We start from the raw sequence: 184,357 nt of genomic DNA, 5'->3' as shown, positions 1-184,357 counted from the left end.
GCCATGAGAAAGATCAGACGGCGGAGCAGAACGCCCAGCCGTTTCAGCTCTGCCGAGGCGCGGCGCTTCAGTGTCTTCGAAATCAGTTCCGGATGCCTGAACAGACCCGCATTCACGCCGGTCTCTGCGACGGCGCGGGCGATCGTGCGAAAGGCATGTTGGATGAAAACGGTGAGGTCTGTCATGGCGGGAAGCATGGCATGGGCGCGTATCAGACGGATAGGAAGTGCCCTCACCTCCCACCGCCTCCGGCGGCGGGCCCCGCCTCTCCCGCAAGCGGGAGAGGGATTTTCTTTCGTCACGGCAACAGATGCACGAAGGCGCCGGGTTTATCCCTCCCGCTCCGGGAGACACAGCGAAGCTGTGTGGGAGGTGAGGGATTGGCGCGTGTCTGTCCGCGCCGCTTGTCCGGCCATGACCAGTGGCGCACTTGGCATGACCTCGTCATGACGAGGCATGACCAGTCATGATTATAACGGACTATACCGGACTATGCCGGATCAGGGCAGCGTGGCCAGCTGCTGTTCCAGTTCCGAGGACAGGGACAGGAGGCGGGCTTCGGCAATTTGCAGCTGGGTCGCCGCACGGTAGCGGGCGATCTGCGCGTCGCGGTATTCATTCTCCGCATCCAGAGCATCGACCAGCGTGCGGATGCCGGCTTCCTGCTCTTTCTGGGCCCCTTCTGCGGCAAGCTCTGCAGCTTTCTCGGCCCGTTCGGCCGCCGCGAGCGACAGGCGGCGGGCTTCGATGTCGCCCCAGAGACCGGCCACAGCTTCATGCAGCTGCAACTCTGCCGCACGGACATTGGCCGTTGCGGCGCTGCGCCCGGCAATGGCTTCGCGCTTGGAGGCGTTGCGCAGGCCGCTGGTCAGCAGCGGGACTTCGACGCGCACAAAGGCGCCGACATCGCTGATCTGGTCCTCGAAGAAGAAGTAGACGTCTTCCCCGGTTGTGGCACGGGCACGCAGCGAGACTTTCGGGCCAAACTTGCCCTTTGCCTCGGTCACACGGTGGCCAGCGGAAATTTCAGCGGCGCGGGCGGCGGCAAGGTCCGGGTTCCGGGACATGACACGCGACAAGGCGGCCTGCATGTCCCCTCCGACGATTTCACCAAGGGCGGGCGGTTCTGAGGTGACGGCATGGTCGACGCCGGTCAGGCGGGCAAGGCGCGCCCAGGCCCCGGACAGCGCCGCCCGGGCGGCTTCTCGCTCAGCCTGTGCGGAAGCGAGCCGCGCTTCGGTGAGGGCGATGTCGGTGCGGGTGACCTGCCCCTGATCGAACCGGGCCTGTGTCTCGTCGAGCCGGATGCGGAAGGTCGCGACCCGGGCTTCGGCGACCTCGACTGTCCGCTCGGCAAGCCACGCATTGGCATAGGCTTCGAACGTGTCGAGGATCAGTTTCTCACGTGCGCCGAGCATCTGGTAGCTGGCCGCGTCACGCTGGGCCTTGGCCGCGTCGACGGCGGCGCCGAGCGCGCCGGACTGGAAGACGGTCCACTCGGCCTGGAGGCCGGCAGAGCGTGGGACCTGGGAGATGCGGTCCTGCGTGAAGTCCGTCTCGACCGCGCCGACTTCCGCCTGCAGCCCGGCCTGGAGGCCACGGCCAGCGCGGGCGGCGTCCACCCCGGCACGGCTGCGCTCTACGCCAGCTTCGGCCTGCTCCAGCGACGGGTCGTGGCTCAGCGCCTGCTGCACGGCATCGCGCAGCGAGATCGGCTGGGCCAGCGCAACCGGTGCGACGAGCGCCAGCAGGCTGACGGAAAGCCGGCGGGCAAATGTCATGCTCATTTGAACGCGTTACCCGGCTTCAGGCCGATGGCCTTGAAGATCATCGCCGCGGGGCAGAAGCCCGTGAAGGCGGCCTGGAACATGTTCAGCCCGGCAAAAGCCGTCAGCAGGAACCAGTAAGGCGACACGAAATAGCCAAGCGCGAGGCTCAGCGAAACGACGACGCCAGCGAAAGCGAAGACAGCACGATCGACATTCATCTTGAACATCCTCTGAGTTGCATCAGGCACTCCGCCTGAATGGGTTGTGATCAGGCGCTCAGCCTGAAGGTTGACTGGATCCAACGGGCAAGGCCTTCGCCCGTCTGGGCACCGGCCTGGTTGGCGATGAGGCTTCCATCTTCCCAGGCCAGCAGGGTCGGGATGCCCCGGATGCCGAGCTTGCCTGCAGCCTCCTGGTTCTGGTCGGAATTCAGTTTGAAGAAGCGGACCTGATCGGCAAACCGTCCGGCCGCCGCTTCATAGGCGGGCGCCATCATCCGGCACGGGCCGCACCAGGGCGCCCAGACGTCCAGCACGAAGGCGCCGGTGTCACGGGCGATGAGGCGTTCCAGCATGGCGCCGTCAATGTCCACCGGCTTCGGCGTGGCCAGCTTCTGGCTACACTTGCCGCATTTGCCTGCCGAGAGCGGCTTGCCCGCCGCGACGCGATTGGGCGCGCCGCAGCTGGTGCAGATGGCGATACGGCCTTTGACGGTTGTGTCCACCATGACGGACTCCTCTGCGGATTACTTCAGCTTGTGCGTTTTCAGCAGGTTCAGCGCGGCGTTCTCATAGAAGGTCTCGGACCGGCCGGACTTGATCTTGCCGAGGAAGTATTTCTCGAACCCGACTTTCGCCGTGTGGACCCAGCCGCCGGAGACGGACCAGTTCACATTGCGTGGCGGGATCTGGGGCTGCGCGATAAAGGCGACGCCGCCATCACCGAAGTCGGCAATACAGATCGCGTTCCAGGTCGCCTCATGGGTCGGCTCCTTGCCGCGCACGATCTGGCCGAGGTTTTCAGCAATCGCTGTGACCATGGATTCGATCATGAAGCCCGTCTTCGGCACGCCGACCGGCACCGGCGTCTTGCCGACGGGCGGAATGGCGATGCAGACGCCGAGGCCCATGATTTCGGGGTATTTCGGATTGCGCTGGTGCTTGTCAGTGAGAACGAAGCCGCGCGGATTGACGAGGCCTTCGATGTCGCGCACCGCCGGCACACCGCGGAACGGCGGCAGCATCATGGAGAACTTCATCGGAAGTTCGTGGATCTGCTTGGTGGAGCCGTCCTCGTTCACTTCCTCGACAATCATCTTGTCGGCTTCGACCTTCTGGACCTTTGCGTTGCAGATCCACTTGATGTGGCGGTCGCGCATCTCGCTTTCGAGCAGGCCTTTCGTATCGCCGACGCCATCCAGGCCGAGGTGGCCGATGTACGGTTCGGAGGTGACGAAGGTCATCGGCACCTTGTCGCGGATCTTCCGCTTGCGGAGCTCGGTCTCGATGATCATGGCGGTTTCATAGGCCGGGCCGTAACAGGAGGCGCCCTGAACCGCGCCGACGATCACCGGGCCGGGATCGGCGCAGAGCTCTTCAAACGCCTTGTAGCCAGCCAGGGCGTGATCGATGTGACAGACCGACTGGGTGTGACCGTTCGGGCCGAGCCCCTCGATCTCGTCGAAGGCCAGTTCGGGGCCGGTGGCGATGACAAGATAGTCGTAATCAACGAAGGAGCCGTCCGCCATGCGCAGGCGTTTGTTCTCCGGCTCGACTTTCTCTGCGGCGCCCACAACCAGTTGCACACGGCGCTTTTTCATCGGTTTTTCAAGGTCGACGACAATGTCTTCTCGGTCGCGCCAGCCCACCAGAACCCAAGGGTTCGACGGGACGAACTGGTAGAAGTCCGTTTCGTTGACGGCGATCACTTCATCCTGCCGCCGGACCTTCTTCCGAATCTCATAGGCGGCAATCACACCGCCCAAACCTGCACCTAACACTACGATCTTAGCCATGGCCCTACTCCCTGGGGGATTAATTCTTTGTATGCGTTATCCCTTATATTCGTGTTTTATAAAATGCGCATTATGTCGCATGTTTAATCTGACCGTGCGCATGTATCTCGGATGAAAATAACAGGCGTGCGCACGATCGCACATAAGAGGAGTCCCCTATGGCCGATCCCCGTGACCTTTCCCCCGCAACTGTTTGCGAAGGCCTCAAGGCCAATGAGATCATGCTCGTGGATGTGCGGGAACCGAACGAGTTTGCGTTCGAGCGCATTCATGGCGCCCTGCTCCACCCGCTCTCGACTTTTGAACCCAAAGCCATCCCGACCGCACCGGGCCGCAAGATCGTGTTCCAGTGCGGATCCGGCAAACGCTCCCGCGCTGCCCTTGATGCCTTTATGGCTGCGACCGGCGCCGACGCCGCGCACATGGCAGGCGGCATCATGAAGTGGAAGGCTGATGGCTTCCCGTGCGTCCAGATCAATCCGGCAACCGGCAAGGTGGAAGACCATGGCCGTTACTAGAACGCTCTTTCTCAGCGCAGCCTTTGCCGCTCTCTCCCTTCAGGCAGCGGCGGAGGTCATGACCGTCGAGGAATCCGTGGTCATGGACTACCGTCCGGCGGTTGCCCGGATCGAGGCGGCAGATTCCGCCACGGCCCGTTCGCGGCTGCAGGGTGTCGTCTCGCGCCTGTCGATCGATGAGGGGGATGTGGTGGATGCCGGCGAACTGGTGGCGGTCGTCACCGACGCAACCATCGCGCCCAGCATTTCCGCGCTCGCCTCCCGCATCGAAGGCCTGCAGGCCCAGATCCGTCAGGCGGAGGAAGACCTGACCCGGAACGAAGCCCTGTTCGAGCAAGGCTTCTTCCCGAAGGCCCGCCTGGACGAACAGCGCACCAATCTGGACGTGCTGAAGCGCAACCTGTCGTCTGCCCAGTCTGAGCGAAATGCGCTCGGCGCCCGGCAGGCAGAGGGCCGCATTCTTGCGCCAGCCAATGCCAAGGTCACGGGTGTGAATGTGGTCGAGGGCTCCGTTGTTTCGCCCGGCGAAGTCATCGCGACCTTTGCCACCGTAAACGGCGTCGTGCGTCTCTCCCTGCCGGAGCGCCACGCGGCCCAGATCAGCGAAGGCGAAACCTTTGCCCTGCGCCTGCCGACCCGTGGCGGCGACCTGCGCACCGCGACCATCGTCAAAGTGTATCCGGAACTTCGCAATGGCGAACTGATCGCCGATGCCACGGTTCCCGGCGGGCTGGACGCCCTTGTCGGGGAGCGCGTCGACGTGCTGGCCCCGGTCGGCGAACGCCGCGCCATCCTCGTGCCGAAGGACTATGTCTCCACCCGCTATGGCGTGGACTTCGTCCGTGTGCAGGTGGGTGACCGGTTCGTCGATGCGCCAATCGCGCTCGCCGCGCCGCTGGCTGACACCGAAGGCAAATATGAAGTGCTCACCGGTCTGAAGCCCGGGGACAAAATCGAAAAGCCGGAGTAACCGCGCATGAAACCGGACGTCTCGGGTTCCATCACACGGTCGACCATCCGGTCGCCGCTGACACCGCTCTTCCTGCTGACGGCGCTCGCGGTCGGCCTTGTTGCATTGCTCTCCATCCCGCGTGAGGAAGAGCCGCAGATTTCCGTGCCCATGGTCGACATGATCGTGCAGGCGCCGGGCCTGAAAGCGCCGGACGTGGTGGAACAGGTCACCGAGCCTCTGGAAAACATCATCAAGGCGATCCCGGACGTCGAACATGTCTACTCGCAGAGCCGCGATGACGGCGCGATGGTCACGGCCCGTTTCAATGTCGGCACCGATGCCGATGACGCGATCCTGCGCGTGCACGAAAAGATCCGCGCGAACATGGACCGCATCCCGCCGGATGTGCCGATGCCGCTGGTCGTGGGCCGGGGCATCAATGACGTCTCTATCGTCACGCTGACCCTGTCACCGGAAGAATGGACCGGGGACGTCTGGACAGACACCACGCTGCGCATGCTCGCAGAGGAGCTGCAGTCCGAACTCATCAAGATCGACGATGTCGGCCTGACCACGATCATCGGCGGACGTCCGCTGGAACTGCGCGTGGAGCCGGACATTCAGGCGATGGCCGCCTATGGCGTGCCGCTGCAGACGCTGGTCCAGTCGGTCGGACAGGCCGCCGCCGCGATGCCCGTGGGCGCCGCCCGCCAGGACGGCAATACGCTGCTCGTGCAGGCGGGTGACCGGATCGATGCCGTTGGTGAACTGGAACGCCTCGAAATTCCGGGCGCCGATGGCCGCACCGTTTATCTCTCCGACGTCGCGACAATCCGCGTGGCAGGCGCGGAAAACGACTCGCGCGTCTGGACGCTCGACCGGCGCGAGGACGGCAACGGCTTTGCCGCCCGCCCGGCGGTAACGCTCTCCCTCGCCAAGCGCCCCGGCGCCAATGCCGTGAACGTGGCCGAAGCCATCCTGCACCGGGTAGACCTGCTGAAGGGCGGCCTGATCCCGGAAGGCGTGCGCGTCGAGGTCACCCGCGACTATGGCGAGACGGCGAACCACAAGGCCAACGAGCTCCTGTTCCACCTTGGCCTCGCCACCATTTCCATCGTTATCCTGATCGCCTTTGCGATTGGCTGGCGCGAGGCGCTGGTGACGTTGATTGTGATCCCGACGACCATCCTGCTGACGCTCTTTGCGTCGCTGATGATGGGCTACACGATCAACCGCGTCTCGCTGTTCGCGCTGATCTTCTCCATCGGCATCCTTGTGGACGATGCCATCGTCATTATCGAAAACATCGCCCGCCACTGGGCCATGAAGGATGGGCGCTCCCGCGTGGCGGCCGCCATCGATGCGGTCTCCGAAGTTGGCAACCCGACCATCATCGCGACGCTGACCGTGATCGCGGCCCTGTTGCCGATGATGTTCGTATCCGGACTGATGGGCCCCTACATGGCGCCGATCCCGGCGAACGCGTCGGCCGCCATGCTGTTCTCCTTCTTCGTCGCCGTCGGTGTTGCGCCATGGCTGATGATGAAGATTGCTGGCAAGGCCCCGCTGCACGGCCATGGCGCCAGCGGCGAAGAAGATCACCTTGAAGGTGCTGAAGCGACACGCCTCGCCGCCTTTTATACGAAGGTCGCCAGCCCGATCGTGGCCTCTCGCAAGAATGCGTGGATCTTCCTGATTGCCGTTGGCGTTGCCACGCTCGCCTCGCTCAGCCTGTTCTATTTCAAGGTTGTGCCGGTGAAGCTGCTGCCCTTCGACAACAAATCGGAAATCCAGGTCGTGGTCGACCTGCCGGAAGGCGCTTCGGTCGAGGACACGGAACGCGCCCTCTTTGCGCTGGCCGATGCCATCCGTGACGTTGATGAGGTCGAGACCATTCAGGCCTATGCCGGGACGGCTGCGCCGTTCAATTTCAACGGCCTCGTGCGCCACTACTTCCTGCGCAACTCGCCGGAGCTTGGCGACCTGCAGGTGAACCTCTCCGAAAAGTCGCACCGCAAGCGGGCGAGCCATCCGATTGCCCTCGACATTCGCGAGCGCCTGCTCGCCCTGCCGATGCCGGAAGGGACAAGCGTGAAAGTGGTGGAAGTTCCGCCCGGACCGCCGGTCCTCTCCACGCTGCTGGCTGAGATCTATGGCCCAACACCCGAAGCCCGCCGCGAGACGGCCGCCATTGTCGAACAGTTCTTCAAGGACACCGACTTCATCGTCGACGTCGACAATTCCATCGGCGATCCGGCCCCGCGCCTGACCGTCTCGGTGGATGAGCCGCGCGCCGCCGACTACGGCGTCCAGCAGCAGGACATTCTGGATACGATCGCGCTCGCCTTTGCGGGCCAGACAGTTGGCGTCAGCCCGCGCAGCGAAGGCCGTGATCCGCTCGACATCCGCATCCGCCTGCCGAAATCGGAACGCAACTGGTCTCAGGAGATTGCCGCCATTCCGGTGCCGGCACGCCTGGCTGGCCCGAACGCAGCGCCTGTGGAACTGGGCGCGCTGGTCGATGTCTCGGAAGAAAGCGGCTCGCCGGTCATCTTCCGCCGCGATGGCTATTTCGCCGACATGGTGATGGGTGAACTCGCTGGCCGGTTCGAGGCACCGATCTATGGCATGTTCGAAATCCAGGACAAGGTGAAGAGCTTTGACTGGGCGGCTGCAGGCCTCACCGCGCCGGCGGTCCGCATGTACGGCCAGCCGCAGGACGATACCCAGCCGACCCTGCTCTGGGATGGCGAATGGGAAATCACCTATGTCACGTTCCGCGACATGGGCGCCGCCTTCGCCGTGGCCCTGCTGGCGATCTACATTCTCGTGGTCGGCCAGTTCGGCACCTTCCGCGTGCCGCTCATCATCCTGACGCCGGTGCCGCTGACGCTGATCGGCATCATGATCGGCCACTGGCTGTTCGGGGCACCGTTCACGGCCACGTCGATGATCGGCTTCATCGCGCTCGCCGGGATTATCGTGCGCAACTCGATCCTGCTGGTGGACTTTGTCCGTCACCTCGAAGACGGCAAGACACCGCTGAAGGAGGTGCTGCTGCACGCCGGGGCCATCCGCTTCAAACCGATCCTGCTGACCGCCCTGGCGGCCATGATCGGGGCAGCGGTGATCCTGACGGACCCGATCTTCCAGGGTCTGGCGATCTCACTGCTGTTCGGGCTGGCATCTTCGACAGCGCTGACCGTACTGGTAATCCCCGCGATTTATATCGCCCTGCGCGGCCCGGACTGGCTGCCAGAGCAGAAAGGCACGGAACCTGCTGATGCGGCAGGAACCGGACAGGAGGTACACAACTGATGGCCGCACGAAAGAAAGCCGCCAATGACGCCTATGAAGTGGTTTCGGATAGCATCCATGAAGCGTCCGAAGTCATGAAAGCCATGTCGAGCGAAACGCGGCTGAAAATCCTCTGCGCCCTCAGCGAAGGCGGCGAGATGCCGGTCGGCGAACTCGCAAGCCTGACGGAGCAGTCCCATTCGGCCGTCTCGCAGCACCTCGCAAAGCTGCGGGCGGCAAACCTGGTGGAATCACGCCGGGACGCGCAGACGATCTATTATCGCTGCAGCGGCGGCGTCGGCCGCGCCCTGATCAACACGCTCTGCGATTATTACCGCTAGACCAATCAGGAATATCCGACCCGGAAACCAGAAAAGCCGCCCCGAGGGGCGGCTTTTTTGTGGCTTGCAGCCATCATTTGGAGAAAATGGCGCGAGTGACGGGGCTCGAACCCGCGACCTCCGGCGTGACAGGCCGGCACTCTAACCAGCTGAGCTACACCCGCGCATTTTCCGGGCCGCGTTGCGGCGAGCCGCCTCTTTATGCGCGGGCGCAGATGGGGTCAAGCGGGGAACTTCATGCGGAATCAGCTATTTCGTTTTTTCTGCAGCCATTCCTCCGACATAATGCCCATGTAGTATGTCGAGACCCACTCCAAGGCGACCGAAATGAAGCGCATTTTCCTGATCCTGGCCGGTATTGTCGGCCTCCTTCTCGTTGCAGCCCTGACTGTTCCGTTTTTCGTCCCGAAATCGGTCTACAAGACGCAGATCGAAAAAGCCGCGACGGGCGCCCTCAAGCGTGATGTCGTCCTGACAGGCGATGTCAGCGTTTCGGTCTTCCCGCGAATCTCCGCCAGCGTGGGCGGTGTGACGGTGGCCAACCCGGAAGGCTTCTCCGCGCCCAACATGATCGAAGCTGGTGAACTGCGCGGCTCCGTGAAGTGGATGCCCCTGCTCTCCCGCCGGGTGGAAGTGCAGGAGCTTTCCTTCGTCGATGCGAACGTCCAGCTGGAGAAGCTGGCAGATGGCCAGACCAATTGGGAGTTCGGATCCGGCGACACGGAACAGCCGGCCCAATCCGGTGAAGGCGGCGGCGTCAGCGCCAGCATCGCAAAGGCCAGCCTGAAGAATGCCTCCCTGACCTATACTGACCGGGAAGCCGGCACCGAATACGCGCTGAAGGATCTCAACCTCGATGCTTCCATGCAGGGTTTCGACAAGCCGCTGAAGGCCCGGGCCGACGGCATCTTCCAGGACCAGGCCTTCGACATCGACCTGGCTGTCGATACGCCCGAGCTGCTGCAGAGCGGCCAACCGGCAAAGATCGACGCGACGTTTGACTCGAAACTGGCCAAGGGCAAGTTCGGTGGCGCCGTCACGCTGGGCGATGCCCCGGCGCTTGACGGCACATTCAGCCTGAACGCGCCTGATCTGGCGGCTGTCGCAGATTTCGCCTCGCTGGACCTCCCGGTGAACCTCGCCCCGCTCGGTGCAGGCGACATGTCCGGGACCGTCTCCGGCCCCTTCGACGCGCTGATGATCAAGTTTGACGGGCTCGACCTGAAAAGCGACCTGCTGGACCTCGGCTTCACGGGATCGGTCGACCTGAAGGAGACCCCGGTCGTGGATGGACAGCTTCAGGCGGCCGCTTCCAATACCGGCGAATTGCTGAAGCAGATGGGTATCGAAGTTCCCGCGGAAGATGCGCTTGAGAAAGTGGACATCGCCAGCAAGGTCAGCGGGCCAGCTGACGCGCTGTCCCTGACCGGTCTGGACATCAAGCACAGCGGTGCCCTGCTGAACGCCTCCTATAAAGGACAGGCGTCTCTGGCGGGCGATGGCAGCATCAAGGGCACAATCGACGCCTCGAGCAATGAACTGCGTGCCTTGCTGAAAGCTGCTGATGTAGAGATGCCGGAAGGCGACACGCTGAAGACCTTCTCGACCGCCGGAGACATTTCCGGCTCGTTCAAGAAGCTCTCCATCTCCAACCTGAATTTCGCGCTCGACGACATCCGCGCCACCGGGACGGCCGGGCTGAACCTTGGCGGAGCGAAACCGCAGCTGACAGGTGATCTCGACATGGGCGAGCTGGACCTGTCCCCCTTCCTCGCCGCTGAGGACCAGGAGAAGAAGCCGCAACAACCGATGCAGGGCTGGAGTACGGAACCGCTGGACCTGGCCGGCCTGAACGCGGTGAATGCGAATCTCAAGATCAAGACGTCCACGCTGACGCTCGGCAATGTGGTGCTGAAGGATGCCCGCATGGATGTGGTTCTGAAGAACGGCAAGCTGAAAGCCGACCTGCCCGCCTTCAACGCGTTCGGCGGCAGCTGGGCCGGCAAGATGAACCTCGATGCCTCTGCGGCCAAACCTGCCCTGTCGCTCGACATGACGGGTGACAGCGTCGGCGTCTCGTCCCTGCTGGGAACGCTGGCAGGTTTCGACAAGCTGACTGGCACGGGCTCTTTCGCTGTCTCGGCGACCTCCAGCGGCACGTCGATCGACGAGATCATGAAAGGCCTGAATGGCGAGCTCAGCACCAAGCTGAATGACGGCGCGATCAAGGGCCTGAACGTGGCCCAGCTGGTCCGCAGCAAGGACTCGCTGCTCCAGGCCGTGACGTCAGGCCAGCTGCAAAGCCTCGACTTCGCCTCTGCCCTGTCTCCGGAAGCAAAGACGGATTTTTCCAGCTTCGACACCGTCCTGTCGGTGAAGAATGGCGTTGCGAATGTGGATCTGATGAAGCTTCTCAGCCCGGTGCTTGGCATCGACGGAACCGGCAACATCAATCTTGGCGGCCAGACGCTCGACCTGCGCCTCGCGACCAGTATCGACAAGAAAGGTCAGGGGTCCGGCAGCGTGGTACAGCTGAATGGCATCCCTGTGCCAATCCGCCTGTCTGGCAGCTGGAACAAGCCGAAAGTGACTCCGGACCTGTCGGGCGTCACCAATCATCTGAAACAGGACCTGACCGGTCAGCTTCTCGAAGGCATTACCGGCAAATCCGGCAGCAGCGGCGGGGCCAATCCGCTGGCGGACATTCTTGGCACTTCGGGCAGTACAAAGCCGGATACATCATCCACCGATGACGCGGCTGACACGCCTGCGAAAGAAGAAACCCCGGAAGACCTGGCAGAACAGGCTGCCCGGGAGGCCATTGGCGGCCTTCTGTTCGGCAAGAAGAAACCCGAGGACAAGCCGGACGAATAGACCGGTAGCCCGAAGGCTCAGGAGACTTTCGCCGTTCTGTCCGGCGTTTCGTCCGGCTCCACAATACGGAGCTTCGGGCGGGGCGCCGGCGCAACCTGCGCCGCGTCGCTGTCCTTCAGCTCAACGAGATGCCCGAGTTTGTCCAGCGGCTGGGCCCGGCTGATGAAAAAGCCCTGCAGATTGTCACAGCCATTCTCCCGCAGGAAATCGGACTGGTAGCCGGTCTCTACACCTTCTGCTGTACAGCTCATGCCGAGCGACCGCGCGAGCTCCAGCGTGGCGATCGCGATGGCGCGGTTGTCGGCGCGGCTTTCGAGATCAGATATAAAGCTCTTGTCGATCTTGATCTTGTCGAACGGGAAGCTGCGCAAATAGCTCAGCGACGAGAAGCCTGTCCCGAAGTCGTCCAGCGCAATCCGTACACCAATCTTCTTGATCTGATGCAGGCGTTGCAGTGTGAACTCGGTATCCGACATCAGCACGCTTTCGGTGATTTCCAGCTCCAGCCGCTCAGGCGCAATATTGTTTGCCGCAATCGCCTGCATGATCGTCGGCACCAGGCTCTGCGAATGGATCTGCAGCGGCGAGATGTTCACAGAAATGCCGATATGGTCCGGCAAGCGGCGGGCCTCGGCCATCGCCGCGCGGATGACCCAATCGCCAATCCGCGTAATCAGGCCGATGTCTTCGGCGTGCTCGATGAATTCCCCCGGATAGACCAGGCCGCGCGTCGGGTGCTCCCAGCGCAGCAGGGTTTCGAACCCTGACACTTCAAGCGTTTCGGCATCCACGACCGGCTGGAAAAAGACGCGCAGTTCCTGATTGTCGAGTGCGCGGTGAAGGTCCGTCTCGACCTGCTGGCGGGCGCGGGCTTTTTCGTCGAGCTCATCGGTAAACATGCACCAGTTGCCCTTGCCCAGCTTCTTGGCCTGATAAAGGGCTAGGTCGGCATGTTTCAGCAAGGCGCGCGCATCCTGGGTGAAGGAGTCGAACAGGCGCACGCCGACAGAGGCCGAACAGTTCGCGGTTGACCCCCAGATGTCATAGGGCTCCGACATCCGTTCCACGAGGTCGTCGAGGAAATCTTCCAGCTGCTCCCAGTCCGGACGTTCGACGATCAGGGCGAACTCATCTCCGCTGATACGGGAAACGACATCCTCATCCCGGCACACGCCGGTCAGCCGTCCGGAAACCTGGCGCAGCAACTCATCGCCCGCCGGATGGCCGAGCGTGTCATTGACCCATTTGAAATTGTCGAGATCCATCCAGACCAGCGCCCGGCTGGCCTTCGGCGGCAACGGCATGCGCACCGCTTTTTCGAGATGCTCCTGCATGGTGATCCGGTTCGGCAGTCCGGTGAGACCGTCATAATGGGCCATGTAGGCGATGCGGTCTTCGATTTCCTTCGACTGGGTGATGTCGGTCGCCACGCCCCGGAAGCCCCGGAACTTCCCGTTCTCGAAGATCGGCTTGCCGGTGACAGACCACCAGCACTCCTGACCGCCCTCCGGCGTCTTCACCTGAAGGGCCAGATCCCGGAAAGCCTGCCGGCGCATCAGGCTGGTCTTGAGGACATAATGCGCCTCATCCTCCATGAAGAGCTCCAGCAGAGGATCCCCCTTGCGCATCACGCTGTCAGCGCCCTTCAGGCCTTCGAAGACGAGCGGAATATCCTGCAACTGGCCGTCCGTATTGGTCTGCCAGAGCCAGTCGGACGTGCTTTCCTCAAAATCGCGTAGCAGCAACCCGATCAGCTGGGATTGTTCGGTGACCGCACACTCGCTGAGGTGCTGTTCGACGAACTGCTTGTAGGACCAGCTGACCGCCAGGACGAGCGCACAGACATAGGCGAGCGTAAGAAGGGAAATGAACTGATAGGTCTGGTCATTCAGCAGCTGCATGGCCGCGACCACACCCGCGCCGACCGGCAGCAGGAAAGAGATCGCCGCAGCGGGCGTCCGCGCCATCAGGAAGGTGCCCGCGAACATCATGCCGGCGACGATCACGCCCAGGATCATCTGTCCCTGAGGCGCCGCCGCATTCATGACGATGAAAGGGACAATTCCCCAAAGAATGCCATTCAGCAGCGAGCCCCGGGTAAAATTGTCCAGCGCGGCCTGGGACCGCTGGTCGAGCGGATCCATGTCTCGCGGTATGAAGAACTGGGTCCCGACCGAAACCATGCTCGAGACGAGGATCGCCGCGCCCCAGACATAGAGCAAGTCGCTGGCCACTGTGCCGTGGAAGCAGATGACGACGATGCAGGCATTCATCAGGTTCGCAAGGATCATGACGAACGTGATCCGGCGCACCATGTCCAACTGTCTGGCCCGCAGGCTGGCTGAATGCTTATCAGGTACAGCAGCGCGCTTCATAAATCCGGTCAATGTCTGATCCCCATCACATCGCCCGGAAGGCCGGGCAGCACCCGTATTCCTCCTTCCCACCGGAAGAATCTCGGGACGAATCATTTTTACGAAATCCGGGTGAACGGGGTGGAAGCCGGATCGATGAAATTTTATCGATTTCGTGTTCGGAGGGGCGGCGAAACCGCCCACCTCAGCGCCAGTAGGGCTCTTCCAGAATGTAGTCGATCGCCTGCCCACGGGCCGAGAACGACAGTTTCAGCCAACGGCCTGCGTCGTCATACCAGAGCGTCACATCAATATCGGAATCGAGAAAAAACTTGTTCGCTTCAATGGCTTCGCCGGCAATCGTGAGCGTTTCGCGGCCCATCGGCCGGATGGACACATCAATCAGCTGCCCGTTTTCAGACGACAGCAGGGTATTCTGCTCCATGCTGGCGATATTCCAGTGGCTGGCCGGGATGGTGGTTGCGGGGACCTCGCCGCGATACGCAGTGCCATCGACTTCGATGATGCCGTCTTCCGCCTCTGCAGTGACTGAACCCTTGTTGCCGTCCTTGTAGACTTCGCCTTCCAGCTCCATCAGACGCCCGTCCTGCCAGCGTTCAGTCGCCTTCAGGTCATAACGGTAAAGGGGGATCGGGCCGAAGCCGGCGCGCAGTTTCACATCCGTATGGGCCTCGATCGTGCCGTCCGGCAGCACATCGAACCGCACCTCATGTGTGCCGAACGGCTTACCCTGGCGGCGTACGTCGAAGCGGATCACATCTCCGTCATCCGGGGTCCAGACGAGCCCCGGGACGCGGCCGGTCTGGGTCGGCGCATTGTCAGCATTTGCCTGACCTGACAGGGCAAGGCCCAGCACGGTCAAAAAGGCTGAAAAGCGGAAAGCCAGTGTCTGCATGGCCAGTTTACGTAACAGGACAGATGATGGATCAGTTTAGGGGAAGCCCATGCAGGGACGGTTGTCCTGCGCCGCAGGGCACCCTAGCTTCCCGGTTTACCCCGGAAACCGACCTGGAACCGCCCGTATGCAAACCTACCGATCCGTCATCGACCTCATTGGAAACACACCGCTTCTTCGCCTGAACAAGGTCTCGGATGAGACCGGCTGCGAGATCCTCGGCAAATGTGAATTCCTGAACCCCGGCCAGTCGGTGAAGGACCGCCCGGCGCTGGGCATCGTACGCGATGCCGAAGCGGCGGGAGAGCTGAAACCCGGCGGCACCATCGTGGAAGGCACAGCGGGCAATACCGGCATTGGCCTCGCGCTGGTTGGCGCGGCGCTCGGCTACCGCGTCGTCATCGTGATGCCCCGCACGCAAAGCCAGGAGAAGAAGGACGCCATCCGCCTGCTCGGCGCCGAGCTGATCGAAGTGGACGCGGTGCCCTACGCCAATCCGAACAACTACCAGCATTATTCGCGCCGTCTTGCCGAAGACCTGGCCAAGAGCGAGCCCAATGGCGCGATCTGGGCCAACCAGTTCGACAATGTCTCGAACCGCAAGGCGCACTACAACACGACCGGCCGGGAAATCTGGAGCCAGACAGACGGCAAGCTTGACGCCTTTATCTGCGCAGTCGGCTCCGGCGGGACGCTGGGCGGTATCTCTCTGGCGCTTAAGGAGAAGCGCGAGTCGGTCCAGATCGGGCTCGCCGATCCGGGCGGTGCAGCGATGTACGAATACTTCACCAATGGCGTGCTGAAGTCCGAAGGCACCTCGATCACCGAAGGCATCGGCCAGGGCCGGATCACCGCGAACCTCGAAGACATCGTGGTGGACCGGGCTTATCGCTGCTCCGATGCAGAGGCCCTGAATGTGCTGTTCGACCTCGTCCAGCACGAAGGCCTGTGCCTTGGCGGCTCATCTGGCATCAACATCGCCGGCGCAGTAAAAATGGCGAAGGACCTTGGCCCCGGCCACACGATTGTTACGATACTCTGCGACTACGGCAATCGCTATCAGTCGAAACTATTCAATCCGGAATTCCTGCGGTCGAAAGATTTGCCGGTTCCGCCATGGATCAAAGGGTAAGGCATGGAAACGGGCGATCCCCTCGTCACCGCAGACTGGCTGAAACAGAACATCTCGGCCCCTGACATTCGGGTCGTCGATGCGACGTACTACGCCCCTTTCGTGAAGGCAGAGAAAACCGGCCGGGAAGAGTGGGCGGAATCCCACATCCCCGGAGCCGTGCATTTCGATATTGATGCCATCAAGGCTGGCGGAACCGACCTGCCTCATATGCTGCCCGACCCGATCATGTTCTCGTCCCGCGTCCGCAAGCTGGGGATCGGCGATGGCAACCGCGTGGTCGTCTATGACAACAATAATTTCTGCGCAGCCGCCCGTGTCTGGTGGATGCTGCGTGTCATGGGCCACAATGACGTGACAGTGCTGGATGGCGGGCTCAATGCCTGGAAGGCTGAAGGTGGAGAGCTGGAAGACATGCCGCCCGTCGCCGTGGAGCGCCACTTCACCGCGCGTGTCCGCAGCGACCTGGTGAAGGACACTGCGCAGGTCGCGGCGGCCTCCGAAAGCCGCTCGCATGGCATCGTCGATGCGCGTCCCGCCGGACGCTTCACAGGTGAAGCGCCTGAGCCGCGCGAGGGCCTCGCCTCCGGTCACATTCCCGGCAGCATGAGTGCGCCGTCGAGCGGCTTGATCAATCCCGACGGCACGTTGAAATCCGTCAGCGAACTGAAAGGCCTGCTGCCTGACCATGACGCGCCGATCATCACGACCTGCGGATCCGGTGTGACGGCGGCCATTCTCGCGCTCGGCTATGCACGGCTCGGCAATTGGGACGTGGCCGTTTACGACGGATCGTGGACCGAATGGGCGTCTGACCCCTCCCGTCCGGTGGCAACAGGCGCGGCATGAAACGGCCTGAAACGCGGATTATCCACACGCGCGGGGCGCGGCTCGGCACTGTAACAGTGAACCCGCCGGTGGAGCGTGCCTCCACGGTCCTCTTCAAGACGGAAAAGGCCCTCTACGATTCCAAGCCCGGCTATGGCCGGATGGGATTGTCGGTGCACCGGGAACTGGAAGCCGCGCTCAGCGAACTGGAAGGCGGCAGCCATGTGCGCCTGACGTCCAATGGGCTGCAGGCCTGCGTGCTGGCGATTGCCTCCTGCGTCAAGTCCGGCGGGCACATCCTGATCCCCGACAGCGCCTATGGCCCGACTGCGCGCTTCTGCGAACGGCGCCTGAAATATATGGGCGTCTCGGCCACCCGCTACGATCCGCGCATCGGCGCCGGGATTGTTGACCTGATCCGACCGGAAACGCAGGCGATCTTCATGGAGTCGCCTGGCTCCCTCACTTTTGAAGTGTCCGACATTCCGGCAATTACGGCCGTGGCGCGCGAACACGGCGTCACCACCATCGCCGACAACACCTGGGGCGCAGGATACTTCCACAAGCCACTGGCGCTTGGTGCCGACATCGTCGTTCAGGCAATGACGAAATATATCGTCGGCCATGCGGATGCATTCGGCGGCGCCGTGATGACATCTGACGACCGCCTCTACAACCGGATCGCCATGGCCTCGGAAGACTTCGGTATCAGCCTTGCCCCCGATGATGCCTATCTCTGCCTGCGCGGCATGCGGACCCTGCACACACGTCTCCGCGCGCATGAAGCCGCTGCGCTGGACCTGGCAGCCTGGCTGGCCGAGCGCCCTGAAGTGTCTGAAGTGCTGCATCCTGCCCTGCCTTCCAGCCCGGATCACACCCTGTGGAAGCGGGACTTTACCGGCTCCAGCGGCCTGTTCGGCGTCGTCCTGAATGCCATTCCGGAAGGCGGCATGGACCGTTTTCTGGGCGCTTTGCACTTGTTTGGCATGGGTTTTTCATGGGGCGGCTATGAAAGCCTGCTGATTCCGTGTGACCACCAGCTGACCCGTTCGAAGGACAGCTGGACCGCCACACGGGCCGGGCCGCTGCTTCGTATCCATGTCGGCCTGGAGGCCGTCTCAGACCTCAAGGCAGAGCTCGACTCCGCCTTCGCCGCCCTGAAAGGCCCTGCATGACGCTCTCGCACCGGACGATCGGCCTCATACTCGGGATTGTTCTTCCGGCGCTCATGCTACTCGCTGGCCCGCCTGCTGGCCTGAACTGGCCAGCCTGGCTGACGGGCTGCCTTCTGGTTCTGATGGCAATCTGGTGGGCGACCGAAGCCATCCCGATTCCGGCGACATCCCTGCTGCCACTAATTGTGCTGCCATTCGGCGCCGCCATCATCGGGCATGGCGAACACGCCAATGCCGTGGCTGTGGCCGCCCTGTCGCCCCGCGCGGTCAGCAGCAGCTACATGGATCCGATCGTGCTGCTTCTGCTGGGCGGGTTCATCATCGCGCTGGGGGTGGAGCGCTGGCACCTGCACAAGCGGATCGCCCTGAACATTGTCGACCGGGTTGGCACCTCCCCCAAGGCGTTGATCTTCGGTTTCATGCTGGCCACGGCGGTCCTCTCCATGTGGATCTCCAACACGGCGACCTCTCTGATGATGGTGCCCATTGCGATCTCTGCTGCGGCCGCGCTGCAGGACAAGGAAGGCAAGTTCACCACCGCCATCCTGCTCGGCGTCTGCTATTCCGCCTCCATTGGCGGCGTGGCGACGCCCATCGGAACGCCGACCAATCTGATTGCCCTGAAATGGCTGCAGGAAGAGACAGGCGAAGGCATTGGCTTCGGCCAGTGGATGACCTTCGGCATCCCGACCGCCGCGCTGCTCGTGCCGGCGGCCTGGTGGGCTGTCACGCGCGGCCTGCCGAAATACAAGCATGGCGAGTCGATGGCCGCATCCGTGCATCACGACCTCAAGGAACTCGGCCCGATCAAGACGCCGGAACAGCGCATCGCCATCGTGTTTGGCATCATCGCCACGATGTGGGTGCTGCGCCTGCCCGCGACCAAGCTGCTGACCTCCATGGGGTATCCCCTGCTGGAAGCCTATGGCGGGCAGACCGACATGATGATCGCCCTGTTCGGGGCCGTTCTGGTCTTCCTAGTCCCCGCAGGCGGCGAGGAACGCCGCGCCCTGATGACCTGGGAGGAAGCGGTCAAACTGCCCTGGGGCGTCATCGTCCTGTTCGGCGGCGGCATCTCTCTCGGCAAGGCGATGCACGCCACCGGTCTGTCCGACTGGATCGGCACGCAGATGCAGATGCTGAGCATCTTCCCGCCGCTGGTGATCGTGGCGATCATGGTGCTTCTGGTGATCTTCCTGACGGAGGTGACCTCGAACGTGGCGACCATGACGACCCTGTCGCCGATCATCGGATCGCTTGCTGTCGCTGTGGGCGCCGCGCCGCAATCGCTTTTTGCCCCGGCCGCCGTGGCTGCGAGCTGTGCCTTCATGTTGCCGGTGGCGACCGCGCCGAACGCCGTCATTTATGCGACAGGCAAAGTGCCTATCAGCGAAATGATCAAGCAGGGCTTCCGCATCAATCTGATGGGGGTCGTGATCATCACGATCGTCGGCTACTGGATTGCACCAGCGGTGCTCTAGTCGTGATGGCCGCGCCGTGATGGAAGTTCATCCAGTGACGGTTCGCGCAGCCAGCAATCGCACTCGCCATCATACTGATAGGCTTCGCCATAATCATTGACCCGGACAGGCGGCGTAACCGGCACATAGGCCACAGGCGCGACATCGTAGGCGTCAGCGTAGCGGTCCGCGAAGCCATCGCCCGTGTCGTCGCACACGAGATAGCCATCGACATTGTAGTCGCAGCCAAAGCTCGGCACGGCAGTCAGCGTGACGGCCATTTCATCAGACGCCTGCGCCATCGCATCGGCAAACATTGCCATGTCTTCGCTGGTGCAGGCGCCCACCATCATGAGCCCCGCTGCCGAGAGCGCCGCCCCTGCCAGTTTCAGCCGCCTTGCCTGCGCCATGTCACCCCTCCAGCCAATTCACCTGCAATAACAAAGCATTGTAATTGAACGAGGGATGAACAGCAACGCAATCACGCTGGCGGCGGGCTACATTCAACGACGAGTTTACCAAGGTTCTTGCCTTCAAAGAGGCGCGACAGGCTGGCTGGGGCATTCTCGAAACCTTTCGCCACATCCGTCTCGAACTTCAGTTTCCCTTCCATCAGCCATTGGGCCATCTGCTGGATGCCTTCCGGGAAGCGCGGGAAATAGTCGATCACGATGAACCCCTTCACCAGCGTGCGCCGCATCAGCAGGTTTGAGAAATTGTACGGTCCCGGAACCGGCCCGGTCGCGTTGTAGGTGCTGATCAGGCCGCAGAGCGGCATGCGCGAGAAATCGTTCAGACGGGCGATCACTTCATCCATGATCTGCCCACCAACATTCTCGAAATTGACGTCGATCCCGTCCGGGCAATGCTTGTCCAGCGCCGCGCCGACATCCTCGGTCTTGTAATTGATCGCCGCATCGAAGCCGGCGGTTTCCGTCAGCCATTTGCACTTGTCATCGCTGCCCGCGATCCCGACGGCGCGGCAGCCCTGGATCTTGGCGATCTGGCCCACCATGGAGCCAACGGCTCCCGCTGCGGCGGAGACAACCACCGTCTCGCCCGCCTTCGGCTTGCCGATGTCCATCAGGCCGAAATAGGCCGTCATGCCGGTGGCACCCAGCGGCCCCATATAGGCCGTCAGCGGTACGCCGGGCAGGATCGGCAACTTGGCGAGGCCCTCGCCCTGCAGCGTGGGATACATGGTCCAGGTACCAAGGCCGGTGTTGACCACATCGCCCTGCTGGAAGCCGTCATGCTTGCTTTCCACAACCACGGCGAGGCCACCACCCCGCATCGCGTCACCGATGCCGACCGGCGGCAGGTAGGCGTCGACATCGCTCATCCAGATGCGGTTGGTCGGATCCAATGAGAGATAGACGGTCTTCGCCCGCACCTCACCATCCTTCAGAGGCTCCAGCGGAGTCTCGACGAGTTCGAGATCCCCCTCCTTGATGTCTCCGACAGGCCGCTGGCGCAGCACCCAGGTCTGGTTCATCTCGCTCATGTCTCTCTCCCTTTTGGGAAGAGGCTAGAGCCTTGCGGCGTCAGCGCAAGACTTCCCGGCGCGACAACCACCGGGCATAGAGCGCCTGCAAGAGCGCAATCGCCAGAATGACCAGGCTCATGAAGGCCATGCCCTCCACGGCCGGCGCCTCCTTGTCGAGATAACTGCGCCCCATGCTGACCAGCGCCCCCAGAAATGAGGCGGCAAACAGCGGATATGCAAACTTACGCCGGAGCAACAGCGCGATACTCCCCAGCAGACCCCCGAAAACGCCGATGGCCCAGATCACCCAGGTCCAGGCCGGCATGTTAAGCCAATAGTCCCGGAGTTCCTGCGGATAGGGTTCCAGATAGGCGGCATTGTTGGTCGCCGTCATGGTGAAATCGAAACAGCCAAAGGCGTTCCACAAGACACCCAGTCCGCCCACAACCCACAGGTGCCACGGTGTTTTGACGATTGATCCGCTCATAATCTGCCCTCCCCGGCATGTTTTCGGGAAAGCTTACCTAAGGGAACGCAATCCACAAGCAGAATCGTTCCCCGGTTTTCCGGCGGGTGACGCGCCCCGTTCTGGCGGCTAAACCATCGGGCAGAAAAGGATTCCCGCCCATGGCCACTGCCCCCGTCACCAAGGACAGCCACCTCTATCTGGTCGATGCCAGCGCCTACATCTTCCGGGCGTTCCATGCGCTGCCACCGCTGACACGCTCCTCGGACGGGCTGCCCATTGGCGCGGTCAGCGGGTTCTGCAACATGTTGTTCAAGTTGCTGGAAGACCTGAAAGGCGACGAGCGGCCGACGCACTTCGCCTGCATTTTCGACGCTTCGTCCCATACGTTCCGGAACGAGCTTTACGACCAGTACAAGGCGAACCGCGATGAGCCGCCGGAAGAGCTGCGCCCGCAATTCCCGCTGGTCCGCCGCGCCGCCGAAGCTTTCGCCGCCCACGCCATCGAAATGGAAGGCTTCGAAGCGGACGATCTGATCGCGACCTATGCCCGTCAGGCCGAAGCCAAGGGCGCGCGCGTCACAATCGTCTCATCCGACAAGGACCTGATGCAGCTGGTCACAGACAAGATCGTCATGCTCGACACGATGAAGAACAAGACGATGGGCCGGGACGAAGTGTTCGAGAAGTTCGGCGTCAGCCCGGAGAAAGTCGTGGACGTCCAGTCGCTGGCTGGCGACAGCGTCGACAATGTCCCCGGCGCCCCCGGCATTGGCGTGAAGACCGCCGCGACCCTGCTGGAAGAGTATGGCGATCTCGACACGCTGCTCGCCCGCGCCGAAGAGATCAAACAGCCCAAGCGCCGCGAAACACTGATCAATTTCGCCGACCAGATCCGGCTCTCACGCGACCTCGTCACTCTGAAGGATGACGTACCACTGGAGATCTCGCTGGAAGACCTCGCCGTGCAGGACCCGGAGCCGGACACCCTGCTCGGCTTCCTTGAGGAGATGGAGTTCAAGACCATCACCCGCCGCGTACGCGAGATGATGGAAAAGGAAGGCGCGCTGGAGGCTGCTCCGCCTGCGGAAGACCCGATCGACCGCACGAAGTATGCCTGCGTGCGTGACTTCAAGGAGCTCGAAGACTGGATCGCCCGGGCAAAGAAACAGGGCTACGTCGCCGTCGACACCGAGACCGACAGTCTCGACTCCGTGACGGCGAACCTTGTTGGGGTGTCGCTGGCCCTCGCCCCGAACGAGGCCTGCTACATCCCGCTCGCGCATGTCGATCCGAACGATAGCGGCGATGGCGACATGTTCGGCGTTGACCCGCCACGACAGGTTCGGATGAAGGATGCCATCAAGGCGCTGAAGCCGCTGCTAGAGGATGATTCCGTCCTGAAGATCGGCCAGAACATCAAGTATGACCTGAACATTTTCGCCCAGCACGGCATCCATGTCGCGCCCATCGACGACACGATGCTGCTGTCCTATGTGCTGAACGCTGGCAAGCACGGCCACGGCATGGATCTCCTGTCAGAGAAATACCTTGGCCATGTGCCGCTCTCTTACAAGGACGTGGCCGGCACTGGGAAATCCCAGGTGACATTCGACCGGGTCGCGCTGGACAAGGCAACGGAATACGCTGCCGAAGACGCCGACGTCACGCTACGTTTGTGGCAGACGTTCAAACCTCTTCTGCACACGGAAAAAGTTACCACCGTCTATGAGACGGAGGAGCGCCCGCTTGTGCCAGTCCTCGCTGCCATGGAACGCGAGGGCATCAAGGTCGACCGGGACAAGCTCTCCCGCCTCTCCTCTGACTTCTCCCAGCGCATGGCCGCACTGGAGGCCGAGGCCTACGAACAGGCCGGAGAAGAGTTCAAGATTTCCAGCCCCAAACAGCTGGGCGAGATCCTGTTCGACAAGATGGGCATCGAAGGCGGCAAGAAGACCAAGACCGGCGCCTGGGTGACGGACGCCGATGTGCTGGAAGGTCTCGCCGCCGAGGGCCACGAATTACCGCGCACGATTGTCGACTGGCGTACGCTGTCGAAGCTCCGCTCGACCTATACCGAAGCGCTGCAGGCTGCGATCAACAAGGACACCGGCCGGGTCCATACCAGCTTCTCCATGGCGGTGGCGCAGACCGGACGCCTCTCGTCCTCTGACCCGAACCTGCAGAATATTCCGGTTCGCACCGAAGAAGGCCGCAAGATTCGCGAAGCCTTCATTGCCGACGAGGGCAATGTGCTCGTCAGCGCCGACTATAGCCAGATCGAGCTGCGCGTGCTGGCACATATGGCCGACATCGACGCGCTCAAGACAGCCTTCAAGGATGGCCTCGACATTCACGCCATGACCGCCAGCGAGATGTTCGGCGTGCCTATCGAGGGCATGGACCCGATGGTGCGGCGTCAGGCCAAGGCGATCAATTTCGGGATCATCTACGGCATTTCCGGCTTCGGCCTCGCCCGCCAGCTCGGCATCCCGCAGTCGGAAGCTTCCGAATACATCAAGACCTATTTCAAACGCTTCCCCGGCATCCGTGCCTATATGGACGAGACCAAGGCCTTCGCGAAGGAACACGGCTTCGTACAGACGGCCTTCGGCCGGAAAGTGCACCTCGCCGGGATCAAATCCAAAGGCCCGCAGAAGGCGTTCGCGGAGCGCCAGGCCATCAATGCGCCAATTCAGGGCTCCGCCGCCGACATTATCAAGCGCGCCATGATCCGCATGCCGGAGGTCTTGGCGAAGGCGAAACTGAAAGCCCGGATGCTGCTGCAGGTGCATGATGAACTCGTCTTCGAGTGTCCCGAAGGTGAAGCCGAAAAGCTGATCCAGGTGGCCAAGGAAACCATGCAGTCAGCTGCCGGCCCCGCCATGGACCTGTCCGTACCGCTGGAAGTCGATGCCCGCGCAGCGGCCAACTGGGCCGATGCGCACTAGCTCGCAAATTGGGCTGTCTGCTTCTGCGGCGCGGGTGCCGCGCTGAAAGGCATACAAATTTGCAATGTTGCCAGACGCAGTTGTCACATTTGCGTGAGCGATTCGGCCTGCTAGCTATGCGGAATTGCGAAACGCAGACCGAGGCAGGCTTATGCCCTTTTCTTCCGCCGTCGCCAGCTGTCCCTTCAAAATCGGCCATACGCCCCTGACGGCCTATCAGGTCCGGATCGGCAATCTCACGCATGAATTGCTGGTGAAGGAAGAGCGTTGCAACGAGTTCGGCTCCGTCAAGGACCGCGTGGCCTGGTACATTCTGTCGAAGACGATCGAGAAGATGGGCCCAGTCAAATCGGTCGTCGACGCCTCCTCCGGTAATTACGGCAACGCGCTTGCCTGCATCTGCCAGCGGATGGGTATTGGCGCGACCATCGTGTCGTCTGCTTCGATCAGCGCCCACAACGCCGCCCAGATCAAGGCAGCGGGCGCCCGCCTCGTCATCGCCGAGCCCAAGCCGGGTGAAACCGCCAATGCCGCCCGCATGCGCCTCGCCGGGGAGATCGCTGCGCAGGAAGGCTCTGTCTTCCTCGACCAGTATTCCAACCCGCTGAACCCGGCTGCTCACCAGAACTGGACCGCGCCGGAACTGTTTGCCGATGGCCCGTTCGATGCGGTGTTCATGACCTCCTCGTCCGGCGGCACCTCGCGCGGCTTTGCGGATTATCTGAAAGCCCATCCCCGCCCGACCCAGCTCTGCCTCGTGGAACCGGAAAGCTCCTGCGCCTTCCTCGATGCGCCGTCCGGCTGCACCGACAAGCTGAAGATCCCCGCCTTCGGCAGCCAGCGGCGCTCCTCCTTCGCCGGCATGAAGCCCGATCCGGGCATGATCCGGATGGACGAAGCCACCACGCTGGCCGCCTTCACGCTTCTGCACGAGCGCCAGCTCTCCAAGGTTGGCCTGTCCAGCACGGGGGTCATCCTCGGCGCGCTGGAGTGGCTGGCCCGGCAGGACAAGCCGGCGCGCGTGGCCTGTATCTGCGCCGATGGCGACGAGCGGTATCTGGACGAAATCCAGTCCCGCTACATCCCCTCGGTAGGCCAGGAGCCCTATGAATCCGCCCTCCAGCGCCTCGCGCCTGTGATTGACGGCATTAAGTGCCTCGGCCCGGTCAACGCCGACGCAAAAGCCGCTGCGCACTGACGCCGCCAGCCCGCCTGTCAACAGATGGGGGCTGGCCGTTCCCCTTTCGTCATGATTGATAATCGCCCGCCCGGCAGGTAATCCCTGCCGGAGCACTGAATAAAGAGGCACAAAGTGGCAATTCTCTACCGTTCCCGCACTTCGACCCACGGCCGTAACATGGCCGGCGCCCGCGGCCTGTGGCGCGCGACAGGCATGAAGGACAGCGACTTCGGCAAGCCGATTATCGCGGTGGTGAACTCCTTTACCCAGTTCGTGCCCGGCCACGTGCACCTGAAAGACCTCGGCCAGATGGTCGCCAGCGAGATCGTCGCGGCGGGCGGTGTGGCCAAGGAATTCAACACGATCGCGGTCGATGACGGCATCGCAATGGGCCATGACGGCATGCTGTATTCGCTGCCGAGCCGCGAAGTCATCGCGGACAGCGTCGAGTACATGGTCAATGCCCATTGTGCCGATGCGATGGTATGCATCTCCAATTGCGACAAGATCACCCCCGGCATGATGATGGCGGCGCTACGCCTCGATATTCCGGTCGTATTTATCTCCGGCGGCCCGATGGAGGCCGGCAAGGTCAATATCGACGGCGAGCTGCGCGCGGTCGACCTGATCGACGCCATGATCGAAGCAGCGAACCCTGACCGGACCGACGAAGAAGTCGCCGAGTTCGAGCAGAATGCCTGCCCGACCTGCGGTTCCTGCTCCGGCATGTTCACGGCGAACTCGATGAACTGCCTCGCCGAAGCCATGGGCCTCGGCCTGCCGGGCAATGGCTCGACCCTCGCCACGCATGCCGACCGTGAAGCCCTGTTCCGCCGCGCCGGCCAGCGCATCGTGGAACTGACCAAGCTCTATTACGAGGACGGCGACAAATCCGTTTCCGCCCGCGGCATCGCCACCAAGGCGGCATTCGAGAACGCCATGACGCTGGACATCGCGATGGGCGGTTCGACCAATACGATCCTCCACCTGCTGGCCATTGCCCGCGAGGGTGAGGTCGACTTCACGCTGGACGACATCGACCGGCTCAGCCGCTCGACGCCCTGCCTCTGCAAGGTCGCCCCGGCGGTTGCGAACGTCCATATGGAAGACGTCCACCGCGCGGGCGGCATCTTCGGCATCCTCGGCGAGCTCGACCGCGCCGGGAAGCTCGACACATCCGTGCGCACCATCCATTCCGACACCTTGGCCGAGGCGATCACCAAATGGGACATCACCGTCACCAATGATCCGGCGGCACACGAACTGTTCCTCGCCGCGCCGGGCGGCGTGCGGACGACCGAGGCGTTCAGCCAGTCGCGCCGCTACAAAGAGCTCGACACCGACCGCGAGAAAGGCGTCATCCGCTCGGCAGAGCATGCCTTCTCGCAGGATGGCGGGCTGGCTGTCCTGTTCGGCAATCTCGCGGAACAGGGCTGCGTGGTGAAAACCGCGGGCGTCGACGACTCGATCCTGAAGTTCTCCGGCCCGGCGGTCGTCTGTGACAGCCAGGAAGAGGCCTGCAAACGCATCCTGAACAAGGGCGTGAAAGCGGGCGATGTGGTCATCATCCGCCATGAAGGCCCGCGCGGCGGCCCCGGCATGCAGGAGATGCTCTACCCGACCTCCTACCTGAAATCGATGAAGCTCGGAAAGGCATGCGCCCTGATCACCGACGGGCGCTTCTCTGGCGGCACGTCAGGACTTTCCATCGGCCATGTCAGCCCGGAAGCGGCTGAAGGCGGCCTGATCGGCCTGATCGAGGAAGGTGACATCATCGAGATCGACATCCCGAACCGCACTATCCACGCCAAGCTGACGGACGAGGAAATCGCGTCCCGCCGCGCCGCAATGGAAGCCAAGGGCGACAAGGCCTGGAAGCCGGCCGAGGACCGCCCCCGCAAGGTGAGCCGTGCCCTGAAGGTCTACGCGGCGCATGTGGGGAACGCCTCGCAAGGCGCGGTGCGGCTGGATCCTTAGCAACACGCACGCCAGCACCTGCGGCGCCCGTGAAGGCGCTTGGTGGGTGAGCTGAGTTTTTGAGGTCAGGCCTGGCTTCAGGTTTCCGGCAGGGGCAAGCCCCTTCTCCCTTGGGAGAAGGGGGTGGGGATGAGGGGCCAAGGCATATCCGCACGTGCAATGCTTGCGGCGGCGACGCCGCCCCTCACCCCTGCCCCTCTCCCGAGGGAGAGGGGACGCAAGTGGATATAGTCAGGCACAGCCATCCGCCCGTCGCACGCGGCGGCGAGACGATCAGAGGCATGCGCGGCAGGTTTCAGAATCGCCCGCGCTTTTTTCTGCCCCGGCATCCACTCGATACTGACCAGATAGACGCGCAGATTATCCGTCACGCTCCAGCGATACACCACACCCCGGCCATAAGCGGCGCGGATCTGCGCGCGCAGCATCAGCACCTGGACCCAGATGATGGGCCAGAGAAAGGCGAGCTGCGGCGGGAACCAGGCGGGAGGGTGAAAGAGTGACATGGCCCGCACTATACGTCCGGCCACGGAGGTGTCGGATAAGTTTGTTTGGGCGGCAATGGGTTCAGCAGGTTGGGGCGTGTCAGGTGGCGGATAGCCCCCTCCACACGCGTCATCCCCGGCCGCGCAGCGGTCTGGGGATCCATCTCTGAACGGTGCCACGAGTACGTCATGTCATGACGCCCTCGCCGTTTTGTTCAGGGATGGGCGCCCAGATGGCCGTTGGCCATCGGGCGTGACGCGTGTGGGGGATGCCGAAGCATGACCGCCCATGCACAAAATCTGACTGCGCCATGATCATACGTGACCATGCATGATCATAGCGGACTATACCGGATCATGCCGGACCCACATCGCCGCCGGCAACATTCAGGGCAATTCCGCCGCAATTGACCTCTAAAGCGCCTTAATGTGAGCAAGCGCTCGCCCGGTTCACTGCCTTTCATTGCAAGACCACTGAAGGGAGGCTATTTCCATGACGCGAACCATGTTTCACTCCACAGCTGACCGGCCCAACACAGGGCTGAAACTGGCGGACAAGGACCGGACTATGACAACTCTCGCGCTTGTGGACGATGACGAGAACATCGTCGCCTCTCTCAAGATGTTCTTCGAGGCGGAAGGCTACAATGTCCGCACCTATCATGACGGTGAGGCCGCCCTGCCCGCGCTGACCGAAAACCCGCCGGACATTGCCATCCTCGATGTGAAGATGCCGAAGATGGACGGGATGGAACTGCTGCGCCGCCTGCGTCAGACGTCCGAACTGCCGGTGATCTTCCTGACCTCGAAAGACGAGGAAATCGATGAGGTGATCGGCTTCAACATCGGCGCCGACGATTTCGTGCGCAAGCCCTGCTCCAACCGCCTGCTGGCAGAGCGGGTGAAGGCCGTGCTGCGCCGCGCCCGCGGCGGACAGGCCGGTCCGGAGGAAGGCGACCACAAGCCGATCGTCCGCGGAAAGCTGACGCTGGACCCGAACCGCCATGCCTGTACCTGGGACGGCCATCCGGTGCGCCTGACGGTGACGGAATTCCTGATCCTGCAGGCCCTCGCCCAGCGTCCGGGCTATGTCAAAAGCCGCGACCAGCTGATGGACGCCGCCTATGACGACCAGATCTATGTCGACGACCGCACCATCGACAGCCACATCAAGCGGCTTCGCAAGAAGTTCCGCGAAGTGTCCGACGAGTTCGATGCGATCGAGACGCTCTATGGCGTCGGCTACCGCTACACCGAATAGGCTCTAGCCCAGGAGGCCCAGGCGCCAGCTCCAATAGGGCAGCGCCAGGGTCAGCAGGGCAAAGCCGATGCCCAGCAGGAAAATCAGGGGCGAATAGAAACGCCGGTTCAGCGATAAAAACGGCTGTTCCGGCGTTGCCCGTTCAAAGGCCGGCAATACGCCCACTATGCCCCGCCCCATGAACACCAGGGCTGCGCCGGCCCCGGCAGCCGCGACCAGCCATTTCGATACCGGCACGGTCACATGCCGGCCCAGCACCAGCGCCAGGAAGGCAAAGGCAAACAGGCAGATCGCCACGAACAGGCACGCGGCCATGGATGGCATTTTCGTGATGCCCCGCCGGCCGACCACCATGCGCGCCAGCTGTTGTTCATTGGCGGCCGGAAACGTCACGCCAAAGCCCCAAAGGGCATGCAACAGGCCTGCAATAGTCAGAATTCCGGCCATAGTGATCGACAGAATGGGTGCCAGCATGACGTCCTCAGCCTTTGTGCGGCGCCCGGCCCGTTTGGCACATTCCTGCCGCACGGGCTTGCCGCAATGGGCTTCATTCAATAGCCAGTCTGTAGATTAGCACAAGAAACAGGAACTCCCATGGCCGACCCTGAAAACACGATCCTTCTGGAAACCTCCAAAGGCAATGTCACCATCGAGCTGCGCCCGGACCTGGCCCCGGGCCATGTCGAGCGGATCAAGGAACTTGCCCGCGAAGGCTTTTATGACGGCATCGTCTTCCACCGCGTGATTCCGGGCTTCATGGCCCAGGTCGGCTGCCCGAAAGGCACCGGCACCGGCGGGTCCGACAAGCCGGACCTGCAGGCCGAATTCAATGACGAGCCGCATGTGCGCGGCATCTGCTCGATGGCCCGCACGAACTACCCGCATTCGGCCAACAGCCAGTTCTTCATCTGCTTCGACGATGCCCGCTTCCTCGACGGCCAGTACACCGTCTGGGGCAAGGTGACCGAAGGCATGGATGTGGTCGACCAGCTGGCCAAGGGCGAGCCGCCGCGCAATCCGGACAAGATCGTCTCCATGCGCGTCGCTGCCGACGCCTGATCTGGCTCAAGCCGGAAGGATCCGCATGGCCGGTAAGGACAAGACCCGGAAGACACCGCGCGCCGGACTGAACAGTTCAGTCGTGTTCGGTAGCCGTATCGCGCGGCTGATCTTCGCGTCGAACCTTGCCGGCCTTGCCATTCTCATCATCGGGGCGATGGTCCTGAACGAGATGCGGGCCGGCTTTGTCGTCTCGAAAAAGCAGGACCTCGTCGCCCAGGCGCAGATCTTTACGAGCCTGCTTGGCGACGATGCCACCACGCCCCAGCCCGCGCTGGATGTGGACGCCGCAAGGCAGACCATCGTCCGCCTGAACCTGCCCGAACGGGTGCGCGCCCGCATCTACCTGCCCGACGGCGAGATGGTGGGCGACAGCTTTTACCTCTCCGAACGTGTGGACGTGGACGCCCTGCCGCCCCTGCGCGAGCCCGGCCGGGTGGCCCGCTGGGGCCGGAACCTGTCGGAATGGGCGGCGCATGTGTTCGGTCCGGTCATGCCGCGACGCTCCTCCGACGCGGTGCGCACGCAGACCTTCGAGGAAGAGTTTGACACCGCCGTCGAGGGCGGCGAAGCGGCCAGCCAGCGCTTCAACGACCGCGGCCAGCGCATTATTTCCGTTTCCATGCCCATCCAGCGCGTCTCCGCCGTGGTCGGCGTGCTGACGCTGGAATCCTCCGACATCGACGAGATCATCCGCGCCGAGCGGGCCGCGCTGTTGCCTTTTATCGGGGTTGCGGTGCTGGTCGCCTTCATCACCTCCGTACTGCTGACGCTGGGCATCGCGCGGCCGCTGCGCCGGCTGGCGGTGGCGGCCGATAGGATCCGCGCCGGGGCATCGGAACGGATCGACGTGCCCGCCCTCTCCTCCCGTAAGGACGAGATCGGCGATCTCGCCACCTCCATGGAGGGCATGACCGAGGCGCTGATCGAGCGCATCCAGGCCAATGAGCAATTCGCCGCCGATGTGGCGCACGAGCTGAAAAATCCGCTCACCTCCATCCGCTCCGCCATTGAAACGCTGGAGAGTGTGAAGGAGAATCCGGAGCTGACCGAGAAGCTTCGCGGCGTGATCGCACTGGATGTCAAACGCCTCGACCGGCTGATCACCGACATCTCCAACGCCTCCCGCCTGGAAGCGGAAATGACCCGCGTGCCGAACGAGCAAATCGACATTGCCCGTTTCGTGAAGGATGTCGTCGGCACTTATGAGTCCCTCGCACTGGACGAAGGCGCAGTGACGGTGTCCTTCCATGACGCGACCATGGGCGGTCGCCTGCTCGTGCAGGGCCGCGAAGGCCCGCTCGGCCAGGTGATCCGGAACCTGATCGACAATGCCCGCTCCTTCTCCCCGCCCGGCGCGGTGGTGGAAGTGACGCTCGACCAGACCAATGACGGCCCGCAGACCATCGCCCGGATCAAGGTGGAAGACACCGGCCCCGGCATTCCGCCGGACAAGCTGGAGACCATCTTCAGCCGTTTCTATACGGACCGCCCGAAAGGCACCGCCTTCGGCAACAATTCCGGCCTCGGCCTCTCCATCGTGAAACAGATCATCGCCACCCACCGCGGCAAGGTCTGGGCCGAAAACCGCGACGGCGGCGGGGCAAGGTTCTGCGTGGATCTGCCGGCGATCTGAGGCGGGGAGCCCACGCCCGTGCTTCGACTTCGCTCAGCATGAGCGCTCACAAAGTGCGGACTCATCCTGAGCGCTTCGAGGGAAAAGAAATCGCACCGCGATTTCCCCGAGAAGGCCCAAGCGCAAGCGCAGGGCTCGAAGGATGACCATCACAAAATTATTCCCCACTGTGTCATCCCGGAAGACCCGAAGGGTCTATCCGGGACCCAGCACCAGGTCGCGAGCCCGGACTGGGCCCCGGATATTTGCTGTGCAAATTCCGGGGTGACACCAAGAGGAGAGTCCTGACGACTAGCCGCGGTTCTGGCGGTTGTTGATCAGGTCGTCGACCACTTCCGGTTCTGCCAGCGTGGACGTGTCGCCAAGGTTAGAGAATTCATTCTCCGCGATCTTGCGCAGGATGCGGCGCATGATCTTGCCGGAGCGGGTCTTCGGCAGGCCCGGGGCGAACTGGATCAGGTCCGGCGAGGCGATCGGGCCGATCTCGGCACGGACATGCTGGACGAGGTTCTTGCGCAGCGCTTCATCCGGCTCCACGCCCTGCACCAGCGTGACATAGGCATAGATGCCCTGCCCCTTGATGTCGTGCGGATAGCCAACCACGGCGGCCTCTGCGACGGCATCGTGGCTGACCAGCGCGCTTTCGACTTCCGCCGTACCCATCCGGTGGCCGGAGACGTTGATGACGTCATCCACGCGGCCGGTGATCCAGTAGAAGCCGTCTTCGTCCCGGCGGCAGCCGTCGCCCGTGAAGTAATTGCCAGGGTAGGCCGTGAAGTAGGTATCGATGAAGCGCTGGTGATCGCCATAGACCGTGCGCATCTGGCCCGGCCAGCTGTCGGTAATCAGCAGGTTGCCCTCCGTCGCGCCGGGCAGCTGTGTGCCGTCGGCATCCACCAGGACCGGCTTGATGCCGAAGAACGGGTGGCTCGCCGCACCAGGCTTCAGGTCCGTCGTGCCGGGCAGCGGTACCATCATGGTTGCGCCGGTCTCGGTCTGCCACCAAGTGTCGACGATGGGGCAGCGCGCCTCCCCCACAACATGGAAATACCATTCCCAGGCTTCCGGGTTGATCGGCTCGCCCACCGTGCCGAGCAGGCGGATGGATTTGCGCGAGGTCGCGTTCACCGGGTCTTCGCCTTCGCGCATCAGTGAGCGGATGGCCGTTGGCGCGGTATAGAAGATGGTCACGCCATGCTTGTCGCATTCCTGCCAGAAGCGGCTGGCGTCCGGATAGGTGGGAATGCCTTCGAACATGACCGTGGTGGTGCCGTTCGCCAAAGGTCCGTACACGATATAGGAGTGGCCGGTGACCCAGCCCACATCCGCCGAGCACCAGTAGACATCGTCTTCCTTCAGGTCGAACACATATTCATGCGTGATCGAGGCCCAGACGAGATAACCGCCGGTCGTGTGCAGCACGCCCTTCGGTTTGCCGGTGGAGCCGGACGTGTAGAGGATGAAGAGCGGGTCTTCGGCATTCATCGGCTCCGGCGGGCAATCGGACGAGACGCCCTCGGCGGCTTCGTGCAGCCAGTGGTCCCGGCCTTCAACCATGTTGATCTCGGCGCCGGTGCGCTTCACGACCAGCATCGTCTTCAGCATGCCATTGGAAAGGTCTGCGGCCTTGTCGGCATTCACTTTCAGCGGCACCTTGCGGCCGCCGCGCACGCCTTCGTCGGCAGTAATCAGCACGGTGGACTCGCAGTCCGTGATCCGGCCGGCCAGCGCTTCCGGGCTGAAGCCGCCGAACACGACCGAGTGGACCGCACCGATCCGCGCACAGGCCAGCATGGCATAAGCGGCTTCCAGGATCATCGGCATGTAGATGGTGACGCGGTCACCCTTCTTGACGCCAAGCTTCTTCAGCACGTTCGCAAAGCGGCAGACGGCGGCGTGCAGCTCCTTGTAGCTGACCTTGTGGCTCTCGTTCGGATTATCGCCGATCCAGATGAAAGCCGTCTTGTCGCCGCGCGTTTCCAGATGCCGGTCAATACAGTTGGCGGTGACGTTCAGCTCGCCATCGGCATACCAGCGGATGTGCAGGTCACCGGTCTCCCAGGAGACGTCCTTCACCTTGGTATAGGGCTTGATCCAGTCGAGCCGCTTGCCCTGCTCCCCCCAGAAGGCTTCCGGGTCCGCGAGCGAGGCGTCATACATTTCCTTGTACTTTTCCGGCGTCAGGTTCGCCTTCGCCGCGAATTCCTCGGGAACGGGGTAGATTTTTGCCTGATCGCTCATGGTCGTTTCCTCGTAGGGCATGAATTTTCGTCCTGATGTCAGAATGCATATTTGGTGGAGAAGGTGAAGCGACTGATCGACCCATCGGCGCCGGATTCCAGCTCGCGGATGCCGTGAAGCAGCTCCAGTCCGACGGTCATTTTCGGGGCGACATCCCACAGAACCGCACCATAGGCGGACTGGACAGACCTGGTCGTGGCGTTCGCCGGGAGGTAGTTCGGATTGTCGACAAACAGGCCCGAATAACCGACATTGAAGCGCGCCGTTTCACCGAACGGATGGCGCCAGGCGACCAGACCGCCATAGCTGGGAATGGCTTCCAGCTTGCCGTTCGGATCAAGCGCCGTGGAGCGGCTGGCCGCTAGGCCGACATACCGCCCGATCCCCTCGCCGCCGACAAGATTGAAGCGGATGTCGTCTTTCTCGCCGGCTTTCACCTTGCCCGAAACGCTGAGGCCGTAGCCGAAGGTCTCGTCTTCCGAGGTACCGAAATCCGCGCGAAGCTGGCGGGCGATACCGGCCACGGAGACATTGCCGTAATCGCCGGTAAAATTGTAGCGAGCGACAATGTCCGGAATGAGGTTCTCATCGCGTGAGCCGGCATTCAGCGTGGTCGTGTTCGGGTTCTCCAGGGCGAACATCCAGTTGCCCTTGGTGTAGCGGATCTGGGGCTGGCGAATGAACACCATGCCGTCGGAAAGGATCAGGAAGCTCGCGCTCTCCGGAATGGCTGATGTGTTCTGGAACGTCGACCATTCCTGGCCTGCCAGCCAGTTGCCATACTTCACAAACGCCCGGCGCAGGCGCGGCGAATAGGAGTTCGAGACCAGCTCATTGCCCTGGGCAGAGCCGAGGAAGTCGAGCTCGATATAGCCTTGCACCGTGTCCTCGCCCGCAGGCTTGGAGGCCGAGAAGAAGAAGCGGGAGGATTCAGCGGTGAAGTCGGTAAAATCCGTACCGTCCCCGCCGACCGGCGTGGCGCCCGGAATGTAGAAATCCCGCGCGATGGAGCCCGACGCAATCGCCCCATCGCTCAGCGAGGTCGCATGCACGTCGAGATCGACAATGCCGCCGAATTTGAGGGTCGTGTCCCCGACGAGAAAACCATCCGTCTTCGGAGCCGTTGCGGCCGGCGCAGCCTGTGTGGCCACTGTCTCGATCCGGACGATGTCTGCGTCCGTGTCCGCTTTTTCAGCGGCCAGTTCGGCCTTCAGGTCCGCCACCATCGCTTCCAGTGCGGCGATACGCTCCTCGACTGTCTGCTCCGCATTGGCGGCCAGTGCCATGACCGCAACAGACGCCGTCAGCAGTAAACCTCTAATTGACCTTGGCATCAGTTTCCTCCCGTGCCTTATTGTTTTGAGGGAGTATCCTTCCGGCAGGGAAACGCCGCTATTGGCCATTGGTGCTAAGACAAAAGTCTAATGCCGCTCGACATCCCTTTCCGCCGGGGTATGGTTCCCCTAACAGGATGCAGACTGCGGGTCAGGAAACCCGCGGCGCTCGGGGAGGCAGATAGAATGGGACTGGTTCCGACCGTCCTGATCGTGGACGATCATCCATTATTCCGTGACGCGCTCGAAGCCGCGCTCGGCACGGCGTTTCCGGATGGCGCGACGGCGCATCATGCCAGCAGCCTGGCCGAGGCGCTGTCCCGGATTAAGGAACAATCCTTCGACCTGATCCTGCTGGACCTGACCCTTGGGGACACGCAGGAATTCGACGGACTGACGCGGATGATGGCCGCCGGGCCGGGGTGTCCGATTGTCGTCGTATCGGCAACGGATGCCCCGCAGGCCTTCGGTACGGCCCGGGCGCTTGGGGCCGCGGGCTACCTGCCCAAGAGCATGTCGATGGAAGACCTCTCCGCCGCCCTCGCAACGGCACTGGATGGCGGGCAATGGTTCCCGCCTGACGATCCCGCCGCCAATGCCGGGCGGGAGGAACTGCTGGCCCGTGTGGCGGATCTGACGCCGGCCCAACGCAAGGTTCTCTCCGGCCTCAATGATGGCCTGCTCAACAAGCAGATTGCCTATGAGATGGATATTTCGGTCGCGACGGTGAAAGCGCACATGACGGCGATCTTCCGCAAGCTGGGCGCGAACAACCGGACCCAGGCGCTGCTGATCTTCAAGGAAGCCACCTCGCTCTGACCCCGCGCTCAGGCGGAGACGTTCTGCGACAGCCCCTCCAGGAAGCGGCGGATGTCGTCTGGCGCGGCCGGTTTGCGCAGCATGGCCACCCCGTCGATGCCAGCCTGCGTCCGCACCGCGTCGTTCGACGCGGCGGTCAACAGCAGTACATTGTCCGGTGAGGTCAGTTTGGTCCGGCTCATCGCGATCAGGTCAAAGCCGTCGATCGCATCCTGCAGGTTCAGGTCCGCGATCATCGCATCGAACGGCTCGGCACCTAGCCAGGCCTGTGCCTCGGCGGCAGAGCGCGCACCGCGGACCTCACAGCCCCATCCGGTGAGCAACGCGGTCATGCCGTCCACGATGGCGGCTTCGTCGTCCACGACCAGAACTTTCAGACCGGCAAGGCTGACTGGTTTTGGCGCCGCATTCTTCGGAACGCTGCGCTTGCGCTTGCCGGACTTGGCCGCCAGCGGAACCGTCACGGAAAAGACGCTGCCGCGGCCGGGCACCGAACGGATCTTGATGTCCGCCTCCATCAGGTCCGCAAGGCGTTTGGAAACGGGCAGGCCCAGGCCTGCGCCCCGGATACCTGTATTGTCGGTATCCTCGAAACGCCGGAACTCCTCGAACACAAGCGGCAGGCTGTCTGCGGGAATACCGGGCCCTGTGTCCCACACCTCGATCCGCGCCATGTTTCCACGCCGGCGCGCCCCGACCAGTACCGCGCCTTCGCGCGTATAGCGCCGGGCGTTGGAGATGAAGTTCCGCAGGATACTTTTCAGAAAGTCCGGATCCGCCTCCACCACGAGGCTGGAGGGGGCGATGCGCAGATCGATCCCGGCCTGCTCTGCCATCGGCATGGCCTCTTCCACCAGATCCTCCAGCAAGGGACCGACCGGCAGCTGCACCGGCTTCGGCGCGATGCTGCCATGATCGAGACGTGAAATGTCCAGCAGGCCGCGGATCAGTTCGTCTGCAGACTGAATGGCCTTGTCTGCGCGTGAGACCAGCGTCTGGCCCTGCTCGTCCGCCCGGATGGAACCGAGGAACAGGCGTGCCGCGTTCAGGGGCTGCAGCAGATCGTGGCTCGCCGCCGCAAGGAAGCGCGTCTTAGAGGCGTTCGCCCCTTCGGCGTCACGGCGGGCGAGGTCCAGATCCTGCGCCATGTCTTCAAGGTCCTGCGTGCGTTCGCGAACCCGTGTCTCGAGAGTCTCGTTGGCTTCGATCAGGGCCCGCTCGCGCAGCTTGTCTTCTGTGATGTCCGTGAAGGTCGTGACATAGCCTCCGCCCGGCGTCGGGTTGCCGACGATGCGCAGGAAGCGCCCATCGGGATTGCGCCGTTCATAGGTATGCTGGCGCCCCGCCCTCATGTGCGCCACGCGGCGGTGGGCCTCTTCTGCCGGGTCGCCATCGATCCAGCCGGACTTCAGATTGTATTCGATCAGTTTTGACACCGGCGTGCCGACCGCCACGAGATCGTTCGGGTAATGGAACAGGTCCAGATAGGCGGTGTTCCACGCGACAAGGCGCTGATCTGAATCCACCACGGAAATTCCCTGCGAAATGTTCTCCAGCATGGATTGCAGCATGTGCCGGTCGAACCGTTCGGCCTGGGTCTTGTGATCCAGCATGGAGAGCACATCGCGCAGGGCGACCTGGTTGCCCCCGATGGCCGATGCCAGCACGACGCGGGCCGATGAGGCCCCCAGCGCCGATGCGAGCAAGCGCTCCGTCCGCTGAACAAGCCGCCAGTCCGCCGGGCCATCACCGGATGCGGACACACCGGACACCCGCCCGAAATCGGCGAAGGCATGTTCCACGGCTTCAGGGTTCAGGAAGCGGGAGGCCAGCGTCTTCAGCCCGTTGGGTGTCACCGCCGCGACAGTATCCGCCGAGCCGGGGTCCGTCTGGCCGCGCGGCTCCGGATCGCCGACAAAGACAGAGGACTGAACCCGGTCGCGCAGACGCTCGCGCGCCCTAAGCGACAGGATGATATAGGCGGCGATATTGGCGCCGAGGCTCCAGACGACGCCGTGGATCAGGCTGTCATCGAAACGCGCCCCCAGCAGGGCATGCGGGTCCAGCCAGCCCGGCAGAGCGGCGGCCATCCGGTCATGCTGAAGGATCGCCGGCAGGAACAGCGTGTAGGCCCAAAGGCCCATGCCGAGCAACAGCCCCCAGACGACTCCTGCCCGCCGTCCGCTGCGCCAGTAGACGCCGCCGACCAGCCCCGGCGCAAACTGGGCCGCGGCAGCGAAGGAAAGGAGGCCGATCTGCGCCAGCGCTTCGCCCGTCCCGGCCAGCCGGTAATAGCCATAGGCACATAGCACGATGACGATGATCACGCCCCGGCGGATCATGGTCAGGCGCGCACCGGAATTGCCGCCAAGGCTGGCGAAGCGGCCGGTCTGCATCACCGCCGGGACGATCAGGTCATTGGTGACCATGGTCGACAGGGCAACACTGGACACGATCACCATGCCGGTTGCCGCCGAGAAGCCGCCCAGGAACACGAACAGGGCCAGCAGGCCGTTGTCCTGCGCCAGCGGCAGGTCGAGCACAAAGAGGTCCGGCGGCACATCGGCGCCGAGGGTCGACAGGCCGGCAATCGTGATCGGGATGACCACCGCGCTGGTCAGGGCGAGATAAGCTACGAACACGACACGCGCGGTCTTCACCTCACGCCGGTCGCGCCGCTCGATCACTGCAACGTGGAACTGGCGCGGCAGGCAGATAATCGCGCACATGGACAGGATCGTGGTGGTGATCATCCGCTGTGACAGAACCCCGCCTGAAAACGGCTCGGTCGCCTGCGCCGGCACATGAATGTCCGGCGATGTGATCAGCGACAGGGACAGTGTGGCAACGGCCACCAGGGCGACGAGCTTGATCACCGCCTCCAGTGCCAGCACCTGCATCAGGCCGGCATTGCGCCGCGTCGCATCCGACTGGCGCGCCCCGAACAGGATGGCAAAGACACCCATGGCAAGCGCGGTGAACAGGACGGTCTGGCTGGCCGGGCGGGCCCCGGCATTCTCTGCCCCATAGGCCAGCGCCTGAAAGCTCATCCCCACCGATTTCAGCTGTAGGGCGATGTAAGGCAGGCTACCCGCTACCGCCGCCAACGCCGCCAGCGCGCCGACGCCGCGGCTCTTGCCATAGCGGGCGGACAGAAAGTCCGACAGCGAAGAGATACTCTCCCGCTGGGCAACATCCCCGATCCGGCGGATCAGGTCCGGCAGGAACAGGAAGACCAGCGCCGGACCGAGATAAATCGCGAAATAGTCCCAGCCATTGGTGGCCGACGTGCCGACCGCGCCGAAGAACGTCCAAGAGGTGCAATACACCGCCAGCGCCAGGGCGTAGATGTACGGGCTATGGGTTGCCGAAGGCTCCCGCGCGCGCCGGTCGCCGCGCCAGGCAATGGCAAACAGGCCGAGCACATAAAGCCCCGTTGCCCCAACGATTAGCCAGACCGGCATGGACGAAAACTCCTTGAGGGCCGATCTTCACCCGCCAGGCGCCCGTCTGGCAAGTTCGCCCAAGGTCTGGTGCAGAGAATCAAAATGGGCGGTCCGCTCTGACGGACCGCCCAGGTTGGGAAGGTTCCGGAGTGCCGCCTTCTTATTCGGGCAGCATTTCCGCGTCCGCGATCCCGTGTGGGGTCCGGGTTCCGGGCACACGGATGTCTTCCACCAGATCCTGGATGTCCTGTGGCGGAGGAGCGGTCACCAGGGCGACCACAACGCCGACAGCCAGCGACAGGAACATGAAGACAAAGCCGATCCCTTCCGGAGACACGCCCAGCCACCAGTGCGAGGAATCCGTGTCCACGAACTTGAAGTGGTAGATGTACCAGAAGGTGGTGATGAGACCGGTCAGCATGGAGGCGATGGCGCCTTCGCGGTTCATCCGCTTCCAGAAGATGCCGAGCACGATTACCGGGAAGAGCGAGGCGGCAGCCAGACCGAAGGCGAAGGCAACCACCTGCGCCACGAAGCCGAGCTTGGCCGTGTTCATTCCCATGATCCCGGCGAGGATCACGGCACCAGCCGCTGCGCCCCGCGCGGTGAGCAGTTCCTGCTGGTCGGTCATGCCCTTGAAGAAGGTCCGCCGGCAGAGGTCGTGGCTGACCGAGGACGAGATCACCATCAGGAGACCCGCCGCTGTCGACAGGGCCGCTGCGAGTCCGCCTGCCACGACAAGACCGATCACCCAGGCTGGCAGGCCAGCGATGGAGGGGTTCGCCGTCACGATGATGTCACGGTCCAGCTTGGTGACTTCATTGTCAGCCCCGGCGCGGTACTGGACAACGCCGTCGCCATTCTTGTCAGTCACTTCCAGCAGGCCGATCTTTTCCCAGTCCTTGAACCATTTCGGGATCGGCTTGCCGCCCTCGGCCACGATGGCCGCCGCTTCGGTGTCATAGTCGGCATCGCTCGCGATATAGGTCGACTCATTCACCGTATCGATGAAGTTGAGACGGGCGAGCGAGGCCACAGCCGGTGCGGTCGTGTAGAGCAGCGCAATGAACACCAGCGCCCAGCCGGCCGACACGCGGGCAGCCCCTGCGCTCGACACGGTGAAGAAGCGGATGATCACATGCGGCAGACCGGCCGTGCCGAACATGAGCGCGCCTGTGATGGCGAACACGTCGAACATGGACTTGTCGGTCTGCGTGTACTCGAGGAAGCCGAGATCCGTCACGACGGTATTCAGCTTCTCCAGCATGGAGATGTCTTCACCCTTCACATTGGAGATGAAGCCCAGCTGCGGGACCGGATTTCCGGTAACGATCAGTGAAATGAAGATCGCGGGTACAGTGTAAGCAAAGATCAGCACGACATATTGAGCCACCTGCGTATAGGTGACGCCCTTCATGCCGCCGAGCACCGCGTAGACGAACACAATCGCCATGCCGACCATGATGCCGGTGTTGAACTCGACCCCCAGGAAGCCTGAAAAGGCCACGCCCACACCCTTCATCTGCCCGGCGATGTAGGTGAACGAAACGAACAGGGCACAGACGACCGCGATCAGGCGGGCCGTGGTCGAGTAGTAGCGGTCGCCCACAAAGTCCGGCACGGTGAACTTGCCGAACTCGCGCAGGAATGGCGCAAGCAACAGGGCCAGCAGAACATAACCGCCGGTCCAGCCCATCAGATAGACCGAGCCACCATAGCCCATGAAGGCAATCAGGCCCGCCATGGACAGGAACGAGGCCGCCGACATCCAGTCGGCCGCCGTGGCCATGCCGTTGACGGTGGGGTGGACGTCATGTCCGGCGACATAGAAGTCGTCGGTCGAACCGGCCCGCGCCCAGAGCGCAATGCCGATATAAGTCCCGAAAGTCAGGATGACCCAGAAATAGGTCCAGAATTCCTCGCCGCCCATCGTCTCAGGCCTCCACGCCGTATTTCTTCTCCAGGCGGTTCATTGCCCGGCAGTAGTAGAAAATCAGCCCCACGAAGACGTAGATGGATCCGTTCTGTGCGAACCAGAATCCCAGGGGCGCGCCGCCGATCGACACCTGGTCGAGCACGCTGCGCAGCAGGATGCCTGCCCCGTAGGACACGATGAACCAGATGGCGAGAAGGCTCAGGGTCAGCCTGACGACGTCGCGCCAGTACCCCTTCGCATCAATCTCTTTGATATTGTGAGTCATTGTTTCCGTTTCCTCCCTTTGACCCTTGCCGTCGCCGGCTCATGTGGCCGTTCTTGTTGTCGGGGTGCGGCAGCCGCAGGTTGCACGCTGACGCAAAAGGGCTGTCTCAGACAGCCCCACTTTGGTCTTAGCTTTCCTGGCGGATACGCTTGGCGTGGCGCCGTTCTTTCCAGCCACTCCAGAGCAGCGCCCCGGCCAGCCCCAGCCCGCCGATCAGGTAAGCCTCGCCGAGGCCGAACCCGTCCGACAGGCTGAAGCCCGACGCGAGACGCACCGCATAGATTGCGGCCATAAGCAGGCCGAAGGCCATCATCACATGCGATTTCAGCATCTTTTCCTCCCGTATTCTTTTCACCAGTTTACGCGATTTCCCCCCGCCACCATCCCCGACCTTGGTCGGAGGGGGCGGAAACAAGTCAAAGCAGACTGACAGGGCGCTAAAGCCCGCCCCATTCCACCTGCCGCAAACCCTTGCCAATACAGGGCTTATGGGGTACCTGCGCGCCTTCAGAAACGGCGGCGCGAGGCCGTACGTGTCAGCTTCTCACCTCACCGGACTGGCGGGGCGGAGTCGAGGGCGAAAGGAAAAACAATGTCAAAACAACAGATTACCTTCAATGTCGAACTGCGCGAGCGCGTCGGCACCGGCGGCGCCCGTGAAGCCCGCAAAAACGGCATGGTGCCGGGCGTCCTCTATGGTGGCGGCCAGGACCCGGTGGCGATCAGCCTGAAGCGTGGTGAAGTGCAGAAGGCCATCGAAACTGGCCACTTCCTGTCTTCGACCGCAACCCTCGTCCACAAAGGCGAGAAGCAGCTGGTGATCCCGCAGGCGATCCAGATGCACCCGGTCACCGACCAGCCGATGCACGTGGACCTGTTCCGCGTCGACGCCAAGCAGAAGATCAAGGTAGAAGTGGCTGTGCACTTCGTCGGCGAAGAAGTCTCGCCGGGCCTCAAGAAGGGCGGCACGCTCAACGTGGTTCGCCACGCGGTCGAACTGCTCGTCCCGGCCGGCCACATTCCGGAATCGCTGGAAGCCGACGTCTCCAAGCTGGAAATCGGCGACAATGTGAAAATCTCCGACATCACCCTGCCGGGCGATGCCGAGCCGACCATCACCGACCGCGACTTCACCATCGCCACCATCGCCGGCCGCTCGGCCAAGGCCGATGATACCTCTGCCGAGGCAGGCGAAGAAGAAGGCGCTGAAGAAGAAGGCGACGAAGAGAAAGAAGACTAAGTCTCTTCCCTTCCATCCTTTAACGTGCGGCCCGCCTGTCCTATGTTGCAGGCGGGCCGCTCACTTTTTACCCCCAAGCCCCGGCAGGAGGCGCATTCCTCATGTTGATCCTTACCGGACAGGGAAACCCCACCGACCGCTACGCAAAGAACCGGCACAATGCCGGCTTCATCGTGGTGGACGCCCTGCACACGCGGTACAATTTCGGGCCATGGCGTTCGAAGTTCGAAAGCCTGATCGCGGAGGGCAATGTCGGCGGGCAAAAGGTTCTGCTTGTCAAACCGCAGACCTATTACAACGAGACCGGCCGTGCCCTCTCGAAGATCCTGCAATTCTACAAGCGCCCGGCTGATGATGTGACCGTCTTCTATGACGAGATCGATCTCGCCCCCGGGCGGCTGCGCGTGAAGCGCGGTGGCGGGCATTCCGGCAATAACGGCGTGCGCTCGATGATGGCGCATCTCGGCGAAAGCTTCCGCCGTGTGCGGATCGGTATCGGTCATCCCGGCGACAAGGCCATGGTCATGCCGCACGTCCTGTCAGACTTCACCAAGGCTGACCTGCAATGGTTCGAGCCGATGATCGACGCAATCGGAAGCGCCCTGCCCTTCCTGCTGGATGGCGATGACGAGCGGTTTCAGACCGAAGTCATGCGCCTCGCCCCGGCACCGAAGCACGATCCGAAACAGGCCGCCAAGCGCGGCGAGGCCTGATCAGGCGTCGATTTTTGCAAGCACGGCGGCTTCGGCGGCTTCCGCCATTGCGACGGCGCCGACCGTTCCGTGGGCCGGCACCGGGCTGCGCGCGAGGCCGAGGCAGGCGGCATAGAAGCCTTCATCAGCGGCGCCCAGCGGGTCAGGCAGCTCAGCAGAGATGTCGACCTTGATCTCGTAAGGCGTGGAGTTCTCGACCTTGCGGGTCAGGAAGTCGATGGCGATTTCGCCTGAGGGATAGACGACATGCATGCTGCGCTGGCGCTCAGTGGCGGCGCGGCTGGCTGTCAGGCGGGCCTTGCCACCGGCAGCATAGGTGAACTCAGCCGTCGCCTCGTCGATATGGGCCGAGTGGACGCGGCGCCCTGTGGCGCTCACGCCGGTAAACTCATTGCCCAGCATCATCGCGGCAAGGTCGAGGTCATGGATCATCAGATCCCAGATGACCGACACATCGCCTGCGCGATTGTCCGGCGCCGGCGGACCGGAACGGACCGATTCCAGCAGCAGCGGGGTTTCCTCAATGGCCAGCACGCCCATCGCCTTCGCGACGAAGCGCTCCTGATGGCCCACCTGAAGGATGCGGCCATGGGCTGCGGCCTCGTCAGCAAGGAAGCGCGCGGCCTTGCCGGTCAGGGCCAGAGGCTTTTCACACAGAACATGACGGTGCGCCTCGATTGCCTGCCGGGCCAAGGGTTCGTGCCAGGTGGCGGGCACAGCAATCACGACCGCGTCGCATGCCTCCAGGAAAGCGGCATAGTCGTCGAAGCCCTTCGCGCCGAACTGCTCAGCGATACGGGTCGCACGGGGCAGATCGATGTCGTAGACGCCAATCAGATCGGTGTGGACCGATGCGGCCGCCTTCTGCGCGTGATAGTTCCCGAACACCCCGGCGCCCGCGACGCCCACTTTCAGCTTCGTCATGTCCTAGCCCTCTGTCCCGTTCGGCATGGCACCCAACCGCCGCAGTATCAAGGCTGTGGCACAGCCCCTCCGCAGCGGCTTTCTTGGCGATTGCCCCTTCACAGCGCCGCTCTTCACGCCCAATTAGGGCCCAAGACAAACACAGGAAACCAAGCAGGAGGAATCACGAATGGCTACACTTACATCAACGGAATGGGCCCTTGCCCGCCGCCCCGTCGGACTGCCGCAGCAGTCAGACTTCGAGAAAAAGACGGTCGAGATCGGCGAGCCGGGCCCCGGTGAAATTCAGGTCCAGAATTCCTGGATGTCGGTCGACCCGTATATGCGCGGCCGCATGTATGACCGTGAAAGCTATGTGCCGCCCTTCCAGATCGGCGAAACCATGACCGGCGGCGCCGTCGGCCGGGTGACGGCATCGAACAATCCCGATTTCCAGGTCGGCGACCTTGTCCAGTCGATGAATGGCTGGCGCACGGCCTGGGTCGGCGATCCGGCGAGCGCCATGGCGGTGAAACTGCCGGGCGATACCGGCCTCCCGGACAGCGCCTTTCTCGGTGTCGCGGGCATGCCGGGCCTCACGGCCTATGCCGGCATCCTGCGAGTGGCCGAGCTGAAGGAAGGCGACACCGTGTTCGTCTCCGGCGCAGCTGGCGCCGTCGGCTCCACCGTGGTGCAGATCGCCAAGATCAAGAACTGCACCGTCATCGGCTCGGCCGGCGGACCGGACAAATGCGCTTTCGTGAAGTCGCTCGGCGCCGATCATGTGATCGACTACAAACAGGCCAAAGGGGCTGAAGGCCTCGTCGCTGCCCTGAAGGAAGCCGCCCCGAAAGGCATCGACGTCTATTTCGACAATGTCGGCGGCGACCACCTGACCGCCGCCATCGAAGCAGCCCGTCCGATGGCACGCTTTGCCGAATGCGGGATGATCGCCCAGTACAACGAAACCGGCACGCCGGTTGGTCCGCCCAATATCATCCAGGTCGTCGGCAAGCAGCTGAAGATCCAGGGTTTCATCGTCTCGACCCACGCCGATATGCAGCCAGCCTTCCTTGCGGATATGGCCAAATGGATCGCGGCAGGGCAGATGAAGTTCCAGGAAACCGTGATGGAGGGAATCGACAAGGCGCCTGACGCCTTCATCGGTCTCTTCAGCGGCGCCAATACCGGCAAGATGCTTGTGAAACTGGGATAGTCATGGCGGCTCTCTTCGACGCGTATATCATGGTGGACTGGAGCGCGGCGTCAAAGCCCGTGACCGGGGCCAATTCGATCTGGATTGGCATCCTGGCCAAGGACGCACGCCTGAAACTTCAGTTCCGCGCCGTGAACATTGAAACGCGTCTGAAGGCCCGCGAATTCCTGGAGGACATGGTCGGCAAGCTGACGAAGCGCGGCGACCGTGTCCTTCTGGGGTTTGACTTCTCGCTTGGCTACCCGGCCGGCACGGCAGAGGCCCTCGGCCTGAAGCTGGACGGCAAGGCGCCGTGGCAGGCCATGCATGAGCACCTCGCCGCGAAGCTGAAGGACAAGCCGGACAATTCCAACGCCCGCTACGCCATCGCAGCCGGGATGAACTATGCCGTCTCGAAGGGGCCGTTCCCCTTCTGGGGGGCGCCGGCGCGCGATGTCGTCTCGACACTGGGTAGCACGAAGCCCGACTACACTGATGGCCCCCTGCCGGAATACCGGATCGTTGAAGCCCATCTGCGCGACAACAAGCTGGGCCAGCCGAAATCTGTCTGGCAGCTCGCTTATACTGGCAGTGTCGGCAGCCAGTCCCTGACCGGGATTCCCCATGTCCATGCCCTGCGCGAGGCCTGGCCGGGCGCCCGGATCTGGCCGTTCGAATTCGATCCGGCAGAGCCCCTGACCGAGGAAACGCTCACTGACGTGAACGTCGTCATGACCGAGATTTACCCCTCATTGACCAAGGTAAAGCCCGAATCCGGCGAAACGCTGGATGCGGCCCAGGTTCGCGAAATTGCCCATTATTATGCGTCCCTCGACGAAAAAGGGGCGCTTTCAGCTGCATTTTCCACAGCCAAAAGCCTGGAACCGGCCGAAAACACGAAAATTAAGGCCGAAGAGGGCTGGATTCCGGGCGTATAGCCCGTGTTTATTGGGAATCCGGCGTGTTCAGGGTTTCCGAATCGTGGACTAGTCGAACCAACGGCGGGGCATCGCCGTTTAACTCAGAGGAGAACCCGTATGAACAAGGGTGAACTTACGAAGGCAGTGGCCGCTGCTTCTGGTCTGTCGCAAAGCGACGCCGGCAAGGCCGTTGATGCTGTATTCGACACGATCGCTGACGCGGTGAAATCGCGTAAGCAGGTCGCCATCGCAGGCTTCGGCACTTTCGCGCCGAAAACCCGCAATGCCCGCACCGGCCGGAACCCGGCAACCGGTGAACCGATCAAGATCCCGGAGAAGACATCGGCTTCCTTCAAGCCGGCCTCCGCAATGAAGGACCTCTAGAACCGGTCATCCGTTACCGGATAATGTAGAGAATTCAGGCGGCGTGTCCTTTCAAGGGACGCGCCGCTTTCAATTCCAGCATCAGCGTCTGCAGCGTCCCTGCCACGAACACGCCAATCAGCGCACCTTCCATCATGCCCCGCGCCCCGTTTCCCTGCACGATGCCGAACCAGTAGCAAGCCGGCAGCATGACGAGGAAGAACGAGCCGATGTGAATAAGACTCGGCGACCAGACGATCTCCTGCGCCCGCAGTGCGAAGGACGCCGTGGCCTGGATCCCGTCGAATACCGTCATGACCGATGCCAGGAACAGAAGCGATGCAATGGCAGGGGCAATCCGGACACCGTCGATCACCGCTTCGCCATCGACCAGCAACACCGAAAGCGGCCCACTGAAGATGACGAGGCTTAGCCCGAGCGTTACGCCCGTCAGGATCGTTGCAGCTACGCCGAGGCGGCCAGCATTGACCACCTCCTCCTTGTTGCCGCGGCCGAAGGCTTCCGCCACCCGGACACTCGTTGCCGAAGCAATGCCCATATAGAACATGAAGCAGAAGCCGACGAGCTGGATTGTGTATCCGTATACGGTGTTGGCTGCCAGGCTGATCCAGGTCGCGATCGTGAAGGTCAGGTTGAACCCGCCCCACTCCGCCACATTGGAGATCGCCGAGCCGATACCAACCTCGAACTGCCTGCGCGCCTCACCCGGCTCCGCCTTCGGCGACGCCCGGAAAGCCGGCGTCAGGAAGATGACGGCGATGAACATCGCGACCGCAATGGCATAGCGCGAGCCGGTCGTCGCGATGGCGACGCCTTCCGCCCCCATCTGAGGCAGTCCCCAGAAGCCGCCGACATAGGCAAGGTCCAGAACAATGTTCAGCAACACACCGCCATAGCTGATAATTGCCACCAGCGTGGGGCGCCGCAGCGCTTCCAGATAGAGACCGCACACCGTCGAAATGGTGAAGCCCGGTAGCGCCAATGCCAGAATGTGCGTAACCGACGCCGTCGACGCCGCAACGTATTCCGGATTGGCGAGATCGGTTGTCTCAGAGACAGGCGCGATCTCGACGAACAGCCAGTAGAACAAGGGGTCTGCGATCAGAACCACAAGTCCCAGAAGCACCACGCCAAGCCCAATGGAGGCCAACAGTCCCCGGCGGAAAATCCGCCCGGACTGGGCATGCCGCCCGACGCCCAGCATTTCCGAGGTCAGGACCTGAACCCCGATCAGAATGCCCATACTGAAGCCCAGCGTGACGCCCATGGGCAGCCAGGAGTTCAGCACGAACGGCAGCTCGCCTGGCGCAAACTGCCCCAGCACCACCGCATCCGTCATGCTCATCAACATCATCGCCATCCGGGAGATCGCGATGGGCACCGACAGGCGCAACAAATCAATAATGTCCCCAAGCCGGACCCAGGCCGGCCAGTTCATGCTCCGCATTGGAATACCCTCTGCCCGGCGCCATAGGCCGGGCTCGTGTGTCTTGTTGAATTGTGTTGTGCGAAGCAAGGCCGGATCAGGTCCGGCCTTGTAAATTTACCGTGTCCTGACGGAGACGGATCTGGCTGTCGCACCCGGCTTTTAAGGCCGGTTAAAGCGTGTGCGTCAGCCGGCCTTGCGGGCCGTGTCCTTGCCGTTGCCGAGCGCCTGAAGCTTCTCTGCCACCAGGAAGGCCAGCTCCAGCGCCTGCTCACCGTTCAGTCGCGGGTCGCAGTGCGTGTGGTAGCGGCTGGAGAGGTCGTCCTCGGAGATCGCCTGCGCGCCGCCGATACATTCGGTGACGTTCTGGCCGGTCATCTCGAAGTGAACCCCGCCCGGGTAACAGCCCTCAGCATTCATGACGTCGATGAACTGGCGCACCTCGGAGAGGATACGGTCCACCGGGCGCGTCTTGAAGCCGGAGTCCGTCTTCAGCGTGTTGCCGTGCATCGGATCGCAGGACCAGACAACCGTCCGGCCGCTTGCCTTCACGGCGCGCGCCAGCGGCGGAAGCCCCTGCGCCACACCATCGGAACCGAAGCGCGAGATCAGCGTGATCCGGCCTGCCTCATCTGTCGGGTTGATCGTCTCGATCAGGCGGACAAGCTCGTCCGGCTCCATACCGGGGCCGCACTTGATGCCGATCGGGTTCTTGATCCCCTTGCAGAAATTGACGTGGGCATGATCCACCTGACGGGTCCGGTGACCGATCCACAGCATGTGGGCCGATGTGTCGTACCAGTCGCCAGACGTGGAATCGATCCGGGTCAGCGCTTCCTCATAGCCGAGCAGCAGGGCTTCGTGGCTGGTGTAGAACTCCACCTGCGCCATCTGGGGCACGGTTTCGGCATTGAGGCCGACCGCTTCCATGAATCGCAGAGACGCGGAGATCTGGTCCGCCAGCTTCTCATAGCGTTCGCCCTGAGAGCTGCGGTCCACGAAGCCGAGCATCCAGCGGTGCACATTGGCGAGGCTGGCATAGCCACCCTGGCTGAAGGCGCGCAGCAGGTTCAGCGTCGCTGCCGACTGGGAGTAGGCCTGGATCAGGCGCTCCGGGTCGGGCATGCGGGCTTCCGGCGTGAAGTCCATGCCGTTGATGTTGTCGCCCCGGTAGGACGGCAGCGTCACACCATCGATCGTCTCGATCGGCGCCGAGCGCGGCTTGCCGAACTGTCCGGCGATCCGGCCCACTTTCACCACCGGCTTGGCGGCGGCGAAGGTCAGCACGACGGCCATCTGCAGAATCACGCGGAACGTGTCGCGGATGTTGTCCGGATGGAATTCCTTGAAGCTTTCCGCGCAATCGCCGCCCTGCAGCAGGAAAGCGTCGCCTGCGGCCACTTCGGCGAGGCGGGTTTTCAGGCGTCGGGCTTCGCCGGCAAATACCAGCGGCGGAAACGAGCGCAGACGGGCCTCTGCTGCAGCAAGTGCTGCAGTATCCGGGTAATCCTCCGGGATGTGCTTCGCCGGCAGTTGGCGCCAGTCGGAAGGGGTCCAGTTGCTCATCTTACGCTCCATTGATGGCCGCATTAATCACATGGCAGGCGATCGCTCAAGTTTCACCACAATTTCACAGCACAACGCTGGCGGAATCACCTCGTCACGCCTTAGGTAGTCAGGACCTGAGGCAAGCCTGAAGGGACCGCCGCGAGATCATGTCTCACGTCTATATCGCCCACTCCACGCTGGACCTCGACGACCTGCTGAAGCTTCACGAAGCGATGCGGGCTGAGTCGATCCCGGTAAAATTCGCGCCAGACGACGCCAACGACCGCGATCGTAACAATCGCGACATCGATGACGCCTTCGCGATGATCGTGCTGGTGTCCGCGACCTCCGTGCGGTCAAAGACCGTCCGGCAGGATATTGAGCGCGCCAAGGCCCGCGGCCTGCCGCTGATCCCCTATCAGATCGACAAGGCGCGCCTGAACGGCTTCTTCAAGCAGGAAGTCCAGCCGCATCTGCGTCTGTCCAGCACAACACCGGACGGTCTGGCGCAGCTGGTCCAGCAGACGCTCGACGCCTACAAGAAGAAATGCCCGGTCATCGCCGTGATGAATCTCAAGGGTGGGGTCGGCAAAACGACCGTTTCGGCGCAGGTCTTCGGCGCCTGGCACGCCATGGCCGGCGGACGCATTCTGCTGATTGACCTCGATCCGCAGTACAATCTCACTCAGACCTTCTACGAAATGGATGTCGCGGATGAGAGCGCGGCGGCGGACCGCTCGGTCATATCGCTGTTCGAACGTTCGCGCCTGCATACGCGGGATGCGGAAAGCCCGGCCGAACACTGGCTGAGCCTGTCGACCGAGCCCTTTGCCCCGGTCGCGCGCGATTACCTGGTCCATGACCTGATGGCCGACAGCAACAGCCCGCCCGGCCGGTTCGACATCATCTCTGGCCAGTTCGAGATATCGAAATACGCCTTCGCCACCGACAATGACGCGTTGGAGCAGATCAAGCGGCACTTCCTGCGTCAGGTCGACTTCTATCGCAGCGAATACGATCTCATCGTGTTCGACACGAACCCCAACGCCACCTTCCTGACCCGCTGCGCGCTGGAGGCGGCAGACCGTGTGCTGGCGCCGATGCACACCGACATCTATTCCCTGCGCGGGGTGAAGCTGCTGAACCAGGTGTTGCGCACGCAGATCCCCGTCGGCAAGCGCCCGGCCCTGTCAGTTCTCTTCAATGCGGTCAGCCGGTCGGAACAGTCGACCTTCGAGGCGGATGCCCGCAATGGCGCGTTTGACGATGCAGCCGGCTTCCCGCTGTCGAAAGCGCTGCTGAAGTCCGCCCTGCCCCGCTCCAAGCATTTCGCCGTGAAGCCTCCGCAGGAGGGCCAGCCGCCCTGGAAACAGCTGGTGATCCATTCCGGTCGCGGCGGCGGGCTGAAACAGATCCGCGAAAGCCTGAAGACAATCGCGCTGGAACTGAAGACGCTCTGCGACGAGACGCATTAGAGCAAGTTCAAAGCAATCGGCGTCGATTGTGAACGGAGACTTGCGCTTCAGGCGTTACTCGTCACGTCCGGCACCCATTTCGTGCGCATCGTCACCAGTTCCTCGGCCACCGAAGGATGGACAGCGCAGGTGCGGTCGAAGTCCGGCTTGGTCACACCCATCTTGATGGCGATGCCGATGGCCTGGATGATCTCGGCCGCATCGTCGCCGACCATGTGAACACCCAGAACTTTCTCGTCCGACGCGCGCACGACGAGTTTCATCAGTACACGGCTGGTGTCACCGTTCAGGGCATTTTTCATCGGCTTGAAGTTCGTCTTGTAGATGTCGATATCGGGGCCATGGGCCTTGCGGGCATCTGCCTCGCTGAGGCCGACCGTGCCGACTTCCGGCTGGGAAAAGACCGCGGTCGCAATATCCGAATGGTCGAAATGCCAGGGATTGCCGCCGAATTCGGTGTCGGCAAAGGCGTGGCCTTCGCGGATAGCGACCGGCGTCAGTGCCACGCGGTCGGTCACGTCGCCGACGGCCCAGACGCTGTCGACATTGGTCTTTGACCATTCATCGACTTTGACCGCGCCCTTGTCATCCAGTTCGACCCCAGCCGCCTCACAGCCAAGCCCTTCGGTGTTCGGACGGCGGCCCACGGCCATCAGTACGACATCGGCATCGATATGGCTGCCGCTGGACAGCGTGATGTGGAGCGGCAGGTCTTCACCGTCCCGCTTCTCGATTTTATCGAACACCGCGCCGGTGACGACGCGCACGCCCGCCTCTTTCAGGCCCTCATGCACGGCAGTGCGGACATCTGCATCGAAGCCGCGCAGCACTTCCTCACCGCGATAAACCAGACAGGTCGGCACGCCGAGCCCGGCAAAAATGTGCGCGAACTCAACCGCGATGTATCCGCCGCCTGCAATGACGACATGCTTCGGCAGATCTTCCAGATGAAACACCTCATTGGAGGTGATCGTGTGCTCTACGCCCGGCAGTTCTTCCGGTGACGGACGCCAGGGCGCACCGCCAACGGCGATCAGGATCTTGTTCGCCGTGATTGTCTTGCCGCTGTTTTTCAGGCGGACGGTGTGCCCATCCACAAACTCGGCGCGCTCTTCGAAAATCTCGACGCCGGCATTCTTGAGGTTACGGAAATAGATGCCCGACAGGCGGTCCACTTCGGCATGCATCGCCGCGGCAAATGTTCCGTGATCGTACGAGACAACGCCAACACTCCAGCCATAGCCGGCAGACTTCTCGATGTCTTTGCCATACTGGCTGGCATAGACCATGAACTTCTTCGGCACGCAGCCGCGGATCACGCAGGTGCCACCCATCCGGTATTCTTCCGCAAGACCGACACGCGCGCCGGCGATGGCTGCAATGCGCGCCGCGCGCACCCCGCCGGAGCCGCCTCCGATCACAAACAGGTCGAAGTCGTAAGCGTGCTCAGCCATATGTCAGTTCCTTGAAGATCGTATGCGTGTCTGCGGGCGCATATGGGCGCGCAGGGTCAGAATTCAAACACCGTGGCCCCGGCCTCATTGCCGATAATGACGGTCCGGGCGATGCCGATAAACAATCCGTGTTCGACGACACCGGGCACATTTGAGAGGCGTGCAGCCAGCGATTCCGCGTCCGGAATCCGCTGGCAGTGGCAGTCCAGGATGTAGTTTCCGCCATCGGTCATGACCAGCCGGCCGCCCGGCTGGGCCCGTAATTCCACGCGTGGACGGTCGATCCCGCTGGAACAGAGCGCGTCGTAAACCTTCTTCGCCGTGATCGTATAGCCGAAGGGCGTCACCTCCACGGGTAGAGGGAACTTGCCAAGCCGCTCGACCTGTTTCGACGGGTCGGCAATCACGACCATGTGATCACTGGCATTGGCGATAATCTTCTCGCGCAAGAGCGCAGCGCCGCCGCCCTTGATGAGGAAACCGTGCTCGTCGACCTCATCGGCGCCATCGACGGTGAGGTGGATACGCTCGATCTGTTCAGACGGGATCAGGGGCACGCCAAGGCTCTCGGCCAGGCGGCGGGTCTGTTCGCTGGTCTCAATGCAGCGCACGACAAGGCCGTCGGCAATCTCCTCGGCGAGCATCTGGACGAAATATTTCGCGGTCGAGCCGGTGCCGAGACCGATGGTCATGCCGTCTTCGACGAATTCCATCGCCGCGGCCGCCGCGTTCTGCTTCTCCAGCTCGTTTGCCATGCTCAGCCCTTCTTCTTTGCAGCTTTTCGCGCCGTCATTTTCTCCCGGAACGCCGTCGCCCAGCCTTTGCGTTCCACCTGCCTGCCGCGCGCGACGGCCAGTGCACCCGCTTCGACGTCCTTGGTAATGACGCTGCCACTGCCAACGATTGCGCCCTCTCCGATGGTCACCGGCGCAACCAGGGCTGAATTAGAGCCAATAAAGGCTCCCTCCCCAATGGTCGTCCGGTATTTGAAGAAGCCATCATAGTTACAGAAGATCGTGCCTGCGCCGATGTTCGCACCGGCACCGACTTCACCATCGCCCAGATAGGACAGATGGCTCGCCTTGGCCCCTTCGGCCATATGCACATTCTTCACCTCGACGAAATTGCCGACGAATGCCGCCTCATCCAGCACGGCGCCGGGGCGAAGCCGCGCAAACGGGCCGACGGATGCGTAGGGCCCGATGGTCGCGCCTTCGAGATGGCTGAATGCCCGGATCTGCGCGCCGGATTTCACCGTTACGCCCGGGCCGAACACCACATTCGGCTCAACCACGACATCATGCTCGATCACCGTGTCATAGGAGAAGTAGACGGTTTCCGGCGCGATCAGTGTCACCCCGTCCTCCAGCGCCTGCTTGCGGCAGCGAGCCTGGAAGATCGCTTCGGCCTCGGCGAGGTCTGCCTTGGAGTCGCAGCCAATCATGTCTTCCTCGGCGCACCGGACCGCCTGGCACCGGCGGCCTTCGGCGCGTGCGAGACCGACGAGGTCGGTGAGGTAGTATTCGCCCTTGGCATTGTCGTTGGTGACCTTTTCCAGAAGCCGGAACATGTCCTCGGCCCCGGCAGCCATGACGCCGGAATTGCAAAGTGTGACCAGCAGCTGCTCGGGCGTCGCCTCGCGCGCCTCGACGATGGCTTCCAGCTGGCCATGGCCTGACGTGATAAGACGGCCATAGAGCCCCGGCTCATGCGTGGCGAAGCCGAGCACGCCGACGGCAGCGCCTTCTTCCAGCGACGCGAACAATTCCTCAATAGCGTCCGCCGGAACCAGCGGGGAGTCCCCGTAAAGCACGACAAGATCACCCTGAAATCCGGATAGCGCATCGGCTGCGCACTTCACGGCATGGCCTGTGCCCATGGGCGGGTCCTGGAAAGCGACGGGAATATCGCCCGGCAGGCTGGCGATATGTTCGATCAGCAGGCCCTGGGAAGGATGCGCCACGACAACGATCTGCGAACAGCCCGCCCGGCGCGCCAGATCGATTGACCAGTCGACCATGGGCCGGCCGCCCACCGGGTGCATCACCTTGGGCAGGCTCGACTTCATCCGCGTTCCCTTGCCTGCGGCGAGGATCACTGCCGCGCGGGGTCTGGATGTCTGGCTCATGACAGGGCCCTCTCGCTTTCTTATGCCCATTCGCCTAGATCAAAGGCCGATTCAAGGCGAGGGGCGAGCGGGAATTGGAGCAATCATGACAGGATGGCTGAACGGCTGGACCGTAGTCTTTGACCTCGACGGGACGCTGGTAGATACCGCACCCGACCTGCTGAATGCGCTGAACCATGTTCTGGACCATGCCGGGCTTGAAACGGTGGACCTGCAAACGGTCGCCGGCATGATCGGACATGGGGCTAAGGCGATGATCCGGAAGGGTATGACGCATCAGGGCCTGACACCATCAGAACCTGACCTCGACGGTCTCTTTGACCGCTTCCTTGTGTACTATTCAGAACACATCGCGATCGGCTCACGCCCGTTCGACCAAGCACCGGAGATACTGGATTGCCTGGCCGCAGACGGCGCGATCCTGTCGGTCTGTACCAACAAGAAGCAGGACCTCTCCGACAAGCTGCTGGATGCGCTGGGCCTCTCGCCGCGCTTTGCCGCCATCATCGGTGCCGACAGCGTCCCGTCCAAAAAGCCGGACGGAGACCATATCGTGCGCACCATCCATGCGGCCGGGGGCAATCCTTCCCGCGCCATCATGGTCGGTGACAGCCGCACAGACGAAAGGGCAGCCCGGAATGCCGGACTGCCCTTCGTATTTGTACCATTTGGCTATGAAGCAGAGTCAGTGGAGGCAATTGGCGCAGATGCCGTCGTCTCGCACTATTCCCAGCTGCCTGCGGCGCTCTCGCGCCTGATCAGTTAGGCTGTCGCTTCAGCGCGCGGGCGGTAGCTCGGGCGAGCGGCCGACGCATCCGGATTGATCCGGCGGCGGGGCATGCCGTTCACCATATTGCTGCGCACGTCAGTACGGGCGCTGCGCATGGCAGGCACGAACCCGGCGTCGACCAGGTCAACATCCACTTCGTAGCCACGCTCGGCCCAATAGGCAGCAATTTTCTCACGCAGGCGCTTCGCGCCTTCTTCGTCACACCAGTCTTTCATTTTCTCTCTCTCCAGGCGTTTTTGTTTTTCAGGGCTGATACAGCCCCTGCCTGTCCTTCTTAGGGTCTACATTTTCGCGAACCGTGGTCGGCTCGTCGTCTGTGACTGCAAAATGACAATGTTGGCGCTCAATCTCAAGACTTATTTCGAATGAAACCAATGTAATCTTTCTAGATGAACAAATGTTCAGACTGAACGTCTGTTCATCTTCCTGTTTGGCGCCTGCAATGTTTACAGCGTTCCTGCTAAAAACAGTAAATCCCTTATACCACGCCTGTCCCGTATATGGGTGACAGCCTTCGTTTCGCCGCAATTCCCCATGGAAACACAGCGTCTCAAACCATGCATTGCAGCATATCTTTGCATAGCAGCTATGACTCGCATGTCACACAACTCATCGGAGATTGTAGTCTGATCTGGGGACAGAAACGGGATACACCCGCTTCAGCTTTCCCTGCTTGACCTCGCGACTCAGTCAGATTAACCCCGCTTTTTTCCGGAGCGGGCGATTAGCTCAGTGGTAGAGCACTGCCTTCACACGGCAGGGGTCACAAGTTCGAACCTTGTATCGCCCACCATTCCTGTTCCCCGCCACCTGCGACAATGCGTGGTTCCTCCTGAAAAGCACGCTATAAGCCGCGCGATGAAATCGCTGCTTCGCTCTTCCGCCGTCGCCGCCATCCTCGGCCGCCTGATCTGGGCGTGGATGGCCCTGGTGGCCCATACGGTGCGCTGGACGGTCGAGGTAGACCCTGCAGCCCGCGAAGCCTGGCGCGAGAATGACGGCATCGTTGTCGCCTCATGGCATTCCCGGATCATGATCTTGCCGGTCGGCTGGATTCGCTTCATTCGCGGCTGGAAAGACCGGGTGAACCGCGCGGCCATGCTGATCTCCCTGTCGCCGGACGGTGAAGCGGTCGCCCGCGCCATTGACCACCTTCAGCTCCATGCCGTCAGGGGCTCTGCAGCCAACAAGAAGAAGCGCAAGGACAAGGGCGGTGCCCGCGCCATTGCCGAAGCCGCACGCCTGCTTAAAAGCGGCAGCGCGGTCTGCATCACGCCCGACGGCCCGCGTGGCCCGGCCGAACAGGTGAGCCCCGGCGCGATCATGATCGCCCAGCGGGCCGGCGCGCCGATCGTGCCCTACGCCCTGTCGATCACGCCCTGCTGGCGGCTGAAGACCTGGGACCGGTTTATCATCCCGTTTCCCTTTACGAAGGGCGCCATCATACTCGGGGCGCCGATTGCGGCCCCACGCACCGCAGACCCTGAGGCCTTGCGCGCGGAATTGCAGGCACGACTTGATGAAGCGACCCGCCGGGCTGATATGCTGTGCGGCCGCAAACCGGAAACAGCTACGGACCCTTCCCCCAAATGACCTTTGCACTCCATGTGTATCGCGTCCTGACCAGCGCGCTTTCGCCTTTCCTGGGCTTCGTGCTGAGTGCACGGGTCAAACAGGGCAAGGAAGACTTCTCGCGCCGGAACGAACGGATGGCGCGGCACCTGCCTGTGCTGCGCAACAATGGTGCGCTGGTCTGGCTGCATGGGGCGAGTGTTGGCGAAAGCCGGCTTCTTCTGGAACTCGGCAACCGTCTGCTGGACGAGCGGCCAGACCTGATGCTGCTGTTCACCAGCCAGACGCAAACCTCCGCCAGGCTGATGGGACCGATGCTGCCGGACAATGCCGTCTACACCATGGCCCCGATCGATACGCCCGCCGCTGCCCGGCGGTTCATCCGTCACTGGAAGCCCAGCCTCTGCATCTTCGGTGAGGGGGAAGTCTGGCCTAATCTGATCCTGGAAGCAGAAAAAGCCGGGGCCAAACGTGCACTGGTAAATGCGCGCATGACCGAAAAGTCGGCGCAAGGCTGGCAACGCTTTCACCAGACCTTCCGCGCGTTGGTAGGCCGGTTTGACGCCGTCCTTGCCGCAGATGAGGACACCGCCCGGCGACTGGCCAATCTGATGGGCAAGCCGGTTGTCTGCTCCGGAAACCTGAAATCCGCCCTTCCCCCACCGTCGGCCAATGATATTGAGCTGCGCCGGATGCATGAGGGCTTCAAAGGCCTTCGCAAGTGTTATCTCGCCGCCTCGACGCATGATGGCGAAGAGGCGCTCTTCCTGGACGCGATGAAGGCCGCGCCGGACGCCGCCCTGATCATCGCCCCGCGGCATCCGGAACGCGGGCCCGTGGTCGAAGACCTGCTACGAGCCCGCAACATCCCCTTCGCACGCCGCTCGCGCGGGGATGTGCCGAACATGAACACGCGGGTCCTTCTGGCCGACACGATGGGCGAGATGGGTATCTGGTTCCGTCTGGCGGATGCGGTCTATCTGGGCGGCGGGCACACGCCGGACGTTGGCGGGCACAATCCGCTGGAACCGATCCGCCTTGGCAAGCCTGTGGTCTCCAGCCCGGATGTTTTCAATTTTGCCGACATGATGGAAGACCTGTCGGAGCGCGGCCTCATCCGTCTGCTCAAGACACCGAAAGCCATCGGCCGGGCGCTGGTGACCATGGCGCCGCCATCCAGTTCCTCGCTGGACCTTCTGGAATATGAAGCCGACGCACCGATGCAGGTGACCCTGGAAGCCATCCGCCCGCTGTTGCCGGAAAAAGGACTTCTGGAATGAAGGCGCCGCATTTCTGGTCGGCCGGCCTTGATCCGCGGTCCCGGGAAGCCGCCCCGCTGACCCGCCTGCTGCTGACGCCTCTGGCGGCGCTTTATACCTTCGGCATTCGCCGCAAGCTGGCGGCCGCAAAGCCGGAACGGGTTGCAGCCCGGATTGTCTGCATTGGCAATCTCACGGTCGGCGGCGTCGGCAAGACCCCCATCGTCGAAGCGATCCGGCACAAGGCAAGTGCTGCCGGCCTGCGGGCGGCGAGTCTGTCGCGAGGCTATGGCGGCACGATGGAAGGCCCGCTGAAGGTCGATCCTGCCCTCCACACATCGGCGGAAGTGGGCGACGAACCATTGATGCTGGCCGCCACAGGGGAAACCTGGATCGGCAAGAACCGCGCAGAAGCCGCCCGCGCCATGGCGGAAGACGGCGTCCAGCTGATCGTCATGGATGACGGCCACCAGAACCCCTCTCTCGCGAAGGACCTGTCCCTGATTGTGATCGATGCCGCCGCACCCTTCGGGAATGGTCATGTCTTGCCCAAGGGGCCGCTGCGGGAACCCGTCGCCGATGGTCTCGCCCGCGCAGATGGCGTTATCCTTATGGGAGAAGGCAAGGAACTGACGGCGGTACAGAAGTCCCGCCTGCCAGTGGTGCGCGCCGGTCTGGCGCCTGCCGGCAAGGTACCGGAAGGCGCACTCGTCGCCTTTGCGGGCATCGGCCGCCCGGTGAAATTCTTCGACAGCCTCACAGAGGCCGGCGCCGACCTTCAGGACAGCGTGCCCTATGGCGACCATCACGCCTACACGGCCAGTGACCTAAAATTCCTGCACGACCTCGCCGCCCATCGCGGCGCGCGCTTGATCACTACATCAAAAGACCATGTCCGCTTGCCTGCGGAAGAACGGGCGCGCATTCTTGTCTTCCCCGTCGAAGCCCGCTTTGAAGATGAGGCAGCGCTTGCCGCGCTTCTCGCCCCAGTTCTCACGCCGGACAAAGCATGAGCGATCCGCAGCAGAAAACCGGATATGTCCGCCCGAAGGACATCGATAACCGCGCCAGCTTCTGGCAGCGGGTCCAGTGGCGGCTGGAAACGATTGCCTGGGATCTGATCTATTGGGCTCCGGTCAAGGCGATGGGGCCGGACCGCGCATCGAATTTCGGCGGATGGCTCATCCGAAAGATCGGCCCGCGCCTGTCGCAGCACAAGACCATGCGCCGGAACCTGAAAATGGCTTTCCCGGACTGGACGGAAGAACAAGTTGAGGAAACCGCGCTCGCCGCCTGGGAGTCTGCCGGCCGCACGGCGGGCGAACTACCCCACCTACCGAGCATCGATCCGTACACGTCCGGGCGGGTGGAAATAGTCGGACTCGACATTCTCGACCGCATCCGCGACAGCGGAAAGGGCGCAGTCTTCATTTCCGGCCATTTCGCCAACTGGGAAATCATGCCGGCGGCCATCACCAAACGCATCCCGCAAGCGGTGATGACCTATCGTGCGCTCAACAATCCGCACATTGACCGGCGCATCTCGAAACTGCGTCATGACTACGGCACAGCGATCAATGCGCCGAAAGGCATCGGCACGCGCGAACTGATGCGCGCGCTCGCCAAAGGCTCTCCCATCGCGCTGATGAACGACCAGAAGTTCAATGAAGGGGTGGCCGTTCCCTTCTTCGGCCGCGACGCCATGACGGCTCCCGGGCCCACGCGCCTTGCCCTCAAATACAAGGTGCCGATTGTGCCCGTTTCGACCGTCCGCACCGGCCCTGCCCGGTTCCGTATCGAATTCCACGAGCCCTATGTGCCCGAGGACACCGGCGATACCGACGCCGACATTCTGCGCTCGGTCACGCGGATCAACAACTTCCTGGAAGCGCAGGTCCGCGCCCATCCCGGCCAATGGTTCTGGCAACACCGCCGCTGGCCGAAGGAAGCCTGGAAGGAAGCCGGCGTCACCTGAGGCCCCGAGCGTGTCTTAGCTCAACATGGTTTCCAAGTCGGCAACTCTCTGTTCCGAATTCCGCCGTTTCCGGCACCGCTTGCTTAAAAATAGCTAATTATGTTGGCCCGGTAACTGCCAGGACGGCAGGGGGATTCACTTAAGACCAGGCGCTCGCCGGGAGGGCACTGATGAACGCATTCCAACTCGACGCATCCATGTTGAAAGGTCCGTCGGAGAGCTCGCCGCAAATCATTGAATCGTCCCTGAGGGCGATCCGCGAACACCTCGACATGCCGGTGGCGTATCTTTCGCAGTTCGTGAATGGCCGCGTTGTCTACCGCAACGTCGATGCGCCGGGCTATGAGCACCTGATCCGCGCCGGTGCCAGCCGCAGCATGGATGAAGGCTATTGCGGCCTGATCATCGCCGGCCGCCTGCCGCAGATGATCCCGGATACGTCCGAAAACCAGCTGGCCTCGTCCCTTCCGATCACCCGCACGCTGCCGATCGGCTCGCACATTGCCATTCCGATCCATCTGGAAGACGGCACAATCTATGGCATGTTCGCCTGTCTCAGCCCGAAGCCGAATACCAGCCTGAATTCGCGCGACCTGGAAACGATGCGCCTGTTCGCAAATCTCGCGACGCAGCAGATTCACGCCAATCACCGCACAGAGCGGATCATGCGCGAGAAGCGCATCCGCATCGAATCCGTGCTGGAAGAAAAAGCCTTCGAAATCGCCTACCAGCCCATCGTGGACCTTGGCGACATGCAGCCGAAGGGCTTTGAAGCCCTCTCCCGCTTCTCGGCTGAGCCTTACCGCACGCCCGACATTTGGTTCGCCGAGGCTGCCGAGGTCGGTCTTGCTGCGGAACTGGAACTGGCCGCCATCCGTCACGCCGTGCGGGCGCTGAATGTACTGCCAGCCGACCAGTATGTATCGGTGAACGCTTCGCCGCAGACCGTGATAAATCCCGCATTTGCCCCTGCTTTTGCCGGACTTCCACTGTCGCGCATTGTGCTTGAGATCACCGAACACGCGATTATCGAGGACTATGACTTGTTCACGAAATGCCTAGCACCGCTGCGCAAGCGCGGCCTGCGCATCGCGGTGGACGATGCCGGCGCCGGACACTCGTCGCTGCGCCACATCATCCAGCTGAGCCCGGACTTCGTGAAAGTGGACATCAGCCTGACGCGCAATGTCGATGCCGACCTTGCGCGCCGCGCGCTGATTTCTGCCCTGCTGCACTACACGCGTGAAACCAGCGCCCAGATCGTTGCTGAAGGCATCGAGACCGAGGCCGAACTTCGCACGCTGAAACTGCTCGGCGTCCGCAGAGGCCAGGGTTATTTCCTCGGCCGTCCCAGCATCAATGCGTTTGGCGAAATGAAAGCCGAAGCGCGCAAAGCCTGATCATCCCCCCCAACCCAACTCTCCAACGCCGGCCTGTATTGGCCGGCGTTTTTTTGTGTGCCGGCCAACAGACTGAAGACAGGATTAGACTCGCGCGAAAAGCCATCTAATGTCCGGGCTGCTGAGAGGACGAATCTTCATGCACTACGGCCAGATGATTTCCTGCATTGCCCTGGCGTCCGGGGCGGCCATGGGTCTCGGTGCCCTGATCTCCCCACGGTGGGCATCCGGCGTTGTGCGCCTTGTTGAGGATCCTGATCCGGCCCGGCCGGGTGGCTATTCGGAATTTCGGGCCACCTATGGCGGCCTGTTCCTGATGGCACACCTGTCTGCCCTGCTGATCGCGCTGAACCTGCCTGCCATCTATGCCGGGTTCGCGGCCCTGCCGCTGGCGCTTGGCTGGATCGGCGCCGGCATCGGGCGGCTGGTCTCCCTGTTTGCAGACCGCGGCCGCAACCGCGCCCGCGGCCTGATCCCGGTCTGGATCCCGCTCGAAATCCTCATAGGCCTGGCGATCGGCGCCAACCTTATTCAGATCTACGACATCATCCGGACCTTCACGAAATGAAACAGAAAATTCTTTCCAGTCTCGCCGCACTTCTCCTCGTCGGATGCGTCTCCGCGCCGACCACGGCCAGTGCCGAACAGGTCGATATCGACAAGGCGACCGAAATTCTCGGCAAATCCGTGGCGTTCGACACGGTCGCCGGACGCGGCAAGGTTCCGGCCTATGCAGAATACCTTGCCGGCGAGCTGGAAGCTGGCGGTTTCGCGAAAGAGGACATCGAGATTGTTCCGCTGGGCGAGACCGCTACGCTGATCGCGACCTATCATGGCAAGACCCCGGGCTCCCCGATACTTCTGAACGCGCATATGGACGTTGTCGAAGCCAACCCGGCCGACTGGGAACGCGCTCCGTTCACGATGGAAACGGATGGCACCTATTACTATGGGCGCGGCGTGCTGGACGATAAATACGGCCTGACCATGCTGGTCACCACGCTGTTGCGCCTGAAGCGTGAAGGGTTTGAACCGGAAAACGACATCGTCCTCATTCTGACAGGAGATGAAGAGACCGCGCAGAAGACCGCCGAGACGATCGCTCCGCTCTACCGGAATGCACGCTACGTGCTGAATGCCGATGGGGGTGGCGGCACGCTGAATGAAGACGGCACCTACGCCTTCTACAGCCTGCAGGCCGGCGAAAAGACCTATGCCGACTTCAAGATCACCATCACCAATCCCGGCGGCCATTCCAGCCGCCCGACAGCGCACAATGCGATTGTCGACATGGCCAGTGTGCTGGAACGGATCGGCGCCTACAAATTCCCGGTACAGACCAGCGAGCTAACGCTCGCCTTCTTCGCCGAGACGGCAAAGCGCACGGAGGGGGACCTCGGCGAAGCGATGGCCCGTTTCGCCGCCGACCCGACCGATATGGCCGCCACCGACCGGATCGGCCAGGAATCCGAGTTCGTCGGCATCACGCGGACAACCTGTGTGCCGACCGAGATCACCGGCGGACATGCACCGAACGCCCTGCCGCAGAGCGTGGTCGCGAACATCAATTGCCGCATCTTCCCCGGCATTCCGCCGCGCGAAGTTATGGCTAAGCTTCAGGAACTGGCAGGCGACGGCGCAGAAGTGACCTTCCCGGAGGAGTTCCCGCAATCGGAAACCTCGCCGCTGCACCCGGAAATCATGGCCGCGCTGCGCAAGGCGGTGGATGCCCAGGCGCCCGGCCTTCCGATCATCCCGTCCATGTCCGCCGGCACGACGGACGGCCTGTTCTTCCGCAAGGAAGGCATCGATACCTATGGCGTTACCGGCATCTTCATGAAGCCTTCGGACGAGTATGCCCACGGCCTGAACGAGCGCGTTCCGGTCGACTCGATCCCCGGCGCGCTGGACCATTGGTACGTGCTGATCACGGAGCTGTCGAAATAAGCGACGGCCAAAAGCCCTTGCATCGGAGGCCCGGATGACGGATTCGGGCCTCTGACATTGAAAGGAAGCCATCATGACGGAGCGTCGAGAGACGGGCCGCCTGCGCCGCAACCCTGCGGGCGCGCAAGGCAAACCGGGCAGCAAGCGCGGCCCCGTAAACAAAACCACCAAAGCACGCGGCCCCGCCGCGGAACCCGACTGGAGTGAAGGCGAGCGCATCGCGAAATATCTCGCGCGGGCTGGCGTCGCCTCGCGCCGCGAAGTCGAGCGCCTGATCGAAGAAGGCAAAGTCAGCGTCGACGGCAAGAAGCTGACGTCGCCCGCCTTCAAGGTGACCGGCAAGGAACTGATCCGCGTCGGCCGCCGCATTATCTCTGCGCCGGAAGCGACCCGCGTCTGGCGCTATCACAAGCCATCCGGCCTCATCACGACCAATGTGGACCCGGAAGGCCGCCGGACCATCTTCGACGAACTGCCCCGCACCCTGCCCCGCGTGGTGACCGTTGGCCGCCTGGACCTCACCACTGAAGGCCTGTTGCTGCTCACCAATGATGGTGCGCTGGCGAGAGCCCTGGAACTGCCGTCCAGCGGGCTGGAGCGGACCTATCGTGTGCGTGCCCACGGCACGGTGACGCCGGAAAAGATCGAGAAGCTCGCCCAGGGCATCACGGTCGAGGGCGTGAAGTACCAGCCGATCCGCGCGGTGCTTGACCGGGAAACGGGCGCGAACAACTGGCTGACCGTTACACTGGCCGAAGGCAAGAAGCGCGAGGTACGGCGCGCGCTGGAATCGCTGGACCTGATGGTCAACCGGCTGATCCGGGTTTCCTATGGCCCATTCGAACTGGTCGATTTGAAGCCCGGCCAGGTGGATGAAGTGCCGCCGGACCTGCTCGCCGAAGCGGTCGGGCACCTCTATGAGGGGCTTAAGGACGGCGCGCCTGTTCGCCAAAGCACTAGCACCACGCCTCGCAAGCCTGCGCCGCGCGGTGGCAAGCCCGGTCCGAAACCGCCGCCCAAACCGCGTAGCAAAAAGGGCCGGAAACCGGATGAGGAATGGTCGACCAGCGCCAAGCCTCCGGCCGAGAAATCCCCTTCCGCGAAACATCCTTCCGTCAAGTCACGCCTTGGCAGCAAGCCGCCTTCCGGTAAGTTGTCAGGCAACAGAAAACGCAGCAAGCCACGCTGAGACGGCGCTCAAATGCCGCCCGTGGTGATCGCCATAAGGGAGGCATTGCATGACGCTTCAGAATGTGACCGACACGTATCAGCAGGAAGTCCCGCCGCAGGCGCCTTCGAACGCGCCCGTTTTTGATCTCGCTCCGCCGGTGAACCTCACCGATCCGGAGGTCTTTTCCAGCCATGGCGGTTACACGCACGAAGCCTTCGCCCTGATGCGGGAAAAGGCCCCGGTAATGTGGCATCCGGAACAGGCCGCCGCCGGCTTCTGGGCCGTCACCTCCTATGACCTCGTCAAGAAGGTTGAGCTGGACCCGGCGACTTACTCGTCCCAGCGGGGCGGCATCCTGATGACCTACGGCCTGCCGGACCAGCCGCGCCATCCGCTGCTGCACTCTTCCAGCCTGAACAGCCTGATCAATCTGGACCGGCCCTACCACACGCCGCTTCGCATGGAGCACATGCACTTCTTCCGCCCGGGCTTCGTCGCCGAACTTCGCAAGCGCGTGGATGCCTATATGACCGAACTGCTCGACGCAATGGAGAAGCAAGGCCCGGTGGTCGACATGGTGGAAATGTTCTCCGCCGAACTGCCGCTGTTCACCTTATGTGAAATCCTCGGCGTCCCAGCGGCCGACCGGCCGAAACTGGTCCACTGGATGCACTTCCTGGAAACCTCGCAATACCGGGCCCAGCAGGAAGGCCTCGGCAATGTAACGCCGGAAGAGATGATGGAGTTCATCAACGAAATCCAGGCGATGTTCGATTTCGGCCGCCACCTGCTCGCCGAGCGCCGGAAGGAACCGAAAGAGGACCTCCTCTCCGCCATCGCCAATGTCGAAATCGACGGCAAGCCGCTGAGCCCCGAATTCCTCGACGGCTCGTGGCTGCTGATCGTGTTCGCGGGCAATGACACGACCCGAAACTCCCTCTCCGGAACGATGCGCCTGCTGACGGAGTTTGCGGATCAGAAGGTAAAACTGCAGGCCAACCCGGATCTGTTCCCGAACTTCGTCCACGAAGCGATCCGTATGGTCTCCCCGGTCACCTATATGCGCCGGACTGCAACCACCGATACGGAACTCGGCGGCCAGCCGATTGCCGAAGGCGAAAAGGTGGTCATGTACTATGCCGCAGCCAATCGCGACCCGGCGAAATTCCCGGATCCGAACCGGTTCGACATCACGCGTGAAAATGCCAAGGAACACCTCGCCTTCGGGCACGGCCCGCATGTCTGCCTCGGACAGCGTGTTGCCAATATGCAGCTGGAAGCCGCCTACCGCCAGATCCTGTCGCGCTTCCCGGATGTGAAATGGACGGGCGAACAGACCATTGCGCCGAACAATTTCGTCCACGCCATCTCCAGCCTCATGGTGGATCTCGGAACATGACAGACGCCCTCGTTACCCGTCAGGACAAGAATGGCTGCGCTATTCTCACCCTGAACCGTCCGGACAAGCTGAATGCCCTGACAGTCGGCATGTTTCGCGAACTCCGCGCGCATGTGTCCGATCTCTACAAGGACGACACGATCAGCTGTGTCGTCCTGCGCGGCGCAGGCAAATGCTTCTCCGCCGGGCATGACCTGGCCGACATCGCCGAGGGGGAAGCCGTGCCATCCCGCGGCTGGCATTCCGAAACGCTGCGCCTGATGGAGCGCCTGCCGAAGCCGGTGATCGCGGCGGTGCACGGGCATTGCTATACCGGCGCACTGGAAGTCGCCCTCGCGGCAGACTTCATCATCGCCGCTGAGAGCGCCCGTTTCGGCGACACACACGCCAAATGGGCGCTGACACCGATCTGGGGCATGAGCCAGCGCCTGCCCCGCCGAGTGGGGATCGCCACCGCAAAGCGTCTGATGTTCACAGCGGAAATGATCCGCGCAGACGAAGCCTTCCGCATCGGCCTCACCGAGATGGTCGTGCCGGATGCCGAGTTCGACGCAGCGATCGAAAAACTGGCCGGACAGATCACGGAAAACTCTGCCTTTTCTCATGCCGCCAACAAGCGCCTTCTGGAAGCGACCGATGCACGCGATATGGACAGCGGCCTGCAATGGGAGGTACTCAACAGTGAGGGCGTGGGGCCTGACATGCAGGCTCGAATCGGGGCCTTTACAGGGAAGTCACCGAAAGCGAAAAAATGAGCGATTTTCTCATCCGCCGCGAAGATCTGCGCGAGGTTCAATGGGCCGATCAGCCAGCCGCACCGCTGGCCGATGGCTGCGCCCGTCTGAAGGTTGAGGCTTTCGCCCTGACGGCCAACAATGTGACTTACGCCACATTCGGCGACGCCATGAAATACTGGGACTTTTTTCCAGCCGCCGACCCGGCCTTCGGGCGGGTACCAGTCTGGGGCTTTGCCACGGTGGAGGAGTCCAAGGCCGAGGGCGTCTCAGCCGGCCAGCGCGTCTACGGATACCTTCCGATCTCTGACCGCTTCGATGTGAAGCCCGCCAAGGTCGGCAAGGCGAGCTTTATTGACGGCGCCGAGCACCGCCAGCCTATGGCGCCGATCTACAACACCTACATCTTCACCGCAGCAGACCCCTCCTATGACAAGGAGTTCGAGGCGCAGCAAATGCTGTTCCGTCCGCTGTTCACCACGGGCTGGATGATTGACGATTCCCTGATGGAAACGGGCGATCCGATCCCGGAGACCGTCGTGATCTCCTCCGCTTCATCCAAAACGGCCATGGCGCTGGCGCACTGCCTGAAACAGCGCGGCAATGTGGACACGGTCGCGCTGACGTCGAAGGGCAACAAGTCATTCGTGGAATCGACCGGTCTCTATGGCCGGGTGCGGACCTATGCGGATGCGGACCGGCTCCATGCCCGCGGCCTGACCGCCTTTGTCGATTTCCTCGGCCGCCCGGCGCTGACCGCCGATGTGCACAATGCACTCAAGGACCGTCTCGTGCGCAGCCTCGTCATCGGGGTGACAGACTGGGAAGGCAATCGCGCGCCGATCCAGCTTCCAGATCCGCAGCCGGAATTCTTCTTTGTGCCAACCTATGCCGCTGAACGCACCAAGCAGATCGGCGCCAATGCGCTGAATGCCAAACTTGGCCAGTCGCTGCTCAGCTTCTACAAGGCGTCCCGCAAATTCGTGAAACCGAAACAGAGCAAAGGGCATGAGGCAATCACCACCGCATGGCTGAAAACACTGGATGCCGATGTCAGCCCCGCCTCGGGCCTGATCCTCACGCCATGAGGCGCGTTTGACGGCAACAGCAGACCTGCTTCGTGACCTGAGGGCCGCCACGGGCGGCAAGCCGCGTATCTATGTTCCCGGCGGCCCGGCTGAACCGGGTTGCATCGCAACCACGCTTCGGGATGAACCGGATCTCGCCGACGGCGCGACCTTCATCGGCCACTGGCTGCCCGGCATAAACCGGACGGCCTGGACGGGATTTCATCCGGGTAGCCGTGCGGAAGGCACGTTTCTCTATTCGGAATACCGCTCTGCTTTTGAGGACGGCCGCTACCACCTCACGCCCATCCACTATTCGGGGGCGTATGAATGGCTGAAGACGGTGCCGTTGGATGCCGCCTTCATTCCCGTATCAGCGCCGGACAAACGCGGTGACGTCTCTCTCAGCCTCGGCACGGACATGTCGCCCGCCGTCATGGCACGAGGCAAGGTGCGCCGGATCGCGGTCATCCGTCCGGATATGCCCTTCCCGGCAACATCGCCGCGTTTGCCTCTCTCCGATTTTGCAGACGTCATTGAAGATGATACGCCTCTGATCACACTGGGTGACCCCCCACTGCCAGATGAAGCAAAGGCCATCGCCGCAAATGTTGCCACGCTGCTGGGGGATGGGTTCACCGTCCAGTCCGGCATTGGCAGCGTTCAGCAGATCGCCATGGCCGCAGCGGCACATCACAGGAATATCCGTATTCATACAGGCATGATCACAGATGCCGCATTGGAAGCGGTGAATTCAGGAGCGATCAGTTCCGCGCCCGGTTCGATCCTGACCGGCACGGCCATCGGCACGCCGCCACTTTATGAGGCAGCCGGGTCAGACCCACGCTTCAACTTCCAGCCTGTCAGCGTCACGCATTCCGTGCCGGTCCTGGCCGCCATTCCGCGTCTCGCCGCCATCAATGGCGGGGTCGAAGTAGATCTGTTCGGCCAGTTGAATTCCGAATGGGTGAAAGGCAGGCAGGTGGCGTCCACGGGCGGCCTCGGGAATTTCGTGCGCGGGGCTCAGCTCTCAGCCGGTGGGCGCAGCATTATCGCCCTGCCCGCCACGGCGCGCGGCGGCAGCCTGTCCCGGATTGTGCTACAGCTCACCTCGCCGACGGTCACGCTCAGCCGCGCCGAAGCCGGCTATGTCGTGACCGAGCATGGCGTGGCGGACCTGGCCACCGCAGATGTTGACCAGCGCGCCGAACGGCTGATCGCCGTCGCCGCACCGGCCTTCCGCGACAGCCTCGCCAATGACTGGGCGAGGCTGCGCGCCAGCCTCTAGCCGCGCGCGCCTTCCAGCTTCCGCTTCTTGCCGCCCCGGCTGCGACCACCCTGCTTACCGCCGGGCTTGCCTGCGCCGCCTTGCGGCTTGGCTTTGGCTTGCGGACGGCGCTGGCCACCACGACCGCCACCACCCGAACGGCCACCGCCGTTTCCACGGGCCGGGCCTTTCGGCTTGTAGAGGCGTTCGTTCGGATCCGGCGTCGGCAGAAGGTCCACCTTCGTACCGTCCGGGGCCTTCAGCACGTCGACTTCCATGCCAATCGTCTTCTCGATGTCACGCAGGTAATAGCGCTCATCTTCTGCCACGAAGGACACAGCAAGGCCGGTCCGCCCGGCACGCGCGGTACGTCCGATACGGTGCACATACTGTTCCGGCACGTTCGGAACCTCGAAGTTCACGACATGGCTGATGCCGTCAATGTCGATGCCGCGGGCGGCGATGTCGGTCGCGACCAGCACCTTGCACGTGCCGTTCTTGAAGGCGTCCAGCGCTTTCAGGCGCTGCGGCTGGGATTTGTTGCCATGAATGGCTTTGGCGTCCAGGCCTTTGGCAAGTAGCTTGCGCACGACTTTATCCGCGCCGTGCTTCGTCCGGGTAAAGACAAGGGCCCGGTCAATTTCCGGATTGTTCAACACGTCGAACAGGAGTTCCAGCTTGTCATTGTTGGACACGTGGTAGACGCCCTGGTCCACACGTTCCGCCGTGGTGGAAGGCGGGGTGACGGACACGCGCACAGGATTGTCCAGGAATTGCTGCGCAAGATCGGAGATCAGCTTCGGCATGGTGGCCGAGAACAGCAGGGTCTGCCGGTCCTTCGGCACCTGCGCCACGATCTTCTTCAGGTCGTGGATGAAGCCCATGTCCAGCATCTGGTCGGCTTCGTCGAGGATCAGGACTTCGACTTCCTGCAGGCTGACGGCTTTCTGGCCGACAAGGTCGAGCAGACGGCCCGGCGTTGCCACCAGCACGTCTGCACCACCCTGAAGGGCGCGGCGCTGCGCATTGATGTTCACACCGCCGAACACGGTCTGCACATTGCAGTCCATGTGGCGCGAATAGGTGCGGAAGCTGTCGGCGATCTGGCCGGCAAGTTCGCGGGTCGGCGCCAGCACCAGAACACGGGCGCTCCGTGCCCGGCGCTTCTGCGGGAACTCCAGCATGAAATCGAGGGTCGGCAGCGCGAAGGCCGCCGTCTTGCCGGTGCCGGTCTGGGCGATGCCCAGAAGGTCTTTGTCTTCCAGCAGCAGCGGGATGGCCTGTGCCTGAATCGGGGTCGGCGTCTCATAGCCTTCTTCCGCGATGGCTTTCATAAGAAGCGGATTCAGGCCGAGGTCGGAAAACTTGGTCATAAATAGTCTTTCATTCGAGCGGACGCGCGGCATGCCTGCGCGCAGTACGCCCTGAAGGGTTTGATTGTGTGGAAGCCCCGCGCGATCAGGGGCAACGGCATTGATTGAATGCCTGAAGGGGCCGGCCGGTCGCGGCGGGCTCACCCGCTGCACGTTTCACGCTGCCTGCCCCATGCGCCTGTTCCGGCGCTGCGACAGGGGGCACATGGCCCTGTTTGAATGAACAGTCAATGAAGGGAATGAGAAAATCCGTTTCCGGCCCTTTGTATCAGCGGGCGGTGACGATGATCTCGGTCCGTTCATTCCGGTCACGGGCCTCTGCGGAATTGCCGCTATCGACCGGCTGGGATTCGCCATAGCCCTTGGCCGTCAGCACAGCTTCGTCCACGCCGCGCTCGACCATGTAGTCACGGATGGCTTTGGCGCGCTGGCGGGAAAGTTGGAGGTTATAGCTGTCCGATCCGCGCGAGTCCGTATGTTCGGCGATCTCGATATTGTGGGCAGAGCAAAGCCGCGCGATACCGGTCACCATGTCTGCCACGGGCAGTTCCGCCGCGTTCAGCACAGCCATGTTCACCGGGAAATCGATGTCATCGACCCGCAGGGTCTGATTGAAGGCATCTTGGCAGTCGCTGACGGTCAGATCGCTCATCATCAGGCGGGTCAAGCCCGCGCCGAGGCGGTCCTCGATGCCTTCGACGCCCATCGCATTGACGATGAGATCTGCCTTCTCCGCGCCTTCCGGATCGTTCTCGATCATGGATTTTGCGGTGATGAAGCTCACATCGCGGGCAGCAAGGCCCGGGGCTGTGCCGATCACAGCGGCAATGCCATCGCGTACTTGGAGGCCAAGCCAGGGATACTGGCCCGTAGCAAAGGATTGTTCGAGCTTTGCCGCCCAGCCGACAGCGCCTGCCGGCAGATCGGGGATTGGGGCCGGTTCCGGAACAGCCGACGCATCTGTGCGCATGACAAGGATCTTGCCGTCACGGATCTGATAGGTGCCGTCCGCAATCGGGATACAATCCGCCTCGGCCGTAGTGGCCGTCGGTTGTGCCGTTTGGGCACTGTCCTGCCCCGAACAGGCGGCCAGCGCCAGGACTGCCGCAGCACCGGTAACCATTCGTGTCGCCAGAGCCATCTTGTCTTTCCTTATGCCTTCAGGATCCGTGTTTCTCACAGGCCCCATGCATGATCCGGGCCGGTTGGGCCCGGATCCCTGCACAGCATCCGGCGTTCGCTCCGCCTTGTCAAAACCCTTCGCGGGCCGGGCGAAGGCTCATCGGCAGGTGCGGTCAGTCTTCCTTCTTGTAGACGACGCCGCCTTTCATCACGAAATCCACGTCTTCGAGTTCCGTGATGTCCTTTAGCGGATCGGCCGTGACAGCAATGATGTCTGCATATTTACCCGGCTCGATCGTGCCGATGTCGGCATCCATCTCGACATGTTCGGACGCAATGACCGTCGCCGCGCGAATGGCCTCTTCCGGCGTGAAGCCAGCGCCCACCATCAGGGCGAACTCCTGCGCATTGTCGCCATGTTTCGAGACACCGGTATCGGTGCCGAAGGCAACGTTCACGCCGCCTTCATGGGCCCGGCGCAGCATGTCCTGCATCAGAGGGCCGACAATAGCGGCTTTCTGGCGGCTTGCTTCCGGGAACCAGGCCTCGTCCACCCAGCCGCTCACCGTTGCGCCCGCCAGAACGGTCGGCACCAGCGTTGCGTTGTGCTCTTTGAACAGCGCGATGGTTTCATCGTCCAGATAGGTGCCATGCTCAATGGAATCGATCCCCGCGCGCAGGGCCGATTCAATCCCGCCCTTGCCATGCGCGTGCGCCGTCACCTGCCGGCCCATGGAGTGCGCCGTTTCGACGATCGCTTCCAGCTCGTCATCCGTGAATTGCTGTTCCAGACCGGCCTTGGTGTTGGACATCACACCGCCCGTTGCGGTGATCTTGATGACGTCCGCACCTTCCTTCACCTGCTGACGGACAGCCCGGCGGCAGTCATCGGCGCCATTGCAGATGTTCGTACCGGTGAACAGCGCCATGACGTCCGGCGCATAGCCGTTGATGTCACCATGACCACCCGTGACCGACACGGCCTGACCGGCCGCCCGCATGCGTGGCCCGGGCACAAGGCCTTTGGCGATGGCGTCGCGCAGCCCGAACACGGAATCGTTCGAGCCGCCGACATCCTGCACCGTCGTGAACCCGGCCAACAGCGTCTTGTGGGCATAGCCGGCGCCATCAAACGCCTGGTCGACCGTGGTTTCCTCAAAGGCCCGGATCCGCTCGCCGGGGCCGGATTCGCTGGTGATGTGGACATGGCTGTCGATCAGACCCGGCAGGACATAGGCGTCGCGCAGATTGATCACCGGCACGCCTTTCGGCCCCGGCTTGTAACCGGCCTCGACCGAAACGATCCGGCCGTCTTCCACGATGATCGTCTGCTTGCGCAGATAGCCGTCTCCGGGCGTTGCCAGCAGGTAACCTGCATGGATCACCGCGTCCTGCGCAGTTGCAATGCCTGCGAACGCCACAGCCGCCAACGCGGCCAGACCAAACCTTTTCATGAGAGTCTCCCTCTAAGTTGCCGGCACCCTAGCCGCCTCTCCAGATCACCGCAATTGGTGTCACGGATCATCCGTCAGACGGCCGTTTTCGTCGCGTGTTTCCGGGCCGAAGACGCGGGCGCGTCCATCGCCGAACGCCGCATCGCGCGCCCTCAGTGTGGCTTTCAGCCCCTTCTCGGCAACGCTCGCCCGGAAGCCGTCCGCTGCACGCGTATTGTGTCCGCGTACGTCGTTTTCGACTGCGAGACGCTGCAGCGTTCGCGCGCCCATCAGTTCCATGGCGAGGTTCACGATCCGCTTGTTGGCAGACAGGAGGTCCGGATCGATCTTCGCCATCCGTCCAGCCAGACCGACGACTTCGTCTTCCAGATGCTCGCCCGGCACGGCTTTCAGGATCAGGCCAATGGCCTGCGCCTCTGTGCCGGTCACGGTATCGCCGGTCAGCAGCAGGCGCTTCGCCCATTGCGGCCCGCAATTGTAGACCCAGAAATTGTTCGGCAACGCGCCAAGGTCCCGCGCGGGCGGGAAGCCAAAGGTCGCATCATCTGCAGCGATCACCATGTCAGCCAGGAGGGCAAGGTCGCACCCGCCCGCCAGGCAATAGCCGTGCACTTTGGCGATCACCGGCTTGTGCATGTCGAACAGTGCCATCCGCCATCGCTGCTGGCGCTCCAGCTGCCAGGCGTCATCATCAATGCTGCGATGACCGCGATAGGATCTGGCGTCCTTGTCCTCTACTGGAGAGACAGGCACATCGCCATCCGCGCCGGAAAGGTCATATCCCGCGCAGAAGGCCCGGCCGGCGCCTTCAAGGATCACGCAATGCACATCCCGGTCATTGTCCGCTTCCCAGAGGGCGGCGGAGAGTTCCGCCTGCATGACATAGGAGAGCGCGTTCAGCTTGTCCGGCCGGTTCAGCGTAATGCGCGCATGCCCGTCCTGCGTCGAATAGAGAAGCGTCTCAAATCTGCTCACGGTCCCGCCTTCTTCCATGAAATATCCAGCCTCGGCTGGTCGCGGAATTCGTCCGTACTCTCCGGATCCCACGGGAAGCGGCCATCATCGCCCGGCCAGAACACCTGGATCATGCCCCTCAGCGGTGGGCGCCCCGTTTCTCGGCGGATCATGATGTTGATCGCGCCTACTTCGCCGAGATGTTCCGGATGGACCGGACGCAGCTCGACATCGGCTTCGTTCAGCACACCACCCATACTGAGCGGCTCACCCGTCCACTTCTTCTCGTTTACCAGCTTGGCGGCGACATTGTGCACCATGCCGTCAGCCGTTTCGGGGTTCAGGCCGAAGATGACCAGTTCCGGCAGGCCGAACTTTTCCTGCATGCCCACAGTCACCGTGAACAGGAGGCGCGAGTTCGGGTTCGCCGGGTCCTTCTGGACATAGACCTTGGTCCAGCCATCGCGGTCGACATTGTTGGCCACGGCCTGCAATTCGGGTGAAAGTGCCATGTCTGTCTCCTCAGGCGGGCAGCTTGTCTGCGGGATAGTTCGGATAACTCGCTTTCATCACACCGTGATTGAGCAGCATTTCGGCAATCTGCTTATCGCCGGACTTGTCGAAGAATTTCGTGCGGATCCAGTAATTCTCGACCCGGCGGCTTTGTGACAGGGCAACGACTTCGCGGCGCAGGATGTAGGTCTCGCCCACAAGGAGCGGGCCGTTGACCATGCGCACTTCAAGGTCTGCGAACAGGCCAATAGCTGGCTGCTTGACCGGAAACTTCGCCGTGCGGCTGGAATAATTTCCCAGTACACTGACCATTTCCAGCGGAACGATCGGCTTGTCCCAAGGCCCCGCGGCAGCGTCGCTGTAAACATCCATCGGCTCGGTGATGACTTTCAGCTTGTCGGCCAGCGAGAAGGGATAGAGGCTGCCCATATGCTGGTCCATGCCCATGGTCACGGTTTCGTCCGCGACGCCGGTCATGCCAACTTTCATGTCTTCCAGGATGACGAGGTCACCTGCCGGGCGCAGCTTTGCCATCCGGCCTTCGAGCAGTGTCTCGCCATGATCCGGCCCAGTGGAGGCGCTTGCCTCAAGCACCGGCGTGCCGTCTTCCTTGAAGGCGCGGCACATTGTGCGGGTCTCGCCGGGCGCCGGGCGGTCGACCTCGACGCGGACTTTCTCGCCCTCGAACACCATGTTCAGGAAGTGGCTGGAGAAGCAGCCGCGCTCAAACCAGTCATTGCCCCAAATGTCGGCCAGATAGGGCACGAACTGCGAGAAATGCGTCGGCCCTTCAATCGGCCCGGCCTTGATGCCGAGACGCTCGGCCTCGCTGTCGTCATGCAGGCTTTTGTGCCCGTCATAGGACTGTTCCTGCAGCATCTGCACCGGCGCGCGCAGCGGTCCCTTGATCGTCTCGGTCATGGCGCTTCCCTTTTCCTGAAGTCTGCCACCATCATGGTGCGGCGTCACCCTGCGGTGTCGCCGCCTCCAGATCGATGGCGTGTTGAATTGCCTTGTAAAATGCCTTGCGGGCTTCCCATTCGCCGCCCGTATCGCCAAGCGCAGAGGTCCAGCTGGCGTTTGAAGCGATGACGAGTTTGCGGTTCGGATCGATGAAGATGCCCTGCCCGAAGATGCCATCCGCCTGATAGGAGCCGTCATCCCAGGTCCACCACTGATAGCCATAGCCTTCGCCGGGCGAGCCGATGTCGGCCTGCTTCACGGTGGCAGCGTCAATCCAGCCCTCAGGGAGCACATCCTGTCCGCCAGCCTTGCCGCCTTCCAGCATGAACTGTCCGAAGCGCGCATAGTCCCGCACCGAAGCCTGGATGCAGCAGCCGCTGATCTCATGCCCGTCATGGCCGAGCAGCCAGGTTGCATCTTGCGCCATGCCATAGGGCGCCCAGATCTTTTCAGAGAGGTAGCCGGCGAGTTCCCGCTCTGTAGCACGGCTCACCAGCACGCCGATCAGATTGGTCTCGCCCGTGGAGTAGTTCCACACCTCACCGGCCGGGTGCGCGCGCCCAAGGCCCGCCATATAGGTCGCCAGCGCGCTCTTGCCCGGCTCCGCTTCCTGCAGGTCAAACCGGGCGACATCGGATTGCGGATCGCTGTAATCCTCGTTCCAGTCGACACCCGACGTCATGGTCAGCACTTGCCGGACCGTCACGCCATCATAGGCAGAGCCCTTTAACTCATCGATATAGTCCGACACCGGATCGTCTATGCTGCGGATAGCTCCATCCTTCACGGCCGCGCCGACCAGTGTGGAAGTCAGGGATTTGGCAACAGAGAAACTGGTCCAGCGCCCATCCGGGCGAAAGCCCATCTCATAGCGCTCCAGACGGACTTTGCCGTCCTGCAGAATGACAAGGCCTGCTGTCCGGTTCGAGGCGAGATAGGCATCCAGATCGATGCCGGGGTCCAGCGGCTCGCCTTCGGGCAGGTCACGCACCGTTTCGCCATGGGCGATGGTATGGGACTCGATGACGAAAGGGATGCGGTCGATCATGCGGAAGCCCGCATCGCGCTGCGCCTGGTTCCAGAACAAGACGTCCCGGCCATACGGCTGGTGCGCCAGCAGCGACCGCCATTCCGGCCCGATCAGGATCCAGCCGATCCCCGCCGCCACGATCAGCGCGGCGAACACAAGGCTCACGCGTTTCAAAAGGACCATGCCCGCTTCCTCCTCACACCTTTCCACCACGCTCCGGGCCAAACCGCCAGCCCAAGAAAGACAAAGTCAGCAACAGGCCGGACAGGCAGAGCGTCAGCGTGGTCGTGCCATGCCAGCCGGCATGTTCATACGCGTAGGTCGCGCCCCAGCTGGCCATGCCACCGCCGACGAACATCAGCACGATATAGGCCGTCATCAGACGCGTCCGCACACCGGGCGGCAGGCTGAGGAAGGTCATCCGGCCGGTGATGTCGATCAGCGGGCCCACGACGTTCATCATCATGATCGGGATCAGCAGCAGCCACAGGCTGTGGCCGAACAGGCCCAGCAAACAGACGGCGCAGAACTGCAGCACTGCGATGAAGACCCGCGCCTTGCGCGGCCCGATCCGGTCGGCCCAGGCGCCCATAGGCGGCGTCGTCATCAGGTTCAGCAACGAGATCGCCGCCAGATAGCCTACCGTGTCGGCGCCATAGCCCATCGCCGGGCTGGTCAGGTAGAGACCCAGCCCAAGCCAGACCGACAGGAAGATGCCGAAGCCGAGCCCCTGAATGGTGCCGGACAACAACACTTCCGGATGCTTCCGGATAATCGGAAAGACCGACAGGACGAGTCCGACATAATTGTGCTTCGGCGTGTCCTTGTCGGACTTTTCACGCTCATCCATGATCCGCGGCAGCATGAAGGTGACCGCCGCCATGACGGACGCAGCAATGAAGTAAACCGTCCGCCAGCCAAGATGCTCGCCGACCCAGCCTGCCCCGACCCGCGCCAGAAGGATGCCACCGATCACGCCGGTGGTCAGCGTTGCTGTCACCTGCCCCAGCCGCTCCGGGGCAACGCGTTTTGATGCATAGGCCGGCAACAGATAGGGCGTGATCGTGGAGAAGCCGAGAAAGGTGGAACCCGCCACGAAGACACGGAAGTCGGTCGCCAGTGCCATGACGATCAGGCCGGCCAGCTGGCCGGTCGCGAAGATGGTCGCCAGCTTGCGGTTCGATACACGGTCTCCGAGCGGCAGCAACAGCAGGATGCCCAGCGCCAGCGCGATCTGGTTCAGCGCCGGTACCAGCCCGATCTCGGACGGCGATACGCCGAAATCCTTCGCTACAAGCGCAATGATCGGATGGATGTAATAGGCGTTGGCCGTCACCACGGCACCCGCCAGGGTCAGCAGGATCAGGTCCCGCCGCCCAAGGCGTTGCGTGTGCTGAGGCGAGGTGTCCCCGTCACCGGATGGGTCAGGCGTCACCCCGGCATCCCGGCGCGGCGGGCATAGTCGGCGGCAAACTGCGCCAGCGGCACAACGCGCGCGGCGTTGCTTTCGGCATTGGCGCTGTTGGCGGTGCCGTCACGCACCCGGCCGATGATGCCCTGCAGGATGCCCGCGAGACGGAAGCCGTTATAGGCGAAGTAATAGTCGAGCTCCGGCAGGCCATCGCGGCCCGTATGCTTGCAGTAGAGGTCGACATATTCCTCCATGGTCGGGATGCCCCAGGCCTTGAGGTCGTCAATGGCCATAATGGACCCGCGCGAGCTGTCGCCCGGCGGCATCACCCAGTTCATCAGGTGGTAGGAAAAGTCCGCCAGCGGATCGCCCAGCGTGCAAAGCTCCCAGTCGAGCACGGCAATCACTTTCGGCTCGGTCGGGTGCAGCACCATATTGTCGAGACGGTAGTCGCCATGGACGATCGTGGTCTTGTCCCCCGGCGGGATGTTCTTGGGCAGCCACTCGATCAGCTGTTCCATCTCCGGAATGTGCTGGGTTTCGGAGGCCTTGTACTGCTTCGTCCAGCGGTGGATCTGGCGGGCGACATAGTCGCCTTCCTTGCCGAAGCCTTCGAGGCCGGCGGCGCGCCAGTCGACATTGTGCAAGTCGGCAAACGTCTTCACCTTGGCCTCATAGATGGCGCGGCGCTCAGCCGGCTCATAGTCCGGCAGGGTACCGTCCCACAGGATCCGGCCTTCCACCATGTCCATGACATAGAACATCGTGCCGATGACCGAATCGTCGGTGCAGAGGCCATAGGGCCGCGCGACCGGATAGCCGAGCGGATAGAGCGCGGAGATCACGCGGAACTCGCGATCCACGGCATGGGCGCTGGGCAGCAGCTTGCCCGGCGGCTTGCGGCGCATGACGTATTTCTTGTTCGGGGTGACGAGCTGGTAGGTCGGATTGGACTGACCGCCCTTGAACTGGCGGACTTCCAGCGGGCCTTCATAGCCCTCGACATTTTCTTCCATCCAGGCGGCCAGAGCGGCCTCGTCGAATTTGTGCGTCTCCGCCACCTCTTTGGTGCCGGTGAACAGATCGCTAGCTTTCGGCGCGTCGGCCATTTTCCTGCCCTCATTTCCGCAATTTCTCAGAAGATACAATACTCACGGGCCACGCTGCGCCAAGGCCTTCCGCGACGTCCGCGTGACCTGCCCGGCAAGGAAAGGCACGCGCCATGCTCCAGATCAAAACGCTCATCACGGCCCTGACCCTCATTTGCATCGCGAGTGTATGTCTGGCGGGGCTTGTCACATTCATGATCTGGCGAGAAGCTGGGCGTATGTTACATCATGGGAAGGCTGCTTCCCTAACGGCAAAGACCGCCCGGCTCGCTGCACCTGTGAGGAGTGAAAAGGCACCATGAGACGTTTTCTGGCCTGTACCGGTGTCAGTCTCGCCACCTTCTGTCTTGCTGCACTGCCCGCGGCGGCGATTCCCGTCGACCCGCAGGGACTGATCCGGCCGGAACTGCTGGGCGAGGCCCTGGCTTCCCTGAAAGCGCATAGCGACACCGCAGACCAGACCCACCTCGTCGTCGTGGACTATGCCCGCCGCTCTGACGAGAAGCGCGCATATCTGGTCAATCTGGAGACCGGCCTTGTCGAAGCCGCTTTCCGCGCAGCCCATGGATCCGGCTCCGACCCGGACCATGACGGCTTCCTCGACCAGTTCTCCGACGTGCCCGGCTCCTCGGCGAGTCCGGAAGGCGCCTACCTGCTGGCTGAGCAATATGTCGGCAAGCATGGCAAGTCTCTCCGTCTCGACGGCCTCGACCCGACGAATGCCAATGCCCGCGCCCGGACCATTGTCATCCACGCTGCCGACTATGCCGAGCCCTCCTTCCTGCAGAAATGGGGCAAGCTCGGCCGCTCGAATGGCTGCATCGTCTTCTCGAAGAAAGACCTGGCCACCTTCCTGAAAGACGTGCCCCGCCGCACGCTGATCTACGTCGGCAAGTGACACGCCTTCTGACAATTTCTTGTCAGCCCCTCAAAACCCCTTAATGTAAACCTCGGCCATATGGATGAGGGGGACAGTTCATGCGCTTGAAGCTGCCTGATTTCCTGTCCGGAATCCGCAGGAAACCGGTCGCTGACGGCCCGCCCTCAAATCCCGAGGCCGCCCCATGATCCTCCGCCGTCTCACCACCGCGCTCCGCAAGCAGGACTGGTTCACCGTCGTCATCGAGACGCTGATTGTTGTCTTCGGCGTGTTCATCGGTCTGCAGGTCAACAACTGGAACGCGGCGCGGGTTGAGCGAAACAGCGAGCAGGTCCTGCTCTTGCGCCTGCAGGAGGAGACCCGCTCACTTCTGGACACACAGAAAAAAGAGCTCGCCGCACATAGCCCTCGCATTGGGCTGGCCACAGACGCTAATTCCGTCATGTTCTCGCTCGCGCCGTCACGGCCACTCACCAATGAAGAGTGCTGGGCTCTGCTCGTCTCTCACTGGATGCCCTCGCCCACCGAAGCATTGTCGAGCCTTGATGAACTTCTTGCCTCCGGCCGGTTTGACCTCATTTCTAACCCTTCCGTGAAGGCGGCCCTCCGCGACTATGCTGTTGTGCAGGAACGTTCCCGTGCTGCGCGGGCAGAAGCGGTCAGCGAACTCTTCCGGCTTCACACCCGGTATCCGGACGCCATCTGGCTCGAAGTGGGGCGTGCTGAAGATGCAGGCTACGTTTCTCCAAGTGCGGGCCGTGACGACAAAGGCCTGGTGTGGCGATATAGTTGTGACATCGACCAGATACGCGGGAATAAAGGCCTCCTCAGCGAGTACAGCGACAACATCGCACGCTTGGAGTCATTCCTCGACCGGTACGAAGACCGCATTGCGGTCCTGACCGTGCTGGATACTGAGCTGGCCAAGGAACTGGGCGCGTCAGGCTCACGCCGCGAGAGCGATGCCGCGCCATGACCCTCCGCCGCATTACAAATGCTTTCCCGTCATTCCCTGAAAGCCGGGCAGCTGGCCTGATCACGGAACTGGAGCCACAATGACCCTTGAGCAGATTGCCTATATCGCCCAGATCGCCGGTGTGGTCGTCGTTGCTGCCACCCTGATCTTCCTGACCATACAGGTCCGTCAGGGTACCGTGCTGTTGCGCTCGGAGTCACGGCAGACGCAGCTCGCGAACGACCAGACCGGCGTCTACAAATTCGTCGAGTTTCCGGAACTCGGCAGGATCATGTCACAAGTCGAAACGCCGAGTTTCGAAGAGAAAACCAAGGCGATCTTCTGGATGATCGGCCAGATGCGCGCACGCGAGTACGAATGGCTGCAATACAAATCCGGCGCCATGGACAAGGAGTCCTGGGAAACCTATCGCGGCGTGATCTTTTTCGTGCTCGGCACCGAGCGCGGGCGCGCGCTCTGGGGCATCACCTCCGGGTATTTCAATGCCGGGTTCACTGCGATGGTTGAAGAAATGATCCGCGATGTTCCTCCCATCGAGTACTGGGACGATCTGCAAGCGATCAAGTAAGCGGCGTTGTCGACGCGACCTTCAGATTAAACTTCCGCCACGATTGAGATTCCTGCGACGGGAAGCGCAGCGTACCGCGTTAGACCGGTAAGCGGTTCGCCGCAACCGGTCCCGTTCGCTGTAGATTCCTCCCTGAAACGATGCAGCGAACTGCCCGCCATACTGTCTCGCCTCCCTCCCCCCTGACCCAGCAGACAGTATGGCGGGCACCTCTGTTTCAGAGCCTTTTCCGCCCCGGATTCCTTACCGGAATTTCACCTCTCACGAACGCGTGAGGGTCATGGACACCGGCCCCTGTCACCCCATATCAGTGTCACGAGAGAGGTCCCGTTCGAAGCGTTTCTTCCCCCCTGGAAACCGAACGGCGAACCGCCCGCCATGTCATCCTGTCCCCCCCCCCCCCCGCGATAGATGACATGGCGGGTTTTCTCTCCCAGCCGGACAAATCTGGATAAACCAGCGCGCAGCCGCGTCATCGGTATGAGTTCCGTTCGCGCCGGCCCCCTGAAAAGCCAATCGCGAACCGCCCGCCGCGTCGACCTACCCCTGTTCCGGCCCGGCGGGCGTCCCTGTTTCAGCGCCGCTGAACTTTTTTGGATAAAGCCGGGGATCGGTACGTCTGGTCTGTGAAGCCCGCACTTTGGGCCTCTTCGCTGTGGATACCATTTCCCCATTCTCCCACCGCACTTGGGGACAGCGAAATACCCGCCATGCCTGGTCCTGCCCCCCGGACTGTCTGGCATGGCGGGCCCCTTTCCCCGGCCAGCTTTTCGGGGAGCCGTAACCTGCACTTGCTTTCACCTCCGGCCCGGTTACACACCCGCGCATGCTCACCATTACCAATCTCGATTTTCAGGTCGAAGCCCGGCCCCTGTTCGAATCTGCCTCGGCGCAGATCTCTGCCGGCTGGAAAGTGGGCCTTGTCGGCCGCAACGGTACCGGCAAGTCGACGCTGCTGCGCCTGATCCGGGAGGATGTGGAGCACCCGACCAATGATGCCGCGATCCGCCTGAACACCGGCGCGCGCCTCGGCTGGGTCGCGCAGGAAGTCGCCCCGACGGATGAGACTGTGCTGGACGTCGTGCTCGCCGCTGACACAGAGCGCCACGCCCTCATGCAGGAAGCCGAGACCGCGACGGATCCGAACCGGATCGGCGAGATCCATGAACGCCTGATGGACATTGATGCCTGGTCTGCAGAGGCGCGCGCCGCCGAAGTGCTGCACGGGCTTGGTTTTTCGGATGAAGACCTTGGCCGCGCCACGAAGGAATTCTCCGGCGGCTGGCGCATGCGCGCGGCCATCGCAGGCGTCCTGTTCTCGCAGCCGGATTTCCTGCTGCTGGACGAGCCGACCAACTATCTGGACCTCGAAGGCGCGGCCTGGCTGGAGACCTATATCCGGAAATATCCGTACACGGTCCTGATCGTCAGCCACGACCGCGAAATGCTGAACCGCTGCGTCACGCACACAATGGCACTGGAACACCGCAAACTCTCCATCACGCCCGGCGGTTATGATGACTGGCTGAAACTGCGCGCGGCGAAGCTCGCCCAGCTGGAATCCCAGCAGGCGAAGCAAGCCAAGGAACGCGCCCACCTGCAAAGCTTCGTCGACCGGTTCCGTGCCAAGGCCTCCAAGGCCAGGCAGGCCCAGTCGCGCATCAAAATGCTGGAGAAGATGCAGGACATCTCCATCCCCGTCGCCGACCGCACGACGCCATTCCACTTCCCGCCGCCCGCAGACAAGCTGGCCCCGCCCATGCTGGAGCTTAAGGATGCCGAACTTGGCTATGGCGAAGGCGCGCGCATCCTGTCCAAGGTAAATTTGCGCCTCGACCCGGACGACCGCATTGCCATTGTCGGCGCCAATGGGCAGGGCAAGACGACGCTGGTGAAATCCATCGCCGAACGCCTGCCGCTTATGGCCGGCAAACGCGTGACACCCAAGGCTGTCCGCATTGGCTATTTTTCGCAAGACCAGCTGGACGAACTCTCCGAAGGCGACAGCGTTCTCGACCATGTCCGACGCCTCCTCCCGCCAGATACGCCGCCCGCGAAAGTGCGTGCCGTGGCTGCTGGCATGGGGTTCTCAGCCGAGAAGGTCGAGACGAAAGTCGAGAAGCTTTCGGGCGGCGAGAAAGTGCGCCTGCTGCTGGGGCTCATGTCCCACTCTGCGCCGCACATCCTGATCCTCGACGAGCCGACCTCTCACCTCGACATCGACAGCCGCGAGGCGCTGATCTACGCGCTGAACGACTTCCCCGGCGCCGTCCTGCTGATCACCCACGATGTCTACCTCGCCGAAGCGACGGCAGATCGCCTGTGGCTGGTCAAGGATGGCCGGGCGACGACCTATGATGGCGACCTCGAAGACTACCGCGCCCTCGTCATGAAGGCCGACCGCGCCGAGGCGAAAGAGGCAAAGTCAAAAGAGACAAAGCCGAAACAGGATGCGCCCAAACCCGCAGCCTCACCGGAAGACAAGAAGCGCCTTTCCGCCCTGAAAAAGAAGGCGCGGGAAGCTGAAGAGCGGATGGAAAAGGCGAACGCCGCCATTGCAAAGATCGACGCGAAACTGGCCGAAGGCACACCCCCGCCGGACGAACTGGACAAGCTTCTGAAGTCGCGCGCCACCCACGCCGAAACCGCTGAAGAGGCCGAACACGCCTGGCTCGAAGCCGCCGAAGCACTGGAAGCCAACGCCTAGGCCTGTCACAAAACCGGATGCTGTCTCGTCATGTCCCTGAAACAGGAGACATGACATGTGGAGACCGATCCTTTTCCTCGTTGCCGCCGCGCATTTCGCCAATGCGCTGACGATGTGGTTTGCGCCACATTTTTGGTACGAAACCGTGCCGGGCGTGGCGATGATGGGGCCGTTCAATCTGCACTTCGTGCGGGACATCGCCCTCGCATTCGGCATGAGCGCCGGGGCGCTCGCCTATGGTGCGCTGGCGCATGACCGGACCGCTACCGTCTGCGGCGCGGCGTGGCCAGCCCTGCACGCCCTCTTCCACATCTGGATCTGGTTCGCGCGCGGCTTGCCGTTCGATCAGATCGCCTTCGTGAACCTCGCCGGCATCCAGATCCCGGCCTGGCTCGCCCTCACCGCCGCCCTCAGTTTTACCCGCAAGGAGATCAGAGCATGATCCGCAAATTCCTGCAAAGCACAGCCCGCAAGATGGGCCGGCACTACAATTACGATGTCAGCTATATGCACGGCCTGATCGACATCAGCCCAGCGGCGGCCATCGGGCTCGCCCGCCTGCCGAAATTCTACAAGTATCGCGGCCCGGCCGCCGGACAAGCCGCCTGGACCGGCGCCCTGCTCGCTTCCACACTGGAAGGCGATTGCGGCCCGTGCGCCCAGCTCGTTGTAGACATGGCCCTTGAAGGCGGGGCCGATCCGGCCTGCCTTCAGGCCTGTGCCGAAGGCCGGCCGCAGGAGGCCGGCGCGATCGGGCTCGGCTTCCGCTTTGCCATGATGGCGATCACGGGCGACCCGCGCGCCGATGACCTGCGCCGCGAAATCGAGAGCGAGTTCGGGAAGAAAGCCGCCGTCTCCTGTGCTTTCGCCGCAGCCTCCGGACGGATCTATCCCGTCCTGAAGCGCGGGCTCGGTCATGGGCAGGCCTGCCAGAGGCTGGACTTTGGCGGCAAGGTCGTGAAGCTGGCCGCATGACTGCCGACACCGCCCTGTTCGAAGCCGAGCGCCCGGCCCTGACAGCCTTGTGTTATCGCATGCTGGGCGAGCGGGCGGGCGCCGAGGACGCTGTGCAGGATACATGGCTGCGCTGGGAACGGGCAGACCATGCGGCCATCGAGAACCCCAGCGCGTGGCTGCGCCGCACCGCCACCCGGATTGCCATCGATGCGCTGCGCTCTGCCCGCGCCCGGCGGGAGACCTATCCCGGCCCCTGGCTGCCGGAGCCGCTGGTGGAGAGCGAGAGCCTAGGCATCGAAGCGCGCTTCGAACTTGCCCAGGAGTGCGAGCTGGCCCTGCTCTGGGCGATGGAGCGCCTGTCACCAACGGAACGAGCGGCCTTCATCCTGCGGGAGGCCTTCGATGCCGGCTATGACGAAATCGCCGCCATCACCGGCAAGTCCGAAGCCGCCTGCCGCCAACTGGTCAGCCGGGCCCACCGGCGCCTGCAGGAAAGCGGCCCACGCTTCGACGCGCCACCTGAAGACGTCGCGGACCTGCTGCAACGTTTCATGGCCGCCGCCAGCGCGCTCGACCATGATGCCGCGCTCAGCCTGTTTGCCCCGGACGCCGTCGCCTTTACCGATGGCGGCAAGAAAGTCCGCGCAGCGCTCCGCCCACTGATCGGGCCTCAAGACATCACCCATGTCCTGATGGCGGTGATGGCAAAAGCCATGCAGGACAAGGCGCAATGGTCCGTAGAGCCCGGCCTCGCCAATGGCGGGCCTGCCATCGTGCGCCGGCTGGAGGGAAAAGTGGACCTGATCCTGACGCTCGCCCCCTCGGCAGACGGCCGCATTGCCTGGCTCTACGCCATGCGCAATCCGGACAAACTGCCGGCCTGACTGTCTGCTCTGTCCGTTCAGCGAGCGCCGCTTCTGGCCCCCGCCCGCACGCACCAGAGAAGGCCGCTCGTAATCACAATGACAAACAGGATGACCAGGAGGGAACCTTCCGGACCGGCCTCGCCGCCGGTCCACAACACGTTTCCTCTGATCTCGCTGTGCAACGGAGCAGCGGCGCGCCACTGCTGTTGTCCGGTCAGCGGCAGCCCCGTCAGGATGATGGTGAAGTTCCACAGGGCATGATTGGCGGTGGCGGCCCACAGATTGCGGGTTACGGCATAAACCAGACTCCACATCAGCCCCAGCAGGACAACCGAGACAAAGGCGGCCCAACCACCCCAGTGAAAGTTGAACAGATGCAGTGCAGAAAACAACAGGCTCGGCGCCAGCAGCGCACTCCACAGGCCAAGTTGGCGCTCAATGATCCCGAAAATCACGGCCCTGAATACGACTTCCTCAAGCAGGGCGGCAGCAAGGATCAGGAGCGCGATGCCTGCCAGCCCGCCGTCACCGCCTGTACCGGTCAGGACAAATGCGCCGAAGACGTACAATGCAAACATCGGCACAGCGATGCTGGCACTTCCGGCCAGCCCGCTAAGGCCGATCGTTGCGGGCCGGAACGACAATTCCGCCGCTGCGCGTTTTTCCACAAGACGGACATACATCCAGTATCCGGCCACAATGCCGGTCATCATGCCAACCCGCCGCAGCACCACAACGGCTGGGTCACTCAGGTTCAGCAGTGCTTCCATGCCCGGAACCAGAACCAGCCGCACGATCGCGGCGGGTATGGCAATCATGATAAAGGCCAGCAGGATCCGGCCGCCTGCAGCCAATGCAGGTGAAAGAAATCGCATCATATTACGGGGCTCACGTTAAATCCGGTCCGCAAGGGGCTTCGTGTCCAGCAAACGACTGGCGTTGGTAATTTCAGTGTCCAGATCCATTCCAAGTTCCGAGAACAAGCTGGAATAGGCGTCCTGAAGGCGCGGCAGGAAGGTTTGCAGAATTTTCGCCTGCTCTACGCCATCCGGCGTCAGACTGACGATCTGCCGTCGGCCATCTTCCGGGTCCGGATTGGTTTCGGCCATGCCGTGCTTCAGCAGCCAGGCCAGCCGTTGCGTGGTCAGTTGATGCGAATAGCGCAGGCGGTCTGCGATATCGGCCTTTGAACGCGGCCCTTCGGAATACAGAAGCTGAACGATTCCGGTCGTCTTGCCAGGAATGAGCAGGCCGCATTTTGCCATCGCCGCATCCAGCTGTTCGCTCAGCCGGTCGTGCAATTGCTTCACACGCAAGGCGAAGGCGGCACGGGTTTCAAGAAATTGAGAGTCAGTCATTCGAGATTTCCTACAACATATTGTGCAATATGTTGTATAATTGGAGGCACGTCAATTTCGCGGCTGCGGATGCAATGAAAATGGAAAAGCTGCCGGCTTAGTCCGCCAGCATCCGGTCGCAGAATGCCTGGTGCGATGCGCGGATTTCCTCCAGCGCATGGTGGATGATCTGCCGGTCCGGATCGAACATCAGTTCCAGCGTCATGCCGCGCAGCGACAGGATCAGCATGCGCGCATGCACCACCAGCGCCTCCGGGTCGTTCACCCCGGCGTCTTCTCCGCGCCGGCGCGTTTCGGCGTCCAGCTCGATCTCGATTTCCTTGGTGACCCGGCCAAGCATGGCCGCCAGTTCCGTGTCCCAGCGCGCCGCCAGCAGCACTTCCGTCACCGCCGCTGACACCGGCAGGCATTGCGTCTCCCAATAGAGGTCGCACAGGCGGCGAAGACGCTCGACGGGGTCTGAAATCCGGGCAAACCGGGCGCTTGTGTCCGCCATCATGCCGCGCATCGCGGCTTCGATCGTGGCGGTCATCAGGTCCAGCCGGGTCGGAAACTGGTTCAGCACCGAGCCGCGGCTGATGCCGGCCTTCGCCATGACGGCCTCGATGGAGGTGCCTGCATAGCCGCGTTCATTGAGGCAATCGATGCAGGCGTCGATCAGCTGCCGGCGGGTTTCCTCTCCGCGGCGGGTTCGCCTGCGCCCTGAACGCTCCTTGATTTCGGTCATCCCGCCCGCCGCTTCCTGCCCTGAGGGCGCCGATAATGGCCAGCGGCCCGCCCGCGTCAACCGCGCCAGACCAATATTAGTCAATATTGACTATTTGTTTTTTGGCGCTAGCGTGTCCGGTGCAGGAAGACATGGGGCAAAAGCCTGGCGCCTGCAAATACGGCCGCCCTGCTGTGGCCAATGGGAGGAATCAAAGACATGAGCGACGCAGACGTCACCGAAAAACCGGCCACCGCCGCCGGGTACCAGATTTTCCGCACATCCGAGGCCGCCTCGCTGGACGAGACCGCACATATGGAAGTTGCGGACATGACGCCGGACCTTGAGGCCGGCATTGGCGCCGCGCTTGAAGCCGGTTTCGCCGAAGGTAATGTGGTCAAGACGCTCTTCTCCCAGCCGGGCTTCAGCCTGACCTATGCCTGGTTCAAGAGCGGCTTCCCGCTCCCTCTTCATACACACAATTCCGATTGTCTCTATTATATCGTCGCAGGCAGCCTCCAACTGGGCACCGATACGCTGGGCCCAGGCGACGGTTTCTTCCTGGGTGCGGGCAAGGCCTACCGCTACACGCCCGGCCCCGACGGCGTGGAAGTGCTTGAATTCCGCACCCAGGAAGACTTCGACATCAAGTTCCTCGCGAAGACGCTGCCAGCCTGGCAGAAAATTTCGGGGGTTATCTCCGAGCGCCGCTCCGCCTGGGCAGACGAGCAACCTCCCAGCTCAGTCCTGTCCTGATGGAGCGGCCAACGGATGACAAAACGATTTGAAGACAAGGTCGCCGTCATCACTGGTGCAGCCTCTGGCATCGGTGCGGCAACCGCACGATTGATGGCCGGTGAAGGCGCCAGGGTCGTGCTTGCCGACATCTCCGAAAACGCGGCAAATGCCCTTGCCGCGGCGCTCGCTCCGGATGCCATGGCGGTGACCTGCGATGTCTCGAAAGAGACCGACGTGGCAGCCCTCATCAAGGCCGCGACAGACGCACACGGACGGATCGACATCCTGTTCAACAATGCCGGTATTGGCAGTTTCGGCAACACGGTGGAGCTGCCGCCGGACCAGTGGGAACAGGTGATCGCGGTAGACCTGCACAGCGTCTATTACGCCTGCCACCACGCCATCCCTCACATGCCGCACGGCAGCGCGATCGTGAACACAGCATCCATTTCAGGGCTGGGTGGGGACTATCGCTTTGCGGCCTATAATGCCGCCAAGGGCGCCGTGATCAATTACACAAAGGCGCTGGCGATTGACCATGCCCGCGACGGCATCCGCGTGAACGCCCTCTGCCCCGGTCTGGTCGAAACGCCGATCACCGCCGGCATGAATCAGATGCCCGGCCTGCCGGAGGAATGGCACAAGCGCATCCCCATGGGCCGCGGCGCCCAGCCGGAGGAGATGGCCAACGTGGTCGCCTTCCTCGCCTCGGACGCGGCCTCCTACATGACCGGCTCCATCGTGGTCGCCGATGGCGGCACAACGGCGCATACCGGCCAGCCGGAAGTTGCCCTGTTTGCCGGTATGCCGGGGGCCTGAATGCGCGCGCTTACCCTGCAAGGCAAGACGTTCCGAATCGCGGACCTGCCCGACCCGTCGCCGGCCGCCGGGCAGCTTCTGGTCCAGCCCCTGTTCAACGGCATCTGCGGCAGTGATCTCAGCCTGCGCAAGCAGATGGCGGAGCTGGCAGATGTCACCCCGCCCGAGGCGCAGCACCAGCTGCCCATGATCGTGCCCGGCCATGAATTCTCGGCAAAAATTGTCGGCATTGCTCCGGGTACGGATACGATGCTGAAAGTGGGTGATCGGGTGACGGGCCTGCCCTTCACGCACAGCCATGACGGGCCGGCCTGTATCGGCCTCTCCCCCTTCCACAGCGGCGGCCTCGCCACCCTCTCATGCATCGATGCCGAGCGCACCTTCCGCGTGCCGGATGGTATTCCGGACGATCTTGCCGCGCTGACCGAACCGCTCTCGGTCGGCCTGCATGCGGTGAACCTCGCGAACCGGAACGACGGGCCCAACATGGTGATCGGCTGCGGCCCGGTCGGGTTCGCCGTTATCCTGGCGCTGAAGATCGCCGGTCGGGGGCCAATCCTCGCCGCAGACTTCTCAGCCGAACGCCGCGCCGTCGCCGCGCGCCTCGGAGCTGACGTCGTGCTCGATCCGGCCACCGACAGCCCGTATGAACGCTGGGGCGACCTCGGCCATGAACCGGCGGTCATGTCCCCCCTTCTGGAACGGGATTTCCGTGGCCAGCCACCGGGTCTCAACATTTTCGAATGCACCGGCGCGGCGGGCGTCCTCGCCCAGATCGTGAAGTCTGCGCCGGCGCATGCCCATGTCATCATTGTCGGCGTCTGCCCGCATGAAGAGACGATCACGCCGCTGGAGGGGATCACGCGGGAACTGACGCTGGAGTTCAGCTTCGCCTACCGGCCGGAAGAGTTCGGCACGGCGCTGAACCTCATCGAAGCCCATACCGACAAGGCCGCCCGGCTGATCACAAGCCACCAGCCGCTGGCCAGCACCGAAGCCGCCTTCGACGCGCTCGCCAGGGATCCACACGAAATCAAGATCCTGATCGACCCGCACGCCTGACGCAGGCGCCTGTCACCAAAATTTCACCAAAAAAGCGAGTTTCCCACGACGGATTCCCGGCGCTCACGCGTTTCAGGAACAGGACGCAACGGCGCGTCCTGCGTTTTGCCCGCCGCATTTCCCAAATCGACCCGGCGGCGGGCAAACCGCCATTCCTGGACTGCACATCCCCGGATTGGCGGAGCGTTTACGGTCTCTATTCCCCGGTCAATGCACTGAGATCGACGCCATATTCGGCCATGCCGCCGAAAACATTGGCCATCGTCCGGTCTGCATCCTGCGCGGCCGCGCCCTGGCGCAGACCATCCAGCGCCGCCCGGTCCAGCCATGTGCCGCGATAGACGAGCCCGGCAGGCTCCGCTGCGCAGGCAATGTCCGCCAGCGGGTCGCAGGGCAACAGGACGAGATCCGCCGCGCAGCCTGCCTCGACGCATCCATCCTGTCCGGCCGTGCCCAGTACAGCCGACGGCGTGTACGTTGCCGACCGCAAAACGTCATAGGGCGACAGGCCCGCTGCGGTCAGCAGGGCCAGTTCCTCCCCCAGCGACTTGCCGGGAATGTTCGTGAAGATGCCCGCATCCGTGCCCGCCAGTAGCGTGACGCCTTCCTCCTGGAAAATCTTTGCCACACGGGCGTAGAAGGCCGCATCTTCCGCGACAGGCGCCGGATCCTGCGCGGCCCAGAAGTCGAAATTGCCGCCCTCGGTCTGCTGCTCCACCACATTTAACAACTCCGTTCCCGGACGGGTCGCCGCCGTGCCGTCCGTCTCGGCCACCAGCAGCAGGTTCCGGTGCGCCAGCAAGGTCGCCGTCACCGGCACGCCTTCGGCGGCGATCTTGCGGGCAAGCTCACGCGCTGCCGCTTCATCATGGCGATTGCGCAGGCCGTGCCAGACCACGGATTCAATATGTTCGATCGTCTCGAAATGGTCGGCCAGAACCTCTTCGAAGCTGATATTGAAGGGCTTGTCCTGCGGCATGCCCTCTTCGCGCACGCCTTCCGGCGTGTGGCCGGCGACCGGCATGCCCCGCGCCGCGGCTTCTTCGATGATCGCCTCATAGGCCGGGCGGGTGAGGTTGGAATAGACCTTGATCCGGTCAAACCCCGCCTCGGCCTGCCACGCGACGGCGGCACGTCCCTCGTCTGCGGTTTCGACCATCTGGTGATTGATCTGGGCATTCGGGCCGGGAGTGTTGAGGATCGGCCCCGTCGTGATGAGATGCGGCCCCATAACCTCACCCGCCTCGATCCGCTCTGCCAGCGGCAAGTGGAAGGAGAGACCGGACATGTTGCGCACCCGCGTCACGCCCCAGGAGAGGTAAGCCCCCAGCTCCGCCTCGTCCCAGATATGGACGTGCATGTCGGTGAGCCCCGGCACCATGGTCTGCCCTGTGCCGTCCACCGTTTCCGGCGCGGAGAGGCCATCAGCCGTCTCGCGCACGGCAAGGATCTTCCCGTCCTTCACCAACACGTAGGCATGCTCGAGGATCGCAGGCGTCTCCCCCTCAAAGCCAATCGTGCGCACATCGCGGATCAGCAGGTCCCCGCTGAGCGGTTCGGGCGCCGGATCGGTTGCGCAAGCAACCAGGGATGCAAGCGTGGCAACACCAAGTGCCGCGCTGGTCAGTTTCAGAGTATCTTTCATCATGCCAACTGCACTACGCGCGACTAGTCATAGAAGCAAAGCTCTTTCCCATTGCCCTGGTCGTAACAGCGCGGACCGTAAGACGGCGGGCGATAGGCTGGCGGCTTGCGTTTGGTCAGCTCCACCTGCCGCGCATAAGCATCGGAGGCCTTTTGTTCCTGTGCGCGCTGGGCGTCAAAGGCATTTTGCGCCCACGGCATGACCAGGTTGCATTCCGGACTATTGTTCCCGAAACGGCTGCAGATGTCATAGGCATCGCTGGAGCGCGGCAGGCGCTTCCAGCGCCGCCAGTAGGTGCTGAGGTACGTTCCGCCCAGCGTGCGCGCGGCGGTGTAGAAGTCGTCGCCATAAGGCACATCGGTGCCGCTCATGGCCAGGATCGCATCGGCGCTGGCCTTCAGTGTCGCGCGGGATTCCGCCTCATACCGGGCCTGCAGCACGTCCCATGGCGTCTCCAGGTATTCGCGATAGGCCTTGTTGCTTTCCCACCATTCGCGGGCTGTCGCCAGGATCAGAGGACGCTCCATGGCCATGGGATTGTCCGGGTGCGTTGATTTCCGGTCCCGAGCCTCATAGGCCGCCCACAATTCCTCCGGGCCGATGTCCATGCCGACATCATACCAGTCGGTCACGCCCGCGGAGCGGTTCATCGGATCCTTGAAATAGCGCGCCGCGATCCGCAGCGGCGGCTCTGGCACATCGCGGCGGTCTGCACCTGCGAACAGGCCGTAATACTCGTCCTCGTCCATCGTGCCGATCCAGATATCGGCGAAAGGCGGATAGTTCTTGCGGCCGAGAATATAGTCCATGACGCTTGCCGGCAGCAGCTCTTGAGGCTTGCCGCGCATCAGGTCCCCGTCTACCGCGCCGCCGATCAGGCGATACCAGCGCCCATCCGCTGCCTCGTACACAACCAGCCAGCCGCGCACGCCTTCGATCTCGGGCAGGTACAGCGGTACCATGCCGAGTATGTTGGGATGGCCGAACGGCGTCACCTCGCCATCCTCATGACGCATCGGCAGGTAGATGCTCTCACCTGACAATATGCCGTGCCCGGACGTCATCGCCGCCACCTTCTGCACGGGCACCTGCTTGTAGTCACTACGATTGTTGCGGCTCCAGTCGTCGGTCAGCGCATAGCCGACAGGCAGCGTCTCGAAATACGGCCCGACTTCTTCCATTTCCAGCGTCAGAGAGTTGACGACCACGGACAGGCCCGTGCCGTCCTCGCCTTTCACCGGAAAGGCAATCTTGCCATTGCCATAGTGGTAGAAATCGTAATCCCCGCTGCCTTCGTTCACGACGCCGGTGATGCGGTGCACCTCTTTGCCCATATTATCCATCACGACCAGCGTCTTGCCCCGTGCATCCGTCGCCGTCTTGTCATGGAACATCAGCGTGAAGGGGGTTTCAGGCGTGCGGCCATAAATGAAGTAGAATTCGTAGTGCTTGAACGGCAGCCTGAAAAGGCGCGGCTGCTCCGGGTCGAGGGTCACAAAATAATATCGGTAATCCAGCGCCATCACGAGGGCCACCTTGTCACTGATGGGCAGCACCTGGATGTATTCCGCCGGCAACAGGATCGTGCCGTCTTCGGCCGCCAGGCCCTGCAGCACGACCTGTTTGGATATCCAGTTATAGTCGTTGCCCTTGCTCTGGCCACCATAGTCTTGCGCGTATCTTGTGAAGTCCTCACGCGGAAGATTGTACCGGTCCAGAATGGCGCCCATCTGCTCGCCGTCCAATTGCGAGACCGACCACAGCCGCACCGGCATGGTGCCCGTATCGGTACGCACATAGCGGATGTCTTTCGAAAGACAGTTGAACCCTTTCGGTGCGTCCTCAACACATCTGCCCCGGCTGATATCAGCCAGAAGGCTGCCCGCGTCAGAATATGATTTCCATGCATGGGCATGCAGCGAAATACAAAAGGCCGAAATGGCCAGAACCATCAGTCTGAACAAATCAAATACTCCAATCCCAAGGCCATCCCCTTCGGCCCGTCGTCTTTAATTGTAGAAACACGTCTCCGTCTTTGCGCCCGTCTGGTAGCAGCGCGGCTCCGACATGGGCGGTCGGTATTCCGGCTTGTAGCCCTGGTTGAATTGCTTCTGGCTGTAGCGGTCCGCGTCCCGCCTGGCCGCTTCGCGCTGGCCTTGAGAGATATTGTCCGCCCACGCATAGACGAGGCTGCACTCCATGCTGGACGAGCCGAACCGGCGGCAAATGTCATAGGCATCGGCCGACCGCGGCAGCTGGTGATACTTGTTCCAATAGGCCTGCAGGTATTTCCCGCCCTTGGTGCGTGCGATGTAATAGAAGTCGCCATTGAAATCGATGCCGTAGCCGCCTGAAATCGCGCTGTCTGCTGCCGCCAGCAGCGTGCGTTCCTGCTCGGCCTGCGCCCGCGCCACCTGCACCTCCCAAGGCGTCTCGATATATTCGCGATAGGCGGCCTTCGCCTGCCATTCCTTCTTCATCTCCGCGATGAGTTCCGGCGTCGCCAGCGCCTGAGGATTGTCGGGGTGCGAGGCCCGCATGGAGCGCGTGTCGTAGATCTTTTGGAAATTCTCCGCGCTCGGTTCGCTACCGATCAGGTACCAGTCCGTGACGCCGCCCGCCGACAGTTGCCGCGGGCTCTCGAAGAAACGTGCCGCAACGCGATAGCTTGGCGGCGGGATATCCTTCGGGTTTGCGTTCGCAAACAGGGCCTTGTGCGTCTCGTCCGAGATCGTGCCGATCCAGATATCGGCCAGCGGCAGGTATTCGTTCGGTTCCCACAGATACACCCGGACGGACGAGGGGGTGAGTTCATCCCACCGGCCCAACTTGTCCGCATGATATTCATCCGTTTTCGGCGCATGCATGATCAGCTTGTACCACTGGTCCGTCGCATTGGCGTACACCATCAGCCAGCCGCGTATACCGTCGATCTGGCCCGGCAGGCGCAACGGCACCATGCCCCGCGTCGCTTTCGGGTCCGTAAGCGGGTGCGGCTCCGCATTCCCTACATCGATGGGTTCGAATATGTCCGTTGACAGAAGCCCCTTGCCGGACGGCATCTCGCCAATCTTCTGGAAGGGGTAGTATTTTTTGTCGTACTTGTTGTCGTCCCATTTCTCCGTCAGCGCATAGCCGACGTCGAGAATGTCGAAGACCGGCCCCATCTTCTCCAGCTCCAGCGTGATCATATTGAAGATGACCGAAAACTCACTGGCGTCCACGCGCACGGGAAAGCCAATATAGCCGGCATAGAACGTGAAGTAGTCATCCGTGCCGTGCGTATTCGGAATGACGCCGCTGACCGTGTAGGCCGCCTCCCCGTCGCCATCGAGGATCGTGTAGGACCGCAGGTCTTCCTTCGTCTCCCCATACTGGCGCAGCATGACCATGAATGGCCGCTTGGGCTCGTTACCGGAGAACCATTGCAGATCGTCCCAGGGATGGGTCAGCTCCGTCAGCGTCGTCTCACCCGGGCCGAGCGTCGCAAAGTACCAGTTATTTTTCACCGTCCGCACCAGCGCCACGCGGTCGCTGAGCGGCAGGACGCGCGTAAACTCCGCCGGCAGCAGCACCGTCTTCCCGTCCAGCGCCGTCAGGCCCTGCAGTGTCATTGCACGCTTGTAATAGTCCTTGTCGCCGGCATTGACGAACCACTCATGGTACTTGCCTTCAATCATGCCATATTTGCGCATGAGGGCGTCAAACTGGTCCTGCGGCAGGTTCCGGCGCAGCAAAAGCCGCACCGGCACAGTGCCGGTCTCGGTGCCCGTATTGGTGCGCACATAGCGGCCGGTCTTCGTCACGCACTCGTCGGACGGCGTCTCGTTCAGGCAATCGCTGGTCTGCCGCGCATCGCCAACGGTAATGTCCTTCCAGGCATGCGCCTTCAGCGGCAGGGACAGCGAAACACAAAGGGCCATTATGGCCAGTATGAACCAGCGCAGCAAAGCAATCTCCCCCACCCGGACATGAAGCAGACAAGTCTTCGCCCTGCGCCCGGTAATATCGGCTCAATATTATCCTTGCCGAATCCTACCGGCGGGGGACTGCCATAGCCATCCCCTGAACGGATGAGTGCCTCAGCCGCGCTCCAGTGCGCGCCAGCCGATGTCGCGGCGGCAGAAGCCTTCCGGCCAGTCGATGATGTCGACACCGGCATAGGCGCGGTCGATCGCCTCGCGCAGCGTGCTTCCGCTGGCGGTGACGTTCAGCACGCGTCCGCCATTGGCAGTCAGCATGCCCAGATCGTTACGGTCGGTTCCCGCGTGGAAGACGTGCACGCCCGGCAGATCGTTCGCCTTGCCGACATGTTTGATCACCGAGCCCTTCTCGACAGACCCCGGATAGCCCGTCATGGCCATCACGACCGTCGCGGTCGGCTCGAACTGGTCCAGCTCCAGAAGCGCTTCGAAGGCCGCTTCATTGCCCTTCAGGCCGCCGGTCGCCGAGGCGAGCAGCGCCGGGACGATGTCGCCCTTCAGGCCCTTCATCAGCACCTGGCATTCCGGATCGCCGAAGCGGGCGTTGAACTCCACCACTTTCGGGCCGTCTTCGGTCACCATGATGCCGATATAGAGCACGCCCTGATACGGCATCCCGTCCTTGGCCATGCCCTTCAGCATCGGTTCGGCGATCTCGGCCTTCACGCAGGCCATGATCTCGTCCGTCACCACCGGGGCTGGCGCATAAGCGCCCATGCCGCCCGTGTTCGGGCCGGTATCGCCGTCGCCGACGCGCTTGTGGTCCTGCGCGGCGGGCAGGTAGATCGCGCCCTCGCCGTCTGTGATCACGAAGACGCTGGCTTCCTCGCCATGCATGAACTCCTCGATCACCAGAGTGGCGGAGGCCTCCCCGAATTGCCCACCCAGCATTTCGTCCACGGCGGCGTCCGCATCGTCCAGCGTTTCGGCGATCACAACGCCCTTGCCGCCGGCCAGCCCGTCGGCCTTCAGCACATAAGGTGCCTGCATTTTGCGCAAAAAGGCTTTTGCCAGCCCAGCTTCCGTGAATTCGCCATAAGCGGCCGTCGGCACGCCATAAGCTGTCATCCGGCCCTTGGAAAAAGATTTTGAGGCTTCGAGCTGCGCCGCGTCCCGGCCTGGCCCGAAGACATCGAAACCGCGCGCCCTCAGCAGGTCAGCCAGACCCGCCGCCAGCGGTGCCTCCGGACCGATCACAACCAGGTCCGGCTCAATCTGAAGTGTAAGTTTTTCAAGGTTCTCGATGTCCGTCGCGCCGACATCGAAGCACGGGCCGACTTCATCCATACCGGGGTTTCCCGGCGTCGAATGCACCACGTCCACAAGCGGCGACTGGGCCATTTTCCAGGCCAGCGCATGCTCGCGGCCGCCCGATCCGATGAGAAGAATATTCATGCGGCGCTTGATGCGCGGCTCTGCGTCTGAGATCAAGTAGGTATGAGCGGACTAAAAGACATGAGCGGACTGTGGAGCGGCGAGTACCGCTATGACACCGACGGCACCTGTGTCGCCTTCACAGCCATGCTCACCGAAATCGACGGCAGACTGTGCGGCACGACGCTGGAACCGGTGACCTTCGGCCCCATGCTGGGATGCGAACCGGAATATGATGCGACCGTCCGGGGCGACCGGTGCGGCCAGCACGTCCTGCTCTCGAAACGTTATGTGCCCGAAACCGGCATCATCCAGCCGGACCTGATCTATTGCGGCTCGGTCGACGCCTCTTTCAGCCTGTTCACCGGGCGCTGGTCGTTCTCTGAGGATGCGCGGATCTCAGGCACCTTCTCGCTCAGCCGCGTGGCGACGCGCACCGGCGCATCCCTCGCCGTGCAGCTCGCCGCAGGCGCCTAGGCCGCTTTCCAGCGCCGCCGCTGCTGACGCCGCACGACCGGGTCGCGCCGCGTACGGATACCGCCTGCATGGCGGATCACCGCCTCCAGACGCCGCCAGAAGCGGGCGCGCTCCAGCACCGGGTTAACCCAGTCCGTCAGCGTGCAGAAATTCACATTCTTGAGGTGCCGGTGATGGGCGGCATGGTGCAGCGGGGACTGGATCAGGCCGATGCGCTGCAGCGCCCGCACAGGGCCCGGCAGGCTGCGCGCTTTCGCATGCGCAGCGGCGTGGATTTCATTCGACAGGAAGATGCCCGCCGCGAATGGCAGGGCAAAAGCCAGCGGCGCCCCGGCCAACAGGAGGGCCATCAGCACGACCAGCGCCAGGCCGATCATCCGCGCGCTGCGTGCCAATACGGGCTTGTCCAGAAAGCCCATCGGTTTGCGGTGATGGCGGATCGTGTCACGCACAATGCCGCCCACCAGCGGCCAGCGCGGCGAGCCATACCGGTCCTGCGCCCAGTGGATCACACCGCTGCCAAGGTCTGCGAGCAGCCAGCCGGCCAGCGCCTGCCCCGCAATCAGTGCGCCGGTGCCGAGCAATCCGAGCGTTGCCACCGCGCCCGGCTGCACCGCCGCCAGCGTCCCGTCGACGGCCTGCATGATCGCCTGCACCACGCCGCTGGGCTCCAGGATTTCAAATGCTGCTTCAAACGCCATGGGAGTCCTCCACCACCATTTAGTTAGTAATCGCTCACTTATATTGTGGGTGTTGCAAGGGTCAAGCCTGTTTTCAATTCCCGAACGAAATTTGCCAGGCATTTTGCTGGAGAGGCCGGGCGCTATCCGCCGCCTTTTTCCTTTACTTTCAACGGATTGAGAGACACCTATCCAACCGGGTCGCGACACCCGCCATTCTGTGCGGCATGAGCTTTCCTGTCCCGCACCGCACCCAGACCCTGATCCGCCATTGGTGGGAAACGGTGGAAAACGCCGTGACACGCTTGCTGGCGCGCCATGCCCCGGCCGAAGATGCGGCCGAAGGCGCAGAGCCGCTGCGCATGACACGAATGGAAGCCTGGGCGCTGCGCACCGCCATCGGCATTTTCGAGGCGCTGGTGCGCCGCATGCTGGTCATCATGTGCGCCGAACATGGCCCGATGTCGCCGCTGCCGGAGGGCACGAACCTCCTGTTCCGCATCGATGAATGCCCGCCCGTTCCCGTCATCCGGCGTGCGGCGGCGGCCGATCCGGACCACGCCTTCATGCCTCCGCCCGCCGGTCAGCTACCCCGCGATCGGTCCACGGACGGCCTTGTCTCCGCTGAACCGCTGCTGAAACGCCTCGCCGCACTTGCCGATGTCTTCGCGCATGGTGACCTATACCTGCAGGCCATGAGCGCACGGCTTCACGCGCCGCTGAAGCCGCTGCTGGCGCCGCAGCCAAAAGCCTTCACCGATCAGGTCCTCACGCCGGAACAGGCCGGTAACATGCAGCACCTGCACGAGGTCGCCCTGCAGGCGCAGGCCTGCGATACGTCCTGATCAGCCGTCAAACCCCAGTCTGTCCTGCTCCCTCACGCTCATGACGGGAGCCGCACCTGCTGCGTGAAGCGTTTTTCTCAGCACAAGGACGTCCTGGAATTCCTGCCCCGGCTTCGGCCCGCCGCCACTCCAGTGGCCATATTTCACCGGCGGGACGAGTTCCAGCCCGGCCTTCGCCACCCAATCCATGAAGACTGTTTCGTCGAAGGCGATCATCGCCTCCGGCACGTTCAGGTCCCCGACATGGGCAACCTCGCCGAAGGGATGGAATGTCACGAAGGCGGCGCCGCTCTCCGCCGGGCCGCGGCGCTCCGGCGTCATCAGGAAGGCGGTGACATAGGCCCGCCCGCCGGGGCGCAGGCTGCGCCCGATCTCGGCGAGGTAATTCTCGGCATCCGCTGGCAGCAGGTGCGTGAAGACAGACGTGGCGAAGGCAACATCCACGCTGCCGTCGCTGACCGGGAAGCGGTAGCTCTCCGCCCGGGTTTTGGTCTTCTGGCGGTATTCGGTGTTGAACACATCCGCCCGCACGATGCGGAACGGCGCGGCAGCCGGCGGCAAGTGGCGGATCATCCAGGCTAGTCCGCCGGGAGCCACGTCAAATCCGGTATAGCAGCCCTTAGTCGTCAGATAGTCCGCCAGGGCAAACGCAACACGGCCCGTGCCACAGCCAATGTCCAGCACATGGTCGTCCGGCGTCAGGCCCGCCTCATTGACCAGACTGTTCAGGATCGCCCGGCCCACCGTGTGAAATTCACCGCCGCCGACATCATGCAGGCTGGACCAGGGCACCGGCCGCGCGCCCGGCTTCAGGCGGCCCGGCAGGCTCACCAGGTCCCGCCCCAGGCACAGCAGCCGCCGCCGCACCGGGCGCGGCAGAACGCCCGCCGCCACGCGATACCACGGCCTGGAAGTGGGTTGGGTCATGAAACAAGGTCCGGATGGCGAGAATGGGATACGCCGCTTAGCTGGTTAGGGAATCGGCCCCACAGGTCAAGCCTTGCAGCCGCCCCTTACAGCGGTTGGGACCGGAAGCGCTATCTGAGACCGGGTCAAGCCCAGTAACCGCCCATGTCACCCAAATGGTCCAGCAGCACCCAGTCCGGACCATCACGACTGACCCAGGCATCATCAAGTCCGTGCATCGGCAGGTCCAGCGGCAGCCCCTGGGCCGACGGCTCGAAATCGAGCAGGTCAAGCAGCGTCACTGCGCCGCCAGCCGCGGACACATCCCCCTGGCCAAAAGCTTCCGACCCGGCGTTCGGCCCGGCAAGCTGGTCGAAGACGAACATGCTGGCATTCAGCGATTCAACGACAACATTCCGCAGCAGGACATGCACATCCCCCGCTTCCAGCAGCACATCTTGCCCGCTCTGCGTCAGTTGGACCTGAGAAAAGTCCGTCACGCCGGAGCCATGCACAAATTCAATCCGGTCTTCGAAGAAGGCAAAATCGGAGATCGTATCCTGAGCGCTGTCATGTCCGACGACGAAAACGTCCCCGCCCATTCCGCCAATCAGCTTGTCCGATCCTGTTCCGCCCGAAATGTGATCGTCTCCGTCCTGCCCCAGAAGATGGTCCGTCCCTTCTCCGCCAAAGAGCCAGTCACCGCCGCCGCCGGCGAAATAGTAGTCATCGCCGCCATGCCCCCAGAAGGCGTCTCCGGTATCGTGTCCCGTTATATAATCGAAGAAAACAGTTCCATGCGTGGTCTGGGATATATTGCGCGGACCATTTGTGTATCCGAAAGCTTCCGGCGTTATCTCGTCCATCGTCGTTGCGACGAAAGTGATGGTATCACCATTGCCAAGAGTCAGCACGACTGCCGGCTGATTGATCCCACCAATATTCGCGGACGACGAAAACGCCTGCATGTATCGTAGCATTTCATCAAACGTCGCATACGGATTTCCCTCCAGGATGATGTGATCTTCCGTAAAATCAAATCCAAAGATCCGGTCGTTACCGTCTCCCATCCGGTAGTAAATCGTATCAGCCCCGGCTCCGGGCTCATAGTCATCATCCCCAAGACCTCCGTACAGGAAGTCATCGCCATACCACCCGCGCAGGGTGTCATATCCGAAGTTACCAAATATCACGTCACCCCAGACAGTCCCCATTATGTCATCCGAGTTGGGAGACCCGAACACCTCATTAGGTGTATGAATAGAATCCGCGCCATAATCATCGAAATAGGTCGTCGCGGACAGCGTATAGGTTCCCGGCACCCTGTTCGGAACCAGGTTTCCTCCAGCCTCTACGGAAACATAATAGGTGCCTGTTGCATCAAACTGCACAAGCGCCAGATTCACCGTCTGATAGTCTGACGGAATGGTGAGCAACAACTCCCCGCCCGCGTCATATATCTTCAGCTCCGGGTACTGCATACCATAGCCGAACAGGGCCTGGGCGTCGCATTCAAACTGGACAACCTGACCGGCACGCACATCGAGGCTGAACATGTCGACATCGTCATTGGTCTCGATCCAGCTCTGAACGACGCCATCCGCCCCGAGATAACCGGCCGTTTCCGGTGTATCACCATAGTCGTCAGGATTGACTTCCGTTTCCAGCGTATACCCCCCGGTATAGCCAACGTTTCCGCTCAATACGGTTGCCGATAACGTGCCGTTGGTCGACATGAAATACCACGCCTCCGCCACGCCATGCACCACCGACTGCTCATAGCTCAGCAGGACACCCTGACCAGAACTGGCACCAACGACCAGATCCAGAGTCCCGTTCATGGGGCGGTCCAGTGTCAGAGTGACATGAACAAGCTGGTAGTACGACAAATCCAGGGAAAAGATGTCCGAATCCAGAGGCGCCTCAATCTGCCCCTCCACAACTCCATCAATTACAAGGTCGCCGACCGGCGCATTCGCATCCGGGCCCGACGTATAGCTGGACCCCTCCGAGTCAGCATAATCGTCATGATGCGTCCGCGTCTGAATGAAATATGCAGCGCCGCTTCCGACACCATGAACGTCAAGATAATACGTGCCGGATTCAGCGACTGTGAAACTGTCAACAAGGGATCGTGGGTTGGCATGATAAGACGGCATGGCCTTCCCATCTGAATCATACAATTCCATCCCCATACTGACCGCCCCTACATCCGCCGTCAGCGAAACGTACAGGGTTTCACCTGCCTGCAGGGTTACGCGGTACCAGTCATGGTCCTGAGCGTAGTTCTCACTGGTAAAGAAACTTCCTGTATCCCCATTCAGAACCAGCTCGGCAGTCGTCGAAACATTGTCCGCAATGTCAGCCGGTTCAGACCATGCGCGGAGGAAAACATTTGAACGTCCCGTGGATGAGAGGTCGACGAAATAGGTGCCCGCGCGTGCAAAGGTGTAACTGAAATCGCCATCGGCGGTAGCGTCTTGAAGCAGGAGCCCCCCTGCACGCCCGCGCAGGTTCACGCTGAGGTCTTCCAAACTGTAATTGTCCGCATGGAACCAGACCGTCTGCCCGGCCGCAACATCCAGTCTCAGCCAGTCCACATCGGTCTCGCTGCTGATTTCGACCGTCTGCCGCACCCCATTGATCGGAAGCTCCACGGAGGTGTCCATGCCGTCTGAAGCAATGTCTTCTATCGCCTGAAGGGAATACGGCCCATCGGCACTGGCTCCAAAATAGTACGTTCCCCCAGCGGCAAAGTCGTACTCCAGCTGAACCTGTCCGTTTCCATCCAATCCGGAAGAACCGGATGCCATGGCAATGCCATTCTGGTCGTAGAGGGTGAGCGTCGAATTGAACTGGCCGCCGAGATCTACATAGAAGTGCTGTCCGGCCGTTACCTCAAACGCGTACCAGTCCGCATCGCCCGAAAAGTCAGTATCACCCCATACGATGGATCCATCCGACGGCAACACGCCAGCGGTCCCGGGCGTGCCGCCCACTTCGTCCCTGCGGGTGAGCCCCAGGACATATTCCCCCTGGCCACTGTCCAGCCGGTCCGAGGAGGAGAACTCGACATAGTAGCGGCCACTAGTCGCGAAATAGACCTCGTAGTGGTCCCCGCTCGTATACATCCACTCCGGCAACTGGTTGCCGAACCTGTCATAGACTTTGATGTCATAGTTCTGCAGCTCGCCTGCCCGCTGCAGCAAGTCGATCGAATAAAGCTCTCCGGCTTCGGCTCTGAAGGAAAACCAGTCGCTGTCACCATTCCAGTCGAGCGTGCCAGCAGCGAACTGGCCGTCGAGCCCGATCCGTCCTGTCGTCGATGTATCCCCGGCAAAGTCGTCTGCCGGACCTGCATTCCAGGCGGTCTCTTGCCCGATTATTTTCGGAAAAAAATCACCTGTCGGAATGTACGCAGAGGAGGGGGAAAAAGAGACGTCCGGGAAAGCTACGGAAAACTGGTGCCAGAAGGAGTATTTTTCTCCATCCAAGCGAAAATCAACTGCCCGCATTCTGAGCTCCCGCCTACAAGTTGACAGTATTTATCCCACCGCTTCCGGGCCAGCAAGCAAATGTCTCGCTGCCATCCCCTTGCCCCGGCGGGCGACCGCGTTCAGAAAAGGGGCATGTCAGAGACCCCTGCCTCAAACGATCCCGCCCTCAGCGTTTCCGATCTCGCCGCGAGCCTCAAGCGGACGATCGAGACCAATTACGACCATGTGGTCGTGCGCGGTGAACTCGGCCGGGTCACCATCGCCCGCTCCGGCCACATGTATTGCGACCTGAAGGACGACAAGGCCGTACTGAACACGGTGATGTGGAAAGGCCAGGTCGACCGGCTGCCTTTCCGGCCCGAAGAAGGCCTGGAAGTGATCGCCACGGGCAAACTGTCGATCTATGCGGGCCGGTCGAACTATCAGATGATCGCTGCCTCCATGCGGCCTGCGGGCGCCGGGGCGCTGATGGCCCTGCTGGAGGAGCGAAAGAAAAAGCTCGCCGCCGAAGGCCTCTTCGCAGCCGAGCACAAGAAGCGCCTGCCCTTCCTGCCGCGCACCATCGGCGTGGTGACCAGCCCGACCGGCGCCGTGATCCGCGATATTCTGCACCGAATCCGCGACCGCTTCCCAGTGCGCGTGATCGTGTGGCCTGCGCTGGTTCAGGGCGACCAGGCCGCCGCGCAGATCACTGCAGGTATCAAGGGCTTCAACGCCATGACCGGCGCTGACCGCCCAGACGTGCTGATCGTCGCCCGCGGTGGCGGCTCCATCGAGGACCTCTGGCCGTTCAATGAAGAGAACGTCGTCCGCGCCGCCTTCGACAGCGAGATCCCGCTGATCTCCGCCGTTGGCCACGAGACCGACACGACGCTGATCGACTATGTCTCCGACGCCCGCGCCCCGACGCCGACCGGCGCTGCCGAGATCGCCGTGCCCGTGCGCCAAGAATTGTTGCTGCAGACCGGCGAAGCCAGCGAACGCCTGAAGCGCGCCCTCGCCCGCCGCACCGGACAGGCGAAGGACAAGCTGAACGCGGCCCGCCTGCCGCGCCCGGAAAGCCTGCTGCAGACCAAGCGCCAGCGGCTGGACTATGCCGCCGCGACCCTGCCGCGCGCCGCCCTCGCCCTGACGCAGAAAGCGCGCGTCCACCTCTCGCGCCTGACCATCAGCCCGGCCAGCCTGCGCAGCGAAATCCGCACCTCGAAACAGCGCCTGCGCGACGTCGCCGTGCGCGCTCGGCCCGCGCTGAACCGTCTGATGCAGCAGCGTGAAACCGCCCTCGCCGCGCAAGGCAAGCTGCTCGAAACGCTGTCATACCAATCGACGCTGAAGCGCGGCTATGCGCTGGTGCGCGACGATGCCGGCAAGCTCGTCCGCTCCGCCGGCCCGGCCGCAAACGCCGCCAGCCTGAAGATCAGTTTCGCAGATGGGGATGTGACCGCTATCCCGAGCGGGTCACCCGGATCCCCCCCGGCGCCTGCCTCAAAACCGGCCAAAGCGAAACCAAAAGGCCAGCAGGGCTCACTTTTCTAGGCCGTCTCCGCCTACGGATAAATACGGCCTTGCCATCCACGGCAGGACTCGCTACCCGCCCCCTCATGCACAAACACGCGATCACCGTTCAGCAACAGACCCGGCTCATCCAGCCGGCGCGTGCTTGTGCCTGGCGACTGCCTGACTGACCCCACGCGTCAGACAAGCACTCGACCGAACAAGCCCCGCCACCCGGCGGGGCTTTTGTTTTGGCCCCGCCACAAACTGAAGGACTGAGACAATGAGTTTTAAAACCGATGACGACATCGCGGAATTGCTGGAAGGCTTCCGCAGCCGCAGCCTGCCAAAGGAGAAATGGACCCATGCCGCGCACTGGGCGGCCGCCCTTGGCCTGATCGCTGAGGATGCGGCATCGGCCCACCGTGACATGCCCGGCATGATCCGCGCCTATAATGAATCCGTCGGCGGCCGGAACACAGAGACAGAAGGCTATCACGAGACGATCACCATCGCCTCGCTGAAAGCGGCCGAGCACGCCTGGCGCACAGCACCGGACGGCACGCCGCTGCATACCGTCCTGTCTGGACTGCTGGCTGGCCCCTGCGGAAAGCCGGACTGGATTTTCAGGTATTGGCACCGCGACACGCTGTTCAGCGCAAGAGCCCGCCGCGAATGGGTCGAGCCAGACATATGCACCTTGCCCTTTTAGGGCAGGTGCATATGGCTGACAGGACCGTTCCGGTGCCGGGACGGTCCTGTCAGCTTAGCCCTTGATGTCTTCTTCCAGCACGGTCATCTGGAACTGGTAGGACGTCTCGCCCTCGTCGACATCCTTGTAGACCACAGCGATGAACTCGGCGCCGAGATAGACTTCGACGGAATCGTCGGTCTTGTCGCGCGGCAGCAGGCGCAGGCCGGGGTTCAGCTTTTCCTTGAGATAGGCCTCAAGGCGGAGCGTTTCTTCGCGGTTCATGATCGGTGTCCTTTTCTTGCGAGGCGCAACCTAGTTGGTTTCGCTTGCGGTTCAACAGCAAGGCTGCATCAAATCCCGCCCGATTCCACAAGGCAATGCGCGGCCAGCTCGTCGACATCGTCGGAATAGGCTTGCGGCAACAGGCGCATCAACTCCGCTTTGTCGATCTGGCCGCAATCCATCAGCGACAGCACCATGGCGGTATCGTTCTGAATACGCCGCATCTCCTGCACCGCTTCGCGGCTGGCCCCGGCCCGCTTCAGCGCCTGCTCGTTTTCGCGCGCGGCAATGTTCCGCACGGTCAGGTTCCAGGCGAGCGGCAGGATATGATCGATATTCTCGGTGTGGGAAAGCGCGGCCGGCCAGTCCTGTTCGAGGATATAGATGAACCCCATGTTTTCTTCCGTATACGCCACCCCGACCCGGGTGGATCCACGGTCGGCGCGGATCTTGGCCGCGATCCGGAGCTCCGACAGGGCCTCCTGCAGGGCGAGATTGCGGTCACGATCTTCCGGCAGCTGCGATTGAGCGGCCAGCGCGATCAGCGTCGTGCCGACGCCATGGTGCGCCATCTGGGACTGTTCCAGCGTGATGTCTTCCGGGTCGGCCTCCATCAGCTTCGCCGCCTGGCTGAACGCATTATAGGCCAGCAGCGCATCGCCGCGCTTGCGCAGGCACTGGCCTTTCCAGAGCAGCAGCATCGGCTCGTTCAGGCCGCGGGCCACAGCCTGGTTCACATAATCCACCACGGTGGAGCAGCCCCGGTTCCAGCCGAGGGAATTGCCGTCTGCCTTGCGGTATTCCAGCATGGCGAGCCCAGCGGCACCGATCGCCTGATCCGGCAGGGCGGCGCTGTCGTCCAGCAGGCTCTGGAACTCGCTGCGCACCGTCGCGGACTCGACCTGCCCACCCCAATCGTCCAGCGCAGCCTGCATCAGTACGCGCTCACCATTTGTCAGCAGGCTGACACTGCCGCTCTGATCGGTACGAAGCACCATAGCGACCACCTGGGAGGTCACCTCATTCATCGTCTTGCCGAGGATGTGCCCGCGCGCAATCGAAACGGCGCGGTCCTTGTAGGAGGCGATCTGCCCCGGCGAGCCAGCCTGTTGCAGCTCGCGCGACAGTTCAGCCTGCCGGCGGGCGGCCTCGTTCTCTTCGCGGATGGCCACGAGCTGGGCCTGCGTCGACTCTCTCTGGCGGCTGGCCTCCCCGGCGACGATACGCAGGTTCACCTCATTCAGCTGCGCCTGCCGGGCATATTCGGCGCGCAGGCCCTGAAGCTCGAAATAGAAATAGATCACACTGCCGACAGCGATCACCGCAGCGGTCGCCAGCAATGCCGACAGCGCCCGCACGAGAAAGCGGAAGGATTGTTGCTCCCCCTGCAGTTCCATCAACAGGTCGAGCGATGTGACCGGTGATGGTTTCGTGTTCTCTTCGCTGCTCACCACTCTGTACCCCCAGCATCCTTCAGCTTGGTCCCGCGCCAGACATTCGCACCAAACATCGGCTCCAGTAGAAGGCGCAGGCCGGTTTCCTCTTCATTTTCCCGCAGGAACGCTTCCGCGATCAGTAGCTTGATCCGCGTCTGGCGCATCCGCCACATTCTGAGGGCCGCGCCGATCGCCGTGGCGACAAAGAAGTTCGACGCGCCGAGAATGCGTTCAGGATTGTTCGAGAAGACCCTCTCGCCGACAGGCAGCGGATAGTGTCCGAACAGCGTCAGCAGGAATATGCTGAAGGCGCCCAGTGCCGCCAGCATCGCCCCGATCAGAATTGTCCGGTTCAGCCGGGACTGGTTTTTCAACTCGTCCCGGTGATGGCTGATCAGGGGGCTGATGGACTGGATCATGACGGGTCGGGATCCCTCGCCACGCGGAAGCCGATGGCATCGTCCCGGCCGCTGGAGGGGAACGCGTCCCGCACGGCGGAGCGGACATAGGACGGGATCTTTTCCCAGCCGCCGCCGCGCACGACTCGGGAACATTTCTCCGCGCCCTGTTCTGCCGCGGCATCACCATAGCGGCCCATATAATCGTGGAACCAGCAATCGGCGACCCATTCGGCGGCATTTCCGTGCATGTCGTAGAGGCCGAATGCGTTCGGCGGATAGGCCCCGGCCGGCATGGGCTGGCGCGGCCAGCTTCCTTTCGGCCCGCCATTGTACTGGCGCCCGCCGGCATTGAAGTTCGCGTCCTTGTCAGTGAGGTAGTCACCGGTGTTGAACGCAGTCGTGGTACCTGCACGGGCCGCATATTCCCATTCGGCTTCGTTCAGCAGGCGATAGGGTTCGCCCTCCACCTGTTCGTTCAGCCAGCGGACATAGTCCATCGCCTCCCACCAGGTGATGTTGACCACCGGCATGGCGCCGCGCTTCCAGCGGTCTGACCGTGTTTCGGCCTTCGCCTTGTTCCCGGCACAGCCGCCTGCCACGATGCAAGCGTCCAGGTCGTCCCAGGTAATCTCGTTCTCTGAGGCGGCAAATGTCGCGACCTGTGGCTGCCATTGCGGGCCTTCGGTCTCCTTACGCTCGGGCTCTGTGTCCGGGGAGCCCATCAGGAATGTGCCGGCCGGAATGGCGACCATTTGCGGGCAATCCGTGCAGTCACTGAACTTGCGCGCCTCGACCGGGCCGCCATTGGCCGCTGCCGCAAAAGCGGCCTGACGCACCAGTGTGGAGACGGTGCCTGCTACAGGCGATGCGGCCGGGTCCGCAACAGGCGTCTCACCGGTCGATGCGGTGGAACGCGTCCCCGCTGGCAGGCGAGTGGAAAGGACCGAGTCCGAAATCACCGTGGGTGCAGGCGCCGGGGCGCCGCTGCAGCCTGCAAAGCAGAAATCGGCCCCCGTCAGGCCGGAATTGTAGAATGGCGTCTGCAGCCCGCCGGTCGCGGCATTCACATTGTCTGCCACCCGCTTGAACACCTGTTCGGCGATCAGGTTCTGTTGCTTCAGCGTCTGCGCCAGTGCCAGCGCGAAGGCGGAATTCGTGCCGTCCCCGTCATAGGCGACATAGCCGGGCGCCGTGGAATAGGAGATCAGCAGGCCGCGCGCGGGCTTCACTTCAGCCAAACCGCCGCCTGTGCTGCGCGTGGCACTGGGCAGCGGATTGTCCCGGCAGGCATCGAGGATCACGAAGTTCACCGCATTGCCCGCATCCTCAACATAGCGCAGCGCGTCGCCGAGGCGCGGCGCCTGACGCCAGATGTCCTGTTCGGACCGGGCATTGGCATCCACCGGCACCAGATAGTTCAGCCCCTGCGACTGCACACCGTGTCCGGCGTAATAGATTACACCCACCGCCTGCGTGCCGCCAGCCTTCAGACGGGCGCCATGGGCGGCGAACGCCTCCTCCATCCGGTCTTCCCCGGCATTGAGGACGAGATCGACCTGAAAGCCGACCTCCGCCAGCGTTTCGGCCATCAGCTGGGCATCATTTGCGGGATTGGCGAGCTGCCATCCGCGTTGCTGATAGTCAGAATTTCCGATGACCAGCGCATAGCGCGCAGGCTGAACCGCCTGAGCCTGAGCGGCCAGCACGGCAAAAAAACCTGCAATTCCAAGCAGGAATAGGCGAAGCATGGCACGTGTCCCCTTCCCTTGAGATCGTCACCTTCATCCCCAGCACTCAATGCTACCCTAACCGCAATTCGGCGGAAGGGAAAAGGGGAAGATAAAGACGTTCCGGGAAGCGTTGATCAGCCGGCGGGATGTTTTGCGGAGGTTGGCAATTTGGCGAGTTCCTTGGCCTGCTTGACCCATTCATCCCGCTCGATCCGGCCCTTGAAATGTTCCAGCTTGTTGTCGACCCATTCGATCTCTGCCGGGCCCCATTCGGCGACCTGCCAGAAATAATAGACGCCGATCTCGTTCAGCAGCTCGCCCAGCATCGGGCCGATGCCGTTGATCTCCTCGAGGTCGTCCTCATTGCCGAAGGCCGGCTCGACCAGCAGGTTCGCCTTGTCGCCGGGGCGTAGGGCGATTTCCAGCGGATGACCGGTTGGTTCCGGCGCAGGCTCAGCCTCAGGGGCCGGTTCCGGCTCGGCCGGGCGTTGCGGCGGCGGAGCCTTCGGGAACACCTGATCGATCGTCGCAAAGGACTGGGGCTCCGGCCGCAACGGCGGGGCGGCCGGCTGGCGGTAGACATACTCGCCCTCCCCGCGCAGATGGCCGAAATCCCGCGCGCGCAGGATATGGTTCAGCGCGGCCAGCGTGTACTCGATCGAGGCAAGGCGGCTGTCGACGCTGCCCATGTCCAGCCGGGCATCCAGCTTGCGCATGGAGGAGAGCACCGGCGACAGGTCCGGCTCGCGCAGGGCCAGCATGGAGTCCTGCAGTGCCGCCAGGCGGCGCTCCATCGGGCCAAAGTCTGGCAGGGACTGCATCTCCACCCGCAGCGAGGCGAGCGCGCTTTCGACACTGCCGAGGCGCGTCTGGATCGGCGTCAGGTCCACGCCGGACCGGGCCAGCATCGACACCGTGTGTTCCACACCCGACAGTTTGGAATGCAGCGACGCACTGCCGCCCTCAATGTCGGCCAGCTTGGTGTGCATCACGCGCATGTCGTCGGACGGCGCACGGAGAATGCCTTCGATGTTGCGGAACTCGTTGACCAGCGGTGTGAAGTCGGTTTCCGGCAGGTCGATGTTTGCAATGCTTTCCTCGATCTTTGCCAGGCGCTCCTTCACCGAGTCGAGGTCCGGCACGCGCAGGCCCGCCAGCGACGAGGACAGCGTCGACATGCGGATCATCAGCTCCTCAATGTCGGCCTTGCGGGCCGTGTCGATCCGGTCGGCGAATTCGGCCAGCCGCGCTTCCATGGCGGCCATGTGCGTGCGCACCGGCTCAAAGTCCACGGCCGGGAACTCCTGATTTTCGATGGCGAGTTCCAGCCGGGCAAGACCGGAATGTACCGGGCCGAGATCCACCTCCGGCATGGTCAGGTTACGGACCAGCTCTTCCAGCTGGGACAGCCGGATCTCGACCGGGTCGAGGTCTGTGTTCTGCAGGCTGGCCACTTCGTTCGAGACCGAGACCAGCATGCTTTCGATTTCGGACAGCCGGCCAGCGACGCCTTCCAGCGCATCATCCGGCTGCTGCATCAGCGTTTCCATCCGGCCAAGCCGGCCTTCCAGTCCGCCCATGCCGGTTTCGCGCACTTCGGTCAGCAGGCCGCGCATCTCGGTGAAACGGTCATTGATCGCACCGAGACCGGCGCTGCCGGTCAGCGACAGGGCGCTCTCGATCTTCGCAAGCCGCTCATGGACGGGCGACAGGTCCGGCGGGGCGAGGCTGGCAAGGCGCTCTGTCAGCTCCGCCTTCAGGTCTTCCTTCGTCACCGGCTGGGGCTGTTCCTTCGCCGCCGCGGTCACGAGTTCCTCGTGATAGACAGTGACATCCTCGTAGTTCCGGCGGAACCACCACCAGGCAAGGCCCGCCCCGCACAAGGCGGCGAGGACCATCAGCAGGAAAATCTGGAGCAGCAGGAACAGCATGGGTGTTACTCTTGGCGGGGGCGGACGCCCCCAGTTGGGTTAATACTCATTCGGACGCCCGCACGACGCGGATCTCAATCCGGCGGTTGCGCGCGCGCCCCTCCGGTGTGGTGTTTCCGGCGACCGGCCGCGACGCGCCATAGCCTTCGGCGATCAGGCGCTCCGGGTCGACCTCACGGGCGACAAGTGCATTACGGACGGCGAGCGCGCGGTTGCGGCTCAGCACTTCATTCTCATCTTCCGGGCCGGTGGAATCGGTGTGGCCTTCGATGCGCAGCGTACCGGGGCAGGTCTTCACCGCTGCCGCGACCGCGTCCAGCAGCGCATTGCTTGAAGCATCGATCACCGCACTGGAGGAATCAAACTCGATCCGCGCATCCTTCAGTAAATCGGTAAGTTCCGCCTCACAGCTGATGACCGCATCATGCGGCAGGATGTCGATCCGCCCCACCGTGCCGAGCGGCATGGACGCGACCGCCTCGCGGCGTACGGCGTCGGCCTCCGTGTCCGGCAGTTCACAGCGCAGATTGAACCGTCCGCGTTCGAACCCTGCCTGCCCGGTATCGCACTGGGCGATCGTGTTCACGCCGCGCATCGCGACCTGGACATAGCCTTCCGGTGCCTCCAGCCCGGCAATGTCGAGATAGTCGTTCACGCCTGTGATGCGTGGCGGATAGATCTTGTTGAAGGCATGGCGCACGACCGCATCCTTCGTTTCCTGGTCCGGCATCGTGCCGTTCAGCGTCAGGATGCCGTGGGTCAGCGTGAAGGTCCAGGACGGGGCAGCGACCGCAATATCGGTCACGCCCTGCAGCGGCGTGACAGGCGGCGGCGTGGCGGCCTCTGTCTCATCCGGCTCGGGCTGGCTGCCATACGGGCCTTGCGGCACCGTCACGCGGGTCGCCGGGCGGGCAAGGCCGAAGGGCGTACCGGAGGCAGCTCTTTTTGCGATCAGGCGCGCCTTGTGCGCCTCGGCGCCGGAGGGCGCATCACCAGTGATCGTGACCGATTGTCCGCTGACGGACGTCTTGGCCCAGTCAACGCCATTGGCCGCCAATGCCTCCGTCACGGCCCGCTTCGTGGCCCCCTGCACGCCGAAGGCAAATGGCCCCAGCGCAATCAGGAACAGAAGGCCGAGCCCCACCAGCGGAACAAGACCGAACGGCATGAAAGGCAGGTGATCCTCGGAACGGGCAATGCGGCGCGAACGCATGACGCGCGCCTCTTCTTCCCCGTCGACGGTTTCATGGCTCACCCGACCGCCTCCTTCTGACGCGGAAGTATTTTCGAAAACATGCAGATTTTCAGTGAGGTAAATTTAGACGAAACGCCAATGAGCAACAATATTAGCAAGCATAAAGGGGGCCCGATGTGGAAAGAAAATGCGCCGGCCCGGTATTTATTCGTGCGACATACGAATTTCACTGAACAAGAGTCCCGCCGCGAGGGAAATCCCGCCGCGTCCCGGCCGGCCGCATCGCGGTGTCAGTCAGGCACAAAACTCGCATTCTTCCCCGGAATCGTCCCGTCCGGAGAATGGAGAAAAGAATCGTGGGATTGCGCTATCGCGTGAAACACCTGGTTTCCAGGCTGGGCTATGAGCTGGTGGAAGCCCGGCGCCAGATGCCGCCACCGGCAGCGCCTGTGCCGCTCGACATGCCGGCCAACCTGATCGCGCTCGATTCTGCCGAAGGTCTGCAGCGCCTGCGCGAGGCCGACGCGATTGCCGATTATGTCCCGCTCAGCATGCACTTCGTCACCCAGGACACGCCCACTTTCTGCGGCCCGGCCAGTATGAGCATGGTGCTAAACGCGCTGGGCATCGCCCGTCCGGGCACATCGCATTCAGACCAGCACGGCCTGTTCGACCAGAACAATATCTTCACGCGCCAGACGCACAGCATCACTCCGCGCTCGGAAATCCGCCGTTCGGGTACGCCGCTCTCCACGCTCGGCCGGTTCTTTGAGACGCACGGCGTCGACGCGAAGACGGTCTATGCCAGCACGGTCACGGCTGATGTGTTCCGCGATACGGCCCGCCGGGTTCTGCAGACCCCGGCCGAATACCTTGTGGTGAACTATAACCGCGCCGAAGTCGGCCAGCTGTCCGGAGGTCATATCTCTCCGGTCGCCGCCTATCATTCGGACTCGGACATGTTCCTGATCCTGGATGTGTCGCGCTACAAATACCCGCCGTTCTGGATCACGGCGGAGGATTTGTTCCGTGCCATGAATGTGAAGACCGGTGCAGGCATCACGCATGGCTACGTCATCGTCGGCAGGAAGCTGAACTAGGCTCGTACGTGTCTCAGCTGTCGGCAGCGTCCGGCAGAGACTGGTCCATCGTTTTCGCCGGCTGGCAGCAGGACGGGCCGGACACGATCTTCGCCGGAACCCCTGCCACGGTACAATGGGCCGGCACATCCTTCAGAACGACAGAGCCGGCGGCGATCTTGGCTTCGTCTCCGATCTGGATATTGCCCAGAACTTTCGCGCCGACCGAAACCAGCACGCCGCGCCCGATTTTCGGGTGACGGTCGCCGACTTCCTTGCCGGTGCCGCCCAGCGTCACGCCCTGCAGGATGGAACAGCCATCGCCGACCACGGTCGTCTCACCGATGGTGATGTCGGTCGCATGGTCGAGCATCACGCCGCGGCCGATGCGGGCCGCCGGGTGGATGTCGACGCCGAACAGTTCAGACGCGCGGGACTGGAAATGGAAGGCCAGTGTTTCGCGGCCTTCACGCCACAGCACGTTGGCGATGCGGTGCGTCTGCAGGGCCTGGAAGCCCTTGAAGAACAGGAAGGGCTGCAGCAGGCCGCGGCAGGCCGGGTCGCGCTCCAGAACGGCCATCATGTCCGCCTCAGCCTTGTCGACGAGTTCGTCATGGGACTCGCAGGCATCGCACAGGATGTCCCGCACTTGCTGGGTGCCGATGGTGGAGTCGCCAATCTTCTCGGCCAGGTGATACGCCAGCGCATCGCAGAGAGAGTCATGGGCCAGGATCGCGGCATTGATATAGCCGGCCAGCGAGGGCTCATCTGCTGCCGCAGCTGCAGCTTCGAAGCGCAGGCGCTTCCAGGCGGGCGGCGGGGCGCCGATGTCGGGATTCTCTGGCATGTCTGCTTCCCTCTTGCTCAGGGTGTGGAACTCACATGGGGCAGCCTGACGCAGGCATCAAGCCCCGGCGCGCTCACAATTGGGTCATTCGCCGGATGTCTCCGGCAAAGCGGGCCGGTAGCCGAACAGGCGGCGGACGGGTTTGTAGGTCATGATCCGGAAGATTGCGGGCGTGAAATACAGCGACAGCAAGGCCGATCCGGCGACGCCGCCAGAGATGCCCGCCGCCAGCGGCAGCCAGAAATTGTCCCCCGACAGGAGGATCGGGATGAAGCCGCCCATCGTGGTCAGCGTGGTCGCCACGATATGGCGCGTGGCATCCACAACGATCTCGCGCTGGCGGATCACATCATCGGCCATCGCCCACGGGTCGGCCTTCAGCAGGCTCAGCACCACGATCGACGAGTTGATGGAGATGCCGAGCAGGCCAAGGCTGCCGACAATCGCGTTGAAGCCCATGGGCAGGTTGAACAGCCACACGCCGAAGAAGGCGAGCCCGATGGACAGGAAGCCCGTCACCAGGATCAGCACCATCATCCGGAAGGAGTTGAACACCAGCATGATCGCCCCGGCCATGACCAGGATCAGCGGCACGCCGACGCTGGCAAGGTCGGTCACCGCCTCGGACGAGTTCTCCGCCTCCCCGCCGATCACGACACTGTAGCCCGCCGGCACGGTGAAGCCGGTCGCGTCGAGCCGCGCCTGATAGTCAGCCAGCACCGGCGCCGGGATCGTGTAGGGCTCCAGATAGGCGAGGATCTGGTTCATCCGCTGGCCGTCCCAGCGTGTGATCACCGCCGTCTCCGGATCGAGCGACAACTGACCCAGCGCCGACAGGGGCGTGCCGCCGGAGCCCGAGCCGACTGTGGCGGAGCGCAAATTCGACAGCTCCCGCCGGCGGCTGTCCGGCGCGATCACCATGACGGGCAGTTCCTCCGTGCCTTCCAGCACGGAACCCGCCTGCACGCCTTCCAGCTCGGCATTGAGATCGGCGGCGAGGTCCGTCAGGCGTTCGCCCGTCAGCGCCGCTGCGGTCTCGTCGGCATCGAGCTTCATGGTCGGCGCACCGAGTTGCAGCGAGGCGACCGTGTAGGTCACGCCCGGCGTCTGGGCGAGTACCGCGCGCGTCTCGTTGCCAAGCCGGTTCAGTGTTTCGAAATCATCGCCAAGAATGCGGAACTCCACCGGCGCATCGGCGGGCGGGCCTTGTTCGTAGGGCAGCGCCAGGAAGCGCGCAGACGGGAACTCTGCCCGCACCATACGCTGCACGTCTGCGACGATCTGGCGTGTACGGAGATTGTTATCCAGCTGTACCCAGCCGGAGGCCAGCCCCTCGACGCCGCGCGTATTGTTGATGGCATTGTAATAGACACGCGGGGCCGGTTCCCCGAGCACCCAGGTCACATCCTTCACGCCTTCGATGGACCGGATCAGCTCGGTCGCCCGCCGGGTCGCGGCTTCGGTATCGGCGAGGCTCGCCTCAGGTGGCAGTTCCAGGGTCAGCTGGAACTGGTCGCGCTCGGTCTGGGGGAAGAACTGGTTGGGCAACTGACCGGCCAGCCAGAAACCCAGGATCGCCGGAGCGATGCCCAGCACGATGCCCAGTGGCGGGAAGCGCAGTACCGCCTCCACCGTCGCGCGGTATCCGTCCGAGACAAAATCAATGGTCAGGCCGTCCCGCCACCAGCGGCGCGGGCGGGTGGCCTCGCCGCGTTCCCAGCCGCGCGTCCGGTCGAACCAGCCCGCCATGGCCGGGATGACCGTCATGGAAATGAAGAAGGAGGAGCAGATCGCGAACACGACCGACAGGCCGATCATGCCGATGAACTCCCCCGCCCCGCCGGGCAGCATCGCAATCGGGGCGAAGGCCAGCGCCGTGGTCAGAGTCGAGGCACCGAGCGGGGCGAAAAGATGTTTCAGGCTGCGCTCAATCGCGTCCAGACGGTTCAGTCCGCGCACGCGCCACTGGTCGAAATCGTCCACCACCACGATCGCATTGTCGATCAGCAGGCCGAGCGAAATGACGAGTCCCGTCACCGACATCTGGTGCAGCGGATGGCCGAACACCTTGAACAGGATCAGCACAAGCGCCACGGTCAGCGGTAGCGCTGCGCCCACCACCAGCGCCGAGCGCCAGCCCATGGTCAGGAACAGGACGCAGAAGACGATCAGCGCCGAAATCAGCAGGTTCTGCGCGAGGCCGTTGAGACGCGCATTGGTGTATTTGCTCTGGTCGAAAATCGTCCGGATGGAGAGGCCCGGCGGCGTGTCGCGGGCGAAGTCCTCCACGACGGCATGCGCCGTGTCTGCCCATTTGTCGACGCGCTGGCCCGGCGAGATATAGACGCCGATCAGGATGGCCCGCGCGCCATTCTCAAAGGCCATGTTCACAGGCGGATCCGCCAGCCCCTTGCGGACATCGGCAATGTCGCCAAGACGCACCGCCGTGCCGTCGCCGCGCTGAATGATGGGCACAGACCGCACGCGGGAAATGGAGTCGAATTCGCCGCCGATCTGGAAGCCGACATTGCCGCCTTCTGCCCTCAGGCGCCCGGCCGGAGCCTTGGAATCCCCTGCGGCCAGCGCCGCCGCGGCCTGCCGGAAAGACAGGCCCGTCGCCGCCAGCGCGTCCGGATCCATGACCACGCGTACCTCTTCCGATGGCAAGCCATAGGTCTCGGTCAGCTCCGTACCCGGAAGGCGTTCGAACCGGTCCTGCAGGTCCAGCGCGAGACGTCGCATCACAGCCAGCGGCGGCGCGTCCTCGCTCTCCCAGCGGATGCCGACCACCAGCGTGGCAGCGCCGACATATTGCTGCGTCACTTCCGGTACGGAGACACCGGGCGGAAACTCCGCCTGCGCCTGGCTCACCTTCTGGCGCACCAGCGTCCAGGCATTGTCTACTTCGGTGGCATCGAGATCGTCGCGAATGTTCAGCGAGATCTGACTCACCCCGGCGCGGGAGGACGATTGAATTTCATCCACTTCCGGCAATTCCATCAGCGCCGATTCCAGCGGTTCGGTCACCAGCGCTTCCATCCGCTCGGCATCGGCGCCGGGCAGGAAGGCAACGACAGAGCCATAGCGCTCAATCAGCGTCGGGTCTTCCTGACGGCCCAGCGTCAGCATCGATCCCAGACCGCCGATCATCATGATCAGCATGGCCAGCGCCGTCAGGCGCGGCAGGCGGTAAAAGAGGCTGAGCGCTTTGGTCATGGCTCGTCAGTCGTCAGACAGGTCAGCCCGCTGGGATTCGCGGGGCGTGACCGGCATGCCGGGCGTGATGCGCTGCAGGCCATCGACGATCACCCGCTCGCCCGGCTGGATCGGGCCGCGGACATAGGCGCGGTCGCCATCGCTGTGCACCATTTCGACCGGGCGCGGCACGGCGCTCCAGCCCTCTCCGGATGGGTCTGCGACATACACAGTCCATAGTCCGCGGGAGGCTGCTGAGAGTGCTTTCACAGGCACCCAGAAGCCCTCCTCTCCCACGCTGCGGTCCAGCGCCAGTCTCACAACGGCGCCCGCGGCAATCGAATCCGGGTTCTCGATGTCGAAGACGGCGCCAACCGTGCGCTGATTGGCATCGATCACGCCGGTGACATTGCGCAGGCGCGCCGTCACTTCGCCGGTGTCAGCCACCAGCTTGTATTCCTTGCCCGGCTCCAGCAGCGCCGCACTGGCGGCCGGCAGGCCGAGGCGCGCTTCGAGATGGCTTTTCTCCACCAGTTCCAGGATCGGCTGGCCTGCCGCCGCAATCGCGCCTTCATCGGACAGGCGCTGTGTGACCACACCATCGAACGGCGCCGTGATGGCAGCAAGGTCGATCTGGACGCGGAGCGTATCGGCCTGCGCCTTGGCGGCTTCGACGCGGGCGAGCGCGGTGTTGGCCTGCGCTTCGGCCTCATCAACACGCTGCTGCGAAACATGCCCCTGCAGTTTCAGCTGCCGCTGGCGCTGTACAGTGCTGAGCGCCAGATCGTGCGATGCCCGGGCTTCTTCCACCTGTGCATTGGCCGAAGCGAGCTGTGCCTCCAGGCTGCGCGTGTCGAGCTTTGCCAGCAGCGCGCCGGTCTTCACCTTGTCGCCGACATCGGCCCGGATCACCGCGATCCGCCCGCTGGAGGCAAAGCCCAGCATGCTGGTGCGGCGCGCTTCGGCGAGGCCGGTATAGCTTTCCTTCAGGTCGAAGGCGTCGGTCGGCTCAACCGTAACCACGGCCACAGTCAGCGGCGCCGGGGCTTCATGGGCGACTTTCGGCCCTTCCGCGCTGCGCAGGCGGGTCGCAGCAAAGAACAGGCCTGCGCCGGTCGCGATCAGCAGGAGCAGGAAGACCAGCCCCTTCAGCACGGTGGGTTTCTTCTCCCTGACCTCATTCCCCTCATAAGGGTGCGGGTTCGTCATCAGCGTGTTCCGTTCTTGTGCGGAGGTTCAGCAGGTACGGCGAGGCCGCGCATCACGATGTCTGCATGATACGCGACAAAGTCGCCATCGGTTTGGGTCGGACAGGGCTGGACGTCCGGCAGGATCGGCATGTGGATCATCAGCAGCGCCAGCCCGTGGGAGGACGCCCAGATCGACTTGGCCGCCTTGACCGGCTCCAGCGCCGGATCGAACACGCCGAGCGCCTGCCCCTCTTCCACCAGGTCGACCAGGATCTTGAACGCCTGCCCCTTGGGCGTGGCGATGAAATCGTCCCAGCTGAGATGCCGGCGCACGGCCAGCTCTTCCGGCGTCGGCACGGACGAGAACGCCGCCGCGTAATGATGCGGCCGGGCGGTGGCCGTGGCGACATACGTCGTCACACAGGCGCGGGCCCGGTCGTGAAAATCCTTGTTGGCGGCAGAGACGCCGTCCACACGGTCCAGCAGGCGCTCGAAGAAACTGTCCTTCAGCTCCTCCAGCAGCTCCTCCTTGGAGCCGAAATATTTGTAGATCGCTGACGGAGAGTAATCGATCTCTTCCGCCAGGCGCCGGATCGACAGGCCGCTTTCGCCTTCAGATGCGAACATGCGCTCGGCTGCGGCGAGGATTGCCTCGCGCACCTTGTTGCGCCGCCGCACCGCGGGGGTCTGCTCGAGGGGATAGTCCGAATCCATACCGCGGCCACGATCTATGTTCGAAAAGTTCAACGTTCGAAAAGTGAACAGTGTTCACTAAAATAGACTGTCATCGCCCTCCCGGCAAGCACAGAGTCTGAAAGCCCGCTTTTCGCCCGGATCGGTTCAATGTAGGGACGGCATATGACGAAAAGGTTTCCTCCCGCTCCGCCCCTCGGTGAACCCATGCTGGCTGTACGGCCCAGCGCGGAGGCCCGCGCGCTGCTCGCGCTGCGCCGGTCCGCCAACAAGCAGTTCATGGGTGCCCCCGGCCCTTCGCCGGACGATCTGGACGAATTGCTGCAGATCGCAGCCCGCGTGCCGGACCATCGCAAGCTTTCGCCCTGGCGCTTTGTCGTGTTCGAGGGAGACGCCCGCGCCCGCTTCGGAGAAGGCCTCGCCGAAATCCGCGCCGGACGGGGCGATCCTGAGCCCGAAGTCGAGACCGCCCGCAAATTGCTGCTGCGCGCGCCGGTCGTGGTCTGCGTGATTTCTTCGCCGGTAAATGATGGCCGCACGCCGGTCTGGGAACAGGAACTCTCCGCCGGGGCCGTCTGCTACAACCTGCTGCTGGCGGCCAATGCCAGCGGCTGGGCCGGAAACTGGCTGTCGGAATGGCCGGCTTTCGACGCGGACGCCGGCAAGCTGCTGGGCCTGGAAGAGGGCGAACGCGTCGCCGGCTTCATCTATCTCGGCACTGCCACTGCGGCCCCGCCCGAACGCCCCCGCGCCGACATGGCCGAGAAGATCACCCGCTGGGAAGGCTAGCGCCTAGCCGCGCCCGCGATAGGAGGCGACGCCGGTCTCGGGCACGTAGAGCCCGGCCGGCACCTCACCGGACTGCCAGAACACGTCGATCGGGATACCGCCGCGTGGATACCAGTAACCGCTGATGCGCAGCCATTTGGCTTCGGTGAAGTCGAAGATGCGCTTGCCGATGGAGACCGTGCAGTCCTCATGGAAGGCGCCATGATTGCGGAAGCTGGTGAGGTAGAGCTTCAGGCTCTTGGACTCCACCAGCCACTCGCCCGGCGCATAGTCGATCACGAGATGCGCGAAATCCGGCTGGCCGGTGACCGGGCAGATGGAGGTGAATTCCGGCGCCACGAAGCGCGTCAGGTAGAGCGTCCCGGCATGCGGGTTGGGCACCCGCTCCAGCTCAGCCTCTTCCGGGCTTTGCGGCTGGGCGGTCTGTTGGCCGAGCTGGCCGAGGTTCTGGTAGATCGGATTGTCAGACATTTTAGAGCAACGCCGGAACTGGAATGATGTTGAACAGGAGCCCCATGTAAAGCGCATAGCCCGCCAGAAGAAGCCCCCCTTCCCAGCGCGCGATCCGCTTGCCGGTCATGCCGAATAGGAAAAGGAAGAACAGCGACAGCACCAGCGCGCCGACATCGGTGGAGGTGACAATGCTCTGCCCGCCGCCCTGCATGGCCTCGCCTGCGATGTCCCCGGCATGGTTCTGCATCACGCTGAACGGATGGATCAGCGCCGTCACGCCCAGGATGCCGAGGATGTTGAAGATGTTGGAGCCGATGATGTTGCCAAGCGCGACATCCGCCTTGCCGCTGCGGGCCGCGACCAGCGAGGTCGCCAGTTCCGGCAGGCTGGTACCGACAGCGACGATGGACATGCCGATCACCGCCTCGCTGACGCCGATGTCGCGCGCAATGCCGACGGCGCCGTCGACCATGAAGCGCGCGCCGAACACGATGCCCACAAGCCCGGCGAGCGCGATCAGCAGGCCTTTCACGATGCCATAAGGCGCTTCGACCATCTCGCCCTCACCGGCATGCATCTCGGCCTCTGGCGTGTTGCCCTTCATGTCCGCGACCAGCGACAGTATGATGTAAAGGACCAGCGCGGTGACCAGCAGGAAGCCGCTGAGCCGGGTGAACGCGTCCAGCCAGATCAGCCAGCAGAGCGCCGCCGTCGCGCCGATGACCACCGCCGCATCCCGTTTCAGCGCACCGGGATTGGTCAGGATCGGCTTTACCAGCGCCGCGGCGCCCAGCACCAGCAGGATGTTGGCGATGTTCGATCCCATGACATTGCCGATGGAGATGCCGACCGCGCCGGTATCGATGGCGCGCAGGCTGGTTACGAGCTCCGGCATCGATGTGCCGCAGCCCACCAGGGTCAGGCCGATCACAAGCTCTGAAATGTTGAGCTTTCGGGCGACCGCGACCGAGCCGCGCACGAGCCCTTCGCCACCAAAAATCAGCAGGACAAGGCCCGCCAGCACCAGAAGATAGTCCATCAAAGGGCCTTTCGGAAAACCAGCTGAACATAGTTTACGGGCATCGCCGCACAATGGTTCCGCATCAGCCAGCTGCGGACTAACAGGAAGTTACCGTAATTCATGCAGGATTCAGGCAATCTAAGCTCCCATATTCATGAAATACCGATGAATCTGGTCCAGAACTCGCATGGTTAAATCAATGGCCGGCCGACACATGCCTTCTCGCCCCCGCCAGACGGGTACGGGCCTTGCCCGTCGTGCTGCCAGCCTCGCGCTGGCGGGCACCCTTTCGGCATGCACGCTTCTGGGCGGAAACGCGAACAGCAATGGCGTGACCGGCAACCAGTATGCGGCCGCCTCCCTCGACGGCCTGCCGGACAATCTCGCCGCACGCGCCAATGCCGTGCTGCAGACCTACAAGACGCCGCCCGCCTCCCTGCTGGAGGCCCGCCGCCGGGCAGACAACGCCGCCGGAACCGTCGAGGAATTCCTCGCTGCCGAGGGCTATCTCGCCGCCAGCGCCATTCCCCGGCGGATCGACAGCGCAACCAGCACACCCCGCATCGACGTGATCCCCGGCAAGCGGTTCCGCATCGCCTCGGTCTCGGTCGACTATGACGGCGAGGTGGACGACAAGACCCGCGCGGAACTCGACAAGGCGCAGAAAGGCCTGCTGATCGGCGGCCCCGCGCATACCAGCTCCATCGAGCGGATGGACAAGGTGCTGCTGAACCATCTGAAGGATGCCGGCTACGCCTTCGCCGAGAGCGCGGACATCGACGTGCTGGCCTCACGCCAGGACGCGACCGTGGAGGTCACCTACAAGCTGACCCCCGGTCCGCGCGTCAAACTCGGCGAACTGGTCCTGCCGGACGAAACCAATGTGCGCCCGCGGGCTGTCCGCGTCATGCGCAGCTGGGAGCCCGGCGACTACTACACGCCGGAGAAGATCCGGACACTGAGAACCCGCCTTCGCTCGTCCAGCCTGTATGACGGCATCGGCATCGAGATCGCCGAGACACCCGATACGGATGGCACGTATCCGGTGGAGCTGAAACTGGCGGAGGCGAAACCCCGCTCCATCGGGATCGGTGCCTCCCTGTCCACGACCGAGGGCGCAGGCGTCGACGCCTTCTGGGAGCGGCGCAACCTCACCGGCCGGGGCGATACGCTGCGCGTGGATGGCGCCGTCGCCAATCTCAGCCGTGACCTGACGGCCAGTTACGAACTGCCCAATATCGGCCGCTATGGCCGGACGCTGAATCTGGAAACCGGGGTCCGCCAGCAGGAAACGGACGCCTATGACCTCTCCGGTCTCAAAACCGGCGCCACCTTGTCCCAGCCCTTCAACAAGAACTTCACCATTTCGGCCGGCGCCTTTGTCGATGTGACCCGGACGGTCGAGTATGAGCTGACCCGCTCCGGCCCGTCCGACCCGATTGACCAGGTGACCTTCTCCACGCCGCTCAGCGGAACTTATGACACGGTGAAGGACAGACTGGACCCGCAGGACGGCAACCGCCTGTTCCTGACGCTGGAGCCCAGTATCTCGAGCGGCACGATCAACGCTGTCTACACGCGTTACCTGACCAATGCGACAACCTATCATTCGTTTACCGACGACCTGATCGCTGCGGCGCGGGTCGAAGCCGGCGGCTTCCTGGGCGACACGGACGTGCCGGCCGACCGCCTGTTCTTCGCGGGCGGCGGCGGCACCGTGCGCGGCTATGCCTATCAGTCGCTGTCGCCAACCAATATCGATGGTGATTATGTCGGCGGCGAAGCCCTGTTCGACGCTTCTTTCGAGCTGCGCTGGCGCAAATCGAAACGCTGGGGCTATGCCGCCTTTGTCGACACCGGCGCAGCCTCCACGGACTTCGGCGCGGTCTTCGGCGACCTGCGCACCGCCGCCGGTCTCGGCGTGCGCTACTATCCGGGCTTCGGTCCGATCCGGCTCGACATCGCCACGCCGATCAATCCGCGCGAGGGCGATGACCCGGTTCAGGTCTATATTTCCATCGGGCAGGCCTTCTGATGTCAGCCCTCTCCAAAGCTCTTTCCCCGATCCGGAAACATCCCTGGCTGTCCGGGGCTGCTGCCCTTTTGCTGATCGTGCTCGTCGCACTGATCTCGGCACGCCTCTGGGTCGCCAGCGATGGCGGACGCGCCTGGCTGCTCTCGCAGATCGATGGCCGCAAGGCGGGCGCCTATGGCACGATCGATGCCGAAGGCCTGTCCGGCGACCCACTCGGCAAGATGTATCTCCGCCGCCTGGCCGTGCGCGATACGGAGGGCGAATGGGTCGTGGCGCAGAATGTCTCGGTCGACTGGGCACCCATGGCGCTCATCTCCGGCCTTGTTGATGTCAAGGCCCTCTCGGCCGGCCAGCTTAATTTCATCCGCCGCCCGGTGACGGAAAAACAGCCCCCTTCGGAAGGTGGCGGCAACATCCGCATCAAACTCCGTAGCCTGACCATTCCGGACCTCGCCTTTCAGGAAGGCTTTGCCGGGCCGGAAGCGCATTTCAATGTCAGCGGCCGGTTTGACCAGGCCGGGCGCACCATGGCCGTCCGCCTCGATGCCACGCCGCGCGATGCCGGCACGGACCGTTTCCTGATCGACCTGCGCCGCGAAGAGACCGGACCCTTCAGCCTCGATGCCGACATCAATGGTGCACCGGACGGGGTGATCGCGAACCTCATTGGCCTCGACACCGGCACCGGCGTGTCGCTGAAGGCCACCGCCTCCGGAACGCCGGAAGCCGCCACCGGCGATGCCACGCTGACCATCGGCGACCAGCCGGCCGCCACGGCAGAGCTGACAATCAAGGACAATCGGCTCACAGCGAATGCAAATCTCGACGCCACGCGCCTGCCCATGCTGGACCGCCAGCTGGTCACGCTGATCGGCAGCGAGGCCAGCATCCGCATCGAGAGCACGACCGGGCGGCGCGAAGCTCCCTTCGGCCTTGAGACCTCGCTGCGCGCCGGTGCGCTGTCCGTTCGCAGCGAGATCGACACGCGCAACTGGACGCTGACCGAAGCGGCAAACCTCGATGCCGAGGTGACCGACCTCCAGCCCCTGCTGGGCGAGCCCGGCAAACTCGCCTTTACCGGCATTGCCGCCAAGGACGGGAAGGACTGGCTGCTGCAGGGCAAGGCCGGGCTGGACGTCAGCGGCGAGGCGGCCCTGCCCTTCACGCGCGCGGACGGCCCGCTCAAACTCACCATCGGCCAGAACGACATCCGCTTCACCGGTGACCTGAAACTGACCCGCCTGCTTGGCAATGTCAGTGCCGCCGCGCCGCTGTTCGGAGAGTCCACCGCTCTTCACGCCGAAGGCTCTTACGACCGCGCCGCCCGCCGGGTCGTGTTCGAAACCGCCGACGCCTCGCTGGCCAAAGGCCGCCTCTCGGCCAGTGGTGCCATCGACCTTTCCGCCCGCACGCTGGACCTGACCGGCACGCTTGCCACCGCGATCGACCGGCTGCCCGGCAAGATGCGCGGCCAAGTCTCCGGCCCGTTCTCCGTCACCGGCGGCCTGACCCGGCCAGCTGTGGATTTCAGCCTGGCGGCAAGCGACTTTGCGGGCCTGCCCGATCCGCTGCTCCAGCTGACCGGCACCGCGCCCAAACTCGACGCGTCGCTCAAGGTGAAATCCGGCGCGCTGAACATCGCCTCGGCGACGCTTGCCGGACAGCGGGCCAAAGTGACGGCGAAGGGCGACTGGGCCTGGTCTGGCACGAGCGAGTTGCGCGCAGTCATCGACCAGTCCGCCCCGGTCAGCGCAGGTGGCTGGGACGTCACGCTTAGTCATGGCGTAGTCCGGATTGGTCATGGCCAGAACCGCATTGATTATGACATCGAAACCTCCGGCGGCAGCGCATCCGGCGCCGGGCGGCGGGTCGAAGATCTGGCCCTGACCGCGAAGCTGATCAGCGCCGGAAATCGCCTCAGCGGCCCGCTCACCCTGCGCGCCACGGCCGATGGCGAGCCCGTCTCCGCAGACGCCAATCTGGTGCGGGCAGATGGCCTCACCCAGTTGACCGGCCTCACCGGCACGCTGGGCCCCGGCACCTTCAGCGGCGCCGTGTCGCTGGCCGATTCCGGCGATCTGACGGGCGATATAGACGTCGACGGCACAGCGCTCTCCTGGAGCAGCGGCGAAGTCCGCGAGGCTGAAGGCACAATCCATTTCGAGCGCAAGGGCGACGACCCGTTCGCCCTGAAAGCAGACCTGAACGTCACAGACCTCGCCCTCGGCCCCGGCCGGGCACTCGTGTTCGACAAGGCCAGCGCCACGCTGCGCAATGCCCCGGAAGGCTATGACATCCGCGCCCGGCTGATTTCCGAGGTCCCCACCTACCCGACGGACCTGACCTTCATCGCCTCCGCCAGCTTCGGCGAACCGGCCGCGAACGGCATGTTCGAACTCTCGGGCACAGCGCTCGGCGAGCCCATTGCCACCGCCGCCCCGGCCCATTGGCGGCTGGGCGAGACGCCGGAACTGGATGCCGACATCTCCCTGCTGAGCGGCCGGTTCAAGGCGGGCTTCACCGGCGGCGGCGACGAGACGCGCCTCGTTTTCGATGCGACCGGGATCGACCTCAGCCCGGTGCTTGCCCTCTACGAAACCACGACCAACCGGACCCATCTGGAAGGCCATGGCGACCTGCGCGTGTTCGGGGCAGACCCGTCCGGCACAGTCCATGTTGTGGCGGCCAGCGATGTGCCGGGGCTCGACTCTTCCTTCATGCTGAACCTCGACGGAACGCTGGACCGCAACAGCCTCTCCATCGACCTGAAAAGCGACTATGGCGGCCGCCTCGTCTTGACAGGCAGCGCAGATGTGCCGGTCACCGCCGAAGCGGGCAAACTGGTCGCGCCGAACCGGACGGCCGCGCTGAAAGGCCAGGCCAGCCTCACCGGCGACCTCGCCGTGCTGCGGACGGCCGCCCTCGCCTATGGCCATGACATCAGCGGCAGGATCGACGCCTCCGCCAGCCTCGCCGGGACGCTTGACGCTCCCGCCTATCAAGCAAAGGCGAGCCTCCGGGATGGTACTTATGAACTCGGCAGCATGGGCTTCCAGCTGTCCGCTGTCTCTGCCGATGCAGACTATGACGGGGACGTCCTCAATGTGACCGGCAAGGCCAGCGCGCCGGGCGGCGGCTCATTCTCGCTGGACGGCCGCCTCGCCGGTGAGCGCACCGACCTGGAAGCTGATTTCCAGAACCTGCTGCTCTATAACCGCGACGGCGATAATGCGCGTGGCACGGGCAAGCTCGTCCTGGCCGACAGTGCCGAGGCACGAAATCTCTCCGGCGACGTGACCATCACACAGGCGCGCTTCTCGCTCGACAATCTGCCTTCATCGCGCCCGCACGCGTTGGACGTCCGCTGGACGGACGACCCGCCTGCTGAGCCGGGGACCAGCCGCCTGCGCCGGACGCTTGGCCTCGACATCGCCATCAAGGCCGACCGCCGTGTTTATGTAACGGGCCGCGGCCTCGACAGTGAATGGAAGGCGGATCTCAAACTGACGGGCACACCCGCCGCCCCGCGCCTAAACGGCACGACGACGCTGATCCGCGGTGATCTCGACCTGGCAGGCCGGCCTTTCGTCTTCGACACAGGGACGATCACATTCGACGGTCCGGTCAATCGCGCCCAGATCAGTCTCTCGGCCGACCGCACGGTGAATGGGTTCAAGGTGCAGGCCAATGTGACCGGATCGCCACTGAAGCCCGTGATCGAACTCTCCAGCTCCCCGGACCTGCCGCAGGATGAAATCCTTTCCCGGCTGCTCTTCGGCCGGTCTTCAATGGACCTTTCGGCCCTGGAAGCGGCGCAACTGGCGAACACAATCGCGACACTGTCCGGTAATTCGACCGGCTTCGACCCGGCCAGCGAAGTACAGGCGGCGCTCGGGATCGACCGATTCTCCATCGGCACATCGGAATCCGGCAGCGCTGAGATTGGTGTTGGCCAATATCTCAGCGATGATGTGTATCTCGAACTGAAATCTGCAGGGGCCGAAGGCAGTTCTGTAGAGGTCGAATGGCAGCCCCGGCCGCAAGTGTCCGTGACCTCTGAAACAACTGCAACAGGCGAGAGCAAAGTCTCCATAAGGTGGAAAAAAGACTACTGATCGATAGGCAAAAAGCCTGTTGTCACAGCAACTTATACAAGAACTACCCCAAAAAGTTGAGCGTCAGCACCCTTCGGGATAAAGCTTGATTTTATAGGTGGTTAGGGTCCCCCTTTACCTGTATCTACAGAATATAACATTCGCTATCTTACAGCCCGACAGGGTCAGTGTTTCAATTTTTTTATAAGCATAAAAGTTGCTTCCACACCTTTAGAGAGAACACGGTGCTACTCGGAAATCTGTAAACTTCTGAGGATAACGAAAAGTGCCATCTCGCCGACAGACTACATCCCGCGCCCCAACCGCAATCGACCAGATGGTTGGGGAAAAAATTCGCAAACTTCGCCTTGATCGCAACATGACCCTGGCCGAACTCGGCACGGAACTGGGTATTTCTCACCAACAGCTGCAGAAATACGAAACCGGTACCAACCGCCTGAGCGCTGGCATGTTGTCGAATGTGGCGGACGTTCTGCGCGTCGAGATCACGGACCTGTTCGAAGATACCAAAGCCAATGCGGGCAACGCCCCCGATCCGCTGGAGAAGGCTCGCAACGAATGCCACTCCTGGGTCAACCGCGCCAATTCCGTCGAAAAGCTCGGCGCCATGGCCCGCGTCCTCAAGGCCCTGTCGGCAGACTGACCGGCCTTACGGATTTCAATTGATCGCCCGGCTTTCAGGTTCGCCTAGAAAGTCCGGGCGATTTGCGATTCTGCCCCGCGCATGATCTGCGCCGGGTGCACGAACGCATCCCGGAACCAGGCGATCCGGCGCTCGTCGAAAATCGTCCACAGCCAGTCCAGCACAGCCTGGCCCTGCGGCAGACGGCGCACACGTTCGGTATAGGTCAGCCAGAACTGGATCGGGGCGATCTCCGGCAGGTTCAGCGGCTGCAGCCGGTTGTCCACCTCGCCCAGATAGGATGGCAGCACTGCGATGCCGCCGCCATTCGCACAGACCTCGATCATTGCCGCGGCAGAGTTGGTCACCAGCGAATAGTCGATCATCTTCTTCAGCTCGGCCACCCGCGGCGCCCAGCGCTCAATCTGGTGGACATACCCCTCGTGAAGGATCGTCTTGTAGCGATAGTACTCAAAGAGGCTGTTCGGCAGCTGGCCAACTTCTTCCAGGTAAGCCTCGGAGGCGAAGCTCATATAATGGAGCACGCCAAGCTTCCGGCCGATGATTTCCGGCGATTTGGGCTCGGTAAACTGGATGGCGATGTCCGCCTCGCCTTCCATCAGATCCGGCACCCGGTCCACCACGCGCATCCGCAACTGGACCTTGGGGTTCATCGCCTGAAATTGCGGCAGGCGCGGAGCGATCCAGTAGGGCCCGAGGCCGTCACCGGTAGCCAGAACGATGCGCCCCTCGACATCCCGGTCGCGATGACCGGCATTTTCGAAGACCTCGCTCACCGACTCGGCCATCGCATGGATATGGCTGAGCGCGATCCGGCCGGCATCCGTCAGCTCCACCCCGCGCGTCGTTCGCACGAGCAGGACCGTGCTCAGATCCTTTTCCAGCTGGTCGATCTTGCGCCCGATGGTGGGCGCGGATTCCTGGAGACGGTGCGCGGCGGCGTTCATGCTGCCCAGTTCCGCAACGATGCGGAAAACGCGCATATTGTCCCAGTCCATCCGCTCGGTCATTATCGTGCCATCTGGTTCACTCAATGCCGTCACCTCTCCCATCTGGAACAGATGACTACACAGGCTACACGTCGCCAGCGCAATACTTTGGCGCAGATACGACAAGCATTGATCCAAGGATGCCGGGGAATTTCCCATGGTGCCGGCTGCAGGACTCGAACCCGCGACCCTCTGATTACAAAAATGAAGAAAGTAAAATCATTCAAACACCAACCCAATAATTACAATGCTCTAGCTAACTCTTATAATCCCAGAACACCACAGAATCACATCAAAATTGAGTATTTGCGCGCCAATTGCGCGCCAGTCAATTTTGCCTCTTTGGTGTGACAGAGCTCTCCGAGAGAATGACTTGCCAGACGATTCGCACGCCGAAAACCATGTACTCTCCGTATTCCGACATGGCGGTTGTTGCAGGGCGCATTAGAAGCGACTTTCATGTTTGCGGGAACCAAGTTCGACCGCGAAGGTGTCACGCGCCTACAATATCTATGGATTGCAATCCCGTTCGATCGGGCCTGCCCCTCTCCACCTTTACGAACCGTAGGTGAACCGCACCAGACGGTCAGAAAACTAACCTGCGATCACGGCCAAAAGGGCCCGGCAAATCACCGATTTCACATGATCGACTTGCAAAGGTGTGGAGACAAGGAAAGCTGGCTCATTGTCTCTACCAATACGCATGCGGTCTTGAAGGCTTGTGATGACAATACTCGGCGCTTTGTGGAATTTGCGAATATCGTCCAGCGCGCCGAAACCGGATGATCCATCTGCAAGCTGACTTTCGACCAACATAAGTCCCGGTCGGGTTGCACGGGCCTCTCTGACGGCATCTCCCCGTGTATTTGCCTGAGCGATTATTCGGTGACCAAGGCTTTCTACGATTTCCTGCAGCTGCAATGCAATCCTGCCTGTACCTTTGACGATCAAAACGTCCGTTGCCAGCGAAGAAGCAAGTCTCTTTTCTGTCTCGTTCATGATAACCGTCAGGTCGTGCGGTCTGACCTTCAGGATCATTTCTACAGCGGTCGGATCCAGTTGTTCGACGGCGGTGAGAAACAGCGCCCTGCGAGACAAAAAGGAAAGCCTTTGAAAGGCTGTATTCGGCTCAGTCAGTGAGGGAGCCGGAGCAAGGTTTACAAGGATCTCATCAAGCAACGCAAAAAGCTCAATTCGGTCTTTCGGAAGATGTGCATCTGATGCCTGCGGCGTAATGACATGCTCCAAAAGCAAGGTCTCGACGCACAAATCTCCCGTCATCTGATTGCCGGAGATCACCCGCGCGTAACGCCGCAGATAGGGCAACTCCTTAGTGACAAGCTCATACAACACGCGGGTAGCTCTCCAGTGTCAGAAACTTCTTTTGAAGTATTCGTGGAGTAAAAAATACCGGCACGACAGTCTGGACAATCCAATGCAGACCCGGGCTGAGACCGGCCCGCCCGCAGTTACGCTTTTCAATACTCCGTATTCGAATGCTCTTACCGGTAAATATGACCTCTACAGCAGGAGCCCAATAGAATTCCCGAAATTGTGCAAAACCACAGGAAGCAGAATACTCCCGGTACGCAATCTCAACCAATACGCAATTGTCGCCGGCCCGGCTGTCCACAACATGGCGGCCCCATCAAAATGAAACGCTCCACCCGAAAACCTGAAAGCGTGCGCCAATCCGAACAGGCCTGCTGTGAGCAATACGCCCCAGCCCCATTCGATACCCAGAAAATGAACCCGCGCCGGAAACGCCTGATTTAGAGCATAAAGTAGTATACCACTATAGAACGCTTCCTCCTCTAGTCCCGGAAGTGTCATTTGAAATGCGGCTGTTTCAGGATCCAATGGATCATTCGGCAATATCAGTGCCAAGATCACAAGAAGTACAAGCACAACAGTCACAACACTTGCGATTGCGACTTGTCCTTCACCTCGTTGTGAAACTGTGAAACCAACACGTCGCCAACCAAAGGCGGGAGATGACGCCACAATGAGCGTGGAGACAAGCGCGAGCGCCTTGCCTTGCCAGTTCCAATTTGCGTGCGGCAGAATGCTTGGAAACAGCCCATAGCCACGCACCAGCATGAAGTCGTTCAGGGCGACAAGAGCCGCTGCGATCAGAAGCCAGCGCAGCTTGAAGCCGCCTCGCTCGATCCCCCCAAGAACCGTCCCCACAAAAAGCAATAGGCCGACTATTGCTACGATGGAAATCAAACTGTTCATATGATCTACCCACAATTGCGCCCCAGGCTGCCCGCGAGCCTGACACTCGCGGTGCCTGTGCCAAACACACCAACCGGCTACGCAGGCCGAAGAGCCCGGCCTAAACTGATCGGCTCAACGTCCAAATCCACTGGGTGCAAAAGCCTGGCATCTGCTCCGTCACATCCCGCCTCAGTCGCGTTCACAAAGCCCCTCTGATCTGACCTGTGCCATGACGCCTGACACAATACGGTCACAACGTTCTCCGGCGAAGCTGAATACTTCGCCAACCGCGATGTCGATGTCTTGCGCGAGACTCTCACGCAATAACGCCCGCGCACGGAAATACCGTGTACGTACTGTCGCCGCCGGAATGTCCAATACCTCCGCAACCTCATCCACGCTCATTTCCTCAATCGCCCGCAACATAAAAACGCTCCGGAACACCTCCGGCAGCATGTCGATGTGCGCCTCCAGGAGGGCGCGGACCTGCACCCTTTCGACGGATTGTTCCGGACCGTGGTCTGGAGCTTCGGTGAGCGCCGACTGCATGTCATCATCGGACGAGATCATGGCTGCCTCCAAAGGAATGATTTGCGCGCTCTTCCGGCGCATTCGGCCAAGCGCTTCGTTCACGGTGATCCGGACAAGCCAGGTTGACAATTTACTGTGCCCGCGGAAGCTCGAAAGTGCTCGCCACGCTTGCAGCCAGGCCGACTGAGCTACGTCTTCCGCTTCTCCGTCACTTCGAACGATGCCGCGCGCAGTCCGGAACAAGAGCTGGTTGTGCCGGCGCATGATCGCTTCAAAAGCTGCACTATCGCCTTCTCGAGCAAGTCTGGTCAGGTCATCATCCGAAAAGGCTTTGGAATATCGAGATGGAATACGGTATTCTTCATTCGTCATTTTCATCCCCTGGGGTTGTAGCAAAACTGCCGGCAATTGCCTGGGTCTTCTCGGACTGGTCACCTGCGAATGGTCGCTATTGGCAAGCCCCCGCCTTCGGATTCTATGATACGGATGATCATTCATATCATTGGTACCGCCCATTTCTCAGCCCGAGGAACTCACGCCGCAAGGCATCGTTTTCCAGGAACGCGCCGCGCATAATCGAACTGGTCATCACAGGCTGCTCATCCTTGATACCGCGCCATTGCATGCAATAGTGATCCGCCTCCATCACGACTGCCAGCCCATCCGGCCGTATGCGTCTTTCAAGTTCATCGGCGAGCATGATAACAGCCTCTTCCTGGATCTGTGGCCGGCTCATGATCCACTCACAGAGGCGAGCATATTTCGACAGACCGATCAGTTCCGCATCCGTATTGGGCAGGACGCCGATCCAGATCTTTCCCATGATTGGACAAAGGTGATGAGAGCATGCGCTTCTTACGGTCACCGGACCGACTATCATCAGTTCGTTGAGCCGCGACACATTCGGAAAACTGGTGATGGAAGGCGCTGCGCTATAGCGACCGGCAAAGACTTCATCGACGAACATTTTTGCAACTCGCCGAGCGGTTCCGGCGGTATTGTGGTCATTGTCTATATCTATCACCAAGGCATCAAGCACCTCCATCATACGGTTCTCGACTTCAAGGCGCAGTTCATCCAGCTCACCGTCCTCAATGAAGGCAGCAATGTTATCATTGGCACGAAACGTCTGACTCGCTGTCCTCAGCCTTTCCCGGATCCGGTTTGATGCAGACGCCCCCTCAAATGCCAGGGCCGGGGTCGGCAGTTTATCAAACATCTTCAATCTCCTGTTGGGCGCAGCGCACTCCGTTCACCGCGACTGCGTGACGGCCAATGCGGGGCAGATACCATTACTTGGGCGGGGTTCGGCCGACCCCATGAACATAAACCAGGCGACCACCAAACAAGCCGCCAATCACCAGCGCGATGACCCCACCTGCGTCGAGCACAAGCGAAACCGAATTCGGCCCATGCAACTTCATTTGCTCTAGCCGCACGAGCAAGCTCAACGAGAACAAGGTGAAAGCAGCCAACATCGCTGCCATGTGAACCCAGGCATCCTTCATGGGAGCCCCGTCAGGAACACGCCGCAATTCGACCATGCCGGCAAGCATCGCGAAGACTGCCATCACACAGCCTATGGCGAGCAATCCGCCCGACCAGCCTGTAGGAATTTTCCCGAACCACAGACCGGCGATGTCGGAGCCGGCTGCGAGCGTCCAGCAGGCGATTGGAAAGTGCACAATTGCGGGATGCAACGGATGGCTCATGACTCAGAAAACCTGGGACAAAATGATCAGGAAACCAGCAACGGCAATTCCGGCATGGGCGACAACGGCGACCTTGGGCGGCAGGCTTTTGCGCAAGTGAAATGACGCGAGAAAAAAGCCAGCAACCGCCGCCAACAGCAAAATGGCGAAACCAATCAGAACGATCTGCGAGGCGCCTTGCAACAAGGCCGCGACTAGAAGGCCAAGGCCCAGCGCCCCAAGACCGGCGTGCAGGAGCGATACCGCCCAGGGTGCAAATTTATCGCGCAGTGTATGCGCCGCGAGAAACAATCCCCCAGCAGCTGCAATTGCAAATACGATACTGGCGTAATTGATCATGGGTAATCCCCTCCGATTGGTGCCGTCCAGCGGCAGAAGGCTCGCTGTCTGACCATTGGATGCGTTTGCAGGCCTCTGCGTTCCCGGGTTTGGGAAATTTCTGGAGAAATCGCAGTTGGGCGCCCGTCCCCTTGTGGAACGTCTTGGAAGTTGGAGACGGTGATCGCAGCACTTTAACCAAGCCATTTTCAGGATGTGGCCTAGCCGCATGTCGTGAACTATCAGGAGAAACATCTGAGCTTTCGCTGAATAGAAATACAGAAAGTTCTGACTGTGCCGGGAACATTCTTCGAGTTTCTGCATCCAATGATCAGAGCGCCGATCAATGGCTCTCCGAGAAACTCGCAAAGGACTCACGATGAAGATTTTATCCCCCCTGTTTGTTGCTGCCTCGCTTTTCGTGGCCGGCCCGGCATTCGCACATGATGAAGACGCCCTGAAGTCGGCGCCTCCCGGCGCCCCTTACATACAGGTCAGTGACGCACTCCCCCTGCCGGAGTTCATTCCGGGCCTCGGCACGCTTTTTGTGGTGCCCGAAAATCTGCCTGCAGGCCCCTTCCTTGCCTATGACCATGACGGCAAACTATCTGCCACGGTTTACATGACACCCCTTGAAGACCTTCAAAACGGCAGCGCCTACGACGATCTGGGGATTGGTTCGCACACGGTGAGTAGTGTTGATATCTACTACAATGCCGGCCACCCCGGCGTGGAAAAACCTCACGCTCACATCGTGCTCTTCCACGATGCCGGAGCCAAGGAACGACTGGCCAAATGATCACCGAACGCCGACAGTTTCTCGCATTGGGGGGCGGCCTGAGCGCCGCCCTCCTCCTACCAATATCGCTTCAAACGACGCGTGTCGTTACCATCGAAATGCGTGGCACTCCACGGGGTGAACGGATCTGGTTCTCACCGCAAGGTCTGGCGGTTTCGCCGGGCACAGCGGTGCGCTTCGTCAACCATGACAGAGGAAGCGGTCACACTGCGACGGCATACCATCCCGCAAATTTTGATCGCTTACGACGCATCCCCGCCGCCGCCGAACCGTGGGATACCGGTTTCCTGATGCCGGGTGAAAGCGCAGAAGTCATCCTGACGGTTCCAGGCGTATACGATTATTACTGCGTTCCACATGAAATGGCCGCAATGGTTGGCCGGATCGTAGTCGGTCGTCCCGGAGATCGCGGGTGGCAAGGGCCTTCCCCGGCAACAGACGATGTTTCACCCGAAGTTCTGGCAGCATTGCCTTCTGTCGACCAGGTCTTGACACGAGGCAGGGTTGAAGCCGCTGGCAAATAGACAGAGTTGCCGTGCCCCTGACTGACCAGTGACTTCCTGTTTCAGGCACAAATCTGAGACCGTCTTTTTGAAGCCCGAGAGAAGAACACGCAGGCGAGGATCTCCCATCCGTATCCGGATGGGAGTCTCACCCTAAAGGGTCTCTGCATTTCCCCTGACACACGCGTACGATTAGAATTTTCCCGAATGCACAGATTACTCGCTACCAGCCTGGCCGCCTTGTCCCTCTCGCCCTTCCTGGCGCAAGCGGATGATGTCCAGGACACGATCATCGTAATCAGCCAACGCCATCTGAGCAAAGAGACTGAAGTTGCAAGCCGTCTCGGGCTTGGACTCTATGAGACGCCGGCAACGGTGGATGTCCTGACTCAGGATGATCTTCAGCAGCAGGGTACCCGGACAGCCATAGAAGCCTTGAACTCCGCGCCTGGTCTTGCGTCCGGAAACCTCCCGGGTTCGGTCGCTTCGGTCTCGGTACGAGGGTTTCATCGCGCCGTAAACTATCTCTATGATGGCGTCCGGCAGGCCAATTCAGACGCCGGCATGCGCGACTATGACAGCTGGATGTTTGAGCGCGTCGAAGTCATCAAAGGTCCGGCGTCCGTAACTTCCGGGGAAGGCGCCTTGGCCGGCGCCATCAACTTTGTGCCGCGCCAGCCGAAACTCGGCCAGCATGGCGGCGAAGTATTCGCCAGCTATGGCAGCCACGGGACGGCGCGTGTTGCCGGTGATCTCAACCTGCCTTTCGGAGACAAGGTGGCGCTCCGCGCGGACCTGAGCTACGCACAATCCGCAGGTTGGATAGATAATACTGATTCCGAGAAGATCGCCGGTCGATTGGCACTTCTCATTCAGCCGTCCGACAAGCTCTCCGTCACGGTGTCGGCCGACCGGTTCGGCGACCAGTTCGATACAGCCTATTACGGCACGCCGCTTGTTTCGGCCGAAATCGCTCGCAATCCCTCTGACATCGTCTCAGGCAGTGCAGGCCTCGTGCTCGACGAAGCCATGCAAGAGACCAATTTTAACGTGACCGATGGCGACATGGACTCGGAAACAACCTGGCTGCGCGCACGGGCGGACTATCAGCTTTCCGCCAACTGGACACTTGTCAGCGATACCAGCTGGTACACGTCTGATCGCAAGTGGATCGACGCCGACGAATATAGCTTCAACGCCGGAAACGGACTTATTGACAGGTTCGCCACTCATATCACCCATGACCACCAATATTGGAGCGAGCGCCTCCATTTTGCATTCGATGGCGACCTGCTTGGTCGTCGCAATCGCTTCACGGTGGGCATAGAGGTCAGCGACACCGATTTCTTCACGGAACGCCGGTTCGGGACGGCGACAAGCACGGATCCCTTCAACCCGGCCCGCAGCGTCTTCCCTCCGGAAGATCCGCTCAACTTCACAACCCGGCAGGACGTGACTGCAGACGTGAAATCCGTCGCCTATTTTGCCGAGGATGCCTACAACCTCACTCCCAAATGGCTGATCGTTGGCGGGTTGAGGCTCGACACGTTCAACCTCGACCGCAAGGTGGACGATCTCAATGCAGACGAAGTCAGCATCTATGGTCGGGACTATGACCCGGTCACCTGGCGTATCGGCACCGTTTACAGCGTGCGGCCCACGACCCAGCTCTATGCACAATATACGAGCGCCGCGACGCCGGTGACGGGCCTCTTCTTCATGAGTTCAAGCCGCGCCGCCTTCGATGTGACAACCGGCGACTCTTTTGAATTTGGCATCAAGTCTTCGATGCTGGATGACCGGCTCCAGCTCACCGCATCACTCTACGCCATCACCCAGAATGATATTCTGACTCGGGACCCGATTGACCCAAGCCTTACCATCCAGGGCGGCCGCCAAGGTTCGGAAGGCGCGGAGCTGACCGTAAGCTGGAGGCCTACGGATGAATGGTCTGCGACATTGAGCGGCACGATACTAAATGCCGAATTTGATGAATTGATTGAGGGCGGTGGCCTGGATCGATCTGGCAACCGCCCGCCAAATTCACCCGAGCATTTGGCAGATCTGGTCGTAGCCTACGTACCTCGTGCTCTGCCGCTGTCCTTCACGGGGTCGGTACGTCACAACGGTGATTTCTTCACATCGAATGCCAATGATGTGAAAGTCGGCGGGTTCACGCTCGTGGACGCGGCGGTTTCCTGGGAGGCGCCGTTAGGACGTCTCACCCTGCGCGGCAGGAATCTGACGGACGAATTCTATGCCGATTGGTCAGGATATGCCTCCGGTCTGGTATTCGTCGGAGAGCCCCGAAGTGTCGAGCTCTCGCTCTCTCGAGAATTCTGATCATTTTCCGCCGGCCGGGTCTTCCTGCGAAGGTCCGGCCGGTAAATCGGACCAATCAAAATGAGCCAGCAACCGCCTATGGAATCGTCAGGCTCTGCCAAAGCAAGTCTCCACAGAACAATCTTCCGGCTCCACTTCTATGCGGGGCTGATTATTGCCCCCTTTGTTCTTATTCTCGCAATCACCGGCACGATCTATCTGTACGGCACCGAGATCGAGGATATCGTCCATCCGGACTGGCGCTTCGTGGAGCAAGCCGGCCCCCATCTTCCGGCTGATATCATAATCGACAATGCGCTGCGGTCTTTTCCGGGTGCCTCCGCCACCCGTGCAGACCTCCCGACATCGCCCGACCGGACGGCCGTCGTGTTTCTTACCCCCGGGGCGGGCGAGCCATTCCGGGCATATGTCGATCCGGTATCCGGCGAAGTGCTCGGCTCCTTCATCTATGGTCATACGCTTGTAGGTTTTGCAGACCAGATGCATGGCTCCCTGCTGATGGGCGAGCGGGGAGATCTCATCGTCGAACTCGCGGCTTGCTGGGCAATCGTTCTTATCGTGACGGGACTTTACCTGTGGTGGCCCCGAACGCAGAACAAGGTCTGGGGCGTATTCCTGCCGCGCTGGGGAAAGGGCCGCCTGTTCTGGCGCGACCTGCACCCAGTCGTCGGTATATGGACATCGGGGCTGATCATGTTCCTGACCCTTACAGGTCTCCCCTGGGCGTCGAACTGGGGCGGGAACTTGGAGCGCGCGATGGCGAACATGGGGCTGGGCTACCCCGCATCCTACCGCATTCATATCGATCATGGCGCCGCGGGCTCGGATCCGGACAAGACCCTCGCCGAAACCACGCCTGGGATACCCTGGACAATGGAACCTGCCCCGGCACCTCACTCGGCCCATGCGCAGCATATGCCGATTTCCGTGCGGGATGCTGTGCAGGTGTTTGCACACGAAGGGCTCACGACGGCTTACAGATTGACACTGCCCGGCGATGCGCACGATGTCTTCACGGCCTACACCTATCCGGACCAGCCGGAAGGCCAGAGGACACTCCACATCGATCAGTATACGGGCGAGGTCATCAACGATGTTTCCTTCGGTGACTACGGTATTGGCGCCAAGGCTGTCGAATGGGGCGTGGCGATCCATATGGGGAATTATTTCGGCGCCCCGAACCAATTGATCATGCTCGTCGCAACCCTTGGGGCAGCGACCTTGTCTCTTTCCGCTCCGTTGATGTGGCTCAGCCGCCGCAAAATCGGCCTGGGGGCCCCGAAACCCTTACATTCTGGACGGGCTTTGTGGAGCATCATTGCTCTGCTTGCGATGTTGGGACTTCTGTTCCCTACGCTTGGAATATCTGTGCTGTGTGTGCTTGCCCTTGAACGGCTTGTGCTCCGGCGCATCGAACCGCTCAGGATCTGGCTTGGATTATTCACGCCCTGATGGAAACGGTCATGATCATTGTCAGCCAAATTGTACTAATCTGTCGGTCAGTGTCGAATGGACGTGGTCGCTTCTTCTCATACACCCTTCCGGGTCGGCCGGCCGTGAAGGCAGCACCTCGACTTGACATTCTTCACTCCACTCGCGATCATGCGAGACCATGTGCTATTCGGTTTCGATCTCCATCTCGATTTTCAGGGTTTGTCCTATCGCAGGACTTTAACCCCCGGCTCGCATTTGTCGTGAGCGGGTCGAGGGGCAAAACCGAAGCCGCAGCGTGATTGAAGCGCAACAAACGACATCTTCAGACAACCGTAACGCTGTGTGCGATGGCACCCCTGCCTTGCTCCTGCGTCAGTCCATGCGTGAAAGTTCATGAGTTCCAAGCATTCCGGCAAGCCTGCCATCTCCGTTTGTCAATCCGACTTTGACCTGCTCTCTGCGCTCGCAGATGCGTTCCATGCGCACAATCCGTCTGTTGCAGAAGAATTGTTGGCAGAGCTTGATAGAGCCCGCGTTATTGACGACGACGCGTTTCCATCAACCATCGCCAGAATTGGATCCACGCTGCGCTATTCTGCCGATACGGGGGACAAGCGTCTCGCAACCCTTGTTCTGCCTAAATATGCAGATATTTCAAAGGGGTATGTGTCGATTCTGACGCCTATTGGTGTTGCGCTTCTGGGTTTGTCCCCCGGCCAGTCCATTGAATGGATATCTCCTCACGGCGACCGACATACGCTGACCGTGGAAAATGTCGGCCAGATCGATTCCAATCAGCCCGGTTTTACTTCAGCCAGCTGACCCCGTGCATCTGAAGAAATACGGCGGAGCCGTGTTCCGCCGCAATATCCAAAGCTCAATACAGAAACGGAATACCAACCTGACTTTCCAGCTGAAGAAAGCCCACATGCACAAGGCATTCGTGACCTTCTTGTTTGAATCCTGAACAGTTACGCACATCAATTATCGATACCCCCTCTTTCCTGGTTTCAATCCCGCTATATTGGTATTATAAAGTCTTATTTATCCTCCTTCACACTCATTGCGTGTGCTGAGACGAGGAGCAAGAAGGAAAACGACGCGAGCATTCAATTCCGGAATGTTCCTGTACCGCATATGTATTTTTAAAGAAGGCCCCCCTCATGTCCGACATTCGACTTCCGAAACCAACACGCGCAGATGCCGAACGGCGCCATAGCCTGGCGCCGGCTGCGGACGACGCATTCAAAGCATTTTCCAAGGCTGTTTTTGCTGAGGGCGCACTGGACGAACCCACCAAGCAATTGATTGCGATTGCTGTCGCTCACGTGACTCAATGCCCATGGTGTATTGAAGGCCACGTAAAGATTGCCAAACGACTGGGTGTCTCGGACAAACAGGTGATGGAAGCTATCTGGGTGGCAGCTGAAATGCGTGCTGGTGCAGCGTATGCCCATTCCATCAAAGCTCTTGCGCTCATGGAAGATGCTGATGGCGATCAATCGGCATAGCACAATGCCACGCACTCTCGTCTGCGATCAGCATCAGGGCTTTTGCGGAATCTGACAAGAGCAGGTCCGCCCGCTCCTGGGGTGCACACAAACAAACTTCTGAGCCTGAGTTTCCTCCTTTCCCAATTCAACACGCCAATGAACAGGAGCCTCCCCCTGCCCCAACTGGACGAAAAACTTGAACTGGTTCTCCACGATGTATTGCAGCGCAATCCTGGCGAAGCCGAGTTTCACCAAGCTGTTCGGGAAGTGCTCGAAAGTATCGGACACATTGTCACGAAACGCCCTGCCTATCTCGACCATGCCCTGATAGAGAGGCTCTGCGAGCCGGAACGGCAAATCATCTTTCGTGTCCCATGGGTGGACGATAAGGGCCAGGTTCGCATCAATCGAGGGTTCCGCGTGCAGTTCAGTTCGGCACTCGGTCCTTTCAAGGGCGGCATCAGGTTCCATCCGTCAGTCAATGTCGGAATTGTCAAATTCCTCGCTTTCCAACAGGTTTTCAAGAATGCCCTGACCGGAATGCCCATTGGAGGCGGCAAGGGTGGTTCGGATTTCGACCCAAAAGGACGTTCCGACGGAGAAATCATGCGCTTCTGCCAGTCCTTCATGACAGAGCTGTGGCGGCATGTCGGAGAATATACGGATGTTCCCGCTGGTGATATCGGCGTCGGACAACGTGAGATCGGATACATGTTCGGCCAGTTCAAACGACTGACCAATCGTTATGAAGCCGGCGTCCTCACCGGAAAGGGACTCAGTTATGGCGGATCTCTCGCAAGAAGCGAAGCGACCGGCTATGGCGCAGTCTATTTTGCCCAACGCATGCTTGAAAAGAACGGGCAAAGCCTTGAAGGAATGCGCGTTTCGGTTTCCGGAACGGGCAACGTCGCCCTTCATGCCATGAGAAAAGCAGCCGAACTCGGTGCCACAATTACAGCCTGCTCAGACAGCTCCGGGTACATTGCAGACCCCGAAGGCATAGATCTGGAGCTGATATGGAACATCAAGGAAATCCGTCGGGAACGCGTGATTTCCTATGCTCAGGAAAAAGGTAGTCAGGCCAAATTCGTGCCAAAGGGCACCGGTTCGATATGGGATGTCCCCTGCGATTGCGCCTTGCCGTGCGCAACCCAGAACGAGCTCGACCGTCAAAACGCCATGAGTCTTGCCGCAAATGGAGTTCTTGCCGTCGTCGAAGGTGCAAACATGCCCTGCACGCCGCAAGCTGTGGATGTGTTCAAACAAGCCGGTATCCTGTTCGCACCGGGGAAGGCTGCAAACGCTGGCGGTGTTGCCACGTCGGCCCTCGAAATGCAGCAAAACGCAAGTCGCGACACATGGAGTTTTGAAAAAACGAACCAACGTCTCGAGGCGATCATGATTGATATCCACGACCAATGTTATAATCTGTCCAAGGAGTATGACGATCCGGGGAATTATGCCCTCGGCGCCAATGTCGGTGGATTTGTCCGCGTCGCGGAGGCGATGCAGGCCCTTGGCGTGGTTTGAGCCTCCTCACCTCCTGAATGCCGAAAGAGAAACACGTCGACCTACGCCCCCTCTCCTGCCCCTGCCGACCAAAGTCTGGGCAACGAAGCGCCTCAACATGCGCATGCGACACTCAGAACTTCTGGTCCGCCGGTAATATGCCGGCGAGTGTGCTCTGCTCCACCTATTATGGTTCACCGCTATTGCTGGTCCGGTCGCTTCCACGCGGCGGGGGTTATGTCGCCGACAGGTTCCCATCAGGATCAGGGCTTCGCATAAACCGGAGAAGCTCTCCTTCGCCAGCAACTTATCCCCGAGCTTGGAGGTCAGATGCAGGCAGGCGAAGCCAACCTCTCGCAGTATCCGTTTTTCCACAGCGAGCCCGGTTCGATGTAGAGTGTCGTTACGCTGAAACGTACCAGGCAATCTGGGGCGATAAGGTCGCGGCGGTTGCTGGAGCGGATATTCTTCGGCGGGCCATGATGGCCGAACAACCCGTCCAGCGTGCGGACACACTCCGGGCGTTGAGCTTACGCGCGACGCGGATGGCGAAGCATTCCCCGGCATATTCATCCATAACGCATAGTATACAGAGCACCTCATAAGCCCCCCCCCCTGACGAAATTATACGACCAGACATGTCTCTTATGCATCGGCGCCCGGCAGGAACGCCGCGACGAACCCAACCTACCGAGGGCGGCGGTTATGTGACAATTTTGTCGGAGTGGCGCGGCCACATATAGCTGTCCGGAAGTCCGGTTGGGCCACAGATTTAGTCCGGTTGCATCCGGGCAAGGTTGAGAAAGCCCTTGATATAGTCCGTGTCGGTATCGCTGCATCTGAGCCCGATATGGATGCTTTTTGCAATCCCCTTCGTCCCGATGCGCACGGCGCGGAGAGGCGTGTCACCTGTATATTCTCTGACCAGCCAGTCTGGCATGGCGCTGACGCCGCGTCCGGCGGCGACCAGCTGCAACATCAGATCCGAGGTTTCGACCGTGCGGTGGCGGCGCGGGATCCGCCGGGCGGGCACCAGAAATTGCGTGAACACATCCAGCCGTTCCCGCTCGACCGGATAGGTGATCAGGGTTTCGCGATCGAGGTCTTCCGGCTCAACATGAGGCTTTACTGCCAGCAAGTGATCGGCGCGGACCACCAGGACGAGTTCATAGTCGAAGACCGGATGATAGGCGAGCGCGGGCCGGCTCAATGGGTCCGGCGTGATCAGGAGGTCGATCTCGTGGCCGAGCAGGGCGCTCAACCCACCGAACTGGAAAGCAGTGCTGACATTCAGGTCCACGCCTGGCCAGGCCGCGAGATAAGGCGTGATGACCCGCATCAACCATTTCTCGCAGGGATGGCACTCCATGCCGATCCGAAGCGCACCGCGCCCGCCGCCGGCGAAATCCTCAAGCACGGTTTCGGCATGGACGAGCTGCGGCAGCAGACGGTGGGCGAGTGTGGCCAGATAGTCTCCGGCCTGCGTCAGGCGAATGCCGCGCCCTTCTCTCTCCCACAGCGTGACTCCATAGCGTTCCTCGAACCGGCGCATGGCGTGGCTGACGGCCGATTGCGTCATGTGCAGCCGGTCGGCTGCCTGCGTGAGACTGCCGGTCCGTTCGATTTCCCGAAGAATGGAAAGGGATTGGGTATCGATCATTTCATGACAATATATCATGAGTATGTGAAAACAATCCATTATTCGTCATGCAAAGGAGTCCGTAGGCTTACACTGGTTTGAAGGAGCAAGGAGACTGGTTATGACGCACGCGGCAAATCTCGGCTTTCCCCGGATCGGGGCCAAGCGGGAGCTGAAAAAGACAATGGAAAGCTATTGGAAGAACGAGATCTCTCGCTCTGAGCTGGAACAAGTCGGGCTCGAACTGCGCCGCCGTCACTGGCATCAGCAGCGCGAAGCCGGCATCGGCATCATTCCGTCCAATGATTTTTCTTTCTACGATCAGGTGCTCGACATGACCGCCACGCTGGGGGCGATCCCTGAGCGTTTCGGTCCTGCCGATGGCGATATAGATCTCGATATCTATTTCGCCATGGCCCGCGGTACGCCGGAGGCACCGGCGATGGAAATGACGAAATGGTTCGATACGAACTATCACTATATCGTTCCTGAATTCACGAAGGGGCAGCACTTCCGGCTTGCCTCCAACAAAGCACTGGACGAATTCAACGAGGCCAAGAAGATTGGGCTGACGACCCGGCCTGTCCTGCCTGGCCCGGTCACCTGGCTAAGTCTCGGCAAAGCGAAGGAACCGGATCTCGATCCGCTGGACCTGCTTGAAGACGTCCTTTCAGTCTATGCTGAATTGCTTGGAAAGTTGAAGGATGCCGGCGCCGAATGGGTGCAGATCGACGAACCTGTCCTGGTACTTGATCTCTCGGATAAACAGAAAGAAGCCTTCAGGACGGCGATGAGGGCGTTGTCGGTGTCCGGCCCCAAAATCATGCTCGCGACCTATTTCGGCAAGCTGGGCGATAATCTCTCCCTGGCTACGTCGCTACCGGTCGACGGCCTGCATGTCGATCTCGTACGTGCGCCGGAGCAACTGGACGATGTAATTGCGCGGATCGCGGACCGGCACCTGTCGCTTGGGCTTGTCGACGGACGGAATGTCTGGCGTTCAGACCTTGATACCTGTCTCGAACAGGCCGAACGCGCGGTAAAGGCCATCGGAGCGGATCGCGTGGAAATCGCGCCCTCCTGCTCGCTGCTGCATGTGCCGGTCGATCTCGACCAAGAAAAGACACTCGATGATGAACTCAAGAGCTGGCTCGCCTTTGCGCGGCAAAAGCTCGGTGAAGTGGCCGGTCTGGCAAAGGCCCTGAATGAGGGCGGCGAGGCGGTTGCCGCCGAGTTCGTTGCATCCGCGAACGCCAACAGGGCTCGCAAGGCATCGCCGCGCATCCACAACCCGGCCATAGCCGAGCGGCTCTCCAGGGTTTCGCCATCCGCTCTGAACCGCCAGAGCCCCTATGCCGAGCGCCGGGCAAGGCAGGCGCAGATCTTCAAGTTGCCAGCCTTCCCGACAACAACCATCGGTTCCTTCCCGCAGACGAAGGAAGTGCGCCAGGCGCGGGCGGCCAACCGGCGCGGTGACATGGACGACCAGTCGTACGGTGCCTTCCTGAAGGCGCAGACGAAAGGTTGCATCGCCTATCAGGAAGAGGCCGGGCTGGATGTGCTTGTCCATGGCGAGTTCGAACGCAATGACATGGTCGAGTATTTCGGCGAGCAGCTGGAAGGTTTCACCTTCACCAGACAGGGCTGGGTGCAATCCTATGGGTCGCGCTGTGTGAAACCGCCCATCATCTTCGGCGATGTCACGCGCCCGAGCCCCATGACTGTGGGCTGGTCACAGTATGCGCAATCCCTCACCAGCAAGCCGGTGAAAGGCATGCTGACGGGACCGGTGACCATCCTCAACTGGTCCTTCGTCCGCAATGACCTGCCGCGCTCGGAGACCTGCCGTCAGATTGCGCTCGCCATCCGCGACGAGGTGCAGGACCTGGAAGCGGCAGGAATCGCGATGATCCAGATTGATGAGGCAGCCCTGCGCGAAGGCCTGCCGCTGCGCCAGGACGACCGGCCAGCCTATCTCGACTGGGCCGTCGGCGCGTTCCGCCTGGCAGCCTCGGGTGTGAGGGACGAAACTCAGATCCACACCCATATGTGTTACAGCGAATTCAATGACATCATGCCGGCGATCGCGGCGATGGATGCGGATGTCATTTCCATTGAGACTTCGCGCTCAGATATGGAATTGCTCGATGCTTTTGCGGAATTTGAGTACCCGAATGAAATCGGCCCTGGCGTCTGGGACATTCATTCGCCGCGCGTACCGGATGCGGCCGGGATGGAAGACCTGCTGAAGAAGGCAAGCCGGGTAATCCCGGCAGACCGGATCTGGGTCAATCCCGATTGCGGGCTCAAGACACGTGGCTGGCCGGAGGTAAAGTCCTCCATCGCGCACCTGGTCACGGCCGCGCAAGCCATGCGGCGAGCCGCGTCAGCAGCCTGGTAGACTATGGCCTTTTGGTCAGGGAGTGCCTGCGCGGCATCTGGCATTCTGCAGGTAGAAGATTATTACCTGTCGGCTGGCCTCCAAATCGGAGAGAGGTAGCCAGCCGACAGGACGAACATCAGACTGGCTGATGGGGGGTCAGGAAACGTCCGATGTCCGAACTTTAGGTCATACGCACCAAGTGGCTGATATTGCAGGAAATTGCTATATTTGCGTCATCTAGAAGACAAGGTTCGCCCGGGGCGGAACCGGCATCCGCTAGCCTCAAAAGAGGCGTGCGCACCGCCGCTCGAATCGCTTCCTGTCCGATCATTTTGCTCTGTACCGTGAATATTTTCTTCTGCTTTTCTGACCTGAATTATCTCGATCCCATTCCCCTTCCTCTGTTGATTGAATTGGGCTAAGAAGGGTATAAATTCAAATAACAATAAGTATATAGCTCGATAAGTTTAGATTATGAGACCAACTCTCCGCCAGCTCCAGTATCTTGTCGCCGTTGCAGAAAGTGGCCGCTTTCGTGATGCCGCGAAACAGGTTCATATCACCCAACCCGGACTGTCATCCCAGATCGCAGCTATGGAAGACGTTCTGGGCGCAACGCTCTTTGAACGCACGGCGACGGGCGCAATTCTGACACCGCGCGGTACAGAAGTTTATCGGCGGGCCAAATGTATATTGCGAGATGTCGAGGAGTTGAAAGCGTTTACACGGCACGAAGCGGCCAAGCTCGATGGGCATTTTCGTTTGGGCGTATTGCCGGTTGTGGGCCCTTATCTACTTCCCATGGCCGTGCGCCAACTTCATACCACATATCCCAATCTGAGATTCTCTGTGCGCGAGGAAACCGCAGGGAAACTCGACATTCACCTGAATGAGGGGACATTCGACACAATCATATCCTCACAGCACGACCACCCCGGACTGGCATACGAACCTTTGTTCGATGAACATCTCTGGATTTGTGTGGCAGCTGATGACCCACTCGCATTGAACCGTGAACCAATTGGCCTTGAGGCGATCAGAGGACGTCACCTGCTAACCTTAAGCGGTGAATTTCGTCTGACCGCCATGGTCCAGAGCCTGTCGGACGAGGCGGGAGGAATCGTTAGTCACGAATATGAGGGCACAAGCCTGGATTCCGTTCGTCTGATGGCGGAGATGGGAGCAGGCATAGCGGTACTGCCCAGTCTGTACGCACTCTCGGAAGTGAGACGAGACCCACAAATGGTCATTCGCCGTATTGATCATCCTCTCGCAATCCATTCTGTAGGCCTGATGTGGAGAGAAACATCGCCATTCGCGCCAAGCCTGCAGGTCCTGGCCGACGAGTTACGTCAGGTTGCGCTTAGCCTGATGGCACTCCCCTCCGATCTTCTTGAATCGACCAGCTAAACGACAACCCAGGCCCTGCATCGCCTCTGCGTCACTTGTAAAACCACCAACATCGGCACCAAGAGCATAGTTGCCGGGATTGTCCTATTCCGATTCCAGATCATGCCGCGGGTCAGATGTGTCGATCTTCATCGCCTTCAGACGCTGGTTGGCTTTCTCGAAGCGCCATGTGTCACGACTTGCGTTTTGCCGCATTTCGAGAGCTGATGTGGCAACGCCGCCGGTGTTTGCTTCCGATCCCGGGGCGAAATGGATTCCGGCGTCCTGGAACATCTCTACGACTTGCGGCGCATACGGTATGTTTGCACTTTGGATGACAGCAAGAACACAATTTGAAACGAGGGCACCTGCATTCCCGTGGTCGAGACCGGACTGGCAAACGGATACCGAGGGAGTGCGGCTGCGTCTGGTATTTCATTGAAGTCTCATACAGGGAAAATGCCAGGAAATGGCCGTGTCGCCATCGGTACCAGCGTTACCATGGTCTGGAGATATCGTTCTTTGCGCTCAGGATAGATTGCAGCTTCAGTTCTTCGTCCCTCGCCTCAGGTACGGCAGACGCAATCCGGAGACCAACATCCCTCAAGAGGACAGACCACATCCAAAACCTTGAACTTCTAATCCGCCGGCAAGATGTCAGCGAGCGTGTATCGATCCAGTGAACTCATGAATGACGCAAGCGCTTCATTCAGGATATGGGGAAGCCGGCAACATCCGGTGATCACGCACTGGTTCCCGGCGGTGAAACATTCCACGAGGGCAAAATCTGGCTCAGTTGCACGGACCACGTCTCCAAGATTTATCTGCTCAGGCACTTGGGCGAGGGCAAATCCACCTGACCGGCCGCGGACCCCTTTCAGATACCCTTCCCTTGTCAGCACATTCACGACTTTCATCAAATGCGATCGAGAGATCTGGTAAGCATTTGCTGTTTCTTCAATTGTGATCAGGCGGTCCCCAGCCGAAGCTGCGTATATCAGGACCCGAAAAGCATAATCGGAAAACGTCGTCAGTCGCATGATTGCCCGCCAGGTGTTGTATGATAGAGCCCCTGGCAACAGACGCTTCCAGGAGGTTATGCCCCTATCTCTCACGCGCGCTGCCGCTGTCTCCCTGCCTTCGACAGAAAGCACAGAACAAACACACTCGCCAGACAGGACTTCAAACCATCAGTCAGAGCTTTCGTTCGGGGTACTGGAATCTGGCCTGCTTGAGACTTACGAGAATATTTACTCGTTATGACTCAAGGGCCCAACAAGGCTTTTCAGCAAGCCGTCTTCAATCGCATAGACCCATCCGTGGAGCGACAATTCTTGCCCTCGTTGCCACGCATTCCTTATACATGGATTTGCAAGAAGGTTTTCGACCTGTCGCAGAACGTTCTGCTCACACAAGAATCCCAGGTGTTCCTCGTCGTCACGATCACCACGATCCAGACTTTGATGCATGTGTCTCGCAGGTTCGAGCCAGTCTCCGATCGGGTCGGACGTCTTGTCTTCCAGCAATGACTGTATCCCACCGCAGCCATAATGCCCGACAATCATGATATGGTCGACACATAGCACCTCAACCGCAAACTGTAGCGCAGCTGAAAAACTTGGATCCGTCGGAACAGCAAGGTTGGCAATATTGCGATGCACAAACATCTCGCCGGGCGCCAGATCGACGATTTCAGTGGCAGGAACCCGGCTGTCACAGCAACCAATCCAGAAATAACGTGGTTTCTGCTGGCCGCTCAGGCGTTTGAAATAGTTGGGGTCTCGTTTCTTCGAGGCGTTCACCCAAGCGCGGTTGCGCTTGAAAAGATCATCCAGATGTTTGTCTGAATTGCGTATGCTTGCCTCTTCGATGTCAATTTGAGACGGCTCATCCGACATTGCCGTCACAGATCCACCACCCGCAAATACGGTTTCAGTGTCCTGAAACCCTGTGGGAACTGACGCAAAGCCTCTTCATCCGATAGTTTCGGAGAAACAATTACAGATTGGCCAGGCACCCAATTCACAGGTGTCGCCACACTGCGGACATCCGTAAGCTGAAGGCTATCAATGGCTCGGAGTATTTCATCAAAGTTCCGCCCTGTGCTTGGCGGGTATGTGAGGATCAGCCTGACCCTCTTCGCAGGATCAATGACATAAACAGACCGCACCGTCAGCAACGGGTCACAATCCGGATGGACCATATCATACAGCGTCGAAACGCTCCGGTCCGCATCCGCGATCATCGGGAAATTCAGCTGCGTGCCTTGCGTTTCGTTGATGTCGATCGTCCATTTATCATGTGCTTCGACCGGATCGACTGACAATCCCAGTGGCTTGACGTTTCGTTTCTCCCATTCGGCTTTTAGCTTTGCGACTTCGCCGAGTTCGGTTGTGCAAACGGGTGTAAAATTCTTCGGATGACTGAAGAATATGCACCAATTACCCTGAAGCCATTCATGAAAGCGAATTCTGCCTTGCGTACTCGCCTGCTCAAAATCGGGGGCGATCTGACCGAGCCTTATTCCCATATTGCACTCCCAGAATATCTACTTTGAGGCTGCCTCATTTGCCTCATACGAACAAACGAATGTTATTGCAGGTTCAGATGAAATAATTTGCACATACATCGAAACGCTCCGGGCAATCCCCGCTTTGAGTGAAGCGATTTCCAGGCCCCTTGCAGGGCTGGCATGACGCCCCGGTTAGGTCCTCTCGCCTTGTCGCAAACCTCAATGTGGCGGTGACAACATACTCGATGGGCTTTGCCCTCCGGAACCGGTCGTCGAGGCCTCCAGACTGGTCGAAGGAAACATGTCGGCGTTTAAACCTCGAGAAATATGACTGACTGGCCAATGTGAAGGGAAGAAGAAGATAGTCGGTAATCCGACCACGTGTTCGGCCCTGATATTTCTCAAGCCCCCCAATTGGTGCATGCTCTTCTGAGGGAAACACCCCGCAAATGTTACGAAAAGTCACTTCAGGAACGCCTTGCCGCTTTGGTTTGCTGGATGTAATCCCCAGCTCATGCTTTTGTTAATGTCGTTTTGAAGCAAAGTTTCCTTTGGATGGATATCGAAGTCGCCCGCACATTTCTTGAAGTCGTCAAGACAGGCAGCTTTGTCGGAGCTGCGTCCAATCTTCATCTGACACAAACGGCTGTAAGTGCCCGCATCAAGGTTCTGGAAGACCGGCTCGAACGCTCACTCTTCATCCGAAACAAGTCTGGCGCAAAACTAACGCCGGCAGGCGAACAGTTCTTCAGATTCGCTGCGTCTCTTGTTCACGTATGGGATCGGGCCAGGAGCACGGTCGCCCTGCCGCCCGGTCGCGAGACTGTCGCCACTGTCGGGGCAGAATTGAGCCTCTGGAATCCGTTGCTGCGACACTGGATGCTCTGGATGCGTCGAGAATGCCCGGAACTTGCCGTCAGAACCGAAATAGACACCTCGGACCGTCTGATGGAATGCGTCCAGGATGGGACGCTCGATGTCGCGGTGCTGTATGCTGCGCCTAAACGTTCAGGCGTGGTGACCGAGCTCCTGTTCGAAGAGAAACTGGTCATGGCACGGACAACTCCTACCGATCAGCCCTTGTCTGAGGAAGATCATGTTCAGATTGATTGGGGTGACGAGTTTGCGGCGAGCTATCAGGCAGCCTATCCGGAAAAGCCGCCAGCTGTGACCTCTTTCAGTTATGGGCCCCTCGCGCTCGAATACATCCTGGCGACAGGCGGAAGCGGGTACTTCAGAAAAGGCATTATCCGGTCCTATCTTGAAGAAGGACGCCTGTCTCTTGTCCAGGATAGCCCCGAATTTTCCTATTCGGCCTATATGGTTCATTCGACGCGAGCCGATGCCGATGTCATTGACCGGGTTCGCAGAGGTTTGCGTGCCTCCGCTGAAATCGCGACATGATGAAGTCTGAGCCTCGAACCTGACTGAAGGTAAAAGACTTCAAGTCTGCATGCAGGCGGCGGGCTTGCGGCTTAAGCAACGGCAGCATCGGGAAAAGCGATGAACGTCCCAGATCTATGAGCTTTGCTCGAAATCACACCGATCAGATCAATTTTTTTGCTCTGAAACAGCAATAATCATCGTTTGTATAATGTTTGCGCCGTGCGCACATACGCTCTCAGATCGCTTCGTATCAGCGCAGTAATGTCGCCGGCAACTCAGTTCCGGCATTGACGGGTATTCTAATGGGCTTGGTTATTAATCTCGACACAGAGCAACAGCGCCTCGTTGAAGATCTGACCCGGTCGCTTTCCCGGGCACAGCTTCAGTGGCTTGGCGGCTATTTCAGCGGACTTGCCGCCGGGCCTGACGAGGTTGCCGTTCAGGCGAAGGGCCCCTCTACCCGACAGCGCAAGCTGGCTATTCTGTTTGGTTCTGAAACAGGCAATGCGGCAGAAGTGGCACGCTCACTTGAAGCAAAAGCGCAGCAAGCAGGCCTGGTCCCATCCGTTCAGGACATGGCGGACTACAAGGTACGCAAGATTGCTGAAGAACAGGACATTCTGATCATTGTCAGCACGCACGGCGAGGGCGAGCCCCCACAGCCCGCGATGAACTTTTTCGAATTCCTGGAAAGCCGGAAGGCCCCGACGCTCGGCGATACCAGATTCTCAGTACTCGCTCTCGGCGATTCGACGTACGAATTTTACTGTCAGGCGGGCAAACAGATTGATAGCCGGTTTGCCGCGCTCGGCGCCAAACAAATTCTGCCGCGCGTTGATTGTGATGTCGACTTTGAAGACGACGCTGACAATTGGATCAAGTCGGTACTGGAGCAACTCTCGGACGGGGAAGCAGAAAATTCTACTGGGACAAATTCTGTCATGCCTATTGGGGCGCCCTCGCCGTCTCGCCATGACAAACGTAATCCCTTTGCAGCCAGTGTTCTCGAGAACATCCGCATCGTTGGCGGAGGCTCGTCAAAGGATACCCGGCACATTGAATTGTCTCTGGCAGGTTCAGGCCTTGTATATGCACCCGGAGACGCCCTGGGCATCGTGGCTGAAAACGCGGCCGACACGGTAGAGAAGCTGCTCGAAGCCCTATCATTGGATGCCGAGACCTCCATTACCCTCAAGGGACATGTCTTCTCGCTTGGTGAAGCCCTGACCCATCGTTATGAAATCACGACGCTGACACCTCGCTTCCTCGAATACTGGACACTGCTCAGCGACGCTGCCGACCTGAAGCGGCTGGCAAAGGAGGACCAGTCCCTGGAACGGAAAGCCTTCCTGCAAAATCATCACATAATCGATCTTTTGCGCCTGTTCCCGGTCAGTGGCGTCATGCCTCAAGGATTTGTGTCGGCGCTGCGGCCGCTGCAGCCACGGCTTTACTCTCTTGCTTCAAGCTTGTCCTACGCACCGGACGAAGCCCATTTGACTGTCGCCCCGGTCCATTATGAGCTGCATGGCGACTGGAGAAGCGGCGTAGCGTCGGGTCTTCTTGCCGGGCGCGCTACGCCGGATTCGCAGATTCCTGTTTATGTTCAGGAGAACCGGCATTTCCGGCTGCCTGATGATCGTACACCGATAATCATGATCGGCGCCGGAACGGGTGTCGCGCCGTATCGGGCGTTTCTGCAGGAACGGGAAGCGAGAGGCAGCAACGGGGCGAACTGGCTCTTCTTTGGTGACCGGAATTTCCGCACCGACTTTCTCTACCAGACCGAGTGGCAAGCCTGGCTTCGTGATGGAACCCTAGGCAGAATGGACGTCGCTTTTTCGCGGGATCAGGCAAACAGGATTTACGTTCAGCACCGGATGATGGAACAGGCGCGTGACATCTATGCCTGGCTGGAAGACGGCGCCAATATCTATGTTTGCGGCGATGCGGCCAGTCTGGCTCCAGACGTTCATCAAGCCCTGATAGAGATTGTCGCCCAGGAATCAGGCCTGGCGCACGAGGCGGCAGACGAATATGTGCGCACACTTCAAACAGAGCATCGCTACCAGAAAGATGTCTATTGAGAGAACTGCCATGAGCCAGACGACCGATCGCAGCTTCGACATTTCCCAGTCACTGGACGATCTGGGACCTGACGAAAGAATGAAGGAATCCAGCGATTTCCTTCGTGGGACAATTGCCGAGGGTCTTCTCGATCGTATCACTGGCGCTGTTCCATCCGAACACGACGTCAAGCTCATGAAGTTCCATGGCATTTACCAACAGGATGACCGGGACGTCCGGGACGAGCGGCGGCGTCAAAAACTTGAACCTGCCTTCCAGTTCATGATCCGTGTCCGGCTGCCCGGAGGAGTTTGTACACCGTCCCAATGGCTGATGCTGGATGAACTTGCTCGGCGCCATGGTGGCGAAACCCTCCGGGTAACGACGCGGCAGACATTCCAGTTCCACTGGGTACTGAAAGGGAGCCTGCGGCCGATTATCCAGGGTCTCCATGAAGCTCTACTCGACACAGTCGCCGCCTGCGGCGATGATAGCCGGGGCGTGATGTGTACCGTCGACCCGCGGAGTTCAACATTGCACGCAGAGGTCGCCTCCCTCGCCAAGCAGGTCAGCGATCACGTGATCCCCAAGACCAGAGCTTATCACGAGATCTGGTACGGAACCCAGCGAATTGCCTCATCTGCCCCGGAAGAGCCGTTCTATGGCCCCACCTATCTGCCCCGGAAATTCAAGATCGGCTTTGCCCTCCCCCCCTCAAACGACATCGATGTATTCTCTCAGGATCTCGGTTTGATCGCCATTGCCGACGACAATGGTCTTGAGGGTTTCAATGTCGTGATCGGCGGAGGCATGGGCCGGACTGATAAGGACCCAAGCACATATCCCCGTCTTGCCAGCCTGATCGGATTTGTACCGGCAGAAAATCTCATGGCATGCGTTGAAGCCGTCATGGGTGTTCAGCGCGATTATGGGAACCGGAAAAACCGCCAGCACGCACGATTCAAATACACAATAGACAACAAGGGAATAGACTGGGTCCGGGAAGAGATCGAGCGGCGCATGGGAATGTCTTTCGCCAAGGCCCGGGCCTTCGAATTCACATCCAACGGAGATCCATATGGCTGGCAAAAAAGTCCAGACGGGCTCTTTCATCGCACCGTCTATATCGAGAATGGGCGCCTCAATTTGCGCGCACTCGATGTGTTCAGGGAAATCGCGCAATCGCATTCGGGATCTTTCAGACTGACCCCGAACCAGAACATCATCATTTCCGGCGTGCAGGAAAATCAACGCAAAAAGCTCGATTCAATCATCCTGAAACAACTTGGACCAGACCAGCCATCAGCCTTGCGTCAGAATGCGATGGCGTGTGTCGCTTTACCCACATGCGGTCTCGCCATGGCCGAAAGCGAACGCTACCTGCCGGAACTTCTCGACAAGGTCGAGGCGATCCTCGCGGCAAACAATCTTGCCAACGTCCCTATAACGTTCAGAATGACGGGGTGTCCCAATGGGTGTTCGCGCCCCTATCTTGCCGAGATTGCCCTGACCGGGAGAGCCCCCGGAAAATATAACCTCTATCTGGGAGGCGGCTTCCATGGTCAACGCCTCAACAGACTGGTCGCCGAGAACATCGGCGAAGAGGCCATACTCAACATTCTATCCGCCCACATCGAATCTTATGCCCGAGAACGCGAAACGAATGAGCATTTCGGTGACTTTCTTGTTCGCACAGGTAAAATCGAAAATGCCGCGAACACAGGCACCTCCAAATGACAGACAGGAAACGGCACCGCCCCGAAACGATTGCCGCCTCTCATGGCGTTGCCACGGACGCCGCATTCGGCGCCGTCGTGCCTCCGCTTTATCTTTCGACAACCTATCAGTTCGAAGGCTACGACAAGCCCGGGCCCTATGATTATGGCAGGGGCAACAATCCGACGCGCGATCAGTTCGCGTCCGCCCTCGCCCAACTGGAGGAAGGCGCCGGAGCCGTTATCACATCAAGCGGACTTGGCGCTCTCGATCTTCTGGTCGGACGGTTGACACCGTCCGATTTGGTCATTGCACCACATGACGCTTATGCAGGAACCCTGCGTCTATTGCAGGCTCGCGCGAACCGTGGACATTTCAGGCTTTGTCTCGTCGACCAGAGTGACGATGCCGATGTTCACCAGGCGCTTGACGACACACCGGCGCTGTTACTCATCGAGAGTCCGAGCAATCCCCTGATGCGGGTCGTGGATATTGAATCACGGGCCGGATGGGCCCATCAGGCAGGCGCAGAGGTCGCCGTAGATAACACCTTCCTGTCCCCCGCCCTTCAGCAACCCATCCCGCTTGGCGCCGATTATGTGTTCCACTCAACGACGAAGTATCTGAATGGACATTCGGATGTGATTGGAGGCGCCGTAGTCGCATCCGACAGGCAAAGATTTGAATCGTTGAAGCAGTGGGCGAATATCGTGGGCGCGACAGGTTCTCCGTTCGATTCCTGGCTCGCATTACGAGGACTTCGCACCCTTTACGCACGCCTCGCTGTCCAACAGAAGAGCGCCATGGCGATCGCCGTATACCTCAGTGATCATCCTGCCGTAAAAGCGGTTCACTATCCCGGGCTACCGACCCACGCCAGCCATGCGATCGCCAATAGACAGCAGAGCGGATTCGGCGCCATGCTCAGTTTCGAATTGCATGGCGGCCTTGCCGCGGTGAGGAATTTTCTGCGATCGGTCGAGATATTTACCTTGGCCGAGTCCCTTGGCGGCGTGGAAAGCCTTATCGCCCATCCAGCGACCATGACGCATGTGGACATGACAGACGAAGCCAGGACCCTGGCTGGCATAAGTGACAGCTTGCTCCGGATTTCCGTTGGTCTGGAAGCCACATCGGATCTTATCGCAGATCTATACAGCGGTCTGGATGCCTGTTGATGAAGCAATGCCACCAGAACAACAGACCAGTTGCCCTGCTGAACCGTTCCCGGTTCTACTTTCTGGGTGTGGTCGGAGACGGCAGCGCGATGTCGGCGAGCGTCGTTCGGTTCAGGTCGCGCAGGAAAACCTGTTCAGCATGTCGAAGCTGCTTCTTCAGTTTACATCGTCCGTCCAGGGTACAATGGTTTCCTTCCTGGTCAAAACATTCCACGAGCGGTTGCCCCTCTTCCAGCAGAGCGATGAGTTCACCCAGACGAATTTTTGCGGGTGCTTTGGCGAGGACGGCACCACCACCAATGCCGCGGCGGGTTTCGACAATACCTTCCCGGGCAAGTTTTTGCATGATTTTGGTGAGATGATGCCTGGACAGCTGAAACTCTTCTGCGAACTCAGCGGTAGACAATGCCTGGCCAGGCGTGCTCGCCATTTTCATGAGCATTCGGAGCCCATAGTCGGTAAAAGATGTTAGACGCATGAAGCCTCGCATGATCATAATTGGTATTGAAATTATTGATTATAGGTCAGGTCGCCGAAATCAAGGCGTGCTGTTGCGCTTGGAGCCCGACTTTGAAAGTCCGGCAGCGCACCCTGAATCCCGGTTTCAGGCGATTTGACCCGAAAGGGGAGCAACAGACCATGAATAGTCACGCACCGGATCAGCCCACAATTTCTGCAACAACATCGGATCGTCAACTCCTGATCAACAACCTCGCATTTGTCAAAGGACAGATGGCCAGAGCCTGTCAACGGTCGGGTCGGCACGCCAGAGAGGTCACCCTCCTCCCTGTCACGAAGACGGTCGGCGAATCGCGACTACGCATGGCCTACGAGGCCGGTCTTCGTACATTTGGTGAAAACAGAGTCCAGGAAGTAAGGACAAAAGCCAGCGCCATGACGGATCTTGATATAAAATGGTCCATCATCGGCCATCTGCAGACCAACAAAGTCAAATATGTCGCGCGCTTTGCCACGGAGTTTCAGGCACTCGATAGTCTGAAACTCGCCTCTGCCCTTGACCGACGATTACAGGCGGAAGGACGGAGCCTGAATGTTCTGATCCAGGTAAACAGTTCAGGAGAGGAGTCCAAATACGGCATTCCTCCGGCCGATATCCTGCCCTTTGTGCGCCAGCTTGTTCCTTTTGCTTCGCTCAAGGTCCAGGGTCTTATGACATTGGCCACTTTTTCTGGGGATGAGCAGCGCGTACGGCCATGCTTCAGACTTATGCGGCGCCTTCGTGACCGCCTCAGACAAGAAGCTCCGGACAGTTTGTCCTTTGACACATTGTCAATGGGTATGTCCGGCGACTTTCCAATCGCGATCGAGGAAGGCGCTACGGTTGTTCGAATAGGTCAGGCTCTGTTCGGTCAACGTCCTCTTCCGGATAGTCATTACTGGCCGCAGTCTCCATGACACGACCGCCGACGATCGTCTCCATTCAGTCACAACTGGTCTTTGGTTGCGCTGGCAACAATGCAGCGGTGCCATTGCTTGAGCGCTTGGGGGCAACGGTCCACGCGGTTCCCACCGCCATTCTGTCGAATACCCCACACTATCCCACCATTGCCGGTGGCCCCATGCCTGCAGAACTCATTCGTGACTTGCTCGACATTCTGCTTGATCGCGTGCCGCCAAACCATATTGACGTTATACTGACAGGATATATCGCATCTGCCGAAACAGCCGCCATTACCGCGCGCTTCATCCAGCGTGTCCGTGCCAGCCACCCCGGTGTGGTCGTTCTTTGCGATCCGGTCATGGGTGACACGGATTACGGTTTGTATGTCTCTGAAGATGTCGCAGAGGCCATAAGGACGCTCCTGACTGAACAGGCAGATATCCTGACCCCCAACCTGTTTGAAGCGAAATGGCTGGCCGAGACATCAACAGATGATCCTCTTGAGCTGCTGGAGCACCTCCTGCTGCGCGGCAGGACGTCGATCGGTGTGGTCACAGGCGTTCTGGAAGCAGACGGACGAATATCAACGATTGCCGGGAACCGTCAGGCGCGGTGGGTGGTCACCACAGACCGTCTCGATCTTCGACCGACCGGAACCGGCGATATCTTCTCGGCGGCATTCGCCCGCCATTTCTATTTTTCCAGAGATATTCGTGGTGCATTGGAAGCCGGCGTGGCGGCCGTATACGATCTCCTGCAATTCTGCCGCACGGAATCGGCGCTGGAGCTGCAGCCCCAGATGCTGGCATTTAACCATCCCGTTTCTCCTGGCATGCCCATCTAACTCACTTCATTTCAAGCTTGCGGTCCTTTTATTTTCCAGAAGAGCGCCCCACTCTCTGGCATCGTGAGCACATTCGTCGCAGAGTGCGGCGTTTACACAAGAGCCTTTTGATGTACTTTATATGTATCTTTTAAGGCGTACTGAGCGATCACTCCGAGACACTCGGCCGGCAAGCCAGCCTTTCCAGCAGATAGAGGCACCATGTCGAATTTCATCATCCGGACCGCACAGGAGCGCAGGGAACAGATCCGCCGCGATGCGGCCAACATGGGAATCAAGGACGACTATATCTCGACATTGGTGGAGACGTTCTATTCCCGTGTTCGAACGGATCCGGAGCTCGGTCCGATTTTTGACGGTGTCATCGGTGACAACTGGGATCCTCATCTCCAGAGAATGAAGGATTTCTGGGCGTCCGTCGCTCTCAATGCCGGACGATATTCAGGAAAGCCAGTCCCCGCGCATACCAGACTGGAAGGCGTATCCCGCAGGCATTTTTCGACCTGGTTGCACCTTTTCCGGAGCACCCTAAAGGACACTGCGCCTTCACCTGAAGCGATAGACTACTTCATGGAGCGCGCTGAACGAATAGCCGAGAGCCTCCAATTTGCCATGTTCGGGATGCCGGGACTGCAGACACAGGATGGTGTGCCAACAAAGTCAAGAACCATAGACGTCTGACACGCCGAACCATGAATTTGGGATCTTCCGTGAACCTCGTCAGCTCTTCCTGGACGGCACGACATGCCGCGTCCCTGGCTTTGCGCCTCTCTCAGAACACGGAAATGCCGATCCTGTGAGTAACCTGGCCCGTTTGCTCTGGATCGCATGTGGCACCCTGTCGCTTGTCTGCGGCGCCGTGGGCATCGTTCTTCCCCTCCTTCCCACGACACCTTTCCTTCTCCTGTCTGCGTTCGCATTCGCGCGGTCCTCCCCGCGCCTGCATCATTGGCTTGTCGAACACCCACAGTTTGGGGTTCTAATTGACGATTGGTATCGCCACGGCGCCATCAACAGATCTGCGAAACTCTGCTCTGTCGGCTTTATGGTGGTAACACCGCCCATCACATGGATGATCGGCGCACCCGGTTGGGTACTGGCCATCCAGATCATCATTCTGCTAGGCGCAGCTATTTTTGTGGTTACGCGGCCTGAGGGCGGAAAGAGCGACAAAAGTGCAACATCTGGGTAATGTCGTTATACTGAACTTTAATTGCGTTTCATACCTCCCGACATGAAATACTGCTCCTGCAGCGACAATGGCGCTTGTCAGCCTGGCCACCGGTTAGTGAGAGATGTTGCCCGGGACGAGTGTTGCGATCCAGCCTGTCTGGTTCCCTAAAAACATTACTCCGTTCTCCATCAACAGGCGCCCCCGGAACATTGCTGCCAACATCCTTAAGCGTAGCCCCCCAACATCGCCCGGATCGCAACCACGTCCTTACATCGCCCTGATTGTGTCATCACGACCGCATACGTCTACATGCGCATACACGGAGCCTGAGCAGGCCTTCAGGAATGACGCTTCAGACTGGCGGAATAAACATCCGTTCGGATTCTCCAATCTGCCGGTCGCTTGGCCTCATGCAGCTGTAAGCGTGCCAGGATGCATGGCCAAGGACAGGAAAAGCGATCACGAGGCCGAAAAATCCGGTTGCAATGGAAAAGACGAACAAGGCAACGACGATCGCGCCCCAGACAAGCATGACAGGTAAATTGTTCCACACCATGGTCATGCTGATACCCATCGCAGAAAGAGCGTCTGTCTTTTCTTCAAGAAGCATGGGCACAGCAAAAACGCTGATCGCAAAGGCAAAACCTGCAAAGAGCGCGCCGATAACAGACCCCGTTGCCAAAAGCGCCCAGCCTGTGGGCGTCAGAAACAACATGGGCAACAGTTCGCTGGTTCCAGGAAACGGAACAATTCCAAAAAAAAGTGCATAAATCAGAACCGCTGAGCGCAGCCATAGCAGGAACAGCCCCAACATCATGACGCCCATAAACAATGCCTGATAACCGGACCGTGGCCGGATGAAAACCATAGTGGCAATTCCTATTGGTTCACCTGTCTCGATCCTGCGGCTTTTTTCATACAAACCATTGGCAATGAGCGGACCGATGACAACAAATCCGGCCAACGCGGGAAACAGCGCATACTCGTACCGGAACAGGAACAAAGCCCAGACAACGAGAATGGAAACAGCAAACACACCGAAACCGTAGAGGAAGCTGGCAATCGGCTTGGTCCAGAAGTCCATCCACCCTGATTGCAGCCATCCAAACGCGGTGTGCCACGGTAGATTGCGCGCATGTGGATTTGCACGTGGCAGCGGCGGCACGATGATCGGTATCATTCCGTTGGAATACGGAGGGCCTGGCTGAGGCGGGCGGGAAGTATCGCTTAACATGCAGGTGCCGCCGCCCGATAGGAATCGGCATTACCCGACGAATGCGTGAAGGCGCACCCGGTCTGCGAAGCCACCGCTACATAAACCAGATGGGCATTCGCGATCAGGAATACAAACATGGTCGCCAGAGCAAGGCCAACACCCAGAAACCTGGACGGTGTCCAGACTCTGATATTTCCCCGTGCGGTCATGGCCTCTCTCCATCTGCAAGTTCCTGAAGATAAATAACCAGCATCTTCCGATCCTCATCGCTCAGCCTTGCTTGCCATGCCGGCATCCAGCCCTGACGGCCGTCCCAGATTGTATAAAATATGTCATTATCACCGCCGCCATACAGCCAGACGTCATCTGTCAGGTTCGGCGCGCCGGCCTGCAAGCGCCCCATACCGTCTGCACCATGACAGCTTGAACAGTTTCGCGAGAAAAGGTCTTCTCCGGCAGCACGAACCTCAGCCGGGATGTCGGATCCTGACAGCGACTTCACATAAGGAACGAGAAGGCGGACGTCCCTTCCGCTCAGGACACCGAGACGTCCGAAAGCCGGCATCTGGGCGTGGCGCGTATCAGGGTGCTGGGAATTTATCCCTACCCGCAATGTTTCCATGATCTGATCTGTATCACCACCCCATAGCCAATCCGTGTCAATCAGGCTTGGATATCCAGGACCGCCCGACGCTGCGGTGCCATGACATACTGCACAATTATCGCCGAAAATTGCACTCGCTGTGTCCATGACATAATTCATTAGACTTACGTCTGTCATGATTTCAGGAACTGAGCGCTCCCTGATCTGCCGGTCTCTCTCTGCGAATGCCCGCTCTGCAGCAGCAATTTCCTTGTTCACCTGCTGTCGCTGATCCAATCCCAACACCCCTTTTGTATAAGTCGTCCCTACTGGCCACGCAGGTAGAAGTATCCAGATGATCAGAGCCCAAACATGCGTGACTAAAATAAATAGCCATATTGCTCGCGGCACTCTCGTGTTGAGCTCGGTTATGCCATTCCACTCATGTCCAGTCGTCATATGACCGGTCAGGGGGTCGCGCACTTCTTTCATCCCGACTTGTCCTCCCTATGACCGCTATGATTTAAGGGCCCCTGTTCGTCATCAAGGATGCTTCTGGCAGCTCGATTGAAACGTCGACCCAATGAGGGCCAGAAGGCGTAAGCTGTAATCCCGATCGACATACCAACCAGCCAGAACAAGCCGAACGTCTTGGCAAGTACAACGAGAACGTCATGCGACAAGTCCATCACTCGTCCCTTGCTGAATTTGACTCTGGCAAGTCCGTCAGCTGACCCAGAACCTGAAGGTAAGCAACCAGAGCATCCATTTCAGTCACACGGCCATCCTGACCGTCAAAATTCCGAATGGCTGTTTCTTCGCCGTATCTTTCGAACACACCATCGGCGAGGTCGCTATCGGGTTTGGCCTGACCAGCCGCATCCACCTCTGCACTGGAAATCATATCTGCCTTGTATGGAACTCCGGCGCGCCGAAGCGCTTCCAGCCGTCCCGGAAGCGATTGTGTTTCCAGAACGGCCCTTCTGAGGAAGGCATATTGCGGCATAATCGACTCAGGAACGACCGTCCGCGGATTCACAAGGTGCTGGACATGCCAGCTGTCAGAGTATTTGCCACCAATTCGCGCAAGGTCCGGCCCCGTTCGCTTGGACCCCCAGAGCATTGGATGGTCGTACTGAGACTCCACCGCCAATGAGTATGCCCCATAACGCTCGACCTCGTCTCGCAGCGTTCGGACCATCTGGCTGTGGCACGCATAGCAGCCTTCGCGAACATAGATATCGCGCCCAGCCTGCTCGAGAGGCGTGTAAAGGCGCATGTCCGGAGCCGCCTCCACTGTTTCATCTATGGTGAAGAGTGGCGCAATCTCGACAAGCCCCCCAATCGCTGCCGCTATGATAATCCCTATGGACAAGCCCATTGAATGACGCTCGATTCGATAGTGCGCAACGGCATGCGCCTCATAAAGCGATGCAAATGGCTTGATCAGAACGCGGATTATTTTCATCAGCATTTCACTTCCCCGCCACTGCAGCGACCTGGGGCTCCTCCGAGTTCATTGGATAATCCCGTTCTGGCTCCTTTAAAGGCGCCCGCCGTATGGTCATGACAACATTCCAGAAGCCGATGCACGCTCCGGAAAGAAAGAGCAATCCTCCGAAGGCGCGAGCTATGTAGTAGGGCCGCATCGCAACAACTGTATCAATGAAGGGGTACTTCAATGTTCCGGATTCGTTATAGGTTCGCCACATCAATCCTTGAGTGATACCGCTGTTCCACATAGCGAACACATAAATGACGGTACCGGCCAGCGCGAACCAGAAATGCCATTCTACCGCTTTGGCGGAGTACATACCCGCCCGCTTCCAGAGTATCGGGGCCAGTGTATAGATTGACCCGAACGTGATGAATGCCACCCACCCCATAGCTCCGGCATGAACATGACCGACCGTCCAGTCAGTATAATGAGAAAGGCCGTTTACGGGCCTGATGGCCAGGAAGGATCCCTCGAAGGTCGAAAGTCCATAGAACACAGCCGCGATCATCATGAACCGCAAGGCGGCATCATCCCGCACCTTGTTCCATGCCCCGTTAAGCGTCATCAAAGCATTCCCTGCCGATGCCCATGAAGGAACAAGCAGCATGATCGAAAACGTCATGCCGAGTGTCTGAACCCAATGCGGCAAAGCCGTATAATGCAGGTGGTGGGACCCCACCCATATGTAGAAGAAAGTAATCCCCCAGAAGGAGAGGATCGACAATCGATAGGAATATATTGGTCTTTCCGCCCGCTTAGGGAGAAAGTAATATAGCATTCCGAGAAAACCGGATGTCAGGAAGAAGGCAACGGCATTGTGGCCGTACCACCATTGAGTCATCGCATCCTGCACGCCCCCAAAAACCGAGTAGCTCTTTGCTCCACTGAATGACGCAGGAAGGGCAAGATTGTTAACGACGTGAAGGACGGCCATGACCAGAATGAAGGCAAGATAATACCAGTTGGCGACATATATGTGCGGCTCGTTTCGTCTCGCCAGAGTGCGAACATACAAGGTAAAATAACTCACCCAGACAACAACCAGCCAAATATCGGCATACCATTCGGGCTCGGCATACTCCTTTGACTGAGTTACTCCCATCAGGTACCCACTTACCGCAATAAGACAGAACAGATTATATCCCAGAAGCACGAACCAGGGCGCAACCTGATCAGGTATTCTCGCCCGGGAAGTACGCTGCATGATGTGAAAAGATGTCGCGATCAGGGCATTTCCACCAAAGCCGAATATGATCCCGGTCGTATGAACTGGTCGAATTCGGCCAAAGCTCGACCAGGCGTTTTCAAATCGGAAATCGGGCCATGCAAGCTGGCAGGCAACCCAGACCCCCATTCCCATCCCTACCACTGCCCAACTAAGCGCAATAATGAGTCCGGCCTTGGTCGGATCATCATAGTATGAAAGAGTGCGATCTTCGGAGGGCTCCGGATCGTAAAAATTATTGCCAATAACAAGGATTAGCGCGCCACAAAAGGCCAACACAATCCATCCGTGTACGCCCATGGGGTCGCCAGAACCGAAGGCGCCCATGAGTACACCAATCAGCGCACCGGTGCTGGCAAGCATCAAGGCTATAGACCGTTCGCCGCTCGTCAGGCGCGATATCATGCTTCACTCTCCGATTCCTGATCCGAATGCGTCAAGGTCCGCAGTTTTACCTCCTTCGGACTGTCATCACCCAGGAGTATGCGCGATGCATCTCCCTGAAGATCGTCGAACTGGCCGTTACGAACACTCCAATAAAAGGCGCCGAGACTTGCTACCCCCATAATGAATGTGACAGGGATAAGTATCAGGAGAATGGACATGCCTAAATCAGTTCCGTACGGCATCGCGTCATGTGTCGCGCATTGACAGTAAAAATATCCTGGCCGCAGGAGATTTTCTTCAACAAGAACAGAACCCCTCGATAAGGCAGGTAAGTTACCGAGCCTGCGAGATCCTTCAGCACAGTGATCAGGTCATTGCGGGGCCCTGCCTGATTGCATAACGGACGCGGATGCCCCGTCTTCGCGGCATTCAAATTCTCGTCAGTTGCCACCGCGTCTTCCATCCATTTCCACGCTTGCAAGGCCTTGAGCATGTGAGGTGGCTCCCCTTTTCCGGCAGAAGTGAACTACAGTTCATACCCACCCCTCTGCCTCCGGAAGCATCAACGTCAGCAAGGGCTGCATCCTGCATGTCGCTTCTTCCCAGACCCCTGAAGCCAGAGATTTCCGGATTCGGGGAAGCCGGGTGCTTCACGGCATTTCAGTTACAGAGGGATTACGCGCACAAAGAGGTATTGTAAATACCTATTTTGTCGCACTCAGACTTCGTTCGCCTTTTTGTGAGTTCGGGCGCCCATCCCAAGAAAGAGCCTCATCACAGAAGCGTCATATTATTCGTGTACGGGTCTTTCCTGACAGCCAGAACTGACGCAGCTGCACGAAATCCTTGAGGCCACAGCCTCACAACATACGTCTTTTGTCAGCCCCCGAGATCAGACTGCAGCCCCGCCTCCGTCAGGATTAGATTAAGCGGGATATCGTGGGGCTGAGGGTAAATTGTCGCAAGTTGTGCGGATTGCAACCCGATACCAATCGAAAATGGTGGCGGAGACAATGTGGCCAGGGTCCGGTCAAAGTAACCGCCCCCATAACCCAGGCGATACCCCTCCATATCCCAACCAACCAAAGGTACGAGCATAGCATCCGGCGTAAGGATTTGAGCCTCCGCCGGCGGGACAAGGATGTTCCAGTATCCTCGCTCCATTCGTGTATCGGGCATCCACCTGCGGAAAACCAAAGGCGCGGCCTTTGTCTCAACCACCGGTAAGGCAACCAAAATGCCCTCCCCATGCAACGCTTCCATGAGCGGGCGGATATCCAGTTCCCCCTTAATCGGCCAGTACATTGACACAACTGAACCGGCTCGCATGATTTTCCGGTTTGCGAACAACTCCTGCACGTTCTGGATAATCTTTTCACTTGTGGAGCGACGAACAGTTGCCTCCAATGACATTCTTTCGGTTCGCAATCGGGCCCGTTCGGCTTTCCGCCATCTCGCAACATCCACAGCCTGCTGCGGATCGACAGCAGAAGAGCCAAAATAGTCAGAAGACAGCTCGCCGGCCATGCACGGGGAGGATGCATAGGGTCTGGGGTCTCTGTTCCTGCTGTTCATATTTGGCCCCTGATAAATTTTCGATGATACGGACTCTCAAAAAGCATTGTCGCGTCTTCGGTGCTCCAGGGCAATCCCGCCCCTCCGGCACCCACAGCAAATTCCGTGAATCACATGACGGGCAGACAAGACATCGTCACGAAGCCCAGATCATGATGTCCATAAAGCACGGGGTATTCTGTCAGCCTGCGCTTGCGATGCACCACCGCCTGCGCAACAGTTTTCCACTGAACGACCACAATTCCGACTTCAGCAATAATTTTCGAAGCCTTTTGCCAGACAGCTCGAAGAGTGCGGCTTGGTCGCTGGCCCGTCCAATAACACAGCCCCTCGTCGATACGGATGTCTGCCGTCAGGCAGTTGAGCGTCTGGATATATACTAGGTTAGGATTCAGGTCATAGGCAGGAGACCCACCTTGGGTATCCACCTATCGAGGCAATCAGGCCCTTTCCCTCTCCTGAAGGTGTTGCGCCAGAGCGTCTTTCCTTAAGGCGGGAGCGTGCGCTTGTCCTCCTTGATACTATCTCCGTACAGCGGCACTCCTGAATATGACTTCGCGTCTCTCATAACGAAATGCGAAACAATTGTCTCGATTTTCAACTCCTCATTATCAAGCAGGCTTTCCTGCAACCTGCTCCAATACGCCATGTCCGGAACGATGAACCGTGCAATATAATCGGTCGTCCCGCTTGTATAGAAAGCCTCAATGACCTCGGGCATACCCCGCATGATACGTTCAACCTTCTGCGAAGTTTTTGAGTCATGTTTGCTGAGGGTCATCAGAGCAAAGATTGTCAGATTTGAGTCTATTCTTGCGGCGTCAATTTGTGCTTTGTAGCCAGTGATCACCCCCTCCTTTTCGAGCCGCCTTACGCGCGCAAGGCACGCGCTCGGTGATAACGCAACGGCATCAGCCAGATCAGCATTCGTGATGCGACCATCAGACTGAAGAACCCGAAGGATAGAACGGTCAATCCGGTCAAGCGCAAAATATTTTGTCATTTCGTCTCTCCAACGCAGACTATGCTGCGTTGCTGCAAATATTCAAAGCCTCAATCGGTGCAATTAGAGCCACTCTGCAAGTCAAACATGACCGGCTACCAGTAGGAGGCGAAAATGCCCCCCCTTTCTTCAGACCTGCGCCTTCCCTATGTGGCGATCGTCAGCGCTGCAGCGCTCTGGGGCAGTGGCTTCTATTTGACCCGCTTGGGCCTTTCCGATTCAGGCGCACTCGGCTTCGTCGCCCTCAGAATGGGAGCGGCCGCACTTTGCCTGATGTTGCTGGCTGGCAAGTCTTTGCAGCATATTACAAAACATGAAGTGCTCGGTGGATGTCTGGTCGCCCTGACTGCCCTGATCGGCTATGGTGGAACCGCTATCGCGCTTGAAACTGAACCGAGTGCCAGGGTCGCTTTTCTCTCGGCCACTTATGTTTTGATCGTGCCGGCGATCCAGCTCCTGATGTATGGAGAAAAGCCATCGCCTCAATTGATACTTGGTGCATTCTTTGCGCTCCTTGGCGTCGGGCTCATGTCGGGCAGCCTGACGGCTGACGCGGCAGACTTCAGCCTGGGTGACATGATTTCACTTCTCAGCGCGGTCGCCATCGCTACGGAAATAGTGCTGCTAGGTCGCATCATGCGTTCGGCCGATCCTACGCGCATTGCGGTGGTCGTTCTTGTATCCACCGCAGTCCTAAGCGCTATGGCCAGCGGCGTAAGGGGCGAGCCTCTGCCTGTTTTCACACCTCAGCTTTTCGGAATCATAGCCGTTTTTGGTATCATGACCGCCTATATCCAGTTCGCGATGGGATGGGCCCAGAAGCGTATCAGCGCACCCAAGGCCGCTGTTATTTATGCAACAGAACCCCTCTTCGCCGCGTTGATCGGATACGCTGTGGGTGAAGCCCTTGGCGTAAACGAGCTTCTTGGCGGCCTTCTCATCGTCCTGGGCGTGCTCGTCACGGCGTTCCGCATTCGCAATCCACATCTACGCTCCGGTCAAACATCGTAAATCCATCACCAGAACGACATCTCCACAAATTGAAATCAGGAGCACCAGCATGCTTAAAACGTTGAGAAAATCGCTTTTCGTGGCAGCCTTGGGCGGCGTCGCTATAACAGGCTGTGCGGCATTGCCTTCGGACTCGTCCTCATCTGAAACAGTGATCGCACAGAGAATTACAATCACAGGCCATGCGACCTACCGCGAACGTATTGCGCTTGCGCCAGGTTATGTATTCAACGTCACACTCAGCGATGTCTCGATCTCGGATCACGCAGCACCTGTACTTGCTAAAACGACCCGCACACTGGGTACGGAGCAAGTTCCATTATCATTCAAGATGGATGTAGACACATCTGAGACCAGCAGCAATGGCAAGTACGCTATACGTGCAACCCTGACCGACCCGCTCGGTAATCTGGAATGGACAACCGACACGACAAACACTCTGACGCTGGACGCAGGGGGGCAGGATGTTGGAACGCTCCTGATGGCAAAAGCGGCACCTGACGGACCAAATGATGCAGAGCTGGCGGCTCGTCTTCGGGCAAATCAGTGGCGCGTTGAAAGTATAAATGGTGGCGGTGTCGTCGATAATGCGAAAGTCACAATAGTCTTTCAGACCGACGGCCGCCTCGGCGGTTCAAGTGGGTGCAATAGCTATAATGGGGCCTATTCTATCGAGAATGAGCGTCTGCACATTCGTGGTGTTGCCACCTCCTTGCGCGCATGCGCCCCAGCGTTGATGGACATGGAACGCAAATTTCTGATCGCATTGGACGGAGCCGCCACCTTGAACTTTGATCAGGATGGACGGCTGACCCTTCAGTCATCTGATGGTCAGTCTGTAACTGTAATCTCAGCAAATTAGGAGACTGTCATGCATAAGCCAGCGCATTTCCGACTGGATTACCAGACCGTACTTGTAACTGGAGGTGGTGCAGGCATCGGAGCCGCAATTGCGCGAACCTTCGCTGGCGCTCGCGCGATGTGCATGGCCAGACTATCTGGATATATCCGGTCGCTGAGGTTGTCGTTGGCAGGTTTGCATCACACCCAGTCGCCTCCAATGCCGCCAATGATCCGACCTCTCTTCCAGCTTTTGAGGCCGTTGCCGATTACCTGAAAGCCAGATAGGCGGAGCGGCCAAGCACGTAGCTTGAATCCGAACCGGGACGCACCCTCTAAAAAGCCGAGGGATTTTCGCACTGACAGCCACACAATCATTCACCCGCGGCGTTTACAGTTGACGATCAGCATCGCAGACACCGTTTTGGCTGAAAGCGGTGAGCACACTGAATGGGCAATCGACCTCTGTGAAACAACGCAATTTAGCCAGATAAACCTGTTCGTGGATGTTGCCACAGGAAGGGAGAACATCAACAAGAATGAAGAGGTCCTTAAACGAACTAAGTCGCAGCACGATGAGAACCATCACGCTGCTAACGCGGCCTGCTGGTCAGGAAAGCGCGCTCCTGAATTGTCTCGCAACGCGTGGGTTTCACGTTGAAAACGCGCCAGTTCTCCAAATTGAACAAATATCGTTCAACGCTCATTCTCTGCAGACAGCAGGCATTATCTGCATTACGTCACAAAATGGTGCTCATTGCCTGGCTGCGACGCGGGAGCTACCGAGAGATAAGCCGATCATGGCAGTGGGACCAGGTTCAGCGGTCCGGCTTTACGCTGCTGGCTTCACTAACGTCCTTGTTGCGCAAGGTACGGGAACCAGCCTTGTAGATCTGATTCAGAAAACCTATCCCAAGTCCCGTCAGCTGTTCATTCACTTGAGTGGTGAACATGTAGCCTTGGACATCGCGCAGGCATTGAAAGAGAAAGGATATACTGCCGGTCGTGTCATCGGGTATCGAGCAAATCCTGTCGGCAGTCTCACCTGCAATATAAGAGACCTGATCGGCAGTGGTATGATGAATGCGGCTGTTTTCCTCTCGCAACGCACAGCGTCGGAGTTTCTCAAAAACGTCGACTGCTATGGACTGACCTCACATGCACAACGAGCCGAAGCGTTCGTAATGAGCCCCAAGATCGCGGAAGTGCTGAGCCAGAACGGATGGGATAAAGTCAATATTTCGAGTACGCCATCAGCTGAGGCTGTGGTCGCTTGCCTCGAGAGACACGCCAGACGGTTGGATCTGAAAATTTGAACTGGCCCTTCACATGAAGCCACCTCCAAGTGTGAGTTCCAGGAAACCAACTTGCGTTCATGCTCGCCTGGAGGCGGAAAATGACAACAGCAAAAATCTCTGGGACGCCTTCATTTATCTACTGCCATCAACACATTTCGCCTCACACAATCTTTGTCAGACGGTTTGCGCGGCCAGGCATTCTTGTTTATCTGTACCGGGGGTAATCGGTCGCACACGGTTCGTTTTCGCCGGACAACGACTGCAAGCCTTTGATGATCTGGCGCCTCATCTGGCTGCCAGCCGTTCACAAAGGTACTCTCTCAACACAACGGCTTGATTGTGTATTCGGTCCCTGGCCCCGAACAATAGAACCACCTCGCCTCTCCGGCACCAGTCCAGGCACCTTGAAACGGGCTCATTGCGCCCATCAAGTTCAGCGCGATATCGTCTCTGGAATATTTCCCACTTCTCAACATCATGCGCAAACCACTTGCGCAATGCAGTGCTGGGGGCGACCTCGCGAATCCAATCGTCCAGTGCCAGCTCACTCTTGGTGACCCCGCGGGGCCAAACCCTGTCAACCAGCAAGCGGGCCCCGCGAACGTCATCAAGATTATCGTACACGCGCGCCAGATGAATCGATGGAGTAGTCGTCATTGTCCGGTTCTATCCCTCATCAGACCGTTTCTGAATATTTCATCAAGGATACCCAGCGACAGAGGCACTCCTGCACCGGTCCGGGCGGACTGTGCTTTTTGTCTGGAAGCACGCCTTTAGCGAACCGCCTTTCTTTGCCCCCTCAATATTCTGGGCCTGACGAACCATCCGATTTATACTGCCCATCAACCTTATTATAATTTCCGTGGCAGAGCACTCAAACTTCCATTCCCGATCTATACCGGTGGCAGCAGGGCAGAATATGGCATCCCCTACCCTGTCCAATATTTGTGATAATTATTATCCATTCGCCCAGCCGGCTGTTGCGGAAGGCCATCAGAGTTCCGGGAGAGAGCGCTGCGCAAGAATGCCTGCACATCGCTTCGAACCAAATTGAACTCCCGTTCCCTGCGGATATGAGCGTGTTGAAGCGCCATACCCGTCATCAAGCCATATATTATCCGTACCCTCCCTTCACTTTCACTGGCGCTTTCATAGCGGTCTCCCGTCCGGCTCTCCCGCAATACGCGTGATATATCCTCGAAGGTCTCGGCTCGAGCAGCGTCGATCGCCCGGTTCAGCTTTGGCATAGCCAGAACAGGCGCAGCCAAGACACGGAAATATGCAGCCATTTCCAGACTATTGCTGACCCCACCGAGATGAAGATCAACAAAATCCAACACTTTCTCGATGCCACTCGCATCGACACGGGCGCGCCGTTCCAGATATTTTCGCCGACTGGCACACAGCCTCTCGACCACGGTTACCAGCATCCCTTCCTTGGACCCAAAGCGTTGATAACTATGGCCTCGGCTGTAACCAGCAAGCTTTCCAACCTCCTCGCACGTCAGCGTCGACATTTCGTGTTCTGAAATGAGGCGATACGCGGCTGTCAGAAGACGGCGATCCGCCGTTTCACGCCGCTCGGACTGTGTTCTTCTCGGCGCATCCATACAAGATCACCCGTTCAGGGGGTCTGACAAGCTCGGCCTTCAAACGCATGCTTCACACAAAGACAGCCAGGCTTTCTCTTACCGTGCCGCCTGCCGGTCTTTTTCAAACTGTGGAAAAAGGACGTCATTCTCGATCCGGATATGCTCTTCAATATCGGTGAGGAATTCCTGTAGTCCGGAATACAAACGCCTCCAGCTACCGCAGGCATTGTCCGGCAATGTCAGATCGTTCGTCAGGGTTCGGATTTTGGAGATTTCGCCCAGGTGGTCGTCATGGTCTGCCCGCATAACAGATATTGGCTCCCCCATATGCACGCCATGCCCCTGACGGATCGCAGGAAAGAGCACCAGCTCTTCCTTCTTCATATGCACTTCGAGTTCACCAATCATGTCCGACAGAATGTTTGCCAGCCCCGCTGGCACATCCGGACTCTCTGCATGCACCGTTTCCACTTTGGCCGACAGATTTCTCAGCTCAGGCAATTGTTCGCGGTGGCGCACATGATAACGCCCCTCGATATACGTCGTTAGTTCTGCCGCCGATTCAGGCAATGCCATGTCTCTTTCTCCTTCTCTGGCTGAATGAAAGCACCCGCTTCTGGAGAGGCTGCACCCCACCGCGGCCATGCGGCTCCCTGCATGACCTGCAGGCTGGCAAGATCTGGCACGCAAATCGGCGTGTCATTTCCCGGCGCAGCGCCTGCAACCGCATCAAGTGGCGTTCACCACTTGCGTGCCCGGCATACAGTTCCCGCGAAATGGCGAACCTGCGCGAGGCCACAGTCCAGAAACGCGTTATTCGATCCAGATACCCTGACCGAATCCCGGGGCGAACAGAATATGCGTCAAACTGAAATGAACACGCCCTGCCCACAAAAGTCTCCTGATGTACCCTTGCCGACATGCAAGCTACGAGCATATATTGGTATTGTAAATACCTATTTTGGCGCTGTGGGAGAGACAATGCGTCCCACCTCCTTCTGAACCCTTATGGCGGGTCTCTCCGACAGGCAGAAACATTCGGTCAGACGGGAGAAGCGCCCCTGGTCTCACGGTTTTTGTGAGTTCAGCTTGCGCCAAGGCAGAGAACATCGCTTGGCCTGAATTTCCTGATTCTTGCGAGGCTGATTGGATATAATCAGACCTTCGTGAAAAGCTTTTACGGAGGCTGAAAGACCGTCAATTTTCGAGCCTGGCCAGATCATCTGGTGTGTTGATATTCACAAACAGGTCCGGTTCTCCTTCTGGCCATTCCACATCGACCGCGCCGCAGGCTTCAAGGGCTCCAACCAGGCTGCGCCGGCCCGCTGCTGCATAGGCCTCAACGCGGCCAAATGACTCTGCCGGCCAGACCGCGCACACCGGATGACGACGCCCGTTCGAAACAGCAACAGCCGGCCGCTTTCCGGCTTTTGAAGCACCGCAGAGCTTTTCAAGGACATCCGCGGGCAGCAAAGGTGTATCGCAAGGCAGAGTAAGAATCCGTTCCAGATTCTCACCACACGCCCAGTCGAAGGCAGCAAGCAAGCCAGCCAGCGGGCCCTCTATATCCGGGCGATCAAGTATACACTGGTACGCCTTCTGCTTCACCTGTGCCGGCTCCCGCACGCACATGACGGCAGGCACATGCCAGGCGTTCACTAGATCAATCACGGGATCGATCAGCCTGCGCCCGCGGAACAATCGCTCCGGCTTGCCACCACCCATCCGGGTTCCAAACCCTCCGGCCAGGATGACAACCCCAACCCTATCCATTAGGAAACCACGCTCTCGACGCGAGGCGGTCCACATCCTTCGGGCGCTCGACAGTCAGGTCCAGGTCGCGCAGCAGACCGTCCCGGATTGAATAGATCCATCCGTGGATCGCGAGTTTCTGGTTACGTCGCCAAGCGTCCGTCACGAAAGGATTGTGACCGAGATATTCGACTTGTGCCCGGACATTGTGCTCGCACGCAACGTTCACGCGAGTGTCGAAATCGGCAATCTCCTCGAGATGTTCGACATGTCTGTGCGCGAGATCGGCGACGGGCTGCAGCCAGTGATCAATCAGCCCGCGTCTCTGTGTGTCCAGCGCCGCCCGTACACCGCCGCAACCGTAATGTCCGCAGACAATGATGTGCCGCACTTTCAGTACTTCTATCGAAAACTGAAGCACCGCCAGAAAATTTATGTCACGCGGAGGCGCAAGGTTTGCGATATTACGGTGCACGAACAATTCACCGGGGTCGAGACCTACGATCTCATTGGCTGGCACACGGCTGTCGCTACAGCCGATCCAGAGATAATCGGGTGCTTGCTGAGCTGACAATCGACGAAAGAAATCGGGCTCAGCACGGACACGTGCGCTGGCCCAATGCATATTGTTTTCAAGTAATGTCCGGATCATGGGACGCTCTTGAACGGATCACCGAGCCCGCGGCGCGCCGCGAGCCGCTGACCAAGGCTGATCAGGTCGGCTTCATTCAAGCGATGCCTTGCAATGGGCAGGACCACCGCGTTCTCCATCGCAATATGACGCTTCTGCTGTTGGCAGAAAGGCTCGATGGTTGAACGGGCCTCGGCAAAGGACGCGAGCCCGCTCTGTTCTGCGAGCGCTCGCGCCACAAGAGCCCTGACCGCCGCAGCATCCATCATGTCGTTGGCGTGTTCGGCCGAAAGCATTCCAAGCACTTTCTCGATCTGGTCGTCGGGCTCACAGCGGCGGCGGAGCAATGGAAAGAGGTCATCTTCTTCGTCGATGACGTGCAATGGCAAGTCCCGGTCGAGGAAAACATACACATCACGAAGGGCCACATCATCGAAGACAATCGATTGCGACAAATCGATGAGGCGCGCACAAACGTCGCGGTGACGATAATGCTCGGCGAAAAACCATATCAGAGGTTCCCGAAGCAGATCGTGCGGGATAGGCTCAATTGGTTTGAACTCCCCGGCATTGTCCATGCCCTCTTCCTTTCCCTAAGGGGTCGTTCGCGGCCCGTGTCGTGTTGTGATCAGCGTGTGTGTCTTGTGCACCGGTGGAAGCTGGTGGATGACAATCAGTTCGAGGCAGTCCGGGAGCGGCGTATCACTGTCGCGCAAACGCGAGATCAGCTGTGTCCAGGTTTCATCATCGGCTTTGGACAAAAACGTCCGGATCATCCGGGAGAGAAGCGCAGTTGCACTGTTCCCATCACCGGAAGCAGCAAGATCGAGCCGCTCCCGGACGGCGGCGCCAAGCGCCTCATATGCTTGTTCAACATCCTTCAGAGCTTGCCCCAGGAGTCCGTCAGCTTTCTTGACATTCCCGGTTCCATCAGAAAGCCCCCCTGTTTCCGTCAGGCAAAGGCCCGGGCGTTCAGAAGAGGCAGCGAGCTGGCGATCGACATAAACGGCGGCCGCTCTTGTCCAGGCCCGCGCTTCCAGCTGCATCGCAATATGCGGACGCACATAGTCGAACGGCAGGCGTTCGCCATCAGACCGATGGTCCAGCCGCAAGATATGCCAGCCATGTTCGCTGAGCACAGGTTCCGGGCAAATTGCACCTGTATCCATGTCATTGAGCACGGACCAGATGGACGGCAGCACATCACCCGGGCGGAGCTGGCCAAGACTACCGCCTTCCGCCGCCGACGGACATGCTGACTTGTTCACTGCCAGTCTCGCAAACCCGGACGGATCTGCCTCAAGGTCTGAAATCAGCTTCCGCGCCTCTTGCTGCGCAATTTGCACGGCCGCAGGGCTGGCTTCTGCGGGCGCAATCAGAATATGCGATGCTTCAAGGAGCGGCGGTGAACGAAACCCCTCGGGATTTTCCTCGTACACAGCGCGAACGGCTTCGTCGGTGGGTGGTTCAGCATCGACTTCCTCACTGAGGACGGTCCGTATCAATGCTTCATCGCAAGTTTCCTCCTGCCCTTCGGAATTTTTTTCCGGCACAGCCTCAAGACCAAGCGCCCGGCCTCGAGCGAGCAGCACGGCCTTGGCGGCAAGTGCCCGCCCCGCCAGAGCGCGTGCTTCTGCCAAACTCGGCGCCTGATGGTTCTGAAGCTCGGACGCCAGAAGGCTCTCGGGGACTTCGACACCGTGGAAAACTGCCACAGCCATACTCATGACACCCTCCGCGCCGCAACGTCTGCTGCCCGGGCCTTGTCCGCCTTGATATCGCGGCGTGTGCGAACCAATTGCCACCCGCGCCGCCCAAGATACCAGACAGGAGCAGAAAGCATGTGAACCAGACGTGTGAACGGGAACACCAGAAAGATGGTCAGACCGACAATCAAATGCGCTTTGAATACCCAATGCACACCCGAAATATAGTCCGCTGAACCCGGCTGGAAAGTGAATATGCCTTGCGCCCAACTCATGAACTTTACCATCTCCGAGCCATCGAGATGCTGCGCCGACAGCGGGATCGTGGACAAGCCGAGCGTGAGTTGCACAGTCAGGAGGGCCAGGATCGCCGTGTCGCCAAAACTGGATGTCGCGCGGATCCGAGGGTCAAAAAGACGCCGGTGCAGAAGGATCAGTGCACCGATAATGGCAAAGCCACCCGCAACGCCACCCGCTACCATTGCAAGAATCTGCTTGGCGCCGTGACTGATACCGAGTGCATCGAAGACTGCAATCGGCGTCAGGAGGCCGACTAAGTGTCCCCCGAATATAACCAGCACACCAACATGGAAAAGCACAGAACCCGTCACCAGCTGCTTGCGGCGCAGAAGCTGCGACGATCCCGAACGCCAGGTGTAAGGTTCACGGTCGAAACGGAGTACTGACCCGATAGCCAGCACAGCAAGCGCGATATAGGGGTAATAGCCAAACATGGCCTGGTCGAACCAGCCGGCGCTGGCAATTGTACTCACATGTTCCTGAGCCATGACTGGCCTCCTTTACTTTGGGTGGCTAGAAGCGCGTTTCCAGCGCCACCCAGAATTTTGTCCTGTTCGCAGGGCCATTGTCTGAGCCACTGAAAACAGCTCCTTTGGCTTCAAAAGTGAGCCAGTCTTTGACCGGCATACGGAAGACCGCATCGAACTCCGATCCATAGGACAGGTCGCCATTGTCGCTGTCGAAATCATGGTAAAAGACTGCCCAGCTGGCTGGCTTGGCCCCATCGACCAGATCGAGCCCGCCGCCTTTCAGCCCCAGGCTCGAATCGCGAACGCCTGCGGCAGGCGTATTGAGGAATACATCCGCCCACCCTTGAAAGGCATGCAAGGTGGCCAGCGGGGTTGCGAACCCGCGTCCGCCGGCGCCTTCAAGGATTTCGACGCCGCCAACGAGCGTGAGGTCGCCTCTTGCGAAACTCGCACCATAGGCTTGATAACCAAGTTCCTGCCCAGGGCCTCTTCCATTATATTCGCTCTGCTGCGCAAACCTGGCATTCAGACCGAACCTGCCCACCTCCAGTTTCCAGGAGTCGGACCAGCCAAGTGCCAGCGTCTGTCCGGAGGCAGCGGCCGATTCATCGAAATCGAGAAACAACCCGGTCAGCACAAAGTCACCGATTGCGGTCGCACCGCTGGCATGCACAATATGGGAATCGCTTTCGAACTCCCCCGCAGGGCTCTCGTCGCCAAAAATGCGCTGCACCTTGTCGATATATACATAGTCCAGACTGACATTCCGGAAGCCGGAAAAACCAAACCGGACAGCATCGAAGGTCTGCTCATTCTGGCGGAAGCCGACATTGCCGACAAAACGGGCATCATCGAAAATGATCCTTTGGCGGCCAAGCGTGGCATTCGCTTCCTCGCCTTTCCAGCTGATCTGCAAACGGTTCAGTTCGAATGCTTCAGGATCTGCGATCACCGCCTTTCCAGGTACCGTGTCCACCGTATCGGAAAAATCACTGGTTAAATGCCCAACGGCTTCGCCTTCGATGAGCGCACCCCAGCCATTGGTGAACTTCGCGTCAAGCCCGAACCGACCTGCAAGGGTCAGCGCCAGCGTGCTGTCGAGACCATCCTGGTCGACCTCTTCAGCACGAAGCCGGAGATCCAGAATCGGTTTGACGTTGTGCCCGGTCTCCTGCGCCTGCGCTGGATCAACCAGCATAAGCATAGCCAGCGCGGGAAGTCCGGCTGAGAGAACGCGTGTCATTGCCTGGTTCCCTGCATTGTGTTGAGCATGGCCTGCGCCTTTGGGCAGCCATCCTTTTCCGGCCCAGGACCAAAGGTTACAGCTTCTTCCTCCCAGGCCTTGTCCAATGCTTCCAAATCGCTGGGGTCATCGTCCTTGATCGCAAGCAGACTCTCCACAGCAGCCTGATCCGCCGGGCGGTCTGATATCGCCAGCAAGGCCCCGAAAACGGCCCGGTAGGGACTGCGCCGCGTCTTGAGACGTTCGGCGATCGCCTCGAGAACATGCGCGGCTTCACCAATAAGCGAGGCAGCATCTGGTTCGGGCAGTATCGAGAGAAACTCGAGGAACACCGGAAGATAGTCCGGCAGGTCGCTGACCTCCATTTCCAGGCCATGCGTCCGGTACAGCTCAACCAGTCCGACCATGGCCGGCCCGCGTTCACGGCTTTCGCCATGGACGTGCTCATACAGATGCAATGATACGCTCCGTGTTCTGTCGAACAAGTCCACATAGGCCGCCTGGACGGTGTACAGATCATGGCTGGTTATATGTTCAGCCAGCTTTCCGAGTGAATTTACGATACGTTCCGGCACGAGGCCTTCCTGCCGCACCACATCTACGCACAGTCTTGCCTCAGCCTGGAGCTGTTCCTCCGGATAAGACAGGAGACGAGAGAGTGCTCGGTAAGTCTTTGCCATTGGTCAGATCTCCATGGGTGTCTTGGTTTTTGCCCGCGGGCGCTTGTCCTTGCCGAACAAGCCCAGTTCTGTCCGCCCGCCTGAACAATCGTTCCCGAATGTGAAACCGCATCCCCCCCGAAGACCGTAGGCGTCCTCACTGGTTTCGCGGTGAGTCGTCGGGATTACGAACCGATCCTCATAGTTGGCGATTGCCATATAGCGGTACATCTCGTCGACCTGAGCCGCGCTTAACCCAACGCGTTCTGCCGTCGGATGGTCGACGACACCCTCAACCGACTTGGCGCGCATGTATTTACGCATCGCCATCATGCGTTCGAGCGCAGCGACGATGGGTTCTTCCTTGCCTGCCGTCAGAAGGTTCGCGAGGTAACGCACCGGGATGCGCATTGATGCGACCTCCGGCATGTCTGCGTCGCTTTCCAGTGCCCCGGCGGCAAGCGCCGACTGGATCGGCGACAGCGGCGGGACATACCAGACCATCGGCAATGTGCGATATTCAGGATGGAGCGGAAAGGCGACCTTCCACTCCATCGCCATCTTGTAGACCGGACTTTGCTGCGCGGCTCTGAGCCAGGCCTCCGGAACACCATCAGCGCGGGCCTGTTCGATGACTTTGGGGTCGTTGGGATCCAGGAAGACGTCAAGTTGAGCCTGGTACAGGTCCTGCTCATCCGGCGTACTGGCAGCGGCCTCGATCCTGTCTGCATCATAGAGCAGCACACCCAGATAACGGATTCGCCCGACACATGTTTCCGAACACACGGTTGGCTGGCCGACTTCCATACGCGGATAGCAGAAGGTGCACTTCTCCGATTTGCCGCTCTCCCAATTGTAATAGACCTTCTTGTAGGGACACGCTGAAACACACATCCGCCAGCCGCGGCACTTGTCCTGGTCGATCAGGACAATGCCGTCTTCCTCGCGCTTGTAGATTGCCCCCGAGGGGCAAGCCGCAACACAGGTCGGATTGAGGCAGTGCTCGCACAGACGCGGCAGGTACATCATGAAGGTTTCTTCAAAGGCGCCGTAAATCGCCTTTTCTACACCTTCGAAATTGTAATCCTGGCTTCGTTTTTCGAACTCGCCACCAAGAATTTCCTCCCAGTTCGGCCCCCACTTGATCTTCTCCATGCGCTCGCCGGAGATCTTCGAACGCGGCCGCGCTGTTGGAAACGCCTTCATTTCCGGTGCGGTCTGGAGATGAGCATAATCGAAGTCGAACGGTTCATAATAATCGTCAATCTCCGGCAAGTCCGGGTTGGCGAAGATCTTGGCAAGGATCCGCCACTTCGCTCCCATTCTGGGCTCGATCCGGCCATTCTTCTTGCGCCGCCACCCCCCGTTCCATCGCTTCTGGTTCTCCCAGTCTTTGGGGAAGCCGATGCCAGGCTTGGTCTCGACATTATTGAACCAGGCGTATTCAACACCTTCCCGGCTGGTCCAGACATTCTTGCAGGTCACCGAGCAGGTGTGGCACCCGATGCATTTGTCCAGATTTAGGACCATCCCTATCTGTGCACGAATTTTCATTTTGAACCCTCCAGTTGAGCAGCAGGCGCATCCAGCCAGTCGACATTGTTCATCTTCCGGAGGATGATGAATTCGTCTCGGTTAGACCCGACGGTGCCGTAATAATTGAAGCCATACGAAAGCTGGGCATAGCCGCCGATCATATGGGTGGGCTTGAGGATCGCTCGGGTGACAGAATTGTGGATACCGCCCCGCTTGCCGGTGATCTCGGATCCTGGTGTGTTCACGATCTTCTCCTGTGCGTGATACATGAACATGGTCCCTTCACGGATCCGTTGGGAGACGACCGCCCGAGCAGTCAACGCCCCGTTCACGTTGAAGACCTCGACCCAGTCATTGTCGACAATCCCAGCGCGCTTGGCATCAACCTCTGACACCCATACGACCGGTCCGCCGCGATTGAGCGTCAGCATCAGGAGGTTGTCGGTATAGGTCGAGTGGATGCCCCACTTCTGGTGCGGCGTTATGAAATTGAGCGTGATTTCGGGGTTGCCATTTGGTTTGGCTCCCTTGACATGCAGTGTCTTCAGGTCAACCGGCGGTTTGTAGACGACCAATGACTCGCCGAACGCCCGCATCCAGTCGTGATCCTGATATAGCTGCTGGCGGCCAGTTAGCGTACGCCACGGAATCAGTTCGTGGACGTTGGTGTATCCCGCATTGTAGCTGACATGCTCACTCTCGATGCCGGACCAGATCGGCGAAGTGATGATCTTGCGCGGCTGCGCGACAATATCACGAAAACGGATTTTTTCGTCTTCCTTAGGACGGGCAAGATGGGTGTGTTCACGCCCGGTTTGGTGTTCCAGCGCCTCCCAGGCCTTGACGGCAACTTCACCATTGGTCTCTGGCGCCAGCATCAGGATCGTTTCACACGCATCAATATCAGTTTCAATTTTTGGGCGGCCTTTCGCCGCTGTCTCATCGAGCACTTTTCCATTGAGCGAAGAGAGCTTCTCAACCTCATCCTCGGTATTCCACCCCAGCCCTTTGCCGCCATTGCCGAGCGTGTCCATGAGCGGACCAAGCGAGGTGAACTTCGCATAAATCTGGGAATAATCACGCGTGACCGGCACAACGGACGGCATGGTCTTGCCCGGCACCGGATCACACTCGCCCTTGTACCAGTCCTTCACGCCATGCGTTTGCGCCATCTCGCCAGCGCTGTCATGCTGGATGGGGCTGAGAACGACATCCGTTTCCACGCCCAGGACTTCAGGGGCGACTTCAGAGAATGTTTTCGCAATACCCTTGAAAATGTCCCAATCCGTGCGGCTCTCCCAAGCCGGATCCACCGCAGCTCCCAGAGGATGAATAAATGGGTGCATATCGGACGTGTTAAGATCATTCTTTTCGTACCAGGTAGCGGTCGGCAACACGATATCGGAGTAAACCGCCGTCGTGGACATGCGGAAATCGATGCAGACGAGCAGGTCAAGCTTTCCCTGGGGAGCTTCGTTACGCCATGTCACATCCCGCGGCTTGTCCTGGCCCATTTCTCCAAGGTCCTTGCCTTGAACGCCATGATCGGTTCCCAGCAGGTGCTTCAGGAAGTATTCGTGCCCCTTGCCGGAAGACCCGAGCAGGTTGGAGCGCCAGACAAACATGTTGCGGGGCCAGTTATGGGGATCGTCGGGGTCCATGCAGGACATTTCCAGCTCGCCGGATTTCAGCGCCGTTGCGACATAGTCTTTCGGCTCCTGTCCTGCAGCTTTGGCGCGCGCAGCCACTTCAAGCGGGTTGGTCTTCAGTGCCGGAGCCGATGGCAGCCAACCCATGCGCTCAGCCTTAGCGTTGTAGTCGATGAAGCTGCCGGCCCAGTCGCCTGCTTCGGCGGTCGGTGACAGGATCTCGCCGACCGGGACAGTCTCGTAACGCCATTGGTCTGTGTGCGCATAGAAGAAAGACGTGGAGTTTTGCTGTCTCGGTGGCCGGACC

165 protein-coding genes, 2 tRNA genes and 2 pseudogenes (1 of these 169 only partly in view) are annotated in these 184,357 nt (G+C 60.8%); 77 read left to right on the top strand and 92 right to left on the bottom strand.

Features of this window, described 5'->3' with window-relative positions:
* From HJA_RS04720 to HJA_RS04700, 5 genes are all read right to left on the bottom strand, one after another.
* Nucleotides 1-236: hypothetical protein (locus HJA_RS04720; protein ID WP_155839863.1), on the bottom strand; the 236-nt coding region annotated here is incomplete at its 3' end.
* Nucleotides 237-500: 264 nt separating this feature from the next.
* On the bottom strand, nt 501-1,787 hold the full coding sequence (locus HJA_RS04715; protein WP_035578760.1) for a TolC family protein: 1,287 nt from the start codon (nt 1,785-1,787) through the stop codon (nt 501-503).
* Nucleotides 1,784-1,987 carry a YgaP family membrane protein gene (locus tag HJA_RS04710; RefSeq protein ID WP_035579001.1) on the bottom strand — a complete coding sequence of 68 codons (204 nt, stop codon included), beginning with the start codon at nt 1,985-1,987 and terminating at the stop codon, nt 1,784-1,786. Before HJA_RS04710 ends, HJA_RS04715 begins: the two co-directional genes overlap by 4 nt.
* Nucleotides 1,988-2,037: 50 nt before the next feature.
* Nucleotides 2,038-2,496 carry a thioredoxin family protein gene (locus HJA_RS04705; protein WP_035578757.1) on the bottom strand — a complete coding sequence of 153 codons (459 nt, stop codon included), beginning with the start codon at nt 2,494-2,496 and terminating at the stop codon, nt 2,038-2,040.
* Between the two features lie 18 nt (nt 2,497-2,514).
* Complete coding sequence (locus HJA_RS04700) at nt 2,515-3,783, bottom strand: NAD(P)/FAD-dependent oxidoreductase (RefSeq protein WP_035578753.1); 1,269 nt, start codon at nt 3,781-3,783, stop codon at nt 2,515-2,517.
* A 158-nt stretch (nt 3,784-3,941) separates the two neighbouring features.
* On the opposite strand from HJA_RS04700, the gene HJA_RS04695 reads away from it, so the two are divergent.
* The 4 genes from HJA_RS04695 to HJA_RS04680 are packed head-to-tail and all read left to right on the top strand — an operon-like array spanning nt 3,942 to nt 8,891.
* A complete protein-coding gene (locus tag HJA_RS04695; protein ID WP_035578751.1) occupies nt 3,942-4,301 on the top strand; it encodes a rhodanese-like domain-containing protein in 360 nt (119 codons plus the stop codon).
* Nucleotides 4,288-5,271 carry an efflux RND transporter periplasmic adaptor subunit gene (locus HJA_RS04690; RefSeq protein ID WP_051597362.1) on the top strand — a complete coding sequence of 328 codons (984 nt, stop codon included), beginning with the start codon at nt 4,288-4,290 and terminating at the stop codon, nt 5,269-5,271. Before HJA_RS04695 ends, HJA_RS04690 begins: the two co-directional genes overlap by 14 nt.
* Nucleotides 5,272-5,277: 6 nt before the next feature.
* Nucleotides 5,278-8,571, top strand: coding sequence for an efflux RND transporter permease subunit (locus HJA_RS04685; RefSeq protein ID WP_051597361.1), 3,294 nt, complete (start codon nt 5,278-5,280; stop codon nt 8,569-8,571).
* Nucleotides 8,571-8,891 carry an ArsR/SmtB family transcription factor gene (locus tag HJA_RS04680; protein ID WP_035578748.1) on the top strand — a complete coding sequence of 107 codons (321 nt, stop codon included), beginning with the start codon at nt 8,571-8,573 and terminating at the stop codon, nt 8,889-8,891. Before HJA_RS04685 ends, HJA_RS04680 begins: the two co-directional genes overlap by 1 nt.
* A gap of 87 nt (nt 8,892-8,978) precedes the next feature.
* On the opposite strand, the gene HJA_RS04675 is transcribed toward HJA_RS04680, so the two are convergent.
* Nucleotides 8,979-9,055, bottom strand: a tRNA-Asp gene (locus HJA_RS04675).
* Between the two features lie 163 nt (nt 9,056-9,218).
* Between HJA_RS04675 and HJA_RS04670 the strand changes: the two genes are divergently transcribed.
* The gene (locus HJA_RS04670) at nt 9,219-11,765 is read left to right on the top strand and encodes an AsmA family protein (RefSeq protein ID WP_035578745.1); all 2,547 of its coding nucleotides are present in this window, start codon (nt 9,219-9,221) and stop codon (nt 11,763-11,765) included.
* Nucleotides 11,766-11,782: 17 nt separating this feature from the next.
* On the opposite strand, the gene HJA_RS04665 is transcribed toward HJA_RS04670, so the two are convergent.
* Together HJA_RS04665 and HJA_RS04660 are read right to left on the bottom strand one after the other, a co-directional pair.
* Nucleotides 11,783-14,152, bottom strand: a complete 2,370-nt coding sequence (locus HJA_RS04665; RefSeq protein ID WP_162177030.1) for a putative bifunctional diguanylate cyclase/phosphodiesterase — start codon at nt 14,150-14,152, stop codon at nt 11,783-11,785.
* 172 nt (nt 14,153-14,324) lie between these two features.
* Entirely contained in the window at nt 14,325-15,035 is a 711-nt protein-coding gene (locus HJA_RS04660) for a DUF6134 family protein (RefSeq protein ID WP_051597359.1), read from the bottom strand.
* 127 nt (nt 15,036-15,162) lie between these two features.
* On the opposite strand from HJA_RS04660, the gene HJA_RS04655 reads away from it, so the two are divergent.
* From HJA_RS04655 to HJA_RS04640, 4 genes are read left to right on the top strand one after another with little or no spacing between them, the layout of a single operon-like run.
* Nucleotides 15,163-16,167 (top strand): cysteine synthase A, encoded by a 1,005-nt coding sequence (locus tag HJA_RS04655; protein ID WP_035578744.1) that lies wholly within the window; start codon nt 15,163-15,165, stop codon nt 16,165-16,167.
* 3 nt (nt 16,168-16,170) lie between these two features.
* Nucleotides 16,171-17,016 carry a 3-mercaptopyruvate sulfurtransferase gene (gene sseA / locus HJA_RS04650; protein ID WP_035578741.1) on the top strand — a complete coding sequence of 282 codons (846 nt, stop codon included), beginning with the start codon at nt 16,171-16,173 and terminating at the stop codon, nt 17,014-17,016.
* The gene (gene metC, locus HJA_RS04645) at nt 17,013-18,170 is read left to right on the top strand and encodes a cystathionine beta-lyase (RefSeq protein ID WP_035578738.1); all 1,158 of its coding nucleotides are present in this window, start codon (nt 17,013-17,015) and stop codon (nt 18,168-18,170) included. Before sseA ends, metC begins: the two co-directional genes overlap by 4 nt.
* Nucleotides 18,167-19,651, top strand: a complete 1,485-nt coding sequence (locus HJA_RS04640) for an SLC13 family permease (RefSeq protein WP_035578736.1) — start codon at nt 18,167-18,169, stop codon at nt 19,649-19,651. The genes metC and HJA_RS04640 overlap by 4 nt, the downstream gene beginning before the upstream one ends.
* Here HJA_RS04640 and HJA_RS04635 read toward each other — a convergent pair.
* From HJA_RS04635 to HJA_RS04625, 3 genes are all read right to left on the bottom strand, one after another.
* Nucleotides 19,648-20,040: a hypothetical protein gene (locus HJA_RS04635; RefSeq protein ID WP_035578733.1), complete on the bottom strand. Its 393-nt coding sequence runs from the start codon at nt 20,038-20,040 to the stop codon at nt 19,648-19,650. The two genes, HJA_RS04640 and HJA_RS04635, sit on opposite strands and share 4 nt — an antisense overlap.
* A gap of 71 nt (nt 20,041-20,111) precedes the next feature.
* Nucleotides 20,112-21,125: an NADP-dependent oxidoreductase gene (locus tag HJA_RS04630; RefSeq protein ID WP_081814535.1), complete on the bottom strand. Its 1,014-nt coding sequence runs from the start codon at nt 21,123-21,125 to the stop codon at nt 20,112-20,114.
* A gap of 49 nt (nt 21,126-21,174) precedes the next feature.
* Complete coding sequence (locus HJA_RS04625) at nt 21,175-21,603, bottom strand: hypothetical protein (RefSeq protein WP_035578728.1); 429 nt, start codon at nt 21,601-21,603, stop codon at nt 21,175-21,177.
* A 140-nt stretch (nt 21,604-21,743) separates the two neighbouring features.
* Here HJA_RS04625 and polA point away from each other — a divergent pair, with 140 nt between their 5' ends.
* The 3 genes from polA (at nt 21,744) to ilvD (ending at nt 27,690) form a co-directional block, all read left to right on the top strand.
* Entirely contained in the window at nt 21,744-24,533 is a 2,790-nt protein-coding gene (gene polA, locus HJA_RS04620; RefSeq protein WP_035578725.1) for a DNA polymerase I, read from the top strand.
* Between the two features lie 151 nt (nt 24,534-24,684).
* Complete coding sequence (locus tag HJA_RS04615) at nt 24,685-25,731, top strand: PLP-dependent cysteine synthase family protein (protein ID WP_035578722.1); 1,047 nt, start codon at nt 24,685-24,687, stop codon at nt 25,729-25,731.
* Nucleotides 25,732-25,851: 120 nt separating this feature from the next.
* Nucleotides 25,852-27,690, top strand: a complete 1,839-nt coding sequence (ilvD, locus tag HJA_RS04610) for a dihydroxy-acid dehydratase (protein ID WP_035578988.1) — start codon at nt 25,852-25,854, stop codon at nt 27,688-27,690.
* 77 nt (nt 27,691-27,767) lie between these two features.
* Here the strand turns inward: ilvD and HJA_RS04605 are convergent, their stop codons facing one another.
* Nucleotides 27,768-28,196 (bottom strand): hypothetical protein, encoded by a 429-nt coding sequence (locus tag HJA_RS04605; RefSeq protein ID WP_035578719.1) that lies wholly within the window; start codon nt 28,194-28,196, stop codon nt 27,768-27,770.
* A 547-nt stretch (nt 28,197-28,743) separates the two neighbouring features.
* Between HJA_RS04605 and HJA_RS04600 the strand changes: the two genes are divergently transcribed.
* Nucleotides 28,744-29,436: a response regulator transcription factor gene (locus HJA_RS04600; protein WP_035578986.1), complete on the top strand. Its 693-nt coding sequence runs from the start codon at nt 28,744-28,746 to the stop codon at nt 29,434-29,436.
* 3 nt (nt 29,437-29,439) lie between these two features.
* On the opposite strand, the gene HJA_RS04595 is transcribed toward HJA_RS04600, so the two are convergent.
* The gene (locus tag HJA_RS04595; RefSeq protein WP_051597358.1) at nt 29,440-29,910 is read right to left on the bottom strand and encodes a DUF3995 domain-containing protein; all 471 of its coding nucleotides are present in this window, start codon (nt 29,908-29,910) and stop codon (nt 29,440-29,442) included.
* Nucleotides 29,911-30,030: 120 nt separating this feature from the next.
* Between HJA_RS04595 and HJA_RS04590 the strand changes: the two genes are divergently transcribed.
* Complete coding sequence (locus HJA_RS04590; protein WP_035578717.1) at nt 30,031-30,495, top strand: peptidylprolyl isomerase; 465 nt, start codon at nt 30,031-30,033, stop codon at nt 30,493-30,495.
* Between the two features lie 25 nt (nt 30,496-30,520).
* The gene (locus HJA_RS04585; protein ID WP_051597357.1) at nt 30,521-32,131 is read left to right on the top strand and encodes a stimulus-sensing domain-containing protein; all 1,611 of its coding nucleotides are present in this window, start codon (nt 30,521-30,523) and stop codon (nt 32,129-32,131) included.
* Nucleotides 32,132-32,422: 291 nt separating this feature from the next.
* On the opposite strand, the gene acs is transcribed toward HJA_RS04585, so the two are convergent.
* Entirely contained in the window at nt 32,423-34,372 is a 1,950-nt protein-coding gene (gene acs / locus HJA_RS04580; RefSeq protein WP_035578977.1) for an acetate--CoA ligase, read from the bottom strand.
* 38 nt (nt 34,373-34,410) lie between these two features.
* A complete protein-coding gene (locus HJA_RS04575) occupies nt 34,411-35,706 on the bottom strand; it encodes a DcaP family trimeric outer membrane transporter (RefSeq protein ID WP_035578714.1) in 1,296 nt (431 codons plus the stop codon).
* 186 nt (nt 35,707-35,892) lie between these two features.
* Between HJA_RS04575 and HJA_RS04570 the strand changes: the two genes are divergently transcribed.
* Nucleotides 35,893-36,525: a response regulator transcription factor gene (locus HJA_RS04570; RefSeq protein ID WP_035578711.1), complete on the top strand. Its 633-nt coding sequence runs from the start codon at nt 35,893-35,895 to the stop codon at nt 36,523-36,525.
* 8 nt (nt 36,526-36,533) lie between these two features.
* Here the strand turns inward: HJA_RS04570 and HJA_RS04565 are convergent, their stop codons facing one another.
* From HJA_RS04565 to HJA_RS04550, 4 genes are all read right to left on the bottom strand, one after another.
* Nucleotides 36,534-39,989, bottom strand: coding sequence for a PAS domain-containing hybrid sensor histidine kinase/response regulator (locus HJA_RS04565; RefSeq protein ID WP_035578709.1), 3,456 nt, complete (start codon nt 39,987-39,989; stop codon nt 36,534-36,536).
* A gap of 142 nt (nt 39,990-40,131) precedes the next feature.
* Nucleotides 40,132-41,901 (bottom strand): sodium:solute symporter family protein, encoded by a 1,770-nt coding sequence (locus tag HJA_RS04560; protein WP_035578706.1) that lies wholly within the window; start codon nt 41,899-41,901, stop codon nt 40,132-40,134.
* 4 nt (nt 41,902-41,905) lie between these two features.
* Nucleotides 41,906-42,172 carry a DUF4212 domain-containing protein gene (locus tag HJA_RS04555; RefSeq protein WP_035578703.1) on the bottom strand — a complete coding sequence of 89 codons (267 nt, stop codon included), beginning with the start codon at nt 42,170-42,172 and terminating at the stop codon, nt 41,906-41,908.
* Between the two features lie 127 nt (nt 42,173-42,299).
* Complete coding sequence (locus HJA_RS04550; protein ID WP_035578701.1) at nt 42,300-42,503, bottom strand: hypothetical protein; 204 nt, start codon at nt 42,501-42,503, stop codon at nt 42,300-42,302.
* Between the two features lie 261 nt (nt 42,504-42,764).
* Between HJA_RS04550 and HJA_RS04545 the strand changes: the two genes are divergently transcribed.
* Nucleotides 42,765-43,412, top strand: coding sequence for a 50S ribosomal protein L25/general stress protein Ctc (locus HJA_RS04545; RefSeq protein WP_035578699.1), 648 nt, complete (start codon nt 42,765-42,767; stop codon nt 43,410-43,412).
* A 101-nt stretch (nt 43,413-43,513) separates the two neighbouring features.
* Nucleotides 43,514-44,125: an aminoacyl-tRNA hydrolase gene (gene pth / locus HJA_RS04540; RefSeq protein WP_035578695.1), complete on the top strand. Its 612-nt coding sequence runs from the start codon at nt 43,514-43,516 to the stop codon at nt 44,123-44,125.
* On the opposite strand, the gene HJA_RS04535 is transcribed toward pth, so the two are convergent.
* Nucleotides 44,126-45,049, bottom strand: coding sequence for a Gfo/Idh/MocA family protein (locus tag HJA_RS04535; RefSeq protein WP_035578692.1), 924 nt, complete (start codon nt 45,047-45,049; stop codon nt 44,126-44,128).
* Between the two features lie 169 nt (nt 45,050-45,218).
* Between HJA_RS04535 and HJA_RS04530 the strand changes: the two genes are divergently transcribed.
* The 3 genes from HJA_RS04530 to HJA_RS04520 all read left to right on the top strand — a co-directional run bounded on the left by HJA_RS04530 (nt 45,219) and on the right by HJA_RS04520 (nt 47,527).
* Nucleotides 45,219-46,244, top strand: a complete 1,026-nt coding sequence (locus HJA_RS04530) for an NADP-dependent oxidoreductase (protein ID WP_035578686.1) — start codon at nt 45,219-45,221, stop codon at nt 46,242-46,244.
* 2 nt (nt 46,245-46,246) lie between these two features.
* Nucleotides 46,247-47,161, top strand: coding sequence for a hypothetical protein (locus HJA_RS04525; RefSeq protein ID WP_035578682.1), 915 nt, complete (start codon nt 46,247-46,249; stop codon nt 47,159-47,161).
* Between the two features lie 99 nt (nt 47,162-47,260).
* Nucleotides 47,261-47,527 carry an HU family DNA-binding protein gene (locus tag HJA_RS04520; RefSeq protein ID WP_034768228.1) on the top strand — a complete coding sequence of 89 codons (267 nt, stop codon included), beginning with the start codon at nt 47,261-47,263 and terminating at the stop codon, nt 47,525-47,527.
* 34 nt (nt 47,528-47,561) lie between these two features.
* Here the strand turns inward: HJA_RS04520 and HJA_RS04515 are convergent, their stop codons facing one another.
* Nucleotides 47,562-48,965, bottom strand: coding sequence for an MATE family efflux transporter (locus HJA_RS04515; protein ID WP_035578974.1), 1,404 nt, complete (start codon nt 48,963-48,965; stop codon nt 47,562-47,564).
* Between the two features lie 174 nt (nt 48,966-49,139).
* Nucleotides 49,140-50,519 (bottom strand): class II 3-deoxy-7-phosphoheptulonate synthase, encoded by a 1,380-nt coding sequence (locus HJA_RS04510; protein WP_035578679.1) that lies wholly within the window; start codon nt 50,517-50,519, stop codon nt 49,140-49,142.
* A gap of 149 nt (nt 50,520-50,668) precedes the next feature.
* Between HJA_RS04510 and HJA_RS04505 the strand changes: the two genes are divergently transcribed.
* Complete coding sequence (locus HJA_RS04505) at nt 50,669-51,976, top strand: ParA family protein (protein WP_035578676.1); 1,308 nt, start codon at nt 50,669-50,671, stop codon at nt 51,974-51,976.
* A 47-nt stretch (nt 51,977-52,023) separates the two neighbouring features.
* On the opposite strand, the gene gor is transcribed toward HJA_RS04505, so the two are convergent.
* Genes gor through glmU form a run of 3 tightly spaced genes read right to left on the bottom strand, consistent with a single transcriptional unit; the run spans nt 52,024 to nt 55,558 of the window.
* Complete coding sequence (gor, locus tag HJA_RS04500; protein WP_035578673.1) at nt 52,024-53,430, bottom strand: glutathione-disulfide reductase; 1,407 nt, start codon at nt 53,428-53,430, stop codon at nt 52,024-52,026.
* Nucleotides 53,431-53,486: 56 nt separating this feature from the next.
* Nucleotides 53,487-54,185 carry a ribose-5-phosphate isomerase RpiA gene (gene rpiA / locus HJA_RS04495; RefSeq protein ID WP_035578671.1) on the bottom strand — a complete coding sequence of 233 codons (699 nt, stop codon included), beginning with the start codon at nt 54,183-54,185 and terminating at the stop codon, nt 53,487-53,489.
* A gap of 2 nt (nt 54,186-54,187) precedes the next feature.
* Entirely contained in the window at nt 54,188-55,558 is a 1,371-nt protein-coding gene (glmU, locus tag HJA_RS04490) for a bifunctional UDP-N-acetylglucosamine diphosphorylase/glucosamine-1-phosphate N-acetyltransferase GlmU (RefSeq protein ID WP_035578669.1), read from the bottom strand.
* An 85-nt stretch (nt 55,559-55,643) separates the two neighbouring features.
* On the opposite strand from glmU, the gene HJA_RS04485 reads away from it, so the two are divergent.
* Complete coding sequence (locus tag HJA_RS04485; RefSeq protein WP_035578667.1) at nt 55,644-56,324, top strand: HAD-IA family hydrolase; 681 nt, start codon at nt 55,644-55,646, stop codon at nt 56,322-56,324.
* Here the strand turns inward: HJA_RS04485 and HJA_RS04480 are convergent.
* The gene (locus HJA_RS04480; RefSeq protein ID WP_035578665.1) at nt 56,321-56,563 is read right to left on the bottom strand and encodes a hypothetical protein; all 243 of its coding nucleotides are present in this window, start codon (nt 56,561-56,563) and stop codon (nt 56,321-56,323) included. The genes HJA_RS04485 and HJA_RS04480 overlap by 4 nt on opposite strands.
* A gap of 503 nt (nt 56,564-57,066) precedes the next feature.
* Here HJA_RS04480 and HJA_RS04475 point away from each other — a divergent pair.
* The 13 genes from HJA_RS04475 to HJA_RS04415 all read left to right on the top strand — a co-directional run bounded on the left by HJA_RS04475 (nt 57,067) and on the right by HJA_RS04415 (nt 70,160).
* Nucleotides 57,067-57,141 (top strand) — tRNA-Val (locus HJA_RS04475).
* A 65-nt stretch (nt 57,142-57,206) separates the two neighbouring features.
* Nucleotides 57,207-57,941: a lysophospholipid acyltransferase family protein gene (locus tag HJA_RS04470; RefSeq protein WP_035578661.1), complete on the top strand. Its 735-nt coding sequence runs from the start codon at nt 57,207-57,209 to the stop codon at nt 57,939-57,941.
* Nucleotides 57,938-59,200 carry a 3-deoxy-D-manno-octulosonic acid transferase gene (locus HJA_RS04465; protein WP_035578658.1) on the top strand — a complete coding sequence of 421 codons (1,263 nt, stop codon included), beginning with the start codon at nt 57,938-57,940 and terminating at the stop codon, nt 59,198-59,200. Before HJA_RS04470 ends, HJA_RS04465 begins: the two co-directional genes overlap by 4 nt.
* Nucleotides 59,197-60,192 (top strand): tetraacyldisaccharide 4'-kinase, encoded by a 996-nt coding sequence (gene lpxK, locus HJA_RS04460; RefSeq protein ID WP_035578655.1) that lies wholly within the window; start codon nt 59,197-59,199, stop codon nt 60,190-60,192. Before HJA_RS04465 ends, lpxK begins: the two co-directional genes overlap by 4 nt.
* Complete coding sequence (locus HJA_RS04455; protein WP_051597356.1) at nt 60,189-61,154, top strand: lysophospholipid acyltransferase family protein; 966 nt, start codon at nt 60,189-60,191, stop codon at nt 61,152-61,154. Before lpxK ends, HJA_RS04455 begins: the two co-directional genes overlap by 4 nt.
* Before the next feature lie 170 nt (nt 61,155-61,324).
* Nucleotides 61,325-62,554 (top strand): sensor domain-containing phosphodiesterase, encoded by a 1,230-nt coding sequence (locus HJA_RS04450; RefSeq protein WP_081814524.1) that lies wholly within the window; start codon nt 61,325-61,327, stop codon nt 62,552-62,554.
* A 139-nt stretch (nt 62,555-62,693) separates the two neighbouring features.
* Nucleotides 62,694-63,122, top strand: a complete 429-nt coding sequence (locus tag HJA_RS04445) for a hypothetical protein (protein WP_035578653.1) — start codon at nt 62,694-62,696, stop codon at nt 63,120-63,122.
* On the top strand, nt 63,119-64,501 hold the full coding sequence (locus HJA_RS04440; protein WP_035578648.1) for a M20/M25/M40 family metallo-hydrolase: 1,383 nt from the start codon (nt 63,119-63,121) through the stop codon (nt 64,499-64,501). Before HJA_RS04445 ends, HJA_RS04440 begins: the two co-directional genes overlap by 4 nt.
* A 73-nt stretch (nt 64,502-64,574) precedes the next feature.
* Entirely contained in the window at nt 64,575-65,690 is a 1,116-nt protein-coding gene (locus HJA_RS04435) for a pseudouridine synthase (protein ID WP_081814523.1), read from the top strand.
* Between the two features lie 49 nt (nt 65,691-65,739).
* On the top strand, nt 65,740-67,071 hold the full coding sequence (locus HJA_RS04430; protein ID WP_035578646.1) for a cytochrome P450: 1,332 nt from the start codon (nt 65,740-65,742) through the stop codon (nt 67,069-67,071).
* Nucleotides 67,068-67,826 (top strand): enoyl-CoA hydratase/isomerase family protein, encoded by a 759-nt coding sequence (locus tag HJA_RS04425; RefSeq protein ID WP_035578644.1) that lies wholly within the window; start codon nt 67,068-67,070, stop codon nt 67,824-67,826. The genes HJA_RS04430 and HJA_RS04425 overlap by 4 nt, the downstream gene beginning before the upstream one ends.
* Nucleotides 67,823-68,893, top strand: coding sequence for a DUF2855 family protein (locus tag HJA_RS04420; RefSeq protein WP_035578642.1), 1,071 nt, complete (start codon nt 67,823-67,825; stop codon nt 68,891-68,893). Before HJA_RS04425 ends, HJA_RS04420 begins: the two co-directional genes overlap by 4 nt.
* A gap of 7 nt (nt 68,894-68,900) precedes the next feature.
* Complete coding sequence (locus HJA_RS04415; RefSeq protein ID WP_051597355.1) at nt 68,901-70,160, top strand: acetyl-CoA hydrolase/transferase family protein; 1,260 nt, start codon at nt 68,901-68,903, stop codon at nt 70,158-70,160.
* On the opposite strand, the gene HJA_RS04410 is transcribed toward HJA_RS04415, so the two are convergent.
* The 9 genes from HJA_RS04410 to HJA_RS04370 form a co-directional block, all read right to left on the bottom strand.
* Nucleotides 70,157-71,512: a DEAD/DEAH box helicase gene (locus tag HJA_RS04410; RefSeq protein WP_035578640.1), complete on the bottom strand. Its 1,356-nt coding sequence runs from the start codon at nt 71,510-71,512 to the stop codon at nt 70,157-70,159. The two genes, HJA_RS04415 and HJA_RS04410, sit on opposite strands and share 4 nt — an antisense overlap.
* A 268-nt stretch (nt 71,513-71,780) precedes the next feature.
* Nucleotides 71,781-72,653 (bottom strand): OmpA family protein, encoded by an 873-nt coding sequence (locus HJA_RS17875; protein ID WP_206741668.1) that lies wholly within the window; start codon nt 72,651-72,653, stop codon nt 71,781-71,783.
* A gap of 154 nt (nt 72,654-72,807) precedes the next feature.
* On the bottom strand, nt 72,808-74,088 hold the full coding sequence (locus HJA_RS04400) for a metal-dependent hydrolase family protein (protein WP_035578638.1): 1,281 nt from the start codon (nt 74,086-74,088) through the stop codon (nt 72,808-72,810).
* Nucleotides 74,089-74,148: 60 nt separating this feature from the next.
* Nucleotides 74,149-75,063, bottom strand: coding sequence for a crotonase/enoyl-CoA hydratase family protein (locus tag HJA_RS04395; RefSeq protein ID WP_051597372.1), 915 nt, complete (start codon nt 75,061-75,063; stop codon nt 74,149-74,151).
* A complete protein-coding gene (locus HJA_RS04390) occupies nt 75,060-75,554 on the bottom strand; it encodes a DUF4262 domain-containing protein (RefSeq protein ID WP_035578631.1) in 495 nt (164 codons plus the stop codon). The genes HJA_RS04395 and HJA_RS04390 overlap by 4 nt, the downstream gene beginning before the upstream one ends.
* Before the next feature lie 10 nt (nt 75,555-75,564).
* Complete coding sequence (locus HJA_RS04385) at nt 75,565-76,476, bottom strand: hotdog family protein (RefSeq protein ID WP_035578628.1); 912 nt, start codon at nt 76,474-76,476, stop codon at nt 75,565-75,567.
* A 31-nt stretch (nt 76,477-76,507) separates the two neighbouring features.
* Nucleotides 76,508-77,731 carry a serine hydrolase domain-containing protein gene (locus tag HJA_RS04380; protein ID WP_035578626.1) on the bottom strand — a complete coding sequence of 408 codons (1,224 nt, stop codon included), beginning with the start codon at nt 77,729-77,731 and terminating at the stop codon, nt 76,508-76,510.
* Nucleotides 77,732-77,744: 13 nt separating this feature from the next.
* Nucleotides 77,745-78,983, bottom strand: a complete 1,239-nt coding sequence (locus HJA_RS04375; protein ID WP_081814520.1) for an MFS transporter — start codon at nt 78,981-78,983, stop codon at nt 77,745-77,747.
* Nucleotides 78,980-80,068 carry a phosphotransferase family protein gene (locus HJA_RS04370; RefSeq protein ID WP_035578624.1) on the bottom strand — a complete coding sequence of 363 codons (1,089 nt, stop codon included), beginning with the start codon at nt 80,066-80,068 and terminating at the stop codon, nt 78,980-78,982. The genes HJA_RS04375 and HJA_RS04370 overlap by 4 nt, the downstream gene beginning before the upstream one ends.
* Before the next feature lie 298 nt (nt 80,069-80,366).
* Here HJA_RS04370 and HJA_RS04360 point away from each other — a divergent pair, with 298 nt between their 5' ends.
* The 7 genes from HJA_RS04360 (at nt 80,367) to sigJ (ending at nt 87,040) form a co-directional block, all read left to right on the top strand.
* Nucleotides 80,367-80,966: a murein L,D-transpeptidase catalytic domain-containing protein gene (locus HJA_RS04360; RefSeq protein WP_051597353.1), complete on the top strand. Its 600-nt coding sequence runs from the start codon at nt 80,367-80,369 to the stop codon at nt 80,964-80,966.
* Between the two features lie 166 nt (nt 80,967-81,132).
* Nucleotides 81,133-81,924, top strand: coding sequence for a hypothetical protein (locus HJA_RS04355; protein WP_035578620.1), 792 nt, complete (start codon nt 81,133-81,135; stop codon nt 81,922-81,924).
* Nucleotides 81,925-82,003: 79 nt separating this feature from the next.
* Nucleotides 82,004-82,492 (top strand): hypothetical protein, encoded by a 489-nt coding sequence (locus HJA_RS04350; protein ID WP_035578618.1) that lies wholly within the window; start codon nt 82,004-82,006, stop codon nt 82,490-82,492.
* An 826-nt stretch (nt 82,493-83,318) separates the two neighbouring features.
* A complete protein-coding gene (locus HJA_RS04345; RefSeq protein ID WP_035578616.1) occupies nt 83,319-85,199 on the top strand; it encodes an ABC-F family ATP-binding cassette domain-containing protein in 1,881 nt (626 codons plus the stop codon).
* A 55-nt stretch (nt 85,200-85,254) separates the two neighbouring features.
* Nucleotides 85,255-85,641 (top strand): hypothetical protein, encoded by a 387-nt coding sequence (locus tag HJA_RS04340; protein ID WP_155839861.1) that lies wholly within the window; start codon nt 85,255-85,257, stop codon nt 85,639-85,641.
* The gene (locus HJA_RS04335; protein WP_206741667.1) at nt 85,638-86,174 is read left to right on the top strand and encodes a hypothetical protein; all 537 of its coding nucleotides are present in this window, start codon (nt 85,638-85,640) and stop codon (nt 86,172-86,174) included. The genes HJA_RS04340 and HJA_RS04335 overlap by 4 nt, the downstream gene beginning before the upstream one ends.
* Nucleotides 86,171-87,040 carry an RNA polymerase sigma factor SigJ gene (gene sigJ, locus HJA_RS04330; RefSeq protein WP_035578614.1) on the top strand — a complete coding sequence of 290 codons (870 nt, stop codon included), beginning with the start codon at nt 86,171-86,173 and terminating at the stop codon, nt 87,038-87,040. Before HJA_RS04335 ends, sigJ begins: the two co-directional genes overlap by 4 nt.
* A gap of 17 nt (nt 87,041-87,057) precedes the next feature.
* Here the strand turns inward: sigJ and HJA_RS04325 are convergent, their stop codons facing one another.
* The 3 genes from HJA_RS04325 to HJA_RS17865 all read right to left on the bottom strand — a co-directional run bounded on the left by HJA_RS04325 (nt 87,058) and on the right by HJA_RS17865 (nt 89,107).
* Nucleotides 87,058-87,900, bottom strand: a complete 843-nt coding sequence (locus HJA_RS04325; RefSeq protein ID WP_081814519.1) for a CPBP family intramembrane glutamic endopeptidase — start codon at nt 87,898-87,900, stop codon at nt 87,058-87,060.
* Nucleotides 87,901-87,915: 15 nt separating this feature from the next.
* The gene (locus tag HJA_RS17870) at nt 87,916-88,380 is read right to left on the bottom strand and encodes a MarR family winged helix-turn-helix transcriptional regulator (protein ID WP_051597351.1); all 465 of its coding nucleotides are present in this window, start codon (nt 88,378-88,380) and stop codon (nt 87,916-87,918) included.
* A gap of 97 nt (nt 88,381-88,477) precedes the next feature.
* On the bottom strand, nt 88,478-89,107 hold the full coding sequence (locus HJA_RS17865; RefSeq protein WP_051597350.1) for a TetR/AcrR family transcriptional regulator: 630 nt from the start codon (nt 89,105-89,107) through the stop codon (nt 88,478-88,480).
* Between the two features lie 198 nt (nt 89,108-89,305).
* Between HJA_RS17865 and HJA_RS04310 the strand changes: the two genes are divergently transcribed.
* From HJA_RS04310 to HJA_RS04300, 3 genes are read left to right on the top strand one after another with little or no spacing between them, the layout of a single operon-like run.
* Complete coding sequence (locus tag HJA_RS04310) at nt 89,306-89,842, top strand: cupin domain-containing protein (protein WP_035578612.1); 537 nt, start codon at nt 89,306-89,308, stop codon at nt 89,840-89,842.
* 15 nt (nt 89,843-89,857) lie between these two features.
* Nucleotides 89,858-90,643 carry a meso-2,3-butanediol dehydrogenase gene (gene budC / locus HJA_RS04305; RefSeq protein WP_035578610.1) on the top strand — a complete coding sequence of 262 codons (786 nt, stop codon included), beginning with the start codon at nt 89,858-89,860 and terminating at the stop codon, nt 90,641-90,643.
* The gene (locus HJA_RS04300) at nt 90,644-91,705 is read left to right on the top strand and encodes a zinc-binding dehydrogenase (protein ID WP_051597349.1); all 1,062 of its coding nucleotides are present in this window, start codon (nt 90,644-90,646) and stop codon (nt 91,703-91,705) included.
* 196 nt (nt 91,706-91,901) lie between these two features.
* On the opposite strand, the gene HJA_RS04295 is transcribed toward HJA_RS04300, so the two are convergent.
* From HJA_RS04295 to purD, 4 genes are all read right to left on the bottom strand, one after another.
* Nucleotides 91,902-93,353, bottom strand: coding sequence for an amidohydrolase family protein (locus HJA_RS04295; RefSeq protein WP_035578608.1), 1,452 nt, complete (start codon nt 93,351-93,353; stop codon nt 91,902-91,904).
* Nucleotides 93,354-93,373: 20 nt separating this feature from the next.
* Entirely contained in the window at nt 93,374-95,314 is a 1,941-nt protein-coding gene (locus HJA_RS04290) for a hypothetical protein (protein WP_155839860.1), read from the bottom strand.
* Nucleotides 95,315-95,359: 45 nt separating this feature from the next.
* Nucleotides 95,360-97,300: a hypothetical protein gene (locus HJA_RS04285; protein WP_155839859.1), complete on the bottom strand. Its 1,941-nt coding sequence runs from the start codon at nt 97,298-97,300 to the stop codon at nt 95,360-95,362.
* A gap of 132 nt (nt 97,301-97,432) precedes the next feature.
* The gene (purD, locus tag HJA_RS04280; protein WP_035578603.1) at nt 97,433-98,728 is read right to left on the bottom strand and encodes a phosphoribosylamine--glycine ligase; all 1,296 of its coding nucleotides are present in this window, start codon (nt 98,726-98,728) and stop codon (nt 97,433-97,435) included.
* Nucleotides 98,729-98,788: 60 nt separating this feature from the next.
* Here purD and HJA_RS04275 point away from each other — a divergent pair, with 60 nt between their 5' ends.
* Nucleotides 98,789-99,184: a hypothetical protein gene (locus HJA_RS04275; protein ID WP_035578601.1), complete on the top strand. Its 396-nt coding sequence runs from the start codon at nt 98,789-98,791 to the stop codon at nt 99,182-99,184.
* Here HJA_RS04275 and HJA_RS04270 read toward each other — a convergent pair.
* The gene (locus HJA_RS04270; protein ID WP_035578599.1) at nt 99,181-99,885 is read right to left on the bottom strand and encodes a fatty acid desaturase CarF family protein; all 705 of its coding nucleotides are present in this window, start codon (nt 99,883-99,885) and stop codon (nt 99,181-99,183) included. The genes HJA_RS04275 and HJA_RS04270 overlap by 4 nt on opposite strands.
* 206 nt (nt 99,886-100,091) lie before the next feature.
* On the opposite strand from HJA_RS04270, the gene HJA_RS04265 reads away from it, so the two are divergent.
* Nucleotides 100,092-100,709 carry a hypothetical protein gene (locus HJA_RS04265; RefSeq protein WP_035578597.1) on the top strand — a complete coding sequence of 206 codons (618 nt, stop codon included), beginning with the start codon at nt 100,092-100,094 and terminating at the stop codon, nt 100,707-100,709.
* Here HJA_RS04265 and HJA_RS17860 read toward each other — a convergent pair whose 3' ends face one another.
* Complete coding sequence (locus HJA_RS17860; RefSeq protein WP_081814517.1) at nt 100,710-101,636, bottom strand: methyltransferase domain-containing protein; 927 nt, start codon at nt 101,634-101,636, stop codon at nt 100,710-100,712.
* Nucleotides 101,637-101,761: 125 nt separating this feature from the next.
* A complete protein-coding gene (locus HJA_RS04255; RefSeq protein ID WP_081814516.1) occupies nt 101,762-105,130 on the bottom strand; it encodes a pre-peptidase C-terminal domain-containing protein in 3,369 nt (1,122 codons plus the stop codon).
* 114 nt (nt 105,131-105,244) lie between these two features.
* On the opposite strand from HJA_RS04255, the gene xseA reads away from it, so the two are divergent.
* Together xseA and HJA_RS04245 are read left to right on the top strand one after the other, a co-directional pair.
* Complete coding sequence (gene xseA / locus HJA_RS04250) at nt 105,245-106,648, top strand: exodeoxyribonuclease VII large subunit (protein ID WP_035578593.1); 1,404 nt, start codon at nt 105,245-105,247, stop codon at nt 106,646-106,648.
* 241 nt (nt 106,649-106,889) lie between these two features.
* Nucleotides 106,890-107,318, top strand: a complete 429-nt coding sequence (locus HJA_RS04245; protein WP_035578591.1) for a hypothetical protein — start codon at nt 106,890-106,892, stop codon at nt 107,316-107,318.
* 54 nt (nt 107,319-107,372) lie between these two features.
* Here the strand turns inward: HJA_RS04245 and HJA_RS04240 are convergent, their stop codons facing one another.
* The 6 genes from HJA_RS04240 to HJA_RS17845 all read right to left on the bottom strand — a co-directional run bounded on the left by HJA_RS04240 (nt 107,373) and on the right by HJA_RS17845 (nt 114,335).
* The gene (locus tag HJA_RS04240; protein ID WP_035578589.1) at nt 107,373-107,582 is read right to left on the bottom strand and encodes a DUF3126 family protein; all 210 of its coding nucleotides are present in this window, start codon (nt 107,580-107,582) and stop codon (nt 107,373-107,375) included.
* Between the two features lie 68 nt (nt 107,583-107,650).
* Nucleotides 107,651-109,033: a hypothetical protein gene (locus HJA_RS04235; RefSeq protein WP_155839858.1), complete on the bottom strand. Its 1,383-nt coding sequence runs from the start codon at nt 109,031-109,033 to the stop codon at nt 107,651-107,653.
* Entirely contained in the window at nt 109,030-109,437 is a 408-nt protein-coding gene (locus HJA_RS04230; protein ID WP_035578585.1) for a hypothetical protein, read from the bottom strand. Before HJA_RS04230 ends, HJA_RS04235 begins: the two co-directional genes overlap by 4 nt.
* Nucleotides 109,434-111,167, bottom strand: coding sequence for an SUMF1/EgtB/PvdO family nonheme iron enzyme (locus HJA_RS17855; protein ID WP_051597347.1), 1,734 nt, complete (start codon nt 111,165-111,167; stop codon nt 109,434-109,436). The genes HJA_RS04230 and HJA_RS17855 overlap by 4 nt, the downstream gene beginning before the upstream one ends.
* A gap of 116 nt (nt 111,168-111,283) precedes the next feature.
* Nucleotides 111,284-113,080 (bottom strand): hypothetical protein, encoded by a 1,797-nt coding sequence (locus HJA_RS17850; RefSeq protein WP_051597346.1) that lies wholly within the window; start codon nt 113,078-113,080, stop codon nt 111,284-111,286.
* Nucleotides 113,081-113,126: 46 nt separating this feature from the next.
* Nucleotides 113,127-114,335 carry an OmpA family protein gene (locus tag HJA_RS17845; protein ID WP_051597345.1) on the bottom strand — a complete coding sequence of 403 codons (1,209 nt, stop codon included), beginning with the start codon at nt 114,333-114,335 and terminating at the stop codon, nt 113,127-113,129.
* A gap of 296 nt (nt 114,336-114,631) precedes the next feature.
* On the opposite strand from HJA_RS17845, the gene HJA_RS04210 reads away from it, so the two are divergent.
* Nucleotides 114,632-115,375, top strand: a complete 744-nt coding sequence (locus HJA_RS04210; RefSeq protein WP_162177029.1) for a phytochelatin synthase family protein — start codon at nt 114,632-114,634, stop codon at nt 115,373-115,375.
* 13 nt (nt 115,376-115,388) lie between these two features.
* On the opposite strand, the gene cysE is transcribed toward HJA_RS04210, so the two are convergent.
* The 4 genes from cysE to HJA_RS17840 form a co-directional block, all read right to left on the bottom strand.
* Nucleotides 115,389-116,201 carry a serine O-acetyltransferase gene (cysE, locus tag HJA_RS04205; protein WP_035578583.1) on the bottom strand — a complete coding sequence of 271 codons (813 nt, stop codon included), beginning with the start codon at nt 116,199-116,201 and terminating at the stop codon, nt 115,389-115,391.
* 84 nt (nt 116,202-116,285) lie between these two features.
* Entirely contained in the window at nt 116,286-119,417 is a 3,132-nt protein-coding gene (locus HJA_RS04200; protein WP_035578581.1) for an efflux RND transporter permease subunit, read from the bottom strand.
* A 6-nt stretch (nt 119,418-119,423) separates the two neighbouring features.
* Nucleotides 119,424-120,605, bottom strand: a complete 1,182-nt coding sequence (locus tag HJA_RS04195; protein WP_035578579.1) for an efflux RND transporter periplasmic adaptor subunit — start codon at nt 120,603-120,605, stop codon at nt 119,424-119,426.
* Nucleotides 120,605-121,300, bottom strand: coding sequence for a TetR/AcrR family transcriptional regulator (locus HJA_RS17840; protein ID WP_051597343.1), 696 nt, complete (start codon nt 121,298-121,300; stop codon nt 120,605-120,607). The genes HJA_RS04195 and HJA_RS17840 overlap by 1 nt, the downstream gene beginning before the upstream one ends.
* A 144-nt stretch (nt 121,301-121,444) precedes the next feature.
* Here HJA_RS17840 and HJA_RS04185 point away from each other — a divergent pair, with 144 nt between their 5' ends.
* Complete coding sequence (locus HJA_RS04185) at nt 121,445-122,068, top strand: nitroreductase family protein (RefSeq protein ID WP_081814514.1); 624 nt, start codon at nt 121,445-121,447, stop codon at nt 122,066-122,068.
* A gap of 3 nt (nt 122,069-122,071) precedes the next feature.
* On the opposite strand, the gene queF is transcribed toward HJA_RS04185, so the two are convergent.
* Nucleotides 122,072-122,539 (bottom strand): preQ(1) synthase, encoded by a 468-nt coding sequence (queF, locus tag HJA_RS04180; protein WP_035578577.1) that lies wholly within the window; start codon nt 122,537-122,539, stop codon nt 122,072-122,074.
* Between the two features lies 1 nt (nt 122,540).
* Entirely contained in the window at nt 122,541-123,560 is a 1,020-nt protein-coding gene (locus tag HJA_RS04175) for a calcium/sodium antiporter (RefSeq protein ID WP_035578575.1), read from the bottom strand.
* Nucleotides 123,561-123,756: 196 nt separating this feature from the next.
* Here HJA_RS04175 and HJA_RS04170 point away from each other — a divergent pair, with 196 nt between their 5' ends.
* The 3 genes from HJA_RS04170 to HJA_RS17835 all read left to right on the top strand — a co-directional run bounded on the left by HJA_RS04170 (nt 123,757) and on the right by HJA_RS17835 (nt 130,335).
* On the top strand, nt 123,757-125,577 hold the full coding sequence (locus HJA_RS04170) for an autotransporter assembly complex protein TamA (protein WP_162177028.1): 1,821 nt from the start codon (nt 123,757-123,759) through the stop codon (nt 125,575-125,577).
* Nucleotides 125,577-129,692 (top strand): translocation/assembly module TamB domain-containing protein, encoded by a 4,116-nt coding sequence (locus HJA_RS04165; RefSeq protein ID WP_035578571.1) that lies wholly within the window; start codon nt 125,577-125,579, stop codon nt 129,690-129,692. The genes HJA_RS04170 and HJA_RS04165 overlap by 1 nt, the downstream gene beginning before the upstream one ends.
* A gap of 316 nt (nt 129,693-130,008) precedes the next feature.
* Nucleotides 130,009-130,335 (top strand): helix-turn-helix domain-containing protein, encoded by a 327-nt coding sequence (locus tag HJA_RS17835; RefSeq protein ID WP_081814512.1) that lies wholly within the window; start codon nt 130,009-130,011, stop codon nt 130,333-130,335.
* 44 nt (nt 130,336-130,379) lie between these two features.
* On the opposite strand, the gene HJA_RS04155 is transcribed toward HJA_RS17835, so the two are convergent.
* The 7 genes from HJA_RS04155 to HJA_RS04125 form a co-directional block, all read right to left on the bottom strand.
* Nucleotides 130,380-131,369 carry a LysR family transcriptional regulator gene (locus HJA_RS04155; RefSeq protein WP_162177027.1) on the bottom strand — a complete coding sequence of 330 codons (990 nt, stop codon included), beginning with the start codon at nt 131,367-131,369 and terminating at the stop codon, nt 130,380-130,382.
* Nucleotides 131,370-131,918: 549 nt separating this feature from the next.
* Nucleotides 131,919-132,677: a response regulator gene (locus tag HJA_RS17830; RefSeq protein WP_051597340.1), complete on the bottom strand. Its 759-nt coding sequence runs from the start codon at nt 132,675-132,677 to the stop codon at nt 131,919-131,921.
* Between the two features lie 168 nt (nt 132,678-132,845).
* Nucleotides 132,846-133,562: a CPBP family intramembrane glutamic endopeptidase, BDIM_20840 family gene (locus HJA_RS04145; protein ID WP_035578567.1), complete on the bottom strand. Its 717-nt coding sequence runs from the start codon at nt 133,560-133,562 to the stop codon at nt 132,846-132,848.
* A 171-nt stretch (nt 133,563-133,733) separates the two neighbouring features.
* Nucleotides 133,734-134,447 carry an RNA polymerase sigma factor gene (locus tag HJA_RS04140; RefSeq protein ID WP_155839856.1) on the bottom strand — a complete coding sequence of 238 codons (714 nt, stop codon included), beginning with the start codon at nt 134,445-134,447 and terminating at the stop codon, nt 133,734-133,736.
* A 127-nt stretch (nt 134,448-134,574) separates the two neighbouring features.
* Nucleotides 134,575-135,294, bottom strand: a complete 720-nt coding sequence (folE, locus tag HJA_RS04135) for a GTP cyclohydrolase I (RefSeq protein ID WP_051597339.1) — start codon at nt 135,292-135,294, stop codon at nt 134,575-134,577.
* 73 nt (nt 135,295-135,367) lie between these two features.
* Complete coding sequence (locus HJA_RS04130) at nt 135,368-135,787, bottom strand: DUF2231 domain-containing protein (protein ID WP_035578565.1); 420 nt, start codon at nt 135,785-135,787, stop codon at nt 135,368-135,370.
* Nucleotides 135,788-135,790: 3 nt separating this feature from the next.
* The gene (locus HJA_RS04125; protein ID WP_035578562.1) at nt 135,791-136,126 is read right to left on the bottom strand and encodes a hypothetical protein; all 336 of its coding nucleotides are present in this window, start codon (nt 136,124-136,126) and stop codon (nt 135,791-135,793) included.
* Between the two features lie 358 nt (nt 136,127-136,484).
* Here HJA_RS04125 and HJA_RS04120 point away from each other — a divergent pair, with 358 nt between their 5' ends.
* The 7 genes from HJA_RS04120 to gdhA all read left to right on the top strand — a co-directional run bounded on the left by HJA_RS04120 (nt 136,485) and on the right by gdhA (nt 144,207).
* A complete protein-coding gene (locus HJA_RS04120; RefSeq protein WP_035578559.1) occupies nt 136,485-136,904 on the top strand; it encodes a hypothetical protein in 420 nt (139 codons plus the stop codon).
* Nucleotides 136,901-137,428 (top strand): cupredoxin domain-containing protein, encoded by a 528-nt coding sequence (locus HJA_RS18340; protein ID WP_035578556.1) that lies wholly within the window; start codon nt 136,901-136,903, stop codon nt 137,426-137,428. The genes HJA_RS04120 and HJA_RS18340 overlap by 4 nt, the downstream gene beginning before the upstream one ends.
* A 219-nt stretch (nt 137,429-137,647) precedes the next feature.
* Nucleotides 137,648-139,750 carry a TonB-dependent receptor gene (locus HJA_RS04110; RefSeq protein WP_241764289.1) on the top strand — a complete coding sequence of 701 codons (2,103 nt, stop codon included), beginning with the start codon at nt 137,648-137,650 and terminating at the stop codon, nt 139,748-139,750.
* A gap of 60 nt (nt 139,751-139,810) precedes the next feature.
* The gene (locus tag HJA_RS04105; RefSeq protein ID WP_155839855.1) at nt 139,811-141,202 is read left to right on the top strand and encodes a PepSY-associated TM helix domain-containing protein; all 1,392 of its coding nucleotides are present in this window, start codon (nt 139,811-139,813) and stop codon (nt 141,200-141,202) included.
* Nucleotides 141,203-141,577: 375 nt separating this feature from the next.
* Nucleotides 141,578-142,006 (top strand): nucleoside diphosphate kinase regulator, encoded by a 429-nt coding sequence (gene rnk, locus HJA_RS04100; RefSeq protein ID WP_035578547.1) that lies wholly within the window; start codon nt 141,578-141,580, stop codon nt 142,004-142,006.
* 341 nt (nt 142,007-142,347) lie between these two features.
* Nucleotides 142,348-142,695, top strand: a complete 348-nt coding sequence (locus tag HJA_RS04095) for a carboxymuconolactone decarboxylase family protein (RefSeq protein ID WP_035578545.1) — start codon at nt 142,348-142,350, stop codon at nt 142,693-142,695.
* 138 nt (nt 142,696-142,833) lie between these two features.
* On the top strand, nt 142,834-144,207 hold the full coding sequence (gdhA, locus tag HJA_RS04090) for an NADP-specific glutamate dehydrogenase (protein WP_035578542.1): 1,374 nt from the start codon (nt 142,834-142,836) through the stop codon (nt 144,205-144,207).
* Between the two features lie 751 nt (nt 144,208-144,958).
* Here the strand turns inward: gdhA and HJA_RS04085 are convergent.
* Complete coding sequence (locus HJA_RS04085) at nt 144,959-145,846, bottom strand: LysR family transcriptional regulator (protein ID WP_035578539.1); 888 nt, start codon at nt 145,844-145,846, stop codon at nt 144,959-144,961.
* Between the two features lie 100 nt (nt 145,847-145,946).
* Between HJA_RS04085 and metE the strand changes: the two genes are divergently transcribed.
* A complete protein-coding gene (gene metE / locus HJA_RS04080; RefSeq protein WP_035578536.1) occupies nt 145,947-148,226 on the top strand; it encodes a 5-methyltetrahydropteroyltriglutamate--homocysteine S-methyltransferase in 2,280 nt (759 codons plus the stop codon).
* A 456-nt stretch (nt 148,227-148,682) separates the two neighbouring features.
* On the top strand, nt 148,683-149,618 hold the full coding sequence (locus tag HJA_RS04075; RefSeq protein ID WP_051597337.1) for a LysR family transcriptional regulator: 936 nt from the start codon (nt 148,683-148,685) through the stop codon (nt 149,616-149,618).
* Nucleotides 149,619-149,702: 84 nt separating this feature from the next.
* On the opposite strand, the pseudogene HJA_RS18620 reads toward HJA_RS04075, so the two are convergent.
* From HJA_RS18620 to HJA_RS04055, 4 genes and pseudogenes are all read right to left on the bottom strand, one after another.
* Nucleotides 149,703-149,981 (bottom strand): annotated as a pseudogene (locus tag HJA_RS18620) (NADP-specific glutamate dehydrogenase); the annotation flags it as partial.
* A gap of 254 nt (nt 149,982-150,235) precedes the next feature.
* On the bottom strand, nt 150,236-150,637 hold the full coding sequence (locus HJA_RS04065) for an RrF2 family transcriptional regulator (protein WP_035578531.1): 402 nt from the start codon (nt 150,635-150,637) through the stop codon (nt 150,236-150,238).
* 210 nt (nt 150,638-150,847) lie between these two features.
* A complete protein-coding gene (locus HJA_RS04060; protein ID WP_035578528.1) occupies nt 150,848-151,495 on the bottom strand; it encodes a carbonic anhydrase in 648 nt (215 codons plus the stop codon).
* Between the two features lie 5 nt (nt 151,496-151,500).
* The gene (locus HJA_RS04055) at nt 151,501-152,127 is read right to left on the bottom strand and encodes a peroxiredoxin (RefSeq protein WP_035578525.1); all 627 of its coding nucleotides are present in this window, start codon (nt 152,125-152,127) and stop codon (nt 151,501-151,503) included.
* Nucleotides 152,128-152,664: 537 nt separating this feature from the next.
* On the opposite strand from HJA_RS04055, the gene HJA_RS04050 reads away from it, so the two are divergent.
* The 4 genes from HJA_RS04050 (at nt 152,665) to metB (ending at nt 158,456) form a co-directional block, all read left to right on the top strand.
* Entirely contained in the window at nt 152,665-153,513 is an 849-nt protein-coding gene (locus HJA_RS04050) for a LysR family transcriptional regulator (protein WP_035578522.1), read from the top strand.
* Between the two features lie 284 nt (nt 153,514-153,797).
* Nucleotides 153,798-155,582, top strand: coding sequence for an assimilatory sulfite reductase (NADPH) flavoprotein subunit (locus tag HJA_RS04045; protein ID WP_035578520.1), 1,785 nt, complete (start codon nt 153,798-153,800; stop codon nt 155,580-155,582).
* 10 nt (nt 155,583-155,592) lie between these two features.
* On the top strand, nt 155,593-157,299 hold the full coding sequence (locus HJA_RS04040) for an NADPH-dependent assimilatory sulfite reductase hemoprotein subunit (RefSeq protein WP_035578518.1): 1,707 nt from the start codon (nt 155,593-155,595) through the stop codon (nt 157,297-157,299).
* Complete coding sequence (gene metB, locus HJA_RS04035) at nt 157,296-158,456, top strand: cystathionine gamma-synthase (RefSeq protein WP_035578514.1); 1,161 nt, start codon at nt 157,296-157,298, stop codon at nt 158,454-158,456. Before HJA_RS04040 ends, metB begins: the two co-directional genes overlap by 4 nt.
* Before the next feature lie 55 nt (nt 158,457-158,511).
* Here metB and HJA_RS04030 read toward each other — a convergent pair whose 3' ends face one another.
* The gene (locus HJA_RS04030) at nt 158,512-158,934 is read right to left on the bottom strand and encodes an RrF2 family transcriptional regulator (protein ID WP_035578918.1); all 423 of its coding nucleotides are present in this window, start codon (nt 158,932-158,934) and stop codon (nt 158,512-158,514) included.
* A gap of 161 nt (nt 158,935-159,095) precedes the next feature.
* Here HJA_RS04030 and HJA_RS04025 point away from each other — a divergent pair, with 161 nt between their 5' ends.
* The 4 genes from HJA_RS04025 (at nt 159,096) to HJA_RS18855 (ending at nt 161,894) form a co-directional block, all read left to right on the top strand.
* Nucleotides 159,096-159,872 carry a YggS family pyridoxal phosphate-dependent enzyme gene (locus HJA_RS04025; protein WP_035578916.1) on the top strand — a complete coding sequence of 259 codons (777 nt, stop codon included), beginning with the start codon at nt 159,096-159,098 and terminating at the stop codon, nt 159,870-159,872.
* Nucleotides 159,869-160,702: a pyridoxal kinase gene (gene pdxY / locus HJA_RS04020; RefSeq protein ID WP_081814510.1), complete on the top strand. Its 834-nt coding sequence runs from the start codon at nt 159,869-159,871 to the stop codon at nt 160,700-160,702. The genes HJA_RS04025 and pdxY overlap by 4 nt, the downstream gene beginning before the upstream one ends.
* Nucleotides 160,703-160,903: 201 nt before the next feature.
* Complete coding sequence (locus HJA_RS04015) at nt 160,904-161,383, top strand: group III truncated hemoglobin (protein WP_051597336.1); 480 nt, start codon at nt 160,904-160,906, stop codon at nt 161,381-161,383.
* 115 nt (nt 161,384-161,498) lie between these two features.
* Entirely contained in the window at nt 161,499-161,894 is a 396-nt protein-coding gene (locus tag HJA_RS18855) for a YbaN family protein (protein ID WP_422119963.1), read from the top strand.
* Between the two features lie 334 nt (nt 161,895-162,228).
* Here HJA_RS18855 and HJA_RS04005 read toward each other — a convergent pair whose 3' ends face one another.
* From HJA_RS04005 to HJA_RS03965, 10 genes are all read right to left on the bottom strand, one after another.
* On the bottom strand, nt 162,229-163,056 hold the full coding sequence (locus tag HJA_RS04005; protein WP_081814509.1) for a DUF2189 domain-containing protein: 828 nt from the start codon (nt 163,054-163,056) through the stop codon (nt 162,229-162,231).
* Nucleotides 163,057-163,297: 241 nt separating this feature from the next.
* Nucleotides 163,298-164,167, bottom strand: coding sequence for a cytochrome-c oxidase, cbb3-type subunit III (ccoP, locus tag HJA_RS04000; protein WP_035578508.1), 870 nt, complete (start codon nt 164,165-164,167; stop codon nt 163,298-163,300).
* The gene (locus tag HJA_RS18850; RefSeq protein WP_035578505.1) at nt 164,164-164,364 is read right to left on the bottom strand and encodes a cbb3-type cytochrome c oxidase subunit 3; all 201 of its coding nucleotides are present in this window, start codon (nt 164,362-164,364) and stop codon (nt 164,164-164,166) included. The genes ccoP and HJA_RS18850 overlap by 4 nt, the downstream gene beginning before the upstream one ends.
* Nucleotides 164,364-165,143, bottom strand: coding sequence for a cytochrome-c oxidase, cbb3-type subunit II (gene ccoO / locus HJA_RS03990; RefSeq protein ID WP_081814532.1), 780 nt, complete (start codon nt 165,141-165,143; stop codon nt 164,364-164,366). The genes HJA_RS18850 and ccoO overlap by 1 nt, the downstream gene beginning before the upstream one ends.
* A gap of 7 nt (nt 165,144-165,150) precedes the next feature.
* Entirely contained in the window at nt 165,151-166,803 is a 1,653-nt protein-coding gene (gene ccoN, locus HJA_RS03985) for a cytochrome-c oxidase, cbb3-type subunit I (RefSeq protein ID WP_035578502.1), read from the bottom strand.
* Nucleotides 166,800-167,003, bottom strand: coding sequence for a cbb3-type cytochrome oxidase assembly protein CcoS (gene ccoS / locus HJA_RS03980; RefSeq protein WP_051597335.1), 204 nt, complete (start codon nt 167,001-167,003; stop codon nt 166,800-166,802). Before ccoS ends, ccoN begins: the two co-directional genes overlap by 4 nt.
* Nucleotides 167,004-167,005: 2 nt before the next feature.
* Nucleotides 167,006-167,278, bottom strand: coding sequence for a hypothetical protein (locus HJA_RS03975; RefSeq protein WP_035578499.1), 273 nt, complete (start codon nt 167,276-167,278; stop codon nt 167,006-167,008).
* 386 nt (nt 167,279-167,664) lie between these two features.
* A complete protein-coding gene (locus tag HJA_RS03970; RefSeq protein ID WP_081814508.1) occupies nt 167,665-168,312 on the bottom strand; it encodes a 5-formyltetrahydrofolate cyclo-ligase in 648 nt (215 codons plus the stop codon).
* Between the two features lie 158 nt (nt 168,313-168,470).
* Nucleotides 168,471-168,788 (bottom strand): hypothetical protein, encoded by a 318-nt coding sequence (locus HJA_RS18505; RefSeq protein WP_155839854.1) that lies wholly within the window; start codon nt 168,786-168,788, stop codon nt 168,471-168,473.
* Between the two features lie 59 nt (nt 168,789-168,847).
* Nucleotides 168,848-169,363, bottom strand: a complete 516-nt coding sequence (locus HJA_RS03965) for an Lrp/AsnC family transcriptional regulator (RefSeq protein ID WP_051597334.1) — start codon at nt 169,361-169,363, stop codon at nt 168,848-168,850.
* A gap of 114 nt (nt 169,364-169,477) precedes the next feature.
* On the opposite strand from HJA_RS03965, the gene HJA_RS03960 reads away from it, so the two are divergent.
* The 5 genes and pseudogenes from HJA_RS03960 (at nt 169,478) to HJA_RS03950 (ending at nt 172,530) form a co-directional block, all read left to right on the top strand.
* The gene (locus tag HJA_RS03960) at nt 169,478-170,374 is read left to right on the top strand and encodes a DMT family transporter (protein ID WP_035578493.1); all 897 of its coding nucleotides are present in this window, start codon (nt 169,478-169,480) and stop codon (nt 170,372-170,374) included.
* A 49-nt stretch (nt 170,375-170,423) separates the two neighbouring features.
* On the top strand, nt 170,424-171,236 hold the full coding sequence (locus HJA_RS03955) for an META domain-containing protein (protein ID WP_035578490.1): 813 nt from the start codon (nt 170,424-170,426) through the stop codon (nt 171,234-171,236).
* Between the two features lie 113 nt (nt 171,237-171,349).
* Nucleotides 171,350-171,502: pseudogene (locus tag HJA_RS18845) on the top strand (6-aminohexanoate hydrolase); the annotation flags it as partial.
* A gap of 109 nt (nt 171,503-171,611) precedes the next feature.
* Complete coding sequence (locus HJA_RS18615) at nt 171,612-171,875, top strand: hypothetical protein (RefSeq protein ID WP_162177016.1); 264 nt, start codon at nt 171,612-171,614, stop codon at nt 171,873-171,875.
* Complete coding sequence (locus tag HJA_RS03950) at nt 171,790-172,530, top strand: uroporphyrinogen-III synthase (protein ID WP_162177026.1); 741 nt, start codon at nt 171,790-171,792, stop codon at nt 172,528-172,530. The genes HJA_RS18615 and HJA_RS03950 overlap by 86 nt, the downstream gene beginning before the upstream one ends.
* A 267-nt stretch (nt 172,531-172,797) precedes the next feature.
* Here HJA_RS03950 and HJA_RS18840 read toward each other — a convergent pair whose 3' ends face one another.
* The 12 genes from HJA_RS18840 to HJA_RS03890 form a co-directional block, all read right to left on the bottom strand.
* Nucleotides 172,798-173,169 (bottom strand): DUF488 domain-containing protein, encoded by a 372-nt coding sequence (locus HJA_RS18840; protein WP_035578485.1) that lies wholly within the window; start codon nt 173,167-173,169, stop codon nt 172,798-172,800.
* Between the two features lie 272 nt (nt 173,170-173,441).
* A complete protein-coding gene (locus HJA_RS17825) occupies nt 173,442-174,122 on the bottom strand; it encodes a TetR/AcrR family transcriptional regulator (protein ID WP_081814506.1) in 681 nt (226 codons plus the stop codon).
* Between the two features lie 78 nt (nt 174,123-174,200).
* On the bottom strand, nt 174,201-174,680 hold the full coding sequence (locus HJA_RS03935; protein ID WP_035578483.1) for a hemerythrin domain-containing protein: 480 nt from the start codon (nt 174,678-174,680) through the stop codon (nt 174,201-174,203).
* A gap of 621 nt (nt 174,681-175,301) precedes the next feature.
* Nucleotides 175,302-175,877, bottom strand: coding sequence for a molybdenum cofactor guanylyltransferase (gene mobA, locus HJA_RS03930; RefSeq protein WP_035578480.1), 576 nt, complete (start codon nt 175,875-175,877; stop codon nt 175,302-175,304).
* The gene (locus HJA_RS18335; RefSeq protein ID WP_081814531.1) at nt 175,870-176,508 is read right to left on the bottom strand and encodes a carbonic anhydrase; all 639 of its coding nucleotides are present in this window, start codon (nt 176,506-176,508) and stop codon (nt 175,870-175,872) included. The genes mobA and HJA_RS18335 overlap by 8 nt, the downstream gene beginning before the upstream one ends.
* Complete coding sequence (locus HJA_RS03920; protein WP_035578474.1) at nt 176,505-177,065, bottom strand: hemerythrin domain-containing protein; 561 nt, start codon at nt 177,063-177,065, stop codon at nt 176,505-176,507. Before HJA_RS03920 ends, HJA_RS18335 begins: the two co-directional genes overlap by 4 nt.
* Before the next feature lie 15 nt (nt 177,066-177,080).
* The gene (locus HJA_RS03915) at nt 177,081-178,214 is read right to left on the bottom strand and encodes a peptidylprolyl isomerase (RefSeq protein ID WP_035578472.1); all 1,134 of its coding nucleotides are present in this window, start codon (nt 178,212-178,214) and stop codon (nt 177,081-177,083) included.
* Complete coding sequence (gene narI, locus HJA_RS03910; RefSeq protein ID WP_199285793.1) at nt 178,211-178,981, bottom strand: respiratory nitrate reductase subunit gamma; 771 nt, start codon at nt 178,979-178,981, stop codon at nt 178,211-178,213. Before narI ends, HJA_RS03915 begins: the two co-directional genes overlap by 4 nt.
* Before the next feature lie 25 nt (nt 178,982-179,006).
* A complete protein-coding gene (locus tag HJA_RS03905) occupies nt 179,007-180,206 on the bottom strand; it encodes a hypothetical protein (protein ID WP_035578470.1) in 1,200 nt (399 codons plus the stop codon).
* Nucleotides 180,203-180,886, bottom strand: coding sequence for a nitrate reductase molybdenum cofactor assembly chaperone (gene narJ, locus HJA_RS03900; RefSeq protein WP_035578465.1), 684 nt, complete (start codon nt 180,884-180,886; stop codon nt 180,203-180,205). The genes HJA_RS03905 and narJ overlap by 4 nt, the downstream gene beginning before the upstream one ends.
* A gap of 3 nt (nt 180,887-180,889) precedes the next feature.
* A complete protein-coding gene (gene narH, locus HJA_RS03895; RefSeq protein ID WP_035578462.1) occupies nt 180,890-182,419 on the bottom strand; it encodes a nitrate reductase subunit beta in 1,530 nt (509 codons plus the stop codon).
* Nucleotides 182,416-184,357, bottom strand: partial view of a nitrate reductase subunit alpha gene (locus HJA_RS03890; protein ID WP_035578459.1) — the 3' portion only. 1,793 nt of this gene lie beyond the right edge of the window; the window shows 1,942 of its 3,735 coding nt (coding positions 1,794-3,735); its start codon lies off the right edge, out of view; its stop codon occupies nt 182,416-182,418. Before HJA_RS03890 ends, narH begins: the two co-directional genes overlap by 4 nt.

It is taken from the genome of Hyphomonas jannaschiana VP2 (genome assembly GCF_000685215.1).
Taxonomy (GTDB): domain Bacteria; phylum Pseudomonadota; class Alphaproteobacteria; order Caulobacterales; family Hyphomonadaceae; genus Hyphomonas; species Hyphomonas jannaschiana.
Note: the sequence above shows the minus strand (reverse complement) of the source record. Positions and strands in the feature narration are given on the sequence as shown.

Excerpts from the sequence above, each read along its gene's own strand:
- xseA (WP_035578593.1), top strand. The coding sequence starts at position 105,245 with ATGTCAGAGACCCCTGCCTCAAACGATCCCGCCCTCAGCGTTTCCGAT.
- queF (WP_035578577.1), bottom strand. The coding sequence starts at position 122,539 with ATGTCTGACAATCCGATCTACCAGAACCTCGGCCAGCTCGGCCAACAG.
- ccoN (WP_035578502.1), bottom strand. The coding sequence starts at position 166,803 with ATGATATCGCGCCTGACGAGCGGCGAACGGTCTATAGCCTTGATGCTT.
- HJA_RS04600 (WP_035578986.1), top strand. The coding sequence starts at position 28,744 with ATGACAACTCTCGCGCTTGTGGACGATGACGAGAACATCGTCGCCTCT.
- HJA_RS04565 (WP_035578709.1), bottom strand. The coding sequence starts at position 39,989 with ATGCCGGTCTGGCTAATCGTTGGGGCAACGGGGCTTTATGTGCTCGGC.
- HJA_RS04410 (WP_035578640.1), bottom strand. The coding sequence starts at position 71,512 with ATGACCAAGTTTTCCGACCTCGGCCTGAATCCGCTTCTTATGAAAGCC.
- HJA_RS17825 (WP_081814506.1), bottom strand. The coding sequence starts at position 174,122 with ATGGATGCGCCGAGAAGAACACAGTCCGAGCGGCGTGAAACGGCGGAT.
- HJA_RS04185 (WP_081814514.1), top strand. The coding sequence starts at position 121,445 with ATGACGAAAAGGTTTCCTCCCGCTCCGCCCCTCGGTGAACCCATGCTG.
- HJA_RS04380 (WP_035578626.1), bottom strand. The coding sequence starts at position 77,731 with ATGGTCCTTTTGAAACGCGTGAGCCTTGTGTTCGCCGCGCTGATCGTG.
- cysE (WP_035578583.1), bottom strand. The coding sequence starts at position 116,201 with ATGCCAGAGAATCCCGACATCGGCGCCCCGCCGCCCGCCTGGAAGCGC.
- HJA_RS04555 (WP_035578703.1), bottom strand. The coding sequence starts at position 42,172 with ATGACTCACAATATCAAAGAGATTGATGCGAAGGGGTACTGGCGCGAC.
- HJA_RS04265 (WP_035578597.1), top strand. The coding sequence starts at position 100,092 with ATGAGCTTTCCTGTCCCGCACCGCACCCAGACCCTGATCCGCCATTGG.
- HJA_RS04530 (WP_035578686.1), top strand. The coding sequence starts at position 45,219 with ATGGCTACACTTACATCAACGGAATGGGCCCTTGCCCGCCGCCCCGTC.
- HJA_RS04245 (WP_035578591.1), top strand. The coding sequence starts at position 106,890 with ATGAGTTTTAAAACCGATGACGACATCGCGGAATTGCTGGAAGGCTTC.
- HJA_RS04470 (WP_035578661.1), top strand. The coding sequence starts at position 57,207 with ATGAAATCGCTGCTTCGCTCTTCCGCCGTCGCCGCCATCCTCGGCCGC.
- HJA_RS03975 (WP_035578499.1), bottom strand. The coding sequence starts at position 167,278 with ATGCTCAAGGCCTTGCAAGCGTGGAAATGGATGGAAGACGCGGTGGCA.
- budC (WP_035578610.1), top strand. The coding sequence starts at position 89,858 with ATGACAAAACGATTTGAAGACAAGGTCGCCGTCATCACTGGTGCAGCC.
- HJA_RS04430 (WP_035578646.1), top strand. The coding sequence starts at position 65,740 with ATGACGCTTCAGAATGTGACCGACACGTATCAGCAGGAAGTCCCGCCG.
- HJA_RS04435 (WP_081814523.1), top strand. The coding sequence starts at position 64,575 with ATGACGGAGCGTCGAGAGACGGGCCGCCTGCGCCGCAACCCTGCGGGC.
- HJA_RS04450 (WP_081814524.1), top strand. The coding sequence starts at position 61,325 with ATGAACGCATTCCAACTCGACGCATCCATGTTGAAAGGTCCGTCGGAG.
- HJA_RS04350 (WP_035578618.1), top strand. The coding sequence starts at position 82,004 with ATGACCCTTGAGCAGATTGCCTATATCGCCCAGATCGCCGGTGTGGTC.
- lpxK (WP_035578655.1), top strand. The coding sequence starts at position 59,197 with ATGAAGGCGCCGCATTTCTGGTCGGCCGGCCTTGATCCGCGGTCCCGG.
- HJA_RS04125 (WP_035578562.1), bottom strand. The coding sequence starts at position 136,126 with ATGATCAATTACGCCAGTATCGTATTTGCAATTGCAGCTGCTGGGGGA.
- HJA_RS03905 (WP_035578470.1), bottom strand. The coding sequence starts at position 180,206 with ATGACACGCGTTCTCTCAGCCGGACTTCCCGCGCTGGCTATGCTTATG.
- HJA_RS03935 (WP_035578483.1), bottom strand. The coding sequence starts at position 174,680 with ATGGCATTGCCTGAATCGGCGGCAGAACTAACGACGTATATCGAGGGG.
- narJ (WP_035578465.1), bottom strand. The coding sequence starts at position 180,886 with ATGGCAAAGACTTACCGAGCACTCTCTCGTCTCCTGTCTTATCCGGAG.
- HJA_RS04710 (WP_035579001.1), bottom strand. The coding sequence starts at position 1,987 with ATGAATGTCGATCGTGCTGTCTTCGCTTTCGCTGGCGTCGTCGTTTCG.
- HJA_RS17870 (WP_051597351.1), bottom strand. The coding sequence starts at position 88,380 with ATGACTGACTCTCAATTTCTTGAAACCCGTGCCGCCTTCGCCTTGCGT.
- metE (WP_035578536.1), top strand. The coding sequence starts at position 145,947 with ATGACGCACGCGGCAAATCTCGGCTTTCCCCGGATCGGGGCCAAGCGG.
- HJA_RS04695 (WP_035578751.1), top strand. The coding sequence starts at position 3,942 with ATGGCCGATCCCCGTGACCTTTCCCCCGCAACTGTTTGCGAAGGCCTC.
- HJA_RS04370 (WP_035578624.1), bottom strand. The coding sequence starts at position 80,068 with ATGGCCGACGCGCCGAAAGCTAGCGATCTGTTCACCGGCACCAAAGAG.
- HJA_RS17850 (WP_051597346.1), bottom strand. The coding sequence starts at position 113,080 with ATGCTGTTCCTGCTGCTCCAGATTTTCCTGCTGATGGTCCTCGCCGCC.
- HJA_RS04455 (WP_051597356.1), top strand. The coding sequence starts at position 60,189 with ATGAGCGATCCGCAGCAGAAAACCGGATATGTCCGCCCGAAGGACATC.
- HJA_RS04175 (WP_035578575.1), bottom strand. The coding sequence starts at position 123,560 with ATGGACTATCTTCTGGTGCTGGCGGGCCTTGTCCTGCTGATTTTTGGT.
- HJA_RS04690 (WP_051597362.1), top strand. The coding sequence starts at position 4,288 with ATGGCCGTTACTAGAACGCTCTTTCTCAGCGCAGCCTTTGCCGCTCTC.
- HJA_RS04060 (WP_035578528.1), bottom strand. The coding sequence starts at position 151,495 with ATGTCGGATGAGCCGTCTCAAATTGACATCGAAGAGGCAAGCATACGC.
- HJA_RS03960 (WP_035578493.1), top strand. The coding sequence starts at position 169,478 with ATGCCCCCCCTTTCTTCAGACCTGCGCCTTCCCTATGTGGCGATCGTC.
- glmU (WP_035578669.1), bottom strand. The coding sequence starts at position 55,558 with ATGAGCCAGACATCCAGACCCCGCGCGGCAGTGATCCTCGCCGCAGGC.
- polA (WP_035578725.1), top strand. The coding sequence starts at position 21,744 with ATGGCCACTGCCCCCGTCACCAAGGACAGCCACCTCTATCTGGTCGAT.
- HJA_RS04095 (WP_035578545.1), top strand. The coding sequence starts at position 142,348 with ATGTCCGACATTCGACTTCCGAAACCAACACGCGCAGATGCCGAACGG.
- HJA_RS04670 (WP_035578745.1), top strand. The coding sequence starts at position 9,219 with ATGAAGCGCATTTTCCTGATCCTGGCCGGTATTGTCGGCCTCCTTCTC.
- HJA_RS17875 (WP_206741668.1), bottom strand. The coding sequence starts at position 72,653 with ATGGCTCTGGCGACACGAATGGTTACCGGTGCTGCGGCAGTCCTGGCG.
- HJA_RS18840 (WP_035578485.1), bottom strand. The coding sequence starts at position 173,169 with ATGACGACTACTCCATCGATTCATCTGGCGCGCGTGTACGATAATCTT.
- ccoS (WP_051597335.1), bottom strand. The coding sequence starts at position 167,003 with ATGTCCATTCTCCTGATACTTATCCCTGTCACATTCATTATGGGGGTA.
- HJA_RS04685 (WP_051597361.1), top strand. The coding sequence starts at position 5,278 with ATGAAACCGGACGTCTCGGGTTCCATCACACGGTCGACCATCCGGTCG.
- HJA_RS04680 (WP_035578748.1), top strand. The coding sequence starts at position 8,571 with ATGGCCGCACGAAAGAAAGCCGCCAATGACGCCTATGAAGTGGTTTCG.
- HJA_RS04480 (WP_035578665.1), bottom strand. The coding sequence starts at position 56,563 with ATGAAAGACTGGTGTGACGAAGAAGGCGCGAAGCGCCTGCGTGAGAAA.
- folE (WP_051597339.1), bottom strand. The coding sequence starts at position 135,294 with ATGTTTGATAAACTGCCGACCCCGGCCCTGGCATTTGAGGGGGCGTCT.
- HJA_RS04505 (WP_035578676.1), top strand. The coding sequence starts at position 50,669 with ATGTCTCACGTCTATATCGCCCACTCCACGCTGGACCTCGACGACCTG.
- HJA_RS04440 (WP_035578648.1), top strand. The coding sequence starts at position 63,119 with ATGAAACAGAAAATTCTTTCCAGTCTCGCCGCACTTCTCCTCGTCGGA.
- HJA_RS04340 (WP_155839861.1), top strand. The coding sequence starts at position 85,255 with ATGTGGAGACCGATCCTTTTCCTCGTTGCCGCCGCGCATTTCGCCAAT.
- HJA_RS04715 (WP_035578760.1), bottom strand. The coding sequence starts at position 1,787 with ATGAGCATGACATTTGCCCGCCGGCTTTCCGTCAGCCTGCTGGCGCTC.
- HJA_RS18850 (WP_035578505.1), bottom strand. The coding sequence starts at position 164,364 with ATGGACTTGTCGCATGACGTTCTCGTTGTACTTGCCAAGACGTTCGGC.
- HJA_RS04545 (WP_035578699.1), top strand. The coding sequence starts at position 42,765 with ATGTCAAAACAACAGATTACCTTCAATGTCGAACTGCGCGAGCGCGTC.
- narI (WP_199285793.1), bottom strand. The coding sequence starts at position 178,981 with ATGGCTCAGGAACATGTGAGTACAATTGCCAGCGCCGGCTGGTTCGAC.
- HJA_RS04420 (WP_035578642.1), top strand. The coding sequence starts at position 67,823 with ATGAGCGATTTTCTCATCCGCCGCGAAGATCTGCGCGAGGTTCAATGG.
- ccoP (WP_035578508.1), bottom strand. The coding sequence starts at position 164,167 with ATGAAAGAAGTGCGCGACCCCCTGACCGGTCATATGACGACTGGACAT.
- HJA_RS04635 (WP_035578733.1), bottom strand. The coding sequence starts at position 20,040 with ATGGCGCAGGCAAGGCGGCTGAAACTGGCAGGGGCGGCGCTCTCGGCA.
- sseA (WP_035578741.1), top strand. The coding sequence starts at position 16,171 with ATGGAAACGGGCGATCCCCTCGTCACCGCAGACTGGCTGAAACAGAAC.
- HJA_RS04335 (WP_206741667.1), top strand. The coding sequence starts at position 85,638 with ATGATCCGCAAATTCCTGCAAAGCACAGCCCGCAAGATGGGCCGGCAC.
- HJA_RS04360 (WP_051597353.1), top strand. The coding sequence starts at position 80,367 with ATGAGACGTTTTCTGGCCTGTACCGGTGTCAGTCTCGCCACCTTCTGT.
- HJA_RS17860 (WP_081814517.1), bottom strand. The coding sequence starts at position 101,636 with ATGACCCAACCCACTTCCAGGCCGTGGTATCGCGTGGCGGCGGGCGTT.
- HJA_RS04485 (WP_035578667.1), top strand. The coding sequence starts at position 55,644 with ATGACAGGATGGCTGAACGGCTGGACCGTAGTCTTTGACCTCGACGGG.
- mobA (WP_035578480.1), bottom strand. The coding sequence starts at position 175,877 with ATGGATAGGGTTGGGGTTGTCATCCTGGCCGGAGGGTTTGGAACCCGG.
- HJA_RS03915 (WP_035578472.1), bottom strand. The coding sequence starts at position 178,214 with ATGAGTATGGCTGTGGCAGTTTTCCACGGTGTCGAAGTCCCCGAGAGC.
- HJA_RS04040 (WP_035578518.1), top strand. The coding sequence starts at position 155,593 with ATGAGCCAGACGACCGATCGCAGCTTCGACATTTCCCAGTCACTGGAC.
- metB (WP_035578514.1), top strand. The coding sequence starts at position 157,296 with ATGACAGACAGGAAACGGCACCGCCCCGAAACGATTGCCGCCTCTCAT.
- HJA_RS04550 (WP_035578701.1), bottom strand. The coding sequence starts at position 42,503 with ATGCTGAAATCGCATGTGATGATGGCCTTCGGCCTGCTTATGGCCGCA.
- HJA_RS04240 (WP_035578589.1), bottom strand. The coding sequence starts at position 107,582 with ATGAACCGCGAAGAAACGCTCCGCCTTGAGGCCTATCTCAAGGAAAAG.
- HJA_RS04570 (WP_035578711.1), top strand. The coding sequence starts at position 35,893 with ATGGGACTGGTTCCGACCGTCCTGATCGTGGACGATCATCCATTATTC.
- HJA_RS04590 (WP_035578717.1), top strand. The coding sequence starts at position 30,031 with ATGGCCGACCCTGAAAACACGATCCTTCTGGAAACCTCCAAAGGCAAT.
- HJA_RS04385 (WP_035578628.1), bottom strand. The coding sequence starts at position 76,476 with ATGACCGAGACGATCAAGGGACCGCTGCGCGCGCCGGTGCAGATGCTG.
- HJA_RS04025 (WP_035578916.1), top strand. The coding sequence starts at position 159,096 with ATGAATAGTCACGCACCGGATCAGCCCACAATTTCTGCAACAACATCG.
- HJA_RS04195 (WP_035578579.1), bottom strand. The coding sequence starts at position 120,605 with ATGACGAACCCGCACCCTTATGAGGGGAATGAGGTCAGGGAGAAGAAA.
- HJA_RS04425 (WP_035578644.1), top strand. The coding sequence starts at position 67,068 with ATGACAGACGCCCTCGTTACCCGTCAGGACAAGAATGGCTGCGCTATT.
- HJA_RS04630 (WP_081814535.1), bottom strand. The coding sequence starts at position 21,125 with ATGAACCAGACCTGGGTGCTGCGCCAGCGGCCTGTCGGAGACATCAAG.
- HJA_RS04445 (WP_035578653.1), top strand. The coding sequence starts at position 62,694 with ATGCACTACGGCCAGATGATTTCCTGCATTGCCCTGGCGTCCGGGGCG.
- HJA_RS04560 (WP_035578706.1), bottom strand. The coding sequence starts at position 41,901 with ATGGGCGGCGAGGAATTCTGGACCTATTTCTGGGTCATCCTGACTTTC.
- HJA_RS03920 (WP_035578474.1), bottom strand. The coding sequence starts at position 177,065 with ATGGACAATGCCGGGGAGTTCAAACCAATTGAGCCTATCCCGCACGAT.
- HJA_RS04615 (WP_035578722.1), top strand. The coding sequence starts at position 24,685 with ATGCCCTTTTCTTCCGCCGTCGCCAGCTGTCCCTTCAAAATCGGCCAT.
- HJA_RS17865 (WP_051597350.1), bottom strand. The coding sequence starts at position 89,107 with ATGACCGAAATCAAGGAGCGTTCAGGGCGCAGGCGAACCCGCCGCGGA.
- HJA_RS03950 (WP_162177026.1), top strand. The coding sequence starts at position 171,790 with ATGAGAACCATCACGCTGCTAACGCGGCCTGCTGGTCAGGAAAGCGCG.
- HJA_RS04325 (WP_081814519.1), bottom strand. The coding sequence starts at position 87,900 with ATGATGCGATTTCTTTCACCTGCATTGGCTGCAGGCGGCCGGATCCTG.
- metC (WP_035578738.1), top strand. The coding sequence starts at position 17,013 with ATGAAACGGCCTGAAACGCGGATTATCCACACGCGCGGGGCGCGGCTC.
- HJA_RS04255 (WP_081814516.1), bottom strand. The coding sequence starts at position 105,130 with ATGCGGGCAGTTGATTTTCGCTTGGATGGAGAAAAATACTCCTTCTGG.
- HJA_RS18340 (WP_035578556.1), top strand. The coding sequence starts at position 136,901 with ATGATCACCGAACGCCGACAGTTTCTCGCATTGGGGGGCGGCCTGAGC.
- HJA_RS04075 (WP_051597337.1), top strand. The coding sequence starts at position 148,683 with ATGAGACCAACTCTCCGCCAGCTCCAGTATCTTGTCGCCGTTGCAGAA.
- HJA_RS04655 (WP_035578744.1), top strand. The coding sequence starts at position 15,163 with ATGCAAACCTACCGATCCGTCATCGACCTCATTGGAAACACACCGCTT.
- HJA_RS04050 (WP_035578522.1), top strand. The coding sequence starts at position 152,665 with ATGGATATCGAAGTCGCCCGCACATTTCTTGAAGTCGTCAAGACAGGC.
- HJA_RS17840 (WP_051597343.1), bottom strand. The coding sequence starts at position 121,300 with ATGGATTCGGACTATCCCCTCGAGCAGACCCCCGCGGTGCGGCGGCGC.
- HJA_RS03970 (WP_081814508.1), bottom strand. The coding sequence starts at position 168,312 with ATGGCCGGCGAGCTGTCTTCTGACTATTTTGGCTCTTCTGCTGTCGAT.
- HJA_RS04705 (WP_035578757.1), bottom strand. The coding sequence starts at position 2,496 with ATGGTGGACACAACCGTCAAAGGCCGTATCGCCATCTGCACCAGCTGC.
- gdhA (WP_035578542.1), top strand. The coding sequence starts at position 142,834 with ATGAACAGGAGCCTCCCCCTGCCCCAACTGGACGAAAAACTTGAACTG.
- HJA_RS04310 (WP_035578612.1), top strand. The coding sequence starts at position 89,306 with ATGAGCGACGCAGACGTCACCGAAAAACCGGCCACCGCCGCCGGGTAC.
- HJA_RS04200 (WP_035578581.1), bottom strand. The coding sequence starts at position 119,417 with ATGACCAAAGCGCTCAGCCTCTTTTACCGCCTGCCGCGCCTGACGGCG.
- HJA_RS03955 (WP_035578490.1), top strand. The coding sequence starts at position 170,424 with ATGCTTAAAACGTTGAGAAAATCGCTTTTCGTGGCAGCCTTGGGCGGC.
- HJA_RS04465 (WP_035578658.1), top strand. The coding sequence starts at position 57,938 with ATGACCTTTGCACTCCATGTGTATCGCGTCCTGACCAGCGCGCTTTCG.
- HJA_RS04085 (WP_035578539.1), bottom strand. The coding sequence starts at position 145,846 with ATGATCGATACCCAATCCCTTTCCATTCTTCGGGAAATCGAACGGACC.
- HJA_RS04005 (WP_081814509.1), bottom strand. The coding sequence starts at position 163,056 with ATGATACCGATCATCGTGCCGCCGCTGCCACGTGCAAATCCACATGCG.
- HJA_RS04535 (WP_035578692.1), bottom strand. The coding sequence starts at position 45,049 with ATGACGAAGCTGAAAGTGGGCGTCGCGGGCGCCGGGGTGTTCGGGAAC.
- HJA_RS04145 (WP_035578567.1), bottom strand. The coding sequence starts at position 133,562 with ATGAACAGTTTGATTTCCATCGTAGCAATAGTCGGCCTATTGCTTTTT.
- HJA_RS04055 (WP_035578525.1), bottom strand. The coding sequence starts at position 152,127 with ATGGGAATAAGGCTCGGTCAGATCGCCCCCGATTTTGAGCAGGCGAGT.
- HJA_RS04625 (WP_035578728.1), bottom strand. The coding sequence starts at position 21,603 with ATGAGCGGATCAATCGTCAAAACACCGTGGCACCTGTGGGTTGTGGGC.
- HJA_RS04140 (WP_155839856.1), bottom strand. The coding sequence starts at position 134,447 with ATGACGAATGAAGAATACCGTATTCCATCTCGATATTCCAAAGCCTTT.
- purD (WP_035578603.1), bottom strand. The coding sequence starts at position 98,728 with ATGAATATTCTTCTCATCGGATCGGGCGGCCGCGAGCATGCGCTGGCC.
- HJA_RS04170 (WP_162177028.1), top strand. The coding sequence starts at position 123,757 with ATGCCTTCTCGCCCCCGCCAGACGGGTACGGGCCTTGCCCGTCGTGCT.
- pdxY (WP_081814510.1), top strand. The coding sequence starts at position 159,869 with ATGACACGACCGCCGACGATCGTCTCCATTCAGTCACAACTGGTCTTT.
- HJA_RS04045 (WP_035578520.1), top strand. The coding sequence starts at position 153,798 with ATGGGCTTGGTTATTAATCTCGACACAGAGCAACAGCGCCTCGTTGAA.
- sigJ (WP_035578614.1), top strand. The coding sequence starts at position 86,171 with ATGACTGCCGACACCGCCCTGTTCGAAGCCGAGCGCCCGGCCCTGACA.
- HJA_RS18335 (WP_081814531.1), bottom strand. The coding sequence starts at position 176,508 with ATGATCCGGACATTACTTGAAAACAATATGCATTGGGCCAGCGCACGT.
- HJA_RS04660 (WP_051597359.1), bottom strand. The coding sequence starts at position 15,035 with ATGCAGACACTGGCTTTCCGCTTTTCAGCCTTTTTGACCGTGCTGGGC.
- HJA_RS04120 (WP_035578559.1), top strand. The coding sequence starts at position 136,485 with ATGAAGATTTTATCCCCCCTGTTTGTTGCTGCCTCGCTTTTCGTGGCC.
- ccoO (WP_081814532.1), bottom strand. The coding sequence starts at position 165,143 with ATGAAAATAATCCGCGTTCTGATCAAGCCATTTGCATCGCTTTATGAG.
- gor (WP_035578673.1), bottom strand. The coding sequence starts at position 53,430 with ATGGCTGAGCACGCTTACGACTTCGACCTGTTTGTGATCGGAGGCGGC.
- HJA_RS04515 (WP_035578974.1), bottom strand. The coding sequence starts at position 48,965 with ATGAACTGGCCGGCCTGGGTCCGGCTTGGGGACATTATTGATTTGTTG.
- HJA_RS04300 (WP_051597349.1), top strand. The coding sequence starts at position 90,644 with ATGCGCGCGCTTACCCTGCAAGGCAAGACGTTCCGAATCGCGGACCTG.
- HJA_RS04275 (WP_035578601.1), top strand. The coding sequence starts at position 98,789 with ATGAGCGGACTGTGGAGCGGCGAGTACCGCTATGACACCGACGGCACC.
- HJA_RS04510 (WP_035578679.1), bottom strand. The coding sequence starts at position 50,519 with ATGAGCAACTGGACCCCTTCCGACTGGCGCCAACTGCCGGCGAAGCAC.
- HJA_RS04030 (WP_035578918.1), bottom strand. The coding sequence starts at position 158,934 with ATGCGTCTAACATCTTTTACCGACTATGGGCTCCGAATGCTCATGAAA.
- HJA_RS04390 (WP_035578631.1), bottom strand. The coding sequence starts at position 75,554 with ATGGCACTTTCACCCGAATTGCAGGCCGTGGCCAACAATGTCGACCGC.
- HJA_RS04520 (WP_034768228.1), top strand. The coding sequence starts at position 47,261 with ATGAACAAGGGTGAACTTACGAAGGCAGTGGCCGCTGCTTCTGGTCTG.
- HJA_RS04130 (WP_035578565.1), bottom strand. The coding sequence starts at position 135,787 with ATGAGCCATCCGTTGCATCCCGCAATTGTGCACTTTCCAATCGCCTGC.
- pth (WP_035578695.1), top strand. The coding sequence starts at position 43,514 with ATGTTGATCCTTACCGGACAGGGAAACCCCACCGACCGCTACGCAAAG.
- HJA_RS04575 (WP_035578714.1), bottom strand. The coding sequence starts at position 35,706 with ATGCCAAGGTCAATTAGAGGTTTACTGCTGACGGCGTCTGTTGCGGTC.
- HJA_RS04165 (WP_035578571.1), top strand. The coding sequence starts at position 125,577 with ATGTCAGCCCTCTCCAAAGCTCTTTCCCCGATCCGGAAACATCCCTGG.
- HJA_RS04230 (WP_035578585.1), bottom strand. The coding sequence starts at position 109,437 with ATGATCCAGTCCATCAGCCCCCTGATCAGCCATCACCGGGACGAGTTG.
- HJA_RS04065 (WP_035578531.1), bottom strand. The coding sequence starts at position 150,637 with ATGCGACTGACGACGTTTTCCGATTATGCTTTTCGGGTCCTGATATAC.
- HJA_RS04295 (WP_035578608.1), bottom strand. The coding sequence starts at position 93,353 with ATGATGAAAGATACTCTGAAACTGACCAGCGCGGCACTTGGTGTTGCC.
- HJA_RS04640 (WP_035578736.1), top strand. The coding sequence starts at position 18,167 with ATGACGCTCTCGCACCGGACGATCGGCCTCATACTCGGGATTGTTCTT.
- HJA_RS04400 (WP_035578638.1), bottom strand. The coding sequence starts at position 74,088 with ATGAAAAGGTTTGGTCTGGCCGCGTTGGCGGCTGTGGCGTTCGCAGGC.
- HJA_RS17835 (WP_081814512.1), top strand. The coding sequence starts at position 130,009 with ATGGTTGGGGAAAAAATTCGCAAACTTCGCCTTGATCGCAACATGACC.
- HJA_RS04015 (WP_051597336.1), top strand. The coding sequence starts at position 160,904 with ATGTCGAATTTCATCATCCGGACCGCACAGGAGCGCAGGGAACAGATC.
- acs (WP_035578977.1), bottom strand. The coding sequence starts at position 34,372 with ATGAGCGATCAGGCAAAAATCTACCCCGTTCCCGAGGAATTCGCGGCG.
- HJA_RS17855 (WP_051597347.1), bottom strand. The coding sequence starts at position 111,167 with ATGCTTCGCCTATTCCTGCTTGGAATTGCAGGTTTTTTTGCCGTGCTG.
- rnk (WP_035578547.1), top strand. The coding sequence starts at position 141,578 with ATGAGTTCCAAGCATTCCGGCAAGCCTGCCATCTCCGTTTGTCAATCC.
- HJA_RS04700 (WP_035578753.1), bottom strand. The coding sequence starts at position 3,783 with ATGGCTAAGATCGTAGTGTTAGGTGCAGGTTTGGGCGGTGTGATTGCC.
- rpiA (WP_035578671.1), bottom strand. The coding sequence starts at position 54,185 with ATGGCAAACGAGCTGGAGAAGCAGAACGCGGCGGCCGCGGCGATGGAA.
- HJA_RS04270 (WP_035578599.1), bottom strand. The coding sequence starts at position 99,885 with ATGGCGTTTGAAGCAGCATTTGAAATCCTGGAGCCCAGCGGCGTGGTG.
- HJA_RS04525 (WP_035578682.1), top strand. The coding sequence starts at position 46,247 with ATGGCGGCTCTCTTCGACGCGTATATCATGGTGGACTGGAGCGCGGCG.
- HJA_RS04605 (WP_035578719.1), bottom strand. The coding sequence starts at position 28,196 with ATGTCACTCTTTCACCCTCCCGCCTGGTTCCCGCCGCAGCTCGCCTTT.
- HJA_RS04585 (WP_051597357.1), top strand. The coding sequence starts at position 30,521 with ATGGCCGGTAAGGACAAGACCCGGAAGACACCGCGCGCCGGACTGAAC.
- HJA_RS04105 (WP_155839855.1), top strand. The coding sequence starts at position 139,811 with ATGAGCCAGCAACCGCCTATGGAATCGTCAGGCTCTGCCAAAGCAAGT.
- HJA_RS04345 (WP_035578616.1), top strand. The coding sequence starts at position 83,319 with ATGCTCACCATTACCAATCTCGATTTTCAGGTCGAAGCCCGGCCCCTG.
- narH (WP_035578462.1), bottom strand. The coding sequence starts at position 182,419 with ATGAAAATTCGTGCACAGATAGGGATGGTCCTAAATCTGGACAAATGC.
- HJA_RS03965 (WP_051597334.1), bottom strand. The coding sequence starts at position 169,363 with ATGACAAAATATTTTGCGCTTGACCGGATTGACCGTTCTATCCTTCGG.
- HJA_RS04355 (WP_035578620.1), top strand. The coding sequence starts at position 81,133 with ATGATCCTCCGCCGTCTCACCACCGCGCTCCGCAAGCAGGACTGGTTC.
- HJA_RS04595 (WP_051597358.1), bottom strand. The coding sequence starts at position 29,910 with ATGCTGGCACCCATTCTGTCGATCACTATGGCCGGAATTCTGACTATT.